Here is a 174152-nt window from a genome sequence, read left to right on the forward strand (position 1 = left end):
CCTATATGCTTCGGGGAGAATCAGGCGTCCCTATCGAGTCAGTATCCGCATCAGAGCAATACCGTGCATTGAAATCCCTTTTGAACACCCTGAAACCGGAGGTATTGGCTCTCCCAAAAAACGTCATTTCCTTGATCCCTCCCCGCCCCTACGGATTTCCGGCAAATGCGCGGGAAGTTTTTGGCAGAAACACCGGACTGGTATTCGATATCCTGTCACCGGCGGAAATCGCCGCGAACCACACCCTGACACTGCTACTCCATCCAGAACGGGCTTCTCGCCTGATAAACCAGCACGCCCTGGACAGCCGTCTTCCCGGTCTGCACCACGTGATTGACCAATTAATTACCCACACGTGGAAAAGCCCTGTAAAAAGCGGTTATGAGGGTGAAATACAACGGGTAGTTTCCAAGCTAACATTACAGCACTTACTCATGCTTTCTATGAACTCGACAGCTTCCTCCCAAGCAAGAGCGCTCGCTATGCTAAAAGTAGGGGAAATCAAGGATTGGATTAGCTCCCAGAGCACTTCCAATATCCATCAAATGGCACATAATCAATATTGCTTGGCCATACTCGATGGGTTCCTCTCCAATCCAGAGGATAAAATCTCCATTTTATCACCTATGTCCGCACCTGCAGGGGCACCCATCGGAGACAGTGGCCAAAGTTGGCTGGAGCCTATCTGTAGCCATGATCACGCTATGGAAAGCCTCTGAAGACTTCACTGCTTTTTCTATGATAACTAGGGATTTTTTCAGCTACCTTTAATAAGTTGGAAGTAAAAAAGAGGGGGTATGTTGCCTCCTCCTTTTTCTTATTTAAACTTAATCCAAACAAACCAAACATTATTTTATTTTTTTAATTATACCAATTCTAAATACCAAAAAATAGGAACATGGCTGGAACTTTATCCCGAAAATTCGGTTTATTTGAGTGTCCAACAAAATAAAATCATTTTAACATTCCTAACCCCGGACGACAATGTATATGAAGACAGCAGAAAAAGAAATCGTTACGCTAAAGCGTTCCTTACTGGTAGATACTGAAAAGAAACTAAACAAACAGGTAGAGATGGAGGGGAGATCCTCTGCCTATTATCTATCTATGGCCTCTTGGTGTGAGATGATGGGATTCACCAACTCCGCCAAATTCCTTTACGACCACGCCGATGAGGAGCGTCAGCACATGTTGAAACTATTTAAGTACATCAACGATGCTGGTGGGCATGCCATCCAACCGGAAATTACCGGTATCCGGCACAACTTCAATTCGCTGCGTGAGATTTTCGAATTGATTTTAGAGCATGAGATTGAAGTAACCAAATCCATCAACACCATCGTGGACCACTGCTTTTCTGTGAAAGACTTTGCCACTTTTAGCTTTATGCAATGGTATGTGACCGAGCAGCGGGAAGAAGAAACCGTAGCTAGACGGGCGTTGGAGCTCTTCGATATCATCGGAGAAGAAGGCATCGGTCTATGGACCATCGACCAAGAGTTGGGCAAGCTACATGCGGCAATCGAGGAATAATTTCAAAGTAGCGATACCTTAAAAAAACCGGTCATCCAATCGAGCTGACCGGTTTTTTTTTCTTCTGCTTCTGTCTAGTCACCGGATTCAAGCGGGATTTTCGGTGTGATAAACACCAATATCGGATTATCCTCCCTGCCTACTGTTCCCAACCCCGGAATATCTACTTGGCTTTCTTTCATGGCATAAGCCGGAGAAACCACCTCTACGAGATCTCCATTGAAATATACCGGATGGTTGATGCCGTTAGAGTAGGAGCATATGTAAAGCGTTTCCGGAAATGACGTAAGGTCATTTATGAAATTCCGTGTATGAACCACCATAGCGTTGCTGTTGAATTTGAGAAATTGGTGAACATGGAAGTGCCCGCCACTGTCCTTGTAATTATAAGTTATTGCCAGAAATTTTTCATTGTAAAAATTCAAAACTGGAAAAGAGGCCAATCCCCTACCCTCCTCTTTGCTATACAAAAACTCCATTTGCTCGCGGGTACTTTTTAATCCCAAAGACGGATCTAATCCCTTTTCGCCAAAATCCACCGTTAGAAACGAAGAAACACCCCCCTCAGACAGGTGGTAAAAACAGTTATCAAACATCCTTGAAAAAAACAGGTCCCCTTTGTCGTTTATAGAAAAGCTTTCCGAATTGGCAGTGTAATAAGAACCCTCGGTTTCGATTCGCTTTTCGAAAAATAAAGTGGGCTTCATACTCTCCCCGTCCACCACGATTAAATCTGCATTCGTATACTGATCGTTGATTTCGTTATCCAGCTGCTGCGCAGAAAAATAATACCACCTTCCGCTTTGGTCTTTCCTCAAGGAGTTAGCTTGGGGGAGAAAAACCGAAATTTCCTCCAATAACTCAAAGTCCAAATTGGAGAACCGAAGAATCCTCGATCGGCCGCTGCGAAACTCAAACACGTCAATGAACGACTCATCCTCATCCACCAATACATGCTGCATGTTTTGATACTCTCCTGGACCCTCTCCCAATCGGGTTAATTTACCGATATATTTCCCTTGATGATCAAACACAAAAACGGCTTTGAGAATCCGATCCACTGCATAGAGGTAGTTTTTCCGGATGATGATCTCCTGCACATTTACCAGCATACTTTCCGGATGATTTTCTAAGGGAACATACCGGATCTCCTTCGCCAGCTCAGAGAGGGGTAGGTTTTCTAAGGCAGCCTCAGGATCCAACACCAATATATCTTCCAATACATCCAGCTTCTGACTGCACGAGACCGCCGCAACCACAAAAAACACGACGCCCAACAATTTTGTATACTCTTTCAACGTCATCATAGCTATCTTGGAATACATTGGCAAAGTATGTATCTTCGTTTTAACTAACATAACGCATGCAGCTTTTTTTTCAAAAAGACATCAAAGGAGACAAACTCATCCTAGACCCGGACGAATCCAAACACCTGGCCAGGGTACTTAGAAAGCCCATAGGAGACCTGGTATATTTCACCAATGGCAAAGGCTCCCTGTTCACTTGCAAGATTACAGACAACCACCCTAAAAAGGCCGTGCTGCAAATTGTGGAAGAGGAGTTTGTACCCCAAGAAAAACACTATATCCATCTGGCGATCGCACCCACGAAAAGCCCTGACCGCATGGAATGGATGATGGAAAAAATCACCGAAATCGGTGTAAACGAAGTCACTTTCATCCGTTCGGAAAATTCGGAAAAAGATCAAATCAACTACGAACGTATCTACAAAAAAACCGTGAACGCCTGCAAGCAGAGTTTTCAAACCTGGCTACCCGAAGTAAACCAAGTGCGAACCTTTGGCGAGTTTATCCACGAAAAAAACTGGACGACCTTCCAACGGTTTATCTGCTTTGTAGACGAAAATATCCCCTTGCACCTTGTACAGCAGGCCAAACCCGCTCAATCCTACCTGGTATTGGTAGGTCCGGAAGGGGATTTTGCTCCCCGAGAAATTCAAGAAGCTGTAGACCAAGGTTTTGCCCCCTGCTCACTTGGTAAAAGCCGACTGAGAACCGAAACGGCCGGTCTTGCGGTGGTTCACAGTCTGCAACTGGTAAATACCCTTTTCCAAAAAGACGACTCCGCCGCCACACTGTAGCCACCTCACAGAAATGATCAACCATGTCACACCCTTGTCTTGACGATTGCATGAAACGAATTCGAGTTCACCTTTTAGCCCTCTTGGTATGTCTTTCGGCCTTTTCCCATGCCCAAGAAACGGACATTTTACAACAATTGGAAGAAATCGCCGTCATAGACCAAAAGGTCATGATGCCCATGCGGGACGGCGCACGTCTGGCCACGGACATTTATCGCCCGAAAACAGACAAGCCGGTTCCCATTATCTTTTCCAGAACGCCCTACAATTTCAACACGTACCGAGATGGAGAATTGGCAACCAGAACCTTGGAAACAGCCTATCAGGCAGTCAAGCGTGGCTATGCCTACGTGGTACAAAACGAGCGGGGCAGGTTCTTTTCAGAGGGAGAATGGGACATCCTAGGTACCCCGTTGACGGATGGGTACGATGCATTCACTTGGATGACAGAACAGTCTTGGAGCAATGGTAAAATAGGCACCCTAGGTTGCTCCTCCACCGCCGAGTGGCAAATGGCAGTAGCTGCATTGGACCACCCCTCTCACGCCGCAATGATCCCTCAGGGATATGGGGCCGGAGTAGGGCGCATAGGAGATTACTACGAGCAGGGCAACTGGTACCGGGGCGGTGCCACGCAGATGTTATTCATCGCTTGGCTATACAGCACCCAACACGACCCCATGGCACCCAAACTGCCTAAGGGCATCGATCAGGACGACTTGCTGCGATTGCAGCGTTTTTACGATATGGCTCCTAGATACCCCCGGGTAGACTGGTCAGAAGGCCTTGCACACCTGCCTGTGCAAGATATTATTAAAAACGCTCAGGGACCCAAAGGAATCTTTGAGGAAATGATCACCCGAAAACCCAACGATCCCAAATGGTACGAGGGCGGTCTTTATCATGACAATATGGACTTTGGGGTGCCTAGTTTTTGGTTTGTATCGTGGTATGACGTAGCCAGCAGCCCCAACTTGGCACTTTTCAACCATGTACGTGAAAATGCCTCAGACCCGCAAATTCGAGACAATCAATACCTGGTCATTGCTCCTACCTTACATTGCGCATTTACACGGGCCACAGAAAATACAATTGTCGGTGAACGAAGCATAGGCGATGCCCGGCTCGATTACGATGCGCTGGTTTACGGGTGGTTTGACTATTGGCTGAAGGAAGAGAAAAACGGCATTACGGAAACACTTCCCCGGGTAAAATATTTCACCATGGGCTCCAACAAGTGGCAGGAATCAGAAACCTGGCCTCCGGCAAATGCTGAAATGACGACATTTTACCTGGACAGCAAAGGAAACGCAAACACCCGGAACGGAGACGGGCTGCTGACCCCAAAAAGGCCCAATAAAGACAACCCCGACAGCTATACCTATGACCCGATGAATCCGGTCACTTCGTATGGCGGAAACGTTTGCTGTACCGGCACTGCCATTCAAGGTGGTGCTTTTGACCAGCAAGATATGGAGCTGCGGGAGGATATACTCGTGTACACCTCAGAACCGCTAGAGGAGGGTGTAGAAATCAGTGGTTTCATAGAGTCCACATTATACCTGTCTTCAGATGTAAAAGATACCGACGTAACGATCAAGCTCATCGACGTATATCCCGACGGTCGGGCTTATAATCTAGATGAAACCATTCAGCGGGTCCGCTATAGGGAAGGGTATGAAAAAGAAGTCTTTATGGAAGGAGGTAATGTCTATGAGGTAAATCTGACGCCTATGTCCACTAGCAATTACTTCAAAAAAGGCCATCGGATACGGATTGAAGTATCCAGTTCCAATTTTCCACGCTTTGACCGCAACCTCAATACAGGTGGAAATAATTACGACGAAACAGAAGGGATTGTAGCCAACAACAAAATCCATCATTCCCGCCGCTATCCGAGCAGTATCCGAATTCCAATCATCAAATAACCAAAAAGCCCGTTTCCGGCCATGCTAGAGACGGGCGCTTTCTTTGGTTAGCGACTGCAAACAAAAAAACACCTTAACCACCAAACCACTTGAATCATGAACTTGAAGACCACCTATTCTACGATTGGGCAAAGTCCAGGTTTTTTTGTGAAAATCGGATTTCGGCTAACATCCAATGCCGGGGCACTCACACTAAGAAACCTCTTATGGCTATTTTTGATCGGCTTACCGGTCTTTACCAAGGCTCAAACAGAAAAACAGCGTTGGCGTCAACATGGGAAGCAAACGGAAATCATCCGAGACCAATGGGGTATTCCCCATGTCTTCGGAAAGACCGATGCCGATGCGGTATTTGGAATGATCTACGCACAATGCGAGGACGACTTCAACCGGGTAGAAATGAATTATATCACTGCCATGGGACGTACCGCAGAAGTGCTGGGCAAAGAGCAGATCTATACCGATCTTCGCATGAAGTTGTACATCGATCCGGATACCCTACGTCAGGAGTATGCAAACAGTCCCCCCTGGCTTAAATCCCTCATGAACGCTTGGGCCGATGGAATCAACTGCTATCTGGCCGAGCACCCAAAAGTAAAACCCAAACTGTTAACCCGATTTGAACCTTGGATGGCCTTGGCATTCAGTGAAGGCAGCATCGGAGGAGATATCGAACGCATTTCCCCTGCTGGATTAAAGGCATTTTACGGAAACCGTTTTCAAAGCTATCTACCTGAACCCGAATGGGAACTGGAAGAAAACCCCAGCGGATCCAACGGCTTCGCCATTGCCCCAGAGCTAACCCAAAATGGCAGCGCACTATTGTTTATCAATCCCCATACATCGTTCTACTTCCGACCCGAGGTTCATATGCAAAGCGAGGAAGGCCTAAACGCTTACGGTGCGGTTACCTGGGGACAGTTTTTTATTTACCAGGGATTCAATTCCTTTAACGGATGGATGCACACCTCTTCCCGTACCGACGTAATCGACCACTACGCCCTGACAGTGAGAGAAGTTGAGGGCAATTACCAGTACAAACACGGTTCCCAATGGCTGCCCCTCCGGGAAAAAAAGATATCCCTTGCCTATGCCGATGGAAACACCACAGGCTCAGAAACCGTAACCGCCTATTACAGCCACCACGGACCGGTCATCCGCTCGGAGGGTGACAAGTGGGTCGCCATTCAACTGATGGTGGAAAGGGAAAAAGCCCTGACTCAATCCTACCTAAGGACAAAAACGAAAAATCACGAAGAATTTCAGGAGGTGATGCACCTTCGAACCAACTCCTCCAACAACACCGTATATGCCGATAAGGACGGAAATATTGCGTATTACCACGGAAATTTTGTGCCGATACGCAACCCTTCTTATAATTGGGCAGGTGTGGTGGACGGTAGCGATCCTGATACGGACTGGAAAGGGCTTCATGCCATCGATGAACTGGTCTACGTATTCAACCCGGAAAACGGATGGATTCAAAACTGCAATTCCACACCCTTTACCGCCGCCGGCCCAAACAGCCCCACAAGGGGCAATTACCCCAACTACATGGCTCCGGATGCGGAGAATGCCCGGGGGCTAAATGCCGTCAGACTTTTAAGTCATCAACGTGGATTTACACTTAACAGTCTTATTACGTTGGGATACGACTCCTACCTCATCGCCTTCGAGCCGCTTATTCCTTCACTAAAACGGGCCTATGAGCGATTGGACGACGAAGCCCCGCTACGAGCAATCCTGGCTGAACCCGTTGACCGTTTGTCGGCATGGGATATGCGCTTTGGATTGGCATCTGTCCCCATGTCATTGGCCCATTATTGGGGTACTGCCCTCCTTAATAAGGCCAGAGAGCTGGAAAGGCCAGAGGAGCTGTATTTGTTTGATTTTCTGACCGAATACACCTCAGATGCCATGAAGCTAGAGGCCTTAGAGGAAGCAGTGGAAAAACTTACCGAAGATTTCGGAACCTGGCAGACTCCCTGGGGAGAAATTAACCGCTTCCAGCGGCTGACCGGCGATATTGTACATCCATTCTATGACCAAAAGCCCAGCATACCGGTACCCTATGCTCCCGCAACTTGGGGATCCTTAGCCTCTTATGTGGGACGCAGTCCAATCGCCACGAAAAAAATATACGGTACCGTAGGCAACAGCTTTGTCGCCGCCGTGGAATTTGGAGAAAAGGTAAGGGCAAAAAGCCTCTTGGCCGGAGGCCAAAGTGGCGATCCCGCTTCACCCCATTTCTTCGATCAGGCGGAAATTTATGCCCAGGGAGAATTCAAAGAGGTTAACTTCTACCGAGATGATATCCTCAAACATGCCTCAAAAACCTACCGTCCCGGATTGGGAAGATAGAAGATAATCCGCAAGCTTCGATCTATCGATGGGCTTTCTTATTCGATGCAGAAAATGCCAACTACCGCGATTATTTGCATCCTTATCAGCCCGGTTGATCGAGATTACTTTGCTAAGGGTAGTTACTTTGCAAACCAACGTGTAGGAATGCCGAAGCCTAGGAAAACGGTACTATAAGACGCACTGCTTCGGAAGTCAACCGTTAGATCCTGGCCGGAAAAAAATTCCACGCCTCCATCAAGTTGCTGGAATCCCTGATGATGGCGTACACCGAATAGTACATAATTGTTCCCGATAATCCGACGAACGCCAAGCTCCAACCGACCACTAAGACTGGTTCTCATCGTTGGAGTTTGACGTGGATTACTGGACCCAAAAAACCCGGGAGTTTCCCTGTTTAGGCCAAAACCAACGGAAGGCTGAAAATAGACACCTGTTTTCCCACCTTTCAGGAGGTAACGAATACCCAGCGCATAATTTCCAAAATTATTGGAATACCTTCCGTCTCGGGTTTCGATTATCATTCCATCGGTCTGTATGACCCGCTGTCCCACCGGTCTATTGAAATATTCTCCCTCTACGAATAACTGTAGATGAGAGGATATCCGATTCAAGACACGTAATCCTACGTGATATCCCGTAGTTTCAAAAAATCGGATTTCCTCTGTGGGACTTTTCCCCTCACCATCCACATAGCCTATAGCAGGGCCAGCATATACTTCAATCGATAGTTTTTCCTGCGCATACATTTTCGGTGTGAAAAGAAAAATAAATACGGAGATAAATAATAGTGGCTTCATATAAATCGGTAATAAAATATGCTGAACAAAACTAAATTCAGAAACTCATTGATCAAAATATTATCATATTATTTAGCTTTTTTTTACATATTTTAACAAGGCCAGTTATGAATAAGAGGAAATTGAAAAAATAAGGGTGGATATAGACTGTAAAAACACCAACTCGAGGTCAAACGATAAAAAAAAAGCCTAAGGAATTAGAAAATCTTTCATTCCTTAGGCCTTGTATTGAAACGGTATCAATGTAAACCAATAGCCAGGATTTTGCGGCAGAAGATTGGGAAATACGACACAATTAATGCCTAATTCAGCGAGCTGCCGGTACACGCTGATAATGGCAGCCTCTGCATCAGAAGGCCGCACAAACAACTGCTCATTGGATACAGCGTCCAATGGTTCCTGGTCTATCACATTACAGCTTATTCCGACCCCCAGGGAAAGGATAAGAAAATATACTGTCATCAGAGATCAAATATGACCGGAATAAATTGATCTAAGAATATCACAAAAACCAAAGACAGGAAGCCTTTTGGAGCTTTCCCTTCTTTTCTGGCTTGTTGTTTCCACCAAGAAATAACAATATGAAGTAAGGTAAGCAAATTTTATACCGCGCTGACTATTAATGGCAGTCTTAGGGAGGTCTGTAAAAACATAGGCCTTATTATCCTAAAACTTATTCCACTGGTAATAGGACAGTTGCCTGTCCGAAGCACACTCTCCGATGCCAATTGTAGACGTGACCATAGGATTTTTCCACCATGTTGGTGGTAGCAACAAAAAACCTGAGCGCTTGTGTCAGTATGGAAAAATTTCTGCTTTTTTAAGAGGCATATTTTAAAACTATATTTAAAAAGAACCTTCAAAGGGTGCAAACTGAGCTTTTCCTTTCCGGATCGGGGGTACTTTTTGAACTTCGAAAAGAAAGCTCTTAGGAAATGAACCCAAGGCTTTTTTCAATTTTCGTAATTTACTCGGGCGACGGCAATTTCATCCCAAAGCAAATTACCCCTCCAGTCACTTCGCCTGCCTGCAAAATTCCCAGACTAACCTTTCTAAACCTATGGTTATCAAATCGTTTGGTGTACAACCGGTTGATCAAAAGGTAGATTGGGTTTGGAGGGAGTAATTATGGACTCGTTTCAAAACCACTGAAATCCGTCATGCTGCTAAAAAAGCCTAAAAACTTGTCTATTTTAAGCGACTTATCCAACCTTTCGCCCTAATTTTGGGTTTTAATCACCATGAAGAACGATCCAATGGGCTTCTACTCCCGCTACAATATATTTTTACTACCCATCCTGCTATTGATACTAACATCGGCGTGTGGACGGGTACAAGACGCAGGCTCTATTGACTTGGACGCTTGGAAAAATGACCGCATGGGCTGCAAGGGACTTCGCTTGCAACATGTAGACGAGCTGCGGGAAATCAAAAACACTTTTTTGGCGGCAACTAACCAAGAGCTTCTGAAGACCTTCGGGAGACCAGACCGAGTAGAACTCGCCGATAGGAGTCAGAGTTTCTTTATTTATTTTCTGGAGCCTGCTGAGGAATGTGGAGAAGGCACAAAAAAAGAACCCCTGAAGGTTCTTTTCCGAATGAATGCCATCAATAAGGTCAGCGAGGTGACCGTTACTACGCTCAATCCATAAAACACAGTGCTGCTGCACCTAGTACGCCTGCATTGTTTTCTAGCGTGGCCCGCTTCATGATGAAGTTATCCAAATAGTAGGGAGTTAAATACTTTTCCACGGTTTCCTTCAAGGTTGGGAGGATATGCGGCAAACCCGCGGATATACCTCCACCGAAATACACTTCGGTGACGTCCAATATACGGACCGTGGATACGATAGCTTCTCCCAAAATCTCACCTACTTCCTGAAAAACGGCCAGCGAAACTGCATTGCCCTCATTGGCAGTACGTACGAGCAAGTGCATGCCCAATTCCTCCTTGCTCAGATCGCCTACCTGATCGGGCATCTCCTTCATCTTTTTCATGATGATTTTCAGAATGCCCTTCCTCCCAATGAGTACCTCCAAGCGATTGTTGTCCCGGGAGAGCATATGTCCCATTTCCATCGCATTTCCTCGCACTCCTTTAAAGACTTCCCCATCCATGATGAGCGCGCTGCCTATGCCTGTTCCCAAGGTGATGAACAGGTAATTTCCAGATGTTTTCTCACTACCAAAGTGGTACTCACCCACCGCAGCCGCACTGGCATCATTTTCCAGATGAAAAACAATGGAGGGATAGCGCTCCTTCAGAGCGTATCCTAAGCCAAATCCGTTCAATTCTCCGATCGCAGGGATCTCCAAGGTAGTGTTCCGGTCTTTGCTGACCAAACCGGGTAGGCCAATTCCCACATGATCTACCTGCGGGTATTTTGCCAGGTATTTTCCGACGACATCCACAAAGGCCACGTTAAAACCTTTGGGATCCTCCCGAAGCAGGTTGGTATCCTCTTTATGAAATTCGACAATCTCACCATTGGTTTTAACCAACCCGATCTTTACGTAGGTACCGCCTACGTCGATTCCCAAAAAGTACTTAGATTGTGTATCTGTCATGTCTCGATTGCTATGTTTAATTTGCTAAAATACTAAACAGATGGAATCATTTTGCACAATTGCCCAATTAATCTTCCCGGACCAACACGATTCCGTTTTCTTGAATCAAAATGCGATTTTGTTTGTAGAGTTGTCCGATAGACTGCTTAAAATGCTTTTTGCTCATTCCCAGCTCAGCGCGGATGTCTTCCGGGTTTGATTTGTCGTGCAGGGAAAGAAACCCCGTCTTCTCCAGTGCCTGTAAGACCCGTTCGCAGCCCTCGTCATACTTTTGCCTCCCAATAGGGGTCAACTGCAAGTCCAACTTCCCATCTTCCCGCACCTTCTTGATAAACGCCCTCACCTCTTCACCGATTGCCAACGGCGCAAAAACCTCGTTTCGGTAAAACAGCCCCTCAAAATTTCCCTCAATTAATGCCTTGAACCCCAGTTCGGTTTCCTCAAACACCAGCGCCTTCACTTCCTGCCCCTGCTCATACCCTCGGGTATCCTCAATCAAAAAATCCCGGTATTTGGACACTCCTATTAGCCTGTTTGTTCGATAATCCCTGCATACGCGAACCAAGTACTTCTTTCCTTTGGTCATGGGCGTAAGCATTTCGGAATTGGGCACAAACAGATCTTTCAGCAGGCCCCAATCCATAAACGCTCCGAATTTGGTCACTTCCTTCGCCTCCATGAAGGCAAACTCATCTAGCAATGCCGTGGGTCGCTCTTTGACTGCCACGGGCCTGTCTTCACTGTCTGTATAAATAAAAACCTCTTGGTCGTCCCCTTCCCGTTCGTCTCCCTGAAGGTATCCCTTGGGTAACAAGACTTCTCCCCCATCGCTCAGGGTGAGATAGGCACCATTATCCGTGAATCGGGCAATGGGAAGTGTGGACAGGATTCCTAATTCTTCCATTAATTTCTATATAAACTATGTGAGGCGTAAAAGTACGAAAAAAATGGCGCTCGCTTCCTTTGCCCCAAAATTTCAGCTTCCCTCCAAAATCCCTGTAATAACGATTGCATTCGTTAATGGTAAAAACTTGAAAAATGTCATTTAATTCAACAAACACCTGTATTTTTTGACGATTTTATCCTTAATTGCACTTGCTAAAAGAAATCTTACCCACGCTGCATGGAAAATTTTATATACGGACTAAACGATATTGTCTGGAGTAATGCGTTGATTGTTTTGTGTTTGGGCGCAGGAATTTATTTTTCAATCGTGACCCGCTTTTTGCAACTTACTTATTTCAAGGAAATGGTGCGGCTATTGTTTGGTGGTAAATCATCCGAACGGGGCGTGAGTTCATTTCAAGCCTTTGCCATAGCCATATCCGGCAGGGTAGGCACCGGCAACATCGCCGGAGTAGCTACCGCGATCGCCATGGGGGGGCCGGGTGCCGTCTTTTGGATGTGGATGATTGCCTTTCTCGGTTCAGCATCTGCTTTTATCGAAGCCACTCTGGGGCAGATTTTTAAGGAAATCAAAGGCGGCCAATACCGGGGTGGCCCCGCATTTTATATCGAAAAAGGACTGGGCATCAAGTGGTATGCCATGCTCTTTGCCTTCGCCACTATCCTTAGCACCGCATTTTTTCTGCCAGGCGTACAAAGCAACAGCATTGCGCTAAGCGTAGAAAATGCCTTTCAGGTGCCCGTAGAAATTACCGGGGTGGTTATCTGTCTGTTTTTGGGACTGGTGATTTTCGGCGGAGTGAAGCGCATCGGAAAGGTAGCCCAATTTGTCGTCCCGTTTATGGCGGCGGCCTACATCCTCATGGCGGTTATCATCATGGTGATTAATATTAAGGAGATTCCCGGAACGATCCTACTGATTATCCGCTCGGCGTTTAACTTGGAAGCGACCTTCTCTGGTATCTTTGGCATGGCCCTGGCTTGGGGGATTAAGCGGGGTATCTACAGCAACGAGGCGGGACAGGGCACCGCCCCGCATGCAGCTGCCGCGGCCGAGGTTTCCCATCCTGTAAAGCAGGGATTGGTTCAGGCATTTTCCGTCTATGTGGATACCCTTTTTATTTGTACAGCCACTGCCTTTATGATTTTATTTACGGGAAATTACAATGTTATGGATCCTGACGGAGGGTACTTAGTTGAAAACCTCCCTGGGGTATCCATCGGTCCGGAATTTACCCAATACGCCATCAGCGAACATTTCCCTACGATTGGATCGGGCTTTGTGGCCCTTTCGCTGGTTTTCTTCGCTTTTACGACCATCATGGCTTATTATTATATCGCTGAAACCAACCTAAGCTACTTACAAAAGGACGGAAAAAGGCGCTGGCCGGTGATGGTCCTAAGAGTACTCATTCTGGTTGCCACGTTTTATGGAACCATCCGAACGGCAGAACTGGCCTGGATGCTCGGTGACATCGGGGTAGGCATCATGGCCTGGCTAAACATCATCGCCATTCTCCTGCTGCGCAAGCCTGCGTTGGCCGCGTTAAAGGATTACCGGGAACAAAAAGCCAGAGGCTTAGACCCTTCTTTTAATTCAGACACCCTGGACATAGCCCATACGGATCAATGGGACAAAATCGACGATTGAGCCTCACTCAAAACGCTGTTGAAAGTCCTTTCTATAGGCCATAGGAGTCATGCCCGTACGCTCTTTAAATTGTCGGTTAAAATTGGAGAGGGTGTTAAAGCCGGATTCGTAGCAAATCTCACTCACGTTCAGTACATCCTCGTGGAGCAGCTTGCAGGCATGGCTGATCCGCACATCGGACAAAAAATCCGAAAATGACTTGTTCATACGGGACTTAAAGTAGCGACTGAATGAGCTGGCCGTCATATTTGTCAGCGCAGCCACCTCCTCGAGCTTGATGCCCTGAGCAAAACGTTCCATCACATATTCATATACCTGACTCATGCGATCCTCCTCCGATGCCTTGTTGAGGTTCGTATAACCAGCCTGTACGATGGGGTGGCAATCCTTGGATCGAGCCATTAGGCGCAACATGTCAAAAAGCGCAATGATGCTATCCAGGCCTTTTAGGTGCACTAGCTCTTTCATCCTCTGCCTTAGCTGCACGTTTGTCTCGCCGGAAACCTCCAATCCTCGGTCTGCCTTGGTGAGCAGGTGTCGCAGCCCTTCAAATTCTTCCTTCTGCAGCAATTGGCCTCCGATAAAATCCTCGGGGAAATACACCACAATGCCGTGGGTCTGCTTTTCGCTCCCCTTTTCGAAATAGCTTTGATCATTCCGCCAAAGATGGGGCAGGTTGGGTCCGGTAAATACCAAATCATGCTCCCGAAAGGCTTTCATATGATCCCCGACAAAACGGGTACCGCGACCCTCCAACACTAAAAAGAGCTGGTATTCCGGATGGAAATGCCAGTTTTTATCAAAATGCGGCGCGATCAGTTCTTTCACCACAAAGGCCCTGCTTTCCGGGATCCGTGATTTTTGAAAGGGTCGTTTCATAGTTTATATTGTCTATAACGCCTAGGGGTTTCGAAGCCAAAAGGCAGGTTAGGAGTTTTCTATCATTGCGCGCTAGTAGCAAGGGGGGCCGCATTCTTAGCCTCCGGGGAGGCTTCTAGTGTATGATCAATGATAGTCCGTTGCAAGGATCAGGCTATGGGCATGCTGAACTTGCCTCCCACTTCCGGTAATCTCAGCATACTTAACGCACCTTTTCTTACCAATTTATGCGCAAAATAAACCGAATTATCGATAATAATGTTAAAATAAAGTCAGAATAGGGTAAAATACAGTGAGATTGAACCATATATTTTTTCCATCTTTACCCTTAGATTACTTGTAAAACATACACCCAAAAAACTGCTTAAAATGAGACAGATCGGTTTGCTATTATTTTCCTGCCTGCTACTGCTAGCTTGTGGGGAAAGCACCATCAAAGACCGGAGATCTGACGGGCCCCGCAGAGCAGAAATGCTCTTTTTGGGACATGACAGTCAGCACCATCATTCTGAAAAGCTGATGCCCATGTTGGCCAATCCGCTATTTAGAAAAGGAATCAACCTAACCTACACGTCGGATCCCGACGACCTAAATGCCGAATACCTCTCCTATTTTGATGGGGTGATGATCTATGCCAACCACGACGAGATCAGCCCGGCGCAGGAAAAGGCCCTACGTGATTTCGTAGAAGGCGGCAGAGCACTGATCCCCTTGCACAGCGCTTCTTTTTGTTTCAGAAACTCCGATTGGTTTGTGAAAGCCGTTGGAGGCCAGTTCAAATCCCATGGTGTAGGGGATTTTACCGTAGACATCCTCGACGCCAATCACCCGGTGATGAACGGCGTGTCTGAATTTGAAACCTGGGATGAGACCTACGTGCACAGCCAGCTAAACCCGGACATGACGGTATTGATGGAGCGTGTAGAGGGCGACCATCGCGAACCCTGGACTTGGGTGCGCGAGCAAGGAAAAGGGCGGGTATTTTATACCGCATACGGACATGACGAGCGCACTTGGTCCAAGCCGGAATTCCATCAGCTGGTGGCCAACGGAATCATGTGGGCGGTAGGAGAAAAGATTGCACAACAAGTAGCCGACTATCAGATACCCACCCCGGTATTTACCGATGCGGATATCCCCAACTACGAACGGCGAGACCCCCCGCCTCAGTACCAGCATCCGCTCTCAGCAGAAGAATCCATGAAATTGGTTCAGGTCCCCGTGGGCTTCGAACTGCAACTTTTTGCCTCCGAACCGGATATCGTGAATCCCATGGCCATGACCTGGGATGACAAAGGCAGACTATACGTGATCGAGACGGAAGATTACCCCAATGAAGTAAGAAGTGAAGGGGGCAATGACCGCATTAAGATTTTCGAAGATACAAACGGCGATGGCAAAGCGGACAAAATCACTGTTTTTGCCGAAAACCTGAACATCCCTACCAGTATGGTCTATGTAAATGGAGGCCTGCTGGTATCCATGGCGCCAGACTTTGTGTTTTTCAAAGACACCAATGGAGATGGCAAAGCAGACCTACGGGAGACAGTAATTACCGGATGGGGCAAAAGTGACACCCATGCGGGTCCCTCCAACCTGATGTATGGTTTCGACAACAAGGTTTGGGGAGTGCTTGGCTATTCGGGCTTCAATGGCACTATTGATGGCAAACCGTTTAACTTTGGCCAAGGCGTTTACCGGTTCAATCCGGATGGAACTGATTTTGAATTCCTGGGAACCACGAGCAACAACACGTGGGGATTGGGCTTTTCCGAAGAATTTAACGTGTTCATCTCCACTGCAAACGGTCAGCACAGTGCCTATTTGGCTATGCCTAGCCGCTTTGTAAGACGCCCTGTTCGCGGAGGTTCTGTAAATGCAGTCCATGGAATCGATACCCACTACGACATGCCCCATCTCACTCCCTTTCTGCGGCAGGTGGACTGGCACGGTAGCTATACGGCTGCCGCTGGGCACCATCTCTACACCGCAAGGCAGTTTCCCAAGTCCTACTGGAACCGAGTAGCTTTTGTCGCAGAACCCACCGGTAGGGTCCTGCACAATGCCATCTTGGAAGTGGACGGTTCTGGTTTCCGTGAGCGGAACGGGTTTAACATCCTCGCCAGTTCGGACGAGTGGTTCTCACCGGTACACGCAGAAGTAGGTCCCGACGGAGCGCTTTGGATTGCCGATTGGTATAATTTCATCATACAGCACAACCCTACCCCAAAAGGCTTTGAAAATGGCCCTGGGAATGCCTACATCAACCCACTGCGGGACACACAGCATGGCCGTATTTACCGCCTTGTCTACAAGGGTGCACCGGAAGGCAAGTTGCTGAACATCGATCCATCGAGCAACAAAGACCTGATCGCCGGCATCAAGAGCGACAACATGTTTTGGAGAAGAACAGCCCAACGGCTTATTGTGGAAACCCAAAACAAAAGCATCGTCAATGACCTGCTGAAAATCATCGACAACAACACCGTGGACGAGATCGGCCTAAACAGCCCGGCGGTTCATGCGCTTTGGGCATTGCATGGCTTGGGCGAACTAGGTGGCTCCAATGATGCCGCAAACCGCATCGTGGTAAAGGCGCTGAAGCATCCTGCCGCGGGAGTGCGTAAAAATGCCCTCATGGTATTACCGAGGAATGAGGCAACCGCCCAGGCCATATTGGATGCCAACCTGACCAATGACAGCGACCTAAACGTTCGAAAAACCGCCTTCCTCGCACTGGCAGACATGCCCAACTCTGCAACGGTGGGAAAAGCCATCCTGGATGCGAGCCTTATAGAAGACAACAACGCTGACAACTACCTACCCCAGGCCATCTTTGCCGCGGCACTCTCCCACCCCAGTTCCTTTGATGCGCAGGTAAGCCAAATCGGCGCAATCAACAAGCCCGACTCGTTGCTCACCTTAACGGAACGGGTGGCCAAAAGCTTGGTAGAGGAACAGTACAACTTGGACCGCAGATCCGGTATTCCCTTTCCGCCCAGCGTGGAACGAAAGGAAATTCACATCCAAGCCACCATCAGTAAGAGTGATGATCCCTTAGAAGGGGTAATCATCGCACAGGGAAACAACCAAAATGGGTATTCACTGTACATCCAAAATAATGTCATCCACTGGCTAGTGAAGCAGGATGGAAGAACCTTCAAACTGAATACCCGTGGATCCCTGCCAGCGGAGCAATTTACCGTGCAGGCAAACCTACTGGAAGGCGGCCAAATGAAACTCCTCATCAATGACAGCGAGGTTGCCTCCGGCAAGGCCAATGGGCTTTTTACTGCAGCGCTTTCCCCCGAACGCGTACGCATCGGTAACGACAACATGGGAGACAACCAAGTAGGCGATTACCCCAGACCCTTCTGGTTCCGTGGTAGGCTGAATCCAAGAGCTTCGGTACTGAAACTCATACAGCCTAATGCCGATGCGGTAAGCGCGGTAGGTGCAACTGCCGAGCAGGATTCACCCCCCTCAGGTACCGTCACCGTGAAGTTAGGAGTGATACAGCATGAAATGAAATACAACAAGCCTTCCTTTACCGTAAAGGCAAATGCGCAGGTTACCATTGATTTTGAAAACAACGATTTCATGCAGCACAACTTGGTCATCGCCAAGCCCGGCACCCTGGAAACGGTCGGGAAGGCCGCTGACGAACTGGCCAGAGACCCCAAAGGAGCCGACATGAACTATGTACCCAAGATCCCCGAAGTAATAGCCTCCACCCGATTGGTGGATCCGGAAACCAGCGAATCGTTGGTATTCAGGGCCCCTTCAGAACCCGGAGAGTATATATACATATGCACCGTGCCCGGTCACTGGCGAATCATGAACGGTATCATGATCGTCGAGTAGTCCAATTCATCTTTTGCCTAACAGCACGTCCGGAACACAATCATACCGGACGTGCTTAACCCACAAGACATGAGTTTAAATGTAACCTTTGCCACGACCACGTGGCTATGGACCTCCCCGTTTACCACCGAAACCACCTCGCTCTTTTCCAAAATCAAGGAAATGGGCTTTGACGCAGTCGAAATTCCCGTAGAGGATCCGGACCTGATAGACGCCCGAAAAGTGAAGCAAGCCTTGGAGAAACAGGGCCTCAAGCCGGTTATCTGCGGCGCCTTTGGCCCCAGCAGAGACCTCACACACGAAGATCCCGCTTACCATAAAACCAGCCTGGACTATATCCGGCGCTGCTTTCAGATCAGTGCCGAAGTGGGGGCCCGCTTTGTGGCAGGCCCCATGTATTCAGCCGTAGGCAAAGCGAGGCTGTTGCCTCCGGAAAAGAAAAAAATCGAATGGGACCTCGCCGTAAACAACCTCCACAAAGTATGCGTAATGGCTGCCGAATACGGCCAGGAAATTGCCCTAGAGCCGTTAAACCGCTTTGAAACTGACCTGATCAACAATGCAGAGGACTTGATGCAATTGATCGGTGACATCAACCACCCAGCCGCCAAGGTACTGTTGGATGGCTTTCACATGAATATCGAAGAGCGGAACATCGTGGATGCAATCACCCGGGTAGGCGATAAGCTGATACACGTGCAAGTGTCTGAAAATTACCGAGGCACGCCAGGTACCGGTCAGACGCGTTGGGAGGACTACCGCAAAGGACTTGAAATCGTAGGCTATCAGGGCGTGGTGTCTATCGAAAGCTTCACTCCGGAGATCAAGGAGCTGGCTGGCGCCGTGTGCATTTGGAGGCCTTTGGCCGAATCCCAAGACGCCTTTGCTTCCGAAGGCCTAAAATTCCTGAAGTCGTGGGCTTCTTAAGTAAATTCATCAACCCATCATAAAACCATTTTTAACATGAGTGATAAAAAAATAAACATTGCCATTATCGGATTGGGATTTGGGGCCGAGTTTATCCCCATATACCAGAAGCACCCCTTGGCCAACATGTATGCCATCTGCCAACGAAACGAAGAAAAACTCCACGAAATCGGCGACGCCTTCGGTGTAGAAAAGCGGTATACCGACTACGATGAACTACTAAAGGATCCCAACATCGACGCCGTACACATCAACACACCCATACAGGCACATGCAGAACAATCGCTCAAGGCGCTGCGGGCGGGAAAACACGTGGCATGTACAGTCCCCATGGCCACCACTGTAGAGGAATGCCGTCAGATCGTAGCGGAAACGGAACGGACCGGTCTTACTTACATGATGATGGAAACGGTGATTTACAGCCGGGAATTTCTATTTGTGAAGGAAATGATGGAGAAAGGCGAGCTGGGAAAAATCCAGTTCCTGCGGGCCAGCCACCAACAGGAAATGGCCGGATGGCCGGGTTACTGGGAGGGGCTGCCTCCAATGCACTACGCCACCCATTGTGTAGGGCCGGTATTGGCGCTGCCAAGGGCTCAGGCTGAATACGTGTCTTGTTTCGGTTCCGGCCGCATCGATGAAAACCTGATTGAAAAATACGGATCGCCCTTTGCCATCGAAACCTGCCACATCAAGTTGAAAGATTCCGACCTCTCCGCCGAAGTCACCCGTTCTCTCTTCAACACCGCCCGGCAGTACCGGGAAAGCTTCGACGTATATGGTTCGAAAAAATCCTTTGAGTGGACACTGATCGAACACGAGGACAGTGTAATCCACACCGGTGAAGAGCCCTCCCGGGTAAAAATACCGGACTACGCACACCTACTACCCAAAGAAATCGCGTCCTTTACCACTGCAGGGGTATACGACTCCGATGATAATCAGCACCTTTCCTTTATCCAAGGTGCCGGACATGGGGGATCTCACCCGCACTTGGTACACGAGTTTTTGACCGCACTGCACGAGGGTCGTGCCCCCTATCCGGATGCCCGCCAGTCTGCCAACATCACCTGTGTGGGTATTTTGGCCCATGAGTCTGCGATGAAGGGTGGAGAGATCATCCCCTTACCTGAATTTACGCTGACAAAATAAAACGAAGTACCACCTCTCAGACCTATTGAATCCGGGGATAAAGGCCTATGCCTTTATCCCTTTTTTTTTGAGGGGGGAGGGAAGGAATATCAGTCCCCTAGGTGCAGGGCCAACGAAAAGAAGAAATCAGAAACTGTCGGAGACCTTTCCCTTCCAGTGGTGAATAAACGATGTTGCCTTGCCCCGGTACTCCTCCATCAGATTTATCCAGCGCTCCCGTTCCAACGGTGCCTCCTCCACATTCAAGTCGCTAAGCGCCATGGGATTTTCGATCTGAAAATAGTCCCTAGGCTGCCGCCATTCCGACAGGTCCACCCTTTCGCAGCTAAAAACAATCAGCAGGACAAAAAAAATATCTGGAAGAAACAAGAAAAGCCTTTTCATAGTCAACACATCATTGGACCAGTTTTAAATTCAAATCTACAACCAATACGAATAACCTGCCAATTTTGTCCTAAAAAACCTCCACTTTTTTTTAATTCATTTGCAAATACCAAAAAAAAGCAGGAATGGAATAAGTTAAAGAATAAAAAAATATTTTATATTTATTAAACTATGTGAAATTAAATTTTACAGTAGCCCCTATACGTAACACTTTATACGCCAACTAAGGCGAAGCGTCAAATCGGAAGTAGAGCGGGCAGCCCCTTCGTGCGAAAAGTGGCATCCCTAGGAAGCAGTCCCTTTCAGAACTTGAAACATCTCTTCGTCGACCGGCTGTGATTACTGGATCAGATCCGTTTTCTGACCGGTTATAGGAGTACGATCTTTTGAGGATATAAATCGGCCACTTGATCCACTATACCTTCTATCTGGCTTGGCCTTTTCATACTTTTAAAACCAAGCGGCTTGGCACCTATAATCCGTACATCCGTATTCTTTCCGGCCGGCTAAGCCGCTATGGACAGGTAAAGCGTTAAAGAGAAAGCATAGACCAGGCATTAGAGGATCTATTTCCTATTTCAATTCCAATATGGTGCGATTAAGGGTGCCAAGAAACCGGCTTTTCGTCGTTGTCCCTTATTATTTCAATTCCAATATGGTGCGATTAAGGGTTGGATGACCTTAACCAAGCTGTCAAGGTTGACACCATTTCAATTCCAATATGGTGCGATTAAGGGGCTATTTCCTTTTTTTGGCGAACACACGCAACTTTGATTTCAATTCCAATATGGTGCGATTAAGGGTTTTCGGTTGTGATGTATATTACTTTTGAATCTCCATATTTCAATTCCAATATGGTGCGATTAAGGGTGACCTCTGCGAGTAGCAGGGGTGCGGCCTCTGCCGATTTCAATTCCAATATGGTGCGATTAAGGGTAGAGCAAGGGCAATACGGAACCATGCAGCTGCCTTATTTCAATTCCAATATGGTGCGATTAAGGGCCTTGGGCCTTTTCCTATGCTCATCCTGCCCATGCATTTCAATTCCAATATGGTGCGATTAAGGGTAGATAAATTCCCAAAAGCTAGGATAGCTTTTAAGTTATTTCAATTCCAATATGGTGCGATTAAGGGAAAACCTATTATTTTACCAAAAACTCTAGGTTCGTTATTTCAATTCCAATATGGTGCGATTAAGGGTGTGATAGGCTTCTGCTGATGATCCAAAACTTTGAAATTTCAATTCCAATATGGTGCGATTAAGGGAACAGGGGATTGGTTTTCGAAGAGGTGCAGGCTGACTATTTCAATTCCAATATGGTGCGATTAAGGGTTACCAACGGATTGTTCATTGGGGTTTCTGTTGATATTTCAATTCCAATATGGTGCGATTAAGGGATGAGGAGTTTTGTCAATTTCAACTAGAGAACCTAATTTCAATTCCAATATGGTGCGATTAAGGGTGATGGAATCCATGAAGACGTCAATGGCTATACCTATTTCAATTCCAATATGGTGCGATTAAGGGAAATCGGGGGACAGTTATTTGCAGGATTTCAGAGGTATTTCAATTCCAATATGGTGCGATTAAGGGATTGATCGTGGGTGCTGGGGAAAAGTCCGTTCAAACATTTCAATTCCAATATGGTGCGATTAAGGGATCCAGGCAGGAATCCCACCCAGAAATCTGTGAATTATTTCAATTCCAATATGGTGCGATTAAGGGTCGCCACGGAAAACCAGTTGTTTACCGGCGATAATTATTTCAATTCCAATATGGTGCGATTAAGGGGGATGGTGACGATCTTGGGAATCTCGCGGATGATGGATTTCAATTCCAATATGGTGCGATTAAGGGCTCCAATTTTGAAAACTACCCCACCGACTTGCGATATTTCAATTCCAATATGGTGCGATTAAGGGCCAACAACTTGAAAACGATTCTTTTGGAACAGCGTTATTTCAATTCCAATATGGTGCGATTAAGGGAAATACCTGATAATCGAAGCGTAAATGCGGTCTCTCATTTCAATTCCAATATGGTGCGATTAAGGGCTATCCAAAATATTCTACCAAGTACGCTCACGAACATTTCAATTCCAATATGGTGCGATTAAGGGGACGAAGGATCGAACTGGCATTGTCTTCGTTTTCTAGATTTCAATTCCAATATGGTGCGATTAAGGGTACTAAAGCTAAAATGACCTCCTTTGGTCTTAATATTTCAATTCCAATATGGTGCGATTAAGGGCCCCAAGGGTTATGGATATATATGTTTCCGATTCATATTTCAATTCCAATATGGTGCGATTAAGGGATACAGTGTTGCGGATATAAAGTCATATGTTAACGTATTTCAATTCCAATATGGTGCGATTAAGGGTATGATTACAGCAGCATTAGTAACAGGATTAGTATTATTTCAATTCCAATATGGTGCGATTAAGGGGCGAGGTATGGGTTTTCTACCCGATCAAGTGCCCATATTTCAATTCCAATATGGTGCGATTAAGGGCCTTTCAGGAGCTATCCGTGCATCGAGAATGCGCTATTTCAATTCCAATATGGTGCGATTAAGGGCACTGGGAGAATATATACTGGGATATGAACAGGCCGAATTTCAATTCCAATATGGTGCGATTAAGGGTCGAAACAGTTCTATTCGAGGGACTATAGAAAGGCTATTTCAATTCCAATATGGTGCGATTAAGGGGTTTGTGAAAGATGCGTTTGGAAAGAAAATATACCAATTTCAATTCCAATATGGTGCGATTAAGGGGAATTGGATTGCCTTATCAAGACCCGCCATCCATATTTCAATTCCAATATGGTGCGATTAAGGGCTCAAACCCACACTTCAACAGTATTTCTTCAGCTAAATTTCAATTCCAATATGGTGCGATTAAGGGTCTCCGTCCTCGCAATCGGATGGGAGGATGAAGAATATTTCAATTCCAATATGGTGCGATTAAGGGATAGATACGGGTGCAAACCTAAATAACGGTTCTCCATTTCAATTCCAATATGGTGCGATTAAGGGGGAACCCGAACCGGAATCACCCCTATACATCACCTCATTTCAATTCCAATATGGTGCGATTAAGGGCCGACTACGTCGATCAGGAGGATCAGCTCTTGGCCAATTTCAATTCCAATATGGTGCGATTAAGGGTATGAAACTCGATACCACAGGAGTACTGACATATCATTTCAATTCCAATATGGTGCGATTAAGGGCTTTTCGATCGGGGTCACATTGCCGGTGGTTGCTTTATTTCAATTCCAATATGGTGCGATTAAGGGCATGGCCACCATGGCCGACGTGACGGCTTCTTTCATTATTTCAATTCCAATATGGTGCGATTAAGGGCCCTCTTCCAGTTGTGAGGCGATATTTAGGGCCTCTATTTCAATTCCAATATGGTGCGATTAAGGGAAGGCCTTTTTTCTCCAAGCCACGTAAGATCCGCTGAATTTCAATTCCAATATGGTGCGATTAAGGGCCTTGATCTCTCCCTCTACCAGCACGAGCGTTTCGAATTTCAATTCCAATATGGTGCGATTAAGGGCTGGAATGATATTTCGGATGGGAGCTTTGAAGAAATATTTCAATTCCAATATGGTGCGATTAAGGGGATTTGACCAGGTAAGCAAAAAAGCTGTATTGACCTATTTCAATTCCAATATGGTGCGATTAAGGGACTCGGCAGGGAATTGAGGTTGAAGAAGGATTGCAACATTTCAATTCCAATATGGTGCGATTAAGGGGTGTTTCCGCTAATATTAATCACATCCGTTCTTGAATTTCAATTCCAATATGGTGCGATTAAGGGAAGTATACCTTGCAGATTTGTTCCTGCACCAACTGTATTTCAATTCCAATATGGTGCGATTAAGGGCTTCGAATTCTTTGATTACTATCATTGCATTAAGATTATTTCAATTCCAATATGGTGCGATTAAGGGTTGCAAGTTGTAATCACCTTGAAGACGGAACTGTAATATTTCAATTCCAATATGGTGCGATTAAGGGTTCCCCTCGGTGATGAGATTATTGAAATACTCGCCTATTTCAATTCCAATATGGTGCGATTAAGGGTTGCATCTACTTCGATGCAACCGTAACCGGAACAAAATTTCAATTCCAATATGGTGCGATTAAGGGGTAATACACATCCGCAGCAGGTGCCCGCTCTATCATTTCAATTCCAATATGGTGCGATTAAGGGAAATGTTTGTTTGGCTCGTATCTATCGTGGTAACCGATTTCAATTCCAATATGGTGCGATTAAGGGTCCTGAATCGGAAATTCCTGTCTTTCTTGGAGGGCTATTTCAATTCCAATATGGTGCGATTAAGGGCCGAAAGACAGGCAAAAGCATATGCCACCCTGGATTATTTCAATTCCAATATGGTGCGATTAAGGGAAGGCTGGCGTAGAGGTCAAGCTAGCACTAAATCATATTTCAATTCCAATATGGTGCGATTAAGGGAAAAATCAGATTCATCAATAATCGGTTTGTAGCGGTATTTCAATTCCAATATGGTGCGATTAAGGGACTCGAACGGATGAAAAAGCAAAATACAGCAAGTCAAATTTCAATTCCAATATGGTGCGATTAAGGGTAAAAGTCTGACGGGTCGGCAGGTGGGTATTTACTAATTTCAATTCCAATATGGTGCGATTAAGGGTTATCGGGATTGGATGAAAGTAAAATAAAAGCAAATTTCAATTCCAATATGGTGCGATTAAGGGAGGATTAAGATAATCAATTCCAGCGGTGCTAATTTATTTCAATTCCAATATGGTGCGATTAAGGGAGGATTAAGATAATCAATTCCAGCGGTGCTAATTTATTTCAATTCCAATATGGTGCGATTAAGGGTTGCAGCTATTGCGTCAGGAATCAACGTATCGGGATTTCAATTCCAATATGGTGCGATTAAGGGATACCGGGTGCGTCCACAATACTGTCACATCCCCCAATTTCAATTCCAATATGGTGCGATTAAGGGCAGAACCAACCCCGCAAAGGTGTTACCTTCCGGCACCATTTCAATTCCAATATGGTGCGATTAAGGGAATAGCCAACCAACTCGGACAGGCGGCCATTTCGATATTTCAATTCCAATATGGTGCGATTAAGGGCTCAGTCTCGTAATCATGTCGTACCGGATATCCGGATTTCAATTCCAATATGGTGCGATTAAGGGCCCCTAGCAGCGGATACACCTTTAGCGGGTGGTATGAATTTCAATTCCAATATGGTGCGATTAAGGGTGATTTAATTCCGTCTTTTTGAGGCCCTATAGGAAAATTTCAATTCCAATATGGTGCGATTAAGGGCATATACAGCGTAGCAAAGGTCTCCCGCGCTACCATTTCAATTCCAATATGGTGCGATTAAGGGCACCGATTTGCGATTAGTAGAAGGCGCCTCCCTGATATTTCAATTCCAATATGGTGCGATTAAGGGTGTCCGATGCCTGTTCACATAGGCCGACACCTCCTCAATTTCAATTCCAATATGGTGCGATTAAGGGATTATTTCTTTTAGTTCCAAAAATATTAGTTGACAAATTTCAATTCCAATATGGTGCGATTAAGGGCCCTCACCGCTACCCCTAGCAGCGGATACCAGTTTGAATTTCAATTCCAATATGGTGCGATTAAGGGTGTCCTCTGGTGTCTTGACTCCTTCTTTGGTGCGCAATTTCAATTCCAATATGGTGCGATTAAGGGCCAGGGGCTCGCGTACGTTCCGCAGCACTTGCACACATTTCAATTCCAATATGGTGCGATTAAGGGCTTTGTAGTTCAGGAATTTCTCCTTTACCTCTTCGATTTCAATTCCAATATGGTGCGATTAAGGGATCCCTTATCAACCTTGGCGTAGCGACGGGAAATAGATTTCAATTCCAATATGGTGCGATTAAGGGAGCCTCAGACTCGTTATATATCCGCTGATGCTCCAATTTCAATTCCAATATGGTGCGATTAAGGGCCGAAGGGCTGAATGTGGGCGGATTGTTGTGATACTATTTCAATTCCAATATGGTGCGATTAAGGGTCGGACTTCCCGTCGGACTTCCTGTCGCGCTTGAGCATTTCAATTCCAATATGGTGCGATTAAGGGATCCTTTGAGGGATACGCAAAAGAAGTTTTAGTCTATTTCAATTCCAATATGGTGCGATTAAGGGCCAGATCTGTGGTGTTCTTACCACTGATACCCCAGATTTCAATTCCAATATGGTGCGATTAAGGGTGGATAATGGATTCACTATTCGGTTCAGCAAGCGATATTTCAATTCCAATATGGTGCGATTAAGGGTGTCTTTCATTCTTGACCACCACGGATTTGATCGTAATTTCAATTCCAATATGGTGCGATTAAGGGGGGCATGGTATTCAAAAGTTTTGTCCGCAAAGCGATTTCAATTCCAATATGGTGCGATTAAGGGTTTGAAGACATCCCCGCACCGCCTATGTACACCATATATTTCAATTCCAATATGGTGCGATTAAGGGAGCAAAGCCTGGAAGAGTCCGCCGCACTGAACTCGGATTTCAATTCCAATATGGTGCGATTAAGGGAGGCCCCAGCGAAGCGACTACCTGTAGAATCAGGTTTATTTCAATTCCAATATGGTGCGATTAAGGGATATCATCACCGTTCCCGTTCCTAGCGGATCCACGCATTTCAATTCCAATATGGTGCGATTAAGGGTAGAAAGCAAAAAGAGCTACGCAATGAAATAACATTATTTCAATTCCAATATGGTGCGATTAAGGGTCCAAGCTACTACGCCTATTCGGACGCACTGCAAATTTCAATTCCAATATGGTGCGATTAAGGGAATATGGATCTTATGGAATACACCGGGCAGCAAAGCCATTTCAATTCCAATATGGTGCGATTAAGGGTGGCGACCCTCTGCAAAACAGCCACTTTCAAATCCAATTTCAATTCCAATATGGTGCGATTAAGGGTCTGAAAGGTAGCCGCCTCCGCAGCTCGCTCATATATTTCAATTCCAATATGGTGCGATTAAGGGATCGGATTCCTCCGAGCCAACCGAAACCGGAAGCTCGATTTCAATTCCAATATGGTGCGATTAAGGGAAAGGTTGACAGCTCCAGGTGTCAACCTTGACAGCTATTTCAATTCCAATATGGTGCGATTAAGGGTTTTTTGATTGCTTTCATCTTGCTTATCTGTTTGATATTTCAATTCCAATATGGTGCGATTAAGGGTGAGCAATCAGAGCGTTTTATCAATGTATTGGCGGCATTTCAATTCCAATATGGTGCGATTAAGGGTGCAGTAAGGACTCGTATGAGTTTTTGCTCAAGGTAATTTCAATTCCAATATGGTGCGATTAAGGGCGACGACAGCAGCGAGGAGCCCTTTGCCATCCACAATTTCAATTCCAATATGGTGCGATTAAGGGCTTCGAGACCAAATCGGCGTGGATACGCCCAGACCATTTCAATTCCAATATGGTGCGATTAAGGGCAAGACAAAAGGAAAAGATTGAAAGTGATGAAATTTATTTCAATTCCAATATGGTGCGATTAAGGGCAGGGGCCAGCACGCTGAATGTGCCGGTGGCCTTTTTATTTCAATTCCAATATGGTGCGATTAAGGGACGACATCCCCGAGGAAAATATCCCGGAAAAATTCATATTTCAATTCCAATATGGTGCGATTAAGGGCATAAACCTTGCCGGATATGCCACCGTGGTGGAACATTTCAATTCCAATATGGTGCGATTAAGGGAAACTTTATAAAAAACTTGCCGTTTCTTCTTACAATATTTCAATTCCAATATGGTGCGATTAAGGGTTTCCCCCCAGCTGGGAGTTTGTGAAAAATTATTTTATTTCAATTCCAATATGGTGCGATTAAGGGGTCGGAGGGCATCTGCGAGTCGGATGGTTTTGAGGTATTTCAATTCCAATATGGTGCGATTAAGGGAACGTACTGCTGATTACCACTCCATTCGCATTATAGGATTTCAATTCCAATATGGTGCGATTAAGGGGAGTATCTGCTCAGAAGCTCGCTGAACGCCGATCAAATTTCAATTCCAATATGGTGCGATTAAGGGCCGAATTCAACTAGGAAGCTATTCTGAGTTCCATCATTTCAATTCCAATATGGTGCGATTAAGGGGCTGTGATACACCTTGCGCTCCATGGGGCGCGTGGTATTTCAATTCCAATATGGTGCGATTAAGGGGAATCTGATAACTCTTTTCTGATTGTACTTTTTAATATTTCAATTCCAATATGGTGCGATTAAGGGCCACGCTGTTGATGATGGCGTTAGTGGCTATCTGATATTTCAATTCCAATATGGTGCGATTAAGGGCTCGGTAGGGAACTTGATGCCCGCTATTTCGTCGTTATTTCAATTCCAATATGGTGCGATTAAGGGTTTGTTTTTTTGCTCCAGAATCACTTACTTAAGGCAATTTCAATTCCAATATGGTGCGATTAAGGGCGGTGAAGCGTAGCCCGGTGTCGGTGTGGAATAGGTATTTCAATTCCAATATGGTGCGATTAAGGGCATCGTAGCGGTTAGCCGAAGCATAGGCATAGGGCCATTTCAATTCCAATATGGTGCGATTAAGGGGAGCCACCGAGCTCGTAACCAACGCAGCGATAAAACGATTTCAATTCCAATATGGTGCGATTAAGGGCCCGCCACATGCGTAGGTCTATGGCTTCGCAGGTATATTTCAATTCCAATATGGTGCGATTAAGGGCGGTCATGCGCGAGCTTGGCAAGCTTACAGAGACTTTATTTCAATTCCAATATGGTGCGATTAAGGGCCGTAGAGCTGGAATTCAGCCCCACACCAGAGGCACATTTCAATTCCAATATGGTGCGATTAAGGGGCGATACCGTTGTATTGAGCTGCTCAGCCGATCCATATTTCAATTCCAATATGGTGCGATTAAGGGTTGTAGGCCGCTGAATCGGGTTGTATGCAAAATAGGAGATTTCAATTCCAATATGGTGCGATTAAGGGCGGTGATGGTCACGCCGTCGGGTGTGTAGGTGGCATATTTCAATTCCAATATGGTGCGATTAAGGGCAGAGCAGGCACTCATGTCCACGATCACGGATACACTTATTTCAATTCCAATATGGTGCGATTAAGGGTAGGAAAATTTGAGGCCAGTTTCCTTGCCGTGAAAGAATTTCAATTCCAATATGGTGCGATTAAGGGGGTGTGGGGCTGAATTCCAGCTCTACGGTACCTAACTATTTCAATTCCAATATGGTGCGATTAAGGGAATCCAGCGCATCCTTCGTGGCCGGCACCCGTACCTATTTCAATTCCAATATGGTGCGATTAAGGGAGGGAGGGAATGTGAGGGGGGGTGGGACGATTGGTAATTTCAATTCCAATATGGTGCGATTAAGGGTCTAGAACTTTTAACAAATGACAACACTGGAAAGACATTTCAATTCCAATATGGTGCGATTAAGGGGATTGGCCATAATAGATGATGTGTACCACATCGCTATTTCAATTCCAATATGGTGCGATTAAGGGTGAAATCGTTCAGGTAACGATTTATAACGGTTCAGGATTTCAATTCCAATATGGTGCGATTAAGGGTATTTATTTCTGTTTTTGTCGTTCTTACAGTGCTTTATTTCAATTCCAATATGGTGCGATTAAGGGCAGTGGCAACAAAGCCCGTGGTTGCGGCTAAACCAGATTTCAATTCCAATATGGTGCGATTAAGGGAAAATTTATCTGTTTCCTTATAGTTAGTTTGTTTTTATTTCAATTCCAATATGGTGCGATTAAGGGTTGGGTGCTATTGCGTTAATGGTTGCGGGTATAATTAATTTCAATTCCAATATGGTGCGATTAAGGGCCGTTGAGCCTGGTTCAAAAATAGGCCAAATTTTCCGTTTTTAAAGGGTAATGGATGCATTTTCTTCCCTATTCAGTCGTCGATGTGCAATAACCTGATTTCGCTGGGACTTCGACAACAGCCCTCAAAGCACCTTAGACACCATCTGACATCAAAATCAATTATTCACTTGCCGCCCTGACCGCTAGCCGGACAGAGACCGACAACTTAAACGCAGGTAAACAATCCCTAAAAAATTAAATAAATGTATCCAAATCGTTCTTCTCCTGGCCAATTACTTCCTTTTCAAGCCATTTTTCATTCCTACTCTTGAAAATGATCAAACTATCCTCTTCGGTATCCATTATTTTCTTCGCCTTTGCCAACAACTCTTTCAATTTCACCTCCGTAAGCTCCCCCTCAAATACAGAATTCTGAATCCAATTTAGGTACTGCCGACAGAGTTTGAGCATTTTGCCCACCCGCTTTTGATTGATGTCGTAAACTAAAATGATGTACATGGCAAGTCGTAATTTAGGGATGCATGGGGTTGGATGGTATGATAAAAACAAGGTAATAATTCAGTTCGCATGCTCCCTAAGAGCCTATATCTCCCTGTCACAATTACTACCACCACACTTTAAATGGTTTGTATTCCTCGATTCCTAACAAATGCTTACTCAATTTATAACACTCCAGCTTAACCAAATGCTTGTAACTGACGTGCTTCTTCAACGTACGGTGCTTAATGGTCTCGTTAAGCCGCTCCTCAAAGGCCCTTACAAAGGCCTTTTTTCCGGATTCTTTCAGCACTACTCGGTTTACGTGGATATCAAAATCCTTGGACTGTATCTCCCGCTTGTTCAATACCCGGAAGATCGTTCTATCCACCAAGATCGGCTTAAAAATTTCCGCCAAATCCAACGCCAACGAATAACGTCTAAACCCCGGTTCATGTAAAAAACTAATCATAGGATTCAACTGCGTGTGGTAAATCTGACCTAGGCACAAGGTATAACACATCATATTGCCGAAGGAGATCAATGCATTCACCTCGTTTAGCGGCGGTTGCTTACTCCTACCCTCCATGGCATGCTCCTTGATGATCATGTCAAACGCCTGATAATACGTCTGACGGATATTTCCCTCTACTCCCATCAAGGTCGCAATATCGGGAGCCAGCGGCACCTGTACGGAGCGATCACCGATCTTGTCGATAATTGGCTCCAGCTCCTTCCCCCGGTTTTGGTAGTAACGGAGATTTTTGACGATGTTGAATGCCGCACCCTCGACAAATTTCCGGGCAATGACAATCCGCTTAGACTTACTGGTATAATGCCTGGTTTGCTCAATCTGCATTTTTCCGGCAAGCAGGTACTCCTTGGCCATAAAGCTGCCGGTGTAATGTTCATAGTAGTCAAAAAAATGCACGCTGATACCGGCCTTTCCTAGAAAATTATAAAGTGCGCTGTTGGCATCGAGGCTGCCAAAGCAATACAGGTCAGATACTCCTTCTATGGGAATATACTTCGGCACACCTTCCCTGCCGTCTTCGTCCATCGGAGTAAATTTCAGTGTATTGTCCTTTCGGCTCATCCGGCCGGGATTAAACAGGTAGTAGGTTTTTTTCAAATCAATGGATTCGTATGATTTAAATTTTTGATCCAATCAAAATCCTTCGTATTGGCAGTAAGGAGTTCGGCTCTATATACCAGTGCGGTGGCCGCGATGATGGCATCGCCTAGGGTCATTTTTTTAGTTTGCCGCAGACTGATTGCTACCGTAGCAATTTCAGAAGTCAATGGCAAAATACCGATGCTTTCAAAAAGGGTATTGAAAGCTGCTTTTTCGGGACTCGTTAACTTATGATATCCCATAACCTCAATATGGCTTACAATAGAGCAGGCAGCCTCTTTATGTCGTAAAGAATCCCGCAGCGGTTGATGATCAGACATCAAGGCATAGATTAGTATGTTGCTATCCAACAACAGCATCAATCCCGTCCTATTAATCTATTGTCTTTTCGCACTTCCTTTTGCCATAAAAGGGGATCTTTAATGCTATGGATCGGAGTTGAAGCCGCTATCTGATCCATAATGTCGACCAAATTCTCTTTACTTTTATTTTCAGATTTTTCCAAATGATAAGTGGCCTGTTCACCCTTGATTAAATTCAGAATCTGATCGATGAGTGCGGGGTCCTCAGTAGAGATGGTTATCTTATGTTCCATATATTTATAGCTTACCTTACCCCCAATTTAACTTATTATTCTAACTTTCGGTTGCATAGCAAAAATCAAAATAGCTGCATTTTTTGCAGATAGGCTTTTTGATCAACTCCGGACAACTGGATTGGCTGATGATCTGTCTGACTTGGGCAATCCATTCTTCTACCACCCGCACATCTCCGATCTCCCATTCCACTATCTCCCGTTGGCGCATTTTAGGGTATTCTAGTAGGGCGGTCACTCCGTCAATACCATTTTTTTGCAATACGTACATGTAATACTTCACTTGGGCGATATGGGCGTGTTCTATCTTATCTGACTTCTTCACCTCGTGGATTACCTTGTTTTTGGCATCGTAGAAGTCAATCTTAACGCCATCAATGGCCAATTCCGTGTATTTCCGCGTCCTATCCAAAAAGGTAGTCTCCGAAATCAGCTTTCCTTCAGCCACGATGTCTGAGGTATGTTCCATCTGTATGCCATGGGCAAAGAGCCAGAGTTTTCGGTGGCAAGTATGGAAGTACGCAATATGTGTTCCTGTGAGATTCATGGTTCAATAGGTAAATCCAAATAGCCACAAGGGTATTTTGTTTTTGAAGCCGATTTCAATATTATCTGCTACTATGTAGGCATTTTGTTCTTGATCAATTTGCTTTTGGGATTTAGACCTTCCTCCGATTTCAAATAAATGCCTGCCTATCCTGAAATCTCCGACTGCCGAATATTCAACAGGACAATGTACGGATAACTGATTTATAAAAAAACTTTCCCGAATACTTCCCATATCCGCATCTTGATAGGAAAGGGCATAGGAAATATTGGGATGATATAAGTACAGTTTCTCCGGTTTTTGTAAAAGACCGATTCCTTTGGTATCTGCATACAGGCGCTTAACGATCCGCAGTTCCTCCAGATAGCGCATAAAATCAAGCAGGCTGTTGCGGGATACTCCCACACGTTCGCTCAGCTTGGTTATATTGGGTTTGAAGGGAACACTTTCTGCCAAAATGTACAGCAATTGCTTGAGTTTTTCTATGCTGGCATAGCTAAGGTTATAAGTTGGAGGAAGGTCTGTGCTCATGGCAATAAGGATGGTTTCCATCAACTTCTGCTGGTATACATTCTTATTTTCCAGAAAATAGGGATAATAACCATAAACAAGATACTCTTTAAAATAAGCCAGCGGTTTTATCTTACCGACGATGGACCTAGCAATTTCTACATGGCGGGTCAATAGGTCCTCCATAGTGATTTTTTCGAAGTTGTGAATTTCATTGAAGGCTAGAAACTCCCGAAAAGACAAGCCATGTAGTTCATAGACCACAGCCCTTCGGCTTAGGTCTCCTCGGGCTTTTTCGATGTGGATCAGAGACGATCCGGTGAAAACCACCTGTAACCCTGGAAAGTCATCGTAAATATTTTTGAGTTCGGAGGACCAATTGTCATACCGGTGCACTTCGTCAACTAGCAGGTGTTTTCCTCCTTCATTTACGAATTGTTCCGTCAGGTCATAAAGATTATTTTCGGTAAAGTATAAATCGTCCAAACTCACATACAAGGTCTTGCTGGTAGGCAGTTGTTTGACCAAAATATATTGAAAAAGCAGGGTTGTTTTTCCGGCACCCCTGGCACCTTTTATTCCGATGAATCGGTTGGACCAATCGATTTCATCCATCAATGACCGCACATTACCCGTTTGGATACGGCCTAGCTTTTGATAATACTTTTGAATCAGTTTTTCCATTATCGTATTCTTCACACAACAATAATAGTCATTTTTTGTTGTTTCGGAAAAACGTTTTTTAGTATATCTATGTAGGATCTCCAATGCGAATCCTATCCAAATAGGTTACCTTCGAAATCTCCTTTCCTTCTGATACTCTATAGGAAGTGTGCTCCATCTGTATGCCATGGGCAAAGAGCCAGCGTTTTCGGAGGCAGGTGTGAAGGTAGGCGATATGTGTTCCGGTGATTTTCATAAGTTTAGCAGCGAAAACCAATTTAGTAGAATGTATACTATTGAGGTGATCAAATAATACCAGCAATTCTAAACTCTCCCTTCAGTGCACTCAAGCGACCATTGGCATAGACTATTCTATTTATCAGTACTTGCGTCTGACTCTGAATAGCTGGTATTTCCTTTGCGACTTTTAGAATGGCAGCGATTCTTGCATAAAAATTTCTGCCACGTTCATTGAGAAGGAGTTCTTCAGTCTTCTTTGCAAGGATTACAATGCCTTGTTCCGGGTTATACTTCAAACAAGGTGTCATTGTTTCGATGATATTCCACCTGTTTGTATAGTGAAGTGCATGCTTATGTGCTTCATTAAATTTTCCTTCCATAAACATCGCTGTGATGTAGGCAGGGTGATCGGTTTGGAGTGTTTTCAAATACTTCATCCGATCTTCTTCTGTCATCAGTTCTTGGATGATTCTGTAATATTTTTCGGAGAATTTTCTTTTGTTCAGGTACTTCGTGACCTCTAGGTATAAATCTGGATCTTCTCTTGGGTTGAGAACATTAAAGTAAAGCTCAGCACATTCCTGATGAAATAATCCATTATCCCATAACTGCTTGGCAATTTCTCCGAATTTGTAGCTATCTGTAGATTTATAAAGATTCAAGAGTTCAATAGCTACATGGACATTCGATTGGTAATACTTCAAGGCTGATTTCTCAAAGCCTTCAATTCCTCCAGTCTTTCTATGAAGTTCTGTGTACAGCCATGGCAAGTTAGCTGCCTTGTGTTTCTCTTCTACTATATCAAGAAGGATATTCGCTTGCGAGCCAGAATGAATTATGCTGTATAAACATGTCTCAAAAAACAACAGAAAATGGGAATCTTCAGCGCCTAATTCAGTATGCTGATCAAACAGAACAGTTGCGATGGTGAAGAGTTGGTTTTCTGGAATTTGTATGGCCTTAAAGATTGGCAGACAGCTTTCTAAATGATATTCAAATGCATTTAGCATCGTCAGCAAAGGGTCTGAAACTTCATAATAATCCTCGTTAAGCTTAGCCTCCAGGCATGCTCTATAAATGCTGATCATGTAGAAGAAAGCCAAGTCGAAATGCTTGATCGTACAATACCTTTCTACTTCTGCTACATGAAGGCCGATGATCCTACTGATTTCATCTTCAGCCATTTTTTCCAGTGCTTGATATTCTGGAATATATCCATTGCGATCAGGTACATAGTCATCCCAATCCAGTTCATCAAATCGGATGGATTCAAGGTCAGCCTTGATCAGATCCTTACTGGCCAGTATAAAATCATCAGGGTCTGTCACCGTCAGAGTCAACTGTTTGCCCTTAGGCTCCAGATAGAAGTTAATAAATTGCTCCTGTAGCTGTTTGTCTTGTTCAAGGACTGTTTGGAGAAAGGAAAGTTTTAGCTGATCGGAAGATTGCTGATAGAATTGGTCAAACATGGGGTGAAGGATACAAAAACACCTTCCTCTAGAAACACTTAGAAGAAGGTGCTTTTAGAGATTAAGCGAATTGATTTTCGTAATCGAAGGCAGACATTTTTTCAATTAGCGCTTGTCCTGCACGGTCGAGCGCATCGGCTGTTTCTCCTTTAGTGTGTATAAAACCTCCCGCCTGAAGTGAAATAAATGTTTCAACCCCTTTTAGATTTTCATCTACAATCGGATCAGCTTTTCGCGAATCTTCTTCTGATAACTTGGCTCGAATGCTCCCCGCAATCAAATTGGCATTATCGCTTATGGAAACAGCCAAGGTATCCATCAAGCTAAAGGTTCTGGATTGGTTAGAAGTGATACGCCAGTTAATAATAGCATGTGCTAGACCTTTGATCCACTTTTCTCTTATTGATTTAGGGGCGATTAGACAGGGCCCAAACACATTTTTGGATTCAATCCAGCCTTCTTCCTTTAACTTGGCTATCGTAGCATCTGCCATCTCCGGCTCCAACTGATTGGTGCTTACAGAAAAAAGTCTCCTCAAATCTATCGCTATGTCAAATACGAAGAGGCCTGTTGCCCTTTCAGCAGGATTCAGCCATTTTCTCCCCAAGCTCCTATCTGTATTTCCTTCGGTTTTCAAAACCACATCGATTTCCTCGTTGGATAGGATATTTCCCTTGTCATCCCGAATGATCACTGCGTTATTTGGGCGCTCACTTCTGTCGAAGGAGCCCGCTTCTCCTCCATTGGAGTCTAATCCAGCTAATAATGGATGTAATGCCCTCATGGCAGAAATGGATAGAGGACTTCTTCTTTTTAGCGTTCTTTCCCCACCACCTTTTGAAGCTTTCATCCAGCCTCCAAACAATTGATCGGCATAAGTAGGGTCACACGTGCCATAGACCTCTCCTTCTTTGAGCTTTTTTTGTTTATCTACCTCGAATAGAAAGGTGGTCGGGGACGGGGTTTGCTCAATCGCTTCACAAAGCGAATCAATCAAGGAACGCTTTACCTGCTGTCCACTGGAAAAAGGGATTCTCTTGTTGAACTGAACATCGTAATAATACTTTTGGCCATTTGCCACGTTGAAAACGGTGTGTTCGGCCCTCTTTAAGGTTCTTATATAGATCGTATTCATTTTTTGGTTAGTTAGAATTTATGATTTCTTTTGTTGGTAAGCGTAATCAAATTTTAAAAGCGTTAAAAAGTAGCCAAATTCCTCGTTGGTCATCAGGTGTACTTCGTCTTTTAGCGTTTTTAGTGTTTCTAAATCTTCACCTTCCAGATCAGGGATCATAAGTGTCAATGACTCTATAAATCCCCTTTTGGATTTGGATGTAAACATTTCCTTTTCTACCAGTGTGACTCGTGACATGCCTTTTCCGGTATTTCTATAGCGCAAAATGACTTCAGCCAATTTTGGGGTATAGTCTGTGATTTCTTCTTTGTTTCGTGTTAACATAGCGACTAACCAGGTTTTGTATGCTTGATAATTTATTGTGTCTTCCTCCTTTTTGAAGGTTAAATTTTTGTCCTCAGTCATGTATTTTTTCAAACTGTCTGGACGTAAAGCCTGCAACCCAATACTTCCCAATTCGCAGGCACGCTTGATATGCATCCCAAAGAGGCTTTCAAATTCCTTCTTATTAATTTTAAAGTTCCCAAACAGTTTCTGATAAACTTCCTTGATATTTCCACCTGATTTAAGTTGAAATGGGATAAATCCTATCGTTTTATTAGTCTGCCCGAACCCATAGACATAGCCCATCATTTCATTATCTGGGAATTGGGTAGAAAGGCTAAAAAATAATTGACTCCAACTTACTGTGGCTACTTCCGCCAGGTTTGTATCCACTTTGAAAATTTTCTGATTGGAAAGTTCTGAAAAATCAAAGTCTTCTCGATACTCCTCAGGATTGAGAGAATAGGTCAACCACTGTCCATTCCAAGTATTAATTTGATTCCCACGAAGCTTTTCTATAGTAGGGTCGTTCAAATACTTTCGGTAAACCTTCCAACCTTCAAAGGTTTGTAAAGTTATTTCGGGATTGTCAAAAAGTATCGTAAAGCCTCCGGCCACCATAATTCCCAGACCACTGCCGATCCACGAAAGATAAACTTCATCTTCATCGACAGAAATGACCACGTCACTGACCAAGCCGGAAGTGCTGGCATACTCCTTCGATTCAGATGCAGGATATCCCAAAGCAAAACTAGCATCGGGAATTTCATTTTCTGCCTTTTCAAAAAGGTTTTCCAGTTTTTCCTTCCTTTCATCAGCCGAAAGTAAATGCGGTTTTTGCCCACTTTTCATTTGTACAAAAGGAGAATTGGTCACCCATTGCATATATTTAGAATGATTATAAAATAATTCCCAGTATTCTAGCTCAAAAAACTCTTTTGGAGAAAGTTCTTTGGCATACCTCTCATTATATGCTTTTAGAAATGTTTTGCCAATAACTGCTGTGATCATAGTATTTGGTTAGTTACATCAAAGTTGCTTTCTCTGATCTTTTTTACATCCAAGCCAATGTCAAAATCATACGCCTTGTCAGGAATGATAAAGGGCTTGTTGCCTTTTTGCGCTTGGTTCATTCCTTTCACCGCAAAATACCTTACAGGGATCTCCAGATCCATCCTCTTTTCAAAATCAGTATTTTCATACATCTCTAAATCCCCTTCACAAATACAGCACACACTGTCAATTTCTAACAATTCAAATAGAATCGATTTGCTCCTATGAGTAAGCCTGTCAATGGTTATTCTCCCATCAGATTTGAATACAGCATGTTCCTCTATGTCCATAAAATCAATTTCTGGAAAAACATAGTCAATTTTACCCTGCAAATCCCTTTCTTTTAAAATCTGACTGTCCTCCAAAACATCATATGATCTACGAAGCACTTCTACGTCATAAGGCAAGGCATCAATTTTATTTTCCGGAGGAACGATTATATAGATGGGTTTGGTTTTTCCTATCGTGTCCTTCGTTCTTATTCTATTTACCCTACCAAAACGCTGTATCAAGGCATCAATAGGAGCAGTCTCAGTGACCATAAGGTCAAAACTGATATCTAGACTGACCTCTACGATCTGGGTGGACACCACAATACAAGCTTCTGTTGAAGTATTGAATTCTCCATTTGGATTTCCGTTCTCATCCAAACCTAGAAGTTGTTTTTCCTTGTAATTTCTGTCCCCTCTTTTGAAACGACTGTGCAGTAATAGGATCGGAGTGTCAGGATATATTTCTTTCAAATGGCAATAGGCATCTTGCGCTTTGGCTACACGATTATATACTACCAGCACCTTTTTATTCTCATCAATCGCTTGATGGATGAATGGTAGACTCTCTTCCAATGAATTGATTTTGTATAAGGTATGCCTATCAAATTCATCCAGCTCTTCTTGGGTCAGTTTTTCTTCCAAAATATCCTCTCCCAATTCCTCAACAATTTTCTGATATAGCTTTGTTGGCATGGTGGCTGTCCCTATATGAATGGCGCAATTCATTTGCTTAAGTATCTGAACCAATTTCAATACGATTGCCTGGGATACCCCAGTGTAAGTATGGATTTCATCCAAAATGAAGTCGCATCCTTTCAAATCGAGAAGCATGGCTTCATAACCTTTCATTCCAAAGGCTATAGCTGCTAACTGATGGGGAGTTAGAATTTTAATCGCTGAACCAAAAAGTGGCTGTAAAACACTTTCCTCTTCTTTGCCATTTTGTCGGACGACCATGGATGCAGAATGAAGCACCCTAATGTCCAATTCGGGATTGTTTGGCTTTAAGTCTGTGGAAACCCTCTTATACATGGCATTTATAGATGCCTGAAACGGGAGTGTATAAAAAACCCGTCTTTTAGTTCTTTTGAAGAGATAGTCTGTTTTGCCGGCCCCTGTACTGGCCACAACCAAGGTATGTTTCTTTGGTGAAGCTGTTTCTTTGTAAGAAAGCGGATAAAGTGGATGGGAACGGCTATAAAATGAAAAATTTGGAGTCTTAAAAGCCTTGCTAAGCTTTTCCTCTGTATCATTGATCAAAGCAGAAGCAAAGTGATCTGCTCCCATTAGCAAGCCTCTCCACTCTGCATACCCTCTAATTTTTGTTTGTTTTTTGCAATATGATATAGCGTAGGAAAGGTTTTGACGGGCCTCCTTTTCACCAAACGGAGTACACTGTATTCCAATATCTTCAATCAGTTTAAAAGCATCAGGAGACCATTGGTCCCATTGGCCAACATGAAAGTCAATAAAGTCATATCCGTTTTCCAAATCCAACAATCCTTTATCTCCAGCATCGTTTTTGGCTGACTTGTGATGTGCAATGACCATATCCAATAATGCTGAATATGCTGATTCAGGAAATACAGATAAGAAAAGAAGAGAACTTATTTCATGTCTGAATACTTTACTGTTTCGTCCATTTCCTTTAATTCTTCTTTGAAATTCAGGGTGGGCTTTTCCAATATCATGTAAAATCGCTCCACTGAATGCAACCAATTCATCCATTTGCAGATAGTTGGCAAAAGCCTTTGCTGCATAAGACACGTGTAAAAGATGATCTTTTAAGGAAGTGTTCTCAGGGGCGGATTTGGCAAGAAGATTTTCCATCAGAAGTTAGTTACAGGTTGACCTACTACTCTGATCCATCCATACATAGGTTCATTGTTAAGCCTGTGATACCCGACTAAAAATGATTTGTCATTTTTCTCAAAAACCAACTCGAAACCTGGAAACAAATCTTCATCTCCTTCAAATGCTTCTCTGCTAGTTTCAATGACAGCATCTGGGTACATAATATCTTCATTTCTACAAAGGCAAACATGTTGACTTGCTGCTCTAGATGCATATTCCTTAGATGTAAAAGCCAGTAGCAGAGTTGGGTTTTGTAAAACACCACGTATCAAGATTGCCTTAGGTCTGTCAAATAAAAACTCTCTACCTTTTCTCGTTGAATTCCAACCTCGGGTTTGAATTACTTCCTGTTGTCCACTGACCTGATCATAAGCTAATCTATGACCGACTATTTTATGAATTCCTTCATTTCCCAGCAATTCTGGAAACAACTTCTTCTCAATACCTTCCACAATTGACGGAGTCAAAAACTGCTGACTAAACGTTTCACTGTCTCTAACTGCCGTCCAAGGCTTAATAAAACCAAATGGTCCGGAATATTTTACTACATAGTATGTCATACCTACTTATCTTAAAGAGCCAAATCCAATTCCAGTACTATTCCCTATGCCCACATTCCAAGCAAACTTGAGTTGTTCTTCACTTCCCTCAATAATCACAGGACACATACTAGCTCTACATTTAATGCCGTTGTAATTGATCATTTTCGTACTAGGTTTTTGAAAGGTAGGGTCGAAATAAACCTTTACACCTTTTGACTCAAGACCTGCTTTCTTGAGTTTCGCTTCGAGGGTTTGAGTCATGTAAAGGCCTGAGTCAGCATCGGAAAATGTATAATGATGGACTCTTTCTTCTAATTTCCTTTTGATAAAAATAGGGCTGTTCAAGAAAAATCGTTGGATGGGCTCAACTGTTGGATCAGTTATTATGGATACTTCTTTGACCCTCATTCCAAAATTCAATTCAGGATCATTCTGAATTCCTTTGATAAGTGTTTTAATCAAAGCTGTATCATAAGAACTGATTTGCCAATAGGCACCATTTTTAAAATCAAAACCATTTTTATCAATTCTGCCACCCATTAGCCAGGATAAAGAGTAAAGAGACATTTCATCATGAACGTGATTTTCTCCAAGCCATTTATGAAATGCACCCACAAGGTTTTTTTGATAATCAAATGGAACTGATTCAGTGTTTTGCCTAAATTTTATCTGTATTCGCATACTTTTCCAATTAGAACTGTAATTTAAATTTTCTATTTTTAAATTTGAAATGAAATCAATTGGAATTTAAAAATTAGTACTGTAATTTAATGTCAATCGAACCTCTTCGATTTCCCGGAGGAATTGGTATTCCTCCGGTTTTTTGATATAATTTAATTTAATAGGTATGAAAACCGAATACGACCACTCGCACCTTAGCCTAACAGCACTCCATAAAGAGGGTATTCGCTCTCCAAAAGAGCTTGAGGAAGTAATAGAATGGAAATACTCGCACTGTGAAGAAGATTTGGAAATCTTGGAATTTCCGGTGTTCAGAATTACTGGCTTAACTGATAAATGCAAAGGCATCAGAGTGATTCCAACTTTTAACGAGGTAGGCAAATACATAACGCTGGATGCAAGAATTGCCAGCCGGGATTTGATTTTTACGTTGTTCTCGGCAAAGTGATTTTTTAAAACACCTTTAGAACTATTGACCTCATTTTTTGTATATTTGAACATGGCAAAAATTAAACATCTACAGTTAACATCTAATTTTTCAAATCCATTCCTTGGCCCTGAAAGGGAAAAGCTATGGACAAAATTGGATGAAAATGCCAGGCCAATCTCTCGAGAAGAACTTATCAAAAAGGCTAAAGACCTTAAAAAGAAAAAGGGTTCCTGATATCCCATCATACATCACCTCCTTTCACCTCCACACAACCAAATCCCTGGCTTCCTAGGTGTCCAAAGCCTGCGTAGTATCCAATCTCGTGGAGCTCTGTTGGCAGACATAGGGAAAACCTAAAGGTATAGCCTATCAATTTCGTTTCTCTTGCCGTCTGCTGTTTGATCGTGACGCCGTTTTTATAGACCTTACCAAGTATCCTATAGTCGAAGTTGGGCAGGCAGGAATTCAACGAATCGCCTTCAGCTGACGCGAGTGCTAAAGCCTGTTGCTTTGCTGTCAGGTTACGCACCAGCAATATCCAAAAATCCCGCTCCCCCGGATGCAGGTAATCCTCTCCCCCTTCCGGGCGTTTGCGCCGGATAAATATTGGCGAAAGACACCTATAGGTCATCCATTCCGAAAACAAAACAGGTTGCTGCCCAGCAACCTGCGTAACCGTATACGCTACACTCCCGCTCCGGTCTCCAATTTCCAATCCCTGATCCAAAAACAACCCCCGGATAAAACCCTCTGCTGCACGATCTATTAAAAAGGAAATCTCAAACCAGGCCTTTCTGCCCTCATGTACCATCCTATCCGACCCTTTTATCACTTGACATTGGTCGAACTTCAAGCGTGAAAAGACAAACAGCCTGTATTTTTTTCCAAAAGCGGCATACCCTGCCCCATGAAGAAATTCGCTGAAATCACTGTCAGCACTATCTATCATGCGATAAATTACGGAGGAAAGCTCATACTGATAGTTCACTGGCAATACCGAACTTGGCCCAGTACGTTCTAATGATATCAAAAACCTCATAGCGTAGTAGATGCGTAATAATTCAATTAACCATTGCTGGTTTTGCTAAAATTAGCGTCCTATTTTCGGAAGAATTCAAAAGACCGACGAAATCAAACGATATTCCGAAAGACTCTCAAAGGCAGTTGTTTAAACTAGCCGATTTGAACCCATAAGATCGACAAAAATTCGATTATAAAAAATACCATGATCGGGGTATTTTTTGGGATTTATCAAAAAAACAACACGATTTTCCCATAAATCCAGAAATAAATGTATCTGTACAATCCATGCCCGACCTCGATCAGCTGACTCTTGGCATGCAACGAACCTGGAATTTGGAACATACACACTAGCTTGGCCCAAGAAGCGGCGGCCCTATTCAAACCCCATGCCGCAAAAAACAGCCAACCACTTGACCATTACCCATCCATGAGACCGGCATTTCGCAGTTCGCTTCGAAATGCCCGTAACCGGCTGTATTTCCGATCTAGCCTAACGATAAGGGCTGCCGCATCCTCTCGAATCTCAGGCGTGTCCGAGGCAAAAAGAAGCACCCACGCAACACGCTGGTAAAAATCCCGACCACGCTCTTCCTCTAGCAGTTCTTCAATCTTCGCTTCCAACATCAGCAGGGCCTTATGGGGTTGGTAAATCAGGCAAGGCTCTAGGATGTCCCGCAGGTTCCACCGGTTGCAATGAACATCTGCAAAACGGAGCGCCTCGGGATATCGCTTCTCCAGAAAAAGCCCATTTCTCCAAAGCTCCCCGGCTATGCGTGCAAACTCGGCCTTGTTAGAAACCTCGTAATAGGTAAGTAGGGAACTGGCAACCGATCGGTTCTTTTTATAATATCGACGTGCCGACCTTTCCCAGGCTTGGTTTCCGCCGACCTTTCGTTGTAGTTCTGTGTAGAGCCAAGGGAGGTGATCCGCCGCATTACGGGATTCGACCACGTCCAAAACGATGGCAGCCTTCGTACCGGTATGGATGATGGCCTCTAGGAGCGGCTCAAAAAAAAACCAAAAAGTCGGTATGTTGTCGATGATACCGCACAAAATAATCTAAAACAGCGGTGGACACGGTAAAAAGCTGATCGGACGACAGCTGAATGGACTTGAACAAAGGCGTGCAATGCTGCAGGTTGTCAATCAACAAATCGAGCAGAAATCTCCCAAAAGCTGCACTACCCCAAAGGGATAATTCCCATGGACAGTGCCAGTGCGGTGCCTATACTATCAATCCTTGCCTTTGGCACGGGCACTGCTACAGCGCTTGGAGCAGTATTTTACTTCCTCCCAATTCCGTTCCCACTTCTTCCGCCAACTAAAGGGACGCTGACAAACGGGACAGACCTTGGAAGGGAGGTGTTGCTTTTTTGCCTTCATTCGTGCATTCCCTCATTGAACCTTTTCAGGTAAACCCATTTGGCAAAAAAGAGTTAAAAAAAATCAAGAGAGATACGCTATCAAGGACGTTGCACAAAACCAAAGGGGGCGGTATGGAAATGATGGGTTTTAGGTGCCTGATGGTGCACGTGGGGCTGTATCTTTTGGATGCCAAACACCATCGCCAGCCCCAGGCAGAGTACCGCCACGTAGGAAACCCGTACCCGTGCCAATCGACTCTTTCGAAAAAGCTCGGGCAAAAGCCGGCCCAGAGCCACATAGAGAAATCCCCCAGCCGTAAATGCCAATAGGAGTGCCGGAGAAATCAGCAGCCAGTGTTGCATGCCAAATGACACGAGTACACCAAGTACCGCTGTAAGAGACACCAGCATATTTAGGCGAACAACCTTCTTGGGCGTAAAGCCACTGTATACCAGGGTACCTGACTCACCCAATTCCTGTGGAAGCTCGTGAAGCAAGACGGCCAGCGTAGTTGCCATGCCCAATTCCACGTGAATCAAGTAACTGGTACCAATTACCAGGCCGTCGATGAAATTATGAAAGCCATCACCGACCAGTGTCAGGTACCCTAGCGACCCGTGAGGGTTACCCACCTCACGATGCCGGCGGTGAAATAGGCCATCCAACATCCAAAACACCAAAGCCCCTCCCAAAAAACCCAACACAACAGGGTAGGGCTCCAGGGATTCGTGGCTTGCCTCCGGAAGCAAGTGAAAAAAGACGTTGCCTAGAAGCATGCCGGCCGTCAACGCCAATAGCCAGGGTAAGGCCTGGTTAACAAACGTCCTGTTCACTAGCTGATAAACCAGTCCCACCAACGAAACCAACCCCACCGCCAGGGCACTAAGCAGCGCAGCGCCAAACGCAATTCCTCCTATCATCCTGCAAATATACATGCAACATTATTGCATAAAAAGAACAAATGGCTTAATTTGCAAAGAAAAAAACATGAAATCATCACCTATCCTCATTTGGTTACTGTATCTATTGGTAGGCTGCAACGATACTACACAGGAAAAACAGCTTCAAGAAGCGTATTCGTTTCATGAAAAATCCCTGGCCATTCGGGAAAAACTTGAAAACCTTCTAAAGTCAGCGGAGCACCTCGCTCCCACCCAGTATGATGAGCTGAGAGCTTTTCTAGAGGAATGGGACAATAGCTTTGTGGAGGTTCCCGGGTTTGAACACACCCACGACCACGATCACCAAGGGCACGACCACCACCATGCGCATAAGGCACCCGAGCTCACCCCCCAGCAACATCTCCAACTGCAGCAGCACCTATACGGAGAACTGATGGAGGCCTATAAATCCGTAAAAAAATGATGTATACACACCTAATAATTTTTCGTAGTTCTAAACCAAAAAATAAGTCGTCAAAAATATTTTCTGCATTTTTACCATTTTTAAAATAATATTGCTTCTTATTTTAATTCCTAAAAATTCATTAAAAAAATTTCCCCCATGTGGTAGAATTTTATTAGTTTAGTGAGATTTTAGAAGTGAGAGTTTTGCCTCGTAATGCATTTCTTGAAGCAATAATAGCTGAAGTCAGTTAAAGATAAACCCCAAAAAAGGAACCCTCTTGGGTTCCTTTTGTTTTTTTTCAGCTCAGCTTGAATTCGAGACCAAGCGTCGGTTAGTTGGAATCCTTTTTCGGTGCGACTTTTACCGGTTTTTGGTCTTCGAGCTGCTTGCTCACCACAAAATACGGCCCTGTGATAATTTCCTGTCCTTCCTGTAGGCCTTCGAGTATTTCTATGTTGTCAAAGTCTGATATGCCGGTTTTCACCTGCACCATCTTGGCTAGGTTTCCTTCTTTCACAAAAACCAGCTCCTTCAACTTAGCGGCCCCGTTGGTAGACTCCTCCGTTTGATCCTCCCGGGTAGTAACCGAGGCCAAGGGTACAGCCAACACATTTTCCTTCCGATTGGTCAATATCTCTACCGATGCCGTCATTCCTGGACGGAAGGGATAAGGGTTACTCTCGGTTATCAGATCCTCGTAGGAATCGTTTAAGATACGGATCCGCACTTCAAACTCCGTTACTGCATCTGCACTTGCCTTTTCATTGGCCGAATTGGCGATGGCTGTAACCTTGCCGGCAAAGCGTTTGCCACTAAAGGCATAGGAGTCTACATCGATGATGACGTCATCGTCCATGGAGATGCGCACGATGTCGTTTTCGTTGACATTGACTCGAACCTCCATGCGGGAAAGATCGGCGATACGTAGCATTTCGGTACCGGCCATCTGCGCGGTACCCACCACACGCTCGCCCTTTTCTACCAGTAATTTGGAAACGATTCCATTGGTGGGGGAATACACATTCGTCAGTCGAAGATTTTCAGCGGCCTCGTCTACCGTGGCCTGAGCACTCTTCACCACAAATTCTGCCGCCAATACCGTCTGTTCGGCGGCATCCAAGTCATTTTTTGCCGAGAGGTAGTTAGAATTGATCTGTTCGAAATCTGCATCAGAGATCACCTTATCCCGGTACAGACTCAAGTTCCGATCATATTCCAACTGTGCCCGGGTAAAGACGGCTTCTGAACGCTTTAATGCCGCCTTGGACTGCGCCAAATTGGCCATCTGTTGATTTAGCGTAGCTCTGGCCCTGTCAAGTGCAGAAATAAAATTGTCGGGACGAATCTTAACCAGTAAGTCATTGACTTTTACCGAGTCTCCCTCCATGACATTGAGTTCGATGATCTCCCCTGCCACATCGGGGCTTAATTTCACCTCGGTTTCCGGCTGCACTACCCCGGAGGAACTCACCTTCTCCGTGATATCCTTGAAGCCTACCTTGGCCACCTCCACATCAATTTCCTTGGGGCCACCGATCCACCCTTGAGACTTTCCGATGAGAATTCCTACTATAAGCACTGCAATCACTCCCAAGAGGATGAATAGCACTTTATTTGATTTCTTTTTTGCCATGAGACAGTTTAATTTAACGAAAGCGGTCTTCCCAAATAGAAGTCCAGCACTTTAACTCTAAAAACGTATTCATACTTGGAAGTAATCAGGTCGGCCTGCGCATTAAAAAGGTTATTTTGCGCCACCTGATAATCCACCGCATTGATTCCCCCTACCTCAAAGCGTTGCGTGGCCATTCGAAACGACTCCTCCAGAGCCTCCACACGCTTGGTGGAACTCTCAAAAGACTGCCTGGCCGCATAAGCTGACGTGTAGGCTGTTTCGATGTCCTGACGCAGTTGATTTTTGACCTCCACTTCCTGAATTTCACTCAAACGCTTCTGAATACGTGCCCGCTGCAGGCCTGCACGGTTTCGAAATTGCGAAAAGATGGGAATGTTCAATGCCATGTTCATGGATTGGGAGAGGTTATTCTCAAACTGCCGAAGCAAGGGGTCGGCGGTACCAAAGGTAGTTTGATCCACGTAGTTGGAAAATACGTTTGCATTTAGCCCCAGCGTGGGCATAAATGCACCTTTTGCCAAGCGTATTCCAATTTCGGCACTGTTTACTTCCAGCTCTGACGCCTTGACCTGAGGAAGGATACCCACCGCTGTACCATAGATTTCGGCCACACCGGCACCCACCATCTCCAATCCCGCGATATCCAGCTCGGGTACTTCGATGTCAAACTCATCGGTAAAGGGAATTAATAGCTGTTGGGACAGATTCAGCCTGGCGATGCGGTGGTTATTGCCGGCATTGATCAGTTCGAGTTCGGTTGTTGCCTTTTGTGCTTCCAGATCCAACAGGTCAGCAATCGGCAACGCCCCGGCAGTAACCAGTCGGCTCGTACGCTCCACCTGCTCGGACACAGTACGCAATTGGGATTGGGCGATATTCACCTGCTCCTTGGCAAAGGCCACATTTACAAACAGGTTTATCACATTCAGCTGAATGTCATTTTCTGCTGTAGCCACATTTAGGCGGCCGATCTCCACCTGCGTCTTGGCTTGTTCGATCCGGTTTACGATCTGACGCCCCGCGTAAAGGGGTACATTTCCACTAGCGGAGATGTTGACATTGCCGATGCGGCGGGTTTCGAATAAATTCGTAACGGGGTTGATAGACCTTCCCCAACGAAATCCGGAAGATAAGGAGGAAGAAAAGGAAGGAATCATCTGTCCCTGCGCTTCCAGCATCGCCGCTTCTGAATTGGATAAGTTCAACCTGCTGCGCTGGAGCGTCAAGTTATTTTCGAGCGCTATTTCGATGCATTGCTGCAAAGTCAGCGGACCTACCGGGTCTCCTGTCTGAGCAGCAGAACTGAACATCCAAATCAAGCAAGAAAAAGTCAGTAAAAAATTTTTTTGCATAAATCCAAAGCTTAAGGTAACTGGTTTACTGCTAACGGTTGAGCCGTTAATCACAACTTCCATGCTAGCACACTAAATTCTTGTGTAACTTTACAAAATAAACAATAAATGGGCGTTATGACCAATTAAAACCGCTCTTTATTTAGAAAATACAACTTGCATTTCGAAGTGGGCATTCATTTGAACGAAAACGAACACCAAAGTGAGCGGATTTGATACACTCTATTTAGAAAAAGATGGTTCCGCCGGCTGGCTTGAAGACAAACGGCCTAACCGGGCAGCTTTCTTCGGGGACGGCATCTTTGAAACCATGGTATTCATAAACGGCAAAATACGTTTTGGCAAGCAGCATTTTGCGCGTTTGAGTGAGGGGCTGCGGGTATTGCAGTTGCCGATAAACGAACTGAACCATTGGTCAGATCTAGAGCTTTTCCTCCAACGCAAACTGGGCTCTGCGGGCTATTGGAGAGTCCGCTGGAATATCTATCGCGACGGACTGGGGAAATATACACCTGATATCTCCGGCATCAGGGAATCGATCTATATACAGCCATTTAGCCCTGCTCCGCACATCAAACGAGAGGCTGCTATCTGCCGGACCTTAAGACTCAACCCAAACCCTTGGGCCAACTGCAAAACGCTAAACGCCCTGCCTTACGTAATGGCAAACATCGAACGCACCAATCTAGGCCTGGATGAAATCCTACTGTTGGATGCTGAAGGATACCTCTCCGAGGCAGGCGCAGCGAACCTCTTTTGGGTAACACAAAGCACTTACTACACCCCTTCGCTAACCCATAATTGCATAGCAGGCGTGGGGAGGCGGGCGCTGATTGACCACTTAACTGAACAAAACATGTCGATCCAAGAGGGATCCTTTCGCCCTGAGGCACTGAGGGAAGCTGAACAGGTATTTACTACGAACGTTACCGGGATCTCATATATTGAGCGGTTTGGGGATCGTCTATTTGACACCTCTCCTATCGCATCCATCGAACCCATTTTCTCCCTTCCATGACCAATCAATCGGGAGGACTTTTGAATACAACTGTTTTTGAACATAGAACAATTCATTCGCCCTTTTACTTTCAGAAAAGCGTTCTAGTTACCTACCTCCTTTGCTTCCTATCTAGGAGTTCTGAAACGGCTCAGTATCTCTAATGCGGCTTAAAGGCGTAGGTTTCTACGGTGACATCCCACTTGGACCTGTGCCATCGATTTTTTCTGCAGGGTTCGGAACGTATCTGCTTGGAATGGACATGGGCATTAAAATAGAACAATTTGATGGTAACGCTTGACACCCCAGCCAAATTTTCTAACACCAGCATCATATGACCTACATTGAACTCCTGCGGATGGAGCTGTTGCGACATGCGCAGGGCTTCCTTGCCCAAGGAGTTTAGAATAGCCAAAACTACCGATGCCGCATCCTGTTCTAGGGAAACCCCCAACAGTTTTCGGAAAAGGCGCCTCCCAAATTCATATGAACTATGGTATGCCCTGTAGGTTATGAAATCTTCAGTAATTTTTGTAAACCTACCCGACCCGGACAAGATCCGCTCTATTCCGTGGTAGTTGAATAACGAAAAGAAATGGCCCGAGATCGGATTTACCGTTCTGCTCAAGGCAACCGTCATGGCCGACAAGAGCAATGAGGCGTTGGAAAACTCCTCCCTTAGCTCCTCGGGAAGGAGTTGACTGGGAGGAGCAGTGGTCCGAATCAGGATATTTCCCGAGGCATTGATCAGATGATAATCGTTGGCATGCCCCATGAGGCGCTTTGAAAGTGGTAAATACACGGCTTTGAAAACCAGTCAAATCTGGCTTTGTTAAAATAGCCCGTAATCGGGATTTACATGCCAGTCGGCAGCAAGGCCTTAACTGGGGCTCGAAATCAAGCGATGGTAAATGTCTGAGGTGTGGTGGCCAGGGCCTTACCGGATTTATCCAAGACTTGGATGGAAGAGGCGGTCGTTTGTACGCCATCCACGGTAAACTGCACTTCGTTCGTTCCCCATGTTCCCACGGTGAGCTTGCCCTTTGATCCATCCTCTGAAAACTTAAGGGATCCTTTTTCAGAACCAAGAAATTGACCAAGCAACAGGTACGTGGTACCCTTCGCCAAAGCTGTTCCAGAGGGTAGGTTTTCATTAGGAGTAGAGGAATCCACCACGCTTTTAACCGAAGGGGTTTGCAAAAGTAATCCACTAAACCAGCTGATCATCTCCATGTACTCGGGATTCATATTGACAGAATCCAAGTCACCTGCGTATTGGCGAATGAAAGTCGGAGTTACAAAAAGATAGGTATCCTTGTGCATTATCCACTTCGTTGTGACCGAACTTTCCTTAAAACAAGGACCAATGCTTAGCTGTTGCTTATGCGAATTGGCATCTGCATACACTACAATCGCACTGACGGAGGGCATACCCAACAAGTATTCACACACAAAGACGATATTTCCCACTTTACTGTCCGAACGAGAGCTCGAACCGGAAATATTGAGACCCTCTTGGCCGATCGACGAAATCATTGCAGTTGCAAAACTCATTGCGCCGGCTCCGGTGGCAAGGCCGAGCAATGCTTCCAACAGCTCTTTGCTGAAATTGGCTCCCCACTGATGGCTTTCGTAACTTAAATCGGTCTCTGTAACGTGTACAAAAAGACCGGATCCGCTGATAATGCGCTCCAACGCAGTATAATTGTAAAGCGAAAATGGCTTACCCGTATCTGGGTTGATCGTGGTCGTTATCGCCCTGGACATGCCGGCAAAAAATACCGAAACCTCTGCAAAAACATCCTGTACCTCCTTGGTGATCGGTGTTCCGGAATCTACCGTACTTGCCATCATGATATTCCCCGTTTCATTAAAGATATAATACTTCTTAGCCTCCACGTTGTTGGGGTTTTTAGCGGGGGAATTCAATTGAACGGTGTTCTCTGCCATGGTTTTTTTGGTTTATTTTGGTAACCTACTCTATCAAGGCTTTTCGGCGATCGCCTATAGTATGGATAAGCACCCCAAGAATTTGGGTGCGGAACGATGTGAGGGATAAAATGACAACTAACTACTACCGAAAAAATGAGAGTGATTAAAAAGCTGAAAATTGATCATTTTTATAAACCTACAAAAAATTATTTTAAAAAAACAACAAATTTAAATAAAAATTAGAATTAAAAATGTCGTTTTCCGAATTTTATGGAAATAACTTTCTATCTAAGGAACCGGACCTCCAAAAAAAATCAAACCGAAACGGCCGCTTTGATATGGGGATGGGGGTTGTAATCGACTATTTCAAAATCCTCAAAGGCAAAGCCGAAAATATCCTTCACCGATGGGTTTAGCTTGAGCGTTGGCAAAGGCCTACAATCCCGGGACAACTGTAACTTGGCCTGGTCCAGATGATTATTGTACAGGTGCGCATCCCCAAAGGTGTGAATAAACTCGCCTACGCCTAGGTCGCATACCTGAGCAATCATATGGACAAAGATCGCATACGAAGCGATATTAAAAGGAACCCCCAAAAACACATCCGCGCTGCGCTGATACAACTGACAGGAAAGCTTCCCTTGGGCGACGTAAAACTGAAACAGGAGGTGACAGGGTGGCAGGGCCATTTGGTCTACATCCGCTACGTTCCATGCACTTACGATTAGGCGACGGGAGTTTGGATTGGTCCTGATCTGATGGATGAGGTTTCTGATCTGATCGATCTCCCCGCCCTTTCCGTCCGGCCAATGCCGCCATTGATATCCGTATACCGGCCCCAAGTCGCCATTCGAATCCGCCCACTCGTCCCAGATAGATACATTGTGCCTTTTCAGGTAAGCAATATTGGTGTCTCCCTGGAGAAACCACAAGAGCTCGTGGAGAATAGACCGAATATGGAGCTTTTTGGTGGTCAATAGTGGAAATCCTTCGCTAAGGTCAAAGCGCATTTGATATCCAAACACACTGCGGGTACCGGTACCGGTACGATCGCCCTTTTCCACCCCATTTTCCAAGATGTGCTGCAATAATTCGTGGTATTGTTTCATTGTTTGAACCGCATATTTTGTTTGCCAAATGTTCTAATCAAATCGCTTAAAATGAATTGGTAGATGTTTCAATTTATCTGGAAAAAACCCACTTTTGGACTACCCTAGCCGTAATGTTCTGCATAATACTTCTGATAGTCTCCGGAAGTAACCCCATTAAGCCAGGCTTCATTGCCGAGATACCAGTCTACCGTCTTTTCAATACCCACCTCAAAGGTAAGACTCGGTTCCCAACCCAATTCCCGTTGAATTTTAGTGGCATCAATGGCATACCTAAGATCATGCCCCGCCCGGTCTTTCACGAAGGTAATCAGCTTCTCTGAGGACCCGATTTCCCTTCCCAGTTTGCGGTCCATAATCTGGCACAATAAACGAACGATATCAATATTTTTCCACTCGTTAAATCCTCCAATATTAAAGGTGTCGTTGATTACACCTGCATGGAAAATAACATCGATGGCACGCGCATGATCCTCTACATATAGCCAATCTCTAACATTCTCGCCCTTTCCGTAAACCGGTAGCGGCTTTTCATTTTTGATATTGTGAATGCACAATGGAATCAACTTTTCAGGAAACTGATTCGGCCCATAATTATTTGAACAATTGGATATGACTGTTTTAAGACCATAAGTATTGGCATAGGCCCTTACAAAATGGTCGGAACTTGCTTTGGAGGCCGAATAGGGAGACTGGGGGTCATAGGGCGTGGTCTCGAGGAAAAATCCCCCGTCATGCAGTGAACCGTATACCTCGTCGGTGGAAATATGGTAAAAAAGGTGCCCCTCCAGGTCCTTCCAGAAGCCTTTGGCCGCATTAAGTAAGTTTACCGTCCCGAAGACATTTGTTTTTACAAAGGACAGAGGATCTGTAATGGACCGGTCAACGTGTGATTCAGCGGCCAAATGAATTACATCCGTGATCAAAAATTCGGAAAAGACCCGTTCGAGCGCCCCGGCGTCTTGAATATCCACTTTGGCAAAATGATAATTTGGCTCATCTTCGATATCCGAAAGATTGGCCAAGTTTCCTGCATAGGTCAGGCTATCCAAATTGATGATTCGGTATGAAGGGTATTTTTTTACAAACAGTCTGACGACATGTGATCCGATGAACCCTGCCCCACCGGTAATCAGAATTGACTTTTCCATTTAAATGCTAAATTATGTCCTAAACCTTGAGATCCAATTTGCAAACCAGCTCTTTTTAGCGCGAGGCTCCTCCTCGTAATAGCTTCCACTGTACCTATTCCTACGTAGGTAGGAGTAGTTATACCCGTATCCATAATTGTATCCGCCGAAATCGTAGGTGTCTCCACCGCTTTTCAATCCGTTAAAGATAGCGTAAAAATCCCTCACTTGGTCGCTGCCGTAGAGGTCATTGATCATCAACAAGTGGTTTTTATGGGTGTAATCATGCCGAACAATGTACAGATTGATATCCGAAAATCGCAGGAGATCCATCGTTTCGGAAACCAAACCCACCGGGGGACAGTCCATGATAATCACGTCGAATTCATGCTCCAAATACTCGAAAAAATCCGACAACTGCTTCTTCAATAGCAGTTCCGAAGGGTTGGGTGGAACCGGGCCGGAGGGCACCACATAGAGGTTTTCATACTGGGTTTCCAGAATTGTCTCCTCGTAGCCATGCTTGCCCACCAAAAAAGTAGATAATCCCTTCTTGTTGGACACCCCCATATTGGACGCGAGTTTTGGCTTGCGTAAGTCCATCCCCATCAGACAGGTTTTCTTACCACTCAGCGCCATCGCCGAGGCGATGTTGATACTGATGAACGTCTTGCCTTCTCCTGAGATACTTGAGGTCACCAAGATTTTTTTACATTTCTTTTCACTCCGTATATAAAAGAGCGCGGACCTTAATGACCGGAAAGACTCGGAAGCCAATGCCCTCGGAAATTCCGCTACCAGTAGATTGGTATCTTTGTCGCTGAATCCAATGGTACCCAATAGCGGAATCTTAAGAATACTTTTCAACTGAATCTGATCCATGATTCGGTTGTTCAGGTAATGGTATAGCAACAAAAAAGCCAGCGGAATAAAAAATCCCAACCCTACGGCATAAGAGTAGTTTTGCATTTTCTTGGGGTATATCAAACTACCCTTTTTCGCATAATCGACGATGGCATTGTCTGATACATTGGAAGCCCTGGCAATGCCCGCCTCCGCACGTTTTTCCAACAAGTAGGTGTAGAGATTTTCACGCAGCTTATACTCTCTGAAAATATTGGTGTAGGTCGACTCAGCCATAGGCAATTTGGAGAACTGCTGATCGAATGACCTTAGTTTCTCGTAATTTTCCTGCTTTTTGGATTCGGTGTTTTCGATCAGGTTTTGGATATTTTCAAACACATTGTCCCGTACCCGTTGGATTTGCTGATCCAACACGGTAACATCCGGGTGGTTGCTATTGACGATACTCACCAACTTCCGTCGCTGCAGCGAATAATCCACCAATTGCGAGATCAGCTCATTTAACAGCCCATCAGCTATCCCAACCACAGAAGGGGCTACCACTTCTTCGTAGCTTTCTCCTTTTTTTAACAGGTAATCGCGTAAGGTTTTATAGTAAGATAGTTCAAAATCAATCGTCTGAATATTCTCCTCCAGACTTCGGATATTGTTTAGCACCCCACCGAACTCCGCATTCACATCCAAAAGCTTGTTGGCCACCTTAAACTGTTGCATACGGCGCTCTACGGAATTGAGGGAATCCTCTACGATATAAAGCTGCTCTTCGATAAAATGGAGTGCATTTTCCGAAATGCGGTTTTTCTCCTTTAGGTCATACTCCAAGAAAGCATCCATCAGTGCATTGACGTAATCGCTCCCTTTTTCTACCACCTTTGTAACCATGCTGACTTCCAATACCGAGCCATAATTGATCAGTGGGCGCACCACCACACTTCCTGCAAATCGGTCTACCAAGGCATTGGGATGATGCAACTGAAAGCCTACTTCCCCTCCAACGCGCGACGGGTTAGTGAGCAGGACGCGAAATTTAGCCCTAGCGCCGGATACCTCCTCTCCAAACCTGAAAACCTTCCCGTAAATATCCACATCCGATCGATCCGGAGATCGGCGAATGTTCCACCATTCCAAAAACTGATTTTCATCCCGATCTATCAAAAATTCTTCCTCAGAGAGAATTTTGACAACCATCCGCTGTCCTTCCAGTTGAGGATATTCCCAGTCTACCTCTATTCGAATGGGCGACTGCTTGTACATTTCGATTTCCTTGATGTTCGTCGCCGCAAAGTAGCTTACATCAAAGTGTACCTTTTTTAACGCTTCCTCCGCGAGGTTTTTGGATGCAAATAGCAGGATGTCATTGGTCAGGTTATCCGGTGCGGAAAAGATGTTCGACCGATCCAACACCCTTACTTCCGGCGATGCATTGCGCTTGATCATCACGCTGCCCTTCACTTCGTATCGCTCCACGGTATAGCGATGAAATAAAAAAACTCCCAACAGACCAACCGATATAAAAAAAAGGTATACAGGCCAATACCGAGAGTATTTGATGATATAGTATTTTATATCAATCGGCTTCTCTTGTTCGTCAAATTTTGATAAATCCAAATTCTCCATACCTAGAAAATGCCTGACGTGAGACCGTAAATAAACAAAACGGCGGTGATAATGGAAATCCCCAATTGAAGGGAAGCGGAGATGTTATCTCCCGACCCAACCTGACGTATCTGCATGGGCTGCAGGTATAAAATGTCATTGTTTTGCACAAAATAAAAAGGCGATGCCAACAGCTGCCGGTCATTCAGGTTGATTTGGTGAATCTTGGTTCCCCCATCGTACTGACGGATAATAAACAGTTCATTTTTTTTGGCGAGAATATTTGACTCGCCGGCCATCGCCAATGCATCAAAAATGGTGGCCCGGTTTTTTAAGATTACCTTGGTGCCCGCACTGGCAAATTCCCCCAAAGCCGTAAACCTGATCCCTCCAATCCGCAACCTTACTTCCACTTCTTCTTTAAAATATTGGTTGATTTCCTCTTGCACTTGCTGCCGGGCCTGTTCCTCGGTAAGACCGGCTAAAGGAAGGTTTCCCAGCTTGGGAATACGAACAAAACCATCCTTATCCAACGAGTATCCCGAGAAATAAAACACATCCATAGCGCCGCCCATAGCACCTCCTCCACGTCCACCTACCCGGGCACTACTGGCACCTTGGTATTCAAAGGCCTTGAGCAACTCTTCATTTGGCGAGGCAAAATCGATATCTATGATATCATAGGGTTGTAACACATATTCATAATCTACATCCGAATAGGGAATGAACTCGTCCAGCTCAATCACCTCGTTGCCACTCAAGTTCTGCAGGTAATTTATTCGCTTGTTACTTACGCAAGAAGCCACCAAAAGTAATAAGGAAACCACCCAAACACTCCGTTTACTCCATATGCAACACGTCCCGCTCATACCAAAATTAACCATGTGTGAGATTAGTGAAAAATCTGGAGAATTTAAACATTCCCTGCGATTTCTTTGTCCCAAAGCCGGTAATATTCCTGTAGCAAACGCTGCTGAAATTGCTTTCGGTCAAATTTTTCCGCCACCTCCCTGCGGAGGTTTTCAGCAAAGGAAAGCATTTCCACCCGCTTTACATAGGCAAATTCCATGGCCTCCTTCAACGCTTTAAAGTTGTTTACCGGGTATACCAACCCGGTCTTTTTATGCGTCACAATTTCCAGATTGCCCGGTATATCGGAGCAAATGATTGGACAGCACATGGCTCCAGCTTCAAGTAGCACATTTGGAAACCCTTCCCTCCGGGAAGGATGAATCAGCAGATCAGCGATGGCCATATAACAAGCCACGTGATCCGTCCATTCCAGCTGTACAATGCGCGGATGATCATTTATTCGGTTGATCGTCTGTCGGGACAGTGGGTTCAGGTCCTGTTCAAAGGACCCCAGCAACACTAATTTGGATCGATTGACTATCTTTGAGGCCAAAAAAGCTTCAATCAATTCCTCTATGCCCTTGTCCTTTACCAATCTGCCCACCACCAGCATCACGAAGTCGCTTTCACTAGGAACAATTCGCATCGTGGCAGCCACCAAATTATTCTCCTTAAGATTATAACGATCAAAAACCTCCAGATCTACCCCGTTAGAAGAACCGTGACCGATGACTTTTACCTTTTCTTCCGGCACAAGCCCCTCCTTTACGATCTGTTCACGGAGCGAATGTGCATTGGCCCAGACCTCGGTAGCCGAACGAAAAGTGATTTTTTCCATCCAAACCAACAGCCTTCTCCGGGTGCCGGTGGCCACTTGGTAGGGTAAGCCTGCGAGCGTGTGGACCCGCACCGGTATACCCGCCAACTTGGCAGCGATCATGGACAATAAACCTGCTTTGGGTGTGTGGCTATGGACAATATCCGGCTTTTCCCTTTTAAAAAGTTGGTATAGCTGCCAAAGACACCTTAGGTCCTGGTAAGGGGTTATTTGACGCGTAAATGGCACCACTTCGTAAGGACAACCCTCCTGCTTTAGTACCTGATCCCATTCCTTGCCATCGGAACTTACCAACAGCACTTCCCACCCGGCAGACTTCATAAACTTCATCTGACCCCTAAGGAGCAATTTCAAGGAAAGCGGAACGGTGGTAATACGGATTAATTTCGGCATGCAAGCTGTTCAAACATAAAAACACAAAGATAACCGGAAAAAGGGAATTGTGTAGCAACCTGCACAAGATAAATAGCCTAAGGACTAAGGGGTCGCTCGCTCCCATCAAACCCAAAGATCCTCAAACGTTTGATCCCTGCGGGCAATGCCAGCCTACGGGTACTCTGGGACATAAACCCCGACCCGTGGTAAAACTCAACCTTTCGCTGACGACCATCTTTCCACTCCAACAAAGCGTATTGATCTCCTTGCTTTGGTTCAAAAACAGGGTTACCGGAAATAAATGGAGCTGAAAATACTCGCAGCGCTCCCCTATTTTCAGAAGCCGCATACAGGGCATGATCCGAACCCAACCAGAGATTCACGAGTGCTTTCCCATCTCCGGGAACCAAAAAACCACTTTCCATAGAGCCCTTGGCCTCAAATCCCCCCGAACCATCCCCCTGTAACCAAAGACCCGTATGGGCATCCATCCTACCTGAAAAGACCTCGTTCCCATAGTCATTGCCAATGAGTAACACATCCAAAAAACCATCTCCGTCTAAATCATCCACACGCATTCCATAGACCGGGCCAATCTGTGCGGCTACTGGTAATGCACTGCATACAAAGGATCCCTCTCCGTTGTTATCCAAATACACGCTCTTAAACGTATTGGCAGTCAAGACCATAGCACCTTCCAGCAAATCGGGTTCGAGCACCTCGTCCAGTGCAGCTTTACCATAGTCTTTGTAGTTCAGAAACTTGCGCCTAAACAGGGGACTCTGACCGTATAGGTCGTCCCAAAAATGCACCGGAAAAGATTGATATCCGCCGTCTAGATCCTTGAAATACGCAAAAAGAACCGGATCCAAGCTTTGATTTTGGTCAAAATCCTTTGCATATAGCTTGATTGGACGCTGTTTCGTCACCCCGTACAAATTATTCACCCCCCAGTTACCGACAACATAGTCCATATCTCCGTCATTATCAAAATCTCCCGCTGCAATTGCTGTCCACCATCCACTAAGGTTATCCAAACCCGTACGCTCAGCTTTCTGGAACCTCCCACCCTGATTGAGGTAGATGGTGATATCCATAAATTCTCCTACAAGCATCAGATCGGATAGACCATCCCCATTCACATCCGTCCACAATGCGTCACTCACCATGCCAATGTGCATCAGTCCGGGTGCAAGTGAGTCGGTGACATCTTCAAACCCCCTGCCCGTATTCTTAAGAAGTAGGTTGGTACCGGGTAGCGGGTACTGACTCTGTCCGGATCGACCTCCCACAAAAAGATCCAACAAGCCATCCCCATCAAAATCCGCAGCTCGAACACACGTAGTGCTAATGGCTTTATGTGGAAGCGCACCATTTAACCTCGTAAAATTACCAGAGCCATCATTTTCATAAATCCTATCCAGGTACACGTCGTTCCCCAGGGCATACTCTATACTTCCGCTACCAAGGTATAGGTCCAAGTCGCCATCATTGTCCATATCGAAAAGAAGCAACCCCGTATCCTCAGGTAGCTTATCACCATCAAGAAACCCGACCTCTTTCTGAAAATGACCCTGCTCATCCTGCACGAAAAGTGCCGGAGGGTATCCTGCTGATCCCCCTATCAGCAGGTCTTCCAGGCCATCCCCATGTATATCGCCCACTGCCAGCGAAGGCCCATACTGCGACAACTTATGGGGCAGGGTTCGCTGCAAATTATAATCTATATAGTCCCTTTCCACGTGTTGAAATCCCAACCCCAAGGAGTCCGATAGCTGCAAAAGTACCGCAGGCCCCTTCTTCGGTGTAAAGGGAAAAGGCAATTGGGAAATCGGTATCGCTGCCGCATCCGCTATGGATACTTCGATCACCTGATTGGGCGATGGCACAGCGACCTCTTGATATAGGCCCTCCTGCCAATAAACCCTTACTGCGTTTACCTGCGTTTGCTTGCCCAAGCCCACATGGACGATTTCTTCCACTGAGGACATGTATCCCCTCATTACTTGATGCTCGTGATAGTGAAGCTCCCCACTTCCGGTCACAACCACCACCTTGGCACCTAGTCCCTGAGGATTAGAAGCCGTACCATTTAGTCTAATTCTCAACCAATTACCGGATGAATCCCGAGAATTCAGGGTATTTTCAAACACAAAAGCCTCTTCGTTGATATTGCTTACCACATAGTCCAAGTCTCCGTCCAAGTCCAGGTCTGCGAAGACAGCCCCATTTGAAAAGGAAGGTTGGGCGAGCCCCCATTTGTGGCTCACATCGGTAAATGTCAGGTCACCCCGATTTTGAAAAGCATAGTTGGGGATTTTTACGACAGGGATGGAATCAAGTAATTGGCTCGCAGGAGCGGACACCCCCATATTTGCCCGGAAATTGGTGAAATCTTTGTCGGTAATATCCCGGGGATATCCATTTGTAATTAAGAGGTCTCGAAAACCATCATTGTCCACATCGACCAAAAGTGGAGACCAGCTCCAGTCAGTCTGATATACCCCTGCCATCATCCCAATTTCGCTAAAAGGGATTCCAGTACCATTGTTCAAATGCAGCATATTACGAATATACTGATATTGATACCCCCATGATTCATTCTGCACGTAGGTCTGATAGGAGGTCTTACTGATGGTCGTCTTCTTCCTAAAATTCGATTCCGCCAACATGTCCAAGGTCAATAGGTCAAACAGCCCATCGTTATTGATGTCACCGGCATCAACCCCCATCGAAAAGTGGCTTTGATGCCGAATGTACCGTTCTATTTCGTTTTGAAACGTGCCATCTTGCCGATTGATATAGAGAATATCGTTGGATAGGTAATCGTTGCTGACGTAAATGTCCGGCCACCCATCTTGATTAAAGTCCGCCACGGCGACACCTAGACCATATCCTTCAATCCTAATACCTGCATTCAATCCAATATCGCTAAACGAACCATCCCCGTTATTTTTATATAATCGATCTGTGTTGCCGGCCGAACCGTCAGTGATCTTATTCCGGTATACGCCCGGCAGGGAGGTTACCAACAGGTTGTTAAGAACATACAGGTCAAGCAGCCCGTCGTTATCGTAGTCAAAAAATACGGCTGCCATACTATACCCGGTATCATCTATTCCGTATTCTCCGGCCCTCTCTACGAACACCGGAATACCTTCCTCATTTGTACCTTGATTGACAAAAAGTTGGTTCCTGCGCTCAGCCACTTCCTTCTTCATTGCAGCACAAACGTAAATGTCCATCCATCCATCTCCGTTGATGTCCACCACGGTCACCCCGGTACTCCAAAAAGCGCCGCCCCCTACTCCAGCTGCCTCGGTTACCTCCTCAAAACTAAGCGCTCCTTGGTTCAAAAAAAGCTTATTTTCCACTTCATTCCCAGCAAAAAAAAGATCCTGTAGTCCATCGTTGTTAAAGTCTCCAACTCCTATTCCCGCTCCGTTGTAAATAAACTCCTCTGTAAGGATATTCACGGAGTCAGACTCCGAGATCATGTTGGCAAAACTTATTCCTGTTTGCGCCGAAGGCAGTAGCCTAAAAAGCTTATCTGGAGATTCATGTGGCCCTTCACATCCAAATAGGATGATAGAAGCAGCTAAAAGCCATGAAAGTGAGCATAGATTGGGATACATTCAAGGAGGTAATTAATAGGTTCTATAGGCTAAGACGCAATCCAAATGTACAAATTTCACCCCATAATTGGAATCAAGTGAAATAAAAAGAAAAGGCGGGTAAAACCCGCCTTTTCAAAATAATGCTGCACTGATTAAGGAAATGCAGGATCCTGTGTGAGTGTAGGTGTGCCCTCTGCAAAAGAACGCTCGATGGCTTCCAACGGTATGGGGAAGTATTCGTGTACTCCCTTCTGAAATTGCGCTTGACTTAGGTAGGATCTTCTGGTACGCTCCACTGTCAAGTATTCAGAAAGCACTTCGGCCGCAACCCCCCATCGTTGAAGGTCGAAAAACCGATGACCTTCCATTGCGAATTCCAGACGTGTCTCCATCCGAACAGCCTCCCTTGCGACACCTTGATCCGTCCAAGGCTGGTCATAGGTACTGATTACGTAATTGGCTGCCGGTTGACCTTCCACGATGGTGAAGTCATTTCGTTCCGCTCCCTGTGTCGCAAGAGGCACAAACCCGGCAGGATTGGCTGCTCTAGCACGGATTAAATTGACCAATTCACGGGCTCGTTCCAAATTACCCAGCTCTACCTCCACCTCAGCGAGCCAAAGAATCACCATGCCCAAACGCATGATTCGGTAGTTATTAGCGGATAATCGGGGGTTTGGACCAATACCAAAGAATGCTGGTTCTGCTACGTGCTTCTTTGGTGAGTAAGGCCCTGCATAGGCCTGATCGCGGATAAAATCCCTATTGTGAATCTTGTACCCTTTGTAAAGAATGCCTCTTCTGCCAACGGTGTGATCCAAACGGGGATCCAAGGGACCTTGATAAGGAGTGAAAGGCGCATTCAATGCGATTCCCTCATCACTGGTTACATTTTCATCGTTATAGGAGGTCAATAGTGGCAACCCGTCGGCACTGGTTCTATAGGCGTTTACCAGGTTTTGAGTAGGCTGATAGAATCCACAGCAACCCCAGGGGTCGGTATAGGGATAGTTCAACGTGGTACCTTCGTTTGCGGCCTGAGTGGTCGCAGAAGAAATGGAGTACTGCACCTCGTATATGGACTCCTCATTGTTTCTTCTTCCTACGAGGAAGTTTTCCTCAAACGTAGGAACGAGCGAAAAACCACCATTGTTGAGGATGTCTTCCAAAAGCGGCTTGGCTTCTTGCAGCTTTGCGGTATTGGCCGCACCGGTATCTTGATTCCAACCCTGAAACATTTTCGCTTTGGCTAAAAAAGCCATCGCAGCCCACTTGGTTGGTCTACCTGGATCTGTCTGCGTTTCCGGCAGCACATTCATAGCCGCCTCAAAGTCCGCCTCTATATCCGGCCATATTTCCCGGTCGTTTGGCACTTTACTACTCTCTAGGTCATCCAAGACAAACGCATTGTCGTCTATGTAGGGAGCCCGTCTCCACATTTTCCGTGCCTCAAAATGGAAGAATCCACGCAAAAACCTGGCTTCGGCGACAATTTGCGCCCTTCGTTGATCCGAGACTCCCTCTACATCCTTAAGGGTATTGATCGCATCGTTTGCACGCGCCACACCCTTGTAAACAGCCCGCCATTTGTTACGAATGTGAAGGTTGGTTGCCTGGAAATCATACGTTTCCAAAAACGACTGCTCCGGCTGATCACCGGCATCGGTTCCTTTATATGCATCGTCTGAAACGACACCTCCATATACCCAGTTTTCAATGGTTCCATTCCAGCTGGATTGTCCGTCTAGTCCAAATCCATCTACCATGGCATAAGCACCCAACAAGATCCCCTCAACCCCCTGTGGGTTGGAAAGCCCTACGGTACTGAATTGTCCTTGGGGCTGCGTTTCAAGGAATCCCTCACTGCATGATACGGTAGTCGCACCGACCAAAAGACCCGCAGCTAACAGCCTTGTATAGTTATTTATTGCTTTCTTCATTTTTCTTATGCGTTAAAATGTCACATTTACACCAAGAATCAGATTTCTGGATACCGGCATATAGCCGCCATCAAAGCCAATGGTGTTATTGCTACCTGTTTGAATCTCCGGGTTGGTACCCGAATAATTGGTAAGGGTGAACAAATTCTGGCCTTGGAAATAGACGGATGCCCTGTTCATTCCCAACTTACTCAGCACATTTTGGGTTAGGTTGTAAGTGAGCTGTAGGTTCCTGAGTCGGAAGTAGGAACCATCTTCGATAAAATAGGTAGAAGGCCTACTACTAATCTGGTCATTGGAGTCCATGATCGGTACTGTGCCACCTGGGTTTTCTGGAGTCCAAGCATCATATAGTGCTCGTCGCGATTTATTACCCTGGAAGGTATTGAAGTCTGTCCAATACCTCATGTAGTTAAAGATGTCATTGCCGACAGAACCATTCCCAAATAAGGTCAGGTCCCAGTTTTTATACCCCACATTGACATTGATACCGTAAACGAAGTCAGGGTGCGGGTTACCTATAATGGTACGGTCGGCATCGGTGATGATTCCGTCTCCATTGACATCCTCCACTTTGAACTTACCAACGGCATTGTAATTTCCATAGGGTGGGTGGGCATTGACCTCTTCCTGTGTTTGGAATATACCCTCATTTCGGTATCCAAAAAAGGAAGATATAGGGAATCCTTGCTGTGTCACCGTAACAGAGGGAACCCTGGTAGAGGCTCCAAACAGCACATTGTCTTCATTTTGTGCCAATCTGTCTACGTTGTTTCGGTACATGGAATAGTTAGCTGAAACATTCAAGCGAAGGTCTCCACCTAAGTAGGTTTCGCTGTATCCCAAGTTCAGGTCAAGTCCTCGGTTGGTCATTTGTCCGATGTTAACAAACGGTGCTACCGCGTCACCATGGCCATAACTAATAGGTACCTGAAAAAGCATATCTGTGGTTACCCTGTTCCACACGTCCAATTCGAAGAAGAATTTGCCATCCAAAATCTCCACATCAAGTCCAAGGTTATTGGAAGTAGTTGATTCCCAACGAGCATTTGGATTTCCAAAGCGGGCTGCATCAAAACCCAGTGCGGGAGTAGACGAAGATCCATCAATAGGAAAACCGGAATTAAATATGTTGGTACGGTAGGTGGTATAAGCGTTGTAATCCCCGATTAGCTGATTTCCTGTCTTACCCCAGCCGTAACGCAGTTTCATGTCAGATACGAAAGGAAGTGCGTTGGCGATGAAATCTTCATCAGAAAGCCTCCAACCCAAACTAAATGCCGGGAAGGTTGCATTTCGGGACGCTTGTAGAAATCGCGAAGAACCGTCATTTCTCAAAATGAACTGAACGAGGTATTTACCATCATAGTTATAGTTCAGCTGCCCAAATTGGGAGTACAGTCGGTAGTCGTTCACTACTCTACCAAAGTTAGTCGCAGTATTGGGGTCACCCAAATCGAGGTAACCTATTACCGGTACTGTTTCAAACGCATAACGCTGCCGCTGACCTCCGAATATCTCGCCGAATTCTTTGATCGCCTCAATACCTACGTACGCGTCAAAGTTATGTACTTCGTTAAACGTTTTGGCATAGCTGACAGTGTTAGTCCAAACCCACTGATAAGTGTACTCGTGCTCGGAAGAGGAACTGTTTACGAAGTTACCTTCCACGTATTCCGGTTGAGGCCTTCCAATAAACCTCCCTCTTCTGGTATTGGCATCTACTCCTAAGCTGGTCTTCACTTCAATATTATCGGTAATCTGATAGGACCCGTAGATGTTACCAAAAGCGCGCAAAGAAAGATTTCGGTTATCCTGTGCCCTGGAGAGTACCGCCACTGGATTGAAGTTGTTACCTAGGTTAGCCCCCCTACTTCCGGCAAAATTGCCCATAATGTCATATACGGGAAGCAAGGGGTGCTGTAGAGAGGCACTGAAAACCGCATTTTGCTCCGCATTATTGCCGGCAACGCCATTTCCAAATCCACCCTTTCGCTGACCTACCGTGACAGAAAGGTTTTCACCTAGCGTCAATTTTCCATTAAGTGCTTTAAACTCTGTATTTGCACGCACGGAATACCGATCATACCCAATATCCTTTACGATACCCTCTTGGTTAAAGTAATTCACAGAAAGCGCGTATCGACCGTTCTCTGTACCTCCTGATGCAGTAACTTGGTAGCTTTGTATAGGCGCAGAGCGGGTAACCTCGTTCCACCAGTTGGTATCAGCCGCTCTGGTAATCGGATAAATATTCCCTGGCTGCAAAGCATACAGCGAGGGGTCTGTTCTTGGGTCTCCCGTCATCGCACCACTGGGGAATACATAATCCGGAAGACTGACCTCACCATTTGGTCCCCAGGTGTACTGCCCGTGCGTAGGAGTACGACCATGAAGCGTATTGGCTAGGTATAGATACCGTCCCAGCTCTTCCGCATTCAGCGGCTCTGGACCGCGCTCCGCACGCTGGGTACCATAAAACGCATCAAAAGCGATGGTCGGCTTACCTACTTTACCCCGCTTGGTGGTAACAATCACGACTCCGTTTGCTGCTCGTGACCCGTAGATGGAAGCCGCCGAAGCATCTTTCAAAATCTGAATAGACTCGATATCGTTCGGATTGAGATTGCCCTGATTTTGGGTTGGAACTCCATCGATCACATAGAGGGGATCGTTGTTGTTGATCGTACCAAACCCCCTGATTCGAACTGTTGCCCCTCCTCCTGGAGTAGCGTCATTAATGATGGTTACACCAGCGGCCCTACCCTGTAATTGCTGCGCAAATGTGGTGGCAGGTATGGCCAAGAGATCTTCAGTATCCACCGAAGTAACAGCTCCAGTAATGTCCCTTCTGGACTGGGCACCGTATCCGGTGATCACCACCTCGTCTAGACCACTGACAGCCTGCGCCAGCGTGACATTTAGTGTAGACCTCGTACCGACTACTTCTTCCTTGTTTTCATATCCCAAAAAGGAAAAAACGAGTACAGCCTCGTCATTAGGTACATTGATGCGGTATTCACCGTCAATGTCTGTCACCGTACCGGTGCTCGTGCCCTTTAAAAGCACGGCCGCCCCCGGAAGCGGATCGCCAAAATCATCGGATACCACTCCGCTGATTTCCCGTTGCTGCGCAAATAGCATCGTCGCTGAAAACAGCAACAAGGCTAAGGACGCATAGAAACTCCTGTAGATTGTTGACATAAGCTAATTGGTTTTGGTTTAATTGTGAATTATTAATCAACATGCTCGCCCTGAACAGTCCCTTAATCTGTAGACCACCAGCGTTTGCGCATATTTTCGAGAAGAAAAACCTGAAATACAAAAATTCAGGTATAATCTAAGTGAAAAAGTTATAGAAATAATGACAATAGGTTAAAAATACGCTTTTTGATAGGTTAAATATGCTATCCATATAATTTCGGGTTTAGTTCCTATAAAAAACAATGCTAAAAGATAAATGTTTAGAAATTTCATCTTTTATCGATTTCCAATTCTACTAAACATTTTCTTTATTTAAAAATAAATGACTCACCAAATTCAAAATCAGATTAATTAGTACCAATAAATACCGCTTATTTTTAAAATATAAAATTATGAAATAAATATCATTAATAAATTATATTTCTGATTTTTCAAAAAACATAAATTTTTTATTCTTAAAAAACATACTTATACAATATATTATTTCTAAAAAATAAAAAAGGTTGATACAAAACATGATGCTTCCTTTCGCTCCATGAAATCGAGCATGACGTACCTGTCACACACTGGGATGCCCCGATAGCTATCGGGGTAACCATGCGACCTGCCTGCCGGTAGGCAGGGATTCCATCTGACCGCTGAAAAACAATTTTAGACAGATGAAAAAACTTGCTGAAGATGCGCACCTCGTTATTAATAGCTAGACAAAAAAAGAGGCCACCTTGTAAGGCGACCTCTGAAATTTTACTGTTGGCTCTGCTGGATTACCCGGCACTTCCAATTGCATAGACTTGAAATCCAATGTTCTTTAATTTCTCCCTATCGAGAATATTTCGTCCGTCGAATACATGGGCGGGCTTCAGCATATTATCGTAAATACGTTGCCAGTCATAGGCCTTGAATTCATCCCATTCGGTCATAACCGCAATTGCGTGGGCTCCTTTACAAGCCTCATAAGGATCATTTACCACTTCAATATACTTCCGGTTTTCCTCTGAAGACCTTGTATTAAGGTAATCCATGTCAACAAAAACCTGTTCTTCTTTCACCTTCGGATCATAGACAGAAATATTGGCTTGCTCAAACAACAAATGATCCGACACATAGATGGCTGCCGATTCTCTCGTATCGTTGGTGTCTTTTTTGAATGCCCACCCCAATAATGCAATTTTCTTTCCGTTTACGGTATTGTATAAGCTTCTTATGATCTTTTTGGCAAACCGCCTTTTCTGATGATCATTCATCTTAATCACCTGCTCCCAATAGTCAGCTACCTCATCCAGTCCATAGGATCTGGAAATATAGACTAAGTTCAGGATGTCCTTTTGGAAACAGGACCCCCCAAAACCTACGGAGGCTTTCAAAAACTTGGGGCCGATCCTACTATCTGATCCGATGGCCCTGGCCACTTCGTTGATATCCGCCTCGGTGTGCTCACAAAGCTCCGAAAGTGAATTTATCGAAGAAACTCGTTGCGCCAAAAATGCGTTGGCGGTCAATTTAGAAAGTTCCGAAGACCACACATTGGTGGTCAAAATCCGATCTCTTGGCACCCATTCCGCATAGACATCCACGAGAGCCTGAATCGCATTCAACCCTTCCGGTGTTTGATCTCCCCCAATCAACACCCTATCTGGACTCATAAGATCATCCACGGCAGTACCTTCTGCCAAGAACTCCGGATTGGAAAGGATTTGGAAATTCACACCACTCCCGGTATGATTCAAGATAGACTTGATGGTGCTTGCTGTACGAACTGGCAGCGTAGATTTTTCGACAACAATTTTGTCATTGGTTGCCACCCTTGCTATCTGCCTAGCACAAAGCTCAATCCACTTAAGATCCGCGGCCAGTCCCTTTCCCTCTCCATAGGTTTTGGTAGGTGTGTTAACGGATATAAACACCATGTCCGCTTCATCGATGGCCCCATCCACATCGGTAGAAAAAAAGAGATTTCTGCCACGGGCCTCTGCAACCACTTCACCAAGCCCAGGTTCGTAAACCGGGATATTATTTACATCTTCGTCATTCCATGCCGCTATTCTTGCTTCATTGATATCGACTACGGTGACCTTGATCTGAGGGCATTTCTTGGCGATAACAGCCATCGTTGGTCCTCCAACGTACCCAGCCCCAATGCAACAAATTGATTTGATTTTCATTCCCACTGCCTTATACTTGATTAAAATAATATGTGAAAGAACCCTTAAAACTTTCCTCAACGAAAAACGGCTAAACAACTAAACTCCTATAATAAGAGTGATACGCAATATTAATTATTTTAACCGGGTTTTAAAAATAGTTCGTCCACTCTCTTTTCTATCTTGCCCGTTTAAATACCAGAGACCTTATGGCTTGGGATGGAATTATTCTTTCAATAGCACCAAGCGCTTAGTATCTCCGATTTTGGCCGGTATTTCCCTTATTTATTTTGCAAAATACCTTGCAAACATCAGCAAATTCCACGAACACATTTACAGCTTTTACGTACTAGTAGGTAATTTAAAGAGGAAATTTTCAAAAATCCCAAAAATCCACGTATCTTTAAATTCAATTTTAGAAAAGTCAAATAATACGGCATAATTTAACAATTCTGAATCTCAAGGGATTTTAATAGGAAATTTTAACGTTTTATGCAAAAAGTCTTTGCCAGGGTAGAAGAGGAAGAATATTGTAGAGACCTAGAGGACCAATTTTTCAGCGACAATACGGCTTTATTGTTATCCCCAAGAGTCAGTGAAAGCCTTTCGAAGAGAATAATGGACGTGTCTATCTCGTTATCCTTATTGGTGTTCGTTCTTTCGTGGCTTTACCCCATTGTATGGTTACTGATCAAGAGCTCCTCCAAAGGTCCGGTTATCTTCAAACAGTTACGGCATGGAAAAGACAATATTCCGTTTTATTGCTACAAGTTCCGTACGCTTAAGATGAACCGGGAAGCTGACTTCCGACAGACATCGATCAATGACCCCCGTATTACACCTATAGGGCGCATTCTCCGGAGGACAAGCATTGATGAACTACCGCAAATTTTCAATGTGCTAAAGGGTGAAATGTCCATCGTAGGACCAAGGCCCCATCCCCTATTACTTAATGATGTGTATGCCAGGGAACACCGGGATCTCATGAAAAGGCACGTAGTCAAGCCCGGGATCACCGGATTGGCGCAGGCTAAAGGATACCGTGGTGCCATACGAGAAAGTAGGCAAATGGCGTCTCGACTAAAACTGGATTTCTTTTACATAAAAAAGGGAACGGTTTGGATGGACCTGATTATCATCTTTTGGACCGCAAAGCTCATTTTATTAAAAAACGACAATGCGTACTAACCAATAGCCTGCCTTCACCAACACCCCTCCATGTGACTTTAATCTGGTAGCACGCCTGTATTAAAACAAACGAAGTAAGGATTCAAAAGTACTTCTTTGTTATATCTAAGAGGTTCGGTTCCACCGGCTAACAACACCTCCGCTCCCATAGCTTTTAATACACCATGGGCAGCAGCCGTATCCCACTCCATGGTAGGGGCAAACCGGGGATATACCTGTGCCTTGTTCTCGGCAACCAATAGGAATTTCAACGACGAGCCCATGCTCACCACTTCTACACCGGGAAATTTGTCCAAGAATGCTTGCGTCTCCTCTGTTAAATGAGACCGACTTGCAACAATGGTGTCCACTCGACGCCCAGACGGCAAAATCAAACGTTCCGCAACACCATTCCCTACCTGTTTCCAAGCGCCTTCTTCTCCATTACCCCAATACAGCCAATCCAATACAGGTGCATATACCACTCCCAAAATGGGCTGACCTGTATGAATCAGTGCGATATTTACGGTAAACTCGCCGTTTTTTCGAATAAATTCCTTTGTGCCATCCAGGGGATCTACCATCCAAAAATAGTCCCACTGCGAACGTTCGGTGTAGGGTATATCCTTCCCCTCTTCAGACAATACCGGGATACCGGTTTCAAGAAGAAACTCCATGATGACGTGATGTGCAGCTTGGTCGGCCTTCGTCAACGGTGAATCATCCTTTTTGTAGGCTACTTCAACGTCAGCCGCTTCGTATATTTCCAGTATTTTTTTTCCTGCTGCACAAGCGGCGCCCTTTGCTACCTCCGTCAGTAATTGTAGGTCAATTTTCATATATACTTTAAATTATCATGCCTGCGGCCATGGTCTCATTGGTATTTGGATCTACGAGAATAAGGCTACCCGTCTGTCTGTTTCTTCTATACGAATCAAAAAACAATGGCTGAGCGGCTCGAATACTTACTCGTCCGATTTCGTTCAGTCCCAATTCAGATATGCCCTCTTCTCTGTGCAGGGTATTCACATTTACCCGATATTGGACATCTTTCACCATGGCTTGGCATTCTTGTGTGGTATGTCTCAATATAAATTTTGTTCTTCCCTGCAGCGGCCGCTGGTTCATCCAGCAAAGCATCACTTCCAAGTCCTGACCTACTTGCGGGACGTTATTCGGTCGGACTAGCATGTCTCCCCGGCTGATGTCGATTTCGTCCTCCAACGTAATGGTCACAGACATGGGCGCGAAAGCCTCTTGGATTTGCTCCCCATTTAGCTCGATGGTTTTTATGCGAGAAGCAAATCCGGAGGGAAGCACCTTAACTTCATCCCCTGGCTTAAATATTCCTCCCTCTATTCTACCTGCATAGCCCCTGAAATCTTGGTGCTCCAACGTATGGGGCCTGATGACCATCTGCACCGGAAATCGGCAATCGATGTGGTTAAGGTCTGAGGCGATATGCACATGTTCCAACAAGTACAGTAAGGTAGATCCTTCGTACCAAGGCATGTTCTTGGAGCGATCTACCACGTTATCTCCGTTCAATGCGGAAATGGGAACAAACTGCACATCCTTTATATCCATTTTACTCGAAAATGCCTTGTAATCCTTGACGATCTTTTCGTACACCTCTTCGCTGTAATCCACCAAATCCATCTTATTGACACATACAATTACATGAGGGATTTTAAGCAATGAAGCGATAAATGAATGTCTAAAGGTCTGCTCCAGCAGCCCCTTTCTCGCATCCACCAATATAATGGCCAAATTTGCCGTAGAAGCCCCCGTTACCATGTTTCGGGTATATTGAATATGGCCCGGTGTATCTGCTATGATAAATTTTCGCTTGGGCGTAGCAAAATACCGGTAGGCGACATCGATCGTGATACCTTGCTCCCGTTCTGATTTTAAGCCATCGGTCAATAGCGACAAATCAACGTAATCGAATCCCTTCTTTTGACTAGAGGATTTAACGGCCTCTATTTGATCTTCAAAAATCGACTTGGAGTCGTATAACAAACGCCCTATCAATGTGCTCTTACCGTCATCCACTGATCCGGCGGTAGTGAATCTTAATATCTGATTGTTTTCTTGAATTGCCATTTTTGTGTCATTATTTTTAGAACTATTCGGAGAATACGTCTGCTTACAGGTAGGCAGAAACCTCCTTTGGCTTTAAGCCTTAACGTAGGCTTATCCCTTTAAAATGCTAGAAGTAGCCACTCTTCTTCCGGTCTTCCATGGCAGTCTCCCCGCGCTTATCGTCTGCTCGGGTACCTCTTTCCGTGGTTCGGGTAGTGGCTACCTCTTCAATGATCTTTTGAAGATCGTCTGCCTCCGACTCCACCGCCCCGGTTATCGGCATATCGCCACAGGTTCGATACCGGACAGTCATTGTCCTCACTTCCTCGTGGGACTGGATTTTGATAAATTCCGACTTGGCCAAGATGACACCGTCTCGGACAACGCATTCCCGTTGATGGGAAAAATAAAGCGTTGGTAAAGGTATATTTTCGTGTTGAATGTACTGCCATACATCCATTTCGGTCCAGTTTGAAATAGGAAACACACGGAAGTGCTCGCCCATGTGCTTTCTTCCATTGAAAAGATTCCACAACTCGGGGCGTTGATTTTTGGGATCCCACTGCCCAAACTCATCCCTGTGTGAAAAAAAGCGTTCCTTGGCCCTTGCCTTCTCCTCATCGCGACGGGCACCACCCATCGCCGCATCTATTTTATAGGCTTCTAGCGTATCCAATAGGGTAACCGTCTGAAGCGCATTTCGGCTCGCATTTACGCCGGTTTCCTCCCGTACTCTGCCCTTATCTATGCTTTCCTGCACGGACCCGACGATCAGCTGAACTCCCAAGCGTTCGACAAGCGAATCCCGAAACTCAATAGTTTCGGGAAAATTGTGTCCGGTATCTATGTGAATCAAAGGAAAGGGAATTCGCGAAGGATAAAATGCCTTTTTGGATAAATGGGCCAAAACAATGCTGTCCTTTCCACCGGAAAACAGCAACGCCGGCTTCTCAAACTGGGAAACTACCTCCCGAATGACGAAAATGGCCTCTGCTTCCAGCTCCTTTAAATGTGATAAATAATATTGTCCCATATTAACGATTGATTATTGGCTGTATAGCCTGTACGATATTTTTTATTGAATCCTCTAGCTGGTCTTCTGCTGTTTTAATGACCATAAACGGGTTCGGGGGTGCCTCATAGGGAGATCCTATACCCGTAAAATCCTTGATCAACCCCTTGCGCGCTTTTTGATACAATCCCTTTACATCCCGCTGTTCACATACCTCCAAAGGACAATCTACAAAAACCTCGAGGTAATTTTCCGCGCCTACCAAATTTTTTATAATCTCTCGATCGGAAATAAACGGCGAAATAAACGCAGAAAGTACAATCAGTCCGGCGTCAAGCATTAGCCTGCTTACCTCGCCAATTCGGCGGATATTTTCAACCCGGTCGGTTTCCGAAAAGGTAAGGTCTTTGTTTAGGCCGGTACGTATATTGTCGCCATCTAATAGATAGGTATGGAAACCCATTTGATGCAACGCATACTCCACGCCGTTGGCTAGAGTGGATTTGCCCGAACCGGACAACCCAGTAAACCAAAGCAAACGGGGACGTTGGCCTAGTGACTGAACCCTAATAGCCTGGGATACTTTGAATTCAGTAGGATGGATATCTTCCTGCATATTTCGATTCTTTATCTTAAATTACTTGTTAATGCCTAACTAATGCCGTAAAACCATCGGACAAATAAGAGTACTGTAGCGGTATAAAGTACCGTCAATGGCAAACCGACCTTGAAATAATCTTTGAACTTGTAACTCCCAGGCCCCATAACCATTAGATTCGTTTGATAACCAATCGGAGTCATGAAATCTCCGGAAGCGGCAAAGGCAATGGTGACAAAGAACGGTGTCAACGGAAGTCCTAATTGAGTACCAATCTCCAAGGCCAATGGAAACATAATGGAAACCGCCGCCGCATTTGTAATCAAGCTAGTAAGCAACAGCGTGAGAACAAACAAAACAACCAAGGATATCATCGCCCCTGATCCGTTGGTAAGCCACAAAATTCCCTCCGCCAATAAATTAGCTGCCCCTGAATTTTTCAACGCCGTACCAATCGCCAAAGAGCTTACCAAAATCAATAGCAAGTCAAGATCTACGGATTTCCGTAGAGTCGCCAAATTTAATACTTTAAAAACATATAAAATAATAATGCCCGTAAAAGCAGCCATGAACAAATCCATTACGCCAACAATGCCCAATATCAAAATTACAATGGCCAATAAACTAGGCACTTTCTTTCCCCTTTTCCGATCGGGCTGTATTTCTCCTTGAAGCGTGATGATGATCAAGTCTTTGGGCTGATCGCTTTGTAGGCTGTTTTTTCCGGTCAACATCAACAGCAGATCCCCTGCCTGTAAACGGGTCTCACCAATGTTTCCCTTGATGATTTCGCCGTTTCTATGGATGGAAATGATGGATGCCTGATACCGCTTGCGAAAATCACTGTTTTTCACCTTTTCCCCGATCAACGACGAAGATGCCGGAACCACGGCCTCCGTTAGTTGAAAGAATGCATTCTGAGTTACATGGCTCTCTTCCGGCAATGTCAGCCCATTTTCCTCTTGGATTAGCGTTAAGATGGCCTTGGTATTCCCCGTGAAAAACAGCTTGTCTCCGGCCCGCAATACCTCTTTTGGTGAAACAGGAGAAATTTCCTGCCCATCCCTCGATATCTCCGCCAAAAAAATCTCCTTTAGGTTCCGCAAACCTGCCTCTTTGACTGTCTTACCGGCCATCTTCGATCCCTCAGGAAGGTAGGTTTCCACCACGTATTCATTCAAATGCTGAATGACTTCGCTTTTATTTTCTTCCCTATCTGGCAGCAGGTAATGGGAAAAGAATCCTAGATAAATGACGCCAAGCACAGTCACTAAAAGCCCCAAAAACAAAAAGTCCGCAAAACCCAGTATCGGTAGGTCATATTGGCTGATGAGCCCATTAAGCACTAGATTGGTCGACGTTCCAATTACGGTAATCATACCTCCCAGAATAGTGGAGTAAGATAACGGAATCAAAAACTTAGACGCTGGGTAATTGTTGACCGCCGACCATTCCTTCACGTAAGGTATCATAAAAGCGACCACCGGCGTATTGTTCAACACCGCTGATAAACTGCTTACTAACACCATCATCCGAATCCTAAATGCCCCTGGACCCAACTTTTGACTGAATAACCGAAAGAAAAAACCGGTCCCAATGTTACGCTGTATTCCGGCGGTCAAACCAATCAGTAAAAAAATTACCATGATCTGCTTATTCGCCAAACCTGCTAAAAACTCCTCTGGCTTGATGATCTGCAATATCAGAAATAGGAAGGCAGTGATCAAAAACGCAAAAGCTGCGCGTATATAGTCTTTAAACAAGACAACCACTAAGGCAATCACCAAGATAATGGTCGTAATTTCGGAAAAATGCATATATATAAACGAGGCCACCAAATTATCGGATAAATATCGTAAATACGAAGTATTAGAGGAAAAACGAGGTCTTTTTTATTACCCTACAAACCTAACAGTTTTTATAGGGTGACAAAAATTTTGAACCGAAATAATTTTCACGGTTGGTCATTTCTCCCTAGCTACCGCCATTTTTACTGCACAAGATTCATTATTCAAAAAAACACGTAATTTTAAGTTCCCTTAAACCTACCTAAATGAAAGTGAATATCTTTTCCTTATTGGCAGGCGCAATCGTTTTCGCGGCTTCTTGCAAACCTTCAACCAACGGTTCGTTTGAGTTTATGGCAATTGGCGATGTGCCCTATCACCTGCCGGAAGACTTTTCGAGATTCGAAAATATGGTTCAGGCCATCAACGACTACGCCCCGGCATTTACCATACATGTGGGAGATATCAAATCCGGTAGTACGCCGTGTAGCGATGCGTATTTTGAGCAGATCAAGGGCTACTTCAGCGAGTTCGAACAACCCCTGATTTATACGCCTGGAGACAACGAATGGACCGATTGCCATCGACCTGCATGTGGCGAATACGATCCAGAAGAACGCCTGGACAAACTCCGCCAACTATTTTTCTCCGAAGGCGAAAGCCAAGGAAAAAATCCCATAGCCCTCCATACCCAAAACACCTATGAGGGCTTGGAGAAATTCGTTGAAAATGCCCTGTGGGACAAAGACGGGATTTCCTTTGCCACCATCCACGTTGTTGGCTCCAACAATAACCTAAAACTGGACACCTTGGCGCTGAACGACGAGTTTTTTGAAAGGGAAATGGCTTCTCTCTTTTGGCTGAATCGTGTATTTGACTTAGCTACCGAAAAAAACCACCGTGGAATCGTCCTTACTATTCATGCAGGCCTTAATTACCGAAGCCAAGAAGATACCAATGGCCACTTGTCCTTTGTAAACTTACTCCGAGAGCGTGTAGCTGCATTTGAAAAACCGGTATTGCTCCTGTATGGCGACTTTCATAAATTCGTCGTAGATAAGCCTTTGATGGATGCCCAACGAAAAGTACTCACCAACTTCACCCAGGTTCAAACGTTCGGTGATCGGGATATGCATGCCGTACGCATCCGAGTAAACCCGGCTAACCCAAACCTATTTGAGATTCATCAGCACTTCATCAGCGGAAATTAAACACAACCCACAGGAAACCTAAGAACCATGAGATTAATTCAATTCAGAGACGATACCAACCGAGGCCACGTCGGGCTAGTTAACGGAGAGCGAATCCGGATAGTAAACGGAATCTCCTCCATGTACAGCTTAGTACAAAAGCACTTCGAAAGCGGAAAATCCCTGGAAAACCTGGTAAACGAGCTGGTGGGCAATGCCTCGGAGAACTATGAATACCTATTAGCCAACAACCAAGTGGATGTCCCCCTTTCCCACCCGGATCCTTATCACACCTGGGTCACCGGCACGGGACTCACCCACCTGGGCAGTGCCACCTCCCGGGACAGCATGCATCAAAAACTGCAGCAGACAGATCCCGAGGAGCTGACAGATTCAATGAAAATGTTCCGAATGGGGCTGGAAGGAGGCAAAATGCAAGGCGAAACACCCGGTGTGCAACCGGAATGGTTTTACAAGGGCAATGGTCTCATGGTTGTCGCTCCGGGGAGACCGCTTCAATCTCCTACATTCGCACTGGACGGAGGGGAAGAACCGGAAATAGTCGGCATTTATGTCAATAAGCCGGACGGCACTCCCTTTCGGGTAGGATTTGCGGTAGGTAATGAGTTTTCGGACCACAAGATGGAAAAAATCAACTATCTCTACCTCGCACATTCCAAACTGCGACAATGTTCGTATGGGCCGGAAATATTTATAGGAGAGCTTCCCAAGCATTTGGTAGGAACCTGTAGCGTAAAAGAGGGTGAGCAGACTATCTGGAAGAAGGAATTTCTGACCGGAGAGGCGAATATGAGCCATAATATCCAAAACCTGGAACACCATCATTTTAAATATGAGCTATTCAGGCAGCCGGGAGACGTACACATCCACTACTTCGGAACGTCTGTATTGAGTTTCGCAGAAGGCATCCAAGTAAGAAATGGCCAACAATTTGAAATTGAAATCCCCTTGTTGGGTAAACCTCTTATAAACCCTTTGAACCAGCTTTAGCGCTTGCGCATTCCGTGAAGACTCGAGGTTGGCAGGTTCGTTCTATGGTTACTTAAGGGATAAATCGGATAGGTTTACATATTTTAACGGGGTTTGGCCTTGAATCCCCCGTGGTAAACGCTATTTTTGTCCTCTATTTTCCTATGAAAAACGACAAACTGGTCATCATTCCCACTTACAACGAGATAGAAAACATCTCAGATATGATCCATGCGGTGATGGGTTTGGAGGAGAACTATCACCTACTAATCATTGATGATCAGTCGCCCGACGGAACCGCCGCACAGGTAAAGAAAGAGCAGGAAACCTTCCCTGATCGGCTTTTTCTGTTGCAGCGGGAAGGAAAGCAAGGCTTGGGAACAGCCTATATAGAAGGGTTCCAGTACGCACTCGCCCGAAATTACGACTATATTTTTGAAATGGATGCGGATTTTTCGCACAACCCTGCGGATTTACCCCGCCTCTACGATGCATGCAACAGGGGAGATTGCGATATGGCTGTAGGATCCAGGTATATTACGGGTGTCAACGTGGTCAATTGGCCCATGGGGAGGGTTTTGATGTCCTTTTTTGCCAGTAAATACGTGCAGTTCATCACCGGTATCCCTATACGGGATACCACGGCAGGGTTTGTCTGCTACCGGCAGAAAGTACTGCGTACGATAGACCTGGAAAAGATCAAATTTATCGGCTATGCATTTCAGATTGAAATGAAATTTACCGCTTGGAAACTTGGTTTTAAGGTAAAAGAAATCCCTATCATCTTTACCGATCGTACCAAAGGCACATCGAAAATGTCAAAGCACATCTTCCGGGAAGCGATCTTTGGCGTAATCTATATGAAAGCTAAAAGTCTCTTACGAGGGTATCAGCCAGCAAGCGATGCATACTTGTCCTCCTAATCTGGAAGGAAATCCCCATTTAAAGTCTCATTTTTAAGGGAATAACCTGAAAGGCTCACCATGGGACTTACACATTTCCGTTAATTGAGCCATTCCTAGTCAAACCGGATGGATTTAATCGGGTTTACATTTGCAATGACCATCGCCGGAATAAAAAGCACCGCCGTGGTAATTATTAAGATTAACATATTCAAGCCAAAAATCATGGACCAATCCCAAAAAACGGGCACAAAAGACATGTAATAACTTTCCGGATCCAAGGTGATCACCTGGGTTTTTTCTTGAATCAATCCAAATCCAAGCCCTACCAAGTTTCCGATCAACATGCCCCTACCGATAATCCGTAACCCATTCCAGACAAAAATGCGACGTATTTGATGATTTTTTGCGCCCAGCGCCTTCAGAATCCCAATCATTTGCGTCCGCTCCATTATCAAAATAAAAAGAATGGATACCATATTAAAAGCAGCCACAAAAAGAATCAACCCCAAAAAAACATATACATTGTTATTTAACAACTCCAGCCAGTCAAAGATCTGCAGGTATTTATCAGTGGCTTTGACCATTTTAAGATCATAATCCATCAGATCGTACAATTTGGTGGCATATTGGTCTATATTGGCTGCATTGTCTACAAACACTTCAAAACCACCCACTTCCTCAGCTTCCCAATCATTCAACACCCGAATGGTCTGAATGTCCCCAAGGATTACCTTGTCATCAAAATCTTCCAGAAAAGTCTCATACAACCCGACCACCTCAAACCTGCGGAAACGCGGAGGATCCTGCACAAAGTACATGGTAATCCGATCGCCCACATCCAACAGAAGTTTTCTGGCTATTTTGGTACTCAGGATTATTTCGTTCGACGCCACACCTTCGGCTGGGAAGTGAATGAATCTACCCTTTACCAAAGATGTGGAGAAGGTCAGGCTATCGAAATCTGGCCCCACCCCCTTTAGAATAACTCCTTCCACCTCTTGGTCACCTTTAAGCAATCCCGGTTTAGTAGCATAGCTTTGCACATGACGTATGTAGTCGTGTTTGGGGTATTCGGTAAAAAAAAAGCTGTCCTTGCTGGTAGGTGACTCTTCCAAAGACTTGGACATAACGAATCGGTGCAACTGGTAGTGACCCGTAAATGAAAACACCTTTTCCGAAATCACCTCCTGAAACCCTCCCAAAATCATAAACGAGACAATCATTATCGCTAGGCCTATCGCAATGCTGGCAACAGCTATCCGATGAATCGTCCCGGTAAATCCTCCGGTTCGTTTAAAACTTATTCTTTTGGCGATGAAGTAGGAAAGGTTCAATGAGATCGTTTATTTTGTTAGAAGAAACGCAAATTACAATGAAGCACCTAAAGATAATACTTCTCGCAGCAATTTTGTTCGGCAATCTCACACATTGTCAGAGCAAGAGCGGTAGGGGCACCGAATCGAACCACACGGAGGAAGTCGAAGCTGCCTCCCCCATTTTGCCGGCGGCAGACCGACCGGAGGCATACCTGCCCCTATTGGCGGAAAAAAGGGTAGCCTTGGCTGTTAATCAGACCAGCGTGCTGACCTCGCGGAACAACCTTCATTTGGTGGATTTTCTGTTGCAGGAGGGGATAAAAGTACAGAAAGTATTTGTCCCTGAACACGGTTTCCGAGGCGATGCCGACGCAGGTGAAATCGTGCAAAATGAAATAGACAAAACAACAGGGCTACCCTTGGTTTCCCTGTACGGTGCATCTAAAAAGCCTTCCAAAGAAGCGTTATCCGACGTGGATGTCGTGATATTTGACATTCAAGATGTCGGTATCCGATTTTACACCTACATCAGTACCCTGCACTATTTGATGGAAGCTTGCGCAGAGCAGGGAAAGCCGCTATTGGTCATGGATCGCCCCAATCCAAACGGCGACTATGTGGATGGCCCCATCCTGCAGCCGGGATATACGAGCTTCGTAGGTATGCACCCCATTCCCATCGTGCATGGCCTCACCGTTGGCGAGCTGGCACAGATGATCAATGGAGAAGGATGGCTTGAAAAAGGAATAAAGGCAGACCTCACCGTGGTCGAAGTGGGCAATTGGCAACATGATATGGCCTATTCCTTGCCGGTGAAGCCCTCCCCCAACCTTCCCAACGACGTGGCTATCCGATTATATCCTTCCCTCTGCTTCTTCGAGGGCACCGACGTCAGCTTGGGAAGAGGAACCCACTATCCTTTTCAGGTCTACGGTTATCCGGATCTCTCATTTGGAGACTTTACCTTTACCCCAGTGAGTATCCCGGGCATGTCCAAAAATCCTCCCCAGCAGGACAAGCTATGCTATGGCAAAGACCTGAGAAACGAACCGCTCACACACCGATTCACGTTAAAGCACCTGTTGGATGCCTATGGAAAATCGGGCAAAAAGGAGGCGTTTTTCAATAATTTCTTCGATAAATTGGCCGGAACCGACCAACTCAAAAAGGACATCTTAGCCGGAAAAACAGAAACAGAAATCAAGGATTCCTGGCAAGCCGGGCTTACAAACTATCACGCCATCCGTAAAAAGTACTTGATTTACCCCTAAGTGATGCCAAAAGATCTGCGAATTATTTACATGGGCACGCCGGAATTTGCCGTGCCCGCACTGGAACTGCTCATCGAGGAAGGTTGGAAGGTGGTGGCCGTCATCACCGCTCCGGATAAACCGCAGGGGCGCGGCAAAAAACTGGGGACTTCTCCCGTGAAGGATTGTGCCCAAAAACACGGAATCCCGATCCTGCAGCCCAGCAACTTAAAGTCTCCAGATTTTCAGGAGACACTAAAGGGTTTTCAGGCCGATTTGCAGGTGGTAGTTGCCTTTCGGATGCTGCCGGAATCCGTATGGAGCATGCCGCCTATGGGAACCTTTAACCTCCACGCTTCCCTTCTTCCCAATTACCGCGGTGCGGCTCCGATCAACTGGGCTATCATCAATGGTGAAAAAGAAACCGGTGTTACCACATTTTTTCTTCAGCATGAAATCGATACCGGAAACATCATTCATCAAGAACGCGAACCCATCTACGAAGAGGATACCGCCGGAACACTCTACGACCGACTGATGCACCGAGGAGCCAAACTTGTCGCAAAAACCGTCCGCGATATCGCCAATGGCAATGTGACACCTCTGCCCCAAGACAACACAACGGCAATGAACCATGCACCTAAGATATTCAAAGAAACCTGCCAAATCGACTGGAAAAAATCTACCCTAGCGATACATAACCTAATCCGCGGTCTTTCCCCTTATCCGGCTGCATGGACAATGGTAAACAACAAATTCTGTAAAATCTTTGCATCAAAGCCAGTAAATAATCATCAAGAGGGACTAGAGCCCGGCCAATATATTTCAGATAACAAATCCTACCTACACTTCAAAACAGGAAATGGGACCCTGGCCATAACTTCGCTTCAGCCAGAAGGAAAACGAAGGATGTCCATAGAAGAATTTCTGCGTGGAAATACAGTATAATCGATTTATTGACCAAGCAAATCCCAAAATGCACCCCATTGGGGTATCCGATTAAACCTTTGCTATGTTTGTCAGTCTAAGTTTTGCATGGTTCCTAAAAGTGATGAAGAAATTTTGGCATTGATCAAAAATCCCCAGACCAGGGATAAGGGATTTCAGCATTTGGTGGAAGCCTTTCAAAAGCGAGTTTATGGCTTAACCCGAAAGATGGTCATCATTCATGAGGATGCCGATGATGTCGCCCAAAACACCTTTATCAAGGCATTTAAGCATATTGACAAGTTCAGCGGGAAATCCACGCTTTTTACCTGGATCTACCGCATAGCGGTCAACGAAAGTCTGAACTTTCTGGAAAAAAAGAAAAAGCGCTTTTTCCTACCCATTGACGACCACCAAGAGGTGATGGAAAACTACCTCGAATCCTCCCCTCTGGTAGACGGGGATGAGATCCAGCGAATATTACAAAAAGCCATACTTGCCCTGCCAGAAAAGCAGCGGCTGATTTTCAACCTGAGGTATTACGAAGACCTAACCTACGAGGAAATCAGCAAAATCACCGATACTTCTGTGGGTGCGCTCAAGGCCAGCTATCACCATGCTGCAAAAAAAATCGAAGAACAATTGAAAGTCGAATAAACCTTTAGTCAATTTAGCTGTCTAACAATCGTATGATGCAAAACATCCCAAAACAAGACATCTTTCGTACGCCGGAGGAATACTTCGAAAACCTGCCCAAAAAAACGCTGCGTAGATACAAGGCCGAAAAGACCAAACAAATCTGGCTAGCCGGTTTATCTGCTGCTGCAGTCTTAGTGCTTGGCTTGATTTTGGCTGTATTCAATCCTACAACGGGAGAAGATCCAAACTTTCAAAGCAACCTGGACGAAACCGTTGAACTGTATATACAGGCTGGTTACTGGAACGAGGAAGACGTCCTATCGCTTAGCGAGAATCCCAACGAGTTGCTGGACATAATGTTGTCCGAAGAATGGGAACAATTGGACCTAAGTGGCAGAGAAGAAATATTTGAAGACGAAATTTACTGATTGATGATACTGAAAAAATCCATATTGCTATGCCTGCTGACCCTAGCCTCTCTACAGGCGATGGCACAGCGGGGAGATCGAGGGGCTGATAGAGAAAAGCTGGATGCTGCTCGAGTAGCCTTTATCACTAACCGACTAAATCTCACTCCAGATCAGGCAGAAAAATTCTGGCCGCTGTATAATCGGTACAACGACCAACGAATGGCATTGATGAAAAAAAGCCGTGAGATCAACCAATCTGCTGATGAAAACCTATCCGATGCAAAAGCGAGCGAGTTGATCGCTGCGCGCTTTACCGTACAAGATGATCTACTCAAGTTAGAAAAGACCTTCATGGAGGAAGTCACTTCGGCAATCAGCCCTTCACAGGCCTTTAAGCTCAGTAATGCCAATCGGGACTTCACCCGGCAGCTATACCAAATGCAGCAACGCCGAGGCGGAAGGCAAGATTAATTTTTTGAACCGGAGTAATATTCCGGTTTTTTCCATTGTGAACCTGCGCCGCATTTTTATCAAAAAGTTACCCTTTCTATCCTTCCTTTTTTATTACTTTGCCGTATGCAAGCGGCGATCTCTCTTCAGAAACTAAACGGAATCATCAAGTCCACTTTGGACATGCACCTGGATCCGTCTTATTGGGTCGTGGCTGAGATTGGCGAATTTCGGGACTCTGCCAGGGGACATGTCTACCTGGATTTAGTGGAAAAAGAGCAGGATCAATTGGTCGCCAAATTGCGGGCAAACATCTGGTCGTATACCTACCAAGGCATCCGCAACCGATTCGAAGGACAAACCGGAGAGCAACTCCGCAGTGGGATGAAAATCCTGGCGTTGGTCACTGTGCAGTTTCACGAACTGTACGGCCTCAGCCTCATAGTCAAGGATATAGACCCTAACTACACGATCGGCGAACGAGCGAAGCGCAGACAGGAAGTCATCGATAGACTAACCAAAGAAGGGCTTATAAACCTAAACAAACAGTTTGATTTGCCCGCAGTGCCTCAGCGTATAGCAGTGATCAGCTCACAAACGGCCGCAGGCTTCGGTGATTTCGTCAATCAGCTGGAACACAACCCGGAAAGATATCAAATACATTACACCTTATTCCAAGCCACCATGCAGGGAAAGGATACACCTGCTTCCATCATGGCGGCCTTGCATCAAATTGAGACCAATTTTATCAAACAGCCTTTTGACTTGGCAGTGATCATACGCGGAGGCGGTGCACAGACCGATATGGATAGCTTTGACGATTACCAATTGGCAAAGGCGATTGCAGAGGCAGTTCTACCGGTGATAACGGGCATCGGGCACGAACGGGACGAGAGTGTGGCAGACCTCGTAGCCCATACCAAACTAAAAACACCGACTGCTTTGGCTTCTTTTATACTTGCCGGTTTCAAAGCATTTGAAGAAAACCTGCAGCTTTGCCTGGCCCGTATCGAACGTGGTTGCCGTACCGCTTTACATCAAGCAGACCGAACCCTGCGGGAATGCGATCATAGAGTGCGTATGGTAACCTCCAACCGTATCCAACTCCAAAAAGAGATTTTAATCAAAAATCGCAACGAGATCAGCCATCAAGCCAAGCATCTCCTAAACCTTGAAAAAATATCCCTCCAAGTGCTTGCGAAGGATGTCCGCCAGCTTGCACAGCGCCGCCTAGAAAAGGCCGGCCTACTGCTTACTCATTCAGAAAAGCATTTGTCCCGGCTAGACCCCAACACCCTATTGGCTAAAGGATATACGCGAACGGAAAAAAATGGTAAGCCTATACAAGCACAAAAAATACAAGTTGGCGATGAAATTACAACTGTTTCCCTTACCCACCGCATCAAATCCATCATCAACGAAATAGAAAACCATGGAACATCAAACACCATTTAGCTACGATCAGGCGATGAAACGGATAGAAGAAATCATCTCCCAGTTGGAACAAGACGACCGAGGCATCGACGAGCTTGCCGTCCTGGTCAAAGAAGCTAGCACGCTGGTAAAAAACTGCAAACAAAAACTGAGGGATACCGAAGATACCATTTCCAAGGCCTTTGAAGAAGATTAGGCATTGAAAGCTTAGCTGCAAACAAAAGGTACCCAACTTAAAATCAGTGCCATGATAGAAAAATATTCCAAACAGGCAGCCAAAAGCCGAATCAAGGAACTGTCTGAAAAAATAAACTATTACAACCACCTTTATTATCAACAGGATACCAGCGAAATCTCGGACTTTGAGTTTGACCAATTAATGGAAGAGCTGATCCGATTAGAAGAGGCTTTTCCGGAATATTTGCTGGAGGATAGTCCTAGCCAACGGGTGGGGGGTACGATTACCAAACAGTTTGACACGGCCGAACATGCCGTCAGAATGCTTTCACTTGGCAATACCTATTCTGAGGAGGAACTAAGGGCCTTTGATGAGCGCGTAGTGAAAGGACTTGGCCACCGAAACTACCAATATTTTTGCGAGCTTAAATTTGATGGGGTGGCCATCAGCCTGATATATGAACGCGGAAAACTGATCCGGGCTGTAACCCGGGGAGATGGCTTCCGAGGAGATGTAGTGACAGAAAATGTCAAAACCATCCGAAATATTCCACTGAGGATCCAAGGTGATAACATGCCCGAATGGTTTGAAGTTCGGGGTGAAATTTTTCTGCCCAGAAAGGAATTTGAAAAAATAAACGCCGAGAGGGAGACGAATGGGGAATCGCTGTTGGCAAATCCCAGAAACGCAGCCTCCGGAACCCTAAAAATGCAGGACTCCTCCATTGTGGCCAAACGAAGGCTAAACTGCTACCTGTATCAACTCCTGGGTGACGACTTGGCTGTAAACACCCACGATCAGGCCATGAAGCTTTTGGTTGATTGGGGATTCAATGTATCCCCCACTTTTCAAAACTGTCCCAATATCGATGCGGTCCTTGCCTACATCGAACAATGGAAAGAAAAACGGCATTCCCTCCCGGTAGATACAGACGGGGTGGTATTAAAGATCAACGACTATGGTCATCGGGAAGAATTGGGATTCACTGCTAAAATTCCCCGTTGGGCGATCGCATTCAAGTATCAGGCGGAGGCGGCCCAGTCTACCCTGCTTTCGATTACCTACCAAGTAGGTCGAACCGGCGCCATCACCCCGGTTGCAAATTTGGCACCGGTCTCCCTCGCTGGAACCACCGTGAAAAGAGCTTCACTGCATAATGCCAATGAAATCCTTCGGCTAGACCTCCATGAAGGAGACCGGGTATGGGTAGAAAAGGGCGGTGAAATAATCCCAAAAATTACCGGCGTAGCGGAAGAATCCAGAAAGAATGGGGCCAAACCGATCACTTATATTACCCATTGTCCGGAGTGTGGCAGCGAATTGATCCGAAAAGAAGGAGAGGCCAAGCATTTTTGTCCCAACGCTGCCACCTGCCCCCCCCAGGTGCTGGGCAGAATCGAGCATTTTGTTTCTAAGCGTGCCATGGACGTAGATTCACTGGGGACAGAACGGTTGAGGGCTTTGATCAACCAAGGGTATGTATCCAATCCGGCAGACCTTTATGACCTACCTTCCAAACAACACCAACTGCTTGGTCTCGAAGTATCTGAGGAACAATACACGAAAGACCGTGAAGGATTTCTATACATAGGACTAAATAAAGCGTTGTATGCAATTACCGAGGGATTGTCGCTTTCTGCCATTGAGGCATTCCTGCGGACTGCTGACAAAGCGGATACAGCGACCAAGTTGACTTTTTTTGAACAACACCTGCGTAAAATCGGAAAAAAGGTTACTGAAAACCTTCACGTACTTCATCGGCTAAGGAATGAATTGGAAGCAAGGCCATTCGATTGGATAGTGGATTTCCTCCCCGTCTATGCCGTGCTGCGTGCGTTGGGCAACCTACCGGGAGAAGTGGCGGAAAAACTCGAGCAGCGCTGTAGGGAAAAAAACTCGGTTCACGACATTCTGCTTCCTTTTCATAAAATACTCCATCCCGAGTACCTGGAGCGAGTGAAAAAACTGAAGGGGAATACCTTTCAGGAAGGTGTGGTAACCAATATGTTGGAAGGCCTAAACAACAGCAAAAACCAACCCTTTGAAAAGGTGCTTTTCGCCTTGGGAATTCGAAATATTGGTGAAAATACGGCCATTTTATTAGCAGAACATTTTACCAGCATCGAAAAATTAGAAGCTGCAACAGAGCAAGAACTACTGGAAATCAATGGTATAGGAGAAACATTAGTCCGAAGCATAAAAGATTACTTTCAAGAAAAGGAAAACCGCGATATCATCGCCCGATTAAAAAGTCACGGACTGCAATTTGAATCCGTGAGAGAAGAACCTATATTAGTAAGCGCAAAATTATCCGGCAAAAAAATACTGGCTTCTGGAAAATTAAACCACTTCAAACGAGACGAAATCATTGATTTTATCCAATCGCACGGAGGGGTTTATGTTAAATCCGTCTCGAAAGCCCTGGATTTCATCATAGAAGGCGAGGATATGGGACCCAGCAAAAAAGAAAAAGCGGTCAAACTTGGTGTTCCGTTGATATCAGAAGAGGATTTTATGGAGATGGTAGCGCATAACGATCAGGAATAAGATTCGAGTGACCTCATTACCTTGTACTTAAGGTATTCGAGCTTCTCAGATTACCTTCACAAAATCAAGCAGCACGTTACCGTAACGCAATGTCAAAACAGTTTTTATGAAATGGATTAGGGAGTACTTTATCAAAAAGGCGCTGGGAAAACCTGCAAAATCGTCGTTCAAAAAAAATATTCCCAACTACCAAGACATTCAGACCGTCGTACTAATTGCACAGCACCCGGACGAAATCGCACAGGTCAAAGACTTATTGCTAGATGGATTGGGTAATCAACTCGCCATTCACAGTTATTTTTACGACGAGAAATCCGAAGACCCTCGCAGCTTTTCGTTCAAGGATTTTAGCCTTTTTGCCAAACCCGAACAAAAATTGAGGGAATTCCTGACACTTCGGCCAGATTTGATTATTTTTACCCCCGAAAAGGAAAATTTCTTTTCTATCTACCTGTTGCACCTACAACCGCAACCCTATGCCATCGGCTTCTACAGTGAACGCTTAAAGCCCTATTTGGATTTGATGTTGGATAAAGAGGGAAATGATATTCGATCGGCCACTGAACAACTTATAAAATATTTGAAGCAGATCAATTGAGTAAATGAAACATCTGAAAGGCTCCGGAGTAGCGTTAATCACCCCTTTTCATGCGGATCAATCCATTGATTTTGCCGCCTTGGAAAGAACCATATTCCACGTAACGCAGGGAGGCATAGACTATTTGGTCGTGCTGGGCACCACAGGAGAATCCGCTACACTGACGAAAGAAGAAAAACAAGAAGTGTTTGCTTTTTGCAAAAACACCAACAACGGCAGACTCCCTTTGGTATTCGGCATTGGCGGAAACTCCACCAAGCAGGTTATTGACGAAATTAACCACACTGATTTAACAGGGGTAGACGCCATCTTATCCGTCAGCCCTTACTACAACAAACCTTCTCAGGCAGGAATCATACAACATTACCAGGCCATTGCCGATGCTAGCCCCGTTCCCATCATCCTATACAACGTGCCTGGCAGAACCATGTCCAATCTGAGTGCAGAAACCACGTTGGAACTTTCCAAGCATCCAAATATCATTGGTGTAAAAGAAGCCAGCGGCAACCTAGAGCAGTGCATGAAAATTGCGGCCGGCAAGGATCCTGATTTCCTGCTTATTTCCGGCGACGACCTGATGACTACCGCCCTACGAAGTGTGGGCGCAGAAGGACTCATTTCGGTACTGGGCAACGCCTATCCAGAAATCATCGCAACCATTGCTGCTGGCAGCATGGAAGCCTCCAAAAACGCTACATTCACCTTATTGGACATCAACCCATTGATGTATGAGGAAAGCAATCCAGTAGGGGTAAAAGCACTGATGCACCGACTCGGCATCTGTAGTGATGTCGTACGCCTTCCGCTGGTCTCCGCCAGTGCCGGTCTCAGCAAGCGGATCACCGAAGCTGCAGATCGTTTGAATATTGCTCAAATGGAAGTTACTCCCGTTAAGTCCATTTGACCTACCTATCTTTTCTTTGAATTATATTTCCCCCACTGAAATATTTTTTCAGTGGGTTGGCCTTATTTTTAACACGAGATGCCCCTTTCGTTTTGCGATGCAGCTACCTAACGTATCGTAAACGCCTAAACGATGCCTGATGAAAAAGAGAAGGATTTTCCTTATATATTCCGTGCTTTTCGGATGTGCTTTTGGAATATTGGTTGCCCACGTAATCACTTCCGGATGGGATGCAGAGTGGGACAATGTACTTCTATTTGCCTTTGGTTCGCTCACGGTTGGCTTGGCTTCGGCAAGTATAGCGTTGTTTTTCCATGAACCTAATAACGGATAAATCTCCTTTGGCTACCAAATACAGAAAAGGAACTGTTTTTCGGAAGCAATGGTGAGTAACTCCGTTTTAGTAAATAAGGGTGCAAAGGTATCATGCACCCTGAGTATTTTTTGTACACGGCCAACTACCTTAATAGATCAACCTTCCATGAATTACTGTCGATTTTTCAAAACACGCCAAAAAGTCTTGGTTATGCCCTGTAGGACAATCCCGGATTTTTAGATATTTTCGCTTTGCCTTATTTTCCACCGACCAAGTAGCGAACCATTGTTTACAAAAAATTTCTTCAAAACCCTGGGACCGGGTATACTCTTTGCCAGTACAGCTATTGGCGTATCCCACTTGGTGCAGAGTACCCGTGCAGGGGCAGAATATGGATTTGCCTTGATAGGCTTCATCTTGGCTGCCAATCTCTTCAAATGGCCAAGCTTCGAGTTTGGAACCCGCTATGCGGCTGCCACGGGACGCTCGTTGATTGACGGCTATCAAAAACTAAACCCCGTCTATTCATTCCTATACCTGCTGATTAACCTGCTGTCCATGTTTTTTGTAAACGCTGCTGTTACATTTGTTGCCGCGGGCTTTTTGCAAAATCTATTGGGAATATCCATAGCGCCTACCTATTACTACCTGCCTACGCTGGTGCTGTTCTTGTTCTCATTTGTATTTCTTGCATTAGGGCGCTATTCTTTACTGGATAGCGGCATCAAGGTGATAGGAACCTTTATGCTAGTCACCACCTTGGCTGCTTTCGCCATTGCACTATTCAATGGTCCTGAGGTACCGTTGGTGTACCAGCCAATTAGGCAGCTTGTTACCGCCAAATCCATTCCCTTCATCATCGCGTTGATGGGATGGATGCCTTCAGCTATTGATTCCTCTACATGGAACAGCCTATGGACAATAGAGCGTACTCGGCAAACGGGCTACAAACCTAGTATACGGGAGGCAGTAGGTGAGTTCAATCTTGGATTTTGGACTTCTGCGACTCTCTCACTCTGCTTTGTGGTACTGGGTGCATTCCTCCTCTTCGGAACTGGAAATTCGCTACCTGACAACAACGTGGGCTTCGCTACTGGTATAGTAAACCTATATGCTACCAACTTGGGAAAATGGACCTTTCCGATCATCGCGGGCGCTGGATTTACCATCATGCTGGGTACCTGTATTGGCGTCATGGACGGCTATGCACGATCCACGGCGAGAGTCGTTTCCGTAATTCGAAGCCGACCCGAAAGCAAAAGGGCCTACCTGTTTTGGTTGAGTCTCATTGCTGTGGGAGGGTTTCTGGTGATCGGTGTCTTTTTTCAGTCCTTTAACCAATTGATTGGAATTGCCACCACCATCTCTTTTTTGGTAGCGCCTATCATTGCCATTTTAAACTATCGCTTGATTTTCAGTACCCATTTGGAAGAATCCCAGAAACCCAAGGCTCTCATGAAGTGGCTGGCGATGGCAGGCATTGCCTTCCTTACGCTCTTCTCACTCGGTATGATTTATGTAAGTTGGTTATAAAGTAAAAAAAATTGGTTCACTTTTTTATGAACAAACAAAACCTTCTTATATTTGTGGCGTTATAACGGTACATAATTCATTATCCATGTCAGAAATACTATCCGAAAGAAAGAAAGAACTGATTGAAAAGATCGGCGTCTTCCATGAACAGCGGGGTATGCAGCCATTGATGGGTCGGATATTGGGCTTACTGATGGTATTGGATGAGGCGGAAGCAACGTTTGAAGAAATCGTGGATTATCTGAACGTCAGTAAAAGCGCCGTTAGCAATGCACTAAATTTCATGCAGATCCAAAATAAGGTGAAATACAAGACCAAACCTGGCGAGCGTAAGCGGTACTTTTACCTAAAAGCAGATGATTGGGAAAACGACATGCAAACCCAAATTGAAGATATCACACAAGCAACTCATTTTTTGCAGGAAGTGATTGATGTCAGAGAACAAGCAAACCCATCATTCACCAACCACCTACAAGAAGTCTGTTCCTTTTTGGAGTACGTTAAAACCAAAATACCCAGTCTTTTCGAAGGGTTTCGAAAACAAAAAGGCTAAAAAAATTTGCCATATTTAGTTCTTTTATTACAGAACATATTTAACAAACTATTTCAAACTTATTAAACTGTATGTTACGAATTCGATTGGTTGCGTTGGCATGCCTGATATTGCTGCCCATTCTCCTGTCTGCACAGCAAACGGAACAGGGGGTACTGACGCTCAAACAAAGTATAGAGATCGGCCTCCAAAACAACCGGACACTTAAGAATACCCTGCTCGATGAAGAAAAAGCAGCCTACCAGCGAAAAGAGATCATCGGATCCGGTCTGCCACAGGTAAACATCACAGGTGGGTACAATAATTTCATCAATGTTTTCCCTCAGGCGCTACCGGGAGGCTTCTTTGGCGACTCCGAGCCCGGATCGGTGGATGTGATAGCCTTTGGTGTACCGCAGTCGCTCAGAGTGGGGGCTTCGGTAAACCAGCTCCTTTTCAGCAGCTCCTACTTGGTAGGCCTTAAGGCAGCGAAGACCTCTGAAGAATTTTATCGGCTTCTTTCCCAGCAATCGGAGGAGGACGTGATATATGACATCTCCATGAATTACCTAGGTTCACTTCAGTTGGAACTGCAAAAGGAAAATCTACTGGCAAACATTGACCAACTGACCGGGTTAGAAAAAATCCTTCGCGCACAGGTCAAAAACGATCTGGTACGGAAGGTTGATCTCAACCGTGTGACCGTGAATCTGTCCACCCTGGAAACCGAACTTGAAAACCTGGAAATCGGGATCGCCCAACGAAAAAACTACCTTAAACTGCTGATGGGAATACCCATGGACAGTTCATTCAACCTTGATGAATCCCTGTTGGAAGACCCAAGGGCTCGGGAGGTGATGCTGGTGGAAGACCTCGATGCCGAAAATCGCATGGATATCCAAGTGCTTGACAAGCAACAGTCACTACTGGATCTGGAATATAAAAACATCAAGGCCTCCCGGCATCCCATGTTAGTGGCTTTCGGAGACCTCAACCGAAATGCGTTTTCCAACCGCTTTGACTTTCTCAGCGAAGGAAAAATCTGGTATCAGGGCTTTCTGGTAGGGCTCAAGCTGGACATCCCCATCTTTGATGGCTTCGCCACCAAATACCGCGCTTCACAAAACAAAGTGAACCAACGTCAACTAGAACAAAACCGTGCAATGGCCATGGACGCGGCCCAGATGGAGTATGAAAACGCAACCAAAAAATACTTCAACTCACTGAAAACGCTGGATGCCGTAGCTGAAAACCTCAACCTGGCAGATGAAGTATTACGGGAAACCACCCTACTCTACAAGGAGTCGCTAAGCCCGCTTACCGACTTACTAGAAGCCGAAAGCACCCAACGCAAAGCACAGGCCAACTTCAACAATCAGCTCGTACAAGTGCAAATCGCACGAGTCGAACTTCTAAAATCAACCGGAAACATCAAAAAGATTCTCCTTTAAAAACCAATCATAAACTAATGAAGAAACTAGTTATCATGTTGTTGACGCTCATTGGATCTGCAGCAATCGCGTATACGCTATACAGCAATAAGACTTCTCTAGAAGAAGAAGCGGAGCTCGCTATGGTACGCAGTGAGTTTATTCCGGTTACATTGGAAAGAGCCAAATTGCTTTCAGCAGACCGATCCTTTGAATCCAACGGCAAGTTTGAGGCCTTTCAGGAACTTACTGTGATGGCCGAGGCTTCAGGCAAGGTGGTGGAGATAGGCAAGAAAAAAGGGGATTATGTGCGAAAAGGCGATCTACTTGTTCGCCTAGACGATAGATTGATCCGCGCTGAACACACCATCGCCACACTCAACCTGGAGCAGTACGAAAACGATCTGAAGAGGTTTACAAACCTAGCCGAAACGGATGCGGTGACCAAAAAACAATTGGAAGACATAGACCGAGGTGTTAAAATAGCCGCAGCGCAGGTAGAGGCCATCGGGAAGCGCATGGAGGACACCCGCATCGTGGCTCCGATCGACGGATACCTCAATGAAGACTATTACGAACCAGGCACCTTGATTAATCCTGGCATGCCGGTGGCCGACATCATCAATAAATCACCGCTTAAGCTGAGCGTACGGGTATCTGAAGAGGAAGTCATTGCAATCAGCAAAGGCCAAACCGTAAAAGTAGCTGTAAACGCACTGCCTCAACAGTCCTTAGAGGGAACGGTAGATTTTATCTCCGACAAGGCAGATGCTGCCTTCCGCTACGAGGTGATCATTTTGGTGCAAGCTCCAAACGATTCTCCGGTAAAGCCCGGCATGTTTGGCACTGCACAATTTGGAGCCCAGGCTGAGCAGGAAGTATTGGTCATCAGCCGAAAAGCAGTCAGCGGCGGTCTGAAAAACCCCGGGGTGTTCACCGTCAAAGATGGCAAAGCTGCCTTCAAGTCGGTAGAAGTTAGACCATTGAACGCTACGCAGGTGGAAGTTCTCGCTGGCTTGCAGGCGGGTGAGGAAATCATTGGCGATGGCCTTATCAACATTAAGGAGGGTACACCCGTACAAATCAGATAACAGATGCAGGTCACGAAAATAGCTATACAACGCTCCACCATGGTGGTGGTGCTGTTTACCGTACTTACGCTTTTGGGGATATTTTCCTACACGCAACTATCCTATGAGCTTCTTCCCAAGTTCAGTCCGAATATCATTTCCATCTCCACCATTTATCCGGGAGCGGCGCCTTCGGAGGTAGAAAACTCGGTTACCAAGGAAATTGAGGACGCCATTTCTTCCCTAGAGGGGATAAAAACCATCCAATCCACCTCGATGGAGTCTATTTCCATCATCACGATTGAGTTGGAGGAAAAAGTGAACGTGGATGTGTCGCTACAGGATGCACAACGTAAGATCAATGCGATTTTAGGAGATTTACCAGATGACGCCGATCCTCCCAGTCTAAATAAGTTTGACCTAGGTGATTTGCCTATCATGCAGATGGCTGTCTACTCAGACTTAGCAGCAGGAGAATTCTATGATTTGATCAAGAACCGCATACAGCCTTCGCTTTCCAAAATTGAAGGCGTGGCGCAGGTAAACATCCTGGGAGGCACCGAGCGGGAAATAAAAATAGAGCTCGATCGTAACAAGATGGAGGCCTATGGAATTAGCCCCCTGATGATAACACAAGCGGTAGGACGGGGAAATCTGGATTTTCCTACCGGAAAAATAAAAAATGAAGACAACCAAACGCTGCTTCGCCTTGCCGGCAAGTTTGCCTCGCTGGAAGAAATTGAAGGCTTAGTGGTTGCACAAAGACCCAACGAGTCTCCCATTCGCCTGAAAGACATTGCAGTGATACAAGACGGCTTTAAAGAAAGCAGCATCCTGAACCGGCTGAATGGTAACGATGCCATTGGACTTACCATACAGAAACAATCCGATGCGAATGCCGTAGAGGTTTCCGAGCGGGTATTAACCGCACTTGACGAGTTGGAGCAGGCCTATTTGGATGAGAAACTAGACTTTCAGATATCTCAAGACAGCTCAGAGTTTACCTTGGAAGCGGCGAATGACGTGATCAAAGACTTGCTGATTGCCGTGGTCTTGGTGGCTTTGATCATGCTGCTGTTCCTTCATAGCATACGAAACGCGGTAATCGTGATGATCGCCGTGCCGGCATCTATCGTGGCCACGTTTACCGTAATGCTCCTTGCTGGTTTTACGCTCAACCTAATGAGCCTTTTGGCCCTTTCACTGGTAGTGGGCATTCTGGTAGACGACGCCATCGTGGTGATCGAGAATATCTACCGTCACTTAGAAATGGGCAAATCCATCGCCCAAGCTTCTTATGACGGTATACGCGAAATTGGTGGCACAGTCGTATCCATCACCCTGGTGATTGTGGTCGTGTTCGTTCCGCTAACGCTTACCGGTGGGCTTATTTCGGGTATTCTCACCCAATTTAGTATCACCGTAGCAGTAGCAACTCTATTGAGCCTCTTGGTGGCATTTACGCTGATCCCTCTGCTCACCTCGAGATTCTCCAAAATGGAACACCTTAATCCCGACTCTTTGTTCGGGAAATTTATCGGAACCTTTAACCGGTCTCTTGACAGCTTTGTGGATGGCGTTTTGGACGTGTTGCGTTGGGGTCTTAAGAACAAAACCATCCTATTGGGGGTCACATTCGTAGCGTTCTTTGCATCCTTCCTATTGGTATCCAAGGGTTTTATCGGAAGCGAGTTTGTGAGTGAAGGCGACCGGGGAGAGTTTATCATCCGATTGGAACTTCCCAAAGATGCCACACTGGAGCAGACCAACTTTAAGACTCAAGAAGTAGAGAGGTACCTATATACCCTTCCGGAGGTGACCGAAGTTTTCACCACCGTGGGTGTCAGCAGTGGGGCATTTACCGGCTCTCAATCCGTACCTTATTCCGCAGAGATCACGGTAAAGATGGTAGACAGAAAACAGCGTGATATCACCGGGCCTGTTTTTGCGCGCCAAGTAGAAAAGCAGCTTGAGGAACTGATCATAGGGGCGGAATTTACGTCGGTTCCTGTGTCCATCGTGGGTACGGCGAATGATGCACCGATACAGGTGGTACTCTCTGGACCGGAGGTAAAAGACCTGGAAATTGCCTCAAACCAAATTGTGGCTGCACTTGAAGAAATCAAAGGAACGCGCAAAATCACTACGTCCTTAGAAGACGGAAACCCCGAATTGAACGTGCAGGTAGACCGCGACAAAATGAATGAGCTGGGTCTCACCTTGGATGCTGTCGGTGCCACGCTTCAGGTAGCTTTCAACGGAAACGATCAATCGAAATTCAGAGATGGTGATTTTGAATACGATATCTTGATTCAGCTCAACGAATTTGACCGGAAATCCACGGTCGATATTGAAAACCTCACCTTCCCGAACAGTCAAGGACAACTGGTGAAATTGAAGCAATTTGCGCAGGTAATCCAAACAGAAGGTGCCACCAAACTTGAACGGCGGGATCGAATTTCCTCGGTCAAAGTTCAATCTCAGGTTGCAGGGATGCCAACCGGCACGGTAGGTGCGGCTCTGCAGGAAAAAATTGCGTCTATGTCACTGCCTCCGCAGGTGCAGGTAAACTACGAGGGTGACCTTAAAAATCAAAGTGAAGGATTTGGAAGCTTGGGAATCGCCCTTTTAGCCTCCATCCTCATGATCTACCTAATCATGGTAGCCCTGTACGATTCCTATATCTATCCCTTGGTGGTTATGTTCTCCCTTCCATTAGCAGTGATTGGATCATTGTTGGCCCTTGCCCTGACAAAGGGAACATTAAGTATTTTCTCCATTATGGGTATGATCATGTTGATGGGCTTGGTGGCCAAGAATGCCATCCTGCTGGTAGACTTCACCAATCAATTGAAAGCGGTTGGGGTTCCAGTGAAAACGGCACTGGAAAAAGCCGTTAAAATCCGATTTCGGCCCATCTTGATGACCACCTTGGCCATGGTGTTTGGGATGCTTCCCATTGCCCTTGCCGGCGGAGCCGGTGCAGAGTGGAAAAACGGCCTAGCCTGGGTAATCATCGGAGGACTTATTTCCTCAATGTTTCTCACCTTAGTGGTAGTGCCCATTATCTACTATCTCTTTGACCGAGTTCTGGAAAAAATGGGTAAAAATAAGAAAACGGTCATTCCACTCGAAGATAGCAATGTGGATGAATTTGAGTCGGAAGCTGCTGCATACGTCTAAAAACAAACACCTCCTGCAGGGTTTCCTTGCCGGAGGGAAACTAAACCAATTATAACATGAAACGCGTAACTACTTATCGCAGGATTATTGAGGTGTTTCGCCTTTATGGGATCAACCTCGTGGGAAAACGGAAATTTGACCACTTCTACCGGGATCTAAAAATGGATCAGGTATTTGTGAATGGACTAGTGTTCGACTTGGAACTTGCCACTCAACGGCAATTAAACGATGAAGAAGTTGTCCAACTAGAGGCCCCGGCACAAGTAATCCGAAAATTGGTAGAAGCTGCCTAATAAAATTTGGGGGCAAAGGGAATATTTTTAAGGTTAATTTGGTTGTTCATAGTGAAATCCCTTTCGCCCCCAATATTCTTGAAAATAGCCTGCGTTATCTCCGTAAAAACCTGCGATTAAAACTATTCTACACCCCAAACGCATGAAGCTATTCTTAGCGGCATCCCTTGTAATGCTTGCCTCGGTATTTGCCACACAGGCTCAGCAAGTCAATCGACTTAAATCCTACTTTAACTCGTTTATCCAAGACACGGCGGATATCTCAAGACCTCAGGTATTAGTATATCCCACGCTGGGTTACAGCCCCGAAACCAATACAGAAATAGGCCTTAGCGGATTGCTATTATACTACCACGGCAGAGATACCACTAACCGGCTCAGCGAAATTACGGCTCGAACTTTCTTTACATTTGAAAACCAATACGGGGCATTTCTGGAGCATGCGTTATACACCGACAACAACGATTGGTTTATGCTCGGCAACATTAGGTACCAAAGTTTCCCTGTGTCATTCTATGGCGTAGGCATCTCCACAACCCTCTCTGACGAACAGACTGTGAGTGGACAACAGCTGTTGATCAGGGAACGTATCCTCCGGAAGATCCGAGGAAACTTCTATGCAGGGGTCAATCTGGACTACAACCTTACGAGCGGTGTTAACTTTTCCAATCCAAGATTACTACCGGAATCCCCTCGCCTTCACGGCAAAGATGGCTCCCAAAACCTCGGACTGGGACTGGGCCTAGTGCTGGACACACGGCACAATGTACTCAATGTGCGGAATGGTTACTTTATCGAATTAGCCCTCGTCAACTCCGCCGCAGCACTCATCAGTGACCATGATTTTCGTTACATCAACATTGATACGCGATATTTCGAGACGGTACGAAAAAATCAGGTGTTGGCCATGCAGCTGGTGGGGCAGTTTAGCTGGGGAGAGGTTCCTTTTAACCAACTACCTCAAATCGGCGGACCATTTCTGATGCGCGGCTATTATCAGGGGCGGTTTAGGGATAGGCACCTATTGGCTACCCAGATGGAATACCGGTTTCTGCCCCTACCGTTGGGGTTTACGGACCGCATTGGAGCCGTAGCCTTTGCCTCCGCCGGTACGGTGTACAGCGACATTTCGTCCGTGGACTTTCGCCATCTCAAAGGTGCTGCAGGAGCCGGACTACGGTTTTTATTGTTTCCAAAAAAAGATATATATATTCGCCTGGATTATGCCCTCACCCGGGAGGGAAACGGTTTTTATATCTACATTGGAGAGGCTTTTTAACGACGGAGTCAATCCCTAGCGGAACGCCTGCTGTAAGCATTTATTGAATATCTTTTACCATTGCCTTTATCACCTCATCCAGCTCTTTTATACTTGCGATGACGGAATCAAAGATATACTCCCGTTCTTTCAGATCATTTTCCATATCAAAGCATCCATCAACTTTTTACTTCTGATCGTCTGCTTCCAAAATGCTCATTCCCTCTCCAGCATCCACCACCCTAATCCGCTTCATCAAAGGAATACAAAGCAAACTTAGTACAATCGCTCCATAACCTATCAGGTCAAAATGCAGCAAGGTTCCGTCCCCGTTCTCGACCAAGATCATTCCACCTATAAAAGACGCTATGCCCGCACTCAGTTGCTGCACAGCCGAGTTAAAACTCAGAAAGCTCCCTCTATTTTCCGGCTTTGCCGTACCGGTAATCAGGGCCGCGGCAGGTACCATACGGCCATTGGAAGTAACAAAAAACAGCGTTGACACCAGCAACACATAATAAACCGGAGTATTTCCTAAGTGGGTGATGATTGCGATGGGAATTATATTCAAAGTCATAAACACGGTGAAAACCCGGCTCTTTCCATATCGGTCAGTAAGCCTGCCGACCCAGGGCGAAGTAAACACCGTAAATGCTCCACCCGCCATATAAATATAAGTGAGCTGTAGCTCTGTGAAGCCCACATTAGCCACCATGAAGGGGCTTAGAAACGGGATAATCGCAAACTGTCCCAACATCATCATTATGGTCAGGCTTATGGCACGCATCTGATTGGGATTGCCGGTTACACGCTTCACCACCTGAATGGGAGTTGGTTTCACTTGGGAACTGGAGATATGTCCCTTCATGGAAGGTACAAACCGGGCGATCATCCACAAGATAACCAGGGACAAAAATGCCAAAAATACAAAAGGAGCATGCCAAGAGGAGAGACTGGCAATGAATAGACCAAACGGAACGCCAAATACCGAGGCTACAGAAAACGCCGCCATCACCAATCCCATGGCCCTCCCCCTACGCTTGTCGGGAATCGCGTCTCCCACCACAGCAAGCACCAGCGCAGAAGTCAGCCCCCCAAATAACCCCGCTACGATACGGCTGCTCAGCAAAATACCATAGTTGGGCGCTACGGCACAGGCTAGGGTTCCTAGCAAGAATCCGACAAACACCCAAAGAAGCATAGTACGACGATCGTATTTGTCCAAGAAAAAAGCCCCCATAAAACTACTCAAGCCTGCGCTAAAAGTGTAAGAGGATACCAGAAGACCAAATTCCTTGGGTGAAATTTCAAATATCCGCATCAGTTGCGGCCCCAGAGGCATGATGATCATAAAATCCAAAATATGGGTAAAATTGATCGCTGCGAGCGTCCAAAGTAACCTTTTTTCTTGCTGCATAAGTGTAAAGGGATTGTATAAAACCTACATCGAGATAGGAAAGTTCTCTCCTACCGCGGATATTGCAATCCAAAGCGGCAGCTAGAAGAGATGTGAGATAGGACAATTGTGCAGATTTTATTTATATTTATCACATGCAATCCGCGTCGCGGAATATGACCACCATAAATACCTAGAAGGTATCGAAAATTTGACAATGGAATTGATTGAAATCAATCGGTATTCCTACAAACACCTTCATTTACAAATAGGAACTAAAATAAAAAGCAATCAATGCGATATATACTATTCCTCCCCTTTCTCCTCATTATTTTACCTTACCGTTTGGACGCCCAGCAGGCTCATTATGTCATATTGAATGACTCCCTAAAGCTAAGGCCTTCATTAATATTCTCAGAAGAATTCAACGATTTGGATCATTGGAAAACAGAGCAAAGACCCGGAGGAAAGGTTTTTTTAAACGGAGGCAGCATGGAAATCGAGGATATTGGGGGATGTACTGTTTGGTTTGAAAAACAATTGCATCAACCCGTCATGATCGAGTTTACCGCTATCGTGATTGATAAAGGTGGGCCGCGGGACCGAGTTTCGGACTTAAACTGCTTTTGGTTGGCTACAGACCCCTGGCACAGAGACTTCTTTGGGGACCCACATCCTCATAGAGCAGGTAAATTTAGTGAGTATGATAGCTTAAAGCTCTATTATGTAGGGCTTGGTGGCCATGACAACACGAAGACAAGGTTTCGCAGATATACCGGAGATGGGCAAAAGCCTTTACTTCCAGAGCACGATCTTTCAGATGAAGCATATCTGATCGTTCCTAATGTACCTAACCGTATACGGATTATTGTTTACAATAATACGATCCAGTACTGGAGAAATGAACAATTGATTTTTGATGTTTATGACGCTGCGCCGTATGAATCCGGCTATTTCGCATTCCGAACGGTTAACAATCACCTACTTATTGATGATTTTAATGTATATGAGCTATCAAAAATAGAGTAACCTTAAGAGGCGTTTGGTGTTGGACGTAAGATTTAATACGCAAGACATAAGACCCGCAGAATACACGAATATATTCCGGTAACACAGAGCTGTTCCAAGTGTAGATTTCAATACGCCCAACAATCCTAGCCTGTATACTATCACCATGCCAACTTCCTTTCCAAAAAAATTCTCATTCCGCACACAAAAAACGATGTTTAGGCGATAAGGCAAAAAGCAATGCCTTCCCAAGCCCTCAAAGGAGAAAACATCGGCTGCCGATAACCTCCGACAGCCGATGTTTTACAAAATTGAACTAGCTACAAGAACCAAGCTACTTTTTGCGTTTGAACCCGCGCCCTCCCTTTTTGGGTTCTGGCTGATTCTCAATAATTTCGATGGTCTCCGCATAGGATAGTTGATCGGCTTCTTTATCCTTCGGGATTTTGAAATTGTTTTTTCCAAACTTGATATAAGGCCCCCAGCGTCCGTTGAGGATTTCTATTTCGGGATTTTCATCAAAGCTCTTGATGTGCTTCTTGGCATCGGCTTCCCGTTTGTCCTTAATTAGCTGTATGGCCTCTTCTTCGGTAATAGAAAGCGGATCGAATTCCTTACCCAACGATACAAATTTGCTGTCATGGCGTATGTAGGGACCAAATCGCCCTATAGCGGCCACAATTTTCTTATCCTCAAAAAAGCCAACATCCCTCGGAAGCTTAAAAAGCTCCAACGCATCTTCTAGGGTAATGCTTTCGATAAACTGACCCTTTTTTAGGCTCGCAAACTGCTTATCTTCGTCATCCTGTTCACCAATCTGCACCAATGGACCGAATTTGCCCAGCCTGGCAATCAGCTTTTTGCCAGTCTTGGGATCGACGCCCAATTCTCGGGAAGAGTTGACGTCCTCCCGTTTGATGTTTTCTGTTTCCTCTACTTTGGTGTGGAAGGCAGAATAAAAATTTTGGATCATGTCGTCCCAACGCTGATCACCGTGTGCAATGTGGTCAAACTCTTTCTCCACTTTAGCAGTAAAGGAATAGTCTATCACGTTAGGAAAATGCTCCACCAAAAAATCGTTCACCACCATCGCAATATTGGTGGGAAACAACTTGTTTTTGTCTGCTCCTGTAATTTCGGACTTCTCCGCCTCTGCGAATTTCCCACCGGAGATCACCATTTCGGTGTATTTTCTAGGAGTTCCCTCCCTGGATTCTTTCACTACGTAATTCCGCTTCTGAATGGTAGAAATGGTCGGCGCATAGGTAGAGGGTCTACCAATACCCATTTCTTCTAGCTTTTTGACAAGGGAAGCTTCCGTATAGCGTGCCGGAGGCCTCGAAAAGCTTTGCCTTCCTTTCATTTCCCGAAGATCCAGCATTTGTCCCTCAGAAAGTGGCGGTAGGATACCTCTTCCCCCTTTTTCGTCGTCCTCCTCGTCTTCTTCCGTACTTTCCAGGTATACTTTTAAAAAGCCTTCAAACTTAATAAACTCTCCATTGGCTACAAGCTGCTCGTCGGAATTCGAAACGGATATCGTTACGTGGGTTTTTTCCAACCTGGCATCTGCCATCTGGGAGGCAATAGCCCGCTTCCAAATGAGGTCGTAGAGTCGTTGCTCGTTACGATCGGATCCAGCCTCTGATACCGAAAAGTCGGTGGGCCGAACGGCTTCGTGTGCCTCCTGGGCCCCTTCCGATTTGGAGGCAAATTTGCGCTTCTGGTGATATTCCTTTCCGTAGGAGCTTAGGATGGCATTCTCTGCACCCGAAAGGGCTTCCTCTGAAAGATTCACGCTATCAGTTCGCATATACGTAATCTTACCCGACTCATACAGCTTTTGCGCTATGTTCATCGTTTGGGCAACCGAGAAATAAAGCTTCCTGCTCGCCTCCTGCTGAAGGGTTGAGGTGGTGAAGGGAGGCGCTGGAGATTTCTTTGCCGGTTTTGTTTCCAGTGACTTAACCGAAAAGGAGGCTTCCAGGCATTTTTTCAGAAATGCTTCCGCTTCCTCTTTGGATTCAAATTTTTTGGGCAGCTCGGCGTGAAGTGGCTTTCCACCTGCATCAAATATTGCCGTTATACGGTAAGAAGATACCGACTTAAATTTTTCAATTTCGCGCTCCCGCTCCACGATGAAACGGACTGCAACGGACTGTACACGTCCGGCGGACAAACCAGCTTTGATTTTTTTCCACAGCACCGGAGAAAGCTCAAAACCCACCAACCGATCAAGGATTCGGCGGGCTTGCTGGGCATTTACCAGATCCGTATCAATGGTTCGCGGATTTTCCATCGCCTTGGCGATCGCCGACTTAGTGATTTCCCTAAATACGATCCGCTTGCTGTTTTCATCCTTTAGGCCCAAAACTTCTTTGAGGTGCCAGGAAATGGCTTCTCCTTCACGGTCATCGTCACTCGCTAGGTAAACCGTCTCCGATTCCTTCACCAGCTTCTTCAATTCTTTGATCACCTCCTTTTTGTCAGCGGTAACCTCGTAAGTAGGCTTGAAGTTGTTTTTGATGTCAATGGCGTGTTCTCCCTTGGGTAAGTCACGAACGTGACCATAACTGGAAGCAACTTTAAAGTCCTTACCCAGATACCCTTCAATGGTTTTGGCCTTGGCTGGAGACTCGACTATGACTAAGTTTTTTGGCATCGTATGTTTTTCGTTTTCGGCAGAAACAGGACGTTTCTTCTAAATTTGGGTTAAAAATAGAGGTCATAATAATCTTGTGCAAATATTCAGGCAAGGCAATTTTACACAGGCTGCTTTATTTTGCATGGAAATTGCTTATTCTTGGGACAAAAAAACACGCAGGTGAAGAAAACGCTCACACTCCTTCGGCACGGGGAAGCGACTATGGGTGAAGGTATTCGAAACGACTACCATCGATCGCTTACCCCCAATGGCATCCTTCAATTAAGCCGCCTAACAAATGTATTGGTGTCAAGTGGCGTATTCTTCGATTACACGCTCTATAGCCCGGCAAAACGAACCACAAAGACCATGGAACTTTTGGCAGAGGATGTGGCAATGGGTGTCAAGGTGGCTGACAGATCCATTTATGAGGCTTCCCTGGGAAATCTTTTGCAGGCTATCCATCGAATAGACGATAGGTATCAGGACGTGCTACTAATAGGGCATAATCCGGGCATTTCCCATCTCCAAGGATACCTAAGCGGGGACTCCTCCATCCTCTTTTTACCTGGCATGCTCGTGCGCCTTTCGCTAGAGGTAAGTAGTTGGTCAATGGTTTCCAGTTCAACGGCACATGTACTGGAAGTAATCCAATAGACTTTGCTAAATCGTATACCATACAAACAGATGGCGCAGCGCATCCGATTATTTTTCAGCCTTTTTAAAGAAGCTATCCGTGGAGAGGAGCAGGATTATACGCGGGTTTCACTGAAGACCGGCATTTTTTTATTGGCAGTCCCTATGATTCTGGAAATGTTGATGGAGTCACTTTTTGCCGTTGTAGATATTTTCTTCGTCGGCAAATTGGGCGAGCATGCCATTGCCACAGTTGGGCTCACGGAGGCAATGCTTACAATTGTCTATTCAGTGGGAGTAGGCGTCAGTATGGCAGGGACTGCATTGGTTGCCAGACGTTTCGGTGAAAAGGACTATCAACGGGCAGGAACGGTCTCCTTTCAGTTACTGCTTGTAGGGGTAGTTTCTTCGGCTGTTATGGGGCTGGCTGGCTTTCTATACGCAGAAGAGCTGCTTGTCCTCATGGGGGCGGAACCCGAGTTGGTAGCTACTGGCGCCGGATTTACCAGAATCATTATGGCGGGAAATATGGCCATTCTACTGCTGTTTCTTATTAATGGAATTTTTAGAGGTGCTGGTCAGCCTCACCTCGCCATGAGAGCCCTATGGATTTCCAACGGATTGAATATTTTATTGGATCCCTTGCTGATTTTTGGATGGGGCAGTTTTGAGGGTTTTGGTTTGGAAGGTGCCGCATGGGCAACCACACTGGGGCGTTCCATAGGGGTTTTTTATCAAGTTTACCACCTATTCAGCGGGAAGCATCGGCTTAGCATCAGGTCGAATAACTTAAAAATCAGATGGAAAACATTAAAAAATATCATCGCCATTTCGGCAGGTGGCATGGGACAGTTCTTGGTAGATGGGGCAGCCTGGATCGTGCTAACCCGACTTGCCGCCACCTATGGTAGTGCCACAGTAGCTGGATACACCATCGCCTTTCGTGTGTTGATGTTTAGCCTCATGCCCGCATGGGGATTATCCGCCGCCGCTTCTACGCTTGTGGGTCAAAGCTTGGGAGCAGGTAAGTATTTTAGGGCGGAGCTGTCTGCTTACTACACAGCACGGTACAATTTCATCTTCTTGGCAATAGTAACGGCGGCCTATCTGCTATTTGCCGAGGTGATCGTGGGGTGGTTTACAGCTATTCCAGAAGTAGCAGAAGTGGCTGCCAAGGGGTTGAAAATTACTGTTTTGGGGTATGTCTTTTTTGCAATTGGAATGGTAATGGTGCAGGCCTTTAACGGGGCTGGAGATACTAGGACACCGGCCTATATCAATATTGCTGTATTCTGGGGTTTAGAGATACCACTAGCCTACCTTGCGGGTAAGTATACGAGCATGGGAGCGGAAGGGATCTTTATAGTGATTGCTTTTTGTCATTCGTTGCATGCGATAATCGCACTCTGGTACTTTCGAAAAGGGCATTGGAAAAGAACACTTGTGTAACGGAGGTCTGTTGGAGTTTGGGGTTCAGGAAATGGGTTAGTTTTTCGGTCATCAGGAAACCTGAAAAAACCCCAAATAACCGATTTTATTTAAAAAACACAATTTATTAACATTATAATTTAAAAAACCGCCCAAAAAATACCCCGATCAGGGTATTTTTTGGGCGGTTTTTGCGCTGTACCTTTGAAGTAGGTGATAAAGTTTTTGAGCTGCACTTTTACGCAAGCTTACTGTGGGAATTATTTACTATTTTTTCAACCCACTTCATGTATCCTTTCGGGATAGGTATAGCAATTGAACCGGTCGCTTTTTAGGAAACCGATTAAGGTGATCCCAGTTTTCTGAGCCAGTTCGATAGCCAAACTACTGGGTGCGCCAATAGCAGCCAACACAGAAACACCCGCAACCGCCGTCTTCTGTACCAGCTCGAAGCTCACTCTTCCACTTAACAAAACCACTCGAGAGGCACTCGGCAGCAAACCTTCCCGAAAAGCGGCCCCAAGCAGCTTATCCAATGCATTGTGGCGACCCACGTCTTCCCGAATAAGCAGCCCCTTGCCCGATAGATCAAACAAACTGGCCGCATGCAGTCCTCCTGTGTACTTAAATCCAGTTTGTTCCTGATCCAAAAACGTGCTTAATTGGAAAATTACCTCGGACGAAATAGCCGAATTCGTAAAAATGGTCTTCTGGGCCAACCTTCCGTAAATAGCATCTATACTGGATTTTCCGCATACGCCGCAACTAGCGTTTGAAAGGAAATTTCGATCGGTGTGGCTCAAATCGCAAACCGTATCGGGAGCCAATCGCACAATTACAACGTTTCCCTCTTCGGTTTCCTTTACGCGCCTGCAGTACCGCATAAAGAGGACATGGTCCAACTTCTGAACAATCCCTTCCGCCAATAGAAAACCCATTACCAAATCGAAGTCATTCCCTGGGGTGCGCATGGTGACGTACAGGCTTTTTTCGTGCCAACGACCCGAACCCTCCCATTCTATCCGGATTTGAAGCGGCTCTTCCACAGCCACCAAGTCCGGCATCGCTCGCGCCGGAAGAGCTTCTTTCCTCACCTTGTAAACGGGTATTTTTTTCACCGGTGCAATCAATTTGGTCATGGAGTGAATTTTTCGATACTGACTTCGATGTACTTGGATGCCGGGCAGTGACTTTCGGGTGAGTGGCTGTCCAAAGCCACCAATACGTTCCCCTCCGGAAAATACATTGCTGCGGAACCCGGGGGGATGTCGTAAGGAATGGCCGAAAATCCCTCTAGCTGGCGTATTTTGCCTTGAAAGTAACTGATGATACGGGTTCGGTCCATTGCTTTCAACCCCTTCCGCTTCATATCATCTGCATTCATCATCACCACCTCTCTGCTGTCCCGAATGTTTCGATAACGGTCATCGTTTCCGTAAATGGTCGTATTGAACTGGTCGTGGCTTCGCAGTGTCATAAGGATAAAGCGATCGGCTTCTATAGCATGCGTCGGTACGTGGTTAACCGTGAACTGTGCCTTTCCGTCTAGCGTCTGAAAGTTCCGATCCCTTGCACCATTGGGCAGAGAAAACCCTCCGGACTGCCTTATACGTTCGTTATAGTGCTCAAATCCCGGAATCACCTCCTCAATTTTGTCTCGGACAAGGTCGTAGTTATCAGCATACTCTTCCCAAGGGGTGGAGTGGTTCACGCCAAAGGTTGCTCTTGCTATGCCACAAATGATCGCCACCTCACTTTTTAATCGAGGGGATACTGGAGGAAGATCGCCCATCGACATCCGCACCCTTCCGGCCGTATCTTCGGTACTTACAAACTGTCGTCCATTAGCGGTAAGATCCTCTTCGGTTCTGCCCAGGCATGGAAGGATTAAAGCTGTTTTCCCATGAATAAGGTGGCTTCTATTAAGCTTCGTAGAAACGTGCACGGTCAATTCACAGTTCCTTAGGGCTTCAGCTACCAACTCGGTGTCTGGTGCTGCAAGCGCAAAGTTACCTCCCATACCAAAAAACACGCGAGCTCTGCCCTCCCGCATGGCTTGTATGGACTGAACCGTTCCGAATCCCTCCTTTAGTGGAGGCTGAAATGAAAACGCTTTGCCCAATTTGGCCCCAAATGCTTCCGGCATTTTTTCCCAAATACCCATCGTCCGATCACCCTGTACATTAGAATGGCCCCGTACTGGCAGCGTCCCCGCACCAGGCTTTCCTATCGCTCCCTTAAGCAGCAGCAAGTTAACGATCTCCCGGATGGTACTTTCGGCATTTCGCTGCTGAGTTATACCCATGGCCCAAGCGATGATGATTCGCTTGGAATGCATCATCAGTCCGGCGGCATCCCGAATCGCCCTTTCCGGCAAGCCGGAAGCCTGAATTAAGTCATCCAGTGATAAGGCGTCCAGCTGACTGACAAGTTGTTCGTAGCCCGTAGTATGGCACTTAATAAATGTCTGGTCAAAAATTTCACCTGGCCGTTCTTTCTCGGCTTCCCATAGCATCTTTTGCAATGCCTTAAGCAGGGCCAGATCTCCATTGATCTTCACCGGAAGGTAGATATCCTGCAACTGGGTGGCTTTACCTATCCACTCCCAAGGCTTCTGCGGGTGCCGAAACCCCATCAACCCCGCTTCCGGAAGGGGATTTACAGCGATAATCTTCCCGCCTGACCGTTTGAGCTTTTGCAGTTCGGTCAACATCCTTGGTGCATTGGTGCCGGGGTTTTGACCCAAAACCATCAACACCTCTGCCTGGTGGATGTCCTCTAGTGTAACAGAGGCTTTTCCGATTCCAAGGGTTTGCTTTAAGGCTACCCCAGAGGCCTCATGACACATATTTGAGCAATCAGGCAAATTATTGGTGCCAAGCATACGTACAAAGGTCTGGTATAAAAACGCAGCTTCGTTACTAGTGCGGCCGGAGGTGTACCAGATAGACTCATCGGGACATTCCAAACGATGCAGGTGGCTTGCGATCTCCGAAAAGGCGCATTCCCAACTTACTGGTTCGTATTGATCGCTTCCTGGCCGTAGCATCAAAGGTTCTGTGAGGCGCCCTTGTTTCTCCAACCAATGGTCACTTTCTGCCATCAGCTCCGCTACCTTGTGTTTTTGAAAAAAAGCGGCATCTACTCGGTTTTTGGTGATTTCCCACGCAACAGCCTTTGCACCGTTTTCACAATACTCGGCTATGGAAGAAACATCCTCTGGGTTTGGATCCGGCCATGCACAGCTCGGACAATCAAATCCTTTGGGTTGATTTAGCTTAAACAACGTCTTTACACCACGGCCCACATAGGTCTCCTCCCATATTCGGTAGGCTACCGAGGAGATGGAGGGAAATCCGGCGGCGCTACTTGGTAGGGTTTCGGTTTTGGTTTCATTTGTCGGTTTCGCGTTGGACATGCTGCGTTGGATTTGTGTCGATGGATTTCCGTTCGAGAATGGGATACGGTTTTTCGGTAAATGTGTTAGGAAGTAAAAATATGTTATTGTATGTTTAATTCATGAATAAATATTTGGTTTTTCTATTTACGGCAGCCATTGCCGCCTGTAACTCCCCTAAGACGCTGGACAACACCTTCTATGCGTTCAGTAACTGCATGCGCACTATGTTGGATTGTCCCGAAAGCACTTCAGAACAGGTAGATGTAATCGGTGCATTGGGATATGAAGGACTTGGAGGCCACGAATCCGTAGATTTGGTCGCGCTCAAACAAGCATTGGATTCCAAAAACCTACAGCTACCAGAAATATATATCGGCATTTACCTAAAAGAGGGAAAAATAGTACTACCGGAAAACTGGCGTACCATGATGGGTCTTTTCAGAGGTACAGAGGTCCTGTTTGCCCTGCACATACACGCAGATGATTTTGTAACCCCCGATGCAAACGTGGATCAGCTTTTTGTGGAAACGTTTAAAGAGTTATCACAGGAGGCAGAGGAATACCAAATTCACTTAGGCATCTATCCCCACTACGCCTTTTATTGCGAAAAAACTTCCCATGCGTTGGATTTGGTAAAAAAAGTAGCCCATCCCCGATTTGGGATGACGCTGAATCTCTGTCATTTACTTAAGGTCGAGGGAGAATCGGGCTGGGAGCAAAAAGTGGAAGGACTGATTCCCCACCTGAAAATGGTTTCCATACACGGTGCAGACGGTGGTGATACGCAAGCCATGGGTTGGGATCGACTCATACAGCCATTAGGCGAGGGCAGTTTTGACACCTTTCGCTTTGTCCAATATCTAAAAGACCAAGGGTACAAGGGGATATTCGGCCTGCAGTGCTTCGGCATTCAGCAAGACTGTAAAGAGGCACTCCGCCATTCAATGCAGGCGTGGCGTAATTTCCAGGAACGTTACAGTGAAGGCTGACCATTCTCCTTTGCTGGAAAATTCGTTGGCTTAACAAAAACGCTGGCAGCAAAATCACAAACCAAATCTACTATACTAAATGAAATTCAATCTCTCGCTGTTGTTGGCGCTTGTATCGCTTTTTTCTTGTAAAGAAGATCCGCCTCAAAAAATGAATGTGTTATTCATCGCCGTAGATGACCTGCGGCCGGAAATTGGGGCATACGGGAATACTTATATTCAAACTCCCCACTTGGATCGATTGGCGGCAACAGGAACCTTGTTTGAAAACCACTTCGTACAAGTACCCACTTGTGGAGCTTCCCGCTGCAGTATCCTTACCGGACTACTTCCCAAAACCTCCCAACATTTGAGTAATGCGGCATTAGAAAAGCTCATCTCAGACCAACCCGAAGGTGCCGTCCCAGAGAGTTTGGTCCACCATTTTCGGCGAAACGGGTATCACACCGTGGGTATCGGTAAGATTAGCCACTCGGTGGATGGATTGCTGTATGGTTACCGGGAGTCGCCCGAGGGAGCCAAACCGGAAATGCCCCATAGCTGGGATGAGTTTTTGTTTGACCCCGACAAATGGGGTACTGGCTGGAATGCCTTTTTTGGCTATGCGGATGGATCCAACCGCCAACAAATGGAAGGACAGGTGCCCCCTTACGAAATGGCAGATGTCGATGACCGTGGGTATCCCGATGGGATCATGGCCGATATCGCCACTGAAAAGCTAAGAGAACTAAGCAATCAGGCTGGCCCTTTTTTCTTGGGGGTGGGCTTTTTTAAGCCCCATCTCCCATTCACTGCGCCAAAGAAATACTGGGATTTGTATCAGCGGGACCGTATCCCCTTGTCCCCCTTTAAGGATTTGCCAAAAAACGTACATCTTGCGAGCCTTCAACGGATGGGGGAATTTAATCAGTATAAACTAGGGGATGAGCAGGCCAGTTTAGAAGCAGGAATTTCCGACGATTATGCGCGTAAACTGATTCATGCCTATTATGCATCCGTCAGTTATGTGGATGCCCAAATCGGCAAGGTGTTGGATGAGCTGGATCGGCTAGGCTTGGCGGAGAATACGTTGGTTGTGGTTTGGGGGGATCACGGCTGGCATCTAGGGGATCATCGGGTTTGGGGAAAACATACTGTCTTTGACGTTGCCTTACGTAGCACGTTGATTATTCGGCATCCGGGTTCCAAACCAAGGAGGGTTGGCTTGGATCAAGTGGTTAGCTCCGTGGATGTCTACCCCACCCTGACTGACCTATGTGGATTGTCGGTGGATTTTCCATTAGATGGGCAGTCTTTAGGCACATTAATCCAAGAGGGCGAAGACCTGAACAGGAAAAATCGATCGTTTAGTTATTTCAATAAAGGCATCAGCATGCGGACAGACCGGTACCGGCTTACACGCTATTTTAGGGAACAGCAGCCGGACGTGGAGCTGTATGATCATTTGGAAGATCCCTACGAATCAATTAACATCGCTCAACAAAGGCCCGATTTGGTCGAGAAGCTACTACTTGAATGGGAAGCGGGCGATACTGGTCTATATTCTCCTCAGTAACAGTCGATACGTATGAAAAGCCCTCTATTGATTACATTCCTATTGATCGCAGCGCTTGTTGCGGCCTGTAATAAGCCGGAAGTTGCCTTGAAACCTACCAATATTATTTACATCCTTGCCGACGACCTAGGCTATGGAGATGTGGGGGTGTATGGGCAGGAAAAATTTTACACGCCAAACCTAGACCGATTGGCAAAAGAAGGGATGCTATTTACCCAGCACTATGCAGGTACCACGGTGTGTGCCCCCTCAAGGTCTGCTCTTATGACAGGCTTGCATACCGGCCATACCCAGGTGCGTGGAAATCGCGGTATGAACGGAGGTCAGTTTCCCTTGCCGAAGGATGCGATGACCATTCCTAAAATGCTGAAAAAAGCAGGTTATGTAACCGGCGCATTTGGAAAGTGGGGATTGGGATACCCTGGAAGCACAGGCGACCCCTTAAAGCAAGGCTTTGATACTTTTTTTGGTTACAACAGCCAAACCGTCGCCCACAATTATTACCCTTGGGAACTGAATCACGATGAGCAGCTTGTGCAGCTTCCAGAAAACGAAGGGGTTGCCCAAGGATTGTATGCACCCAATTTAATTCACGAAAAAACCTTGGATTTTATTCGCACCCACAAGGACACCGCCTTTTTTCTCTATGTGCCTTCTGTAATTCCCCATGCGGAGCTTTTTGCACCGGAGGAGTATATGATGCGGTTTTTAGAAAAAGATTCGCCAGAAAGTGCGCTAGGGTATAAAAGCAAATTTGAGCCTGAAAGACCCTTCGAAGGTATTGACGATTTAGAAAATCCCCGGTTTAAAGTAGGGGGGTATGGCTCTCAACCCCAGCCACGGGCGGCCTTTGCGGCGATGGTTACCCTACTCGATGATCAGGTAGGTGAAATAATGGACCTCCTAGACGAATTGGGAATAGCGGATAATACGTTGATTATTTTCACTTCTGATAACGGCCCACACAGAGAGGGCGGTGCCGATCCGGACTTCTTTAACAGCAATGGCCCATTTCAAGGATATAAGCGCGATCTATTCGAAGGCGGGATCCGGGTGCCTATGTTGGCACGATGGCCGGCTGTGGTGGCGGCAGGTTCACGAAGTGACCATCCCTCGGCATTTTGGGATGTTTTTCCTACCCTGGCAGAAATTGCCGGAGTACAGGTTCCTGACTCGTTGGATGGGCTATCCTTTGTACCGACGCTTCGGGGAGCGGAACAGCCCTCCCATAAGTTCCTCTATTGGGAATTTCACGAGCAGGGAGGTAAGCAGGCAATCCGTCAGGGAGATTGGAAAGCAATCCGTCTGAATGCTAAAACGGATAGTACATCAGTGCGACTGTATAACCTGGCAAATGACCCCGGGGAAACCGAAAACTTGGTAGCAACGAATGAAGAAATTGTCCAGAGACTTATCCAACTGATGGACCAAGCTAGAGACGAGGATCCCGAGTGGCCTTTCCTCCCAAACAATGCGCCTTAGTATCTTTTATGAAAGACATTGCAAAGGAATGACCTCGTACCACTGCTTCAAAATCAAACAGGTTGTACGTAAATGTTGAATAAGACGATAAGTGAAGTTATGCTCGACCGGGAAGGTTTCCTGCATTGGATCCGGGATGTAAGAGAGATCTATATTCGTGGAATTAACGAAAATTCCCGACACCTGTACACTAAGTAATACCTATCCGAATTTTTACTAACTTATGGACGTGGAAAAACAGGAAAGATCAATTCTGATCGTGTACTAATAAAAAAACTGTATCGTGCGAAAATTTTCCCTAATACTTACCCGAACGATTAGCATAGCATGGCTGCTTAGCGCTTGTCAACAGGAGGCCAGTCGAAGCTACGACAAATGGGAAACCTACAGAGGTTCCAAGGAGGCTGCCCAATATTCCGGGCTTAGCCAAATCACCCGTGAAAACGTGCATCTATTAGAACCTGCGTGGGAGTTTCATACCGGGGACAATGGGCCACGGACACCAATGGAGTGCAACCCCATCGTGGTGGGCAACACCATGTATGTGACCTCACCGAAGCTGGATCTTATTGCTTTGCACGCGGGCAGCGGGGAGCAGCTTTGGAGGTTTTCCTCTTCGTCTTTTAACGAAGGTTCTGGTGTAAACCGAGGAGTCACCTATTTCGATGACGGTGCCGATGGAAGGATTTTCATGCCTGCAGGACCTTATCTATTTGCTGTAAACGCAAAAAACGGCGCATTGGTAGCCGAATTTGGGCAGAAAGGAAAAATCGACTTGCGGGAAAATCTCGGGACAGATCCCGCCAAGTTATCTATCTCGCTATCAACTCCAGGAATCCTATTTGGTGAACTACTCATTATTGGATCAGCCACCGGGGAGGGCTATAATGCCTCACCAGGCCACGTCCGGGCCTATCATGCCCGAACAGGTGAACTGGCCTGGATTTTTCATACCATTCCTCAAGAAGGAGACTTCGGGCACGATACCTGGGAATGGATGGAAGGTGAGAACTACGGAGGCACCAATAACTGGGGAGGCATGAGCTTGGACGAGGAAAAAGGATGGGTTTTTGTTGCTACTGGTTCACCTACCTATGACTTTTATGGCGGCAACCGCTTGGGCGAGAATCTTTTTGGAAACTGTGTAATCGCATTGGATGCGCGTACGGGGGAGCGGCAATGGCATTATCAGGCAGTTACCCATGACGTGTGGGACTTCGATCTGCCCTGTGCGCCTACTCTAGTGACTATCCCGGTGGAAGGCAAACAGGTTAAGGCGTTGGTGCAGCCCACCAAAATGGGTGAGCTGATATTATTGGATAGGTATTCGGGAAAGCCTCTGTTACAAGTGGAGGAACGTCCGGTACCCGCTTCCTATGTTCCCGGAGAACGTACGCATCCAACCCAAAAGTTTAACCAGGGAATCCGATTGGTACCTCAGGGGATGGACAGTACCTACTTGACGGATATTTCGGAAGAAGCCAACGCCTATGCCCGAAACGAAATAAAAAAATACCGAAATGAAGGAATGTATACCCCTCCGAGCATAGAAGGCACGCTGACGATGCCCGCCACAAGGGGTGGGTCCCTTTGGGGTGGTATTTCCTACGACCCGGTACATAATCGAATTTATGCCAACGTCAACGAGTTGGCCATGATTTTGCAGCTGAAGGCTGTGGCCCCGACAAGTGAAAGCAATGACGAGGTGGTTTCGGGCTACCATACCTATATGTTGAATTGCTCCAACTGCCACGGTGCTGACCGAAAGGGACTAGCAGAAGCATATCCTTCGTTGCTGGGCGTGGAAGGACGGCATAGTAAGGAAGAAATCCGACGTATTATCCGCGGTGGCAAAGGGGTGATGCCTGCATTTACCCAGTTTGACAACCGGCAGTTGGACTCGTTGGTCTCCTTTGTGATCGATGGCAAAATCCCTCCCGGAAAGGCAACCGAACAGGCCGCTGTGGTGGATAAATACGTAATGGCGGGTTTCCGTTTGTTTCTGGATGAAGAGGGCTTTCCTGCCTCGAAGCCGCCCTGGGGCAGTTTGAATGCCATAGATCTGAACACACTGAAAGTGGATTGGAAGGTTCCATTAGGTGACTATCCGGCACTCGTGGAGCGGGGCATCACGGGTAAGGGTACCCAAAACTTTGGCGGCTGTGTAGCCACGGCAGGGGGATTAGTCTTTGTGGGAGGATCAGCTGACGAGATGTTCAGGGCCTTCGATACGGCTACTGGAGAGGTGCTTTGGAGTTACAAGTTACCGGCCGGTGGCTATGCGGTTCCCGCTATTTACGAGGTGGACGGAAGGCAATTTGTGGTGATCGCGGCGGGTGGAGCCAATAGGATTGGAACACCCAGTGGGGACAGCTTTGTGGCATTTGCGCTACCTTAAGCACACACGGACAAGAATCCCGAATATGCGTGGATTTCGTAGCCTATTTTGGGGATGTGGATAATTATTTCGTGCCTCTACAAATGCAACCAAATGAAAAAAGCAACAATCTGGCAAGAAGAAATCAATCAGCTAAAGGAAATCATCCAACAAACTCCCTTGGCGCACAGCGTTAAATGGGGAATGGATGTCTATACCCTTGAGGGAAAAAACATCGTAGGAATATCCGGATTCAAATCCTATTTTGGGCTTTGGTTCTACAATGGGGTGTTTCTTTCCGATCCCAAGGGCGTACTGGTCAGCGCCCAAGAAGGCAAAACCAAAGCCATGCGGCAATGGAGGTTTCAGTCAGCCGAAGAGATCGATGAAGCAGGTATTATGGACTATCTCCAAGAAGCGATCCAATTGGAAAATGAAGGAAAGCGCTGGACGCCAGAGAAATCGGATAGCCTAGAGATCCCACAGGTGCTAGCGACGGCACTGGAACAGGATGCGGTACTTCTGGAAAATTTCGAAAGCCTCAGCCCCTACAAACGCAAGGAGTACGTTGGATACATAAGCTCCCCCAAGCAAGAAAAGACACGGACAACCCGACTAGAGAAATGCCTCCCACTAATCCTTGATGGAAAAGGACTAAATGATCAATATAAGTAACCTATCATCGCCATACAAAAATGCCCCGCAACCTAAAAAAAACGCCCTGGTTTGTAATGATCGAAAGAACAGGATAAAGCGCATTAGGGGATAACCAATTGATTATAAATGCGACGAAGCAGCATACTTTCGGGAAATCGTTGCTGTGCGATGACCTGCTTTACAATTTTTGATTCGATTCTATCGCTTTAAGACATCTCCCATTTCGGGATTTTGCGCAAACACTGTCCTGGCAAAAGGGCACAGCGGTATTACCTGAAGGCCATTTTTCCGGGCCCAAGCGACTGCTGCCCATACTAATTTCTTTCCTGCACCTGTACCTCGCAATGCATCAGCTACCTCGGTGTGATCAATGATTATCAGCGATTCTCCTGCCTTGCTGTAAGTCATTTCTCCTAGGATCTGCTGATCTTGCTCTATGAAAAAACTCCCTTTGTTGTTGCTTTCTTGATGTTGGATATCCATTTTTAGGGCATATAAATGTGATTAAAAAGCCTTTGGAATGCCTTCTTGCTTCACTTCCGGATGCTTTTCTACCTGAAATTTTTCAATCCAAGTCTTTCTAACCATGATTTCTTTCCATATACTCTTTAGGCAAACTACATATGTTCATCAAACAAATAATCCGACCACAAAGATTCAATCCAACGTTCTCCTCACCTTTTTTTCGCTGCGCTTATTTAATAATGATTTCATCTTGTAACTTAGCGGCATCAACCAATATTCACTTCATACAATGAAAAACCAACAACCACTAACAACCATCTGGGGGAAAACCTTGGCCACCGGACTGCTGATATCAGGAGCCGCCGTCAGCTTTTCCTGTGAAAAAGAGCCTGACCTAATGGCAATCGCTGACAGCATCCATAGCCGGGTACTGAAAATCGACACTCACGCCGATACGCCACTTCAGATGGCCCGTCCGGGATTTGACCTGCGGGAAGAGCATGATCCCTGGAAAACCGGCTCTCAGGTAGACATCCCGCGCATGGAAAAGGGCGAATTAAACGGCTTGTTTATGGTGGCCTACTTGGGACAAGGCCCTCGGGACAGCGCTTCCCACGTGGCTGCGGACGAAAAGATGACCGGATATTTCGAGCTAATCCACCAAGCAGTCGCAGACAACGGGGATAAACTGGCGATTGCCCACGATCCGAAGGACTTCAAAACCATCGCGGAGGCAGGCAAAATGGCCATTTTTATCGGTATGGAAAACGGGTACCCCTTGGGGACCGACATCACCAAAGTCCGCAAGTTTTACGACATGGGCGCACGATATATCACCCTAAGTCACAGTGCCAATAATGAAATCTGTGATTCTTCCACCGACCCCAACGGTCCCGAACACGGCGGGCTAAGTGAATTTGGAGAGGAAGTAGTCAAAGAAATGAACCGATTGGGTATGATGATCGATGTATCCCATATTTCCGATGAGGCTTTTTACGACGTGCTGGCAATCAGTACAGCACCCATCGTAGCTACCCATTCCTCTGCAAGGTCACTTTGTGACCACCCTCGTAACCTAACAGACGACATGATCGTGAAGCTTGCCAAAAACGGAGGCGTGGTGCAGGTAAATGCCCTGAGTGCCTACGTAAAAACCCCCGAGCCGAACCCTACACGCGATGCCGAGATGGAGGCCCTACGGGAGGCATTCGGCCCCATGCAGGAACTAAGTGACGAACGCCGGAACGAGTACCGGGCGGAAATGATGAAGATCCGTGAAAAATACAAAGCCGATCTGGCCACCGTATCCGACTACGTAGATCACATTGATCATATTGTTAACTTGGTGGGCATCGAACACGTGGGCATCGGCATGGACTTGGACGGTGGTGGCGGACTTGCCGACTGCTATGATATCAGCGAGATAAAAAACATCACCATTGAGCTGGTAAAGCGTGGCTACTCCGAGAAAGACATTGAAAAAATCTGGAGCGGAAATTTTATGCGCGTATTCGAAGAAATCATGCAGTCAGGTACTACTTCCGTACGACCGCTCTGATCAACCCGAATGTAAATTCAACAAAGCCTTCCTCTTTTGCTAGGGGAAGGCTTTTTTATAGATTATTTAGACAACGCTCCATGATCCATTATATGAACTTGGCGTCCAGTAAATCCTTCAGCATGAACTACGTAGCAATTAACCGAACCTTCAAACGCCAAACCTTCTAGCATTCCCTTTGATGCCGTCAATAAACGGGAATAACGGAATATCCATTCCGAACCAAAACATGCTCACATGTACCCCTCTCTCGCCGGTGCCTTCTATATGGGGCTAGGTTAGCATTTGCCAAAATATTTCCCCTCGCTTGTAGCGTTTGCGGTGCAGGCTACGTCTCGGGAGAAACCAACTTTATTTGCTAACCCATTTTGTGATGAAGAAGTCCATTTCTGTCATTATCCCGAACTTTAACGGGAAAGCCCTGCTGGAAGAATACCTGCCATTTACCATAAATGCCCTGGAAGTTGCCGACACCCCTTACGAAATCATCGTAGTAGACGACGCCTCCACCGACAACTCCGTGGATTTTCTCCGCGCCCGGTATCCCTGGATAATCGTGTTACAAAATGAAAAAAATAGCGGTTTTTCCCATTCCTGCAACCAAGGCCTGCATGCTGCACGACACAAACTGGTGTTTTTCCTCAACTCGGATGTCAAGCTTACGCCCGACTATTTCATGCATCAGTGGAAGTACTTCGAGCACGGGGACACATTTGGAGTAATGGGTAAAATCTTGGAAATGGACTCCCAAAAAATTGAGGTAGCTGCCCGTTCCCTTAAAAACGTGGGCTTAAAATTTAAGACCAACAAGCTTTTTTATCAGCGGGACGAAAATGGCCAAACGCCTACCGCCTTTCTATCGGGGGCAAATGCCCTGATCGACGCCAAAAAGATGCGCACACTGGGCGGCTTCGACGAGATCTTCTCACCCTACTACAGCGAAGACTTGGATTTGGGCTTACGTGCCTGGCGACTGGGATGGATGTGCTATTACGAGCACCAATCCACCTGCTACCACCGAGGCTCCTTTACCACCAAGACCCAATGCCTCAAAAAACAAGTAAAGCAGATCTATTTCCGAAACCGGTTTATGGTTCACGCCATCCACTTAGAAACCCATATGCTGCCATTTTGGTTTGTACAAGTGCTGCTTCTGGAATTGCTCCCGAAACTGCTGATGGGACAGTTTTGGTACCTCAAAAGCTACATGTCCTTTATCGGCCGATTGGAAGCCATCTACTCCTCCAAGGAAAAATTTAGTCATTTGATGAAGGCCCATAACCGCCAAATGTCTATTTTTGACCTTCAAAAACAAGTAAAAAAGACCCTGCCGAAGAAAAAACTGGTATGGTTGTAACCGCAGGTAGTTATCATGCACACCTATTTTAGGCTACTTTCCTTTGCGAAACCGATCGAAAAATACGCCATCCCCTATTTGATCATGACCCTGCTGGCGGTCGTGTTCAATACCCTGAACCTTGCACTGCTTGCACCACTTCTAAACACGCTGTTCAAAGAGGGCGGAAACGTAGCGGTAGAAAAGCCCGATTCCCTGACGGACATTATGGGGCAGTTCGACTATTACACCTACTACATACACCACGAGTTTGGCCCCTTTCGTGCACTTCAGGTAGTCTGTGTGGTGATCGTACTTTCGGTATTCCTAAGCAATTTTTTCCGCTATTTTTCCCAGAGGGTAATGGAAAATCTCCGGATTCATACGCTGCTCAACCTCCGCAAGCGGGTGTTTGACAACGTGATGGACCTGCAGGTGGAGTATTTCAACAGTCAGCGAAAAGGGAATATCATTTCCAAAATCTCTTCAGACGTGCAGGTCGTGCAGTTTAGCGTGACGAGCACCCTACAGGTCTTGTTTAAGGAACCCCTTCAGCTCCTTGCCTACCTGTTTATCCTGTTTGCCATATCGATCAAACTGACTCTTTTTGCCATGCTGGTGATACCAATTTCGGGATTTATCATTTCCCGGATCGTCAAACGCTTAAAAGAACAGGCCACCGATGCGCAGCAGCGCTACGGGATGATGATCAGCCTGCTGGACGAGGCCCTCTCCGGCATCAAGATCATAAAAGCATTCAATGCCACCGAACGGATAAAAAATAAATTTCACAGCGAAAACGTCGCCTATTCCAACTTAGGCCGCAAAATGGCTTACCGCCAGCAACTGGCTTCGCCCGTTTCCGAAACCCTTGGCGTAACCATGGTTGCCATCATCGTACTCTATGGTGGTTCCCTGGTGATGACCAATCAGTCCGCCCTCTCTGCCGCCGAATTCATTACCTACATCGCCATTTTTTCACAGATCATGCGGCCTGCCAAGGCCATCACCGAGTCGTTCAGTACCATCCATTCGGGTATTGCCGCCGGCGAACGCGTGCTACAACTGATCGATGAGAAACCCAGCATTACCGACGATCCCCAAGCGGTCATTTTGGAGGAATTTACCAAAAACATCGAAATGCAAGGGGTTGGATTTCATTACGGGGAAAAAGCCATCCTAAAAAATATCCACCTGACGGTTCCGAAAGGAAAAACCGTTGCCCTAGTGGGGCCATCTGGGGGAGGGAAGTCCACCTTGATGGACCTAATACCCCGCTTCTTGGAAGTAACCGAAGGGATCATTATGATCGATGATATTCCTATCAGTAAGATCAACACCCACTCCCTTCGCTCCCACATCGGTATCGTCAATCAGGAGTCCATCCTGTTCAATGACAGCATTCGCAATAATATCGCTTTTGGCAAGCCCGAGGCTAGCATGGAGGACATCATTCATGCAGCCAAAATCGCCAACGCCCACGAGTTTGTGACCAAAACCCCCAAAGGGTATGATACTAACATGGGTGATCGGGGAGTCAAATTATCGGGTGGACAAAAACAACGGATATGCATTGCAAGGGCTGTACTGCAGAACCCCTCCATACTGCTGCTTGACGAGGCTACCTCTGCGTTGGATACCGCCTCTGAAAAGCTGGTACAGGAAGCCCTAAACAATCTCATGAAGAACCGAACCACCCTGGTCATTGCCCACCGTCTGTCTACCATCCAAAATGCCGACTGGATTGTGGTATTGGATGATGGCAAGATCGTGGAAGAAGGTACCCATGCGGAATTGTTGTTCAAAGAGGGCCTCTATGCCCGGCTGATCGATATGCAACAATTTGCCCAATCATGAGCAAACAAACCCCGTTGGTTTCCATAGCAATCTGCACCTACAACGGAGAAAAATACCTTGCGGAACAATTGGAATCCCTGCTCCGTCAAACCTATACCCCACTGGAAATTGTACTGGTGGATGATCGGTCCACGGACGGAACCTGGCAATTGGCCAATCAGTATGCTATACGATTTCCCCAGCTTCGGGTACTTCAAAACACTGAAAACCTCGGGTACCAGAAAAACTTTGAAAAAGCACTGGGGCTTTGCCTTGGTACCTTTGTCTGCCCTTCCGATCAGGACGATATCTGGGAGCCCAGCAAGGTGGAAAAACTCGTCTCACAAATCGGAGACAACTTGCTGATCTACCACGATTCGCTGTTTGTTAATAAAGACGGCCTAAGCCTGGGAAGGTATATGTCTGACGAGTTTACCATGATTTCTGGATCAAACCCTCAAGCGTTCCTTTTCTTCAACTGCGTATCGGGACATGCCTTGATGGTGCGAAAATCCCTGCTGGAAACCACTTTACCATTTCCCTCGCTGGGAGTTTACGACCACTACCTCGCCTTTATGGCGAGCACGCGAGGACAAATCGCTTATGTGCCCGAGCCGCTAGTGATGCACCGGCGCCACGAAGAGAACGCCACGGACGTATTGGGGTTCCGAAAACCAAAAAGCCGCTATCAAATCACCCAAACGAGGATGCTGCGGGAAAACGAATGGTTTCGCCTATGCGCAGCTGCGTCCGGTCACGAAGCGTCACACTTGGCCAATAGCCTTTGGAACGCTGCAAAAAACCGTACACACAACTTGGTAAACCCTGCATTTGGATACTTGGTATGGAAGCACCAGCGCAGTTTGGTTCAGATTCCCAAAAAGAAATCCTACCATGGTTTCGGCTTTGTGTTTCGCCAAATCTGGGGATTGAAAGCCAAGTCGCTGTTTAAGTTCTCCTAAATGACCCCAAATAGCCCTTTGCATAGCTATAATACATTTTCAGATAGGTCAGCTTATTCAACTGCATAAGCTCTCCCCGATGCAGCACCTTCCAGGCAAGACCATAGGCCCCATTCTCCTTAAGAATTCGGATAATGTGGCGGTAGGTTCGCTTCTCGCAATTGATGCGTTCTCGCTTGGTGATGGGCACCACCGTTTTGGGTAGCTTATGGGCCCATTTTTCATGGACCTTCCAGGAACTGGCAACCCACTCAGCATCCAAACTGCCCTCTGAAAAATGTTCTAACCGAATATCCAAGAGCACCGCAACTTGGTATTTTTCTCCGATCGCCAGGGAAATATCAATGTCATAGCCATGAAACCCGCGTAAATACGCCTCGTCGAACGGAATTTCCAGGATCACGGACTTACGGCTGGCCAAAAACACGCCGTCCACGACGACCACCCGGGCCAAGGATTCCCCTTCGGTGTTGAAGTATTGATGGATGGGTTCACGCTGTTCGCGCTTGAAATGCTGCACCAGGTTGATTTTTACAAACCGTTCGCGCAAGCCTTCGGCACCCCAGCCCGACATGATTTTCGGCTTATGGGCTGCCCCGGCAATCCCCACCAAACCGATTTCGGGTCTGCGCAGTGCCTCCACGAGCTTGGCGCCCCAGTTTGACGTGGCGAATTTCACGTCCTCGTGCACAAAGCACAGGTAATCGTATTTGGAATTGGCGGCACCCCGGTTATACACCTCGCAGATACCTTTGGGATTGACACGGTTATCGATGGCCACGATCTCATACGGGATTCCTACGGTTTCGTCGATGTTTCGGCTTACCTCAGAAAGGAGATCCGGGTTTGCCGAACAAATGATGATACTCAACATAAAAAAGGTAGTTAATACAGTTGGTTTTGCTTTCAGGACGTACTTGCGTCCCTTTTTGTCTTAAAGAGGGCAAAAAATATTCCAGAAAACCCTCAAACATTTTAATCAGGGATAGGTTAAACCCTCATATAAATTTAACGTTTTAGGAACTTTTAAAATTTATTTCATCATGAAAATTTCTTCTACAGGGATAATTGCTGTATTGTTGTCTATAATCTTAATTTTTCCTGCTAAAAGTCAAAACAAACCACCCATAGACGTTGAATTTACGGGAATGTTTTGGTTCATAACTACCTATAATTTTCAATCATCAGATCCCAATTGGGCGGAAATGTTAAGACCAACGCGAGTATTGGATGATTCAGGCAGGCCGTTTGCAGACAATGGATTATTTTCTATTAGTGTGAGACCTTCTAGGGTTGGCTTTAACACGCGGCAGGCAACCACAAAGGGGGATTTAATTACGCGTTTTGAGTTGGATCTAGTAGGTGGAGGAAGCAATGCAGGAGAAACATTTTTTCGGGTTTTTAATGCCTATGCAGAATGGAACAGATGGACATTTGGAAAAAGAAACTCCGTTTTTATGGATGGGAGTGTGGTACCAAATACGGTTGAATTTTTCGGACCAAATGGAATGGTTCTGTTAAGAAATATTCAGGTGAGTTACAAAGTCGTAGACTCCCAGAAATCTCAAGTTCAAATAGGGTTGGAAAATCCTTCGGCCAGTTCAGATTTGGGTCCCTTCCGTGAAGACTTCACATTTCGAGAAAAACTCTCCGACATAGTATTTACCAACAAACTACCCGCATTGACGTTCCACTACAGAAGAAATTTCGAGCATGGTCATTTTCAGGCTGGATGGGTTACAAAGTACATTTCATGGTTTGATAGAGGCAGTACACCTGCGAGCGATTTTTCGGGTGAAACTTGGGGCTATGGGATCAACATATCAGGAAGCATCAACCCGACTGGTAAAATAAGACTTTTGGGTTCCGTCGTTACAGGCAGGGGAATTCAAAACTTTTTGAATGACGGTACGGCCGATGTAGGGGTAAAGGCAAACCCAACAAATGTAATCACTCCTATCAACGGGGCTGCTATCCCCTTCTACGCTGTTATGGCTGCAAGTGAAATTACGTTAGCAGAAACACTGAGCTCAACAGTTGCTTTTTCCCGAGTTGTAAACCAAACCTTTGAATCGCAACTAAGTACATCCTTTCAGAGTGGCAGCTACTTGACTGTTGGGCTAATTCATAGGCCTATTCCGGGAATATCCTTTGGACTTGAATATCAACATGCCAACCGACAGAATGCAAATTTTGCCGGAGCACCAGAGTTTGAATTACCAGCAGCTCAGGGAAACTTCTTTGCTATCAATAAAATACAGGCAAATTTCGTGTATCGTTTCTCTAAAACTAATTAACCGATATGAACATTCAAAAAATACTTGCTATCGCAGTTTTTTGGGTAATCAGCTTTTCTTCGATTGCCCAAAACCAACAAGAAATCCAACAAGTAGTGGAACAAGCTTACCGTGAGTTTAAAGGCATCCAAGAAGGGAAAAACGCGGATTACATCAAAGAACTGGCAAAAGTCGATTCCTCTATTTTCGGCATTGTCATGGTAGATACTGATGGAAACATTTACTCAGCGGGAGACCATTTTTCACAAGTATCCATTCAAAGTGTATCCAAAGCTTTTGTACTTTCACTTGTTTTGAATCAATCAGGTCCGGCTGTAATCAAAGAAAACGTAGGTGCCAATGCTACGGGCTTTCCGTTCAATTCTATCATTGCCATGGAGATCAATAGAGAGTCGGGTATTAACTCTATGGTGAATGCAGGTGCCATCGCTACTACGAGCTTGGTAAATGGTGAGACAGCAAATGATAAATGGGAGGCTATTGTTAGCAAATTATCGGAATTTGCAGGACGAACGCTTGAAGTAGATGAACCGGTTTACATTAGTGAAGCAGGCGACAACCAACGAAACGTAGCGCAAGCACACCTTCTGAAAGCATACAATAAAATCTACTTTGATGCCGATCAATCAGTAGATATCTATACGAGGCAATGCGCACTCAGTGTACACGCTCGTGACCTGGCTACGATGGCAGCAACCTTGGCAAGCGGAGGAATCAACCCGATCACCAATAAACGTGTTGTCTCTGCTGAAGCAGTCTCCTACACACTACCGGTCATGGCTACGGCGGGGCTTTACGAAAACTCGGGAAAATGGTTGTACCAAACCGGGTTGCCTGGAAAAAGTGGTGTTGGCGGTGCATTGATAGCCGTTGTCCCTGGGAAATTCGGTATAGCAGTAGTTTCTCCTCCTTTAGATGAAGCTGGAAATTCCGTGAAGGGTCAGCTCGCTATTAACTACATTGTGGAAAAACTTAAGCTCAATCCCTACTTGGTAGCGTCAAATCCATAAATGCCGGAGCTTGACCTCCACTGACTTCTACACAGATTGAAATATCTCAACAAGTAAACATCAGGTTAGTCGAACTCATTCCCAGTAAGCAACCCTCATTTGGCTAGGAACTATAAAAACCTATGTCAAGAAAAAACAACTGGTTCAAAATGTACTAACATGAGAACCAAACCCTCTCCCACAATTAGAAAAAGAGGCTGTCCGAAAAGGGCAGCCTTTTTTTATGCGGCCAGTCTTCCGGATATCCCGGAAAAGTTTGAATTTCCAATGTATAGGGGCATGGATGGAAAGAAAGAGTGATTTTCACCCAAATGTAGCGTTATGCAAGCCGGTTTTGGAGACGTGAAGACAGTTTTGGCCGGAGAAACGGCTGCCGCTACGAGCTTCCGCAAGCTATGGCCTATCGCCATCAGCATAAGCTCCATGGTGACTTTTTCCAACCCGTTGAATGTGAACTGGTTAAACTTGTTGTTGCTTTTCAGCTGGCCGAACACCGCTTCGGGCTCTATCGGCCGGTTGCTGCTGTGGATGAGTCCCCTCTCGCTGGTCAGCAGCTCCCTTGCCGTTGCCTTGAGCTCATTTAGGCGGTGGTTTACTTCAATTTTCCGGTTCCCCTGCCCCTGGTGGCACAGCCCCCGCAGCGGACACCCTTCACACCGCCGTGACTGGTAGTAAGTGACCCGGGATTCATACCCGTTGGCCGAAACCCGTTTGCCGCTTCCCGTCTTTTCCATCCTTTGGCCCATCGGGCACACATAAAAGTCCCCTTTCGCGTTGTAAAACAGGTTCTGGGGAAGAAAGGGGTTGCTCTTTGTTTTCTTTTTCTGCTCTTTGTGGAAGTAATTGTACTTTACATAAGCCGCCGCCCCCTTTTTCCCGAGCATTTCATAGTTTTCCTCACTGCCGTAACCGGCATCGGCCACCAATTCGGAGCTTTGCTTTTCATAGGCCTCTTCAAAGCCTTCCAGATGAGATTCCAGCGTGGTGGTATCTCCCGGTGTCTGGTGGATGGAAGCATGTGTAATAAACTGGATTTCAGTCGAGATCTGTGCGTTGTAGGCGGGCTTTAACTCCCCGTTCTTCATGTGGTCGTCCTTCATCCGCATAAAGGTGGCATCCGGGTCGGTCTTGCTGTAAGAGTTCCTCCGGTCCGGGATCTTCAGGTCTTCCTCAAATTTTTCCAGTTTGGGGAGGTGCTCTTCCTGGAGCTTGCGCAGCTCCTTTTCCTGCTTTTTTGTAGGTTCTTTCAGCCTTCTGTTCAGCTCGGCCAGTTTTTCCCTCAGTTCTTCGGAATTGATCTCCCTGGGAAGCTCCTCTTTGTTGGTTTCCCGGTTATCGGACTGGATGCTGCTTTCGATGTCTGAAAGGACGCTGCCGATCTTCGCTTCCAGTTTTCCTTGTACTTCTCTACCGATCCCTTCCAGACGAAGGTATACCGGTTGGATCTTGCCTCGATCTTGTTGCCGTCGATGTATTGCACGTCAAGGCTCACATAGCCCATCCCGACAACCATCTTCACCACCTCGGCGAACAGCCTTTCGATGTGGTCTTTCAATATCTTTCCCCTGAAGTCGTTGATGGTCCTGAAGTCGGGCGTGGAATTGCCCGAAATATACATGAAGTGGATGTTCTCGGTGAGCGCCTTGGCGATTTTCCGGCAGGAGTACACGTTGGACAGGTAGCTGTAAAACAGCAGTTTGATCATCATCCTGGGATGGTAGGCGGAGGTGCCGCCACCTTTGTACATCTTCATTATCTCACTGATATCCAGCGAGCCTACTGCCGAATCCACCAGACGTACGGGATGGTTATCGGGTATTCTGTCAAAAATGTTGACCGGGAAAAGTTCGGGGGTCTTGCCGGTCTGGTTTTTAAAAACTAACTTGGCCATAGTTGCTTTTTTGTGCAACTCCAAATTACCAATTTTGGAGAAAAAAACAACTGATTAGAGGCTGTCCGACTTTTCGGACAGCCTCTTTTTTTGACAAACAATCCATTTCTCTAACGTTACACTCGAAATAAATAATCTGTTGTTCTAAAATACAAACTCTTGATAAACAATCTGGACTAAATGCGCTTTACGTGAATCAATTTCTTAATGTGTTTTAACCTAAACAATCTACAATTTGCCCCTCCTCATTCCCCATGCTCCTAATCCAAAGGAAAATGCAGCTGTGAGATAAGCGTATAGTCCACTGGCAAAGAAGAGTACAAGTGCTACTACTCCAAGAAAAACCAGAATCAAATAAATCCACTTAAATGTAATCGAATTCACCCGCATAGTGATTACCTCCCTCTATAGATGACGCTTCCAACAAACATAACAAGTACGCATGTACCTAACAAACAAGCTTTTCCGTAACCGACCTCATAAGCATTTGCGCTTCCTCGTGCTATTATATCGCTAACTCCTTGTATATAATTAAGTGTTTATTACTATTACAAAAATATTTTTATCTACTGAAAAAAATTTTCAGTGGCCCCATTTTCTTTTTAGGTACCGCCTACGTGATCAAAAAGCGCTCCCGAAAGGGTGTCATACCGGTCAAATAGACCGTGGGCGAACTGGTACGTGGTAATCCGCCGCGAATGTCGACCCACTGATGAGTGTGGTGCCCTGGACCAAACGTGATGGTATCTTCGCCGGCCTTGTACGTCCCCATCTCGCTTTTTAGGAAGTAAACATCTGGAAGCGAAGGATGTGCTTCCACGCCGCTGAAAGTTCCACCCGGCCGGAAAATAAACTCAAGGGCAAAAGGAACATGGTCTGTGCCGCCGATTTCAATATCCAATGCAAAGCCCCCATCCACTTCACTGATGACAACCTGCGCTCGGTATTGCTGGACTTCCGACTGAGGACGAAGCGCACGAGGCATCTTCTCCCAGTCTCCGTCGTCGGGCAGGTGCTCGATCGGAAGTGGCTGATAATAGGGCCCTTGAAGCGAATTTTCGAGTACAAACTTCCCGTCGCGCTGTTCGATGTGTTCACTCACAAATTGCCCTTTGCCAAAAAAGGCACTGGCAAAACGGATCCCCTGCAATACCGCCTCTTTCTTGTGAAAGTTAAAGAAGGCTGCTGAATTGGCCAGAATGGAGGCATCGAAGTCACCCCTTCGGATCCTGGCCAAGCCAGAATGGGAAAACAGTTTTGAGTAGGATACCGGTAAAGGTGTGGATTTGGGAAGCTCCTGCCACAACGAAGGATCTTCCAAAAAATAGTGTAGAAACCCGGTGACTTTAGAAAAGGCCGTTTGCTCGATTAACCTACAGGCCGCGGCAAATTGAGGATTCTGATCCTTTAGTGCCAAGTACCTGTAGGGATAATAGTAATTTTCCAAAAAACCCACGATGGAATTGTCCTGCCTTCCAGAAGCTTCGGTGACGATCTCCCCATTAGGGTGGATGTAGTAAAAGGTCATTTCCAGGTTTTTACGCACATACCCCAGCAACTCCGGCATATCGAAGCCCCTTGCAGTACTGATCAGCACCCGGTTGCTCAGTGATGAATAGATATAGCTGCTCCGTTCGTTGTATTGCCCATCCGGATCCAAATCAATGCGCTCGGCCAGCCATTGCTCGGCGCGCTTGCGGTACCCGGGGTCAGGATTGATTTTGTACAGTTCTGCCAATGCCGAACATACCACCCAACGGTGATTGGGTGTGTGGATACCGCCCACTTTTAGTGCCTCACCGGCACGCTCCAAAAAAGTCCAAAGAGGCTTGGTAATTCGCTCTCTATGAGGCACACTGCTAGCAGCTAGCAGCCGATAACCCGGCGCCAACCATTTGACTATAAACCCATTGTCGGGTGTGGAGTGAAAATTGGTGGTTACCAAATCGACCGTTCCATCAGCATGTTGCAAGCCGAGCAACACGGAGGTAGCTGCACCAATTAAGGATACCAGGTCGGGATCCGATCGATAGGCAGATCCCTCGCTTAACAAGGCGTTCAACCCTGTTTTGATAAGCGAGGTGACCGAGTGAGCGGTGACCATCCCTACCCCGTCCGTCACCGAGCCATACTTGGAGGAAGTCGGATCGGTTTCTGTACGGCTGAGAATGGATTTTAGGCTTTGATCATTTTGCTTTATGAGCTGAACCATCCAGTCAGGCATTGCAGGCTGAGAGGAATTTGATTGCTCGGATCCAATGCCTGGCCACGTAGGAATAAAAGGAGCCAATACGGCGACCTTACTGTTGGTTTCCAAAAATTTTCTTCGGTTCATTGGGCTTAATTTCGGGTTGATGGATAAAGCCAAAGATAAGGGATTCAGAGAGCCCTACAAATAAGGGCTTATCTAAAGTCACCTACAAGGATCGCACATTTTTGCTCTTCTCCGGGAGCCGCAGCTATCATTGTCAATCCCGGTGGTGGGCAAAACTATGACACAGCGGCCTGCAACTCTTCTCTTAGTCGTTTTGCCACTACCTTTTCTTCTCCCTTATTGAGTGTAAAAACCGCCACCCGTAAATAATCCTGTCCTTCCCAGGAAATGGTTTCGATGGAAGGCGAGCCTTTTCGTAATCGATCGCCCAGTTGGGCCCCGGTTAGCGCTACCTTATCCTTGTCCCAAGACACTTTGAGAGTAGGGTTTTCATTGGCAATTTCCGGAATGAACGTCTCAGTACGGAAGCCTTCTATCCCCTCAATTTCACGGGCAATCAGGGCCACCCTTCGTTCCCATTCCTTCCAGTAGGCTTGATGGTCTCGGTTGATAAAGGTCTCCAAGGCTACCAACATACCAATGATCTCTTCCTTGTTCACTTTGTTTCCTCGGCCGATATTACCACCCCTAGGTGGCGCGTTCAGTCTTGCGGCAGCAATTAGGTCCTTTTTCCCCATCAAAATTCCGGCACTTTGCGGACCACATAGGGCCTTTCCACCGGAAATAGCCACCAAGTCAAAACCCATGTCGTTATACTTCCAAAGGTTCTCCACCGGAGGAACATCGGCCGCGATATCGTTCATGGTGGGGATTCCGTGCTTTCTGGCGATCGCAATCCACTCTTCGTGCTTGATTTGCCCTACCGGAGTTTCCCGGTTGAGGTACCACATCATGGCAGTATGTTCATTGATGGCAGCTTCCAATTCTTCCGTTGTTTCGATCAGGATTAGCTTTGCACCTGTATTGGTCAAAGCATGATGATAGCCGTTGGCATGCGACTTCTGTAGGATAATCTCCGATTTCATCCCACTACCGGCTAAGAAGGGCAGTTGGGCCACTTTTTTGGTATCTGTACCGGTCAATACTCCCGCAGTGCCGAGCACCAGTGCCGACCAACAACCCGCGGTAACCATGGCCGCTTCGGCATGGCAATGTTTCGCAATTTTGGCCCCCACTGCATCCTGTAGATCGTCCAACAGCACATAATGTTTGGACGCTTCCTGAATGGCGCCCATCACTTCGGACGGCATCAGCGACGCCGTCATGGAGGTATAATTGCCTGCTGCGTTGATAAAGGTGCGGAGTCCCATTTCCTGGATGACATTACGCGCGGGCAGGGCGGCGGCTGCATGGGAAGGCTTCCCAATTGCCCATTGGGTGCCAAACAAACCGCCCATTACTGGCAGAGCGGAAAGCCGTTTCAAGAGGTTTCTTCTGGTGATCATATCGGTTTCAAGATTCTAGCTTTGCATTGGGCTAAATCTACGAAAAAAAACACCACCTAACCTTCCAAAGATACCCGCTACCAACCGCTCGTAACGGATAATGTCAATCTTCCATCCAGCCGAGCTGTTCCCAAACTTCCGGCCCATCATTGGAAACCTTTTCTCCGGAGGTACTTCTCCCCTTCCTGATTAACCCGGTCAGTTCCTCCCTCAGTTGAATTGCACGCTGCGGCTCCTGGGCAATCAAATTGACCTGCTCTCCAGGATCCTGATCCAGTCGATACAACTGCATCTCAGGCAATCCCTCTATTTCATTGGAACGGGGCGCACTCCAGCCACCGGATCCCGGCCATAGGATAAGCTTCCAGGGGCCCTTTCGGATTGCAAAGCGGCCTTCAATGGAATGATGAACCACAGAAGGGCGGACTTCAACCTCCCCGCCGGTCCGAATCAACTTCAAAAAACTAAAACTATCTTCCGCCGTCCCGTTAGGGAGCGCATACCCGGTCAAGTCTGCCAGCGTAGCCATCAAATCCGTCGTGCATAAGAGGGCATCGGTACTTCTAGGTTTGGTGATTCCTGCCGGCCAGTGGACTACAAACGGAACCCGGTGTCCACCCTCGTAAATATCCGCCTTGTGACCTCGATAAACAAAACTAGGATTATGTCCTACCCGGGCCAGTTCCGGGAAGTTGGCACGGGGTGAGCACCCGTTATCACTGGTGAAAATCAGGATAGTGTTTTCGAGCAGGCCCCGCTCCTCCAAGGCTTGGGTGATTCGGCCTACCACATCATCCACCTGCAATACAAAATCCCCGTACATATTGGTGTTGCTTTTTCCCATAAACTCAGTTAAAGGTAAAATGGGGGTGTGGGGCGCCGGCAGTGGAAAATAGAGAAAAAAGGGCTCCGCCGCATGCCGATCGATATACGAAATGGCCTTATCCGTCAAATGGCTTAGGGAAAGGGTATGGTCAAAATCTGCCCCTGTGGGCCCTTCCCGCCAAAAACCTTTATCGTCTACATTGACCGTGGTTCTATTCGGAGGAGAAGTCACCCGGCCATTTTCCACGTATACATAGGGAGGTATATCGAGTGAGCTACTGAAGCCGTAAGAATAGCTGAAGCCAAGTTCCTTTGGCCCATTTAAAACCGGCTTACTGTAATCCACCGATAGATTGCGGTCCAGGTTATCGATAGTTTGATAAGATTCCATAAATGACCAATCCCATCCAAGGTGCCACTTCCCGATAAAAGCGGTATGGTAGCCAGCCTTTTGTAGCATGGAAGCGACCGTAAGCCGATCGTTGGGTATCAGCGGAGCAGAATATCCTCCCAAAACCCCACTTTTCAGGGTGGAGCGCCAGTTGTACCTTCCAGTAAGTATTCCGTAGCGGGTGGGCGTGCAGACTGCGGAACTCGTATGTGCATCGGTAAATTTAAGGCCGTTCTCGGCTAATCGATCGATATGCGTTGTAAAAAGCTTTGAATCTGGATTGTAGCTTGAAACATCTCCTATGCCCATGTCATCAGCTAGGATGTAGATGACATTCGGCATACGATCGGATTGAGCGAACGTAACAACAGGAAGTGAAAACAACAGGATCAACAAAAGATTCCGAGTGATTGTCATGCGAATAATGGGTTTAAGGAATAGAAAGTGGGCGATTATACTCATTTTTTCGCCATTTTCCGAGAAAATCCGAAATCCGCACAAAGCGATCCCCATTTGACGGATCGGTAAATGGAAATAAGCGCTAAGGAATCATCAAAATCAAAAAGTCTGCTTCGGCCAGCCTCAAATTCGCGGTTGGAAAAGGATTAATTCAAAATCTCCGTTAGATTTGTAAAAAACCTAAATATAGCCCCGGAATGAAGAAACATCACCTTTACCTTTCGATTGCAGGCATGGTCTTCGGCAGTTTGCTACTTGCCTCCGCCACCATGCTACAGGATTCTGAAAAAGGATTCAAAAAACTTTTTAACGGAAAAAACCTCAAGGGTTGGGTAGGAAACATGGAATCCTACAAAGCCAAAGATGGCATGATTGTCATTGAGCCTGGGCAGGGAAGCGGAGGAAACCTGTATACGGAGAAGGAATACGGGAATTTTGTGCTGCGCTTTGAATTTCAACTGACCCCTGGTGCAAACAATGGTTTGGGAATACACGCTCCACTCGAAGGAAATGCTGCTTACTTGGGCAAGGAACTTCAGATATTGGACAACACCGCAGAGAAATATGCCAACCTGAAGGATTACCAGGCGCACGGATCGGTATATGGCGTCATGCCTGCCAAAAAAGGCTACCTCAAGCCGGTCGGCGAATGGAATCAGCAGGAAGTGACCGTGGAACACCCCAAGATCAAAATCGTGCTAAACGGCACGGTCATTCTGGAGGGCGATTACGTGGAAGCGTCCAAAAACGGCACCATCGACGGAGAAGCACATCCTGGGTTACAGCGGAACCGTGGCCATATCGGCTTCCTAGGCCACGGCGACGTGGTCCATTTTCGAAACCTCCGAATCAAAGAACTGGATTAATCAACACTTTACATCAAAACAATGAACAACAACCTAGCAAACAACGCTCGTAGAGATTTTCTTAAGAAAGGCAGTTTGGGGGTGTTGGGCTTAACCATGGCCCCAACCCTTTTTGCCCAAGCCCGTGCCAACGGAAGACTTCGAACTGCCCACATTGGTCTCGGTTCGATGGGAATGGCTGACTTAAATGCCATTTCATCCCATGACCTGGTGGACGTCGTGGCACTATGCGACGTAGACAGTTCGCCGCTGGCAAAGGCCAAGGCCTTGCATCCAAATGCAAAAACCTTTGCGGACTATCGGGTGATGCTCAAAGAGCTAAAAAATGAAATCGACGCAGTCATTGTTTCTACTCCCGACCACACCCATGCCCCTGCTTCTATGATGGCGATGCAACTAGATAAGCCCGTCTACTGCCAAAAGCCACTTACCCACCATGTCACCGAAGCACGCGCGATGAAGAAGTTGGCAGCCAAAAAGAATTTAGTGACGCAGATGGGCATTCAAGTGCATTCCTTTTACGATTATAAACTAGCGACCCTGTTGATCCAGTCCGGTATCATCGGAAAGGTGCATACCGTAAGAGCTTGGTCCCCAAAGAACTGGGGCTTTGATGGCCCTTCTCCTTCAGGAAGCGATCCGGTGCCCGCCAACCTGGACTGGAATCTTTGGCAGGGTACTGCACCGGAGAGACCCTATAAAGAGGGTTATTACCACCCCGGCAACTGGCGGAAAATCCTCGATTACGGATGCGGCACGTTGGGAGACATGGGCGTACACATCTTTGACACTCCCTATAACGCACTGGAGCTGGATGTTCCTATGACGATTGTGAACGAATGCCGACAGCCAACGGGCTTTGGATTTCCCGAACACAACACCGTTACGTATGAATTTCCACAAACTAACTATACCGCAGAAACTTTGAAATGGGTATGGTATGACGGGACTGGCGCCCCTTCGGCACACGAAGACCTGAAACTGCCCAATGGCGAAGAGCTACCCGATCAAGGAGCCATGTTTATGGGTGAAAAGGGACGCCTGCTGCTGCCCCATTTCCAGCAATTGCCCCGATTGATCGTGGATGGCAAGTACCAAAAGATGGATATAGAAAAGTTCAATTTAGGCGCCCCGGTGAAGGACTATGAATCAGAAAGTAAAAAACACTACCACCAATTTGTGGATGCCTGCTTAGGCAAGGATGAGTGTTCGGCACCTTTTTCCTACTCCGCTAGACTAACCGAAACCATCCTGCTCGGTGTGATTGCCGGTAGATTTCCCAACCAAACGCTACACTGGGATAGCAAGAAGGCCAAATTTGCCGAAAAAGAAGCCAACCAATACTTGGACGGCAAGTACCGTAAATTCTAGCAAGAACGGGAAATCCCTTCCTGTCACCCCGCTAGGGTTGTTGAATTCTAATACGGGTAAATTGCTCCTTTAACGACTCATATAAATTGCCTTCGGTGCATAACCGGAGGCTTTTTGGTTTCATAACGGCTTTTTGGAATAGAATTTTCCTACTTTTACATTTCTTTCTCATACCAGCACATAGCACCTATGGATCAGGAGATTCCAAATGCGGAAATCATTGAAAAAATCAAACAGTTAGAGGCGAAGTTTCGGGCATCCGGACAGGACCTTAAATCGTACCTTGAAGGTCTTCTGCACGCCGACTACCTCAACTATTGGGACTACATTAACCTAGACACCCTGCTTACCCTACAGCAGCCCCGGACGTCGTTCAAGGACGAGAAAATCTTCATCATCTACCATCAGATTACCGAGCTCTATTTCAACCTAATCATTTGGGAAGTCGAACAAATCTCCAACAGCCCTAACCTCACACTGACCTTTTTTAAAGAGCGCTTGCGTCGGATAAACATGTACTTTGATTTGCTGATTTCGTCGTTTGATGTGATGGCCAAGGGTATGGAACGGGAGCAGTTTATGAAATTCCGCATGTCTCTGCTTCCCTCGAGCGGTTTTCAAAGCGCACAGTACCGCATGATAGAGATCATGAGTACGGATATCCAAAACCTGGTACACCTCAAGGAACGGGAGGATTACCGTGACATCAATATTACCAGCATCGATTCGCTTTTTGAGATATTGTATTGGCAGTTTGGTGCGATGGAGCTATCCACTGGGGAAAAAACCCTGACACTACAGTCCTTTGAAAAAAAATATGGTGACCAGCTCAAGGAGTTAATTGCTGATTTTCGGAAAAAAAATCTCTGGCGCATGTACCTGTATTTTCCCGAAAAAGACAGCGAACTAACCCATCTTATGCGTGATCTGGACAGCAAGGCCAACGTGCATTGGCCACTGGCCCATTACAAGTCGGCAGTTCGGTATTTACAGAAAGACCCAGAAGATATCGCTGCCACCGGAGGAACCAATTGGCAGAAATACCTTCCGCCACGGTTCCAAAAGGTGGTCTTTTATCCCGAATTATGGAGCGAAGAAGAGCTGTCGAATTGGGGAAAAAACTGGGTAGTAAAGGAGGTATTTGGGCAATAACGGAGAACCCTTCCCCCTGCAAAAGAATCGCCCACCACGTGCAATTACGATCAGCCGGCTGCGGCCCCCTCTTTGCTGCAAGGATCTGAACTTTTTGGCCATTAATTCGGTATGCATAGCAGTGATTTTAAGGATAACTACCTTACCACAGATGAAACGAGAACTACAACTTACCCTAACGCCGGAGCAGGCGTACGATGAGCAGGCCTTCCAGGAAGCAGTACGCAAACGGGCGGGAATTCCTCCAAACGCACCCAAAACCTATATCCGGCAGTCGAGAAGGTCCATTGATGCGAGAAGCCGACAAGTCAAGGTAAATGTGACCGCGGAAATTTATATGGAAGAAGCGCCTGCTTCCCTGCGTCAATTGCACTTCAATTACCCGAATGTATCTGACAAGGACCCATTGGTCATCGTCGGTGCGGGCCCTGCAGGGCTTTTTGCCGCATTACGTGCCATCGAACTGGGGATCAAGCCCATTGTAATTGAAAGGGGAAAAGATGTGCGAAGCAGACGTCGTGATCTCGCCGCGATCAACAAAGACCATGTCGTCAATCCCGAATCCAACTACTGCTTTGGTGAGGGCGGTGCCGGTACCTATTCAGATGGAAAACTGTATACGCGATCCAAGAAACGTGGTGATATACGCCGTATCTTGGAAATATTTGTTGCCCACGGGGCCAAAGAAGATATTCTGATTGATGCCCACCCACATATCGGCACCAACAAACTGCCTGTAATAGTTGCCGCCCTGCGGCAAAGCATCTTAGATGCAGGCGGAGAGATATTATTTGAAACAAAAGTCGTAGACTTTATCCTCGAAAACCAAGAGATGAAAGGAGTGTTGTGCCAATCCGGTGAAAAAATCACCGGACTCGGGGTAATCCTGGCCACTGGCCATTCGGCAAGGGATATATTTCATTTGCTACATCATCGGGGGATTCAGATAGAAGCGAAGCCATTTGCACTGGGGGTTCGGATCGAACACAGCCAACAATTAATCGATCAAATACAATACCACTGCAAGGTAGATCGAGGCCCTTACCTACCGGCCTCTTCGTACGCCCTCGTACAGCAAACCAAATTCAAGGGAGTACAGAGAGGTGTTTTTTCATTTTGCATGTGTCCGGGGGGGTTCATCGTTCCTTCGGCTACGTCGCCGGGTGAAATCGTGGTCAACGGCATGAGCCCTAGCCGACGGGATGGCAAATTTGCTAACTCCGGCATGGTGGTTGCCGTGGAATTGGAGGATCTCCCGGAATATAGGCACCTAGGTCCATTGGCCAGCTTGCAGTTTCAGCAAGAAGTGGAGCAGCGCGCGTGGGAATTAGGAGGAAAAACCCAAACAGCTCCCGCACAGCGCATGGTAGATTTCGTGAACCGGAAGCAAAGCAACACCCTCCTGCCCACTTCCTATCAACCCGGCCTGCGTTCGGTAGAGATGGACTCCGTACTGCCGTCCTTCATCGCTGAGCGATTAAGGCAGGCTTTTGTTGCTTTTGACCAAAAAATGAAAGGTTACTATACCAACGAGGCCCAGCTCATCGGGGTAGAGAGCCGTACCTCCTCACCGGTTCGGATCCCGCGAGACAAAGAGACCCTGGAACATCCGGGCATCAAGCGCCTGTACCCCTGTGGAGAAGGGGCAGGCTACGCGGGAGGGATCGTAAGTGCTGCCATGGACGGCGAGCGTTGTGCGGAACAGCTCGTAGCGAAATACAAATCAACGCTTCCTAACCAATTATATGGACTATAAAAAGACCGTTATTATCGGAGCTTCGCCCAACCCATCGCGGTATGCCTACTTGGCGGCTCAAATGCTTCAGGATCGAAACATTCACTTTGTACCCGTCGGAATCAAAAGTGGGGACGTATTGGGGCAACCCATCCTAAACCTGAAAGACAAACCCAAGATCAGTGAAGTGCACACGATCACGCTTTACATAGGCCCTCAAAATCAACCGGAGTGGTATGATTACCTGCTATCGCTATCTCCGAAGCGGATAATCTTCAATCCCGGAACCGAAAACGCCGAATTTGCCGCTAAGGCGAAGGAAAACGGTATTGAAGCATTGTATGCATGCAATTTAGTTATGTTAAGCTCCGGTCAGTTTTAGTGGACAAGGAATACACCAAAGACTGCGATCATTCACTTTCCATTCCGTGCTAAGTTGGGGCAATATTCCCCCCAAATAGGGGTATGTACTTCGGTTATTTTTGTGTATTTTTGTAAATCATATGAGTTTTTAAACAGTGCTTTTTTTACCTAAGGCGAAGCACGTTACTTAATATCCATGAGCAAAGAAAAAGAGTCGAATCGCAGCGATTATTCAGCCCAAAATATTCAGGTTTTAGAGGGATTGGAGGCAGTAAGAAAAAGGCCTGCCATGTATATAGGTGATATCGGCATTAAAGGCCTTCATCATTTGATTTGGGAGGTAGTGGACAATTCCATTGACGAAGCACTGGCTGGGCATTGTGACACGATAAAAGTTTCCGTACTAGAAGACAATTCTGTCCGGGTGGAAGACAACGGGCGGGGAATTCCCACTGATTTTCACGAAAAAGAAAACCGGTCGGCCTTGGAGGTAGTAATGACGGTGCTCCACGCAGGCGGTAAGTTTGACAAAGACACCTACAAGGTATCAGGAGGACTTCACGGAGTGGGCGTTTCTTGTGTAAATGCGCTTTCCACTTCGTTGGTGGCCACCGTACATCGGCAAGGAAAAATCTTTGAGCAGGAATACTCCCGAGGTGTACCTCAAAATGCGGTACGTGAAATCGGCACAACCGAAAAACGGGGTACCATCATCCACTTTAAACCGGATGCAGAGATCTTCCAGGTTACCGAATATAAATACGAAACCATTGCAAACCGTCTTCGAGAAATGTCCTTTCTCAATGCCGGGATTCGGATATTCCTAGCGGATTTCCGGGACAAAGACGAAGATGGAAAGCCACGTAGCGATGAGTTTTTCTCCGAAGGAGGACTGGTGGAATTTGTGGAATACCTCGACGAGAATAAGCAGAAAATCATCGAAACCCCCATTTACATTGAAACAGAAAAAAATGGGGTCCCCGTACAAGTGGCCATGGGCTATAACAGCTCCTACAATGAAAACGTAGTTTCTTACGTCAACACCATCAACACCTACGAGGGAGGCACCCATGTTTCCGGATTTCGGAGAGCCCTTACCCGAACACTAAAAACCTACGCCGATAAGTCGGGTATGTTGGACAAGGTGAAGCTGGAGATCTCAGGCGATGATTTCCGGGAAGGCCTTACCGCTGTTATCTCTGTAAAAGTGGCAGAGCCTCAGTTTGAAGGACAGACCAAAACCAAATTGGGCAATTCGGATGTAATAGGCGCTGTGGACGGGGCAGTATCAGAGACCCTGCAATTCTGGCTGGAAGAACATCCTCGAGAGGCCAAGATCATCGTAGGGAAAGTGATTCTTGCCGCCCAGGCGCGCCATGCTGCCAAAAAAGCCCGTGAGATGGTTCAGCGTAAAAACGTGCTTGGTGGCGGCGGCTTGCCCGGTAAGCTTGCCGATTGTGCCAACTCCGACCCGGCTGTTTGTGAACTGTATCTCGTGGAAGGGGACTCCGCCGGCGGTTCGGCCAAACAAGGAAGGGACCGAGATTATCAAGCAATCCTACCACTCAAAGGAAAAATCCTGAACGTAGAGAAAGCTCTGGAACACAAGATTTACGATAACGACGAAATCAAAAACATCCTAACAGCATTAGGTGTGAAAATAGGTACCATGAATGATGAGAAAGAACTGGACCTCGCCCATCTGAGGTACCACAAGATCATCATCATGACGGATGCCGACATTGATGGTTCACATATACGAACATTGATCCTAACCCTATTTTTTAGATACATGCGCACCTTGATAGAAAGAGGCTACGTGTATATCGCATTACCACCGTTGTATCTATTAAAGCGTGGAAAAGACGAACGGTATTGCTGGTCAGAGGACGAGCGAAAACGCCTTACCGCGGAGATGGCGGCTGACGGAAAAGTGGACAGCGTGGGTATTCAGCGCTACAAGGGATTGGGAGAGATGAACCCCGAACAGTTGTGGACTACCACGATGGATCCCAATACCCGCACATTAAAGCAGGTAACGATTGAATCTGCCGCCGAAGCGGACCACCTTTTCAGCATGTTGATGGGAGATGAGGTAGCTCCCCGTAGGGAGTTTATAGAACGCAATGCCAAATATGCCAAAATTGACACCTAATTTAATTGAATCGGGAGAAACAACCTATGGCAGACGAAATGCGTTTAGTAAACAGGTATTTCTGACTATCCGATGACTTGAATGACGGTACGGTAGAAGTGATCGCATCCAAAATTGGTCTATATCGGAAAAGTGATGGCCAAAAAAATAATCATGAATGGATGAAAACAACGGATCCACTGTCTGTTGTAACGGAAGGGGCCCGAGCCCCTTTTCTTATATCTGAATATTTTAGTAAACTTACGGGAAGCTTTTACTGCCAAATCAAGAAAAAATGATTCAAAGCGATAAAATAGAGGAGATAATTTACAGCAGTGACCTGATCAGCAGAGACCTTAGCTGGTTGAAATTTAACGAAAGGGTTTTTGATCAAATCCTTCGGGAACGTAGAAATATATTCGAAAAATTCAAGTTTCTTGCCATCACTGCCTCCAACTTGGATGAGTTTTTCATGATCCGAGTGGGGTCCTTGTACAACTACCTGGATTACGACAAGGTCCGTGTGGACTACTCCGGACTGCGCGAAGATGCTTTTAAAATGAAACTCATGATTGAGTGTCAAAACTTCCATCGAAAGCAACAGGATATATTCCTCCAGGAACTACTGCCAAAAACCGAAGAAGCAGGCTTGATCTTGAGCAATGTAAAAAATCTCCGGGAAGACGAACAGGCCATCATCAAAGATTACTTTTTTAAGGCAGTATACCCGATGCTTACCCCTATGGTGTTTGATGGGTACCACACGTTTCCGATTCTAATGAACAAGCTACTCATATTTGGCGTGATTACGATCAGCGAGGGGGACAAAAAAGATAATCGGAAGCTATCCTTCGTACAAATACCCTCCAATATTCCCCGCTTCTTTGAGGTAGAGCGTGAAAACCGAACAATATTCGTACCCATAGACGAAATCATCCGAGAACACATTTCCTCCTTGTTTAGGAACGTGACTATTGAGCATATCAACCTCTTTCGTATCACCCGCAACGGGGACTTCACCCTGGAAGAAAGCGAAGATATGGACACCAACTTCCTGGAAGAGGTAAAGCGAAAGCTCAACGAGCGGAAGACCGGTCGCGTCGTTCGTATCGAGATTGAAGAAGGCTACAGCAAATGGATGATTAACCTGCTCAAGGAAAGGTGGAGCATCAGTGACGACAGCATTTTCAAAATACCCCGAAAAAGCCTTATGGATTTTACTGGGCTTTGGCAGGTAATTGGCAACAAGCGATTCAAGGACAAAATCCCTGCGACACCCAACCCCATCCCTCCGCTATCCTACCCAGATGCCGCTACCGAGGACATCTTTCAGGTACTAAAACACAAGGATATCCTGTTGCACCACCCGTATAACAGCATGGAACCTATCTTGGACTTACTGGACAAAGCGGTGGATGACCCGAGTGTGATGGCCATAAAAATGACCATCTATCGGCTTGCAAAAAATTCCCGCATCGTCAATGCACTCCTTCGAGCCGTGGAAAATGGCAAACACGTATCCGTACTGTTTGAAGTTAAGGCCCGATTTGACGAGGAAAACAATATCCGAGAAGCCAAACGCCTCCAAAAGGCAGGATGCTTTGTGATCTATGGTGTCAGCAATTTCAAAACGCATACAAAACTGATGCTGATCGTTAAAAAAGACGAAAGCAAGGTTACCCGCTACGTGCATTTGGGTTCCGGAAACTACAATGAGGAAACCTCCAGAATATATACTGACATAGGTCTACTCACCACAAACGAAGTGCTGGCTAACGATGTTTCGGAGTTTTTCAATGTGATCACCGGTCACTCGGTGCCGTCTACCTATCAAAATCTGCTCACATCACCAAGGGAGATGCGAAAAAGTTTGGTGGAATTTATTGAAGATGAAGCCGAAAACGCGAGGCAGGGTCTTCCCTCTGGAATCTTTATCAAAATAAATTCCCTGGAAGATTCCGAATTCATCTACGCACTCTACAGAGCTTCCCAAGCGGGTGTATCCATTAAATTAATTGTTCGAGGAATCTGCTGCCTCCGACCGGGAAGAAAGGGGCTCAGCGACAACATCGAGGTAATTTCCATTGTTGGGGATTTCTTGGAGCATTCCCGAATATATCACTTCCACAACAACGGGCAGCATCGAACCTATGTGGGCAGCGCGGATGCCATGGTGCGAAGTTTTGACAAAAGGTTGGAATCACTCTTTAGGGTCGAAGCCCCCTTCTTGGAAAAACAATTGATGAATATCATTTCATTCAACCTCAAGGACAACGTAAACTCTTACGTGATGCAGGAGGATGGCAATTACATCTGCAAACATCCCGGAGAGGGTGCCGAAGAATTCAATATCCATACGGAATTTTTCAACCTGACACCGGAGCGAATCTATGGGGTAAAGCTTATCGAATGACATCCGGTGCATCCTGCATGGCACGTTCGAAAAGCAGATGCATAAGTCCGTCCTTAAGACCGATGTCTGGCACAATCATTCTTACAGACCGTGCCGCATCCATAGCCGCCAAGTAGATCTTAGATGCGGGGATAATTACATCCGCTCGGTCGGGATTTAGGTTGAGTAGGTGCATACGCTCCTCGTAGCTATAGCTCAGCAGCAGCTCCTGTACCGATTTGATGGTATGTTTGTCCAGGTAACGCTTATTCTTGCGAGGTTTGGAAAGCTCCATTATCTTATTGATGTTGCCTCCGGTGCCAATGCAGGTGACTGTTTGTTCTTTTCCTAGCCGTTCGGTTATAAATGCCTCCATGTCACGCCATATGGAAAGCGGAACATGTTGTTCATCCAACGTTCTTACAGATCCGATCCTAAAAGACCTGCTTCCCACCTTTTGCTTCTTCTTATAGATATTGAGTTCTGTACTTCCTCCCCCCACATCTACGTGGAGGTAGGTCTTGGTATCTATACTGGACCACAGTGCTTTGTCAATAAGCTCCGCTTCCCGGTCCCCATCGATTATTTCTATTTTCAGCCCAATCTTTTCAGAAACCTCGCGCACTATTTCCTCGCCATTTTTGGATTCTCTCATGGCCGACGTAGCACATACCATATAATGGTCTACTTCGTACAGCTCCATGAGCTCCTTAAAAACCCCCATCAAACGAACAAACTTGGCCCTGCTGACCGGACTAATCTCCTGGTTCAGAAATACATCTTTGCCCAGCCTCAACGGAAAACGCACATATTCCAGCTTCTTTAGCCCAAAGGCACCTTGGAAGTGGGTAACGTTTGTAATCTGTAGGCGGATCGCATTCGACCCAATATCAACGGCAGCTAACTTCAATGAGGAGTAGGTTTAGTCAGTCAATCAGATGTATATGACAAAAGTACGGAAGAAATCGTCCATGAAGGTTCGCTTTCAGAAAAACCGAGTAAAATTTGCCTATCTTTTTCTGGAGATACCAACTAGTGCCAAGCCTGCCACCACCGCGACACCGCCCGCATAGGGCGGCCAATTGATCTCCCGCTCCCTATCTGCTTTCAGCTCAATAGGGCCTGCATCGACGATAGTCTCCTCAATGGTGTACGAAACGCCGGTAATCACAAACATGATCACCCCAATGACCATCAACATAGTTCCCAAAATTTTCATCGTAATTCGTTTTAGTTGACTTTCTTCATTCAAAAAGCCTACCAAACGGACTTACCGGAATATCTTAGCCCTCACATGGAATAATATTTCCCTTTCTCCAGCTTGCGCTTCAGTCGGAAAAAATTCACGAAACCTAAGGCCACGAGCAGGATACTGATCAAAAAGGATAAATACCCAAAGTCTCGCACATTTTCCAAATCATCTACCTTTATCAGGGCAGTACCCGAAACCAAAAAGTAAAGACTTGTTCGAATGTAAGACAAAAGCGTGCGGTCATTGGCAAGCTTGGTACGCTGTCTAGCCAAAAAATCCCTGACAATCAGCTCTTCTTCTATTTGTTTTTCCATTTTATGGTTAATTTTTTACTAAAAACACGGAATAAAAAAGTTTCATTCCATAGAAATCGGGTAATTTTGTGGCGCTTACGGTACTACCAAGTAGGATACCTTATAAAAAATCCCGTCCGGTTACCGAATGTTACACAAAAAAAAAGAATGATGAACAAATCTCTACTACTTCTGAGCATTTTTTACCTGATGTTGGCTTCAACCATTCACGCACAGATCAATGATCTAGCTGATGCGGTGGATGTGTTATCTGAGGATGCGAAAAAAGACACCACGTTTTGGGTTTCCGAATTTAGCGGTGGACTAAACTTCAACCAGGCAAGTTTTAGCGACAACTGGAAAGCAGGTGGAATAAACTCCATCGCACTTGGTAGTATCATCGCTGGCAAAGCCATGTATAAAAAGGATCGCCTTTCTTGGGACAGTGAAATTGAGTTACTGTACGGCATCGTAAAAAACGAAGGTCAATCCACCCGAAAATCAAATGATCGGATGTTTTTTGATACCAAAATGGGTTATAGAATGTCTGAAAACTGGGGTGCCTTTTTCTCTGTCAACTTCCTCAGTCAGTTTACGGAAGGATATGAGTATGGACCCAATGAATCCAGGTCGTTGATATCTGACTTTATGGCACCCGGCTTTTTGACTTCTTCATTGGGTTTCGAGTATAAGCCAAACAATGAGTTCAACCTCCGAATCGGCCCCTTCTCTCCCAGGTTTACCTTTGTCAATAATCCGAATATCATCTTAACCGTTCCATCCAATTACGGTGTCCCCGCCGGAGAGACCACCCGAATTGAATGGTTGGCATTGCAACTATTTGCAACGTACAATAAAGACCTCGCCGAAAACCTCAACCTAAAAACCCGGTATATGATGTTTGCGAATTACGAAACATTGAACCTTAAAAACACAGATCACCGGTTGGATATTACTATAACCGCAAAAATCACCCAGGTAATCAACGTTACCCTGAATACCATCAGCTTATACGATATTGACCAAGACCCCGGTGTACAGTTCAGCCAAGCGCTGGCATTGGGCATTCTTTACAAGGTAAATAACAAAAAGTGAGGATTCGCTTACCTTTTTTCGATTTGATTTTGAAAATTCCTTTTATGTATTAAATTTGCCAATATTATGGTAGTTAAATAATAGTTGGTTTAGTTTTCAAAAATAAAAAGCAGGAGAGGTTCTCCTGCTTTTTTATTTGTATAGCTTACTTTATTCTCTTTATTTACCCATATCCAAAATGCGGATATTCCGGAAATAAACCACGTCACCGTGACCAAGGAATCCGATATGACCCTTGTCTCGGAACAGCCCAGGATGCTCTCTGCCATCCAGCGTACCTTTTTCCTTCGCCACCGAAATGTCTGTATCTAAGATTGTTTCTCCATTGAGAATCACCTTTATCTTGTTCCCTTTGACGATCACTTCTTGGTAATTCCATTCGCCAACTGGTTTTAATGCCCCTCTTTTTGCAGCAGCAACGCCGTAAAGCGAACCGTGAAATTGGTATTCCTTCAAGTTCTTGTAAATGTCCGCCGTGTTGTCCAAAATCTGCAACTCCATACCTGCGTAGGCTGCATCACCGGTCAAGGGCGCCCGAATACCCAACCCGTTGTTCGCACCGGGTGTCAACTTAAATTCAAACCGAAACTCAAAATCACCGTACTCTTTTTCAGTAAACAGATTTCCGCTACCACCCCGATCTGGGTAAATGGCAATATGGCCATTCTCCACCACATAATCTATTTTGTTACCAGTCCATTTATTCAAATCGGTCCCGTCAAAGAGCACTTCAAAGCCAGCCATGCTTTCTTCCTCACTCATTTCAAATGGGACGGATGCATCCAATTCTTTAATATAAAGATCCCTATAAGCAACGTAGGTTCCATGCGCCTGCAATTCGATCATCTCCGAGGGAAAAATGGGCTGACTTCTGTCCCAATAGTTTTCCAAAACCACCTCATCTACAACCAACTCCCCATTTAAATATACGGTAACCTTCTCCCCTACCATTTTCACATGGAATGTATTCCACTCCTCCACTGGATTGTCCGCCACTTTGGTGGGTTTGCTCTCGTTCTTGGTGTTGTTATACAATCCCCCGGAACCAACTTCGGCCCCCACATTGGTTCGGGCAATATCCCAAATCTGCACCTGAGGGGTACCCCTCAAGTAAATTCCTGCATCTCCATCGGCGGTGATCTTCCAGTCCACAAACATCTCGAAATCTCCGTAGTGTTTTACCGTACCGATATTCTCTCCCTTTCCTTTAAAGACCAACAAGCCATCTTTGGCTTCCCAACCTTCGTGCATCACCTGATTGGCTTTGGCCTGTTCTCTATCGTAAGTTCGCTGATCCATTTGCCCTCGCTTTATTGGATTGGAAAACACCCCTTGCCAACCGTCCAAATCTACTCCATTGAAAAGCGTGTAAAAACCACGTCCGGAAGGCATTTCATCCAAGAACTTTTGTAGAGAGGTTTTGTAATACTGACTGTCCTGGCCGCTAATTACATCTCGGGTCTTTTCCACGAGGCCACGCACCACCTCACCATAAAACTGATCGGTATTGGAAACAATACTCATTACCGCCCGGGCAGCGTCCTGCTGCAACGCAGGCATATCTAAGTAGCTACCAGCAGTAACCAAGGCCTGAAAAGTCGGAAATTGGCCAAGGGCTTTAATCGATACCGACCTAACCTGGTCATCCAAGGTAAGTTCCAGCGCATTTCTAAGATGAATGACCTTGTTTTCGGCAGTCCAGGACTGTGAGGGAATCAATTGAACATATCCTTTGAGGGCGGCTTCCTTTAAGCCACCCGATCCACTGCGAGCAATCGCCAACAACATGGAAGGAGCCTTGCTATCTTTCGAATTAGCTAAAGCCTGGATAACGGCCAACTTTTGATCTGCATTTCCTGACTCATAGATACTTTCAAGTTGAGTCATTGCCGCTTCGCCACCGGTCTGCCCCAAAATTTCGTACAGGTACGGCTGCTTGGCAGACTCCAATCCAGCAAGATGCTGTGCCACCCAACCGGTTTGGCTTCGTTGGTTATTCATCCGCAACACGGAAGTTACGAGTGCTTTTTGGACGGCCTGAAGTTGCCACTCCTGCCGACTGGACTTCAACAAGTCCAGCAGCTGCCCAGCGTGACTGCCGTTGGCCAGTGAACTAAGCGCGCCATAAGCTGAAACTTGAACGGATTCATTGCTGTCGGTTACTTGTTCTAAAACAACCCCCATGTATTCCTCTGCCGAACGGGCTGCCAGTACCTCTATGAGCATCATCTTCACCGAAGCATCCGACCCCGAAATCGCTTTGGCTACTTCCGCAGATACTCCTGAGCCGGGCATGGTTTTTAAAGCTGTTTGAATACGGGAGAGCGTGGCCTCATCCGCATTGGCGGTTTGGGCAAGTAAGTCACTCAACGCAGCGCTTCCACCCACTGACACCGAAGCCTCTATGGCAGCGGCACGAACCTTAGGTTCCGCAGACGACAAGAGCGGTATCAATAGAGCCAAGGTTTCTTGCCCTTTCACCCGGGCAAGCATGTCAATAAGCGCTACTTTCGCCTCGGGTGAGGCTTGGTTTAACAACGGTCTCCAAATCGATAAATTTGAGGCAAGCCCTGATGATAGGGCATACTTCAATGCAGCCCCCCGGTACTGAGCATTGTCAGACAGTGCTGCGGCTGCCAGAAGATTGGGAGCCTTGGCAGGTTCCAATCGGGCCAAAAGTGCCAGCGCACCTGCTTGGACATGGGGCTGATTGCCAACAGCAGCCATCTTGTGCAGCCCTTTCGCCAATTTCGAGGCAGTTTTGGTATGCCCTGTATCTGCCAATCGGGAAATATACCTCAGATAGGTGCCGGTTGCGTTGGTTGATTCGTTCGATCCCCCAGCATCTTTGGCCGCACGGGTCAGTATTTTGGCACTCTTGGGATCCGCTATTTCACCTAACGCATACAATGCCACCTTTCTAAGATCCTCATTGGCAGACTGGGCGTAAGGATTTATATCGGCCAAGGCCAAGGAACTACCAATTCCACCGAGGGCCTGAATAAAATTTACCTTATGTTCATCGTTCGATGAGGTACGTAGCGCCAATAGCAATGCCTGCTCTGAGGAACTTGATCCGATGTTTTCCAAGACCTGCGATGCCCTCGCGGAGTGATGTTCATCGTGTAAGAAAGGCTCTACAAACGGTGCAGCATCTTCCTTTCCAATCCATTTGAACTGCGCCAATAAAAAATCCCGACCTTCCGGGTATTCCAGCTTGTCCAGCGCTTTTCCATATGCCTGCACGGCTGTTCTTGCGTAATCGCTCTTTGACGGATGGCTGGCGTAAAACGCGAAACCAGCCAACGCATAGGTCAATTTTTCATTGTTGGTATTTGGCGAAAGCATCGTCGCCATTTTCAGCAGACCTTCTTGGCCAAGCGAGGCCATGTTCTCCATGAGTACCGCTTGGGATGCCGCATCCTGCGCCGGAAATCGATTTAGTAAATCGGCAATTTTGGTATCTAATGTTCTGGCATCTTGCCCATCTCCTTGGGCCATTAAAACCGTCCCCTGAAGGACAAACAGCCAGCAAAACCAGGTTATCTTCTTAAATAGATTCATCAATGTTTCTTTAATTCTCAATTAAACGGGAAATCTCAATAGGATCAAATGGTATAAGGAGCCCTCATCGGCTGGTTGATTAACCGATTTGCTGCTTCGTCGTTGACAAACTCCTGCTTTACCGGATCAAACTGAAGGTTTCTTCCCAACCTCAGCGCAACTAAGCCAATATTCACCATAGTACATGAACGGTGGCCATTTTCCTCGTTCAATGCAAATTTTCTTCGGGTTTTGACCGCTTCCACAAAGTCTGTTACCTGCGGGGCCGGATCTGGAAATTGGGCAAGCTTCCGCCGAAAATCAGGGATATCGCACTCAAATCCCCGATACAGATTTCCCTTTGGACCAGCTATATAAGGGGACTCGATGGTTCCTTCTCCATCCAAGATTATCTGACATCCATCTTCGTACGTATAAGTAATTTTTCGCCAAGTCCCTACCGCGTCGGCATGTTGCTGGGGGGCGTCGATTTCCACTTTTACCGGGCTTGTTTCGTCCTTACCTAGGAAATATTGAATCGGATCCAAATAATGTTGGCCCATATCGCCGAGGCCACCTCCGTCGTAATCCCAATATCCGCGGAAAGTACCGTGTGTACGGTGTTCGTTATAGGGCTTGTACGGCGCGGGACCCAACCATCTGTCGTAATTCAGCTCCTTCGGAGGCGTCTCCGGCTGCAAATTGGTACGGCCTACCCAGTAAAATTTCCAATCGAAACCAGTAAGCTTGCCTACCGTTACCTTTAGCGGCCAGCCCAACATACCGGAGTCCACTAGCTTCTTGATATTTTTCACCTCGGTGTTCATGCCGTAAAAATTGGCATCAAATCGAAACCAGGTATTCAGCCTAAAAATATTTCCGTGTGCCTTCACTGCTTCTACCACCTTTTTTCCTTCACCGATGGTTCGTGTCATCGGTTTTTCACACCAGATATCCTTTCCTGCTCTAGCAGCATCCAGGGCCATGATCCCATGCCAATGAGGAGGCGTTGCTATATGCACGATATCCACCTCCGGCAAACGAATCAGTTCGCGATAGTCTTCAAAAGTCTTTACACCGGTGCCGAGGGTCTCCAAGGAACGCTGAATATGCCGCGTATCCACGTCGCAGATGGCCACAACCTTGGTTCCTGCATAATTAAAATGTCCGCGTCCCATGCCGCCAACACCTATGATGCCTTTGGTCAGGTGGTCACTCGGTGCCAGGTATCCTTTTCCCAACACATGACGGGGTACAATGGAAATACCCCCCAAAGCCAAAAGAGACCCTTTTAAAAAGCGTCTTCTGGATCCATTTCCTTTTTTATTCATTTTTCACAGTTATGTAAGAATAAAGCCAAACACAAGAACGAGGACCCCTGCAATGGCCTCTGCTAAGTGATTTGACCAATAGGTTGAAAATTTAAATTTTTGCTTAGTTTAACTTGTGAATATATTCCTTTAATCAAGGAATACCAAACCCCTTAATGCGTTCTAAAAACTTTTTATTTAATTGGTATATCAGGCACCACCTTTGGTGATTTTTTTCAAAAAGAACCATAAGGTTACTCTGGGATTTTAAGATAAAACCCAACAACTACTGCCTTCTAGTAGGTCCACTTTACCATTGGATGATCGGTTAAAAGTGAACAGACCTTTCACAGCGGTATGCAACTTGCCCATGTAGAAGGTTTACAGGCCTTCCACCTTATTCTTTACCCGCTTCTTCGTACCTCTTCGGCGCCGTTTACCAAAATAAAAAGCCTTGCTGTTCGGACAAATAACCACAAACAGCAAGCCACTAGCACTTAGCCAAAAGAAAAACCTAGCCGCCTAGGGAAGGATTACTGATTTTGCCCATGAAGAGAATCGCACCACTATGCGCCTCCTGTATAAAGAATAAAAAGGGCTTATCCACCCGGTAGGAGATCGGACCACTGGGGACAGAAGTCACCACTACCTCTACAATGGTGGCAGCGGCTGCCTCAGTGCCCTTTTCGTCCACTTCGATAAACGCATCGTGTATGACCCTACTAAGTTCCATCCCTCCGGATACCTGCTCAAACAGCTCGGAGAAGTTCTCCGGATGGGGAAGAAAGGGTGTTTCCAATCCCAACTCAATCAGGACTTCTTTCAAATCATCCTGCTTTTGCCGCATCTTGAATTTAGGGAAGCTCAACTGAATTGACCGCATGGCTGCGTTGCTTCTGAAACCATTCAATTGCTCTAACGTCAGCGCTGACACTACCTTGTCCAGTTCAAAGTTTTCACTGACCAAAACCCCCATTGAATATTGTCCGGTACTGTAGGGAATCTCCAGGTAGGTAATATCCCCCTGTTGGGAAAAACGAATATCCGCGCCCGTATCAAGGGACATCATATCTACCTCTACTTGCCGACCAGGTCCAGTCTGAAAAGGTTGCTTTACTGTATTTGACACCGGAAACTGATACTTCCAATCACCTTTAAAATGAATGGCGTTCACCAAATACATGATAGCCTGTGCGGGCACATAATCCAACATGTCTTTGATAATTCCATTGGTTTTGGACTCTATCCAATGGTTAATTACATCCTTCGCCTGTGGGCTAGCCATATTCAACGAGGCCACCTCGGCGGCATAGTAGTCGGCTACCGTCTGTCGAAATACCGGATTTAATTGCATTCCCTCACGGTACCATATGGAATTGGCAATTGCCATTTTTACCTTCGGGTCCACCCCCAGCAAAAACTCGGTCAATTCCTTTGCAGCGCTATTGGCATCCTCCTGACTCATGTTTCCAAATCGGAGTACCTCCAGGTATTCTCTCAAGATATCCCCTCGGTTTCCATTCATGGTCATGCTGAGTGCCTGATGTATGCTGTAAGGACTGAAAAACAGGTTGGGATCGTCACCTTGTTGCAATTGCCGAAACAAGTCCATTGCAAACAAAGAACTGGCATCCACCATCTCCCGCTCATAGGCTTGCAACGTACGAATATTGGGCGTAAGTGGAGCGTCCGGTTCATTGCTGCTTTCACAGCCAAATAGCATTCCGCCTATTATGAAGAAAAGGACATACAGTAATCGCTTCATAGCATCCATTGGGTTTAGGGTTCATTAGTATCCCCAAGACGTAACAACCAACATCCATGCTACAATCCCCAAAAACTTTTTTTAAAATTCGTAAAGGGAATCGTACCGCTTTTGCCACAACACGGATTCCGCCTGCTACGTCGGAAAAAAGTGGGGGTAGCGGAAGAACAGCTTGACAACTTAGGCAAAGTCCAGATAGTCGAGCCGCTTCAACAGGCTGGGTTGGTTTGATAGCCTGTATGGTTAACCCGCTATTCGGGCCAATGGGTCTCTATTCCCTGGCTGCGAATAAACCGCTGAAAATCTGACAGTCTATCAGGGTTGTCCCGTACCGCAAGGGGTCGTTCGCCTGTCTCCAGACAATAGGCCCCCAACATCCCTACAGCCTCGCCGATGCTCCATTCTACCGGATGTAGGCGATAGCATCCATTGGTGATATGGGTAGTGCCAATGTTTTTATTCGCCGGTAGCAGGTTTTCTGTTTCCTGGGGAATCAACGCGCCGAGAGGAATCTGGAAAGGAAGCGAACCAAAATCAATGTAATTATCCCCTCCGCTGCTGGGATGCAGGTCGATATGATAATATCCGACTCCCACGCTGTCATAAAAATCAGCGGCCTTCACGGGACCATCTCCGCTCATGACCATTTTTCGGTTTTCTGCACCTACATGTTCTTCCAACACCGTAAACAGTGCCTTGATTCTCCGGGCCTCCCGCACGTAGGGGTACTTCGCAAGACCATCTTCGGTCCCCATCACATCTCCCCTGAGCCTAAGCCCGGGCCAGCCCTGTCCCCCATCCGGTCTGGGGGCCTCGGTTTGCAGCCAATACAGCAGTGAGAGACTAAGTTGCTTACCTCGCTCCACATGGTGATGGAAGGTATCATCGTCCACGTCCACGATATTGCCCAGCATGTAATCATTTTGCGGCCAATTGACGATGGTGATATCTCCCGGGTAATGGCCCTCTGCAAAATTCGCTTTATGGATGAGCCTTCGGTACAGCCAAAGATTCAGGCTGTCGCCCGTTCGGAGTCCTTCCGGATGAAATCCCAGCGCCTTCGGTTTCAAATCCCTTGGATTGGAGTAATTTAATTCCAAAATCTTCCCCGACCAAGGAGGGCTAAGGGGAGGGGTATGGTTGTTCCAAAAATCGTATTCTAGGGGTTTGGAGATAACGTGGTTTTCCCCCGGTACATAGTCCATGGCAAAACACATCGTAAAGGCCTGATTATTGGTAGGATCAGCCTTCTCGGCTGCATGCAGCTCATTTGTCTGAGCTTTTGATTCCGCTCCCGTCACATAGGCTGTACCTGTCATTGGAAGCAAGTCGCCCAACTCGGTGGCATCCACGAAGTAAGGGGCTTCCAAGGCATAGGTCTTACCTGATCGCAAGCTCTTCACATGCAACGACTTCACCTTTTTGCCGTTCATTTCAGCGCTAACTGCCCGGTGCTCGAGCAATAGCACCAACTGCCTATTGCTTAGATAAGGCGCCATCATGTCATGCAAAACAGCCAGCGCTACCCGGGGCTCGTGGCATAGCCTGGAAACGGATCCATCCCCGGGATTCAGGAATTTGCGGGCCATTGCATCTGCGGTGAGGGGATAATACCTCTTGTAGTATTCCCGAACGGCTGTTCGAAAATCACGGTACAACTGGGGTGCACCGTGTGTCTCTATCCACTGATGTTCGTCCGGCGGCACACCCTGTTGGGTAATCTGTCCACCCACCCAGTCCGTCTCCTCCGTTAAGATCACCGACAATCCATTTCTTAACGCGGCAAAAGCGGCTGCACATCCACCCAGACCGCCACCCGCCACCACCAAATCTGCCGATAGACTTTCAGTACCTACGAGCACCTTTCGCTTGGTTACCGGAACTGCATAAGCAGAGGACCCAAAGGGAGAAACGCTCAATAGCCCTCCTCCAAGAGCCAGGTTTCCAATAAAATTTCTTCTGTTCATCTGTGTAAAATTAGTAGTTGATCAAAATTCGGCGATCTAGATGTCCGCACAGGCAAACTGCTGGGTTCTAAATCGGTGCTTTAACGGAATTCACTTCATTTGTTGGTGTTGGTTAGTCAAGCTACGAGGCGCAACTCCCTACCTGTCTTGAAACATCCGTTCATGGACAGCAGGGAAGGATTGGTTTACCTGTGAATCCGAGGTCAATTCCCAATAGCTCTGTTTTTGTAGCACAAGAACCTGAGTGGCCACAATCCAACTTTGGGTCCATCCAGTGAGAGTGCCCCAAGCACCCCAGCCTACATCGGCATTGGATGCCCAAAACTCCCAGCGCTCGTAATCAAAAGCCCGAAACCAAGCCCCGTCCAAATCCGGGAACCGTTCGCTCTTCACCTGAATACGGGTAAGAAAGTCCGATAGTTTTTTCAATGCCTCAAAGTACGCTGAATTCCCCGTTGCATGTGCCGCTTCGTTCAAACTAAAGAACGCAAAATTACTGGTGTAAAGCATATCCGCTATGGGGTCACCGTTGGCAAATATCAACGGTGCCTCGTGCAGCCCGTATTCTTCGTTGGACTTCGTTTTGCCGTAACGTCCCTTTCCTTCTCCACCCAATTCCTCACGGATGGCTCCGGAGGGCACCTGATTTTCCAGCAACTTACTCACGATCCGATCCAGCCACCCCCGGTGTTCCGGGGTATCCTCCACACGCACCAGCCAAGCCAAAGGCAGGATCATGCGCGCCCGTTCCTGCTGTATCCCATTGGTCCATAGCCATTCATCCGGGTAACCTTCCATGGTGATCCTGATCGCAGACTTCGCCTTCTCCAAGAGAGGTTCATGACCTGTCTTGTCGTAAAGCCACAGGTAGAGAGCCCACATCCAAGATTCGAAGTGCGGGGCGGGGTTGACCACATCCCTATCCCAGTAGTATTTCCAGCCGTTTCGATGCAGATCTTTGTTTTCCAAGCGATTCATCCGAAATCCGGACTTTCCGGTCGTGCGGAAATTGGCCAGGATGGCCTCCACCATCTCCCTATCCCAATCAGACAGCTCCAAGTGGGCAGACGCACCCAAGATGCCCAAAATTGCCCGCGCGTTGTCGTCTCCGTAATACACATGGGGATGGGTGTGCGACCATCCTATCAAACCGTAGGCCGCAGAATCCGGATGACTTCTTGGGCCAGTTCGAAGATTTTCTTTAAAAATAAAGTCAATAAGATTGATGGCTGGCTGTCGGTATTCATCAGATTCGGATAGCCGGGATGCCGCCGCCAACGCATAAGCACCTTCACCTTGCACATCGGCACGGATCCAATACCGGTATTGCTGAGAACCATCGTGATAGATATTGGAGGAATGCCCCTCCAACAATCCCAAGGTGCCATCTCCTACCGGCTCATCCTGTGGAACGGGTGGCCCCACTGGGTTTAGGCCGTCGCTTTGGTAGTGTAGCCACCTATCCTTCCAATCGGAATGAATGAAAAACTTCCCTTTGGCAAACCAGTCCACCCCTCGCTGTACACTTTCCCGCTTGGCCTCCTCACTCACCGCCTCATTGGCGAGAAGCGTCGGCGAAAGGTACCTAGGCCAAGTATCAAACGTAAAATCATCCTTTCCGGTCAAATCTGCTATAATGGTGGATAATACGGCCTTCCAATGATCTTCCGGACCATAGCGTGCCTTGCCAAAATCAGAAAATTTACTGAAAGACACGAAGCCAAAATCCCCTTTGACCAATAAGGGGTAGTTGGGAACACCCGTTAAGCCATACTCCGCACGGTCAAGGCCGGCTACTTTGGCCAAGACCATCAAGGGATTTGCTGCATCTGATGAAATCAAATGGCAATCATTGATCCCTAGAATTTGGAGCGAATCCAGCGATGAACCAAAGTAAGAAGAAGCCACCACCCCCCTTTCGAGTCGGGTTTGTAGGTTTTCAGCGTCCAATTTAATGCCGGGAACAAAATCGGGGAATTCGACATAGACCTTCTGCCCCTTTTGCTTAATGGTTTCGTAGAACGCCGTAGAAACAGCCGTACGCCGCTCGGGATAACCTGAAGCGAGTACCAAAATCACAGATCGCTCTTTAGCAGCCTTAGCCGCAGAAAGCGCATCATCAAAAAAGCGGGTTTCAAACCCTTCTCCCTCCAACCAACGAATCATATCCGAATCAGCCCCCCCTACCACACTGAGTGTATTTGCGGGATCAGCACAACGGAAAAAGGATAAAATAAGGAATAGAACGAGAAAAAGTTTGCAGCCAATGAGTCTCACATGCATGGTAAAATGGGGTTATGTTCGGATTGAGACCCAAATTAAGCCATTACACAAAAATTACCAATTCGTTAACGGATACAAGTGACGAAATTCCATCTATCGCGTTGAAACCACAAAAAAACACCTCCCCAAACCACTATAAGTCAAGCCTACAAAATGGCTACGGCAACACTAGTGGGATACTTGGCTTCCAGTCGATTAGAAAAAAGACAATACGGTTAACCAGAAAACACGGTAAGTCAACCTGGCCAGCTGTTACCTTACTTTTCGTCGACAAATTTTTTATCTAGCGCCTCAAACCGGGAGCTGGCACTGATATATTCCGGAACCATTCTCTTCATTTCGAGAACCAAGTTCCAATCTGTGTTGGCTTCTGTAAGGTTCTTGCACCGTTGTATACAGGCGTCGATCTCATCGAGGTTACCCGGGATTACATTGGCTATAAAGATCTTCTCGTGCTTTTTAAATTGATGGGTAGATTCACCATTGTTCAGCAGCTCTTCGTACATTTTCTCTCCATCGCGCAGCCCGACAATTTTAATATCAATATCCACTCCAAGCTTTTTGCCGCTGAGGTGGATCAATTTTTTTGCCAAATCGATTATTTTCACTGGCTTGCCCATGTCAAACACATAGATTTCGCCTCCATCGCCCATGACTCCTGCCTCTAACACGAGTTCGCAAGCCTCCGGAATGGTCATAAAGTATCGGGTCATTTCAGCATCTGTGACAGTGACCGGCCCACCCTCTTCGATTTGCTGGGTAAAAAGCGGAATGACCGATCCATTGGAACCCAATACGTTACCAAATCGGGTGGTGATGTACAAGGGGTGATTTTCCGGCTGTGTTTTTGCCAGCCGCTGGTTTAGCGATTGAATGTACATTTCGGCCATTCGTTTCGATGCCCCCATGACGTTGGTTGGGTTTACTGCCTTATCGGTAGACACCATCACAAATTTTTTGGTATGAAAGGTTAGCGCAGCATCTGCCATATTTTTGGTTCCCCAAACGTTCGCCATAAAGGCTTCCTTTGGATATTTCTCCATCATGGGCACATGCTTATAGGCTGCGGCGTGAAAGACATAGTCCGGCCTGAACTGTTCAAAAATCTCTTCCACCATGGGGCGCCTTCGTACATCTGCCAGCAGTACTTCCACATCAACATCCGGGGCACAGCGCTTCAACAGATTTTCCACATCATATAGTGCAGACTCTGCCATGTCCAAAATAAGTAGTTTCTGAGGCTCCGCTCTTGAAATCTGCTTTGCAAGTTCCTTTCCGATAGACCCCGCTGCTCCGCTGACCAACACCACCTTACCCCGCAGCTCTTGGATCACCAGGTCATTTTTCAGCTTGATGCTCTTTCTGCCAAGAAGGTCTTCAATGTTTATCTTACGTATCGCGTTGGTCTCCAACTCGCCGCTTATCCACTGATTCACCGGAGGAATAGTATATACCTTCAGTCCTTTGTCCAGGGCTTCCTCCATAATCTCCTTTTTGCGGTCGTTACCTATCTCCAATGCCGCCACAATCAGTTCGTCAGGTTCGTGCTTTTGAATCACCTCATCCAGCACTTCCATGCCGCCCAGAATCTTCACACCCTGAACGTATTTCCCCTTCTTTCGGGGGTCATCGTCCAGGAATCCACAATTGATATATTTGTATTGGTGGTCTTTCTTGATAGCTTCGTGGGTGAGCACTCCGGCATCTCCGGCGCCAAAAATCAGTACCCGTCGAACCGGCTTGTCATGCTGACTAACCTTAAGCCGATATAAAACGTCCTTCACAGCCAACTTGTAGGCAAACAACGTGATAAAGGAAATCATGGTGGCAATTATCAGCACAGACAAAGGTACCATATAACCCAACTCGGTGTACTGATCAATAGCTACCGATGAACTCGCTACAATCAAAAACTGGAGCGCCAACGTTTTGAAAAGCCTGATCCCATCACGAATACCCGAAAAGCGAACGATCACGTTGTAGATTTTGGTGAAATACATCACCGTGACACCAACCAAACAAAAGAAAAGGGCTCCCCTCAGAAACTGCATCCCGACCATTTGATCCATCTCAAAATTCGACCTTACAAAAAAGGCCGCCAATGCTGAGATAAACAAAATCAAACCATCGATAAATACAATCGCAACCCGGGGAAGGATCTGCACTGTTCGTAAAACTCTCGCTGCAAATTGAACCATAAAAATGTGTGTAATAGTCTAATCGATATGATTTAATTAGATAGTGCCTAGAGGTTACTTTTTTCTTAGAGTTTATTGCATTTGGATGGATTTATATAAAATCCAATCCAAATGGACGGAACCACTATGTGCATAGCATCTTAGCCCACCCATTAATCGACATACAAAGTAACTCAATCACGGTTAAAAAAAGAATTATTTTTGAAATAAATTAGATTTTCTTTTTTGCAATAGCTGAATCACTACCCTTACCCCGTTAAGATAAATTGCTAGATACAAATCGAGGCATAAGGAAGAGGAATGTGATCACAGGAATAATTTTTGTTTGATTGCCCGTAGTGAGAATTAGGGCAAATATGCTCGAATATGTTTCTTCCTGCTAATGAATTATCCGAGCTTCTATAGCAGCCGCAAGCTGTTCGTACGTCGGTGTAGTCAATGGCCGTACGACAGACCAAAAAGGTACCCGCTGGCATATTCCGGACAACAGCGGAAACAGAATCTTTTCCTTACCCATCAGCTCCAGCCATACCTGTATGTTGATATTGTTTTTTAAGATAGCCATTCCCTGCGCCGGGCTGACCTTTTCAATAGCGATCTCCTCCCCAAACTTCCGAATAAATATCACTCCACCCAATTCCTTGGCTTCTTTCACAAATCGATCATGAAAGAACACATTGGTCCTCCCTGCTTCGGTTATTGCGGGGAGGCCATCCGCCTCGGTAAATGTTCGTTGATACTTCATGGTGCGTTCGCGAATACCGGCAATCGGATAAGTAGGGGTAGCGATGCACTTGCCTCCTTGAAGGTGGATCAAAACGAGGTCATCCGAAAACAGCCTATATCCCCGCTCAGAAAGCATCAATGCCGTCGATGACTTTCCTGCATGGGAACGACCAACGATCATCCACAACTTACCCTCCCTATCGAGAACCCCCGAAGCATGAAATGGAAACAGGTTTCGTTGAAAAAGCAGGGCCGACATGCAGCGACCGTAGATATATCCTCCCAGCAAGCGGGTATCATCCGTGAATGGACGCACCAAAATATCCCTGCCTTCGCATATTAAATAGTGTGCTGTGCCCTCCACCTTGTACAGAACCTCCTGCTCATTAATATCCGCATCGAATGCCGTCCCTTTTTTTTCTTTGCTTAACGAAAGCTCCTTTGTGGATTCCAGTAGCCGGATGGAAACCACATCAGGGGGCTTGACGCCTTCATAAGCCATCATTCCGGGCAGGGAAATGTCCGATTGGATCACCAAGCCAAAAGCTGTGTATACGAATGTCATCTGTTTTATTTTCTTTTCAAGGCATCATCACCTAATTGTATTCCTCCTAAGGTCGGTGCATATTCCCACCTCATGTATCACTTTTCCCTCTTGTACCGGTCAAATTAAGCCTGTTGCCCTTTATCAAGCCCCATTTCGGTACGCTGCCTCTTTGGATCGAAAAAGCCCGTCACAGTTTGCGGTTTCCAGTTGCTGATACCTACCAACCCAATGTGAGCATTCCCATCCACTCGTGGAGAACCATGGCCCATAGGTTAATGCCTTCAATAGACGGAACCAAGTAAGAAGTCAACCTTCGATTGGAATCCAGGGTATGAATCAAGTGGTGGGGTGAAGGAATCACATGCAATCCCTGCGACTCAAATAGCCGCTTTGCCCGTCTCATATGCAGGGATGAAGTGACCAATATTAATGAATCGTAGTGTGGAAATTTCTCTTTAAAATGCAATGCCTCTTCATAGGTGGTCTGAGGCGTGGGGACGATCTGGATCTTTTCCACCTTAACCCCGAGTTCTGCGGCAGCCTGTGCATAAATTTCCGCCTGGGAAATAAAACCAGGAAGTCCGGAACCTGAAACCACCAAATTCGAAATCGGCGTTTGTTGCCATATCCTGCATCCTTCTATTAACCGTAGACGTGCACTGATGTGTAATTGTTGGACCGGCGAAAGTCGTTCGTCTACGGTAGCTCCCGCTCCAAGTACCAAAATCGGCAGCCCGTTCATGCCATCCGCCAAATACCGCAATGGCTGAATTTCCTGTTCCCAATTCCCAATGATCCACTTGGGAAAGGCTGGAAAAAAAAGCGGAAGCATAGCCAGGGCTAATATACTCAACGATCGCCTACCCTTCCAACTAAACCATGCGACCAAGATTAACAATGCAACCAACCAAAATGCCGGATTAATCAGGAAATTATGGGCGAAAATTCTCATAAAGATGTCCCGTTAGAATTCCTTTCACATAGAAAAATCAGTCCCATCGCCCGCGCGATATTTCCGGATAGAATAATAGACCCCCCTTCCTCAAACTGCTTCATTTTCGATTTAAGTGCCTCCATATCCAAAAATTGCCTAACGGGGTGAGTGGTACCTACACCCTGTACTAACTCCCAAAAAGCTGCCTTTTCCTGCAAAAAGCGCTCCCGCCAGTCAGCACTTTGTAATCCCTTTTTGGCATTAAATGCCACCTCATCCGGCAGCAATCCTTTCATGGACCGCCGTATGAGGTGCCTTCGCATATTCTTTCGGTAAAACTCCTCTGGTATTCCCAAGCAGAAAGCCATTAGGTCGGCATCATTCGTCGGATCCCAGTGGATCAATCCTTTCACCTGAGATAGTGATTGCCAAAAAACGCTTATTTGATTATTGTGCAGCCCCATAAGTTGGCACCTACTTTGGCCAACCCATTTGGGAAGCGTTCTATCCAGCGGATCGGATTCCTCCTGTAAAAGATCCTTAAAAACAAAACTTGCCAAAAAATCCCTCTTGATAATAGATTCACTGGGGATATCGGCGAAGGTGCGGGGAATTTTTCTGAAAGAAGCAAGCGATTTCCCTCCCTGCAGCTTATCCCAATAAACCATCTTTACAGCATCCTTTAGCGAGGACTTCCAGGTGGCGGGCCGCTGACCCTGCCAAGAGACGGTTGCGTTGCCCTGCTGTCCTACCAGCATCAGATTGGTTCCCAGCTGCTTGGCCCGGTCGCTGATTTCGTATATCCAATGCAGGTTTCCAATACCATGAGCCAGCTCCTGAAATATATCCACGCTCTGCGCAATGCTGTCCAATAATTTATAGCTGGTTCCATCGCATACCTGTTGGTCTATGTTACCCGCATACTGCGCCGTCAAACCGGCGTAATAGTCCTCGTTGTCAAACTTATATTGACTCTCTTTGGGGGGAACACTGCTCGTGCCGGTATAGGCCAATAACCTTCCACCAGAAGCACGCAATGCCTCTGCTGCCAGCACCGATACCGACCCCGAGTCCAAACCTCCACTTAAGTGACAACCTACGCTGGCACCGGGAATCATTCGCTCGGTCACTGCCTTTCTGTACACGGCTAAAAAAGCCTCCACATAGTCCTCTTCTTTTGCAAACTGAACCCGCTTTACCCGGTCAAAAAACCAGTACCTTTTCTTGGCTATGGAAAGATCTGCGTTGATTTGTAACGTGTGTCCAGGAGGAACCGGAAATACATCCTTATGAGAGGTCTGAGGACTGGAAATACGACTGATCAACAGCCTCTTGAGGATAAACAATTCATTGAGGGGCATGGGGTATGGGCTCGCCGAAAGGAGTAGTCTCTTCGAATTGGACACCAGTATTTCATCGCCCACCTGACTATAAAACACAGACCTTGTAGCCAGGTGATCCACCGCCAGGAAGAGCCGCCGCTTATCTTCCTCAAAAAGGACCACCGACCAATCGCCATCCAAATGATCTACAAAGCGCTCTCCCCATTTTCGGTAGGCATAATATACAAATAGGGCATTTTCCGCATCTGGATTCTCGAGTTCCCTCTCGCCTAATGCAATTCTCAAATACTCCCTATTATCCAATCTGGATTCTACCAATAAGCGTATCCCGTCACGCTGAACGTAAGATAACAATCGAAAAGGAACCGAATTGGCTTCTGCTTCTCGAACAAAAAGGCTAAATCCTCCCCCGTAAACCGTTGAGTGGTAGCCTGTGCAAGGACCACGGGAAATCGCTTGGACCCTTAGCGAAAAACGCTCGCGATTGACAGAAAAATATCCTAAGAATGTATTGTTCATCGCTGTTGGAATTCCTCAAAACTTGATTTCGATGTAATCTTCCCTGCGGCAATGGCCGCTTACAAAACGTCCGCCGGCCATCACCCAAGCGTGTGCGTCCCGTTTGCCGTTAGTAGGTACCCGCTTCATGCCTACGTGGTAGGAATAGGGAATGCGGTATTTCCTCAATAGGCGGATCGCCTGCCAAGCCTGATGCCTGCACACGTTTACCCAAGGGATATATTTTGCTCCCAACCGAATGGCGGCCGAGATATCCGCTATCCAAACCAACTGATCCGCCGAAATCGGGGAGTCGACAGATAATTCGTCCTCCTGAAAAAGCCTTTCCGAAGATGCCAACGGGCTGCGGAAAAACACTAAAATCCCCCGGTATGCCGAAAGCAGCAGCACCTCGAAAAAAAGGATTTTCCTGCTTCGTTTTAGCCGGATAAAGCTTAGCGCCCTATTCAGCAACCGCTTCATGGATGTACCCTTTTTCCAGCAACAAATTAATTGACTTTATCAGCTGGCTTTCGCAGGTATCCTCATCTACATCATATTCTTCGATCAATTTAAGCTTGATCCCTTGCAGGCCGTCGCCTTCGCTAAGGTATTTGAAGATACTGCAAAATGTTGGGTTCAAATTAAGGTATTGATTGTTTTCTACATCAAACAATACGCCCTCATCATCGAGTTGGGTGAAGAGCACTTTGTCCTCATTTACCTGAAAGTATCGGTTTTCCATAGTCTTATTGAATGTTAAGTCATTTGATGAAATCATCAACGGGCCCGACCCATTGGTGCCTTTCTATTAAATACTGCTTCGCTTCTCCCCAGTATCCGAAGTAGCGCATCATCTTTTCATTGCATTGCATTATTCGTTGGATCTGCTGAACGCTTAGCTCCTGTTTCCACCTACCGGACTGCCCTTTGTTGAAGAACTTCATACTTGGGTAGGGCTTTTCGTGAAAACCCTTTTTGGCTTCTTGTTCTTGAAGCTTTTCAAATTGCACCAGATCCAACGCCTGCTGCACTTGATCGGCAGAATAGTGAAGCCCTGCTGCCTCTAGTGCCCCACTAAAGGCTTTTATTGAATGCGCCTTCATGTCCTCATATCGGAGCGCTTTGATCGGAATTTGCTGTTGAAACATCCAACTTTCCGCATGCAGTGACCAAGTTCCCAGCCGCTGATAGCTCTGACTCCAAGACCGGGTAGACTTCACAAACCCGGCCGACTCATTGCAAATAAACTGGTCGATGGTCTGATCCACACTTTGCTTGTTATGGTTTGCAAACGAAAGAACGACATCCAGTGGATTTCTTACCAAATATATGGCAAAATTGCCCGGCACATCTGCCACGATGGGCTTTCCACCCCAAGGGGAATAGGTGTAGGCATCGTGTACTTTTAGAAATCGCGGCGTCACCTCTCCCAAATAGGAATAGCCCATGGCCAATCTTCTGTAGGCCTCCGCCTCCCGTAACGTCAGGTCATCAAAATCGGTGTCCAGTATCTCCTCCCATAGTCCTTTGGCAGAATAAATACCTTGTGTAGCCATTTGATTGATATCAACTTCTCCCTTTCGGAGTGCGGTAATGAATGATCGAAACCACGTATTGCCCGACTTGGGGTAGGAGGCAAGCCATATCACCCTATTTTCCATATGATGCAAAGATCTGCGAATCTATAGCCTCGGAAAATTCTGCAAAGGTCTTCTTCCCTTTAGGTCGGGAAGCCATCCAAAACGGAACCTTTTTTGCAATGGAGGTGATGAGCCTGAACTGCATCAGCTGCTTGTTCATTCCCATAACCCATTGCCTGCGGTACACATTATTGCCCAAATGCTGCATGCCTAAGCTGGGTTTTAAGGAGCTGATACTGATCTCGCTGCCCTGCTCTTGCAAGTAAATAATACCTTTCACAGGCATGGCAGTGGCCTGAAATTGCTCGTGAAAGTGTATGCCATATTTTTCCACTTCTGCCCGAATCTGAAATGCGGCCCCTTTATCATAGGCTTCTTGGTTTTCCAATGTTGCCCGCCATGCCCGAATCATCGGATAGGAAGGGATGGCCATGCATCTACCGTTTTCCATAAATACCAAAGCAGTGTCATCGGTAAACAAGGGATAACCGCGCTCCTGGAGTTTGAGTGCCGTAGTGGACTTACCGGTCCGGGAAGGTGCCGATAAAAGCCATACGCCGTCCCCTTGCAGTACGCCGGATACGTGAAAAGGAATCAGGTTTCGTTGAAAGAGCAGGGCGGCGATGGCGTTTGAATAAAAAAACAACAGGATACTCGCCCAATCCTCGGACACCGGACAGATTAGAATTTCCTTTCCGTCACGCACAAAATACGTGGCGATATCCGGAACCTTATAACCGAACTCTCGCTCATTGTACCAGGAAAAGGGCTTTGTGACGGTGGGAGCAGACTCAAATTCGGGCAACTGTGTCACTATCTTGACCTCAAAATCCGCCCCAGTATCACTGGCTAAAAAGGCAGGAAGTTCAATATCAGATGTGCACCGGAGCCCAAAGACTTGGTGATAAAACATAGATCGGTGGAATGCTGTTATTTAAATTGCCGGTCAAATATATAAGTATTCTCCAAGGAAAAGCAACCTTACGTCCGTTTAATTTACTTAAAAGCCGGAAGAATAAAAAATCTTCGTATGGTTAATAATATTAAATACCGTGCTCAAAACCGCCTTGCCGATGATGGAGTCAGAAAAAAAGGCTACCTTGTGCAAACTTTCCGGCTGCACTTTTGATAACAGCCGCCGGTAAGCGTCTCCAATTGGGGTGAAAAAGCCAGGCGTCACCTGTGCGGCAAGTAGTATTCACTTTATCACCCACACGTATGATAAAAACCATGGTAATCAGCTCCCCCCTAGGCAATATCCGGTTAATCTCGGAAGGAGGATACCTGCTGGCATTGGAGTTTACCGATGAACCGGAAGCAGTAGATGGGGACAGCGCATTTTTACTGGAAGTAAAACTTCAGCTAGACGCATACTTCAGGGGAGATCTTCGGATTTTTGACATTCGGGTAGGCATAGGAGGGACGGATTTTCAAAGAAGAGTTTGGATGGAAGTAAATAAAATTCCGTATGGCTCCACCGCTACCTACCAAGACATCGCTAAAAAACTGGGAAAACCAAAAGCGGTTCGGGCGGTAGGAATGGCCAACCGGGCCAACCCCCTCTTAATAGTTATACCCTGCCACCGCATTATCGCCCAATCCGGTGAACTCACGGGGTATGCCGGTGGGCTATGGCGCAAGCTTAAACTTCTCCAACTGGAAGCCCGTGACAAACCCGGCAAGCCCTACAGCCTTGGCTTCTAAAAAAGTCCGTCAGGCTAGCTCAAAATTTACGTCCGCTATGATCGGCAAACAGCAAAAGCATGTATATTCGCAGGATGGGAAACATCACAATCCATCCTTTCAGCCCTGAACTTGCCCCCTACTTTCTTCAGATCAATCGCCAATGGATAGAATCCTTTTTCTCCATGGAGGCCTTTGACAGGGAACAATTGGAAAATCCCTTAGATAACATTGTACACGCCGGTGGGCAGGTTTGGTTTGCCGAATGGCAGGGCAAGATCGTGGGGACCGTAGCCGTCAAGGTCCTGCACGATGGCAGCTACGAATTAATTAAGATGGGTGTTTTGCCGGAAGCGCAGAGGAATCACCTAGGCCGGAAATTGGTAGAAGAGGCACTTGCTTGGACCAAGGCGAGGGGAGCTCCGAAAATCGTGCTTTACAGCAATTCCGTTCTCGCCCCCGCCATTGCCTTGTATCGAAAAATGGGTTTTCAAGAAACCCCCATAGAACCGGGGAAATATGCCCGATGCGACATCAAGATGGAAATGGTATTTACCGCATCAATCCCCTGAGCGTACCGGATCTGTCAAAATAATCAAATCCGCAATTCCCTTGTAAGTTGCCCAGTCAGGATCATCGTAATCATCGGCAGGGAAGGCACTGATGGTAAACACCTTGATACGTTTATTCAATCGAGACAATTCCTCCGCGGTGCCCAACCGATAGTCGCTATGAAAACGTCCATTTAGGTGGAGAATTCGTGTTTTTCGGTCTTTTTTCCACGTATGCCATATACTTTCCGCCATGGTCGCGTCTCGGAGCAGCTGGGCGTGAAAGACGGACGGTCCCATGCCGTGGCCGTGGCCGCCCATCGCTTCGTCAAACTTGCGCTGATATGCCGGACGCAGGGTATCAAGCGGCAGCCGCACTATCCATGACCGGGAAGCCTTGGGAAGCGCCTGCAATGCGGACAACCCCTTACGGGAAACCAAATTGGCGTAGCGTGTGGGTACATTGGCTGCCACCACGTGCTGCCCCGACTCCACGGCCAAATTCACCAACGGGGCATAGTCTGCGTAATTTGGCCAAGCTTTGCCTTCAGCTTTTAGTTTAGCCTCTGTAATATGGCCCTGCACATACTCATCCAACACAAGCTGGGCATCTCGTTCAAACATCTCCAAGCTTAGCGTGGCATCGCCATAGGCCTTAATCATAGCGTCGTATAACGCATGCTGTATGGTGTGGGTAATGCTGTCGTTGTGCTGCTCACCGAAAAAAACCACATCCACCCGATCTAGGACGTTTACTACCTCAGAAAGTGTGGCTTCCCGTCCTTCGGAAACGAGGTAAAGTTTGGCATGCTGAATCCACGGTTCCTGTGCCTCAGCGCCGAAAAACAGCGTGAAGCAACTCGCTAAACACACCCAAAACCGACTTCCGCTCATCTTATGGGGCCCTCCTTTGGGCGTTTGGTAATTTTTGTCACTGAAATCACGATCAAAAGGTACCAATTTTGTGATCATAAATTAAACTAAGGAGCAGGAAATCTTAGGAAGAAAAAAACACTGCACCTGGAAAAACAGTGAAACCAAATAAATAAAAGACAAAGATGTTCTTCGAACTAGTATACGACAAGAGTTTGGCACAGGCCAGTTATGTGATTGGATGTCAGGCCGGCGGAGTGGCCGCAGTGATCGATCCCAAAAGAGACGTGGACACCTACCTTCAGATTGCTAAGGCAAACAACATGAAGATTACCCATGTGCTCGAAACCCATATCCACGCGGACTTTCTCAGCGGTTCTCGGGAACTGGCGGCACTGACCGGGGCGGAACTTTACCTATCTGATGAAGGGGACGAAAACTGGAAATACGCCTTTCCGCATCACAAGATCAAACACGGCGACAATATCAAGCTGGGTAACCTGAACTTCGAAGTGTTGCACACACCCGGTCATACCCCAGAGCATGTCAGCTTCTTGCTTACCGACAAGCCCGCTTCCCACGAACCCGTCATGCTGTTTACCGGTGACTTTGTGTTCGTAGGTGATGTGGGCAGACCCGATCTGCTGGAACAAGCTGCGGGCCTCAAGGGCACCCAAGATGTAGGGGCAGCCCAGATGTTCGACTCTCTGAACGAATTCGTGCAGTTGGGTGACTACATCCAAGTATGGCCTGGTCACGGGGCGGGTTCTGCCTGCGGCAAAGCCTTGGGGGCCGTTCCTATGACTACCGTAGGCTACGAAAAAATCAGAAACTGGGCCCTTCAGATGCTCAACGACAAAACCGCGTTTGCCAAGGAACTCTTGGCCGATCAGCCCGAGCCACCAAAGTACTTCGCCATGATGAAGAAGCTCAACAAGGTGGATCGAAAGCTCCTTACGGAGGTTCCTAAGGTAAGCAACCTATCCGAAGCGGCTTACCGAGAAGCCAAGGCATCCGGCTTACGCCTTATAGACACCCGCACCCCGGAGCAATTTGCGCAAGGCTTTCTAAAGGGCGCCTACAATATCCCTAACAACAACTCCTTTTCCACTTGGATGGGCTGGTACATGGACTACGAATCCTACTTTGTACTAGTGGCCGAGGAAAAAGAGGTGGATGAGTTGACCCGAAAGCTGATGCGTATCGGCATGGACAATATCCACGGGTACATCACTCCAGCTCAATTACTCGAATTCGAAGCTGGCAAGTTGGAGCACTACGAACCCATCGGGCGGGAAACCGTGGAAGCAAAGCTGGAAGAAGGCGGTGTACAGGTAGTAGATGTGCGTGGAGTCGCCGAATACAACAAAGGCCACATAGATGGCGCGGATAACCTCTTCGTCGGCAAGCTTCCAAACAACCTGGATAAGGTAAGCAAGGAAAAGCCGGTAATCATTCACTGCCAAAGCGGTGGCAGGGCCGCCATCGCCTACTCCATCTTGCGGGCGCATGGATTTGACAACGTGCAGAATTACGCAGGAGGATGGGTTGACTGGAGCACTGCCGTAGCCGTAGGCAGCTGATTCCGTTGGAGGCAGGCCTGAATATGAACGCTGTGAGGTCTTTCCTGTGTCTAGGATAGATCTCACAGCGTTTTCTTTTCCTTTTGTTATATTATTTTTATTCCGTATAAGACTATTTAACTATTTTAAATATAAGGGTACCATTTTCCAGACGATTTTATAGTTAAAAACTGGCGTCAAAAAAATAATTTTCCTATCATTGAGAATTGAGCAATCAGACACCAGCTAATTTATAAAATCAACCCGCTAGGACTGCATGGATGTATAATGATTAACCAAGACCCGTTGTGAACGCTAAAAAGTAATTATAAACAGATGAAATATAAACACATGAAAAAAAAATGGATAAACCCAACTTGGGAATACCTCCCGGTAGAGTTTGATTTCGGCCCGGAAGATGACTTCGCAGCCACTGGAAGCGCTTCCTAGTACGGATCGGGCATATTGGTTTATTGATAAAAAAACGTATATCGGATGGCTCACCGGGAGGATCCAAATTTGAGCCCACCTATGGAAAAATGCTGCGGGATTAAGTAAAAAGCTTGCATCATCACAAGCGAAAAGATCTAATTTCGTCATTTAGAATCATTTTATTACAAACTACATCACACAATTACAATAAAATGACATCACAAAGGCAGTTTGACAGAACGGGAATGAAAATATACTGAAATCAAGTTATTGGCCATCAAGTCAGGATTTGAAAGTTGCTCAGATGGACAGTCACTGGAATGCAAACAAACTGGTTTTTAAAAAAAACCATTCCCAAAAGCAGCTAGTGAATCCAAATCCAACAGCAGGTTGCTAACTATTTTCTTAAAATGGGAAACACTTTATATAACTCCTCATTCAACAAATAAAGGGTCATTTTATAAACCAAAAAAAACGTATTTCAAACAGCTTTTTTTGCTTTTTTTTAATTAGAGCCATATGTGAAACTTTGTCTTGAAATTTCTTTCATTTTAAATCAAGAAATCTTATAATTACATGACTGACTGAAAGATAGAAGTGAAAAATTAAGCATGATTTAAAGTGTAGCTAGTAAAATGAGTGTTCTACGCTCTTTCTACCTGTAAGTCAGGTGTCTACCCCGTTTGATAACTGAAAAGCGATTATGAGAAAAAAACAATGGATAACTCCCGAACTATCAGAAATAGTGATATCATTCTCTGATGCAGGAAGTGAGCAAGATGCTTTTGTGATGGATGATTCTATCCTTTTTGAATCTTGACCGCAAATATATAGTTGGTAATGTGCATATCCTTAATTGTTGTTGGAAGTTTGTAGTAGGTCGCTTTCGAAAATGAGGAAACACAGGTTTTGTGGTCTAATTAATACCAAACGAGGCAATTGGAAAGTCAAAGATAGTTAGGGGCCTCTGCCTGGTTGTTATAAAAAAGACACCTTAGTTTAGTAACAAAATAGATAAAGTACTATCATTTGTACGATTTCAAATAAATCGATAGCCTAAATTAAAGCGTTGTAGTCGATAAAACCATGAAAAAAGAATGGAGTAATCCGAAAATTTGTGACTTAAGTATCCTAAATGATCCGGGTAGCGCACTTGACGGGCCTGTTACTGGAGGGACTGGTGATTTTTCATAAGAGAAACTCTATGCATCTGTTCATTAGAATTAGGAATATGTGCTCCCAAATCTAAACCTTTACTCATTTAGTTGATCAAATCTGGAAAAAAGCGCGATGGTAATCGGTATTCTTTTGACCATATAAAATTAAATCTTTTAAAGGCCTTCTTATTGATATTTAGATAAAATCATTAGCCATTTTTAGAAGGTCGGAATGAGACCCGCTTTTCTATAGTAGCGCTTAGCGTTTTCAATTAGAAGAAACCACCATTTCCGACAGGTTGAAAGCGAACATGAAAATTAAAAAAACCGTCTGTGTTCATTCACACGTTAGTAAGGGCAGCATTGGCTAGGTGTTTCCTTCGGTAAATTTTTTAGGATTAATCTACTGATTTTATTGTCGAATCGCTGAGCTGTCGAACTGCCGAATCGTCAAACCGAACCCCCATCGAAACCAAGAACTCCGGCCCCGAAACGGGTCGCACATCCGTAACCTCAGGGCAGCACCCGGGGAAAAAGAACCTTCTGCTCTACCGGTTTGGCCGCCAAAAATATAGAAAATAAAGACGGTGCTCTCTATCTCCCGCGAAAATGTTGATTCAGGAGGCTACACAAAAACATAAAATCCGGAAACTTTTCGATCGACCTGGTCTTTCACCTTTTCGATGCGCAGCTTCGAGATTGCTTCGCTCCTGCGTTACTCGCAATGACGGTGAGTTCGGCACGTCATTGCGAGGCTTGAAGAAAACCTATTGTGGGAATCGACGGTGGCTTTTGCAATTCCTTTATAAAACAGCGCATTGCCCAACATCAAGCCGAAGCAATCCCGAAATACGTGTAGAGATTGCTTCGTCGCATACTCCTCGCAATGACGGTGAGTTCAGCATGTCATTGCGGGGCTTGAAGAAAACCTATTGTGAGAATCGATGGTGGCTTTTGCAATTCATTTACAAAACAGCGCATTGCCCGAGATCAAGCCGAAGCAATCCCGTGATACGTGTAGAGATTGCTTCGTCGCATACTCCTCGCAATGACGAGGGAGATTGTTGAATTGCTTCGCTCCTTCGTCAATCGCAATGACTGCGAAGACCGAAGCGAAACGACGCCAATCCACCTGCCAAACCTATCACGCTAGTAGCTAAGCGGATTCTTTCCGTTTGGACCCAATTCCAATAGCGTATCCCTAACCCGCAATATACCGAAAGGCAAAGCCGTCGTTTGCGTTTTGGCATTCCAGGTAGAAAAAGCAGATGAACTTTCGAATAAATTAAAATGCCTGTTAAATAACTGGTTTTGTATTTCATTTTGAATATTGAATTTTTATAAAATATAATTCCGCATATACTTTCCTTTTTAATCCAGAATACGTAACATTGTCTATAAATCAAAATAATACAACAGCGATGAAAAAAGAATGGACAAATCCGGAGATTCGAATTATAGATATCAATAATGCAATTGGCCCTCAACTTGATGTTGATTTTGGTGGAACTTATGCAACGTCCTAATAATTGCGGCAACATTAAAGCATTTTTACAGCTGATTTCAACGAAAATCAGGGGGGAATTATTGGAAAACTGTAACTGCCAAAAAAAGAACTATACGCTCTAATATCTTGACTGAAAAAGTTATATCTAGGTAAAAAAGCTTATTCGATTATCAAGAAAGAATCGAATGACCCGTAAATATTTGACCTATGTATTATTAATGAGGCCGGTACCGCATTTGTAGACCCAATTATGGATAGAATGGTCTCTTTTCCTAAAAAAAACTAATCGTAGGTTTATTACCCTACGTGGTATAATTTTTGTAATGCTTAATTTCAATTTGAAATAGTACAGCCCCCATTTCATATACTAGGTTGACGCTTTTTTTCTTTTGTCTATTACTACTTTACGGACTTAAGTTTTTTTATCATTTTCGTAATGCCTATCGATGTCC

At 46.2% G+C, this 174152-nt stretch carries 130 protein-coding genes, 1 pseudogene and 1 CRISPR repeat array (1 of these 132 only partly in view); of the genes and pseudogenes, 61 read left to right on the forward strand and 70 right to left on the reverse strand.

The window, feature by feature from the left end:
* Positions 1–719 carry the end of a zinc-dependent metalloprotease gene (locus tag IAQ59_RS03150; RefSeq protein WP_209329318.1) on the forward strand. It extends 1789 nt beyond the left edge of the window, so the window shows 719 of its 2508 coding nt (coding positions 1790–2508); its start codon lies beyond the left edge, outside the window; the stop codon is at positions 717–719.
* A gap of 271 nt (positions 720–990) precedes the next feature.
* A complete protein-coding gene (locus IAQ59_RS03155) occupies positions 991–1533 on the forward strand; it encodes a ferritin (protein ID WP_209329457.1) in 543 nt (180 codons plus the stop codon).
* 74 nt (positions 1534–1607) lie between these two features.
* Here the strand turns inward: IAQ59_RS03155 and IAQ59_RS03160 are convergent, their stop codons facing one another.
* On the reverse strand, positions 1608–2840 hold the full coding sequence (locus IAQ59_RS03160) for a 6-bladed beta-propeller (protein ID WP_209329319.1): 1233 nt from the start codon (positions 2838–2840) through the stop codon (positions 1608–1610).
* A gap of 56 nt (positions 2841–2896) precedes the next feature.
* Between IAQ59_RS03160 and IAQ59_RS03165 the strand changes: the two genes are divergently transcribed.
* The 3 genes from IAQ59_RS03165 to IAQ59_RS03175 all read left to right on the forward strand — a co-directional run bounded on the left by IAQ59_RS03165 (position 2897) and on the right by IAQ59_RS03175 (position 7923).
* The gene (locus tag IAQ59_RS03165; RefSeq protein ID WP_209329320.1) at positions 2897–3634 is read left to right on the forward strand and encodes an RsmE family RNA methyltransferase; all 738 of its coding nucleotides are present in this window, start codon (positions 2897–2899) and stop codon (positions 3632–3634) included.
* Positions 3635–3684: 50 nt separating this feature from the next.
* A complete protein-coding gene (locus IAQ59_RS03170; RefSeq protein WP_209329321.1) occupies positions 3685–5562 on the forward strand; it encodes a CocE/NonD family hydrolase in 1878 nt (625 codons plus the stop codon).
* 96 nt (positions 5563–5658) lie between these two features.
* A complete protein-coding gene (locus IAQ59_RS03175) occupies positions 5659–7923 on the forward strand; it encodes a penicillin acylase family protein (protein ID WP_209329322.1) in 2265 nt (754 codons plus the stop codon).
* Between the two features lie 122 nt (positions 7924–8045).
* On the opposite strand, the gene IAQ59_RS03180 is transcribed toward IAQ59_RS03175, so the two are convergent.
* Entirely contained in the window at positions 8046–8723 is a 678-nt protein-coding gene (locus tag IAQ59_RS03180; RefSeq protein WP_209329323.1) for a hypothetical protein, read from the reverse strand.
* A 216-nt stretch (positions 8724–8939) separates the two neighbouring features.
* Complete coding sequence (locus IAQ59_RS03185) at positions 8940–9185, reverse strand: hypothetical protein (RefSeq protein ID WP_209329324.1); 246 nt, start codon at positions 9183–9185, stop codon at positions 8940–8942.
* 779 nt (positions 9186–9964) lie between these two features.
* On the opposite strand from IAQ59_RS03185, the gene IAQ59_RS03190 reads away from it, so the two are divergent.
* Positions 9965–10375 carry a hypothetical protein gene (locus IAQ59_RS03190; RefSeq protein WP_245189400.1) on the forward strand — a complete coding sequence of 137 codons (411 nt, stop codon included), beginning with the start codon at positions 9965–9967 and terminating at the stop codon, positions 10373–10375.
* Here the strand turns inward: IAQ59_RS03190 and IAQ59_RS03195 are convergent.
* The gene (locus IAQ59_RS03195; protein WP_209329325.1) at positions 10365–11291 is read right to left on the reverse strand and encodes an ROK family protein; all 927 of its coding nucleotides are present in this window, start codon (positions 11289–11291) and stop codon (positions 10365–10367) included. The genes IAQ59_RS03190 and IAQ59_RS03195 overlap by 11 nt on opposite strands.
* Before the next feature lie 67 nt (positions 11292–11358).
* Positions 11359–12195 (reverse strand): CvfB family protein, encoded by an 837-nt coding sequence (locus tag IAQ59_RS03200; protein WP_209329326.1) that lies wholly within the window; start codon positions 12193–12195, stop codon positions 11359–11361.
* Positions 12196–12414: 219 nt separating this feature from the next.
* Here IAQ59_RS03200 and IAQ59_RS03205 point away from each other — a divergent pair, with 219 nt between their 5' ends.
* A complete protein-coding gene (locus tag IAQ59_RS03205) occupies positions 12415–13848 on the forward strand; it encodes an alanine/glycine:cation symporter family protein (protein WP_209329327.1) in 1434 nt (477 codons plus the stop codon).
* A gap of 3 nt (positions 13849–13851) precedes the next feature.
* Here the strand turns inward: IAQ59_RS03205 and IAQ59_RS03210 are convergent, their stop codons facing one another.
* Complete coding sequence (locus IAQ59_RS03210; RefSeq protein ID WP_209329328.1) at positions 13852–14727, reverse strand: AraC family transcriptional regulator; 876 nt, start codon at positions 14725–14727, stop codon at positions 13852–13854.
* Positions 14728–15096: 369 nt separating this feature from the next.
* Between IAQ59_RS03210 and IAQ59_RS03215 the strand changes: the two genes are divergently transcribed.
* The 3 genes from IAQ59_RS03215 to IAQ59_RS03225 all read left to right on the forward strand — a co-directional run bounded on the left by IAQ59_RS03215 (position 15097) and on the right by IAQ59_RS03225 (position 20670).
* On the forward strand, positions 15097–18591 hold the full coding sequence (locus tag IAQ59_RS03215) for a PVC-type heme-binding CxxCH protein (protein WP_209329329.1): 3495 nt from the start codon (positions 15097–15099) through the stop codon (positions 18589–18591).
* A 69-nt stretch (positions 18592–18660) separates the two neighbouring features.
* Positions 18661–19518: a sugar phosphate isomerase/epimerase family protein gene (locus IAQ59_RS03220; RefSeq protein WP_209329330.1), complete on the forward strand. Its 858-nt coding sequence runs from the start codon at positions 18661–18663 to the stop codon at positions 19516–19518.
* A 36-nt stretch (positions 19519–19554) separates the two neighbouring features.
* Complete coding sequence (locus tag IAQ59_RS03225; protein ID WP_209329331.1) at positions 19555–20670, forward strand: Gfo/Idh/MocA family protein; 1116 nt, start codon at positions 19555–19557, stop codon at positions 20668–20670.
* 126 nt (positions 20671–20796) lie between these two features.
* Here IAQ59_RS03225 and IAQ59_RS03230 read toward each other — a convergent pair whose 3' ends face one another.
* From IAQ59_RS03230 to cas6 (IAQ59_RS03295), 14 genes are all read right to left on the reverse strand, one after another.
* The gene (locus IAQ59_RS03230; protein WP_209329332.1) at positions 20797–21054 is read right to left on the reverse strand and encodes a hypothetical protein; all 258 of its coding nucleotides are present in this window, start codon (positions 21052–21054) and stop codon (positions 20797–20799) included.
* A gap of 575 nt (positions 21055–21629) precedes the next feature.
* A CRISPR array of direct repeats spans positions 21630–30957; the repeat unit is 30 nt; unit sequence ATTTCAATTCCAATATGGTGCGATTAAGGG.
* A 236-nt stretch (positions 30958–31193) separates the two neighbouring features.
* Positions 31194–31457 (reverse strand): CRISPR-associated endonuclease Cas2, encoded by a 264-nt coding sequence (gene cas2 / locus IAQ59_RS03235; RefSeq protein WP_209329333.1) that lies wholly within the window; start codon positions 31455–31457, stop codon positions 31194–31196.
* Positions 31458–31563: 106 nt separating this feature from the next.
* Entirely contained in the window at positions 31564–32568 is a 1005-nt protein-coding gene (cas1b, locus tag IAQ59_RS03240; protein WP_209329334.1) for a type I-B CRISPR-associated endonuclease Cas1b, read from the reverse strand.
* Positions 32565–32930 carry a type II toxin-antitoxin system VapC family toxin gene (locus tag IAQ59_RS03245; protein WP_280866699.1) on the reverse strand — a complete coding sequence of 122 codons (366 nt, stop codon included), beginning with the start codon at positions 32928–32930 and terminating at the stop codon, positions 32565–32567. The genes cas1b and IAQ59_RS03245 overlap by 4 nt, the downstream gene beginning before the upstream one ends.
* On the reverse strand, positions 32930–33166 hold the full coding sequence (locus tag IAQ59_RS03250) for a hypothetical protein (protein ID WP_209329336.1): 237 nt from the start codon (positions 33164–33166) through the stop codon (positions 32930–32932). The genes IAQ59_RS03245 and IAQ59_RS03250 overlap by 1 nt, the downstream gene beginning before the upstream one ends.
* 40 nt (positions 33167–33206) lie before the next feature.
* Positions 33207–33713: a CRISPR-associated protein Cas4 gene (gene cas4, locus IAQ59_RS03255; protein WP_209329337.1), complete on the reverse strand. Its 507-nt coding sequence runs from the start codon at positions 33711–33713 to the stop codon at positions 33207–33209.
* 3 nt (positions 33714–33716) lie between these two features.
* The gene (locus IAQ59_RS03260; protein WP_209329338.1) at positions 33717–34922 is read right to left on the reverse strand and encodes an ATP-binding protein; all 1206 of its coding nucleotides are present in this window, start codon (positions 34920–34922) and stop codon (positions 33717–33719) included.
* Between the two features lie 52 nt (positions 34923–34974).
* Positions 34975–35142, reverse strand: coding sequence for a Dna2/Cas4 domain-containing protein (locus tag IAQ59_RS03265; RefSeq protein ID WP_209329339.1), 168 nt, complete (start codon positions 35140–35142; stop codon positions 34975–34977).
* A 49-nt stretch (positions 35143–35191) separates the two neighbouring features.
* A complete protein-coding gene (locus tag IAQ59_RS03270) occupies positions 35192–36595 on the reverse strand; it encodes a hypothetical protein (protein WP_209329340.1) in 1404 nt (467 codons plus the stop codon).
* Between the two features lie 61 nt (positions 36596–36656).
* Positions 36657–37730, reverse strand: a complete 1074-nt coding sequence (locus IAQ59_RS03275) for a CRISPR-associated protein Cas7 (RefSeq protein WP_209329341.1) — start codon at positions 37728–37730, stop codon at positions 36657–36659.
* 18 nt (positions 37731–37748) lie between these two features.
* Positions 37749–39065 carry a hypothetical protein gene (locus IAQ59_RS03280; RefSeq protein WP_209329342.1) on the reverse strand — a complete coding sequence of 439 codons (1317 nt, stop codon included), beginning with the start codon at positions 39063–39065 and terminating at the stop codon, positions 37749–37751.
* The gene (gene cas3, locus IAQ59_RS03285; RefSeq protein WP_209329343.1) at positions 39062–41209 is read right to left on the reverse strand and encodes a CRISPR-associated helicase Cas3'; all 2148 of its coding nucleotides are present in this window, start codon (positions 41207–41209) and stop codon (positions 39062–39064) included. Before cas3 ends, IAQ59_RS03280 begins: the two co-directional genes overlap by 4 nt.
* Positions 41209–41793 carry a hypothetical protein gene (locus IAQ59_RS03290; RefSeq protein WP_209329344.1) on the reverse strand — a complete coding sequence of 195 codons (585 nt, stop codon included), beginning with the start codon at positions 41791–41793 and terminating at the stop codon, positions 41209–41211. Before IAQ59_RS03290 ends, cas3 begins: the two co-directional genes overlap by 1 nt.
* 6 nt (positions 41794–41799) lie before the next feature.
* Complete coding sequence (gene cas6, locus IAQ59_RS03295; RefSeq protein ID WP_209329345.1) at positions 41800–42456, reverse strand: CRISPR-associated endoribonuclease Cas6; 657 nt, start codon at positions 42454–42456, stop codon at positions 41800–41802.
* Between the two features lie 166 nt (positions 42457–42622).
* Here cas6 (IAQ59_RS03295) and IAQ59_RS03300 point away from each other — a divergent pair, with 166 nt between their 5' ends.
* The gene (locus tag IAQ59_RS03300) at positions 42623–42904 is read left to right on the forward strand and encodes a hypothetical protein (protein ID WP_209329346.1); all 282 of its coding nucleotides are present in this window, start codon (positions 42623–42625) and stop codon (positions 42902–42904) included.
* Between the two features lie 51 nt (positions 42905–42955).
* Positions 42956–43120, forward strand: a complete 165-nt coding sequence (locus IAQ59_RS03305) for a hypothetical protein (RefSeq protein ID WP_209329347.1) — start codon at positions 42956–42958, stop codon at positions 43118–43120.
* Between the two features lie 7 nt (positions 43121–43127).
* On the opposite strand, the gene cas6 (IAQ59_RS03310) is transcribed toward IAQ59_RS03305, so the two are convergent.
* The 4 genes from cas6 (IAQ59_RS03310) to IAQ59_RS03325 form a co-directional block, all read right to left on the reverse strand.
* Positions 43128–43925 carry a CRISPR-associated endoribonuclease Cas6 gene (gene cas6 / locus IAQ59_RS03310; protein WP_342450678.1) on the reverse strand — a complete coding sequence of 266 codons (798 nt, stop codon included), beginning with the start codon at positions 43923–43925 and terminating at the stop codon, positions 43128–43130.
* 401 nt (positions 43926–44326) lie between these two features.
* Positions 44327–44962, reverse strand: a complete 636-nt coding sequence (locus IAQ59_RS03315) for a hypothetical protein (protein WP_209329349.1) — start codon at positions 44960–44962, stop codon at positions 44327–44329.
* Between the two features lie 180 nt (positions 44963–45142).
* A complete protein-coding gene (locus IAQ59_RS03320) occupies positions 45143–45292 on the reverse strand; it encodes a DUF2256 domain-containing protein (protein ID WP_209329350.1) in 150 nt (49 codons plus the stop codon).
* An 80-nt stretch (positions 45293–45372) separates the two neighbouring features.
* Complete coding sequence (locus IAQ59_RS03325; protein ID WP_209329351.1) at positions 45373–46194, reverse strand: ZIP family metal transporter; 822 nt, start codon at positions 46192–46194, stop codon at positions 45373–45375.
* A 67-nt stretch (positions 46195–46261) separates the two neighbouring features.
* Here IAQ59_RS03325 and IAQ59_RS03330 point away from each other — a divergent pair, with 67 nt between their 5' ends.
* Positions 46262–46639 carry a hypothetical protein gene (locus IAQ59_RS03330; RefSeq protein ID WP_209329352.1) on the forward strand — a complete coding sequence of 126 codons (378 nt, stop codon included), beginning with the start codon at positions 46262–46264 and terminating at the stop codon, positions 46637–46639.
* A gap of 313 nt (positions 46640–46952) precedes the next feature.
* Here the strand turns inward: IAQ59_RS03330 and IAQ59_RS03335 are convergent, their stop codons facing one another.
* Both IAQ59_RS03335 and IAQ59_RS03340 read right to left on the reverse strand, forming a co-directional pair.
* Positions 46953–48254: an efflux RND transporter periplasmic adaptor subunit gene (locus IAQ59_RS03335; protein ID WP_209329353.1), complete on the reverse strand. Its 1302-nt coding sequence runs from the start codon at positions 48252–48254 to the stop codon at positions 46953–46955.
* An 8-nt stretch (positions 48255–48262) separates the two neighbouring features.
* Positions 48263–49609, reverse strand: a complete 1347-nt coding sequence (locus IAQ59_RS03340) for a TolC family protein (protein WP_209329354.1) — start codon at positions 49607–49609, stop codon at positions 48263–48265.
* 202 nt (positions 49610–49811) lie between these two features.
* Between IAQ59_RS03340 and IAQ59_RS03345 the strand changes: the two genes are divergently transcribed.
* Positions 49812–50627, forward strand: a complete 816-nt coding sequence (locus tag IAQ59_RS03345) for an aminotransferase class IV (protein ID WP_209329355.1) — start codon at positions 49812–49814, stop codon at positions 50625–50627.
* Positions 50628–50766: 139 nt separating this feature from the next.
* Here IAQ59_RS03345 and IAQ59_RS03350 read toward each other — a convergent pair whose 3' ends face one another.
* The 11 genes from IAQ59_RS03350 to IAQ59_RS03400 form a co-directional block, all read right to left on the reverse strand.
* Positions 50767–51381, reverse strand: coding sequence for a hypothetical protein (locus IAQ59_RS03350; protein ID WP_209329356.1), 615 nt, complete (start codon positions 51379–51381; stop codon positions 50767–50769).
* A gap of 122 nt (positions 51382–51503) precedes the next feature.
* Entirely contained in the window at positions 51504–52556 is a 1053-nt protein-coding gene (locus IAQ59_RS03355) for a hypothetical protein (protein WP_209329357.1), read from the reverse strand.
* Positions 52557–52852: 296 nt separating this feature from the next.
* Positions 52853–53647, reverse strand: a complete 795-nt coding sequence (locus tag IAQ59_RS03360) for a thymidylate synthase (protein ID WP_209329358.1) — start codon at positions 53645–53647, stop codon at positions 52853–52855.
* A gap of 104 nt (positions 53648–53751) precedes the next feature.
* Positions 53752–54798 carry a dTDP-glucose 4,6-dehydratase gene (gene rfbB / locus IAQ59_RS03365; RefSeq protein WP_209329359.1) on the reverse strand — a complete coding sequence of 349 codons (1047 nt, stop codon included), beginning with the start codon at positions 54796–54798 and terminating at the stop codon, positions 53752–53754.
* A gap of 12 nt (positions 54799–54810) precedes the next feature.
* On the reverse strand, positions 54811–57258 hold the full coding sequence (locus IAQ59_RS03370) for a GumC family protein (protein ID WP_209329360.1): 2448 nt from the start codon (positions 57256–57258) through the stop codon (positions 54811–54813).
* A gap of 2 nt (positions 57259–57260) precedes the next feature.
* A complete protein-coding gene (locus IAQ59_RS03375) occupies positions 57261–58106 on the reverse strand; it encodes a polysaccharide biosynthesis/export family protein (protein ID WP_209329361.1) in 846 nt (281 codons plus the stop codon).
* Between the two features lie 44 nt (positions 58107–58150).
* The gene (locus tag IAQ59_RS03380) at positions 58151–59320 is read right to left on the reverse strand and encodes a glycosyltransferase family 4 protein (RefSeq protein ID WP_209329362.1); all 1170 of its coding nucleotides are present in this window, start codon (positions 59318–59320) and stop codon (positions 58151–58153) included.
* Between the two features lie 77 nt (positions 59321–59397).
* Positions 59398–62937, reverse strand: a complete 3540-nt coding sequence (locus IAQ59_RS03385; RefSeq protein WP_209329363.1) for a VCBS repeat-containing protein — start codon at positions 62935–62937, stop codon at positions 59398–59400.
* Positions 62938–63071: 134 nt separating this feature from the next.
* Positions 63072–64859 carry a RagB/SusD family nutrient uptake outer membrane protein gene (locus IAQ59_RS03390; RefSeq protein WP_209329364.1) on the reverse strand — a complete coding sequence of 596 codons (1788 nt, stop codon included), beginning with the start codon at positions 64857–64859 and terminating at the stop codon, positions 63072–63074.
* 12 nt (positions 64860–64871) lie between these two features.
* On the reverse strand, positions 64872–68063 hold the full coding sequence (locus IAQ59_RS03395) for a SusC/RagA family TonB-linked outer membrane protein (RefSeq protein WP_209329365.1): 3192 nt from the start codon (positions 68061–68063) through the stop codon (positions 64872–64874).
* Between the two features lie 764 nt (positions 68064–68827).
* Positions 68828–70225, reverse strand: a complete 1398-nt coding sequence (locus IAQ59_RS03400) for a UDP-glucose 6-dehydrogenase (protein WP_209329366.1) — start codon at positions 70223–70225, stop codon at positions 68828–68830.
* A 471-nt stretch (positions 70226–70696) separates the two neighbouring features.
* Here IAQ59_RS03400 and IAQ59_RS03405 point away from each other — a divergent pair, with 471 nt between their 5' ends.
* Positions 70697–71392: a sugar transferase gene (locus IAQ59_RS03405; RefSeq protein WP_209329367.1), complete on the forward strand. Its 696-nt coding sequence runs from the start codon at positions 70697–70699 to the stop codon at positions 71390–71392.
* Positions 71393–71430: 38 nt separating this feature from the next.
* Here IAQ59_RS03405 and cysQ read toward each other — a convergent pair whose 3' ends face one another.
* The 5 genes from cysQ to IAQ59_RS03430 all read right to left on the reverse strand — a co-directional run bounded on the left by cysQ (position 71431) and on the right by IAQ59_RS03430 (position 76883).
* Positions 71431–72210 carry a 3'(2'),5'-bisphosphate nucleotidase CysQ gene (gene cysQ, locus IAQ59_RS03410; RefSeq protein ID WP_209329368.1) on the reverse strand — a complete coding sequence of 260 codons (780 nt, stop codon included), beginning with the start codon at positions 72208–72210 and terminating at the stop codon, positions 71431–71433.
* A 7-nt stretch (positions 72211–72217) separates the two neighbouring features.
* Positions 72218–73477 (reverse strand): sulfate adenylyltransferase subunit CysN, encoded by a 1260-nt coding sequence (gene cysN, locus IAQ59_RS03415; protein WP_209329369.1) that lies wholly within the window; start codon positions 73475–73477, stop codon positions 72218–72220.
* A 106-nt stretch (positions 73478–73583) separates the two neighbouring features.
* The gene (cysD, locus tag IAQ59_RS03420; protein ID WP_209329370.1) at positions 73584–74489 is read right to left on the reverse strand and encodes a sulfate adenylyltransferase subunit CysD; all 906 of its coding nucleotides are present in this window, start codon (positions 74487–74489) and stop codon (positions 73584–73586) included.
* A gap of 1 nt (position 74490) precedes the next feature.
* The gene (gene cysC, locus IAQ59_RS03425) at positions 74491–75084 is read right to left on the reverse strand and encodes an adenylyl-sulfate kinase (RefSeq protein WP_209329371.1); all 594 of its coding nucleotides are present in this window, start codon (positions 75082–75084) and stop codon (positions 74491–74493) included.
* A 35-nt stretch (positions 75085–75119) separates the two neighbouring features.
* Entirely contained in the window at positions 75120–76883 is a 1764-nt protein-coding gene (locus tag IAQ59_RS03430; RefSeq protein WP_209329372.1) for an SLC13 family permease, read from the reverse strand.
* 236 nt (positions 76884–77119) lie between these two features.
* Between IAQ59_RS03430 and IAQ59_RS03435 the strand changes: the two genes are divergently transcribed.
* The 3 genes from IAQ59_RS03435 to IAQ59_RS03445 all read left to right on the forward strand — a co-directional run bounded on the left by IAQ59_RS03435 (position 77120) and on the right by IAQ59_RS03445 (position 79956).
* Positions 77120–78064, forward strand: a complete 945-nt coding sequence (locus IAQ59_RS03435; protein WP_209329373.1) for a metallophosphoesterase — start codon at positions 77120–77122, stop codon at positions 78062–78064.
* Positions 78065–78091: 27 nt separating this feature from the next.
* Positions 78092–79054, forward strand: a complete 963-nt coding sequence (gene araD1 / locus IAQ59_RS03440) for an AraD1 family protein (protein ID WP_209329374.1) — start codon at positions 78092–78094, stop codon at positions 79052–79054.
* A 143-nt stretch (positions 79055–79197) separates the two neighbouring features.
* Positions 79198–79956: a polyprenol monophosphomannose synthase gene (locus IAQ59_RS03445; protein ID WP_209329375.1), complete on the forward strand. Its 759-nt coding sequence runs from the start codon at positions 79198–79200 to the stop codon at positions 79954–79956.
* A 95-nt stretch (positions 79957–80051) separates the two neighbouring features.
* Here IAQ59_RS03445 and IAQ59_RS03450 read toward each other — a convergent pair whose 3' ends face one another.
* Positions 80052–81272 carry an ABC transporter permease gene (locus IAQ59_RS03450; protein WP_209329376.1) on the reverse strand — a complete coding sequence of 407 codons (1221 nt, stop codon included), beginning with the start codon at positions 81270–81272 and terminating at the stop codon, positions 80052–80054.
* Positions 81273–81310: 38 nt separating this feature from the next.
* Between IAQ59_RS03450 and IAQ59_RS03455 the strand changes: the two genes are divergently transcribed.
* From IAQ59_RS03455 to IAQ59_RS03540, 18 genes are all read left to right on the forward strand, one after another.
* Positions 81311–82525, forward strand: coding sequence for an exo-beta-N-acetylmuramidase NamZ family protein (locus tag IAQ59_RS03455; protein ID WP_209329377.1), 1215 nt, complete (start codon positions 81311–81313; stop codon positions 82523–82525).
* Positions 82526–82528: 3 nt separating this feature from the next.
* On the forward strand, positions 82529–83452 hold the full coding sequence (gene fmt, locus IAQ59_RS03460) for a methionyl-tRNA formyltransferase (RefSeq protein ID WP_209329378.1): 924 nt from the start codon (positions 82529–82531) through the stop codon (positions 83450–83452).
* Between the two features lie 87 nt (positions 83453–83539).
* A complete protein-coding gene (locus IAQ59_RS03465; protein WP_209329379.1) occupies positions 83540–84088 on the forward strand; it encodes an RNA polymerase sigma factor in 549 nt (182 codons plus the stop codon).
* A 32-nt stretch (positions 84089–84120) separates the two neighbouring features.
* Positions 84121–84498: a hypothetical protein gene (locus IAQ59_RS03470; RefSeq protein WP_209329380.1), complete on the forward strand. Its 378-nt coding sequence runs from the start codon at positions 84121–84123 to the stop codon at positions 84496–84498.
* Positions 84499–84501: 3 nt separating this feature from the next.
* Positions 84502–84951 carry a Spy/CpxP family protein refolding chaperone gene (locus tag IAQ59_RS03475; protein WP_245189401.1) on the forward strand — a complete coding sequence of 150 codons (450 nt, stop codon included), beginning with the start codon at positions 84502–84504 and terminating at the stop codon, positions 84949–84951.
* Positions 84952–85056: 105 nt separating this feature from the next.
* The gene (gene xseA / locus IAQ59_RS03480) at positions 85057–86385 is read left to right on the forward strand and encodes an exodeoxyribonuclease VII large subunit (RefSeq protein ID WP_209329381.1); all 1329 of its coding nucleotides are present in this window, start codon (positions 85057–85059) and stop codon (positions 86383–86385) included.
* The gene (gene xseB, locus IAQ59_RS03485) at positions 86363–86560 is read left to right on the forward strand and encodes an exodeoxyribonuclease VII small subunit (RefSeq protein WP_209329382.1); all 198 of its coding nucleotides are present in this window, start codon (positions 86363–86365) and stop codon (positions 86558–86560) included. Before xseA ends, xseB begins: the two co-directional genes overlap by 23 nt.
* A gap of 51 nt (positions 86561–86611) precedes the next feature.
* Positions 86612–89089, forward strand: a complete 2478-nt coding sequence (ligA, locus tag IAQ59_RS03490) for an NAD-dependent DNA ligase LigA (protein ID WP_209329383.1) — start codon at positions 86612–86614, stop codon at positions 89087–89089.
* A gap of 106 nt (positions 89090–89195) precedes the next feature.
* Positions 89196–89687, forward strand: a complete 492-nt coding sequence (locus tag IAQ59_RS03495) for a DUF6913 domain-containing protein (protein ID WP_209329384.1) — start codon at positions 89196–89198, stop codon at positions 89685–89687.
* A 4-nt stretch (positions 89688–89691) separates the two neighbouring features.
* Positions 89692–90591, forward strand: a complete 900-nt coding sequence (gene dapA, locus IAQ59_RS03500; protein ID WP_209329385.1) for a 4-hydroxy-tetrahydrodipicolinate synthase — start codon at positions 89692–89694, stop codon at positions 90589–90591.
* Positions 90592–90730: 139 nt separating this feature from the next.
* Positions 90731–90925 (forward strand): hypothetical protein, encoded by a 195-nt coding sequence (locus IAQ59_RS03505; RefSeq protein WP_209329386.1) that lies wholly within the window; start codon positions 90731–90733, stop codon positions 90923–90925.
* A gap of 267 nt (positions 90926–91192) precedes the next feature.
* Complete coding sequence (locus tag IAQ59_RS03510; RefSeq protein WP_209329387.1) at positions 91193–92440, forward strand: NRAMP family divalent metal transporter; 1248 nt, start codon at positions 91193–91195, stop codon at positions 92438–92440.
* A gap of 85 nt (positions 92441–92525) precedes the next feature.
* On the forward strand, positions 92526–92993 hold the full coding sequence (locus tag IAQ59_RS03515) for a GbsR/MarR family transcriptional regulator (protein ID WP_245189402.1): 468 nt from the start codon (positions 92526–92528) through the stop codon (positions 92991–92993).
* A 71-nt stretch (positions 92994–93064) separates the two neighbouring features.
* Positions 93065–94423 (forward strand): TolC family protein, encoded by a 1359-nt coding sequence (locus IAQ59_RS03520; RefSeq protein ID WP_209329388.1) that lies wholly within the window; start codon positions 93065–93067, stop codon positions 94421–94423.
* A gap of 17 nt (positions 94424–94440) precedes the next feature.
* Positions 94441–95493: an efflux RND transporter periplasmic adaptor subunit gene (locus IAQ59_RS03525; RefSeq protein ID WP_209329389.1), complete on the forward strand. Its 1053-nt coding sequence runs from the start codon at positions 94441–94443 to the stop codon at positions 95491–95493.
* A gap of 3 nt (positions 95494–95496) precedes the next feature.
* A complete protein-coding gene (locus IAQ59_RS03530; protein WP_209329390.1) occupies positions 95497–98655 on the forward strand; it encodes an efflux RND transporter permease subunit in 3159 nt (1052 codons plus the stop codon).
* Between the two features lie 56 nt (positions 98656–98711).
* Positions 98712–98948: an acyl carrier protein gene (locus IAQ59_RS03535; RefSeq protein WP_209329391.1), complete on the forward strand. Its 237-nt coding sequence runs from the start codon at positions 98712–98714 to the stop codon at positions 98946–98948.
* A 142-nt stretch (positions 98949–99090) separates the two neighbouring features.
* The gene (locus IAQ59_RS03540; protein WP_209329392.1) at positions 99091–100227 is read left to right on the forward strand and encodes a BamA/TamA family outer membrane protein; all 1137 of its coding nucleotides are present in this window, start codon (positions 99091–99093) and stop codon (positions 100225–100227) included.
* 166 nt (positions 100228–100393) lie between these two features.
* Here the strand turns inward: IAQ59_RS03540 and IAQ59_RS03545 are convergent, their stop codons facing one another.
* On the reverse strand, positions 100394–101623 hold the full coding sequence (locus IAQ59_RS03545) for an MFS transporter (RefSeq protein WP_209329393.1): 1230 nt from the start codon (positions 101621–101623) through the stop codon (positions 100394–100396).
* A gap of 273 nt (positions 101624–101896) precedes the next feature.
* Here IAQ59_RS03545 and IAQ59_RS03550 point away from each other — a divergent pair, with 273 nt between their 5' ends.
* Positions 101897–102631 (forward strand): DUF6250 domain-containing protein, encoded by a 735-nt coding sequence (locus IAQ59_RS03550; protein ID WP_209329394.1) that lies wholly within the window; start codon positions 101897–101899, stop codon positions 102629–102631.
* Positions 102632–102944: 313 nt separating this feature from the next.
* On the opposite strand, the gene topA is transcribed toward IAQ59_RS03550, so the two are convergent.
* The gene (gene topA / locus IAQ59_RS03555) at positions 102945–105269 is read right to left on the reverse strand and encodes a type I DNA topoisomerase (protein ID WP_209329395.1); all 2325 of its coding nucleotides are present in this window, start codon (positions 105267–105269) and stop codon (positions 102945–102947) included.
* A gap of 162 nt (positions 105270–105431) precedes the next feature.
* Here topA and IAQ59_RS03560 point away from each other — a divergent pair, with 162 nt between their 5' ends.
* Together IAQ59_RS03560 and IAQ59_RS03565 are read left to right on the forward strand one after the other, a co-directional pair.
* A complete protein-coding gene (locus tag IAQ59_RS03560; RefSeq protein WP_209329396.1) occupies positions 105432–105908 on the forward strand; it encodes a SixA phosphatase family protein in 477 nt (158 codons plus the stop codon).
* Between the two features lie 30 nt (positions 105909–105938).
* Entirely contained in the window at positions 105939–107336 is a 1398-nt protein-coding gene (locus tag IAQ59_RS03565) for an MATE family efflux transporter (protein ID WP_209329397.1), read from the forward strand.
* Between the two features lie 254 nt (positions 107337–107590).
* Here the strand turns inward: IAQ59_RS03565 and fdhD are convergent, their stop codons facing one another.
* Both fdhD and IAQ59_RS03575 read right to left on the reverse strand, forming a co-directional pair.
* A complete protein-coding gene (gene fdhD / locus IAQ59_RS03570) occupies positions 107591–108454 on the reverse strand; it encodes a formate dehydrogenase accessory sulfurtransferase FdhD (RefSeq protein ID WP_209329398.1) in 864 nt (287 codons plus the stop codon).
* A complete protein-coding gene (locus tag IAQ59_RS03575) occupies positions 108451–110733 on the reverse strand; it encodes an FdhF/YdeP family oxidoreductase (protein WP_209329399.1) in 2283 nt (760 codons plus the stop codon). Before IAQ59_RS03575 ends, fdhD begins: the two co-directional genes overlap by 4 nt.
* 101 nt (positions 110734–110834) lie before the next feature.
* Here IAQ59_RS03575 and IAQ59_RS03580 point away from each other — a divergent pair, with 101 nt between their 5' ends.
* From IAQ59_RS03580 to IAQ59_RS03600, 5 genes are all read left to right on the forward strand, one after another.
* Positions 110835–111704 (forward strand): sugar phosphate isomerase/epimerase family protein, encoded by an 870-nt coding sequence (locus tag IAQ59_RS03580; RefSeq protein ID WP_209329400.1) that lies wholly within the window; start codon positions 110835–110837, stop codon positions 111702–111704.
* Positions 111705–111783: 79 nt separating this feature from the next.
* Entirely contained in the window at positions 111784–113259 is a 1476-nt protein-coding gene (locus IAQ59_RS03585; protein ID WP_209329401.1) for a sulfatase, read from the forward strand.
* Between the two features lie 12 nt (positions 113260–113271).
* Positions 113272–114741 (forward strand): arylsulfatase, encoded by a 1470-nt coding sequence (locus IAQ59_RS03590; protein ID WP_209329402.1) that lies wholly within the window; start codon positions 113272–113274, stop codon positions 114739–114741.
* Between the two features lie 283 nt (positions 114742–115024).
* Positions 115025–117139, forward strand: coding sequence for an outer membrane protein assembly factor BamB family protein (locus tag IAQ59_RS03595; RefSeq protein ID WP_342450679.1), 2115 nt, complete (start codon positions 115025–115027; stop codon positions 117137–117139).
* Between the two features lie 93 nt (positions 117140–117232).
* On the forward strand, positions 117233–117793 hold the full coding sequence (locus tag IAQ59_RS03600) for a YdeI/OmpD-associated family protein (RefSeq protein WP_209329403.1): 561 nt from the start codon (positions 117233–117235) through the stop codon (positions 117791–117793).
* A gap of 180 nt (positions 117794–117973) precedes the next feature.
* Here IAQ59_RS03600 and IAQ59_RS03605 read toward each other — a convergent pair whose 3' ends face one another.
* Positions 117974–118258 (reverse strand): GNAT family N-acetyltransferase, encoded by a 285-nt coding sequence (locus IAQ59_RS03605; protein ID WP_209329404.1) that lies wholly within the window; start codon positions 118256–118258, stop codon positions 117974–117976.
* Positions 118259–118529: 271 nt separating this feature from the next.
* Here IAQ59_RS03605 and IAQ59_RS03610 point away from each other — a divergent pair, with 271 nt between their 5' ends.
* The 4 genes from IAQ59_RS03610 (at position 118530) to IAQ59_RS03625 (ending at position 123932) form a co-directional block, all read left to right on the forward strand.
* The gene (locus tag IAQ59_RS03610; protein ID WP_245189403.1) at positions 118530–119798 is read left to right on the forward strand and encodes a dipeptidase; all 1269 of its coding nucleotides are present in this window, start codon (positions 118530–118532) and stop codon (positions 119796–119798) included.
* Between the two features lie 373 nt (positions 119799–120171).
* Positions 120172–121155: a glycosyltransferase family 2 protein gene (locus tag IAQ59_RS03615; RefSeq protein ID WP_209329405.1), complete on the forward strand. Its 984-nt coding sequence runs from the start codon at positions 120172–120174 to the stop codon at positions 121153–121155.
* 15 nt (positions 121156–121170) lie between these two features.
* Entirely contained in the window at positions 121171–122991 is a 1821-nt protein-coding gene (locus tag IAQ59_RS03620; RefSeq protein WP_209329406.1) for an ABC transporter ATP-binding protein, read from the forward strand.
* Complete coding sequence (locus tag IAQ59_RS03625; RefSeq protein ID WP_209329407.1) at positions 122988–123932, forward strand: glycosyltransferase; 945 nt, start codon at positions 122988–122990, stop codon at positions 123930–123932. The genes IAQ59_RS03620 and IAQ59_RS03625 overlap by 4 nt, the downstream gene beginning before the upstream one ends.
* On the opposite strand, the gene IAQ59_RS03630 is transcribed toward IAQ59_RS03625, so the two are convergent.
* The gene (locus IAQ59_RS03630) at positions 123919–124806 is read right to left on the reverse strand and encodes a glycosyltransferase (protein WP_209329408.1); all 888 of its coding nucleotides are present in this window, start codon (positions 124804–124806) and stop codon (positions 123919–123921) included. The genes IAQ59_RS03625 and IAQ59_RS03630 overlap by 14 nt on opposite strands.
* Positions 124807–124975: 169 nt before the next feature.
* On the opposite strand from IAQ59_RS03630, the gene IAQ59_RS22280 reads away from it, so the two are divergent.
* Both IAQ59_RS22280 and glsA read left to right on the forward strand, forming a co-directional pair.
* Positions 124976–126229 (forward strand): DcaP family trimeric outer membrane transporter, encoded by a 1254-nt coding sequence (locus tag IAQ59_RS22280; protein ID WP_245189404.1) that lies wholly within the window; start codon positions 124976–124978, stop codon positions 126227–126229.
* A gap of 5 nt (positions 126230–126234) precedes the next feature.
* On the forward strand, positions 126235–127239 hold the full coding sequence (gene glsA, locus IAQ59_RS03640; protein WP_209329409.1) for a glutaminase A: 1005 nt from the start codon (positions 126235–126237) through the stop codon (positions 127237–127239).
* A 374-nt stretch (positions 127240–127613) separates the two neighbouring features.
* Here the strand turns inward: glsA and IAQ59_RS22710 are convergent.
* The 4 genes and pseudogenes from IAQ59_RS22710 to IAQ59_RS03660 form a co-directional block, all read right to left on the reverse strand.
* Positions 127614–129130: pseudogene (locus tag IAQ59_RS22710) on the reverse strand (IS1182 family transposase); the annotation flags it as partial.
* Between the two features lie 613 nt (positions 129131–129743).
* Positions 129744–131465 (reverse strand): hypothetical protein, encoded by a 1722-nt coding sequence (locus tag IAQ59_RS03650; RefSeq protein ID WP_209329410.1) that lies wholly within the window; start codon positions 131463–131465, stop codon positions 129744–129746.
* A gap of 155 nt (positions 131466–131620) precedes the next feature.
* Entirely contained in the window at positions 131621–132850 is a 1230-nt protein-coding gene (locus IAQ59_RS03655) for an aminotransferase class V-fold PLP-dependent enzyme (RefSeq protein WP_209329411.1), read from the reverse strand.
* 103 nt (positions 132851–132953) lie between these two features.
* On the reverse strand, positions 132954–134528 hold the full coding sequence (locus IAQ59_RS03660) for a sulfatase family protein (protein ID WP_245189407.1): 1575 nt from the start codon (positions 134526–134528) through the stop codon (positions 132954–132956).
* 194 nt (positions 134529–134722) lie between these two features.
* Here IAQ59_RS03660 and IAQ59_RS03665 point away from each other — a divergent pair, with 194 nt between their 5' ends.
* The 7 genes from IAQ59_RS03665 to ppk1 all read left to right on the forward strand — a co-directional run bounded on the left by IAQ59_RS03665 (position 134723) and on the right by ppk1 (position 144559).
* The gene (locus IAQ59_RS03665) at positions 134723–135391 is read left to right on the forward strand and encodes a 3-keto-disaccharide hydrolase (protein ID WP_209329412.1); all 669 of its coding nucleotides are present in this window, start codon (positions 134723–134725) and stop codon (positions 135389–135391) included.
* Between the two features lie 21 nt (positions 135392–135412).
* Positions 135413–136762, forward strand: coding sequence for a Gfo/Idh/MocA family protein (locus IAQ59_RS03670; RefSeq protein ID WP_209329413.1), 1350 nt, complete (start codon positions 135413–135415; stop codon positions 136760–136762).
* Between the two features lie 189 nt (positions 136763–136951).
* Positions 136952–137914 (forward strand): tryptophan 2,3-dioxygenase family protein, encoded by a 963-nt coding sequence (locus IAQ59_RS03675; protein WP_209329414.1) that lies wholly within the window; start codon positions 136952–136954, stop codon positions 137912–137914.
* A 151-nt stretch (positions 137915–138065) separates the two neighbouring features.
* Positions 138066–139670 (forward strand): NAD(P)/FAD-dependent oxidoreductase, encoded by a 1605-nt coding sequence (locus IAQ59_RS03680; protein ID WP_209329415.1) that lies wholly within the window; start codon positions 138066–138068, stop codon positions 139668–139670.
* Positions 139660–140031, forward strand: a complete 372-nt coding sequence (locus tag IAQ59_RS03685) for a CoA-binding protein (RefSeq protein WP_209329416.1) — start codon at positions 139660–139662, stop codon at positions 140029–140031. The genes IAQ59_RS03680 and IAQ59_RS03685 overlap by 11 nt, the downstream gene beginning before the upstream one ends.
* 177 nt (positions 140032–140208) lie before the next feature.
* On the forward strand, positions 140209–142167 hold the full coding sequence (gene gyrB / locus IAQ59_RS03690; RefSeq protein WP_209329417.1) for a DNA topoisomerase (ATP-hydrolyzing) subunit B: 1959 nt from the start codon (positions 140209–140211) through the stop codon (positions 142165–142167).
* Between the two features lie 274 nt (positions 142168–142441).
* Entirely contained in the window at positions 142442–144559 is a 2118-nt protein-coding gene (gene ppk1 / locus IAQ59_RS03695; RefSeq protein WP_209329418.1) for a polyphosphate kinase 1, read from the forward strand.
* Here the strand turns inward: ppk1 and IAQ59_RS03700 are convergent.
* From IAQ59_RS03700 to IAQ59_RS03710, 3 genes are all read right to left on the reverse strand, one after another.
* The gene (locus IAQ59_RS03700; protein WP_209329419.1) at positions 144549–145448 is read right to left on the reverse strand and encodes a Ppx/GppA phosphatase family protein; all 900 of its coding nucleotides are present in this window, start codon (positions 145446–145448) and stop codon (positions 144549–144551) included. The genes ppk1 and IAQ59_RS03700 overlap by 11 nt on opposite strands.
* A 99-nt stretch (positions 145449–145547) precedes the next feature.
* Positions 145548–145757 (reverse strand): hypothetical protein, encoded by a 210-nt coding sequence (locus IAQ59_RS03705; RefSeq protein ID WP_209329420.1) that lies wholly within the window; start codon positions 145755–145757, stop codon positions 145548–145550.
* A 71-nt stretch (positions 145758–145828) separates the two neighbouring features.
* Positions 145829–146104, reverse strand: a complete 276-nt coding sequence (locus IAQ59_RS03710) for a DUF202 domain-containing protein (protein WP_209329421.1) — start codon at positions 146102–146104, stop codon at positions 145829–145831.
* Between the two features lie 150 nt (positions 146105–146254).
* Between IAQ59_RS03710 and IAQ59_RS03715 the strand changes: the two genes are divergently transcribed.
* A complete protein-coding gene (locus IAQ59_RS03715) occupies positions 146255–147178 on the forward strand; it encodes a DUF3078 domain-containing protein (RefSeq protein WP_209329464.1) in 924 nt (307 codons plus the stop codon).
* 159 nt (positions 147179–147337) lie between these two features.
* Here IAQ59_RS03715 and IAQ59_RS03720 read toward each other — a convergent pair whose 3' ends face one another.
* From IAQ59_RS03720 to IAQ59_RS03780, 13 genes are all read right to left on the reverse strand, one after another.
* Positions 147338–150742 carry a DUF1080 domain-containing protein gene (locus IAQ59_RS03720; RefSeq protein WP_209329422.1) on the reverse strand — a complete coding sequence of 1135 codons (3405 nt, stop codon included), beginning with the start codon at positions 150740–150742 and terminating at the stop codon, positions 147338–147340.
* Between the two features lie 44 nt (positions 150743–150786).
* Positions 150787–152052, reverse strand: coding sequence for a Gfo/Idh/MocA family oxidoreductase (locus IAQ59_RS03725; RefSeq protein WP_209329423.1), 1266 nt, complete (start codon positions 152050–152052; stop codon positions 150787–150789).
* A gap of 493 nt (positions 152053–152545) precedes the next feature.
* A complete protein-coding gene (locus IAQ59_RS03730) occupies positions 152546–153796 on the reverse strand; it encodes a serpin family protein (protein ID WP_245189408.1) in 1251 nt (416 codons plus the stop codon).
* 251 nt (positions 153797–154047) lie between these two features.
* Positions 154048–155763: an FAD-dependent oxidoreductase gene (locus IAQ59_RS03735; protein ID WP_209329424.1), complete on the reverse strand. Its 1716-nt coding sequence runs from the start codon at positions 155761–155763 to the stop codon at positions 154048–154050.
* A 138-nt stretch (positions 155764–155901) separates the two neighbouring features.
* Positions 155902–158046 carry a hypothetical protein gene (locus IAQ59_RS03740; protein ID WP_209329425.1) on the reverse strand — a complete coding sequence of 715 codons (2145 nt, stop codon included), beginning with the start codon at positions 158044–158046 and terminating at the stop codon, positions 155902–155904.
* 257 nt (positions 158047–158303) lie between these two features.
* Positions 158304–160244 (reverse strand): polysaccharide biosynthesis protein, encoded by a 1941-nt coding sequence (locus IAQ59_RS03745; protein ID WP_209329426.1) that lies wholly within the window; start codon positions 160242–160244, stop codon positions 158304–158306.
* Positions 160245–160623: 379 nt separating this feature from the next.
* The gene (locus IAQ59_RS03750) at positions 160624–161535 is read right to left on the reverse strand and encodes a phosphoenolpyruvate carboxykinase (ATP) (RefSeq protein WP_209329427.1); all 912 of its coding nucleotides are present in this window, start codon (positions 161533–161535) and stop codon (positions 160624–160626) included.
* Positions 161536–161734: 199 nt separating this feature from the next.
* Complete coding sequence (locus IAQ59_RS03755; protein WP_209329428.1) at positions 161735–162469, reverse strand: YdcF family protein; 735 nt, start codon at positions 162467–162469, stop codon at positions 161735–161737.
* Positions 162466–164313, reverse strand: a complete 1848-nt coding sequence (locus tag IAQ59_RS03760) for an asparagine synthase-related protein (RefSeq protein ID WP_209329429.1) — start codon at positions 164311–164313, stop codon at positions 162466–162468. Before IAQ59_RS03760 ends, IAQ59_RS03755 begins: the two co-directional genes overlap by 4 nt.
* A 15-nt stretch (positions 164314–164328) precedes the next feature.
* Complete coding sequence (locus tag IAQ59_RS03765) at positions 164329–164775, reverse strand: lasso peptide biosynthesis B2 protein (RefSeq protein ID WP_209329430.1); 447 nt, start codon at positions 164773–164775, stop codon at positions 164329–164331.
* Positions 164756–165037, reverse strand: coding sequence for a PqqD family protein (locus tag IAQ59_RS03770; protein WP_209329431.1), 282 nt, complete (start codon positions 165035–165037; stop codon positions 164756–164758). The genes IAQ59_RS03765 and IAQ59_RS03770 overlap by 20 nt, the downstream gene beginning before the upstream one ends.
* A gap of 19 nt (positions 165038–165056) precedes the next feature.
* Positions 165057–165956 carry a sulfotransferase domain-containing protein gene (locus IAQ59_RS03775; protein ID WP_209329432.1) on the reverse strand — a complete coding sequence of 300 codons (900 nt, stop codon included), beginning with the start codon at positions 165954–165956 and terminating at the stop codon, positions 165057–165059.
* Positions 165946–166848, reverse strand: a complete 903-nt coding sequence (locus tag IAQ59_RS03780; protein ID WP_209329433.1) for a phosphoenolpyruvate carboxykinase (ATP) — start codon at positions 166846–166848, stop codon at positions 165946–165948. The genes IAQ59_RS03775 and IAQ59_RS03780 overlap by 11 nt, the downstream gene beginning before the upstream one ends.
* A gap of 305 nt (positions 166849–167153) precedes the next feature.
* Between IAQ59_RS03780 and IAQ59_RS03785 the strand changes: the two genes are divergently transcribed.
* Complete coding sequence (locus IAQ59_RS03785; RefSeq protein ID WP_209329434.1) at positions 167154–167639, forward strand: methylated-DNA--[protein]-cysteine S-methyltransferase; 486 nt, start codon at positions 167154–167156, stop codon at positions 167637–167639.
* 59 nt (positions 167640–167698) lie between these two features.
* A complete protein-coding gene (locus tag IAQ59_RS03790; RefSeq protein ID WP_245189409.1) occupies positions 167699–168190 on the forward strand; it encodes a GNAT family N-acetyltransferase in 492 nt (163 codons plus the stop codon).
* On the opposite strand, the gene IAQ59_RS03795 is transcribed toward IAQ59_RS03790, so the two are convergent.
* Positions 168179–169141 (reverse strand): ChaN family lipoprotein, encoded by a 963-nt coding sequence (locus IAQ59_RS03795; protein WP_245189410.1) that lies wholly within the window; start codon positions 169139–169141, stop codon positions 168179–168181. The two genes, IAQ59_RS03790 and IAQ59_RS03795, sit on opposite strands and share 12 nt — an antisense overlap.
* Positions 169142–169227: 86 nt before the next feature.
* Here IAQ59_RS03795 and IAQ59_RS03800 point away from each other — a divergent pair, with 86 nt between their 5' ends.
* Positions 169228–170625, forward strand: a complete 1398-nt coding sequence (locus IAQ59_RS03800; protein ID WP_209329435.1) for an MBL fold metallo-hydrolase — start codon at positions 169228–169230, stop codon at positions 170623–170625.
* Positions 170626–174152: the final 3527 nt, after the last annotated feature.

It is taken from the genome of Lunatimonas salinarum (assembly GCF_017811155.1).
Taxonomy (GTDB): domain Bacteria; phylum Bacteroidota; class Bacteroidia; order Cytophagales; family Cyclobacteriaceae; genus Lunatimonas; species Lunatimonas salinarum.

Bases quoted from the DNA above. Each gene is read 5' to 3' on its own strand.
- IAQ59_RS03155 (WP_209329457.1), top strand. From the start codon at position 991: ATGAAGACAGCAGAAAAAGAAATCGTTACGCTAAAGCGTTCCTTACTG.
- IAQ59_RS03160 (WP_209329319.1), bottom strand. From the start codon at position 2,840: ATGATGACGTTGAAAGAGTATACAAAATTGTTGGGCGTCGTGTTTTTT.
- IAQ59_RS03165 (WP_209329320.1), top strand. From the start codon at position 2,897: ATGCAGCTTTTTTTTCAAAAAGACATCAAAGGAGACAAACTCATCCTA.
- IAQ59_RS03170 (WP_209329321.1), top strand. From the start codon at position 3,685: ATGAAACGAATTCGAGTTCACCTTTTAGCCCTCTTGGTATGTCTTTCG.
- IAQ59_RS03175 (WP_209329322.1), top strand. From the start codon at position 5,659: ATGAACTTGAAGACCACCTATTCTACGATTGGGCAAAGTCCAGGTTTT.
- IAQ59_RS03180 (WP_209329323.1), bottom strand. From the start codon at position 8,723: ATGAAGCCACTATTATTTATCTCCGTATTTATTTTTCTTTTCACACCG.
- IAQ59_RS03185 (WP_209329324.1), bottom strand. From the start codon at position 9,185: ATGACAGTATATTTTCTTATCCTTTCCCTGGGGGTCGGAATAAGCTGT.
- IAQ59_RS03190 (WP_245189400.1), top strand. From the start codon at position 9,965: ATGAAGAACGATCCAATGGGCTTCTACTCCCGCTACAATATATTTTTA.
- IAQ59_RS03195 (WP_209329325.1), bottom strand. From the start codon at position 11,291: ATGACAGATACACAATCTAAGTACTTTTTGGGAATCGACGTAGGCGGT.
- IAQ59_RS03200 (WP_209329326.1), bottom strand. From the start codon at position 12,195: ATGGAAGAATTAGGAATCCTGTCCACACTTCCCATTGCCCGATTCACG.
- IAQ59_RS03205 (WP_209329327.1), top strand. From the start codon at position 12,415: ATGGAAAATTTTATATACGGACTAAACGATATTGTCTGGAGTAATGCG.
- IAQ59_RS03210 (WP_209329328.1), bottom strand. From the start codon at position 14,727: ATGAAACGACCCTTTCAAAAATCACGGATCCCGGAAAGCAGGGCCTTT.
- IAQ59_RS03215 (WP_209329329.1), top strand. From the start codon at position 15,097: ATGAGACAGATCGGTTTGCTATTATTTTCCTGCCTGCTACTGCTAGCT.
- IAQ59_RS03220 (WP_209329330.1), top strand. From the start codon at position 18,661: ATGAGTTTAAATGTAACCTTTGCCACGACCACGTGGCTATGGACCTCC.
- IAQ59_RS03225 (WP_209329331.1), top strand. From the start codon at position 19,555: ATGAGTGATAAAAAAATAAACATTGCCATTATCGGATTGGGATTTGGG.
- IAQ59_RS03230 (WP_209329332.1), bottom strand. From the start codon at position 21,054: ATGAAAAGGCTTTTCTTGTTTCTTCCAGATATTTTTTTTGTCCTGCTG.
- cas2 (WP_209329333.1), bottom strand. From the start codon at position 31,457: ATGTACATCATTTTAGTTTACGACATCAATCAAAAGCGGGTGGGCAAA.
- IAQ59_RS03245 (WP_280866699.1), bottom strand. From the start codon at position 32,930: ATGCTGTTGTTGGATAGCAACATACTAATCTATGCCTTGATGTCTGAT.
- IAQ59_RS03250 (WP_209329336.1), bottom strand. From the start codon at position 33,166: ATGGAACATAAGATAACCATCTCTACTGAGGACCCCGCACTCATCGAT.
- cas4 (WP_209329337.1), bottom strand. From the start codon at position 33,713: ATGAATCTCACAGGAACACATATTGCGTACTTCCATACTTGCCACCGA.
- IAQ59_RS03265 (WP_209329339.1), bottom strand. From the start codon at position 35,142: ATGAAAATCACCGGAACACATATCGCCTACCTTCACACCTGCCTCCGA.
- IAQ59_RS03270 (WP_209329340.1), bottom strand. From the start codon at position 36,595: ATGTTTGACCAATTCTATCAGCAATCTTCCGATCAGCTAAAACTTTCC.
- IAQ59_RS03275 (WP_209329341.1), bottom strand. From the start codon at position 37,730: ATGAATACGATCTATATAAGAACCTTAAAGAGGGCCGAACACACCGTT.
- IAQ59_RS03280 (WP_209329342.1), bottom strand. From the start codon at position 39,065: ATGATCACAGCAGTTATTGGCAAAACATTTCTAAAAGCATATAATGAG.
- cas3 (WP_209329343.1), bottom strand. From the start codon at position 41,209: ATGGAAAATCTTCTTGCCAAATCCGCCCCTGAGAACACTTCCTTAAAA.
- IAQ59_RS03290 (WP_209329344.1), bottom strand. From the start codon at position 41,793: ATGACATACTATGTAGTAAAATATTCCGGACCATTTGGTTTTATTAAG.
- cas6 (WP_209329345.1), bottom strand. From the start codon at position 42,456: ATGCGAATACAGATAAAATTTAGGCAAAACACTGAATCAGTTCCATTT.
- IAQ59_RS03300 (WP_209329346.1), top strand. From the start codon at position 42,623: ATGAAAACCGAATACGACCACTCGCACCTTAGCCTAACAGCACTCCAT.
- IAQ59_RS03305 (WP_209329347.1), top strand. From the start codon at position 42,956: ATGGCAAAAATTAAACATCTACAGTTAACATCTAATTTTTCAAATCCA.
- cas6 (WP_342450678.1), bottom strand. From the start codon at position 43,925: ATGAGGTTTTTGATATCATTAGAACGTACTGGGCCAAGTTCGGTATTG.
- IAQ59_RS03320 (WP_209329350.1), bottom strand. From the start codon at position 45,292: ATGAAGGCAAAAAAGCAACACCTCCCTTCCAAGGTCTGTCCCGTTTGT.
- IAQ59_RS03325 (WP_209329351.1), bottom strand. From the start codon at position 46,194: ATGATAGGAGGAATTGCGTTTGGCGCTGCGCTGCTTAGTGCCCTGGCG.
- IAQ59_RS03330 (WP_209329352.1), top strand. From the start codon at position 46,262: ATGAAATCATCACCTATCCTCATTTGGTTACTGTATCTATTGGTAGGC.
- IAQ59_RS03335 (WP_209329353.1), bottom strand. From the start codon at position 48,254: ATGGCAAAAAAGAAATCAAATAAAGTGCTATTCATCCTCTTGGGAGTG.
- IAQ59_RS03340 (WP_209329354.1), bottom strand. From the start codon at position 49,609: ATGCAAAAAAATTTTTTACTGACTTTTTCTTGCTTGATTTGGATGTTC.
- IAQ59_RS03350 (WP_209329356.1), bottom strand. From the start codon at position 51,381: ATGGGGCATGCCAACGATTATCATCTGATCAATGCCTCGGGAAATATC.
- IAQ59_RS03355 (WP_209329357.1), bottom strand. From the start codon at position 52,556: ATGGCAGAGAACACCGTTCAATTGAATTCCCCCGCTAAAAACCCCAAC.
- IAQ59_RS03360 (WP_209329358.1), bottom strand. From the start codon at position 53,647: ATGAAACAATACCACGAATTATTGCAGCACATCTTGGAAAATGGGGTG.
- rfbB (WP_209329359.1), bottom strand. From the start codon at position 54,798: ATGGAAAAGTCAATTCTGATTACCGGTGGGGCAGGGTTCATCGGATCA.
- IAQ59_RS03370 (WP_209329360.1), bottom strand. From the start codon at position 57,258: ATGGAGAATTTGGATTTATCAAAATTTGACGAACAAGAGAAGCCGATT.
- IAQ59_RS03375 (WP_209329361.1), bottom strand. From the start codon at position 58,106: ATGAGCGGGACGTGTTGCATATGGAGTAAACGGAGTGTTTGGGTGGTT.
- IAQ59_RS03380 (WP_209329362.1), bottom strand. From the start codon at position 59,320: ATGCCGAAATTAATCCGTATTACCACCGTTCCGCTTTCCTTGAAATTG.
- IAQ59_RS03385 (WP_209329363.1), bottom strand. From the start codon at position 62,937: ATGTATCCCAATCTATGCTCACTTTCATGGCTTTTAGCTGCTTCTATC.
- IAQ59_RS03390 (WP_209329364.1), bottom strand. From the start codon at position 64,859: ATGAAGAAAGCAATAAATAACTATACAAGGCTGTTAGCTGCGGGTCTT.
- IAQ59_RS03395 (WP_209329365.1), bottom strand. From the start codon at position 68,063: ATGTCAACAATCTACAGGAGTTTCTATGCGTCCTTAGCCTTGTTGCTG.
- IAQ59_RS03400 (WP_209329366.1), bottom strand. From the start codon at position 70,225: ATGAAAATCAAATCAATTTGTTGCATTGGGGCTGGGTACGTTGGAGGA.
- IAQ59_RS03405 (WP_209329367.1), top strand. From the start codon at position 70,697: ATGCAAAAAGTCTTTGCCAGGGTAGAAGAGGAAGAATATTGTAGAGAC.
- cysQ (WP_209329368.1), bottom strand. From the start codon at position 72,210: ATGAAAATTGACCTACAATTACTGACGGAGGTAGCAAAGGGCGCCGCT.
- cysN (WP_209329369.1), bottom strand. From the start codon at position 73,477: ATGGCAATTCAAGAAAACAATCAGATATTAAGATTCACTACCGCCGGA.
- cysD (WP_209329370.1), bottom strand. From the start codon at position 74,489: ATGGGACAATATTATTTATCACATTTAAAGGAGCTGGAAGCAGAGGCC.
- cysC (WP_209329371.1), bottom strand. From the start codon at position 75,084: ATGCAGGAAGATATCCATCCTACTGAATTCAAAGTATCCCAGGCTATT.
- IAQ59_RS03430 (WP_209329372.1), bottom strand. From the start codon at position 76,883: ATGCATTTTTCCGAAATTACGACCATTATCTTGGTGATTGCCTTAGTG.
- IAQ59_RS03435 (WP_209329373.1), top strand. From the start codon at position 77,120: ATGAAAGTGAATATCTTTTCCTTATTGGCAGGCGCAATCGTTTTCGCG.
- araD1 (WP_209329374.1), top strand. From the start codon at position 78,092: ATGAGATTAATTCAATTCAGAGACGATACCAACCGAGGCCACGTCGGG.
- IAQ59_RS03445 (WP_209329375.1), top strand. From the start codon at position 79,198: ATGAAAAACGACAAACTGGTCATCATTCCCACTTACAACGAGATAGAA.
- IAQ59_RS03455 (WP_209329377.1), top strand. From the start codon at position 81,311: ATGAAGCACCTAAAGATAATACTTCTCGCAGCAATTTTGTTCGGCAAT.
- fmt (WP_209329378.1), top strand. From the start codon at position 82,529: ATGCCAAAAGATCTGCGAATTATTTACATGGGCACGCCGGAATTTGCC.
- IAQ59_RS03465 (WP_209329379.1), top strand. From the start codon at position 83,540: ATGGTTCCTAAAAGTGATGAAGAAATTTTGGCATTGATCAAAAATCCC.
- IAQ59_RS03470 (WP_209329380.1), top strand. From the start codon at position 84,121: ATGATGCAAAACATCCCAAAACAAGACATCTTTCGTACGCCGGAGGAA.
- IAQ59_RS03475 (WP_245189401.1), top strand. From the start codon at position 84,502: ATGATACTGAAAAAATCCATATTGCTATGCCTGCTGACCCTAGCCTCT.
- xseA (WP_209329381.1), top strand. From the start codon at position 85,057: ATGCAAGCGGCGATCTCTCTTCAGAAACTAAACGGAATCATCAAGTCC.
- xseB (WP_209329382.1), top strand. From the start codon at position 86,363: ATGGAACATCAAACACCATTTAGCTACGATCAGGCGATGAAACGGATA.
- ligA (WP_209329383.1), top strand. From the start codon at position 86,612: ATGATAGAAAAATATTCCAAACAGGCAGCCAAAAGCCGAATCAAGGAA.
- IAQ59_RS03495 (WP_209329384.1), top strand. From the start codon at position 89,196: ATGAAATGGATTAGGGAGTACTTTATCAAAAAGGCGCTGGGAAAACCT.
- dapA (WP_209329385.1), top strand. From the start codon at position 89,692: ATGAAACATCTGAAAGGCTCCGGAGTAGCGTTAATCACCCCTTTTCAT.
- IAQ59_RS03505 (WP_209329386.1), top strand. From the start codon at position 90,731: ATGAAAAAGAGAAGGATTTTCCTTATATATTCCGTGCTTTTCGGATGT.
- IAQ59_RS03515 (WP_245189402.1), top strand. From the start codon at position 92,526: ATGTCAGAAATACTATCCGAAAGAAAGAAAGAACTGATTGAAAAGATC.
- IAQ59_RS03520 (WP_209329388.1), top strand. From the start codon at position 93,065: ATGTTACGAATTCGATTGGTTGCGTTGGCATGCCTGATATTGCTGCCC.
- IAQ59_RS03525 (WP_209329389.1), top strand. From the start codon at position 94,441: ATGAAGAAACTAGTTATCATGTTGTTGACGCTCATTGGATCTGCAGCA.
- IAQ59_RS03530 (WP_209329390.1), top strand. From the start codon at position 95,497: ATGCAGGTCACGAAAATAGCTATACAACGCTCCACCATGGTGGTGGTG.
- IAQ59_RS03535 (WP_209329391.1), top strand. From the start codon at position 98,712: ATGAAACGCGTAACTACTTATCGCAGGATTATTGAGGTGTTTCGCCTT.
- IAQ59_RS03540 (WP_209329392.1), top strand. From the start codon at position 99,091: ATGAAGCTATTCTTAGCGGCATCCCTTGTAATGCTTGCCTCGGTATTT.
- IAQ59_RS03545 (WP_209329393.1), bottom strand. From the start codon at position 101,623: ATGCAGCAAGAAAAAAGGTTACTTTGGACGCTCGCAGCGATCAATTTT.
- IAQ59_RS03550 (WP_209329394.1), top strand. From the start codon at position 101,897: ATGCGATATATACTATTCCTCCCCTTTCTCCTCATTATTTTACCTTAC.
- topA (WP_209329395.1), bottom strand. From the start codon at position 105,269: ATGCCAAAAAACTTAGTCATAGTCGAGTCTCCAGCCAAGGCCAAAACC.
- IAQ59_RS03565 (WP_209329397.1), top strand. From the start codon at position 105,939: ATGGCGCAGCGCATCCGATTATTTTTCAGCCTTTTTAAAGAAGCTATC.
- fdhD (WP_209329398.1), bottom strand. From the start codon at position 108,454: ATGACCAAATTGATTGCACCGGTGAAAAAAATACCCGTTTACAAGGTG.
- IAQ59_RS03575 (WP_209329399.1), bottom strand. From the start codon at position 110,733: ATGTCCAACGCGAAACCGACAAATGAAACCAAAACCGAAACCCTACCA.
- IAQ59_RS03580 (WP_209329400.1), top strand. From the start codon at position 110,835: ATGAATAAATATTTGGTTTTTCTATTTACGGCAGCCATTGCCGCCTGT.
- IAQ59_RS03585 (WP_209329401.1), top strand. From the start codon at position 111,784: ATGAAATTCAATCTCTCGCTGTTGTTGGCGCTTGTATCGCTTTTTTCT.
- IAQ59_RS03590 (WP_209329402.1), top strand. From the start codon at position 113,272: ATGAAAAGCCCTCTATTGATTACATTCCTATTGATCGCAGCGCTTGTT.
- IAQ59_RS03600 (WP_209329403.1), top strand. From the start codon at position 117,233: ATGAAAAAAGCAACAATCTGGCAAGAAGAAATCAATCAGCTAAAGGAA.
- IAQ59_RS03605 (WP_209329404.1), bottom strand. From the start codon at position 118,258: ATGGATATCCAACATCAAGAAAGCAACAACAAAGGGAGTTTTTTCATA.
- IAQ59_RS03610 (WP_245189403.1), top strand. From the start codon at position 118,530: ATGAAAAACCAACAACCACTAACAACCATCTGGGGGAAAACCTTGGCC.
- IAQ59_RS03615 (WP_209329405.1), top strand. From the start codon at position 120,172: ATGAAGAAGTCCATTTCTGTCATTATCCCGAACTTTAACGGGAAAGCC.
- IAQ59_RS03620 (WP_209329406.1), top strand. From the start codon at position 121,171: ATGCACACCTATTTTAGGCTACTTTCCTTTGCGAAACCGATCGAAAAA.
- IAQ59_RS03625 (WP_209329407.1), top strand. From the start codon at position 122,988: ATGAGCAAACAAACCCCGTTGGTTTCCATAGCAATCTGCACCTACAAC.
- IAQ59_RS03630 (WP_209329408.1), bottom strand. From the start codon at position 124,806: ATGTTGAGTATCATCATTTGTTCGGCAAACCCGGATCTCCTTTCTGAG.
- IAQ59_RS22280 (WP_245189404.1), top strand. From the start codon at position 124,976: ATGAAAATTTCTTCTACAGGGATAATTGCTGTATTGTTGTCTATAATC.
- glsA (WP_209329409.1), top strand. From the start codon at position 126,235: ATGAACATTCAAAAAATACTTGCTATCGCAGTTTTTTGGGTAATCAGC.
- IAQ59_RS03650 (WP_209329410.1), bottom strand. From the start codon at position 131,465: ATGAACCGAAGAAAATTTTTGGAAACCAACAGTAAGGTCGCCGTATTG.
- IAQ59_RS03655 (WP_209329411.1), bottom strand. From the start codon at position 132,850: ATGATCACCAGAAGAAACCTCTTGAAACGGCTTTCCGCTCTGCCAGTA.
- IAQ59_RS03660 (WP_245189407.1), bottom strand. From the start codon at position 134,528: ATGAGTATAATCGCCCACTTTCTATTCCTTAAACCCATTATTCGCATG.
- IAQ59_RS03665 (WP_209329412.1), top strand. From the start codon at position 134,723: ATGAAGAAACATCACCTTTACCTTTCGATTGCAGGCATGGTCTTCGGC.
- IAQ59_RS03670 (WP_209329413.1), top strand. From the start codon at position 135,413: ATGAACAACAACCTAGCAAACAACGCTCGTAGAGATTTTCTTAAGAAA.
- IAQ59_RS03675 (WP_209329414.1), top strand. From the start codon at position 136,952: ATGGATCAGGAGATTCCAAATGCGGAAATCATTGAAAAAATCAAACAG.
- IAQ59_RS03680 (WP_209329415.1), top strand. From the start codon at position 138,066: ATGAAACGAGAACTACAACTTACCCTAACGCCGGAGCAGGCGTACGAT.
- IAQ59_RS03685 (WP_209329416.1), top strand. From the start codon at position 139,660: ATGGACTATAAAAAGACCGTTATTATCGGAGCTTCGCCCAACCCATCG.
- gyrB (WP_209329417.1), top strand. From the start codon at position 140,209: ATGAGCAAAGAAAAAGAGTCGAATCGCAGCGATTATTCAGCCCAAAAT.
- ppk1 (WP_209329418.1), top strand. From the start codon at position 142,442: ATGATTCAAAGCGATAAAATAGAGGAGATAATTTACAGCAGTGACCTG.
- IAQ59_RS03705 (WP_209329420.1), bottom strand. From the start codon at position 145,757: ATGAAAATTTTGGGAACTATGTTGATGGTCATTGGGGTGATCATGTTT.
- IAQ59_RS03710 (WP_209329421.1), bottom strand. From the start codon at position 146,104: ATGGAAAAACAAATAGAAGAAGAGCTGATTGTCAGGGATTTTTTGGCT.
- IAQ59_RS03715 (WP_209329464.1), top strand. From the start codon at position 146,255: ATGAACAAATCTCTACTACTTCTGAGCATTTTTTACCTGATGTTGGCT.
- IAQ59_RS03720 (WP_209329422.1), bottom strand. From the start codon at position 150,742: ATGAATCTATTTAAGAAGATAACCTGGTTTTGCTGGCTGTTTGTCCTT.
- IAQ59_RS03725 (WP_209329423.1), bottom strand. From the start codon at position 152,052: ATGAATAAAAAAGGAAATGGATCCAGAAGACGCTTTTTAAAAGGGTCT.
- IAQ59_RS03730 (WP_245189408.1), bottom strand. From the start codon at position 153,796: ATGAAGCGATTACTGTATGTCCTTTTCTTCATAATAGGCGGAATGCTA.
- IAQ59_RS03735 (WP_209329424.1), bottom strand. From the start codon at position 155,763: ATGAACAGAAGAAATTTTATTGGAAACCTGGCTCTTGGAGGAGGGCTA.
- IAQ59_RS03740 (WP_209329425.1), bottom strand. From the start codon at position 158,046: ATGCATGTGAGACTCATTGGCTGCAAACTTTTTCTCGTTCTATTCCTT.
- IAQ59_RS03745 (WP_209329426.1), bottom strand. From the start codon at position 160,244: ATGGTTCAATTTGCAGCGAGAGTTTTACGAACAGTGCAGATCCTTCCC.
- IAQ59_RS03750 (WP_209329427.1), bottom strand. From the start codon at position 161,535: ATGACATTCGTATACACAGCTTTTGGCTTGGTGATCCAATCGGACATT.
- IAQ59_RS03755 (WP_209329428.1), bottom strand. From the start codon at position 162,469: ATGAGAATTTTCGCCCATAATTTCCTGATTAATCCGGCATTTTGGTTG.
- IAQ59_RS03760 (WP_209329429.1), bottom strand. From the start codon at position 164,313: ATGAACAATACATTCTTAGGATATTTTTCTGTCAATCGCGAGCGTTTT.
- IAQ59_RS03765 (WP_209329430.1), bottom strand. From the start codon at position 164,775: ATGAAGCGGTTGCTGAATAGGGCGCTAAGCTTTATCCGGCTAAAACGA.
- IAQ59_RS03770 (WP_209329431.1), bottom strand. From the start codon at position 165,037: ATGGAAAACCGATACTTTCAGGTAAATGAGGACAAAGTGCTCTTCACC.
- IAQ59_RS03775 (WP_209329432.1), bottom strand. From the start codon at position 165,956: ATGGAAAATAGGGTGATATGGCTTGCCTCCTACCCCAAGTCGGGCAAT.
- IAQ59_RS03780 (WP_209329433.1), bottom strand. From the start codon at position 166,848: ATGTTTTATCACCAAGTCTTTGGGCTCCGGTGCACATCTGATATTGAA.
- IAQ59_RS03785 (WP_209329434.1), top strand. From the start codon at position 167,154: ATGATAAAAACCATGGTAATCAGCTCCCCCCTAGGCAATATCCGGTTA.
- IAQ59_RS03790 (WP_245189409.1), top strand. From the start codon at position 167,699: ATGTATATTCGCAGGATGGGAAACATCACAATCCATCCTTTCAGCCCT.
- IAQ59_RS03795 (WP_245189410.1), bottom strand. From the start codon at position 169,141: ATGATCACAAAATTGGTACCTTTTGATCGTGATTTCAGTGACAAAAAT.
- IAQ59_RS03800 (WP_209329435.1), top strand. From the start codon at position 169,228: ATGTTCTTCGAACTAGTATACGACAAGAGTTTGGCACAGGCCAGTTAT.